Origin of the sequence: Mesorhizobium sp. L-8-10, assembly GCF_016756635.1 — a bacterium.
Classification (GTDB): domain Bacteria; phylum Pseudomonadota; class Alphaproteobacteria; order Rhizobiales; family Rhizobiaceae.
Genome location: NZ_AP023263.1, coordinates 1,704,912 through 1,929,856, shown reverse-complemented (window position 1 = coordinate 1,929,856; position 224,945 = coordinate 1,704,912). Strand labels below are relative to the sequence as shown.

Here is a 224,945-nt window from a genome sequence, read left to right as displayed (position 1 = left end):
GCAGCCCGTAGCACCTCGCTTTATGATGCGATGAGGTCCATGTAGCGCGGAAGCACGGTTGAGTAGTTTTCCGCGTACCAATTAACATCCATCGGGATCTGCTTGTCCATGTTCTCCGGCGCTGTGGGCACCAACGGACGCAGATCTTCCGGGAGTGCTGCGGCAGCTTCCGGGTTGAGGGGACCGACGAAGGTATGTTTAGCATACTCGATCGCAGGCTCGGGCGCCTGAAGGAATTTGATCAGATCCATGGCAGCTTCGCGGCCGCCCGGGTTGTTCTTCGGAATGACCCAGATTGCCGGCTGAAGGATGGCCTGATCCCAGGACATACTGTAGCGGCCGCCGCTCGTCGTTACGAGATCAGCGGCGCGCGAGTTCCACGTATTGGCCATTACGGCCTCGCCGGAGCGTAGCATTTGGATGGATTCTGCGGCCGATCCCCAGAACAGGCAATGTGACTTGATCTCGGCGATCTTCCTCAGACCACGATCGACATCAAGGGGATAGAGGTTCTCAGGTGTCACGCCATCGGCGAGAAGCGCCCCTTCCAACATCGCAGTTACATCGCCACGCAGCAGTCGGCGTCCGGGAAATTTTTCGACGTTCCAGAAATCCGCCCAGTTGACGGGCTTTTCATCGGGAAATGCAGCGTTGTCATAGACGATGACGTTGCTGTAGGCGTAGCTTCCGACACCATGAGGCAAGGCAAATTCTGGCAACGTCAGCGATTTGGGCACAATGTCGTAGTCGATTTCCTCGAGCAGCCCGGCTCGACCGAGCTCAAGGCATGCCGCCGACGTTGCATCGCAGACATCCCACGACACCTGGCCAGCTTCGACCATGGCGCGGATTTTACCTGCGGTGGGGCCGGAAGGGTCGACAACGACGCTTGTGCCGGTCAGCGCTTTGTAAGGGCCGCTGACAGCAACTTCGATCGCTTCCGTGCCAATTCCGCCCCAGTTGGCGATCACTAGCTCGCCGCTTGCCGCAGCTGCCCCGCGGGGGAGCAGTGACAGCGTATTGGCCGCCGCCGCGCCGAGGAGCACGTGCCGACGATTGATGAGTAGTTCTTTGTTGGACATTCGGTAAACTCCCATTTGTCACATTTCGGTTGCGCTGGTGTTCGGCCTCTTGATGGACCTTGATGGGGTTCAGGCAGATCTGCCTTTTTGAATCTGAAGTACGATCAGGACCACGACAATCGTAAGCAGCGTCAGCGATGCTGAGACCACTGCAATCGATGGGTGGACGTTGTCGCGGAGCCCCTCCCAGATCAGCCGCGAAAGCAGCCGGATCTGGCGATTGGTGATGAACAATAGGATGACGATCTCGTCCCACACATAGACAAACGCGAATAGCAGGCCGGAAATAATTCCAGGGCGAGCAGCGGGAACTACTACATGCCAGATGGCACTCATCTGGTTCGAACCGAGGTTGCGAGCCGCCTGTTCAAGCCGGTTGTCGAAAAGCGAAAGCGATGCTGCGATAGGCGTGAAGGTGTAGGGTAGGGTTTTGATCGTAAAGGCAAAAATTACTCCGATGTAACTGTCCAGCCACCCGAGATCTGCCCAGACCCGGTAGAAGCCGACTGCGCTGACCACAGGCGGGATCATTAGTGGGCATAGAGTCAAGCCGCCCACGATCCAGCTCCAGACGCTGCGAGGGTGACGCCAGCAGGCGATAGCGGCAAGCCCGCCGATAACGGTCGCAAGAACAGCGGAGCAGAAGGCGATCACGAAAGTCTGGCCGATGGCCGACAACCATCTGCTATTGGTGTAGACAGCCTTGTAGTGCTGGAATGAAATGTGCTCCTGAGGGAGCGACAAATAGGTCTGATCGGTTAGCGACGCTGGCACTAGAATGACGAGCGGAAGGAACAGAAAGCCCACAAGGATCCAGGCGCAGAACGAAAGCGACCAGAATCTCCACGAAGAAATGGATGTGGTCACGGCAGGAGCTTTCTCTTGGTATATTGGCCAGCAATCGCAATAAGCAGGACCGAAACCAGCAGCGTAATCGACAGCATGCTGGCCACGCCCCATTGCAGTGTCTCAAGCACCGAGACGCTAATATATTGCGAGACCATGACGACGCGCCCGCCCCCGATGATCGCCGGCGTGACGTAGAAGCCAAGGCTGTATACGAAAACCAGAGTGGCTGTCGCGAGTGTGGCAGGAACAGTGAGCGGAAGAAACACATGGACGAAGGTCGAGAATGGCCCAGCGCCCAGACCGCGGCCTGCAAGCGTCAGTTGCGGCTCGATGTCTTTCATTGCGGCAAAGAGCGGCAGGATGGCGTAGGGCAGCATGTAGTGAACCATGCCGATTGTTACACCGGTTTCAGAATAGAGAAAGCTGATAGGGACATCCGTCAGCCCCAATGCCATCAACGTCGAATTGATCGGACCGTTGTTGCCCATAAGCATTATCCAGGCAAAAGCTCGAGCCAAGGCTGAGACCCAGAACGATACGAGGATGAAAAAGAGCATCATTTTGCGTTGGCGCGCTGAGCAATGCACCAGAACCCATGCGACTAGATAGCCGCCGACGATAGAAAGGGCTGTTGTCAAAACTGATAGTCGAACCGTGCGTGAGAGGATCGACTGGATTGCATCGCTGCTCAGCAGCATGCGGTAGTTCTGAAAGCCGAGTTCTGGTTCGCTCACGCTGAGCCAGAACACCAAGCTCAACGGAAGTAGGAATAGGACGACGACGATCACTACCGCAGGAAGCGAAATGATGGCGGATTCGCGCCAACCGCCTATCGCCGACCATAAGCGCCGGCGAGATACAACTGTCGGGGCGTCGGCGAGCGCAATACCCATGCAGTTCCTTTGTTGACAATGGTCCAGCTGTCAATAAATTGTTGTATGACCAACAAACACCATTGGCAAGGCCTCATGCAGAAACCTTTTTCGATGGCTGCAGGCAATCAGCCGGCAGGCGTCCGTCTCGACAATGTGACCAAAAATTTCGGTGCGATCACCGCGGTTCGGCTTCAGGAGCTTGAGATCCGGCCTGGCGAGTTCCTGACCCTCCTGGGTCCATCGGGCTGCGGCAAGACTACCCTTCTAAAAATCATCGCAGGATTCGAGCGCCCTGACACGGGTACGCTTTCGGTTGACGGGCGCGACATCACCGACCTTGCACCGGAAAAACGCAACTTCGGCATGGTCTTTCAAGGCTACGCTCTATTCCCCCATCTAACGGTCGCGGAAAACATCGGCTTCGCTCTGCGTCGCCGGGGCGTAGCGCGGCAGGAGCGCGATCGGAAAATCGCCGACGCTTTGGCGCTTGTCCGCATGACAGAATTTGGCGACCGGATGCCACGTATGTTGTCCGGCGGACAACAGCAGCGCGTTGCACTCGCTCGCGCCATCGTCTTTTCCCCTGATCTTGTTCTACTCGACGAACCATTGTCCGCGCTGGACGCGGGTCTGCGCGAAGCCCTGCAAGTGGAGCTGAGGGCCCTGCACCATGAAACCGGCATGACTTTCATCTGCGTGACGCACGATCAGCAAGAGGCACTGTCCCTTTCGGACCGCATCGCTGTGTTGAACGGTGGCAAGGTGCTTCAGGTAGCGACGCCAGAGAGCCTCTATAGCCGGCCGGTGTCGGAATTCGTCGCGCGATTTATGGGCGCCCGGAACATTATCCGCATTCGCGTCGAAGCAGTTCGTGACGGTCTGGTCAAGGGCAAGATTGGCGGCTTGTGCATCGTTCACGCTCTGGATAGCGATGAGCACACTGAGGTTGGGCGCGATATAACGCTTGCATTCCGACCCAACGCACTGTCGCTTGGCACGGCCGCCGATCACAATTCGGTCCCTGGACGTGTGGTGGCGCGAAACTATCACGGCTCCGACATCCTTTTCACCGTTGCCACCGAACTCGGCGAACTGTCGGTCACCCAGTCTGTGAGAACACCAGGCGCAACTGCCACTGAGGGTGACAATGTCGCGGTTTCGTGGGCGGACACAGCCGGCGTCACGGTCACGCCGGATTCGTAATAGAGTCCGACGGGAAAAAATCGAAGATGGATGGCCCACGATATTGTCGCCGGGTGCGCGACCACCTGCCACCTGTGAGCAGATTTTTCTGCGAACCGTTGCGCCGTATCGGCCGCTGGCCGGCTCAAGCGTCTCGAGCATCGTCAGCCTCGCGCTTGCGAGAGCGGGCATCGACGATGCTCCTTCCCGAGGCGCCAATCTTCTCCGGCACGCGGCAGCGACCAGCATGCTGCGGGCCGGCGCCACGCTGGACACCATCGGAACCGTGCTTCGCCATCGGTCGGTCGACACGACCGCCCATTACGCGAAGGTCGACATCGACATGTTGCTTCGGATCGCCCAGCCCTGGCCGGGGAGTGCGTCATGCTGAGCCAGAACCTCGCACGCTATGGGGAACTGCAGCATAAGCTGGGCTTCAAGTTCCGCGTCCAGCACACGCTGTTGAAGAGCTTCGTTGCCTTTGCCGAGAGGCTCGGCGATCGGCATATTCAAACTGCGCGTGTGCTTGAATGGGCGACGCTCGCGCCCTCGCCACAGCAGCGCCGCAATCGGCAGCTGACGGTCCGCCGCTTTGCGCTGGCACTGTCGGCCGAGGATCGGCGGAACGAGATTCCGGTCGCCGACGCCTTGGGCCGCGGCCTGTTCGAGCGGCGGATTCCGCACATCTACACGGCAGATGAGATCGCTGTGCTGATGCAGGCAGCCGCCTGCCTCAAGCCGTCGGACTCGATCAGACCGCTGATGTACCAGACCCTGTTCGGCCTGCTGGCCGCCACTGGAATGCGCATTTCCGAGGCTCTCGCGTTGCGCCTCGATGACCTGACCGCCGATGGTCTGGTCATCCGACAAACCAAGTTCCAGAAGAGCCGACTGCTGCCGCTCCACCTCACGACATGGGACGCCTTGGACCGGTACCTGATGACGCGTCGCCGGGTGGGGACCTTGAACAGCGCGCTGTTCGTGTCCACCACAGGCGCGCCGCCGTCCTACTACACCGTGATCGCCATCTTTCTTCGCCTCGCGCGAACGATCGGCCTGCGAGGAGGCCCCGGCCAACCGGGACCCCGCATTCACGATCTGCGGCACACCTTCGCCGTGCGCTCCCTGGAGCAGTGCGGGCACGATCGCGATGCAGTCGGCCGCCATATCGTCGCCCTCAGCACCTATCTCGGCCATGCCCACGTTACCGACACCTACTGGTATCTGCAGGCAACGCCGATCCTGATGGCGCAGATCGCGGCAGCCGGCGAGGCCTTGCACCAAGGAGCCGTCGCATGACCGCGCTGGCTCCGCATCTCGCCGCCTTTCTACGAGAGCACCTGCCGCACGAGCGGCGAGCAAGCCCGCATACCTGCGCGGCTTATGCCTACAGCTTTTAGCTGTTGCTGTGCTTCGCGGCTGCCCGACTGGGGACCACCCCATCCGGCATCGAGATCGAGCAACTCGATCCGCCGCTCCTCCTCGCCTTCCTGGAGCACATCGAGGACGAACGCGGCAACTCGGCGCGCACCCGCAACGCCCGTCTGGCCGCCATCAAAGCCTTCTTCCGCTTCCTCGAGTACCGGCTCCCGTCCTGTCTGGATCAGGCGCGCCGGGTCCAGGCGATCCCCATCAAGAAGGTCGATGAGGCGCTTGTCAGCCATCTCACCCGCGCCGAGATGCAGGTCCTGCTCGATGCGCCGGACCCGCGTCAGGTCTCCGGCATCCGCGATCGGGCGATGCTGCATCTGGCCTTTGCCGCCGGGCTGCGAGTCTCCGAGCTCGTCAGCCTCCGCATCTGCCAGATCGACCGCCAGACGGTCGCCAGCATCCACGTCATGGGCAAAGGACGCCGCGAGCGTGTGCTGCCCTTGTGGAAAGAGACCGCGGCGGCGTTGAAGGCTTGGCTGGCGGTCCGCCCGGACAGCGGCGATGCCGAGCTCTTCCTCAACGCCACAGGACGCGCGATGACCCGCTCCGGATTCGAATATATCCTCGCCAAGCACGTGGCGACCGCGGCGCTGAAGCAACCGTCCGTCGCCGATAAGCGCGTCACTCCGCACGTTTTGCGCCACACCTGCGCTATGCACACCCTCCAGGCGACCCGCGATGTGCGCAAAGTGTCACTCTGGCTCGGTCACGCCAGCCTGCAAAGCACGGAGATCTATCTGCGGGCCGATCCGACCGAGAAGCTCGAGGCGCTTGCCGCGATGGCGCCGCCGTCGCTCAAGCCGGGTCGCTTCCGTGCTCCCGACAAGCTGCTGAACATGCTGAGGTCCATCAGTCGATCGGCAAATTATGTCGAGTGATCGCGTCTCAAACGCCGCAGGCGGCAAGCAACTGCCGCTGCGGACTCCGCATAATTGGGCGCTCCACATAATTGCGGAAGTCTACCGGCTTCGTCGCTACCATCACCTTCACCGCGCCTGTCGGCCCGATCACGACGTTGCCTTCAGCGCACGGATCACCGCCGCAACCGTTCTGGCGTCAGCGCCACGGCCGACCCGCATGGTGACCCCGTCAATTGCCAGTTCGATCACGCCGGCGTCGCGCGCGCCCTTCCGCCTCCGCTGCCTCGCAGGCCGCGTGGCCGCCAACTCCGACTTCGGCTCCGGAACAAACAACGGTTCGGGCGTCGGCATTCCCGTCAATGGCAGACGAGCAGACCGACGCCAGGCAAACAGTTGCTGCGGGGAAAGTCCATACCGCCTAGCCACCGGACTTACGGTCTCGTTGACCTCGTAGCGTTCCGCCACGATCCGCGCCTTCTCCTCCAGTAGCCATTCCCGCCGCCGCCCAGAACCCGTGAATATCTCAAGCCGACGAACCGGCTCCTCGTCCCTGGACTTAAGCGTAAACTCTGAAATCGTCATGTGTCCAAGCCCTCAAAGGCTCCGAACATCGTGACTCACGACCACGCGCGAAAGGTGGCACCGGAACAGCGGTTACAGAACCGGCGATTTACCATCCAGAACAGTCGAACGGCGAAATGCAATGTGTGCTGACCACTCAGAAAGGTCGTGATCTTCGCTATGGCCGAGCAACATTCTGACCATTGCGTTCCAAATGCCCCCGAGTACCGAGATATGCGTCGATTACCCGCTTGTCGCGAGAGAGTTCGTCACTGGGGCCGTCGAGAACGACTTGGCCAAGCTCAAGGACGTAAGCTCTTTCTGACACTGCTAGTGCGCCTCGCGCGTTCTGCTCAACCAGCAAAATAGAGACACCGTCATCCTTGAGATCCGAGATGACGCGAAACATTTCTTCCACAATAAGCGGAGCCAAGCCCAAGCTCGGCTCGTCCATCATTAGCAGACGAGGCTTTGACATCAAAGCTCGACCGATTGCGAGCATCTGACGCTCGCCCCCGGAGAGTGTCCCGGCGAGCTGCCGACGACGCTCCTTTAGGCGAGGAAACCGACCGAACACCTCATCGAGCGAGTTCTCCCGAGACTTTCGTCCGAGCTTTCGGCGGGCAAATGCACCAAGGATGAGATTGTCTTCCACACTCATCGTACCGAACAGTTCACGCTTTTCTGTAATCAAGCATAAACCAGCTTCCAGCCGGGCTTCAGGCGACAAATTGGTAACGTCATTTCCCGCAAACCGGACACTTCCTTTCGCTGGAAGGAGGCCCATCAATGCATTCAGCATCGTCGTCTTTCCAGCGCCGTTAGGTCCAACCACGGAAGCGATGAGTCCCTGCTCTACAATGAGGGAAATACCATGCAGCGCTGACACCGCACCGTAGCCGGCACTTAGTGCATTTGCTTCAAGAAGTGGCGTCATGCTGCGCTCACTCCGAGGTAAGCCTCTATCACTCTACTGTCCGACTGCACGTCGACGGGCGATCCCTCTGTAATCTTGTGCCCGAAATTCATGACAACGATTCGATCGCACAATGTCATGACGAACTCCATGTCGTGTTCGACTAACAACACGCTGACGCCGGAGGCTCGTAATTCCTGGAGTAGCGAACTAAGTTCTGCTTTCTCCTTGTATCTCAATCCGGCAGCTGGTTCATCCAGCAGAATAATGTCGGGATCTGCGCATAGGGCGCGTGCAATTTCCAAGACGCGCTGTTGCCCCAGTGACAAACTGGACGCCGGCGCATCAAGCACGTGGCCAAGGCCAACTCGAGCCAACTGTCGTTGCCCTTCGTTGCGTAAGCGCGCCTCCTCACGATACGAAAGCCCTAACGCGGCAGAGATCGAACTGCCATGACTACGGATATGCGCGCCCAACATCGCATTCTCAAGCACAGTCAGATCGGACACGAGTTTGACATGCTGGAAGCTCCGCGCGACGCCCAGCGCGACGACCTTGCGCGGACTTACCTCTGCAAGCGCTTCCCCGTTTATTACGATTCGACCCTGATCGAACGGAACCAATCCGGTGATGCCGTTGAAAAGCGTACTTTTGCCAGCCCCGTTTGGTCCGATGACCGCAACTATCTCACCGCGCCTGACAAAGAAGCTAACATCAGTCACGGCTTTGAGACCGCTGAATGACTTCGACATTTCCTCAGCAGCGAGGACAATGTCTCCACTTGCCAATTCGGAGCGCGCGCGACGCGCAAGAGGTTCTTCGTTCCCATCCTCGGGTTTCAGCCGAGCATGCAATCTAAGTCTGGTCAGTAGCGCCCCAACCCCTTTGTCTCGGTTTACTTGAAGCATAAGAATGATAAGTGCGCCGAATACAATAATTTCGGAGTTTCCCGCCTGGCCAATAACGCGTGGCAAGAACTCTTGTAGATACTCCTTTAGAACGGTGATAATACTCGCGCCAAGCAATGCTCCCCAAACCTGCCCCGCGCCACCTACGACCGCCATGAAGAGATACTCTATCCCCATGTGCAGGCTGAATGGCGACGGATTGAGAAAGCGCAACATATGCGTGTAGAGCCAACCTGACACGCTTGCGAGCGCCGCCGCATACAGGAAAACGAAAAGTCGGTTGCGCGCAGTATCGATCCCGAAACTCTCCGCGGTGTCGCGCGATTCCTTCCCAGCTCGAAGCGCCCGCCCGATACGCGAGTTCAACATGTTTGACGCGAGCAGCATCGATGCAAGAACAATCACCCAAATTAGGAGGTAGAACTCGCGGCTATGGGCAATCTCCCAAGGTCCCAAGTACACCGCCGGAATGTTGGACATCCCAGTATGTCCACCAAGATATTCGAGATTGCCGAAGATGTAGTAGACGCTTAGGCCCCAAGCAATTGTTCCAAGCGGGAGGTAGTGCCCCGAAAGCCGTAAGGTAATACTGCCGAGTATTCCGGCTGCAACCAACGTAATCGCCAAGCCCACAACTAAGCCAAGCCAAGGCGATAGCCCGAAACTAGCCGAAATGATCGCTGTTGTGTAAGCGCTCAGTCCGACGAATGCCGCCTGACCAAAGGATGTCACACCTGAAACCCCCGTCAGGAGAACAATCCCGAGGGTAACAAGCGTATAGAGCCCCACGTAGTTGAGTACCGTCACATAGTAGTCCGGCAGCAATGCCGCACCGATAGCCAAGCCGGTAGCCACGGTGCAAAATGCAAGCAGGTTCATTCGTCGCCCTCTAAACTAGCGGATTTCAGCGAGCGCAGGAGAAGAACGGGAACGATCATGGCAAACACGATTACTTCGCGGTATGCACTGGCCCAGAATGAGGCAAACGCCTCGACAATTCCCACGAAGACGGCCCCGAGCAGCGCGATCGGATAGCTTATCAGTCCGCCAATTATTGCCGCGACGAAGCCCTTGAGGGCGATGACGAATCCAGTGTCGTAGTGGACGGTCGTTATTGGCGACATCAGAATGCCGCAAAGGACTCCGGTCCCGGCAGCCAACGCGAAGCTTATGGTGCCTGCTGCCTCTGGACGGATTCCAACAATGCGCGCTCCCACGCGATTGACGGCGGTCGCGCGTAGCGCTTTTCCATAAAGCGTCATTGAAAGAGCAAGGGCGAACCCTAACATTAGGGCGACGCTCACGATCACGACAACGATGCTCTGCCCGCTAACAAACATCGGACCGACCTGAAATACCGCTGAACTCAACGGTACGGTTCGGAAACCTTCGGGACCGAAGATCAGCAGACCAATTCCAACGAGCACCAAATGGGCCGCGACTGCAGCAACCAGCAGTACCAAAATTGATGTATCGGCGAGAGGTTGAAAGACGACTCGATAGACCATTGGTCCCAGCGGAACGACTATACAGAAAGTGGTGAAAATTTGCTCCCCGAGACTCATGTTCGCCAGCGTTATGGACTTAAGGACGAGCAAAAGTAGAGGTGGATAAAAAAGGAACAAGAGAAGCTTAGACCACGACGGTCTTTGCGTAGCCCTGAATGCACCGGCAACTTCATATGCAGCAGCGAGGAAGCCAAAGACCAGGACTACATAAATCGTCGCGGGGAAAAGGCCTTGCTGTAGCAAGGCCAGGGTTAAAGCCCCGTAGGTGACGAATTCACCCTGTGGAAGACAAATGACTCTGGTGACGCTGAAAACAAGAATCAGCGACAACGCGAGAAGTGCATAAATCGCAGCATTGATTGTGCCGTCCTGGAGCAAGAACAGTGCGATGTCGAAGTTCATATGCGCTTCGTCCGGTTCGAGTTAGTTGGCTACGACAAAGCGGCCGTCAGTCACGGTAATTATGATTGGCGCGTCGGGTGCGTAGCCATTGTGATCTTCTGCGGTCATTGTTATCGGCCCGGCGGTCGTGGCGACGCCATTCAATCCCTCGATCGCGTCACGCAATGCCGAACGAAATTCAGGCGTCCCCGGAGTGGCCAACTTTGCCGCCTCTGGTATGGCTGCCTGTGCAATCAGAACGGCGTCCCAAGCATAGCCCGAGAATGCAGAGGTCGAGCCTTGACCAAAGGCGCTATCGTACTGCTGCGTGAATGCGACGGCTGCTTCCTTGGCTGCATGTCCGTCTGGAAGCTGGGAAGCAACGGATAGTGGGTTAGCGGCGATGAACACGCCTTCGACCGCCCGTCCGCCGACGCGGATGTAATCGGCGTTCACCACACCGGTTGTCTGGTAGATTTTGCCGCGAAAGTTGCGTTCCGCGAGTGCTGCTTGTGGAAGCGCCCCAGGCGTTCCTGACGCCGCAACCAGTACAGCGTCTGGATTACTGGCTAGCACCTTTAGTGCCTGGGCGGTCACAGAAGTGTCCTTGGCACCATACACTTCACTGGCAACGATTTCGATGCCAGCCTTCTCGGCCAACGGCCTGAACTGTTGGATCCAGCCTTCACCATATGCGTCATTCACCGCAACAGTTGCCACCCGGCTAACGCCGTTGGCCGTCATATGGTCCACTGTCGCTGCGGCTGTCGTTGCGTCATTGTAGGGAGTCTTGAAAACCCACCGTTTCGCGTCATCCATTGGATGGATTATGGCGCGGCTAGCGCCGAGGCTGATCATCGGGGTCTGTGTTCTGCCGGCCACTTCGACCATAGCCAGAGAACTCGGCGACGTGGATGAACCGATCACCAAGTCCACTCTTTCGTCGGTGGTCAGCCTTTCAATGTGACGTCGAGCGTTCGTCGGGTCGGTTGCATCGTCAAGTACGACATACTCGACGTCCTGGTCTCCAATTCGTTTGGGCGCAAGAGATAGTGCGTTCCGCTCTGGTACCCCAAGCGAAGAAGCGGGGCCGGTCGCGCTCACGACAATACCAATTTTGACCTGAGCGGAAGAAGGCGAAATCAAGGCGAACAGAACGCAGGTTGTTGCCAATGCTGCAGTTATTTCACGCATTTCTCGTCTCCACTTGCTATTTCGAAGAACTTAGCCAGAACGCCCGCTTCGGGGTTCATCTGCGATTGATTACACATCTGCTTCTCCCCTCACCCGCAGCTTGGGAGCTGCCGGTGACCGGAGGCGACTTGTTGACGACAACGTTCGTCAGCTTCGCCGGCTTTCTGATCACAAAGGGCTACAAATAGTTTTGCTGTATGTCTAGCAAATTTTTGCGAGATGACGGTGGCCGCTTGGGTAGATGAGCACCACAGAATTGCATGGGCCCAACGACCGGCGCCCATCCATGCGTGCCCGGTCGGGTAGCGACCGCGGTCACTGGACATCCCGTACTCGGCGACTTCACGCCGCTCGTAGAACGCATCTCGATCGAGGAGGCCTTTGCCAACGTCGCCGGCTGCACGCATCTCTTCGGCTCTCCCGCCGACATCGCCGCTACGATCCGCCGCCGCGTGCGTGCCGAGCTCGGGCTGCCGATCTCGGTCGGCGTGGCACGGACGAAGCACCTGGCCAAGATCGCCTCGCAAGTCGCAAAGCCGGACGGCTTGGTCGTCGTCGACCCGGCGACCGAACTCGACTTCCTCCACGACCTGCCTGTCGGGCTAATGTGGGGTGTCGGCCCTGTCACCGAGGCGAAGCTGAGGGAGCAGGGCATCCTCACCATCGGCCAGCTGGTAACCGCGCCCGGCCGTTCACTGGAGAGGCTCCTCGGCCCGGCCGCCGGCGACAAGCTCTCGGCGCTCGCCTGGAATCGCGATCCTCGCGCGATCCGCACCCAGCATCGCGCCCGGTCGGCCGGAGTGCAGTCGGCGCTGGGGCGCAAACCCACAACCGAGCAGGTCTACAAGCCGGTCCTTCGTCATCTGGCGGATCGCGTCACCTCGCGGCTCCGTGCCAAAGCGCTGGCCGGCCGCAGCGTCACCGTTCGTGTCAGGTTCGCGGACATGCGTGCCGTCACGCCGTCACGGACGCTCGATGCACCGGTCTCGGCCACGGCGATCGTTGCGGAAATCGCGGACGAGCTGGTGTGTGCCGCCCTGTCCGATCATCCGCTGGAGAAGACCATCACGCTGCTCGCGATCTCGGTCTCGCATCTCCAGAAACAGTTCGCGATTCAGCTCGAACTGCCGCTCGGCCTGCCCGACGAAAACCGCCGACCGGGCGCACGTCAAGGCATCGCGCGATGGTCCGCCGATCGGGCAATGGACGCGGTGAGGATTCGCTTCGGCCGCGAGGCGGTCGGCTACGCGACCGCCCAGTTCGACCGCTCACGGTCCGTTCCTGACGCCTTTAGAGAATTGGCCGAGAAGGATCTCGTGATCGCGATGGGCCACCCGCCATCACCAACCAGGCTATGAAATGCAAAAGTGAACGGGAGTGATGATCCCCCGATCTTATGCGTACTCGATGCCATGGGCGCAAAAGAGAACCGGAGCGTGCAAGAAAAAATTTGAGCAGATTGCTGAGATCAACGATGGCCGAAATGTTTTCAACAAACCCCCTACGGCTGGAATCGACCTCATCTCCGTCGTTCCAAAGTCGCGGATGGCTTCCTGGAAGCTGTCGTTCCCAGAGTGCCCAACTGTCGGCATGATCGGAGCCGTGAGCGGATAAACAGGTTCTGGATGCGAATCCATCGGAGCTGCCATCTGCGCATGGTCGGCGCCATCAATTGTCAAGGAGCGCCAGAAGCCGTCCGGGCAGCTCAACCGAATGGCGTGTTTCGCATTCCCAAATCACGAAAATCTCCCATCCGATCTTCCGGCTTTTTTGGGGGGCGACATTACGGGAACGCCCTGGACGTTTGAAAGCTACGTCCCGTACAGTTGCAGCTCGAGCCGGATGGTCCGGCGAGATGACACCCGCTTGCATCAAGGTAATTGGTAGGGAGGGATATGTGCAAGCTTATCGGGTGAACTACCAAATCGATGTGTATGGCCGCGTGGCCGGATGGAGCATGATGGGAAATGGATTATTCGATCGACGGATTTTGGTTGCCACGCCTCGGCAACGGAGTTCCTCCGAAGCTCAAGCTCCGCGAAGGCTGGTCCGCTGGCGGCAACACGATTGAAGGCTTTGTGGAGCCGCCAGTCGTCCTCGCTTCTGAAACGGAATTTGGCGACGCTCGGATTGATGAGGCGAGGGTTATACTCATCGCCGCACCGGGAGCAGTCGGAAAGACGACCTTTGCCCGGCAAGTGTGCGCTCTGACAGGCGCGGTCCTAGTAGATCTTAGCCGAACCGGAGCGATCGGCGACAACTTCCTATCAGGTGGCCTACACAAGGTAGGGGCCTACGAGGCTTTCTGTAACGGCGATCTCGGCGTCATGATTGACGGTTTAGACGAAGCGCTTCTCAAGACATCTAGTGAGGGACTGGTCGACTTCCTCAAGGATGTCCTCGAGATGGCCAGCACACACTGTAGACCGATTTTCATCTCCGGCCGGACCGGCAGCATCAACGAGGCTTGGCTGATACTGGCCGACCAAGGCTACACCGCACCAGTCGTGCAGATTGACTACTTCGGCGACGTTCAGGCCAAAGAGCTCGCTCGTGGGGCATTGAAACGTATCCTTTTGGAGGACAGCTCTCGCAAGAGACCCTTCACAACGGCAGACGAGGAGGCCGTAGGCCTGCTCCTTGAAAAGCTGAAGAGCGCTACCGCTGCCGATGAGAAGCGATTTGTCGGATATGCGCCGGTTTTGGAGGCGATTGCGAAGCAGGTGGCCGCCTACGCTAATCCGCAGGAACTAGTCGGGCGCCTCAACAAGGAAGAGACGGTGGACGTCCGGCAAGTGGTCGAGGACATCCTCGAACGCGAGAAATATAAGGTCGAGCAGCTCACCCTCTCTGATCCCGGCCTCCGGGGCCACCTCTACACCCCGGGTGAGCAGGTGGCGCGGCTCGTACGGCGCCTGTTCGGCGCCGAGTTGCAGCTGCCACTACCTGCGATGTCTAACGAAGATCGCACCACCTACGAGACCCACATGCAGCGATGGCTCGGCGAGCACCCGTTCCTCGACGGCTCCGCCGGGCGGCCGTCTTCTGCCGTGTTCGGCGGCTATCTTGCCGTAAAGGCCCTAGAAAGGCCGGAAAGCGAACGCTCGGCGCGCGAAGCCTTAGGCAGACAGGGTGCGCTTCCGAACCCGTTTTTGTCTATGTTTTACTTGCCCGATGACTGGGAAGGGGCGGATCAATTCAAGTTCTTAGATTTGGCTGACGTCCCCCTGGTCCACGCCTCGCTCGTGGCCCGCGTCCCGGCCTCGGACAGAGTCTCACTCGAGATCGACGGGGTGGAGGATGAGGATGAGGTCGACGTTCAGATAACGTGGAAAAGCGATGGCTTCAAGTCGGACCGAGTCCTGAGCGCACGCGTTTCGTCCTCCGGCTTGCTTGCGTTTGGGGGCCGGATCGCGAACGTCCATGTCGACGCGGAAGGCTTGGAGGTGGAGCTCGGCAACGGCGTCGACGCCGTCCTCTTCGCGCCGGTTGAGATTTCTGCGAAGGCGCTTCTACTGAATGCATCCAGCCTAACTGTGGAGCCCCCCAACGCCCGGCGAACCCGAAATGGAGCCGATGCGGGCGAGGAAGACGAAGCCTCGCAAGACGCAACATCGCGCGCCAACCTGGCCTCTCGTGTACAGATCACTACGAACGGGTTGCCGGCGATACGCGTTATGCCAGGCGCCGCCTTAAGCGTGGCATGGCCCGGATCCAAGGGCTACCCTTGGACGGATTATTCAACGAGCGCCACTCAACCCCCGCCACCGGAGTTTGCGGAAGCGTACGGGCGGCTGCGCAAGATCGTCATGCCCTTCAAGTCCGACAAGTATGGTACTCTCGCTAAATACAAGAAGTTCGTGGACCACCGTAGGCGGACCAAAGGGAGCGGGCAGAAGGTGCGTGATCATTTGTTCGAGGCCGGGGTGATCAGTGTCCTCGACTATCGGTTTTATCAACTTAATCCTGTCCGCCTGACAGAGGTGACTGGTTTGACCCGCGATAGGATACGCAATGGCGACAGCGTCGACCTGACTGTGGAGTTCCTCCGCGCGGCGCTTGCGCGCGACTAAAACCGCCGAGACCATACGTTGAGTTGAGCATAACCATTTAAATCATCGTTGATGGGGGGACGTTTATCGGAGCTGCACGACCCGCTCTGTGGCCATCGGCGTGAACCGCTCCAAGGACATCCAGTTTTGACGGTGAACGACTGACATGACGGTGCGTTGCCGACGAAGCTCGTTGACTGGTTGAAGGGCAGCTTTCCTGGCGTAGTTGCCCAAAACCGGCCAGTCCGTTTCCCACCCCAACTGCGACGTTCCCCGTCCACTCCGGCCTTCTTCTGAGCGCTCCGATTCACTTGTGAAATTGACATAGGCAAGGGCATGACCAAGACCATGCCCCGCCGCGGAGCGAATGTGCCGGGCTTCATCACCCCACCTGCTCAACCTGCAGCGACCCTGCAGGGAGGGGCGTGATCAGCGATTGGGTCGGCACCGACGAGTCGAGCCAATCGGACCATGCGCCGCGCTCGAGGATCACGATCTGCCGGTCGTGATAGGGCGCGATATCGGGACCGGGTTCCATCGTCAGCATGGTGAACGCCTCGCCGACCTCCTTTGTGTCACGCCAGATACCGGCAATCGCAAAAATGGGTTCATCCGTCTTGGTGAACTGCCACTTGTCCTTCCGTTTCTTCTTGGTGACCGCCGGATCGGTGAATTCGTAAAAACCGTCGGCGATGATCAGACAGCGGTTCGATGTGATTCCGACGCATCCCTCGACGAACGCCGCGTCATCATAAGACGCTCTGGTAGTGATGTTGAGATGGTGGAGATGCCCTGGGGGCTTCAGCCCCGTGAGGTCGGTGGCAGGCCATTTACCGTCATCCGCGCGGAAGGCCGGGTCTTTCCGAGCCACCGCTGCCTCGTGCCGGCATCCGAGCTCCGGTTTCGCAGCCGGGGCAGGCACTACAGTTTTGCGCTCGCCAGTGGCGACTGGTTCTATTTCGCCGGGATCTGGCGCCCCGCATCGCCGGACTGGCCTGAGGCCTATGCCATCCTGACGATAGAGGCGAACGACGATGTCGCGCCCTACCATGACCGCCATATGGCGGTGCTGCGACGTGAGCAGCGCTTGGCCTGGCTCGACATGACGTGTCCGGAAGACGCGTTGCTTCGAGCCTTGCCTGCCGGTTCCTTCACCGTCTCGTCATTGCACGAGCAGGATGCACACGCAGTGTTCGCCTTCTGAAATCCTGCGTTCCGCCTTTCCGGCTTTACGACTTTGTGGGGGAAGGCCTTCCCCCTGGTCGGCACTCTCGTTGCCGACGCACCCCCTTCTGCGGGGAGACCCCCAGGCTGTGCTAAAACCCACCAATCGTGCGAGCCCAGGGGGCAATGTCACGTCCCGCAAGCCGAAAGGTTCCAATGCCCCGCTCAGGACAAGGCCGACGGTACTTTTGGCGATGGAGTTCACTGCGCGGCGCGAGCGCTCTGAAGCGGATAAAGCTGGTCCGTAGTGTGCTCTCGGAAAGCGATCGTCAGGTTCCCACGTCCAATTCGGCGAGCGTTCTGTGAAGGTCATATGTCGTGAGCGGCTTTCTAATGAACCGGCTGCCTTCGGCCATATCCGATGCATTCGGTCTCCTATGGCCGGACACGACGATGAGGTGACAAGGCGGCCATCGGTTCCGAACCACAAAGGTCAAAGCGAGGCCATCCATGGTTCCCGGCATGTCCACGTCCGTGATCACTGTCATGATGGCAGGATCGGATTCCAGTATCGCGACCGCCTCGTCGGCATTGGCCGCCGCGAGAACCGGAAAGCCCATATCTTCGAGCGATGACACCAGATCCATCCGGATGAGGGGCTCATCCTCGACAACGAGTATCTTGGCTGCAGGGCGCGAGGTCACTGAGGCTCCATATGATGCAGAATTGCATCCAAGCCTCCGCGCATCGGGAATGGCAGCTCGCTGCAAGTAGAGTAAAGCGCCCGGTCAGTCGTTTGGTTCCGGATGGCTGGAATTTTTCCGAGCGGGCGGTGATGAACGGATATCCAGAACAAATCTCGTCGACGAGTCTTCCGATGTCACTCCAAGAGTTCCGCCATGGGCCTTCGCAATCTCGGAAGCGATGAACAGCCCAAGGCCGAGGCCTTCGACATTCCGTCCACTTTCGCCTCTCGCGAAGGGCTCGAAAAGGTTTGCAAGCGTCTCTGCCCGAATTGGGGTGCCGCTGTTCTCCACGGCGAGTTCGAAACCCGACTTATCTGCTTTTGCTGACACGCGGACAGGCTTGTCCACGTCGCCGTAGCTCAAGGCATTGCCGATCAGATTGGAAAGAAGTTGTGCGATACGACCGTGGTCCACGGGCACGGCGTATTCCACCGAGACCTCGGCAATGATCGACCGATCAGGGTGCGTGGTCCGCAGTTCGTCGACAACCTGATCGAGTGTTCGTTCGAGGAGACTGGCATCCGCATCCAGATCGAGCGTCAGACCGCCTCCCAGCCTGGATCTCGCGAAGTCCGCGATATTGTCGATCAAACCACGCATGCGCAGCACGCTTCCCTGCATCAGCAGCAGGATCTGTCTGCTGTCGGGTTCCGCCTCATGCCTGCGCATCGCCGCCGATGGGGATATCGATCTTAGAATGCGTGAGCCAGAGACGGGCCGCAATTGGAAACACGACTTGCGGCAATCGCAAAGAATCTCTTGTCGGATGGAAGATGCCGGACATTTTGGGCGAACGGCGCGATCTGTATCGCCGACCTGCCCGTGCGATCTTTCTCGGCGGATATATTCATGAACGGCGACGATAGTGTGGTCCGCTTATAGCCTTTCCCGTGAGAAAGGCTATGGTGCCCTCTGCGGTTCGCCTCTTGGTAGACCGGCAGGGCGCAACCGTTAAAACAATTGCGAGCGTCGGCTGAACCGGCTTCAAGGCTTCGCTCATCTTCCTGAGGGTGACCCTAATGCCGGCCAGCCATGACCAGGACGAGATTGGGGTCATCTGTCCTGTCTGCGACTATGAGACCAGCAAGAGCATCGACTGGATCCGCAACCACACGCAGCTCGAATGCTCCGGATGCGGACAGGTGATCGACATCGAGAGCAGGAACTTTCGCACAGCCGGCCGAACCAGGGGCCTGGCAGACTGACGACAGCCTTGCCGATGTTTCAAAGTTGAGTCTCAGGGCGCGTCTGAGCGCCGGTTGCAAAGTCCTGCGAAGATCCATGCCTCGCTGCGTTCGACGGCGCCCGCGCATCCGTTCGGGCCGCTTCCGTGAGGCTTTACAAGGGGCTGCAGCCAATCATCCATGTCGTCAGCGCCGCCGACCTCACATTACGAATGAGGGCTTCTGGAATTCGAGTCTCCTGCAATGGCTTCGTTTTCCGGCGGCAAAAAGTTTATTCGCGAGTGCGCCTTGTTTCGAACGTCGTTGTCGCTTATGTTCCCAATATCGATCTTGCTTGTCGAACTTTGTTTCTGGCGCAAACAGCGCCTTCTGCGATCTTCCTCTCAAAATCGACCTGAACCGTTTGCCGTGCACCTTGCGCGACAAAGCAATCTTCTGTGAGCGATTGAAAGGAAATCATAATGAATACTGGAACGGTGAAGTTCTTCAACTCGACCAAGGGATTCGGCTTCATTGAACTCGGCAACGGCCAGCCCGACGTGTTTGTCCATATCTCTGCCGTGGAGCGTGCCGGCATGAATGCGCTGGTCGAGGGTCAGAAGGTCAGCTTCGACGTCGTGAAGGACAACCGCAACGGCAAGAGCGCGGCCGAGAACCTCCAGGCTGCGTAACGGGATTGCGCTTCTGATTCTTGACCACGGATGTACTGGCACTGATCATCGAGGCGCATTGGAGAGGCCGGGTTCGCCCGGCCTTTTTGCTTTCTGGTGAAGAGGCGGATATGCGAAAATCCATCAAAGAGCATGAGCTGTTCAAACCCAAGTCGTCCAAGGCCGAGACCAAGGCCGATATCACGGACCATGCGGCACGCGCCCTCATCGGCGCGGAAGCCGAGCGCCGCGAGGCCAAGACCGCCAGGCTGCGGCGGGCGCGGATGGAGGCCGAGGCAAAGCTGTCACCCAACCCGGTACTCGCAAACAAGCCACGCCGGATGAAGGCTTCTATGCCACGCCACTCCCGATCTCCGGCTTAGCTCAGGCTGCTTCAAACGGGCGAATATACTCGCGCGACCTGCTGAATGCTGCTAGGGTCAAAGCGTCGGCGGCTTCGTTCAGGGCGCTGCCGGTTGAGGGCGGCCATCGTGCCCTTGCCCCGACCGCGAAAGGAGGACGTCATGTCTTCCGTTCCCCAGCAGCAACAGCATCTGACATCGGCGGATATGAACATGATCATGCGCTTCCATGCAGACGCCTGCACACGCAATGCGATCTCGGCCGAGAGCCTCGACGCGAAGCGCCTCGCCGCCCCGCTGGTCAGGGAGTTCCAGCATGGCGTGAGCGAGGAGGCCGGCCTTCTGGCCGCCTTCACGGCAGGTGACGCATTGAAGCTAGGCATTCCCGTGAGCAGTATGGCCAAGTTCATCGGCAATGCGCTGAGCGAGTGGGAAGCCGAGAATGGGACTGCTCCTCTCACGCTCCTTCCCCACCCACACGATGAGGCCGCCGCGTGAGATTTCTCGCCCGGCTGAATGCCGATCCGTCCGCTTGGCTGCTCGTCCTCATGGTCGGCAGCGTGACCGGCACGCTTCTCTATATCGTGCTGACCAGCATCACCTTCTGATGACGGCCGGGCGCAGGATTTCCGCATGAGCAATGTCTTCACCTTGCATGCGGACAAACGCTGGAAGGCCGTCATCGACTATAGCACCGACGAAGGGCCGAAGAGCGTCGAGCACTATTTCGAGGAGATCACCGACTTGCATCTCATCATCGAGCACGGCCCGAACTGGAATTTCCTGATCCGTTGCACCGTCACATTGAACCGCCCCGACGACGGCGAGGAGCAGAACAGCGTCGAAAAGGCGCTTCGGCATGAGCGCCAGCACTGATCATTGGGCATGCCGCAAGCCGTGTAACGTTCTGACCCGTCGTGCATCGCTACCGTCGAAAGGTATCATGAGCAGCCTCAAACCGACGACCAGTCGCTACGCCCGACGCATTGACACGGATGGGACCTGGACGGTCTTCGATGCCTTCACGGGACGCCCCGCTGAAGTCGGCAGCCGACAGACGACCGGGATGCAGATGCGTGACGCCGAAGAGATGGTCGCAATCCTGAATCGTATTCACCCTGTAGATGGTGCGAGCACGATTCACTGAGACCCAAGATTAGAACGATTCTCACTGCCTCGCTTCGAGGCCGCAGGCCGTCGACGCCTTCCTCATGGCTGCTGGTCGGCTTCGATCCCACGCCGATAAATCGGATTTCTGTCCGCGGAGGCGGCTACTCATGGCAACGTGATGTTGCCCGACGCTACCTTGGTGGTGTTGCTTGGCGTGCCTCGCGAAACGAGATGAGGCGCCGGCTGAACTCGTCCCACAGGACCAGCTTCACGCAGCGAAGGCTGTCGACGATGAACAGGCGAAGCAGGAAGCCCGCGGCCGGGATGGTCAAAAAGACGCCCCACCAGAAACCATTGTGGATAGCAATCGCCTCAAGCGCCCAAAGGCTCACGAACGGGACAAGCGTCACCGCCAGTTCGAACAGGCTGCGGCCTCTGTGAGGTTTCCGATATTCGGACAGGATCCTGGGCCAGGCTCGCTTGCAGACTTCGTTCCGGGACATCGATGCGACGGCGTTCGTCAACAATATTCAGACTCCAACGGTTCGATGATCACGGCAAGCAGCAGCGGAATTCCCAATCGACATCCACGCCGATTGGGCTCTGCTTGAAGGGCTCAGATGCTCAATGTCCTTCACCCGCTACCCAAAGCCTCACCGGCAAGCAGCGGGCACCTTGACCTGTCCGCGGGATGGTCGCCGCAGCTCTCTCATATGAGACGGTTGTCTTCAGCCGTCTGGCGTGCTCGACGGCGCGTTCCGTCGGTATCCGACTTGCGATGCCGTTCAGCCGCTGCCTTCCGGATTTGCTCGAAGCGATTGTCGTCGACGTCCTCAGCCGGTTGCTGCGGATCCGGCTTTTTCACAAACGAGATCATGGTTCACGCTCCTCTGGTCAGCGAATTGAAGCGCTCCGGCGTTTGCCCGAGCGCCGTTTGGAAATCGGCTTGGCCTCAAGCGGAAAGAGCGGTGGCGCATGCCTGCGCACCCAGCCTATCGGGCGATGTCTGTCCCGGCATCGTCGCCCAGCCACCGGCTTCAACGAACTGCCGCTTCTTGAAGCTGTCCGGTATCGCCTTGAACTCGGCAAGTTTCGCTGCGGAATCCGGCGCCGCGTTGAACCGTTCAACGCATATGGCGGATGCCAGCTCTCCGCGCGCCGTGTCGCCAGCCGCTTTCGCCATATTTTGCGAAGTGCCGCCGGTTACCCAGCCGCCCCAGCTGAAGCCGACGACGATCGTGGCGATCACCGCCGCGATGCATGCCCAGACCAGCATGGTCTTCGAAGGCTGATAGTCTTCCCACCGACGGGAGAAAGATGGTTTCGTCGTGCTCTGTGTAGCCATGGAGGTCTTCCTTCCAGATTGTGGTGAGGATTGCTTTGTCCGGCCGCGCCGACCGAACGGTTCAGGCACTGCTCTCAGTATCCCATTCCACCCATTCCGCCGTTTCCGGCTGCTGGCATGGGATCTTTCGCTGGAATGTCGGCGATCATTGCCTCCGCGGTGATCAGGAGCGCCGCGATCGAGCCGGCATCCTGCAGGGCAGTCCGCACGACCTTTGCCGGGTCGACGATCCCGGCCTTGATCATGTCGACATAGGTTTCGGTCTGAGCGTCAAAACCCTGGTTGCGGTCCTTGCTGTCCGTCAGCTTGCCGATCACGATCGAGCCTTCGACGCCGGCATTCTCGGCGATCTGCCGGATCGGAGCCTCAAGCGCCCTGAGCACGATGGAGATGCCTGCGGTTATGTCGGCATTGTCACCTGTCAGAGAGGCCAGAACCGCTCTGGCGCGCAGCAGCGCCACGCCGCCGCCCGGCACTATACCTTCCTCGACCGCAGCGCGGGTGGCGTTGAGCGCATCGTCGATGCGGTCCTTTCTCTCCTTCACCTCGGTCTCGGTTACGCCCCCGACCCGGATGACGGCGACTCCGCCGGCGAGCTTCGCCAGCCGCTCCTGCAGCTTCTCCTTGTCGTAATCGGAGGTTGTTTCCTCGATCTGCGTCTTGATCTGGCTGATACGCGCCGCGATGCCGGCCTTGTCGCCGGAGCCGTCGATTACCGTGGTCGTGTCCTTCTCGATCACCACGCGCTTGGCGCGGCCGAGCATATCGAGTGTGACGTTCTCAAGCTTGATGCCAAGATCTTCGGAAATCATCTGGCCGGCGGTCAGCACGGCGATATCCTCCAGCATGGCTTTGCGGCGGTCGCCGAAGCCCGGAGCCTTGACCGCCGCTACCTTCAGCCCGCCGCGCAGCTTGTTGACGACGAGCGTGGCGAGTGCCTCACCCTCGACATCTTCGGATATGATCAGCAACGGCTTGCCGCTTTGCACCACGGCTTCCAGAATCGGGAGCATGGCCTGCAGGTTGCCGAGCTTCTTCTCGTGGATGAGGATATAGGGCTCCTCCAACTCGACGCGCATCTTCTCGGCATTGGTGACGAAATAGGGGGAGAGATAACCACGATCGAACTGCATGCCCTCGACAACGTCGAGTTCCGTCTCGGCGGTCTTGGCCTCCTCGACCGTGATGACGCCCTCATTGCCGACCTTGTCCATCGCCTTCGCGATCATCTCGCCGACGGTGGCGTCGCCATTGGCCGCGATGGTGCCGACCTGCGCGATCTCTTCGGAGGATTTGACTTTCTTGGCGCGCGCCTGGATCTCCTTGACGACGGCAGCGACGCCCAGGTCGATGCCGCGCTTCAGATCCATCGGATTCATGCCGGCGGTAACCAGCTTGGCGCCCTCGCGCAGGATCGAGGCGGCGAGCACCGTCGCCGTCGTCGTACCGTCACCAGCCAGGTCGTTGGTCTTGGAGGCCACTTCGCGCACCATCTGCGCGCCCATGTTCTCGAACTTGTCGGCAAGCTCGATCTCCTTGGCGACGGTGACGCCGTCCTTGGTGATGCGCGGTGCGCCATAGGCCTTGTCGATGACGACGTTGCGGCCTTTTGGCCCAAGAGTCACCTTGACGGCGTTGTTCAGCAGTTCGACGCCACGCAGCATGCGGTCACGCGCATCGGTGGAGAATTTGATTTCCTTGGCAGACATGATGTCGGCTCCAGTTCGGTTCTGAGATGCGGGATCGGAGATCAGGCGGCCTTGTTGGCGGCCGTTACGGTCTTCTCGACGATGCCCAAGATATCGCTCTCCTTCATGATCAGGAGATCTTCGCCGTCGATCTTCACCTCGGTACCGGACCATTTGCCGAACAGGATCGCATCGCCGTCCTTGACATCGAGGGGTATCAGCTTGCCGCTTTCGTCGCGGGAGCCGGGTCCGACGGCGATCACCTCCCCTTCCTGCGGCTTTTCCTTCGCCGTGTCGGGGATGATGATGCCGCCTTTGGATGTGAGCTCGCCTTCCGCACGTCGAATGACGACGCGGTCATGCAGGGGCCGAAATTTCATGGGGGTTCTTTCTGAGGCCGCGCATAGGGCGGCCACCTCAGATACATAGCGACCTTGGCACTCGAATGATAGGAGTGCTAACTGTATTTCTTTTAAAAGAACGTAATTCTGGAAATCAGATCGCATCTATCGATACGATATTTGTTGTTTTCAATAGGCATTTCCTGCCTTCTCAGGGATTTTTATTTTTATGGAAAGGGCAATTGTTCAGTTCCATATAAAATAAGATCCATGTGACCCTTGCTTAGTAGGTGGATAAATCCCATATGTGAATCTCGTTGATTTGGCCGACTTGGCTTCTAGCGGTGTCAGAGACCCGCCATTCACCACCGAATTCTCGATAGCGAATGCATCAAGCGCCGACCCCGGCGCGCATATCGCTCTGTTCGAACCCAGGAATGAACCCGCCGCTGACCACGGATGTACTGGCAGCACGGACATTCATTCCGGTTCGAATGGGAATATGCAGGAAGCGCCGTCGCGTGCTTCTGCGGAGGTATCGACCATGACAACGCGCACCACACACAAGATCGTCCGGTTCTCCGCACCCTTTACGCTGCCCGGCTTCGACGCCGCGCAGCCTGCCGGTGACTATCGCGTAGACCAGGATGAGGAGCTTCTGGAGGTATCCTCCCGCCTCGCCTGGAGACGTGTAGGCGCCTTCATCCACCTGCCCGCCATCGGCATTGATGGCCAGACACATCAGATGGCGCCGATCGATCCTGCGGATCTCGACGCCGCTCTCGAAAAGGATCACCAACAGTCATGATATCAACAAGTCCCATCCGGCGCGCGAGCCGACCCGCCCGGCAAGAAGCTCCTGCACATCTCTTCACGATCGGGCAGGCTGTACGGCTCAAGGGCGGTTTCGTCAGGCCAGCATTGCCCGCCGATATCTACCACATCACCGGCACGCTGCCACCACGGGGAGATTCGCTGCAATATCGCATCCGCAACGATGACGAACGTTATGAGCGGGTAACAACGCAGGACAGCCTCGAGCCGGTCGACATGTCGCAATCCGGCAGTGGCGCAACTCTCATCGAAAGGACGTTCGGACATGGCTAAGGGCCAGAAACGAAGCAATCGCGAGATCAGAAAGCCAAAACAGGAGAAGGCCCCACAAAAGCCGGAAAGCAGCTTCGGGAACCAGATCAAGGTTGCCGCAAATGCCAACGGACCCCGCGGCAAGGGCAAGAACTGAATCTGTGATGCTCCTGCGGGGCAAGGAAGGCGATGCCGCTCAACATGCCGCAACGACCCGACGCCATGACGATTACCGATCGGGACGGCGCTGGATCTATGCCGGCGCGCTCGAAGCCGACGTGCCGAACGGAGAAAGGACACGACCATGAACGCCCCTAACAGCTACCCGGAGCAGACACGCAAGACCGCGGACTTCGCCATCGACAGATGGGAAAACGAGGGCGGCGCGCACGGCCATGACTCCCCGGATCTTCACTATGGCCGACGTGTCGAGGCGGATCGCTCCTGGACCGTCTACCATGTCTTCACGGGGGTTCCGGCCCGCATCGACGGCAACACGATGATCGGGCTGACTCAGCGTGTTGCGACCGACGGCATGCTGTCGCTCAATCGCCGCAACGAAGCGCGCCGCCGAGATGGAGGCGGCCCGATGGCAGGCATCCGGACCGCACCAAGTACGGCAGAGGAATGCCGACGGTGACGCTCGAATTTCCCAATCCGAGCCGCAGCTTTGACGAAGTGCGCAACGCCGTTCGCTTCATCGGGCATGACGGCATGTTCGAGGTGCCATTCTTTGTCGAGACCTCAGCGCTGGCAAAACCCGGCAAGACGCAACTGTCCGAAGCCGACTGCCTGACGGCTTTCGATACGGCGCGCAGTTCGATCCACGATGTCGCGCGCGAGGCCTACTCCCATCGCCGCCAAACCTCCTATACGCTTACCGCCGCCGATTTCCGGTAGAGGCACAAGTCAATGCTGATCCGCTATGGCTACGAGATCACGTTGACCTGCCAGCAGCCGACTGCTCTGGTGTGCCTGCTCTCGGTTCACGACGACCGTGCCCCCGACATCAGGGTGCCGGAGACGACGTTCACCACGCCCGATGTACCCGTATCGACCTACCGAGATCTGCTCGGCAACCGCTGCCGGAGGCTGGTCGCGCCTGCCGGCGACCTGACCATGTGGGGCGATGCGACGATCTGGGATGACGGAGAGCTGGACTGTGTGGTGCCAGACGCGCGTGAGCTTGCGGTCGCGGATCTGCCCGACGATTGCCTCGTCTACCTTATGGGAAGCCGCTACTGCGAGACTGACCGCCTCAGCCAGATTGCATGGGACCTGTTCGGCACAATCCCGCCCGGCTGGGGTCGCGTGCAGGCGATCTGCGACTTCGTCCACAGCCACATCCGCTTCGACTACATGCAGGCCCGCTCGACACGGACGGCTTTCGAGGCGTTCAACGAGCGCGTCGGCGTCTGCCGCGACTTCGCGCATCTGGCGGTCGCGTTTTGCCGATGCCTCAACATCCCCGCGCGATATGTCAACGGTCATCTCGGCGACATCGGCGTCCCGGTCATCGATCCGATGGATTTCAGCGCATGGATGGAGGTCTTCCTCGATGGCGAATGGCACACATTCGACCCGCGCAACAACGTCCCTCGGATCGGCAGAATCATTGTTGCGCGCGGCCGCGACGCGACCGACATACCGCTCGTCAACTCCTTCGGCCCGCATATTCTGAAGGCGTTCCGAGTATGGACTTACGAGGTATCGGGCTTGCAACAGGCGCAAGAGCATCGCGAGTAAGGCGCCTTGGGACCGGACACCAAGGCTACAGGCGGCACGGCAATGGATACCGGAAGCGCCGCAGACCTTTCCAAAGATAACCCACTTTAGTCAGGCACCCGCCATGGTCCGCTGACTGTAACCGGGTCCCGACGTTAGGTTGGCGCGATTCCAATGCCTTGAGCCGGTGCGGGCGCGACCTAAAGTTTCATCTTCGTAATATCCACTTTCAGCAAACGGAAAAGTCGGGCCTGTGGCTGACTTCAGGCGCGTCCCGTCGAAGTGCGAAGACTGTTTGAATGACATCTTTCGCAGGTTCGTCGCCCAAAGTGCCGAAGGGCAGGAAACCACCTTTTCTCGGAAGTTTGGAGGTCGGCGAGGTGTCTCGGTACTGCCTCTGTGTAGTTATTCGAGACCGAATACAAAGCCTTTCCCTATGAGAAAACAAGTGTAGAATCAGACTCTTCTGATCTGCTTTGCCGAGGTGTCTATGAGCTTCATTGAGGGAATAGGGCGAGATCAGGCCAATCTGCTTCCCCCATGTGTCGATGACTATGTTGGGTCTGACGCGCTCGTCCGCGTCGTCGATGCTTTCGTCGACAGCCTGGATATGATTGAGCTTGGCTTCACACGCGCCATTGCGGCCTCGACCGGACGACCAGGCTATCATCCCAGCGACATGCTCCGACTGTATATCTGGGGCTACCTCAATCAAGCCCGTTCATCGCGACATCTGGAGCGCTCCTGCAAGCGCGACCTTGAAGCAATTTGGCTGATGCGGCAACTCGCGCCGGACTATCGGACCATTGCCGCCTTCCGGCACGACTATCCCGACGCGATCGTCGCCGCCAGCGCCGCGTTCGTGCTGTTCTGTCGCGAGCAGAATTTGGTAGGCGGCCGGTCGGTCGCACTCGACGGCACCAAGATGCGAGCGGTCGCCAGTCCAAAGAACATCGCCGGGGCGGAGCGGCTCGCGCGCGATATCGCGCATACCGAAAAAGAGATCGCCTATTATCTCGACCGCCTGGACATAATCGACGAGACCGTCGCGCGAGGCTTTGATGATCAACCACTGCACCGCGAAGGCTTCAAGTCCGCCATTGCCTCCCTGCAGCGTCGGAAGGACCGGCTGGCCAGGCGACAGCAAGAACTCGATCGGCGGGACGAGGAGGTACTCGTGTTTGGCGAGCCGGAGGCCAAACCGATGGGGTATGCCCACGCGCCGAAGCTTCCCTCGTACAATCTGCAAAGCGTCGTGGACGTTGCGAGTGGGCTGATCGTCCACCATGACGTCTACAGTGACGCGAACGACAGCCACCTTCTTCATCCGATGTCAGTCGCGGCTAAGGCCGTGCTGGAGGTAGATCAGCTCCAGGTGTTGACCGACGGCGGCTACTCAAACGCCGAAGAAGTCGCCCGTTGCGAACGCGAGAACATTGAGGTCGCTGCGCCGATCAAGCGCGGCGCGATGAATTCCGAACATTTTCGACCGGTACAGTTCCTCTACGACGAGGACAGCGACACGATCCGTTGCCCCGGCGGGCAAACTCTACGCCCGTCCGGAATCCATACTCGCAATCGGGCGATGCGCTACCGTACCTCGGCCTGCGCGACCTGTGCGTTGAAGCCGAGATGCACGCCGGGAGCCCAGCGCACAATTCACCGGCTTGTCGATCAAGGTGCCCTCGATCGCATGGAGGCCCGAATCCATGCCAATCCCAGCTTGATGACGATCAGGCGATGCACGGTCGAGCATCCATTCGGCACCATAAAGCGAATGTCGGGTGGCGGAAGGTTCCTAACTAGAGGACTTAGGGCGGTAAAGGCGGAGGCGGCGCTGTCGATCCTAGCCTTCAACATCCTACACGCCGCGAACACATTCGGAACGAGGGTTGTTACCCCGAGCTGACGCGAGGCGGCGCTTCGCTTCGGCTCCACCTGGCAGGCGCTGCGGATCCGACGGCTGACGTTTTGGCACAGCCTGCCCCGCAACGCCCCCTAGAGTGAGAGTGCGGACGGGTTTGCCGTGACGGGTTGAGGGTCGGAGAAGAGGTCTCCGGCGTCCGTCTCGGAGAACCGCGATGTCCAGAAATGATCGCTCCCCACGTGCCGGCTCGGACCGGACGAACCTGTACGACGAAATCACCAGCAAGATCATCGCCGAGCTGGAAGCCGGCCGTGTGCCCTGGGTGCAGCCCTGGGGTACGTCTGCGGCAAAAGCCCCGCTCGGTCTGCCCAGGAATGCCAGCACGGGCCGAAGCTACAGCGGCATCAACATCCTTCTGCTCTGGGGAGCCGTCGTCCAGCACGGCTTTCCCGGCCAGGGCTGGCTCACTTTCCGGCAGGCCCTTTCCCTTGGCGGCAATGTCCGCAAGGGCGAGCGCGGCACCACCGTCGTCTATGCCGACCGATTCGTTCCCGAGGATGAGAAGAAGCGTGCCCGCGAGACCGGCGAAGAGGCGCAGGCTATCCCGTTCCTCAAACGCTTCACCGTCTTCAACACGGCGCAATGCGAGGGGCTGCCCGACGATATCGCCGTCACCATCCCGCCGCCGCCACCCGGCCTGATCGAGCCGAAGGTCGAGGCGCTGATCAAGGCCACCGGCATCGACTTCCGCATCGGCGGCGACAAGGCGTTCTACGTTCCCGCCCACGACTATGTGGTCGTACCGCCGCCGCAAACCTACTTCGAGCCGATCAACTGGCATCGGACCGCACTTCATGAAATCGGTCACGCCAGCGGCCATCACAGCCGGCTCAACCGCGATCTCTCCGGGTCCTTCGGCTCGAAGAAATACGCCTTCGAAGAGATGATCGCCGAACAGATTTCGGCTTTCTGCTGCGCATCGCTCGGCATCGTCCCGACCGTGCGCCACGCAGATTACATCGGCTCCTGGCTCGATGTCATGCGCGAGGATTCCCGCGCACTCGTCCGTGCCGCTTCGCAGGCCAGCAAGGCGGCGGACTGGATCCTGTCGTTCCTTCCGGATGCCGACAGCCCCGCGGTCGACGCCGACATCATCGACAGGAGGGCGGTCGCGAAATTCTTCAACCCGTTCGGCGAAGGCGTCTGGCTCGCGACCGAGCTGGATCCGGACGGCGACATCATGTTCGGTCTCGCCGATATCGGCTATCCGGAGCTTGGCAGTTTCTCGCTGGAGGAAATGAAGTCCATCCGGTTGCCCTTCGGCATGGGGATCGAGCGGGACCTGCTCTTTGCCGGGGATTTCCCGATCTCTGTCTGGGCTGAGGCGGCAAGAGAGGCTGGCAGCATACGCGCGGCCGAGCGCATTCTTTATGCCCGCGCCCGCGGCGATGCCGGGCCATCCCAGAATCCCAGCGACCCAGAAAGCCGGAAAGCCTGAGGTCCGGCTTTCCGGCTTTGCGATCCTGCGCCGCTCTCTCTGAGGCAGAGGTCGGCGCTTCTCGCCGTGACGCGGCGAAAGTCCCGGCGCCCGGCCGGCTACGCGTCGGGGAAAACCAAAATGACTCGACATCACAGGAAACTCACCATCGAATCGCAGCCTCTCCGGTTCTCGGCTCAGGAGCAGGCGGTCGTCTATGAGGCCCGTCAGATCCTGCTGCGACACCTCAACCAGAACCCGGTCCTCTCCTCGTGGCAGGCAGTTCTGGACTATTGCGCCCTCACCATCCGTGGCGAGGTGGAGCGCTTCCATGTCCTCTATCTCGACCGGAAGAACCGGCTCATCTCCGATGAATGCCTCGCCATCGGCACGGTCGATCATGTCCCGGTCTATCCCCGGGAAGTGCTGCGGCGAAGCCTTGCGCTGAACGCGACCGCGCTGATCATCGTCCACAATCATCCGGCCGGCGATCCCGAACCCTCGGCGGCCGACCTCGCGATGACAAAGGAGATTCAGAAGGCCTGCAAGGTGCTGGGTGTGACGCTGCATGACCACATCATCGTCGGCATTGGCCGGGAGGTCAGTCTGCGCGCCCGAGGCGAAATCTGATTGCTTGTCGGATGGCCTGACGGTGCTCAGCTTTATCCGCACGCGGTTCCCGGGGCGGTGGGTTTCAGTCACAGGAAGCCGATCGCACTGTCCGGAGAGTGAGAGAGGGGCTGGGTTTTCGCGACGGGTTGACAGCGGAGAGAGAGGCTCTCGGCGCCCGTCGCGGAGACTACCCAGATGGCTACTGCCGCTCAGAAACTCACCCTGTCGCCCTCGCGCGACATCCCCTTCAACAAGCTCGTTCTCAGCCAGTCGAATGTCCGGCGCGTAAAGGCCGGCGTTTCGGTCGAGGAACTGGCGGAGGACATCGCTCGCCGCGGCACGCTCCTCCAGAGCCTCAATGTCCGCCCAGTGCTCGATGCCGACGGCAACGAGACCGGTATGTTCGAGGTACCGGCCGGCGGCCGCCGCTATCAGGCCCTGGCAATCCTCGTGAAGCAGAAGCGTCTCGCCAAAACCGCGCCGGTGCCCTGCGTCGTCCGCGATCCCTCCACACAAATCCTTGCCGAGGACGACAGCCTGGCCGAGAACACCCAGCGCGTGGCGCTCCATCCCCTCGACCAGTTCCGCGCCTTCTTCGACATGCGCAACAAGGGCATGACCGAAGAGGAGATCGCGGCGGCCTTCTTCACCACGGTTCAGGTCGTCAGGCAGCGGCTTCGCCTTGCCACCGTCTCTCCCGTGCTGCTCGACGTCTATGCCGAGGACGGCATTACGCTGGAGATGCTGATGGCCTTCACCGTCAATCCCGACCATGCCCGTCAGGAGCAGGTCTGGGAGAGCATCCGCAACTCCTGGCAGAAGGAGCCGTGGCAGATCCGGCGCATGCTGACCGAAACCACCGTCCCGGCGTCCGACAAGCGCGCCCGATTCATCGGCCTTGAAGCGTATGAGGCAGCGGGCGGCGCAGTCCTGCGCGATCTCTTCTCCCGCGACAATGACGGCTGGCTGCAGGACGTCTCCCTGCTCGACCGGCTGGTTGACGAGAAGCTGAAGGTGATGGCCGACGAGATTGCCGGCCACGGCTGGAAGTGGATCGACGCTTCGGTCGAACTCCCCTACGGCCACGTCAACGGCCTGCGCAAGCTCACCGGCACGACGCAGGACCTCACCGAGGAGGAACGGGCGGCCCGCGAGGCACTCCGCAACGAGTATGACGATCTCGAATCGGAATACGCGGAGGCCGACGATCTGCCCGAAGAGGTCGATCGGCGTCTCGCGGAGATCGAGGCCGCCCTCGACACCTTCGAGAACCACCCCGTCACTTTCGATCCGGACGAGATCGCCCGCGCCGGCGTCTTCCTCAGCCTCGACCGCGGCGGCGAACTCGTCGTCGATCGCGGCTATGTCCGTCCCGAGGATGAGCCTGAAGCGGCCGTCGGGGGCGACGGCTCCGGGAGCGGTGGCGACGCCGACATCGACGGCATTGATGCCGATGTCGATCCTTCGGCCCGGCGCACCGTCATCACCATCGGCAGCCAGCCGACGGATACGGATGACGACGAAGGCGACGTCATCAAGCCGCTGCCGGAACGCCTGGTGACGGAGCTGACGGCCGAGCGGACGCTTGCACTGCGCGAAAGGCTGGCAAACAACCCGTCCGTCGCGTTCCTGGCCGTGCTGCACAAATTCTGCCGGGACGTCTTCTCCCGCTACATCTCCTACAGCCCGGCCATGGAAGTCTCGGTGCGCAACACCGGCTTCTCCCTGCAAGCGCCGGGCCTGAAGGACACCCCGGCGGCGCAGGCCATCGAGGAACGCCACAAGGCATGGGAGGCGCGCATGCCGACCGACGAGGCCGCCCTCTGGGATTGGCTGATCTCTCTCGAAGGTACCGAGCAGGCGGCGCTCTTCGCGCACTGCGCGGCTTTCGGGGTCAACGTCCTCTACGAGAAGGCCGATCGCTACGGTGGCGGCACCGTCACCGTGCACGGCGTCCAGCAGCGTCTCGCCGAGGCCGATCGTCTCGCTCGCGCTGTCGAACTCGACATGGTGGAAGCCGGCTGGAAGCCGACGGTCGAGAACTATCTCGGCCGCGTCACCAAGCCGCGCATCCTCGAAGCCGTGCGCGAGGGGGCGGGCGATCGCGCCGCCGAGCTGATCGACCACCTCAAGAAGGGCGACATGGCGAAGGAAGCCGAACGCCTGCTGGCCGACACCGGCTGGCTTCCAGAGCCGCTGCGCCTGATCGTCGATGACATGCCCGCCGATCAGCCGGTCGCGGATGAGGAGGAGAGCCTGCCCGAATTCCTCGCCGCCGACGACGAGGACGGTTCGGCCGCCGCTGACGAAGGCACGGTCCAGGCCGTCGCTGCCGAATAGCCTCACCGACCGGGCGGTTTCGACCGCCCGGTCCTCCCTTCACTCACCGTGGCCCGACGTCCTGCCGGGCCATTTTTCCCCTTTCAGGAGAGCATCCATGTCCCCCCAGATCGTCTATGACACGGCGCCGCTCGGCGCACTGATCCGATATTCGGATGGCACGCCCAGGCCGCCGGCGCGCTTCACCAAAAAGCTCGCGGCCTGGGAGCGGCGCAATGGCCTCGGCCGCCTGGTCCGCAAGGAGCCGGCGCGAGAGCGGCCGACCTATCGTGTGCCCGCCGCGCTCATCCTCAACGAGGGCAGCTTCGCCGCCGGCAGCGTCGTCCTCGTCACCGTGCTGCGGGAGCACTGCCTCGACAGCGATCTCCGCTACGAGATCGTCGAGCGGCCGGCCATCGGCATGGTCCGGGTGCTTCTCCCGGTCGGCGACAATGTCGAGCTTCTCTATCTCGCCGAAAGCCGGGAAGCCGCCGAACTGTGGCTGACGAAGAACCGCACCGGCAGTGGCCGGCTCGAGGAGGTGACCGCCGACGATGTCGGCGCCGACGTCGTCGAGGGACGGGCGGCGGTGTGACGTGAAGCGATGCGCCGCCCCGCCTGGTGGCGTGCGGTGACGGCCGCGCCGTGACGCGAGGGAGAGGCCGGCCGGGACGGGTTTGAGCCGGTGCGGTCCAGAGAGAGTGCCGCGCGGCTCGCTCCCGTCCCGCTCTCTCGAGGTTCCTTCCCATGACAACGATGTCGACATCCGTGGCAGCGCTCGCTGCCGCGTCGATCCCGTGCGCCAAAACCGATGCCGACGGGGCGGTCTTTGCCGCTGCCGGACTTCTGCTCCCTCATCTCGAACGTGGCGAGCGCGTCGACGCGGCCAAGCTGCGCGCCGCGATGGAAGCCGGGTTCGGCGCCTCCGACGCCGCCGGCGCCTGGGACTGGAAGCAGGCCTACGATGCCTGCGAGGCCGCGACCGTCCTGTTGCTGCGCAAATATGGAAAGGCGCTTTTCCGCAAAGCCGCTTCTCCGCCTGCGCGCCTTTCCGCATTATCGAAGATCGCCGGACTTCTGCCGACGCACACGCGCCGCTCCGAAGAGGCGCAGGCCTTCCAGCAGTTCTCGACGCCCATTCCGCTCGGCCTGGCTGCCACGGCGGCCGCCGCGATCGCGCCGGGCGACCGCGTACTCGAACCTTCGGCCGGAACCGGGCTGCTTGCCGTCCTCGCCGAGATCGCCGGGGGCGCGCTCGTCCTCAACGAGCTGGCCGAGATGCGAGCCGGGCTTCTCTCCTACCTCTTTCCGGCCGTCCCGGCCACCCGCTTCGACGCCGCGCAGATCGACGATCACCTCGATCCGGGGGTTCTCCCGACCGTCGTTCTGATGAACCCGCCATTCTCCGTCATGGCAAACGTCGAAGGCCGCATGGCTGACGCCGCCTTCCGCCATGTCACCTCGGCGCTGGCGCGTCTCGCCCCCGGCGGGCGGCTGGTGACGATCACCGGCGCAAATTTCGCCCCCGATGTCCCGGCCTGGACCTCGGCCTTCACCCGGCTGCAGGAACGCGGTCGTGTCGTATTCTCGGCGGCAATCGACGGCTCGGTCTATGCTAGGCACGGCACGACCTTCCCGACGCGGCTCACCGTTATCGACAAGCTGCCGGCCAACGATCCGGCCGCCTTTCCCGCCGCTCCCGGCGTCGCCCCCGACGTCGCGACACTCCTCGACTTGATCGGCGAGCACGTTCCGGCGCGGCTGCCGGTCGCTATGCCTTCCGTCCCAACTCCGGCATCGGCCGTTGCAGCGCCCCGCACCGTGTGCGGCTATGTTGCCCGCGCCGCGAGGGCGACGCCCCGCACTTCGCTCACCGAACCGGAAGGCGTCGACCTCGCCTATGAGGCCATCGACTGGCAGGCGGCCGACGGTGGCCACATCACCGATGCCATCTACGAAGACTACGCGCTTCAGGCGATCCGTATTCCCGGCTCGCAGGCCCATCCGACCCAGCTCGTGCAATCGGCGGCCATGGCCTCGGTGGCGCCACCGAGACCGACCTATCGGCCGCGCCTGCCGAACAACGTGCTCGCGCTGCTTTCCGACGCACAACTCGAGACCGTCATCTATGCCGGTGAGGCCCACTCCGAATATCTCGCGGGTGCCTGGACGGTCGACGACACGTTCGACGTGGTAAGTGCCGCGGCGGACGACGCCAAGGATGCGGTCCGTTTCCGGCAGGGCTTCATGATCGGCGACGGCACCGGCGTCGGCAAGGGCCGGGAATCGGCCGCCATCATCCTCGACAACTGGATGCGCGGGCGCAGGAAGGCGGTCTGGATTTCGAAGTCGGACAAGCTGATCGAGGATGCGCAGCGCGACTGGTCGGCGTTCGGCATGGAGCGCCTTTTGATCACGCCGCTCAGCCGCTTTCCGCAGGGCAAGCCGGTCACGCTGCCGGAAGGCATCCTGTTCACCACCTATGCCACGCTGCGCTCCGATGACCGCGGCGAGAAGGTTTCGCGGGTCAAGCAGATCGTCGAATGGTTGGGCCCCGATTTCGATGGAGCCATCATCTTCGACGAGGCGCATGCCATGCAGAACGCCGTCGGTGCCAGGGGCGAACGTGGCGAAGTCGCCGCCTCCCAACAGGGCCGTGCCGGCCTGCGGCTCCAGCACGCGTTGCCCGATGCGCGGATAACCTATGTCTCTGCCACCGGCGCCACCACCGTCCACAATCTCGCCTATGCCCAGCGGCTCGGGCTGTGGGGGAGCGAGCATTTTCCCTTCTCCACCCGCGCCGATTTCGTCGAGGCGATCGAGGCCGGCGGCGTCGCCGCGATGGAGGTGCTGGCCCGCGACCTCAGAGCGCTCGGCCTCTACACCGCCCGCTCGCTCTCCTTCGTCGGTGTCGAGTACGAGTTGGTCGAGCACGAGCTGACGTCCGAGCAGGTGCGCATCTACGATGCCTATGCGGGCGCCTTCACCATCATCCATAACAACCTCGATGCGGCGATGCAGGCGGCCAACATCACCGGCAGCAGCGGCACGCTGAACGCCCAGGCGAAATCTGCCGCACGCAGCGCCTTCGAGGCCGCCAAGCAGCGCTTCTTCGGCCATCTTTTGACCAGCATGAAGACGCCGACGCTGATCCGGTCGATCACCAGCGATCTGGACGAGGGACACGCGGCGGTCGTCCAGATCGTCTCGACGGGCGAAGCGCTGATGGAACGGCGCCTGGCCGAGCTACCGACCGAGGAATGGAACGACGTCCGCGTCGACATCACGCCGCGGGAATACGTCCTCGACTATCTCGCCCATTCCTTCCCCACCCAGCTCTACAAGCCGTTCACGGATTCTGAGGGCAATCTGTCGTCGCGGCCGGTCTATCGCGACGGCCAGCCGGTCGAGAGCCGCGAGGCGGCCGCACGACGCGACGAGCTGATCGCCAGGCTTGCCAGCCTGCCGCCGGTGCCGGGCGCGCTCGACCAGATCGTGCAGCATTTTGGCACCGACATGGTGGCCGAGGTGACCGGGCGCTCGCGCCGCATCGTCCGCAAGTCAGATGCCGATCCCAGGGGCGACCGCCTTGTCGTCGAGAACCGCGCCGGCTCGGCAAACCTCGCCGAGACGCAGGCCTTCATGGATGACCAGAAGCGTGTTCTCGTGTTCTCCGACGCCGGCGGTACCGGCAGGTCGTACCACGCCGAACTCTCGGCCAGGAACACGCGGCTGCGCGTCCACTATCTACTCGAGGCGGGCTGGAAGGCCGACACCGCTATCCAGGGTCTTGGTCGCACCCATCGGACCAATCAGGCGCAGCCGCCGCTGTTCCGGCCGATCTCCACCAATGTGAAGGCCGAGAAGCGCTTCCTCTCGACCATCGCCCGCCGCCTCGACACGCTGGGCGCGATCACGCGCGGTCAGAGGCAGACCGGCGGCCAGGGCCTGTTCCGGCCCGAGGACAATCTCGAAAGCCACTACGCCCGCGATGCGCTGCGCCAGCTCTATCTGCTGATCGTGCGCGGCAAGGTGGAGGGATGCTCGCTCGAGCGCTTCGAGGCGGCCACCGGCCTGAAGCTGATGGACGCCAATGGCATCAAGGACGAACTGCCGCCGATCACCACCTTCCTCAACCGCCTGCTGGCGCTGACGATCGAGCTGCAGGGCGTGCTGTTCGGTGCGTTCGAGCAGCTCCTGGCCGCGCGGATCGAGGGCGCAATCGCATCGGGCACGTATGATGCCGGGCTTGAGACGCTGCGGGCCGAGAGCTTCGTCGTCACCGACCGGCAGGTGATCTACACGCATCCGCGCACCGGCGCGGAAACCCGACTGCTGACGATCACCGAGCGCAACCGCAACCGCCCGGTCACGCTTGACGCCGCGCTCGATCATCTCGCCGATCCGCGCGCGAGTCTGCTGATCAACAAACAGTCGGGCCGCGCGGCCGTGCAGATCCCTACCACCAGCGTCATGCTGGACGATGGCGAGATCGAACGGCGCGTCCGCCTCATCCGGCCGATGGATGCCCAGAACATGCCGCTCAAGGCGATGGGCGAGACCCGCTGGGTCGAGGCCGGCCACGAGGCGTTCGCTGCGGCGTGGACGGCCGAGATCGGCGAGGTGCCCGAGTTCTCCGACTCCGTGCTGCATATGGTCACCGGCCTGCTGCTGCCGATCTGGAAGCGCCTGTCGAACGAGTCGACGCGCGTCTATCGTCTCCAGACCGATGACGGTGAGCGCATCATCGGCCGCCGCGTCTCGCCGGCTTGGGCCGCCAATGCCACGGCCACCGGCATCACCACGCTCTCGCCGGAGCAGGCCTTCGCCGCCCTGATGGAGGGCCGGACGAGTCTTGATCTTGCCGAGGGCCTACAGCTCCGCCGCACCCGCGTCATGGGCATGTGGCGTATCGAACTGTCGGGCTTCACCGACACCATGCGCGAGCGGCTCACAGCCTATGGCCTCTTCCACGAGATCATCTCCTGGAAGCTCAGGATGTTCGTGCCGACCGACGCCAAGGGTCCGGCCGTGCTCGAACGTCTGCTCGGCCGCTACGCAATCGAGCGCATCGCCGAGCGGGAGGCCGCCTGATGCCGCGCCGCGATGCTTCCGAACTCGCACACCGTCTCGGCGAGCACGCCGAGGCGGTTTGCCGACGCTACCTCTCCAACGGCCGGCGCCGGGGCAGCTATTGGACTGTCGGCGATGTCCGGAATGCGCCCGGACGCTCGATGTTCGTACGGCTCGTGTCATCGACGAAGGGGCCGCCAGGAAAATGGACCGACGCCGCGACCGGCGAGCACGGCGACCTGCTCGACGTGATCCGCGAGTCCCTCGGCCTGGTCGACTTCAAGGACGTCGCCGACGAGGCGCGAGCCTTTCTGACCTTGCCGGATCCCGCGCCGATCCGGCCAGCACCACAGCGCTCGTGCCAGCCGGCACAGGTCGGATCGCCCGAAGCGGCCACGCGGCTCCTCGCCATGTCGAAGCCCATCGTCGGCACCGTCGTGGAGACGTATTTGCGCAAACGCGGCATTACGACTTTACGCGGAACCGGATCGCTGCGGTTCCATCCGCGCTGCTACTATCGGCCGGAGGATGGCGGACCGACCGAGACTTGGCCGGCGATGATCGCCGCCGTCAGGGACCTCGACGGGCGACTGACGGGCGCGCACCGCACTTGGCTCGCTCCGGACGGCATCGGCAAGGCCCCGGTCGATACCCCACGGCGGGCGATGGGCGACCTCCTCGGCCACGCCGTCCGCTTCGGCGTGCCGGACAGCGTGATGGCGGCCGGCGAAGGCATCGAGACGACGCTTTCGCTCAGATGCGCCTTGCCCGACATGGCGATGGCCGCAGCTCTCTCGGCCGCGCATCTCGCTTCCGTCCTGTTTCCGCCGACGCTGCGGCGGCTCTATGTCATCCGCGACAACGATCCGGCCGGCGATGGTGCGCGCGACACGTTGGTCGAGCGGGCGATGGAAGCGGGTATCGAGGCAATCGTGCTGTCGCCGGCAATGGAGGACTTCAACGAAGACCTTCGCCATTTCGGTCTCACCGCTCTCCGCGCGTTGATCGCAGACCAGCTCGTGCGCAGGGATCGCTTCCGCTTCCTGGAACGGGCGGCATGAACCGGCAGGGGAATGGTGCGGCGTTTCGTGCCGTCGGCATCGCGCTGGTCGCTGCACCGCCGGAAGAGGTCGCGACCCGGCCTTCGAGAGGGCGATCGAGCCCACAAACGGGCCGGCCAGACAATGGCGGCGGCCGACTATTTTCCGGCGGCGCGGGATTGCAGGCGAATAGTAGCGACCAGCAGCCACGCCTTTCCATCGCGAGCCAAAATAGCCGGCCTCCGCCATCCTCCGCTGACGCTTCGGCCTTCCGCTCCGCTCCAGGTGCCCGGCCGCCCCGCCCGTGGGCATTCGTCGCCATGAAGGCCGCGAGGGTCGCGGTCCAGCCGACGGGAGATCCCCATGAGCGAGCACGACGACACCGAACCTCACCACACCGCCTCTCCGACCGAGCACGTCCTGACCGAACTCCAACTCTATGGCTGGCGTCCCCATGCGGAAGAGCCCGACCCGCGACCGCTTCCCGAAGCCGATCACGTCGCCGGCGCCGTAGCAGACATCTTCGACGCCCTCATCGTCACGCTCGGCGACACGCGCCTCGAGCCCGACCTCGACGACCTGCTCTGGTCCGTCACCAACGTCTTTCACCGCGCCGTGCTCAGGATCGAGCGGCAGCTGGACGACAACGAGCAGGCCCAGCGCCGGCTGCAGCGGGAACAGGACGGCACCGAGATCAAAGCGGTCGAACTCGAGAACCTCACTGCCCAGGCCAAGACTATGATCGAACGGCGCGACGCCGCCGAACTGATGCGCGACCAGGCCGCCGACCACTACGAGACACACACCGGCTCGGCCTGGCGTCCGCGCACCGGGTCGATGGTCAACCACCGGCACCTCACCTCGGCGATGATCGACAGCCGCGATTTCCTCGCCGCCCGGCACAAGGCCGACAGCGAGGTCATGCTCCCGGCCGGTCCGAAGATCGCCCTAACCGGCGGCCTCGACTTCAACGATCATCACCTGGTCTGGGATGTGCTCGACAAGGTCCACGCCAAGCACCCCGACATGGTGCTGATCCACGGCAAGTCGCCCAAGGGCGCCGAACTGATCGCCGCCAAATGGGCCGACAATCGCAAGGTGCCGCAGATCGGCTTCGCCCCCGACTGGGCCAGGCACGGCCGCGCCGCACCGTTCAAGCGCAACGACGCGATGCTGGACGTGCTGCCGATCGGGGTAAGGACAGCTGCAACGATAATTGAATCGGTCGGTTGTCTCGACCTGCGGCGGTGTGACTCACCCGGCAGGGATTCCCTGCCGGAGCGAGGCGCGCTAGCGGTAGCGACATGATCGACCGGCGCGGGATCCAGCAGCGGTGGGAGGCGGACGGCTCGAAGCGCGACGAGCGCGGCCGGCGCGTGTTCGCCGCCAGCGAGGCGCGCGCTGCGGGCCGGGGTGGGCTGGCGGCGGTCTCGGAGATCACAGGGCTGGCCCGCTCGACGATCGGGCGCGGGCTGAAAGACCTCGACGCGGCGCCGCCGCGCGGTCGGGTGCGCCGAGAAGGCGGCGGCCCGCGGCCGTTGACGGCGCGCGATCCGACGCTGCTTGCCGACCTTGAGCGCCTCGTTGAGCCGGCGACCTTGGGTGATCCGGAGCGGCCTCTGTTGTGGGTGTCGAAGAGCCTGGACAAGCTGGCGCGCGCGCTTGGCGACATGGGCCATGCGATCAGCCCCAACAGCGTGCGCAAGCTGCTTGTCAAGCTCGGCTTCTCGCGCCAGCTTAACCGCAAGACGGATGAAGGCGCGCACCATCCCGACCGCGATGCCCAGTTCGCGCACATCAACGCCAAGGTGGTCGCCGCGCAGGCGGCCGGTGAGCCCGTCATCTCCGTCGATACAAAGAAGAAAGAGCTCGTCGGCGCCTTCAAGAATGGCGGCAGCGACTATCGCCCGAAGGGCGACCCGCAGCGCGTCAAGGTGCACGACTTCGTCGACACGACGCTTGGCAAGGTCGTCCCCTACGGCGTCTACGACGTGGCCGCCAACGAGGGCTGGGTCAGCGTCGGCATCACCGCCGACACCGCCGAGTTCGCGGTCCACTCGATCCGCACGTGGCTCGAGCGCATGGGCCGCCAGCGCTATCCCTCGGCCGGCGCGCTGACGATCACCGCCGACTGCGGCGGCTCCAACGGGGCGCGCGTGCGGCTGTGGAAGGTGGAACTGCAGAAGCTCGCCGACGAGACCGGGCTTGTCGTCCACGTCCATCACTATCCGCCGGGCACGTCGAAGTGGAACAAGATCGAGCACCGACTGTTCTGCCACATCACGCAGAATTGGCGCGGCCGTCCGTTGACGGATCGCCTCGCCGTGGTCGAGTTGATCGGCGCGACCACGACCAAGACCGGGCTCAAGGTCGAGTGCGCGCTCGACGCCACCACCTATGAGAAGGGCGTGAAGGTCTCGGCTGCCGAGATGGCGACCCTCGATATCACCGGCGACCAATTCCATCCAGAATGGAATTACACAATCAAACCGCGGCGGTCGGCCATAGCGTAGCGGTTATCGTTGCAGCTGTCCTAATTGTCTTCCCGGGCACCGGCATCCAGAACAATTTCGCCGACAAGGCGAGGAAACTCGGCATCAACGCCTACGACTTCCGCAAGCGGGGTGGCGCGTGAGCGCCCCCCACACGAACGGACTTCCGGCGAGCGCGATTTGCACCTCGCTCCGCAGAGACTATACTTTGATTTGCGCCCTTAAGGTGGTGGTGGCGGGCGCGACCATCCGACATTGCTCACGGAGACCACCACCATGATCATCCTCGCCATTCTCGCTACGCTCGCCGGCATTGCCGCGCTCTGCTGGCTGCTCTTCAACCTCGCGGTTTTCGCCCTGCCGCTGTTCGCGGGCATCACCCTCGCCGCCTGGGCGCATGAAACCGGCGCCGGCATCCCCGGCGCCGTCATCGTCGGCGCCATCGCGGCGGCCATGACCTTCGGCCTGTTCCAGCTCCTGCTCCTCCTCGCCCGGCCCGCCTGGATCAAGCTGATCATCATCCTCGCCTTCGTCGCACCGGCGGCCGTCGCCGGCTATCACGCCACCTTCGGCATCTTGAAGCTCACCACACCGTCGGACACCTGGCAGATTATCTTCGCCACTGTCGGCGCGATCGCGGTCGGCATCACGGCGTTCATGCGGCTGATCATGATGGCCACGCCCGAACCGACCGCGAAGGGGACTGCGCGAGCCCCGTGAGCTGCGCCGATCAGGCGACCCGAACGCCGGACCACCTTCCCATGGTCTCGTTCTCGAAGAGGTTGAGGGTGATGGCCGGCCGGGGAATCGCGGCGTCGACCCGCATCCGCCTGGCAATTTCAGCGCCGGTGTCCCGACGTTGCGGCAGCATCGCTCCCGACATGAGCGTTGAAGCGGGGATGGTGCAAGGCGTCACGCCCTGACGCGTCGGACGGGATGCGGACAAATGCCGGTATGGGGAGGGTGCCGGTGCCGTGAACGTGTCGGCCGGATTTGCCCGGCAGATCGAAGTGGCCAGGTTCTCCGTGGTTCCTCTCCAACTGGTCGACCGCTCCAATACGGCCTCGCTCCTGGCTTGATCTGGCCGAAGGCCGGCTTCGCCTCGATCGCCTAAGGCGCAACAGCGCCGTCGAAACTATCTTCCCCTCCCGGCCAAGGCCGGGATTCCTCGCGAAGCAAGATAGTTCCTCCCTTGCTGTCGAGCCCCTTCGGGGTGCGCCGCCGATCGCCTCCGGCCGGACGATCGCCATCGAGGCCGCAATGGTGTGGGCTCGAGCCAGAAATCAAGGAGAACTACCATGGCCACCATCGGCACCTTCAAGAAGTCCGACAACGAATTCACCGGCGAAATCGTCACCCTTTCCCTCCAGGCCAAGAAAGTCCGCATCGCTCCCGACACCCGCTCCAGCAGCGAGAACGCCCCCAGCCACCGGGTTTTCGTCGGCCGTGTCGAGATCGGCGCCGGCTGGGCCAAGCAGTCCAACGAGGGCCGCAACTACCTGGGCCTCAAGCTCGACGACCCAAGCTTCACCGCCCCGATCTACGCCAACCTCATCGAGGATGAGGACGGCGAGGGCTACAGCCTCATCTGGTCCCGCCCGACTCGCCGCAACGGCGACTGAGCCACCGCGAAGCCCCGCCCGGACTATCCGGGCGGGGCCAGTCGTCGTCTGGCTCGTATCCTGACTCCAACGAATGGTGTTCGTGTCCCGCTCGGGCGGCGCCCAGCGCCTACTCCTCTGAGTCGTGGGGCACGACGAGGTCGACATGACTTACGCCGAGCGCCTGAGCGAGCTCATAGAGCGTGATCACGGTCGGATTTCGCTTTCCGCGTTCGAGATCGCTGAGATACTGTTGACTGAAGCCGGATCGCGCTTCGACGTCCTCCTGCGTCAGGCCTTTCTCCCGACGCAGCCGGGCGAAGTTCCGGCCGACCAATTTGCGCATGTCCATGCACAAACTGGTTCCAATTTACACACTATAAGTTTATCAACTATAGTATGTAGCACACCAGCTTGGTGCGCCGATGAGATGCTGGTGTCGATGTGCCGTAATTCGCGAACCGGTTCCTTATACGTGAACTGGTTCCTTAAATCGCAAACTGGATGAGGATGACCGTAAGCACCCAATCTGCGCGCAGCCGGGGTCTCCATGAACAGCTTCCGCTCAAGTGCGCCGCGCTCTGGAAGCCAACGGCAACGTCTTCCTGACCACCGACAGGCGAGAAGGCGTGATGGTCATGCGCAACGCAATCGCAGGAGATGGCAAGGAGCGCCCGAGAAGATCGGCTGCGATCTGGTCGCTATCGGGTCGACCGGCGTCGCAGGCACGACGCTGTTCGCCGGAAGTGCCGTCATACTAGTATCGCGGCTGCCGACGATAGAAATTGTTCACACCCCGCCCGAACAAAGGTATGGATTTTCCGCTTGGGGGCGATAATGGCACAGCCGGAATTTTTGGACGAGCCGCCGGAGAGCGCTGTGCTCACAGACTATGACCGTGAGCACATGAAGTACTATATGCGCGTGCTCGACGCGGCGACCGACGGCGCCGACTGGCGGGAAGCCGTCGCCGTGATTTTCGGAATCGATCCCGATTCTGAGCCCCAGAGGGCGCGGCGGGTACATGACAGTCATCTCGCCCGGGCCCGGTGGATGACCGAGCACGGCTATCGCCAACTCATCCGCGAAGGCCGGCAATAGACTGCGGCGGTGCGCCCGAGGCATCGCCCGGCGTTTCCGCAAGGACTTCCCAAACGCGCCGATCTTGGGAACGGTGCCGCCCCCACGTTGCGGCAACGAGGAGTAACGATGACGCCTGACATTTCCCGCTGGCGGTTCTCCGAGACCTATGACTATCTGGACGCCCTCGACCCTCCCGACCTTGCCTGGGAATGGCTCAGGCGCAATGCCGAATATCAGCGGGACTATGCGCGCGCTGACAGTCCTGCCCTGAAGCGCGAACTTCATGGAAAATGGGGCTTGCAGTTTTTTCGTCCCGCCGTCGCTGAATGCTGGCGAGGGTTCCGTGTTCTGGTCCGCCGAGGCGGACACGAGCGCCGTGCTGCTCACGCAGTCGCCCATCATGCTGCCGACGGCCGGCAACCTCTCTTCCGGACTGCGCGATCCAGCCGCGCGGGCGGACGACCAGGGCGAGCATTCGGTGCTCGCGATCGGCGGACAGAATGCTCGTCTGGTCCGGCTCGCGGGCGTGCCGCCTGGAACACCTCTCGCCGCGCTTGTGCCGCTTGACGCCGACGGTCACGACCGGATCGAAGCGATCGATCGATTGCTGCGCGCCTTGCAAGGACGCGCGGTTCCCAACGATCGCCGGCTGACGCCCCAGCAGAAGCGCCGTCACCGGCACATGCTGCAGGCGACCGACGGGCGCATGAACGGCGCCTCCTACCGCGAGATCGCCGGCGTTATGTTCGGCGCCGACCGCGTCGCCTCCGAGCCGTGGAAGACCTCCTCCTTGCGGGCCAGTGTCATCGGCCTCGTCAATGGCGGTCGCGCCATGATCGCGGGCGGCTATCGTCAGCTTCTGCGTCATCGCCGCAAAGAATAGCCTGGAACTCCCGTGGCCGGGGGTGAGGAATTGTGCCCCCCAAACTTCCTCATCCCTCCTGGTTCGACATCTTCGCCACCGTGGCCTTCGACCGCCGCTTCCCATCAGCGGCCCCAATCAAGACCACGGAGGCCCGACCATGCCCGATCCGCTCGCCGGCTTGCCGCCGCGCTACCTGCGCACACCCGAAGCGGCCCGCTTCCTCGGCCTGTCTGACCGGACGCTCGAGAAGCATCGCACCTACGGCACCGGACCAGCCTACAGGAAGCTCGGCGGTCGCGTCGTCTATGCGCTCGAGGACCTCCAGGCGTGGGCCAACCGCGGCACCGTCACCTCCACTTCCGACCCGCGAGGCTCGGTGCTGCCGGCCAAGCGGCACGAGCCGCAAGCGGCAAGCGGCCCCGGCCGCCATGGGCGCTGAGAGACTCCGAGATGGCGCGCGGTCTTTCAGCATCCGCCGAGCGAGAGAAGCTCGATCGTTTCATCGTCGCGACCGGCGATGCTTCCCCGCGCGACCAGCGCGATCTCATGGAGAGGCCGTTCTTCTCGCTCGCCAAGATGAAGCGGGTGGCGCCGATCCTTTATGAGGCCGGCGAGGTCAAGGTGGAAGTGTTTGCCACGCCCCAGCACGGCATGGCGACCATCTGGGACGCCGACGTACTGATCTGGGCAGCGAGCCAGATTGTCGAAGCCGAGAACCAAGGCCTCCAGACATCCCGTTTCCTGCGCTTCACTCCATACCATTTGCTCACGGCAGTCGGCCGGGCGACGGGCCAGCGCGACTACAAGCTCCTCAAAGGCGCCCTGACACGCCTGCAGTCGACATCGATCCGCACCACGATCCGCCAGAACGAGCATTGGCGCCGGCATCAGTTCTCCTGGATCAACGAATGGGAGGAATGCCGGACGCGCAAGGGCCTGGTCGAGGGCATGGAATTCGTCCTGCCCGACTGGTTCTATCGCGGTGTCATCGACCGCTCGCTCGTGCTCGCCATCGAGCCGGCCTATTTTCGGCTGACCGGCGGCATCGAGCGCTGGCTCTACCGAGTCGCCCGCAAGCATGCCGGCCGCCAGCCGGCCGGTTGGGTCTTCGAGGTTCCCCACCTTCACGAAAAGTCCGGCAGCCTCGTGCGCGTCTCCGACTTCGCGCTGCAGCTTCGCCGTATCGCCGCGCGCCAGGCGCTGCCCGGCTACCGGCTCCAGGTCGAACGTGAGGCCGGCCGCGAACGGCTGCGGATCGTCCCCGATCGAAGGCTTCGAGGGCCTGTGGATCGTACTGTGGAAACACTCGGGATTTCGCACGCCGGCGATATCGGGACTTCCCGCGCACACCTATCGGGATTCCGCACGCAGAGCGGGCAGCTAACGCTCTGGCCGGAAAGCGCGATTCCGGCCCCTAACCTATCTAACAATAGAGAATCTAACTCTTTTTTTGCTGCAGCCCGTGTGGAAAAGCACGGCCACGAGCCCGGAAACGGCGCCGAAAGCCAGCCATCTCCCCGCTCTGACCCGACCAAGTTCTTTCGCAGTTCGGGAGGCACCGAGGCGCGTACTGGCCCTCCGGCGCGACGTCTTCCCGACAGCGACGTGGGAGAGACGTCATGATCGTCGCCCTCCTCAACCAGAAAGGCGGAGTCGGCAAGACGACGCTGGCGCTGCACCTTGCCGGTGAGTGGGCCCGCCAGGGAAAGCGTGTCACCCTGATCGATGCCGACCCGCAAGGCTCGGCTCTCGACTGGTCGCAGCAGCGTAGCCGAAGCGGTGTCACACGCCTGTTCGGCGTTGTCGGCCTAGCCCGCGATACGTTGCATCGCGAGGCGCCTGAACTCGCCCGCGATGCGGATCATGTCGTTATCGACGGACCACCGCGTGTCGCCGGGCTCATGCGATCGGCCCTGCTCGCCACCGACCTCGTGCTGATCCCGGTTCTGCCGTCACCGCTCGATGGCTGGGCCTCGGCCGAGATGCTGGCGCTGCTCGCCGAAGCGCGCATCTACCGGCCGCAGCTCGCCGCGCGCTTCGCCCTCAATCGCTGCGGCGCCCGCACCGTGATCGCCCGCGAGACCGCCGAGACGCTCGCCGATCACGATCCGCCTGTCCTCGCGACGGCCATCGGACAGCGCGTGGTCTTCGCCGCGGCCGCGCAGTCCGGTCAGCTCGTGAGCGAGATCGACGATGACAGCCCGGCCGCGCGCGAGATCGCGGCGCTGGCGACCGAGATCGAACGACTCCGCATCGGGACGGTCGCGCCATGAGCGGGCGGAGCACGAGACAGGGCTTCGCCGCACGTCCCGGCGATGCCGATCGCTGGATCAAGTCGGCCGATACGTCACCTCTGCGCGGGGCAGCCGCATCCGGTTTCACCGCACGCCTCACCATCGACGTCACGCCCGAGCTGCGCGGCCGCATCAAGGTCGCCGCCTTCCAGCGTGGCACGACCGTCGCCGACATGCTGCGCGATCTCTTCGCCCGCGAATTTCCAGCTGACGACGGAGGCGCACAATGAACCGTCGTTCCAGCCTGCCGCTGAGCATGCAGCCGACAGTCGATGGACCGCCGCCATTCGCCACGCTGGTCGAGCTGACTTGGCGCGAGAAGCGGATCGAATACTGGATCCGCTTCGGCCGCCGGACCTACGAGCAGATCATCGATCGCCATCACCGCCTCGTCGGCTTCGCACCCGACAGCATCTTCGCCTTCGTCCGCTGGGCGGCCAATGACTACGGCACCGTGCTCTCGCGCATCGACATCGTGCGCGCGATCAACCGCGGAAAGCCGTTCCAGACGCTGCCCTTCGTGCGCCCGGGCGGCGACATCCTGCTCAAGGTCGAGGGCTGGCCGAAGGTCGCCCGCGTGCTCGAGATCATCGACGTCATCGAGGCGCTCGGCATCGATCCTTGCACCGTCGCTCCGGACCACTGGCGCCATGTTCATCATCGCCTCGCGACCGGCATGGAGCCGCGCACCTACAGGGCGGACCGACACGCCGCATGGCTCAAGCGCCGGAGCACGGACGGATGAGCCGGCGCGCTGTCATCATCACCATGCTTGCCTCGGCCGCGCTTGTCGTCGCGCCGTCGTGGCTGGCCTACGGTCCTCGGTTCATCTGGAATACGTCGGCCAGCGTGCCGATCGGGCTCTATCGGCTGGCGCCGGCAACGCGCGTCGAGGTCACCGATCTCGTCGTCGTCGCGCCGCCCGAGCGTCTCGCCGTCTTCCTTGCCGAGCGCGGCTATCTCGCTCGCGGCGTGCCGCTGATCAAGCGCGTCCTCGCTGTCGCTGGCACCACCGTCTGCCGGCATGGCCGCACCATTATCGCTTACGATACGGCCTATGGCCAGGCACGCGACCGCGACCGCCTCGGCCGCCCTCTGCCCGCTTGGCACGGCTGTCGGCCGCTCGCCGAGGATGAGGTCTTCCTCATGAACTGGGACGCGGCCGACAGCCTCGACGGCCGGTATATCGGACCGCTCCCCACCAGCACCATCGTCGCCCGCGCGCTTCCCGTCTGGACCGACGCGGAAGGCGACGGCCGCTTCGTTTGGCACACCGCCGGCCCGGCGGGCGCGCCCTGACCCCTTCCCAACCACCAGAAAGAGGAGCCTTCGCATGGCACAGATCGGTCAGTTCACTCGCACCCAGTCGGGCTATTCGGGGCGTGTCCGCACGCTCTCGCTCGATCTCGCCCTCGTCTTCGTCCCGGCAGACAATGCCGATATCGAGCACGCGCCGGACTACCGCATTCGTCTCGGCGACGAAGACGGCGTCGAGATCGGCGCGGGCTGGCGTCAGAGCGGTGATCGTGCCGGCACGTACATCTCCGTAGTCCTCGACGACCCCACATTCGCGCAGCCGATCCGCGCCCGACTGTTCCAGTCGGACGAGAACGGCCGCGACTGGGGCCTGCACTGGACACGCCCGAAGAAGCGCGAGGACCGCGACAAGTCGCAGGACTGATCCATGCCCCGCCAGCACTTCGGCCGCGCCCTGCGGCGGCACGGCATCTGCTCTCGTGTCGCCGTCCTTCTCCTTTCCGGCCTGCCGACGCTCGCGCCGGGCACCGTCCTGTTTGCCCAGGACGTGCACGTCAATCGGCCGGCCACAGACCAGCGCTTTGCGCCGCACATCGCCGAGGCGTCGCGGCGCTTCCGTATCCCGGAGAACTGGATACGCGCCGTTCTCACGGCTGAGAGCGCGCATGACATCCGCGCCGTCTCCGCGGCCGGCGCGATGGGGCTGATGCAGGTCATGCCGGACACCTGGACAGAGCTGCGCGCCCGCTATTCGTTCGGCGACGATCCGTTCGACCCGCGCTGCAACATCCTGGCCGGCACTGCGTATCTGCGCGAAATGCTCGACCGCTACGGCAATGTCGGCGCGATGCTTGCGGCCTACAATGCCGGGCCCGGCCGCTACGACGAGTATCTCACGGCCGGTCGTCCCTTGCCGGCCGAGACGCAGGCCTTTGTCGCCAAGCTCGCGCGGATCCTAGGCGGTGAGCCGCTGCCGGAGCGCATATCGACACCGCCGCCGCGGCCTACGGATTGGCGGGAGGCGCCGCTCTTCGTTGTGCCGCCCCGCGGCAATTCTCCTGCCCGCGCACTGCTTCCCGGCGGTCAATCCGCAAGCGAACCGACGGCGGATTCGGCGCATCCCGATGGCAGCAATACCCCGCGGGCCGAGGGCATGTTCGTTGCAAGACCGGCCCAGGAGCTCGCCCGATGAGCGCGGGATCGGCCGGTCATGCTGTAGCGAGCTGCAGCGCGGCGTGGAGGACGCGCAGGCGGGAGCACACGATCACGACCGGACGATGGCGAGATAAAAGCGGGCGATGTGCGCCCCGGTCGGTGGGTTGTTTGTCAATGGGTTACGAGTCGCTTGCGCGATGTGCGCCGTTTTTACCTACATCGCAACTGAAGGGTTCATTCCACGATCTCAGCGGCTTGGCGCGATGTGCGGGTTCGCAGTCATGAGCGACGATCCCGATTTCCGCGTCCGGCCGGGACGCATCAGGTCTAGCAAGGCACAGCGCGCCCGGCCGTTCATTGCGCAAGCGCTCGCCGCCGCTCAGCGCGCCGGCGGCAGGCCCTCCTATTCGGGCACGATCAGTCCCGGAAACCGCTCCCGCTTCGGGCGGGGCAAACGCGCCACCGTCCAGGCGAACAGGCTGCTCACCAGCCGCACTCGCATCACGGTGATCAAGACCCGCGTCGTGCGCCATTCCAGGCGCTCGACGCCGATGGGCGCCCACCTCAGCTATCTGCGCCGCGAGGGGGTGACAAGGGACGGAGAGAAGGCGCGGCTGTTCGGGCCGGGCAGCGACGATCTGAGTGCAAAAGAGTTCGTCGGGCGCTGCGAGGACGACCGGCACCACTTCCGGTTCATCGTCTCGCCGGAGGATGCCGCGGACATGGCTGACCTCAAGGCGTTCACCCGCGAGTTGATAGGCCAGATGGAAAAGGATCTCGGCACCGGCCTCGACTGGGTCGCCATCGACCATTGGAACACCGACAACCCGCACCTCCATATCATCCTGCGCGGCCGGACCGATGGCGGGCAGGACCTCGTCATCTCGCGCGACTACATCAAGGAAGGCATGCGCGCCCGAGCGCAGGATCTGGTCACCATGGAACTCGGGCCCCGCAGCGACTACGAAATCCGGCGCAACGTCGAACGCCAGATCGAGGCCGAGCGCTGGACCAATCTCGACCGCCAGCTCATGCGCGACGCCCACAGGAGCGGCATCATTGACATGGCGCCGCCCGGCGATCGTCAGCCCGATGAGTTTCACACGTTCAAGGTCGGCCGCCTGCGGACGCTCGAATCCCTCGGCCTCGCGCACCAGATCGGTCAGGCCCAGTGGTACATCTCGGAGGAGGCCGAACCGACGCTGCGCGAACTCGGCGAACGCAGCGACATCATAAAGCGCATGCACCGCTCGCTCACCGAACGCGGCATCGAGCGGGGCGTCTCCGGCTTCGTCCTGGCGGGCGAGAGCCTCGACGATCCTGTCATCGGGCGTCTGGTCGACCGCGGGCTCGACGACGAGCTGAAGGGAACGGCCTATGTCGTGATCGACGGCATTGATGGCCGCTCCCATCACGTCAAACTCCCCCACCTCGACGCCGCCGGCGATAGCGCACCGGGTTCGATCGTCGAACTGCGGAAGTTCGACGATGTCCAAGGCCGGGGCCGCGTCGCGATCGCGGTCCGCTCCGACTTGCCGCTCGAACGTCAGGTCTCGGCGAATGGAGCCACCTGGCTCGACCGGCAAGCGGTCGCCCGTGAGCCGGTCAGACTCGGCGACGGCGGGTTCGGCGGTGAGGTGCAAGACGCCCTGGACCGTCGGGCGGAACATCTGGTCAAGGAAGGTCTTGCGCAGCGCCGGGGCAGTCGGGTGGTGTTCGCCCAAGGTCTGCTCGAGACCTTGCGCCGTCGCGAAGTCGATGCGCTTGGCGACAAGCTCGCGGCGGAACTTGGCCGTCCATTCAACAAAGCCGCGACTGGCAATCACGTCGCCGGCACCTACCGACAACGCTTTGCGATGGCGTCGGGCCGCTTCGCCATGATCGACGACGGACTGGGATTCCAACTCGTGCCCTGGACGCCGACGCTTGAAAAGAAGCTCGGCCAACATGTCTCCGGCATCGCCCGGGGCGACGCCGGTGTTGGCTGGAGCTTCAACAGGAAGCGAGGGCTCGGCATTTGACCGGGACGCCGCCCTCTCTATCGGATGGGCGGCTCGTATTGATCCCAGTCGATCTTGTTCAACTCCTGACGCTTGAGAACTTCGTCAGAGACGGGCGCCGCCATTGCAGGCGTGATGAGATAGTTTGCCTCGACGCAGACCGCAGGCACCGCTTCGGTATCAAATGGTGGATCCTGTCGTCTGGCGGCGTTGCAGATACGCTCGAGCCCGGATTGAACCTGCAGGGAGTAGTCTAGGGGAAAAGCTGGAATATCGACGGAGGAGTTGCGGAACTTCGTGATCGGGTCGAAAGCTTCGCCAGGTTTGATGTTCCGGAAATAGTCGAGCAAGCGCTGCGGATAGTCGGCGGGCGCGACCGCCCGTCTGGGGACGTTTCCGAAATCGTCGCTCCTTGGGAATTGCGCCGTACCGTGGCAGGCGGTGCATGAACTCAGTAGGTTGTCGGCCGGTCCGTTCATGCGTCCGCCCCAGCCCAGCTCAAGCCGCTCCGGCCACCCGAACAAGGTGCCGGCCAACCCCGCGTCAGTGACATTCTCGCTGAGTGGATTACCGGGCAGGACAGTCGGGTCGTTTCCCCAACTCAGGCCAACCGGCTTGAGTTTCCGCCAGGGATCGGTGGACATGACATCATTGCTATAGACGAAGGATCCGAAGACCCATCCGGTCTCGGTAGCATCGTCGTCCCTGACCGCGATGTCGACCTGAAGCAGTTGCATAGGCCGAACACGCACTGGCTGCACGCCGTCCTCGACGGGATCCGACCGGCCAATGTGCGCCATCCAGGAGGGTGCGTTGGCGAGATAAGGCAGATCTGCTGAAGTCGCTTCCGTAAAGAGCAGCTTGAAGGTCACAGTGCCCACCGGAAAGAGCACCTCTGACACATCCGGATCACACGGATTCGCCCAGATCTCATGAAATTCCGAGGCACCGAAGGAATTGTAGAACCCGATCGCCCAGGTTTCGAACTCCCTGGCAAGACCGTCCTTGTACTGGTCGGGGCGCGACGCCCGCTCCTGCGTCAACCCACGGAGAAACTCGCGGCCCGAGACGTCGGGATGCATCCAGAGCGCATGGTACCAGTCCCGGGTGGTGTTCTGCGCGATATTAAAGTCGACGGCCTCGTTTCCCTCAAAAGCATAATCGAGGGCCCCTTGAAGATAGGCTTTCCAGTCGGTGGTGAAGTCGATCGACATGAAGGGGGGCAGCGGCTCCGTCGGTGACGCTGGATAGTCGAACTTTCCTACAAAGGCATCCGCTGCCGAATAGCCGGCCGGTGTGCCGTAGAACGTATTGTAGCTTGGGATCGTACAGGCAGAGAATGCAGCGCCTGAATATGCCCCGGCGCAGATTGCGATGGAAAGCGAAGCCAGAAGCCTCATATCGCCCCCTCCGGGGCAACCAGGCAGATGAAGTCATATTGCCCCACAGAAGATACTCTGCGCTCGACGCAGGTCATATTCAATAGTCACGCTTGCGAACACTCTCGGGCCGCATCGCCCCTGTCTTTACACTATGCGGTCGCCCACAGTACGAACCACCTCGAAGTCTCCTTGAAGCCCCTGCCTGAATAGCCCGATCTCTGTTCGAAAGGAGGAGGCTATGTCGGGCACGAAAATCCTTTGGGGCCAGATCATCATTGTCGGCCTGATAGTGCTCACCGCGATCTGGTGTGCCACGCAATGGGCCGCCTGGCGCCTCGGATTCCAGGCACAACTCGGCGCCCCCTGGTTCTATCTTGTAGGTTGGCCCGTCTATCCCCCGCCAGCCTTCTTCTGGTGGTGGTTTTCCTACGACGCCTATGCGCGGCCCATTTTCCATGAGGGCGCGATCATCGCGGCGTCAGGCGGCTTCATCTCGATTGGCGTCGCCATCTTCATGTCGGTGCTGCGCGCGCGAGAGAGCGACAATGTCGAGACCTACGGTTCCGCCCGCTGGGCAACTACGCATGAGGTGGGGGCGGCCGGACTGCTCGGCCCGGACGGGGTGGTGCTCGGCCGCTACGAGCATGACTATCTACGACATGACGGCCCCGAGCATGTTCTGTGCTTCGCACCGACCCGATCCGGCAAGGGCGTCGGGCTCGTCATTCCGACCCTCCTCACGTGGCCGGGCTCCGCCATTGTCCACGACATCAAGGGCGAGAACTGGCAACTCACGGCCGGCTTCCGCGCAAGGCACGGCCGCGTGCTCCTCTTCGACCCTACCGAGGCCCAGTCCTCGGCCTACAATCCGCTGCTCGAGGTGCGCCGCGGGGAATGGGAGGTGCGCGACGTCCAGAACATCGCTGACATATTGGTCGACCCCGAAGGTTCGCTCGAGCGGCGGAACCACTGGGAAAAGACCTCCCACGCGCTGCTGGTCGGCGCCATCCTCCACGTCCTCTACGCCGAGCGGGACAAGACGCTCGCTGGCGTCGCCAACTTCCTGTCCGATCCGGCACGCTCGATCGAAGCGACCCTGGCTGCGATGATGAAGACGCCGCATCTCGGGGACGCCGGCCCCCATCCCGTCGTCGCATCGGCCGCGCGGGAACTCCTCAACAAGTCGGACAACGAACGGTCCGGCGTGTTGAGCACGGCAATGAGCTTTCTCGGCCTCTACCGCGATCCGGTCGTCGCAAAGGTGACATCGCGATGCGACTGGCGCATCTCCGACATTGTTGGCGGCACAGTGCCGACGACACTTTACCTCGTCGTGCCGCCATCGGACATCAACCGCACCAAGCCGCTGGTTCGCCTCATGCTCAACCAGATCGGCCGGCGGCTGACCGAAGATCTGCATGTAAAGACCAGCTCACATCGCCTGCTGCTTATGCTCGACGAATTCCCGGCGCTCGGCCGCCTCGACTTTTTCGAGAGCGCCCTGGCTTTCATGGCCGGTTACGGACTGAAGGCATTTCTCATCGCCCAATCGCTCAACCAGATCGAGCGGGCGTACGGACCCAACAATTCCATTCTCGACAACTGCCACGTCCGGGTAAGCTTCGCCACCAATGACGAGCGCACCGCCAAGCGCGTGTCCGACGCCCTAGGCACCGCCACCGAACTGCGTGCGATGAAGAACTATGCCGGCCACAGGCTCGCGCCCTGGCTCGGACACCTGATGATCTCCCGGCAGGAGACGGCGCGGCCTCTGCTGACCCCCGGTGAGGTCATGCAGCTTCCGTCCAGCGACGAGATCGTCATGGTGGCCGGCATCCATCCCATCCGAGCACGCAAGGCGCGCTATTACGAAGATGCCCGGTTCACCGAACGCATCCTGGCGCCGCCACAGATTCGGCATCCGGAGGCCTCGGCCAACGACTGGAGCGCGCTCGAGATTCCGGAGGCGCCCGACCTCGATGCCAGCGGCATGCCTGCAGTTGTGTGGGGCGCCGACGAGGATCCGACAGAGTCCGAGAAGCGCCGGCAGCCGGAGCTTAGCAGCAAGATCGCTGTCGATTCCAGGCCGGTGATTCAGGACGAGTTCGATGCAGACCGCGACGCCGGCAACGATGCCGCGATCCTCGCCCGCAATATCAACCGCACCATGCGGAGGATCGCGCGCCAGGCCGACCTTGATCCCGGCGATGGAATGCTGGGAGGCGAGCCATAACCAAACCCGGCAAGAAGCAGCGCCTCTCCATCTATCTCGACCCGCCGGTCATGAAGGCCCTGGTCGAGCACGCGGCCCGGCGCGACCTCTCCCGGTCGCTTGTTGCCGAGGCCGCGATCGCCTCGTTCCTGTCCCCCGACGCCGCGGAGCGGCAGGAAGCAGCCATGACCAAACGGCTCGACCGGATCGACCGGCGCCTCGATCGGCTCGAACGCGATCTCGGCATCTCGGTGGAGACGCTGGCGGTCTTCGTGCGCTTCTGGCTGACCACGACTCCGCAGCTCCCCGAACCGGTACAGGCCGCCGCCCGCGCCCAGTCCGGCAAACGATACGACGCGTTCGTCGCCGCGCTGGGCCGCCGACTCGCCCAGGGCCCGAAGCTGCGCAGCGAGATCCCGGAGGACGTCTTTCCGTCCGGCGATTCGGCGTCAAACGGTCAACAGTGAGGCCGGCTCGACGAAGCCATTCCGCCGTTCCCCTGTAATTCCACGCCAGGCTACGACCACCCCTTGAGGCCTGTTGCCGCCAGCCCATTCGTGCCTTTTCTACTTGTCCCCAATCCAGGGCCGCGCGTCGTGCGCGCCCGCAGCGGAACGGGGACGACGTGGCAATTTCTTACCGGGAATCGGTGGCGGTGGAACGCGGAACGCGCATGCTGCGCACCGCTATGGGCCCGGCCGTGGGCCGGTTCCTCGACGACCCCGCGATCGTCGAGGTCATGCTCAACCCGGACGGGCGGCTCTGGATCGATCGTCTGACCGAAGGCCTCGCCGATAGCGGCGAAGAGCTTTCCCCAGCCGATGGCGAGCGCATCATCCGGCTTGTCGCCCATCATGTCGGTGCCGAAGTCCATGCCGGCGCACCGCGCGTCTCGGCGGAACTACCGGGAACGGGGGAGCGCTTCGAGGGCCTGTTACCGCCGGTGGTGGCCGCCCCGGCCTTCGCGATCCGCAAGCCCGCCGTCGCGGTGTTCTCGCTCGCGGACTATGTGGCGGCTGGCATCATGTCCGCCTCTCAGGCGGATATGCTCCGGCACGGGGTCGCCCAACGACAGAACATCCTCGTCGCCGGCGGCACCTCGACCGGCAAGACCACTCTGACGAATGCTCTTCTGGCCGAGATGGCCCGCACCGGGGATCGCGTGGTGCTCATCGAGGACACGCGCGAGCTGCAATGCGCCGCGCCGAACCTCGTGGCGTTGCGGACAAAGGACGGCATCGTCTCCGTTTCCGAGCTCGTGCGGTCCTCGTTGCGGCTAAGGCCCGACAGGATTCCGATCGGCGAGGTGCGCGGCGCCGAGGCGCTCGACCTGCTCAAGGCCTGGTCGACCGGCCATCCTGGCGGCATCGGTACCATCCATGCCGGCACGGCTTTGGGTGCCCTGCGACGCCTTGAACAGCTCATCCAGGAAGCCGTTGTGACGGTACCTCGCGCGCTCATCGCCGAGACCATCGACGTCATAGCCGTGCTTACCGGTCGCGGTTCGGCGCGACGCCTCTCCGAACTCGTCTACGTCATCGGGCTCGGGGCGACCGCCGACTACGATCTCGTCCCCGCCATCCCGTCCCCCGAACCCGCTGGAGCCTCGCAATGAACCTCACAACTCTCCGCGCCCGAGCGCACATCGCAGCGGCGGCGATCGCCACCTCGCTCACACTCGCCATGACTCGGGCTGCCTACGCGGCTGGATCGTCGATGCCCTGGGAAGAGCCGCTGCAGCAGATCCTCGAATCTATCGAAGGGCCGGTGGCCAAGATCATCGCGGTGATCATCATTATCGTCACTGGCCTGACACTGGCCTTCGGCGACACTTCGAGCGGCTTCCGCCGGTTGGTGCAGATCGTCTTCGGTCTCAGCATCGCCTTCGCCGCCTCTAGCTTCTTCCTCTCCTTCTTCTCCTTCGGCGGCGGAGCGCTGGTCTGATGGACGAGCCGGTCCCCGGATTCACCGCGCCCGTCCATCGTGCGCTGACCGAGCCGATCCTGCTCGCCGGCGCCCCGCGCTCGGTCGCGATCCTCAACGGCACGCTCGCGGCCGCTCTCGGTCTCGGCCTGCGTCTCTGGCTGGTCGGCATCGTGCTGTGGGCCGTCGGCCACCTTGCGGCCGTCTGGGCAGCGCGGCGCGATCCCCTCTTCGTCGAGGTGGTGCGCCGGCATCTACGCATCCCGGCGCATCTTGGCATGTGAGGTGCGGCGATGATGAACCTTGCAGAATACCGCCGCACCGGAGCGCGCCTCGCCGACTACCTTCCCTGGGCCGCCCTGGTCGGGAATGGCGTCGTCCTGAACAAGGATGGCAGCTTCCAGCGCTCGGCCAGGTTCCGAGGTCCGGATCTCGACAGTTCGGTGCCGGCCGAGCTGGTCGGCGTCGCAGGCCGCCTCAACAACGCCTTTCGTCGCCTCGGCTCGGGCTGGAGCATCTTCGTCGAGGCGCAGCGGCACGAGGCCGCGAGCTATCCGGGAAGCACGTTTCCCGATGCCGCCTCGGCGCTGGTAGATGCCGAGCGCAAGGCCGGTTTCGAGGAAGCGGACACGCATTTCGAGTCGAGCTACTTCCTGACCATCGCCTATCTGCCACCCGCCGAAGACGCGGCACGTGCCGAGACCTGGCTCTATGAGGGCCGCGAGCAAACCGGCGTGAACCCCTGGGAAATCCTGCGCGGCTTCGTCGATCGCACCGATCGCGTGCTCGCCTTGCTCGACGGCTTCATGCCCGAATGTCGCTGGCTCGATGACGCCGAGACGCTGACCTATCTGCACTCGACGCTCTCGACCAAGCGCCATCGCGTCCGTGTCCCCGAGACGCCGATCTATCTGGACGCACTGCTGGCCGATCAGCCGCTCGCCGGCGGACTCGAGCCGCGCCTAGGCGATACGCATCTGCGTATTCTCACCGTCGTCGGCTTTCCGGGAACGACGACGCCTGGCATCCTCGACGAGCTCAATCGGCTGGCCTTTCCCTATCGGTGGTCGACGCGGGCGATCCTGCTCGACAAGACCGACGCGACCCGGCTCATCACGAAGATCCGCCGTCAGTGGTTCGCCAAGCGCAAGTCGATCGCCGCCATACTCAAGGAGGTGCTAACCAACGAGGCCTCGGTACTGGTCGACACCGATGCCGCCAACAAGGCCGCCGATGCCGACCTCGCCCTGCAGCAACTCGGCGCCGACTATGCCGGGGAGGCCTATGTCACCGCAACCGTGACTGTCTGGGACTCGGACTCACGCATAGCCGACGAAAAGCTGCGGCTGGTCGAGAAGGTCATTCAGGGTCGTGACTTCACCGCCATGGTGGAAACGATCAACGCCGTCGATGCCTGGCTCGGCACGCTGCCCGGTCACCTCTACGCAAATGTGCGCCAGCCGCCCATCAGCACGCTGAATCTCGCCCACGTGATCCCCTTTTCGGCGGTGTGGGCGGGGCCGGAACGGGACGAGCACTTCCGAGCACCCCCGCTGCTATTTGGCAGAACGGAAGGCTCGACCCCGTTCCGGTTGTCGCTTCATGTCGGCGACGTCGGTCACACCCTGGTCGTCGGCCCGACCGGCGCCGGCAAATCCGTGCTGCTGGCGCTCATGGCCATGCAGTTCCGGCGCTATGACAACAGCCAAGTCTTCGCCTTCGATTTCGGCGGCTCGATCCGCGTCGCGTCGCTTGCCATGGGAGGCGATTGGCACGATCTCGGCGGCAAGCTCAGCGAAGGGGCGGAAACATCAGTTGCGCTGCAGCCGCTCGCAGGAATCAGTCATACGCCCGAGCGCGCCTGGGCGGCCGACTGGATCGTCGCCATCCTCACCCGCGAGGGCGTCAGCATCACGCCCGAGGTCAAGGAGCACCTCTGGACGGCGCTCACTTCGCTGGCCTCGGCGCCTGGCGAGGAACGGACGATCACCGGCCTCGCCGTCCTGCTCCAGTCCAATGACCTCAAGCGCGCCCTTGAGCCCTATTGCGTCGGTGGCCCCTTTGGCCGGCTGCTCGACGCGGAACAGGAGAACTTCGGTCAGGCGTCCGTTCTGGCGTTCGAGACCGAAGGCCTGCTCGGCACCGGCGCCGCGCCGGCCGCGCTCGCTTACCTTTTCCACCGCATCGCCGGCCGCCTCGACGGGCGGCCGACGCTGGTCATCGTCGACGAGGGCTGGCTGGCGCTCGGCGATCCAGGGTTTTCGAAGCAACTCGCCGAATGGCTGGTCACCCTGCGAAAGAAGAACGCCAGCGTCGTCTTCGCCACCCAATCCCTGGCTCAGCTCGAAAAGAGCAGCATCGCGGCCGAGATCATCGACTCGTGCCACACCCGGATCCTGCTGCCCAACGACCGCGCGATCGAGCCGCAGATCACCGCCATCTACCAGCGGTTCGGTCTCAATGACCGGCAGATCGAGATCCTCGCCCGGGCGACCCCGAAGAAGGACTATTATGCGCAGTCCCGGCGCGGCAACCGCCTGTTCGAGCTCGGCCTGGGCGAGGTTGCGCTGGCGCTCTGCGCTGCCTCGGCCAAATCCGACCAAGCCCTGATCGAGCGGGTCCTGGCCGAGCACGGGCGTGACGGCTTCCTCGACGCCTGGCTGCGCGCCCGCCAACTCGACTGGGCTGCCGACCTCATCCCCGACCTGACCAATCTCGCCACACCCGCGGCGGCACCTGATCAACGCACAGAGGAGGTTTCCCCATGACCCGCCTTCGCTCGCGCATGCGCTCCCTTCTTCTCGCCACCACCGTGCTTTCGGTGCCCGTGGCGCTCACGCCCATGGCCGTTACACCGGCCTACGCGCTGTTCGGCTTCGGTCGCATCGTGTTCGACCCGTCCAACTATGCCGAGAACGTGCTGCAGGCCGCTCGCGCCCTGGAGCAGATCAACAATCAGATCGAGAGCCTCCAGAACGAGAACCAGATGCTGATCAACCAGGCGCGCAACCTCGCAAGCCTGCCCTATTCCTCGCTCCAGCAGCTCCAGCAGTCCGTACAGCGCACCCAGCAGCTTCTGGCGGAGGCTCAGCGAATCGCTTTCGATGTTCAGCAGATCGACCGGATCTTCTCCGAACAGTACGGCAACATGGACCTCTCCGCCTCCGACCAGCAGCTCATCGAGCTGGCCCGCGAGCGATGGGGCAATACCGTCGGCGCATTGCAGGACGCCATGCGCGTGCAGGCCGGCGTCGTCGGCAATATCGAGACGCAGCGCGCCGAGCTCTCCGCCCTGGTCGGGGAAAGCCAGGGCGCAACCGGCGCCCTGCAGGCGGCCCAGGCGGGCAACCAGATTCTCGCCCTTCAGGCCCAGCAGCTCGCCGACCTCACCGCACTGCTCGCCGCGAATGGCCGCGCCGACGCGCTCTCGGCCGCCGAGCAGGCTGCCGCCGCCGAACAAGGCCGTGAGCAGCGCCGCCGCTTCCTCGAGCCCGGCGCCGGATACCGGCCCGGCAGCGCGCAGATGTTCCCGGGCGGCAATTGAGGCGGGACGAAAGGCGTGATCATGGACGGAAAGATGCTCGCCCGCCTGGCTTTGGTGGTCGTGCTGGCCGTGGCCATCACGGCCACGGCGGTTCACCGCGCGCGCGAGGACCTCTCGGAAGCAACTCGCCCACCTCCCACGCCGCGCAGCGAGACGCCGCGCGCCGATCCGCTGCGCGAGCGGTTGAAGCGTTGCCGCGATCTGGGCGAGGCGGCGACCCGTGCTGCCGATTGCCTGGCCGCGTGGCGCGAGAACCGCCACCGTTTCCTTGCGCCCGCCGAAGGCCGCTGACCATGGAAGGCGCAGGCGTCATCGATCGCTTTCTGGAGGTCTTCACCTCCTATATCGACAGCGGCTTCGGCCTGCTCGGCGGCGAGGTGGCCTTCATCGCCTCGACGCTGATCGTCATCGACGTCACGCTCGCCGCCCTGTTCTGGGCCTGGGGCGCCGACGAGGACATCATTGCGCGGCTGGTGAAAAAGACGATCTTCGTCGGCATCTTCGCTTACCTGATCGGCAACTGGAACGGCCTTGCCCGCATCGTCTTCGAGTCATTCGCCGGGCTCGGCCTCATGGCCTCGGGTACCGGATTCTCGATCGCCGATCTCATGCGCCCCGGCCGCGTCGCCCAGACCGGGCTCGACGCCGGTCAGCCGCTGCTCGAAGCCATCGCCGATCTTTCCGGCTACTGGGCCTTCTTCGAGAACTTCCTGCAGATCTTCTGCCTGCTGATTGCATGGCTGCTCGTGCTGCTCGCCTTCTTCATCCTCGCCGTCCAGCTCTTCGTCACCCTCATCGAATTCAAGCTGACCACGCTCGCCGGTTTTGTGCTGATACCCTTCGGGCTATTCAGCCACTCGGCCTTCATGGCCGAGCGCGTGCTCGGCAACGTCATTTCGTCCGGAATCAAGATCCTGGTCCTCGCCGTCGTCATCGGTATCGGCTCGACCCTGTTCGGCGAGTTCACATCCGGCTTCGGCGGCGAACAGCCGACCATCGATGATGCCATGGCCATCGTGCTGGCGGCGCTCTCCTTGCTCGGCCTCGGCATCTTCGGACCGGGCATTGCCAACGGGATCGTCTCGGGCGGTCCGCAGCTCGGTGCCGGGGCCGCCGTGGGAACCGGCCTCGCCGTCGGCGGCGCCGCCGTGGCCGCAGGCGGCGCCACCATGCTCGCTGCCAGGGGCGGGCGCGCGGCGTGGTCGGCCGGAACCGCGGGTATGCGGGGTGGCGCTGCGCTTTCCGGCGGTGCCTCAACGGCCTATTCGCTCGCCTCTTCCGGCGAGACGGGACCGGCCGCCGCTGCCGCGGGCCTCGGCGGCGTCGCGCGCGCTGCGAGCGGGGCGGCTGTCTCGCCGCTGAAGCGGGCAGCCGCACGCGTCTCCGATAGCCTCGGTTCCTCCTTTAACACCGGTAGCAGGGCGGCGTTCGAGGCCACCGGCGGATCGTCCTCCATGGGTACGCTCGGCGGCTCCGCCGAGCCGCCGGCACCTCCCGCCGCCACCGATAGTCCGCCCGCCTGGGCCCGCCGCATGCGGCACAGCCGAGCGATGAGCCACGGCGTCACGGCGGCCGCCCATGCGGTCCGCTCCGGCGACAGCCACGGCGCCGCTGCCTCTGTCAGCCTTTCCGAAGAGAAACGCTCATGACCTTCTTCAAGCGACCCGCAACCCATTACGGCAAGACGCCGGAACCCGAGACGCCCTACCAGCGCGCCGCCCAGGTCTGGGACGAGCGAATCGGCTCGGCCCGCCTTCAGGCGAGAAACTGGCGGCTGATGGCCTTCGGCTGCCTCATCCTGTCCGCCGGATTCGCGAGCGCGCTGGTCTGGCAGTCGGCACGGGGGACTGTCGTGCCCTGGGTTGTGGAAGTGGATCGCACCGGCAAGGCCCGCGCGGTCGAACCTGCCGTCGCCGACTACCAGCCGACCGATCCCCAGATCGCTTTCCACCTCGCCCGCTTCATCGAGCAGGTCCGCAGCCTTCCCGCCGACCTGATCGTCGTGCGTCAGAACTGGTTGAGGGCCTATGAGTTCACCACCGACCGCGGCGCGACCGCCCTCAATGACTACGCTCGAACCGCCGATCCCTTCGGCCGCGTCGGGCGCCAGCAGGTTGCGGTCGAGGTCTCAAGCGTCATCCGTGCCTCGCCGGATTCGTTCCGGATCGCCTGGGTCGAACGGCGCTACGAAAACGGCCAGCTCGCCGCTACCGAACGCTGGACAGCCATTCTCACCGTCGTCATCCAGCCGCCGCGCGATGCCGAGCGCCTGCGCCGCAATCCGCTCGGCGTCTTCATCAATGCCATCAACTGGTCCCGGGAGTTGGGCCAATGACCCGACCGTCAATCTGTAGAGCCGCAAACCCGGCTTTCCGTAAATCCACCTCCACGATCGGCGTTCTGCTCGTGTCCTCCATGACGCTCGCCGCCTGCGCCACGGCGCCCAGGCCGCCGCAGGTCAGCTACGATGCCGACGTGCCGCCGCTGCCGAAGGTCGCGGTCAGCACCGGAAATGCGACACCGCAGCCAATCCTTGTGCCGCCCGCCTGGACACCGTCAAAGGGCGGCGAGCCCGCAAGCACGCCGGCCGGCCGCGTCGAGAACGCCAACACCGCCGCACGCGTGGAGCCGCGCCGCGAAGGGTATTTCAATGCCGTCCAGATCTATCCGTGGAGTGAGGGCGCGCTTTATCAGGTCTATGCCGCGCCCGGGCAGATCACCAACATTGCGCTCGAACCGGGGGAGAGCCTGACCGGCGCCGGCCCGATCGCCGCCGGCGACACCGCGCGCTGGATCATCGGCGACACCGAGAGCGGCAGCGGCGCGACGCGCCGATCACATATTCTGGTCAAACCCACCCGCGCCGACATCACCACCAACCTGGTCATCACCACCGACCGGCGCACCTATATGATCGAGCTGCGATCCGGTGAGAAGCCTTATATGCCTGCAGTCGCCTGGGCGTATCCGCAGGTCGCATCCGAGCGGTCGACCGTACCCGCCGCTCCGACCATTCCGGGCCTTGCGGCACGCAATTATCGCTATGGGCTGACCGGCGACGCACCGCCCTGGCGGCCCGTGTCGGTCTATGACGACGGTCGGCGCGTCTACGTCGAGTTCCCGCGCGGGATCGTGCAAGGCGAGATGCCGCCGATCTTCGTAATCGGTTCGGACGGCCAGCCCGAGATCGTCAACAGCCGGATCCATCAGAACATCCTCATCGTCGACCGGCTGTTCGGCGCCGCCGAGTTGCGGCTCGGCAGCGGCAAACGACAGCAGACGGTCAGGATCGTGCGCACGGATGGGAGGCCATCGTCATGAGCGGGACCGAAGCCCGAAGCAAAAGCAGCACAGCTTCGACGGCACCGGACACGGTCGGGGCCATGCGGCTGCGAGCCGAGGCCCCGCGGGTCACCCGCGTCTCGCGCCGCGTACTGGCCGGTGTCGGCCTGATTGCCGGTCTCGGCGTCGGCGGCGCGCTGATCTATGCGCTCCAGACCGCTGATCGACAGCCGAGCCAGGAGGAACTGTTCACCACAGACCGCCGGCAGACCGCCGACGGCCTGCAGAACCTTCCCGCAGACTATGGCGGCGTTCCCCAACTCGGCCCGCCGCTTCCCGGCGACCTCGGCGGCCCGATCGTCCGCGCGCGGGAGGAGGGGCGTCCCGTCCCCGCGCAGGTCATGCCGACGCCGCAGCCTGATCCGGACGAGCAGCGCCGCCTCGCGGAAATGGAAGCCGCGCGCACAAGTGAGATCTTTTTCCAGACGCGTTCTCGGATCGCGTCGGATCTCCTCGCTGTCCAGTCCACGCTCGGCGGTTCGACACCGGGTCTCACCGGGTCCGGAACGCAGGACGGGCAGCTTGCCTTCCTTAACGCCAAGGTGGATCGTCGTACTGTCGCACCTGATCGCGTTGCAGCACCTGCTTCGCCATTCGTGCTGCAGGCGGGATCGGTGATTCCCGCCGCTCTCATCACCGGAATCCGCTCCGACCTTCCCGGCCAGATAACCGCACAAGTCACCCAGCACATCTATGATAGCCCGACGGGCGGCATCCTTCTCATCCCGCAGGGCACAAGGATCATCGGCGAATACGACAATGGCGTTGCCTTCGGCCAGCGCCGCATCCTGCTCGTCTGGAACCGCCTGATCTTTCCCGACGGCCGATCCATCGTCCTTGAGCGTCAGCCCGGCGCGGACACCGGCGGCTACGCCGGTCTCGAGGACGGCGTCGACCACCATTGGTGGGATCTGATGAAGGCCGCTGGTCTTTCGACACTGCTCGCCGTTGGCACGCAGCTGACGATGGATGACGAGGATCGCCTCATCCAGGCGATTCGCAGCGGCGCCCAGGACACGATCAACGATGCCGGCCAGCAGATCATTCAACGGCAATTGCAGGTCGCGCCGAAGCTGACGATCCGGCCGGGCTTCCCGGTCAGAGTAATCGTCACGCGTGATCTGGTCCTCGAGCCGCGCGGAGAAGGTCAGTGACGAAGCTGAAGCTTGGGGCAATTCCGGACGAGAAGCCGGTGAAGGTCACGGTCGAACTGCCAGCCGCGCTTCACCGTGATCTCGTCGCCTATGCCGAAGTGCTCTCGCGCGAGACCGGGCAGCAGATCGGCGATCCTGTCCGATTGGTTGTGCCGATGCTGCAAAGGTTCATCGCGACGGATCGAGGCTTTGCCCGCTCGCGCAGGATGGCGCGCGGTTCGTAGCTTTCCCTGTTGAAGCTATTTCGCCCCGGCGACCTCACCCGACTCCTGCACCAGGTCGAGCAGCCTTTTGAGAGCCGGATTCGGATTGGACTCCATCCAGGCGGCGCCAAGGGAAACGACGTTCCTGCCAGCAAGAGGAACAAGCGCAATTTCGTCAGTGGCGGCACGGGGCGGAGGACCGACAACGAGCGTCACACCGAATCCCATAGCCACCATGTTGATGAGATTGCATTGGCCGACGCGATGCAATTGAACCCTGGGCTCGACACCCAGTCTTGCCATCCGCCGCAAGAGGTGTTCCTCGAAGTCAGGCCCGAGTCCGCCCGCGCACAGGATGAACCGCTCGCGGCGGAGATCTTCCAGGCTCAGGCGGGGCGCGGCAGCCAGGGGATGTGATTTCGGAAGCACTGCAGTCATGCGTTCACTCCGCAGATGCAGCGATCGGGGTGCTCCGCGTCCACAGGTTCCGGCGAGAAACGCCACATCCACCATGCGCTGTTGAACCAACGCCCAACTCGCTGTGGAGGTATTCTCGACGATCTCGACCGAGATACCCTTGGCCTCCTTCCGGAACCGCTCGAACAATTCACGAAGCAGGACGAAGGGCACGCTGACCGCGACTGTGAGTTCGCCGTGCTCGCCACGCTGCAGCGCCCCGATTCTCTGCATGGCCCGTCGCAGATGGTCGAAGCCGAGAACGGCTTCTTCCAGGAATCGATCTCCGGCTGGCGTCGGGCGTATTCCTGCGTGTCCCCGCTCAAAGATTTCTGCGCCAACGCGGTGCTCCAAGCTACGGACGCCCCTGCTCACCGTAGACTGCTGAACATTCAGCGCAGCGGCGGCCCGCCGAAAGCTTCCATGCTCAGCCGATGCCAAAGCGTATTGGAACAACCGGAAATCGAGAGGGATGTCAGGCATCAAGTCGCCTCCTGCGATCGTTGAGCGAGCGGGAAGCCCATTGCTTGTACGTCATTCGGGAACTGATAGCGCTCGGGTCGGTCTCCCATGACCAGGTCCGAATGCTGCTGCCCGGTTCATGGCCGGCCCATGCTCGGCTCCCGTGGACAAGATGACATGTGATAAGGTCGGCGACTGCGTCATGCTTGGAGAGCCGTCTTGCACCGAAACCGATGCCGTGACAGCACAGGCTCGTGCAGCCCAGCTTTGTTACCAAGGCGCCGGCGCATGGAGTCGGAAATCTCGAACAAGCCCGCGTAGGTCATGGTCCTGCCGATACGCGTTGGGTGACCGATTACCTCATATGGGCAATCGACAGTCCGGAATATCCGAGCCATGCGGGCGTCAAAGACCGAAACGATGTGCTCGACACCAGCTAGCCGTGCTGCTTCCACGAGCCCGCACAAAAGCTCGACCATTGTCGAATTGACGGTATGGTTGGCCTCGTGGCCCGTTGGGCCGACCGTCAACTTCGGGTTGACGGCAAAGCGCGAGCTCTCCCAGATCAGCGGACTCTCGACCGATCCATCGGGAACAAGCACCGAAAAAACGTCACGCAGCATGTTGGGACCAGTGGTCGGCAGAAGCCGAACCGCGCCTTTCAGCTCTTCCGCGACCTCATCAACACAAAGCAGGTAGAGCGGGTCTTCCGCATCAAACTGGTCAACTTCTCGACCGTCGACGACAGTGACGTCCCAACCCAATCGATCGGCGAAAACCGCAGCCCGCATGCGGAACATCTGCTCGAAAAGGTCTGGATGGAGATGGCGGTCGACGCCCTCAATAGCCAGTATCATCCCTGTCTCCTCGTTGTAATACGAGGAAGGACGTACAGCCGGAAAGTAGATGCTTGTATCCGGCTGAATAGCCGGGTTTACGGCAACTTGAAAAGCAGGCCGAACTTGAGGGCAAGTGAAACGGCGTGTGTATTGCTCGATGCACCGAGCTTATGGCGTGCGCTTTCGAGATAGCATTTGACGGTGTGCGGGGAGAGCCCAAGGATCACTCCGCATTCCCACACGGTCTTGCCTTCGGAAGTCCATTGCAGGCATTCGATCTCCCTAGGCGACAGGTGAGGCTGAGTCCGAAAAACGCCCTCTGTACTCAGGACGGCGTCGTGGAGGTGTGCGGCGATGATAGGGAAATGGCGGAACGCGGTACGGCGCGCCCAATGCCATTCGCTGTTGCTGAAGTCGGCGGTTACCGACAACAATGCCCTGTCGCCGCGGCAGCCATGGACCGGGAAGGAGATGCCTCGCCGTCCGAGGCCGAACTCGAGCGCCTCACCGAAGAACTGTCGCAAAGCACGGTCGCCGTCGCCGAACTCATCCCAATCGACAGGGAGCAGGCGTCTGAGGCCAATCTGGATCGCAGGATCGATCTTGAGATACCCTTGGGTTCGGTATCTCTCCACCCATTCCGGCGGATAAGTCACCGCAATGTATGGCTCACGCCGCGGAGCCTTGCGATCGAGCGTGCCGGTGCCCAAATAGGCGACAGTTTTCAAGCCGTATCTTTCTGCGACATGCTGCAGTAGGGAAGGGATCTGTGCGGAATCAGAGACCGCGGCGATTTCTTCGAGCGTAGCTTCGAGACCGATCATTGCATTATGCGTGCCTCCGACAAGCGGAGCAGCCAATCAGCGAAGCCGAAATCAGAACCAAGACAGGGGCTTTGGGCAGGGACACGTAATTCTGCGATTGCAGGCCCTTCAAGCGGACCGGGAAGGGCGTATTCGGGGCCCGCGCCTGGTAGGTAACAACCAACTCTCGTAGCAACCCGCCGGCGAGCGAGGCAATTATACCCATCCGAACGATCCCCGCCTCGGCCCGCCCGGCGGCATGGGCCGAACGTTGCGACTGATCCAGTTGCCGCAGCGCGGCCAGCACATCGTCCAGGAAGCGCTGCCCCGCATTGGTCAGCCGTGCCGGTATTGCTCCGCTCGAGAAGCGAGCCGCCAAGCTTATCCTCCAGGCGCATGATCGAACGGCTGACGACTGATTGTCGAACGCCGAACTCTCAGCGGCCTGACCACAAACCGATTGTTCCACCTTGCTGTCCGGTGTGCTCTAAAACACTTCCTGCGCGAAGCTGGTCGGCATATTGTTAGGGAGATTTTCGCGGCCTGCTCCGGCGTCATGACGACGTGGTCACGTTGCATACCTTGCGGTACTAACGAACGAGCGGGAGATGGCGAGATGGACACGGCCTCGTGCGGAATAGTCATTGAATGGCTGCTGACGCTAGGAGTCTCTCATCGCATTCAAAGTTGTGCGGCCACTATAGTATGTGCACCCTCCGTAATGGACAGCCTAAGCGCGCCGGTCTCTGGCATGATGTGGTCGGCGTAGAAGCGGCAGAGCGCCACACGCTCCTGCCCCTGCCCAGCAAGGGCCGCAAGCGCCAGATAGGCGCCGCCCGTAGCCAGCGCGAAGAGCCGCAGGTAGGGCGTGGCGCCGGCGAGCGCCTCTTCCATACGGCCCTCGGCCAGCGCCGTTTGCAGGAACCGCGTCGCGACCGTCAGTTCTTGCAGGGCAGTGCCGATACGCTCGGCGGCGCGGCCGAAGCCGGCGACATTCGACGCGCGCAACTCGTCGACGATTGCGGCGAGTTCCGCGATGTAGCCGTGGACATGCTCGCCGCCCGATTGCGGCAGCTTGCGGGTGACGAGGTCGATGGCTTGGATGCCGTTGGTGCCTTCGTAGATTGGTGCGATGCGGGAGTCGCGCAGGAGCGCGGCCGCACCGGTCTCCTCGATGAAGCCCATGCCGCCATGCACCTGGATTCCCATCGAGGCGACCTCGACGCCGATGTCGGTGGCGAACGCCTTGGCGATCGGGGTGAGGAGGTTAGCCCGCTCCTGCCAGTGGAGGGCTGCGTCGCCCGCGCCGGTGCGGGCCATATCCGTGGCCTGGGCGCAGCAATAGGCGATGGCACGCGCGGCGGCGGTCAGCGCCTTCATGGTGAGCAGCGTGCGCTTGACGTCGGCGTGGTGGACGATCGGCGCCATGCCTTCCGCGGCATAGGATGGCGCCTTGCCCTGGCGGCGCTCGTTAGCGAAGGCGGTCGCCTTCTGTGTCGCAGTTTCGGCGACCGCCACGCCCTGCATGCCGATGGCGAGGCGGGCATTGTTCATCATGGTGAACATGCAGGCCAGCCCGCGGTTCTCCTCGCCGACCAGCCAGCCTATGGCACCCGGCGCCATGCCGTGAACGAAGCCGTCGCCATAAATCATGGTACAGGTGGGCGAGGCATGGATGCCGAGCTTGTGCTCGATCGAGGCGCAGTGCACGTCGTTGCGCGCGCCGAGCAAACCGTCCTCGCCGACGAAGAATTTCGGCACCAGGAACAGCGAGATGCCGCGCGTGCCGGCAGGCGCGTCGGGCAGGCGCGCCAGCACAAGGTGGATGATGTTGTCGGTGAAGTCGTGCTCGCCATAGGTGATGAAGATCTTCTGGCCGAAGATTCGATAGCTGCCGTCGCCGACCGGCTCGGCGCGGGTGCGCAGCGAGTTGAGGTCGGAGCCAGCCTGCGGCTCGGTGAGATTCATCGTCCCCATCCATTCGCCGGAGACGAGCTTCGCCAGGTACTTCTGCTTGAGATCCTCGGCGGCGTGCTTCTCGATGGCATCGACCGCGCCCATAGTCAGGGTCGGGGCGAGGGTGAAGGCCATGGAGCCGGAGTTCCACATCTCCAGCGCCGCGACGCCGAGCAGGTTCGGCAGGCCCTGCCCGCCGAACTCTTCCGGCCCCGACAGTGCGTTCCAGCCCCCCTCGATCCAGCGGCGGTAGAGCTCCTTCCAGCCGGGCGGCGTGGTGACGGACGCGTCCTTCAGCACGGCACCGGTCTCGTCGCCGACCTTGTATAGCGGCGCGATCTCTTCGCCGGCGAAACGGCCGGCTTCGGCGAGGATGGCGTTGACGAGGTCTTCCGACAGGTCGCCGAACCTCCCGTCCCCGAGCACGGCTCCGAGCCCGGCCACATTCTTCAACGTGAAGGCAATCTCGTCGACCGGTGCGCGATACATTCATACTCCTTGACGCTAGTGTGTATGAAACATCAGGACGTGCGCATGCATTGCATCTCAGCATCAGGCGTTCCGTCTTGACGCCATAAGGCCGCGTGCAATCACCGTCGCTTGAATCTCCGCCGCGCCCTCGAAGATGTTGAGGATGCGGGCGTCGCAGAGAACTCGACTGATAGGGTACTCCAGTGCATATCCGTTACCGCCATGCACTTGCAGCGCGGTGTCAGCGTTGCTCCATGCCACCCGTGCGGCTAGCAGTTTCGCCATGCCAGCCTCCACGTCGCAGCGCCTTCCCTGGTCCTTCTCGCGTGCGGCGAAATAGGTAAGTTCGCGCGCGAGAACCGTTTCGACAGCCATCAGGGCTAGCTTGTCGGATACGCGCGGGAAATAAGACAGTAGAGCGCCGAACTGCTTGCGCTCATTGGCATACTTCAAGCCGAGATCAAAGGCGTTCCACGCAACGCCCACGGCTCGCGCGGCCGTTTGTATGCGCGCTGCCTCGAACGTCTCCATGAGCTGCTTGAAGCCTTGCCCCTCGACCCCGCCAAGCAAACCTGCGGCATCCACCCGGAAGCCGTCGAAACTCAGCTCATATTCCCGCATCCCGCGATAACCCAGAACCTCAATCTCCCCTCCCGACATGCCCTGTGCAGGAAACGGGTCCTCTTCGGTGCCACGCGGCTTTGCCGCGATGAACATGGACAGACCGTCGTGGCCGGGAATCGATGGGTCCGTGCGAGCAAGAAGCGTCATCACATCGCTTCGTGCTGCGTGCGTTATCCAGGTCTTGTTTCCGTCAATGCGCCAGTCCCCATTGGGCTGGCGCGTGGCCCGCGTACGCAGTTTCGCGAGATCCGATCCGGTGTCTGGCTCAGTGAAGACGGCCGTCGGAAGAATTTCTCCCGACGCGATTCGCGGCAGCCACGTCGCTTTCTGCTCTTCGGTGCCAGCGTTGCCAATCAATTCACAGGCGATCTCCGCGCGCGTGCCGAGCGAGCCGGCCGCGATCCAAGCGCGGCTGAGTTCTTCTGTCACGACACACATGGCCAGCTTGCCCATGCCGAGGCCTCCAAAGCGGGGATCTACGGAAATTCCGAAGACACCGAGCTCCGCCATTTCCTCGACAACCGAGATCGGCACGAGAGCGTTGGCGAGATGCCATTCATGCGCGTGCGGCGACACCTTCTCCTGCGCGAAACGACGGAATTGCTCCCGTACCATGTCCAAGTCAGTATCGCCCAGCATGTCGGCGATCGTGCCCCCGGCAGACAGGTGTCCCACGAGCGATCGGCGCCGATCGGCGGTGTTCCCGTTGTCTAGGAACCAAGTTATGGCAGGGTTCGCCGTCAGAGCCGCCGCTGCATCGAGTATGTCGAGCTCTCGTGGGCGGACATACTCGTTTTGGCTCATGGCGATGCCGTCGGCGAGCGAAGCAAGATATTCGCCGAATCCGATCAGCAGCACGTTCATCTCGGCTTCGCGAAAGCGGCCAGAAGCGTGGAGTGACCGAGCCCAATTAGCGGCCTGCGCCAGCGTTTCAACATACGTGGCGATCCAGGCCAGCCCGTGAAGACGGCGCTGCTGGTTGTTCATGGCAACGCCATCAGTGCTACCGTCCTTGCGCGTCACCCCTGACCGGGTCACCGACTGGGCCCTCGCGCAGAAATCGCGCGAAGCGCTTACAGCGATATCTGCACGATCTATCAGTTCCTCGGCGACGATGGGTTCGGCGGTTGTCATGATCCTCGTCTTTCAGGCTTTGAGGGTAAAGGTCGCGCTGCCAGTCACCGCAATCACGCCGTCCTGGCGTCGCGCGGTCGCCTCTACGGTGCCACCCTCGACCACGGTGCGAAGCCTGACTGGCTGACCCGCGAAAAGCGGTGCCGCCGCACGGAATGAGAAGCTTGTCATCCGCCCATCTCCGAGGGCGCGCGCGGCAAGCCGACACAGCATCGATGCGGTCAGCGGCCCATGCACCACCAGTCCCGGGTAGCCCTCCTCTCGGCAGGCGTAGGGTTCGTCGTAGTGGATTCGGTGCGCGTTGAAGGTGACGGCCGAAAAGCGGAAGAGATCAACCGGCCCTGGTGTCCACACGGGATATTCCAGCGCGGCGGGGTCCGTTGGCTCTACCCGCGACACAGTGGCAACGGGGTTGCTAAAGACGATTGTCTGGGTCTCGATCACGCACGTCTCGCCGGCCTGCGTCAGCGTGCGCTCCAATTCGACGAAGACCAGGTCACCTGAACGGCCGGCCTTGTGGGTCACATCTGCGATGCGGGTACTGCAAGTCGCCTCGCGACTGACGAGCAAGGAACGAATGAAGCGTGTTGTGCCGCCCGCAAACATGCGCCTCCGCAATGTTATCGGGGGCATGAAATTGCCGCGTTGTGCATGACCGTCCGGCCCGATTTCGCTGTTCGACGTCATCGGGAGAAAATAGGCCCAGTGCGCCATCTCCGGCACGGCCTCCAATTCGCGACCGCTGCTTTCGCCAAGGACTAGAAGAAAGCGCTGGAGGGTCGCCGCGTCGAGATACTGGGTCTCAGTCCGGACGCGCCCGATGGCATCGCGCCATGCCGCCACGTCGTTTGGTTCGATTGAGCTCACCGGCCGCGTTCCGTATGTGCAGATGCTACGATTCCGCGGTCGTGCAGGAACGCAATTTCGCGTGCGCTGCAGCCTAGTACGTCCGTCAGAACTTCCTCCGTATGCGCGCCTAGCGATGGAGCGGGCTCGACGTCACCCCGCGCAGCGCCGATAATCGTCGCAGCATACCCAGGTGTCGGATACCGGCTTCCACTCGGATGGACGATCTCGGAAAACAACGGATTGTCGGCGACCAGCGCAGGGTCTTCGGAGACCGCTTGCCGCAACGTCCTGTACGGAGCCCAGCACGCCCCTTCGTTGTCTAGAGCACTCCCAAGCTCGACCAGCGACAGTCCGCTAACCACCCGTTCGACGATCGGGTTGATAGCGTCCCGGTGCTCGTAACGGATTCCTTCGTCATTCGCGAAGGAAACGGAGCGATCTGCCTCGATTGCAGCGATGTCATTCGCGATGCCGAGGGCAGTCAGAAGCCCCGACCATTGGCGGGAGGTTATCGCGACAAGCATCACACGCTTGCCGTCCGCGGTCTCGAAGTCACGCCCGAAAGCGCCGAACAGATCGTTGCCGACGCGCGGGCGGTCGGCGCCGCCTGTGACCACCTCGGCGATCTGCCCGAGATTCCCCAGCGTAGAGATCGCAACGTCGCTCAGGGGCACCCGCACCTCTTCGCCGGCACCGGTTTCAGTGCGGCGCCGTTCGGCGGCGAGCAGCGACAACGCGGCTAGTGAACCGGTTAGGAGATCCCAAGCGGGCAACACATGATTAACCGGGCGGGGATCATCCGGTTGGCCGGTCATTTGGGGCACGCCGACCGCGGCATTGATCGTATAGTCTAAAGCCGTGCCGCCATCCGCCCAGCCCATGACCCTCACGGTGATCTGATCTGGTCGACGCCGCACGAGATTGTCGTGCGACAGAAAGCCATTCACCGGGTAGTTGGTGAGAAAGATGCCGTTTCCACGGCCGGGTGCGGTGGCCAGTCGAACCGCGAGTTCCCGCCCCTCAGGTTTTCGAAGATCGAGCGCGATCGACTTCTTTCCTTTGTTCAGCCCCTCCCAATAGAGGCTGTGGCCGCGCTCGTTCTTCGGCCACCTGCCAAAGTCCGGTCCACCACCGATCTGGTCGAACCGGATCACCTTCGCTCCGAGTTGCGACAGGTACAGGCCGCATATCGGCGCCGCGATGAACGAGCCGCCTTCGACTATGCGTAAGTTGGAAAGATGTGAATACAAGTTCTCGGTCTCGACTTCGCGCTTTAGGTCTAGAGAGCCCGCAAACATCCAGCGGCACGGCGCCCATCGCCGCCGGCGCTCTGCTCTCCCTGAAGGAATTGGCTGCCATGCTTTAGAACCTTCGCATGACGTTCGAGGCAAGCCATTCCCCGTTATATCCACTATGCGGGCACACTATAGACCGGTCGATAGTCCAGCCGAATAGTTCATATAACCGCCATCCCATTGAGTGTCTCGCCGCGCCTTCCCTATTGTGTTGACGATATGGGAGGAAATTCGATGGCGGTTCTCGTTACCGGCGGCAAGGGATTCATCGGCGCGCGCGTTGTGCGTGAACTGGTACGTCGGGGTCACGCGGTGACCGCGTTCGATTTGCGCGGGACGCCGGGACGGCTTGCCCCTCTCAGAGACAAAATCAGTTTCGAGGCAGGCGACATCACTGACTATGACCGGATCGCTGACGTGATCCGGGGGCATCGCATCGATCGTATCGCGCACATGGTCTTCTATATGGCGGAAGAACGGGGCGTCTCACTTCGCCCGGAGAATGCCGACGGTCTCTATCGTCAGCAGATGATCATGAACACGGGTACTTTCCACGTTTTCGAAGCTGCGAGGCGAGCCGGCGTGCGTCGCATCGCCTACCCCAGCTCGGTCCAGTATCACGCCGGCGACGAGCCTTGGACCGGAACTGAAACGGTTAACGAAGACTCCCCTGCAATGCCTACGACGACGTATGGCATGGGCAAAGTCCTTTGCGAAAAGCTGGCGAAAGAATACAACCGGCTACATGGGATGGAGATCATCAGCCTTCGCATACCGGGGGCATACGGTCCCGGCGCGACCTTCGGTGCACGGGGTATAAATCTCATCGCGACTGAGGGCGCGCTTGGCCAGAAAGTGGCACTGCCTTACAGCAGTGAGCAGCGCGTTGTCTTGGCGCACGTCGACGATATCGCCTGGGCTTTCGCTGAAGCGCTGGATATTCCGGCGCCCGGCCACGATACCTATCATATCGGAGGCCACTACGTATCCTACGCGGACATCGCCGCGCTTGGGCGCGAGATTACACCGGGCCTAGATGTAACGCTCACCGAAGACGCACCGGTGCGAGGACATTTCGGGATCGATTCCGCACGAATCGAAACCGATCTCGGCCTGCGCCACCGCAGCCTCGCAGAGGGCTATCGCGCGTTAGCAGAGGAAACCCGCCGCGAAATGGGCCATCCGGTCTGAAAGGACAGATATCATGGAACTGAAGCTGGACCATGCCCGGGACCTGCTTGTGGGTTCGATGCGCGCTATCAATTACGATGCTAACGAATCTGCGTGCATCGCTGACCATCTCCTCGATTGCGAACTACGTGGGCTCGGCTATGCCGGCCTCGCCCGCGCCCTGACCATCGTGGAGTATGTGCGCAAGCTCGACCTCAACCGTACATCGATCCGAGTAAGGCACGAAACACCGTTGTCAGCGAAGATCGACGGGGGCAACAACGTCGGCTACGTTGTCGCCAGCCAAGCAACGACCATGGCGATCGCGAAGGCAAAGGCGCAGGGTATCGCCATCGTGGGTGCTGCCCGGACCTACTATACGGGGATGTTCTCCTACTACTTGGAGCGCCTAGCCTCGGAGGGTCTTTGCGGGATGATCGCCGGCAGCGGCCTCGCGGTCGTAGCGCCGTTTGGGGGAACCGAAGCAAGGTTCTGCACCAATCCGATAGCCTTCGGTTTTCCGACGGACGATGTGCCGCTGATCTGGGACATCGGCACGTCGAGCATCACCCATGCGGAGGTGGTTCTCGCGCGCCGAAGGGGAGAACCACTCCCTGAGGGGCTAGCCTTCGATGCGCAAGGCCAGCCGACGACTGACCCGGACGCGGTATTATCGGGCGGCGCCCTAACCGTGTGGGGCGGACATCGTGGCTCTGGCCTTGCCCTTTCGGTACAGGTTCTTTCGATGCTGGCGGGGCAGGTAAACATGTTCAAGCCATCGGACGATCCGATCGATTGCGGTTTCTTCCTGCTTGCATTCGATCCAGGACTTTTCGGCTCGGCTGATGACTTCCGCACCGCCGTATCGGAGTACATCCGAATTCTCACCGGAACCCGGCCGGTCGACCCGGCCAAGCCGGTGCGTGCGCCCTTCGCGCGCTCGGTTGCCCTGCGCCGGGAGCGGATGCGGTCCGGTGTGATCGAGGTCCCAGATCTCGTGGTAGAGAAGCTGCGCGCCATTGGCGGTGCGCCGTAGGATCAAGCCTTGGAACTAGCCCGTGACCGAGTTCGAACTGACGACCCTTGACTGTCCGCCGCTGGCAATGGGCGAGTTGGTGAAGCGCACCAGCGAATGGCTACAGGCGCCCGGAGCCTCCGGACGCCTCCTCGCAGCGTTCCGCACCGAGGTCGGACGCCTGGGACGGCTGATCCTGCTCCGCGCCTTCGACAACGCGAATGAAGCTGCCGCTGAACGCGCACGCACGCTTGAGGCCCGGGCCCCCTTCGCAGACAACGCTGTGGTCACAGCCTATCAGCAGGAGAGCTACCGCCAGCTCCCTTTCCTCCGTCCGCTGACCAAGATCGCTGTTTCGCCGATCTACGAGATCCGCTCCTACGCATTGCGCCCGGGAGGACTGCCGTCGACTATCGCGGCCTGGGAGCGGGCCATCGGGCCGGCTGCACGCTACACGCGCCATCTGGTCACCTGCCTGTACGCGACCGATGGAGTGCCGCGCATCACCCATATCTGGTGGTTCGACAGTTTCGAGCAGCGGCTAAACCTGCGCGCCTCGCACTATGCGGCCGGGACCTGGCCACCGATCGGCGCTCCGGAGCAAATCGCCAAGGCTTGGTCCACACTTGCCGTCGATGCGGTGGGGCTGGAGCGCGGTTAAACGGTCCCGCTGTTAGATCACACCCTTTTCGCGCAACGCCGCGATCCGCTCATGCGGAAGGCCCCAGGTTTCCAGCGTACTAGCGGCATCGCCGGTGTCCTTGGCCCGGATTGCGCCAGGCGTGCGGGAGAATCGGGGCGCCGGAGCGGAGTGGAGTACACCGTCCACGTCAACGAAATTGCCCCGTGCCGCATTCTGTGGATGGGCCGGTGCCTCATCGAGGTCGAGGACAGGCGATACACAGGCGTCTGAACGTTCCAGCAGTCCGCACCATTCCGCCCGCGTGCGTGTGCGGAAGACGCGCGCCATCTCCTCGCGCAATGCCGGCCAGCGCTCGACGCCGATGTCGCGAAAGATGTCTTCGTCGAGACCCGCCTTCTCGGCCAGCAAGGCGAAGAAATGCGGCTCGATCGGACCGATGCCGACGTATTTGCCATCGGCACATTCGTAGCAGCCGTAGTAGGGTGCGCCGCCATCGATCCAGTTGCGGCCGCGTTCGAGGCTCCACCTGCCCATGGATCGCAAACCGAAGATCATCGCACCCATCAGGTTGGTGCCGTCCAACATGGCGGCGTCGACGACCTGGCCCTTGCCCGTGCGCTGTGCGTACATGATCCCGCACAGGACACCGAAAGCTGCCAACATTCCTCCACCCCCGAAATCGCCGATGAGATTGAGTGGCGGTAGCGGTGGCGTTCCTGGCGCTCCCGTCGCGGCCAGTAGGCCACTCAAGGCGATATAATTGATGTCGTGACCGGCGGTATGCGAGAGCGGACCGGACTGACCCCAGCCGGTGATGCGGGTATAAACCAGCCGCGGGTTGAGTTCGATGCACTTGTCCGGGCTTAGGCCAACGCGCTCCATTACACCGGGCCGGAAGCCCTCCAGCAGGGCGTCCGCTTTTTCGAGCAATTCGAACGCGACTTGCAGCCCCTCGGGGGTCTTCAGGTCGAGAAAGACCGTACCTCGGTTTCGGGCCATCACGTCATATTTGGTGCCCAAGACGGGATAAGGGTTCGGCTCGCCCGCCTTCGATCTTCGATCGATCCGTACCACATCGGCGCCCATGTCCGAGAGCATCATCGCCGTAAAGGACGTCGGGCCAAGGCCAACGAATTCGACGATTTTCAGGCCTTCGAGAGGTCCAGCCATTGGCTTGCCTTCAAAAATGCTGGCAGGAATGAAAGTGGCAGATGCCTGGCCCGCTGCGTCAGGGCATGTAGTAGCCCCCGGACACGCCGAGAACCTGTCCAGTGACAAAGGCGGCGTTGTCAGACGCGAGGTAGGCGACGGCTGCTGCAACGTCCTCAGGGCGGCCGATCCGGCCGAGCCCTCGCGCTATCGGATATTTTTTAGCCATGGTCTGCCATGTAGGATCATTTGCCGTGTCGACGCCCTGCGCCAGCGGGCCAAAACGAATGCCTTCATGCGACACCGCGCCGAGCGCGATGGCATTGACGTTGATGGCGTCGCGGCCGTGCTCGAGCGCCAAAGATTTGGTGAAGCCGAGCATTGCCGACTTCGCCGCCGAATAGAGCGCCAAGCGAGCCTCCCCGGCGCGGCCCGCCTCGGAGATGATATTGACGATCTTGCCCCACCGCTGAGGCACCATCTGCCGCAAGGCTTCGCGCGCGCAAAACATCGCCCCGTGGACGTTTAGGTTCACCTGTGCGAACTGCTCCTCGACAGTTGTCTCCCAAAACAATGCCCGCGGCTTCTGCACGTCCCTGAGTTCAGGAAGAACACCAGCATTGTTAACCAGGATGCCGACAGGTCCAAGTTCGCCTTCTGCGCGAACGAACATGGTCGCGACATCTTCGTGACGGCATATGTCGGCAGCCAGGGCAATAGCCTTCCCATCCGACTCGTTGATCTCCGCGGCCACGGCGTACGCCCGTTCGGCGAAGAGGTCGTTCACCGCCACGGCGCATCCTAGAGATGCTAGATGCAGCGCGATGCTGCGACCGACCCCTTGGCCGGCACCGGTGATCAGGGCGGTGCGTCCTGCGAAGATGGCGGTCATGGCGTCGCCTCAGAGTCGGATGAAGATATGAGCATTGAGGCAGCCAAGCCCGGTGTTGTGGGCGAGGGCCACGCGCGGGCTGCCTGGCACCTGCAGCGCTCCGCCTTCACCGCGCAATTGGCGGGTGAGTTCGTACACTTCAACTACGCCAGTTGCCCCCAATGGGTGCCCGCGGGCGATCAATCCTCCGTCCGTGTTGATTGGGGTCTTGCCATCGAGCCGGGCGTTGCCTTCCAAGAAGAAACGTCCGCCCTCGCCCGGTGCGCAGAAGCCAAGCGCTTCTGCGCAGATCATGCCGCCGCCAGCGAACGGAGCGTGACATTGGACCAGGTCGATGTCCTTGGGTCCGACGCCCGCCATGTCGTACACCTTGGCGGCAATCTTTCGCGTATGGTCGCCGGTGCGGAAATCGCCGCCTATGTGCGGTCCGGGACCACCGACGAGATCGTCAGCATCGGGGCTACCCGCAACGACGCCCGCCACGTTGATCGCCCGGTCCATGCAGCCGAAGTGCTTGGCCGCGCGGCCATTCATGACGATCGCGGCAGCTGCGCCGTCCGACGAGTTGCAGCACATCTTCCGGGTGAAGGGCGAGCTGATGACGCCCGAGTCGAGGATCTCAGCAACAGTCGCCGGCGGACGCTGCGGCCCAGCCTCGTTCAGCGCGCCATATTCGTAGCATTGCGCCGCCTCAACGGCGAGCATCTCGGGCGTATCGCCGTATGTGTCCATGCGACGCTGGATCGCCATGGCAATACGTGCAGGCGTCACGTCCAGGCCCATGCCATGAAGGTGGAATTCGCGGTCGCGACCTACCTCACCTCCCTTGAGCAGCCCGCCGCCCATCTTCTCGTAGCCGCAGACCAGGGCAACATCGATGCGGCCGGATGCGACCGCATGACATGCTTCCCTGAATGCCGCCGAACCGCTGGCGCAGGCCTGCTGATAGTGGTTGATCGGTATTCCGGTCCAACCGAAATGCTGCACAATCATTCGGCCGTCGACGAACGACGAATACTCCGCACCGAGAAAGGCTGCCTGCACTTTGGCGAACGAGATGCCCGAATCCTTCAACGCGCCTTCGATAGCTGTCGCCGCGAGCTCAATCGTCGATTTTTCGGACCAGCGCCCGAACTTGTGCACTCCGACGCCGGTTACATAAGCGTCATGGGTCATGGCCGAGTTCCTTCGCCCTTCACGGGTCGAAAGACGAAGGTTTGGCGACAGCCCTGGCTGGTTTCGTACGTTCTCAGAACGACCTCGGCAGGCATGCCGGTCTTAAGCTCGCCAGGCGAAGCTTCGATGACGGAAAAGGCACTTACGCCATCGGGGAATTCCACCTCGGCCTGCATATAAGGCGCCTGGACAAAAGCATCGGGGGGTTGTCGGTCGACCCAGGAGAACGCGCCGATTCGACCGCGCTCTGCCAAATCGATGTCCTCGAGGTCGCCACCGCAGCATTGGGCGCACCAGGCGTGGCGGGGGAAATGTATCCGTCCGCACGCGGTGCACCGATTACCAACAAGCCGCGGTTTGCCGTCGATCAGCCGATAGAGTCCGGGCTGCAGATCTGGGACGATTTCATCCGCCGTGTTTTCTCTCGCGTGCATGGCGATCCTCCCTGCTCTCGCGCCTCACCGCTTTCGATCGGAGTTAGCGCCAGCACATTTAGGCCGGAGTTCGACACAACAGAACACCCCGGCGCTTATATCATTCATAACCTTGAGTTATCCCGACAAGAGTCGGCGCGGCCGGTGCGGCATCAAATGCCCTAGTTGTCGATCTCGCCCAGCAGGAACGACCGGATGACAGACTTCTGCGCTCGGACCATGTCCAGCATGAGCCGAGCAGCCAAGGTCGGCTGTCCGAACTGCCGAACGGCAACATGCAAAGTGTAGAGAATGCTGGCGTCGGCGATTGGCACAAAGGACAGCTTGTCCCGATCCGTCCGCCGGATTGCTGCTGTAGTCATGAACATCGCCCCGAGACCAGCAAGCACCAACGACTTCTGAAGGACGAAACTGTTTATCTCCGCTTCGATCCGCGGCTTTTGTCCAGATTTCTGAAACGCCTCGTCAATGAGTTGGCGTAGACTCTGATTGGGGCTTGGAAGGAACATCGGCAGCTGCGCCACCTGTTCCATTGTCAATCTGTCTGGGAAAGGCCCATCTCCCAGTGGGGAGTTGCCGTTCCAGCCGGATGGATAGACGATACCTAGGTCATAATCATGGATCTTCTCGGTAAAGACGTCTGTCGAATTGTAGCGGCCGTTGAGAAGGGCCACGTCGATCTGCTTGTTCATCAGCATCTCGAAGAGATCGCCGACATAGCCTTGTTCGACGCGGATCCGAACGTCAGGATACAGCCTGCGATATTCCGGTATTATATGCCGCAGGAGCATCTCGCCGGTCGACGGCGGCACGCCTAAAGCAACGGAACCCTTGGGCTTGTGCGCGACCCCCATCGTTTCGTTCTCAAGCGCATCCACGCGATCCAGTATTTCGGTCGCATGTGCACAGAATGTCTGCCCGGCCTCGGTGGCAATGAATTTTTGGCCCTCTCGCCGGAAAAGCCGAACCTCGAGTCTCCGCTCTACCATCGCGATGCGCCGGCTGACGGCAGGCTGCGATATGCCGAGCTTGTGAGCCGCGCGCGTACAACTCGCGGTTTCGGCAACCGCAAGGATCACCTGAAGGTCGACCAAGGTCATCCCGTCATTGAGCAAAGGCACCCCCCGTACGTTTTCGGACACCTGTATGCCCGACGCGTATAATTAAGATAACCCATCGGCGCGTTGCATCAAAACGATGCGGTTTCTAGGTTTCCGATCATCGAAGCGCGGCCACCCCAGAGGCGTGCCACTTTCCGTGAAACGACCATGTCTGTGATGTGTCGGCCTCACCGCTGCGCCCGGTGACACATGCTTGCCCGGAGGAGGGGGTGAAACATGAAGATCGGAATAATTGGCGCTGGCTTTATCGGTCGGGCATTGGCTCGGCTGGCCGTTTCCCATGGCCACGACGTGATGATAGCCAACAGCCGTGGCCCGCAGACCCTGACGAGCACCGCCGTGGCCCTATCGTGCCGCACCGGCACCGTCGCCGAAGCTGCCAGATTCGGCGACGTCGTGGTCGTCTCGATACCCTTCCGCGCGATCTTCGATCTTGATCCGGCGGCCCTCTCCGGGCGCATCGTCGTTGACACCAACAATTATTATCCGGAGCGAGATGGTGTTTTTCCCGCGCTGGACGACAACTCCGACACGACCGGAGAAATGCTTCAGCGCCACCTCGTCGACGCGCGGGTCGTGAAGGCGTTCAATGCAATTCTACAGGGCGACCTTGAATCGGATCCGCGCCCGGAAGGAGCAGCGGACAGACGCGCCCTGCCGATCGCCGGAGATGACCCCGATGCACGCGCGATCGTGGCGGCGTTGATGGACGAATTTGGCTTCGATCCCGTCGACGTCGGGAAACTGGCCGAAAGCTGGCGCTTCGAGCGCGGCAAGCCGGGATACTGCGTCCCACTCGACAAAGCTGCGATGGTCGAAGCGCTGGCGGCGGCTAAGCGTGGCGAGGCTGTTCCCACCGGTTCGTGGCGGCGAGCCGGGGCGACGACACGCAAGACGGAGGCGCACCCTCACACGGTTGCTGATCGAGGTCTCATGGATGTCGTGGATTCTCAGATACATTTCGGTCCAGTGGACGGCGTCGACGGGACGATCCGTGCCATGGACGCGCTCGGCATTAGGATGATCATCGCCGATGAACTTTGGGACCTGGCCGATGGCGTCGCAATTCCCAGCGTTATGCTTCCTGGTGACGTCGCGCGACCACTGTCAATCCTAGCCCAGGAAGGCGCACTTCGCTTTCCGAAACGTTTGGCATATGTCCAGCGCATCTCGCGCCATGACCCTGATCTCGACAGACACATTGCTACACTCAGCCGCACACCGGGATGTGTCGGTCTGCGCGTCGTGCTCTCTAGCCGCAAGGAACGGCAAGCCTTCCTTTCCGGTGAATGGGACCGCGTCTTTGCGCTTGCGGCGGATAACAATCTTCCTGTTGCTCTGCTGACCGCCGAACTCCCCAGTCTGGCGCGGACTGTCAAGGAACGTATTCCAGCCCTTCGCCTGTCGATTGACCATTGCGGATGGGCGGGGTCTGCGGACGACTGGCGGGCGGTACTCGGACTTTCCGATCTCCCTGGCGTTGTCCTGAAATGGGCGCATGCCGGCCGCACGTTCCGGAACTTCGAGAATCCGGAAGAGGCAGAACGACGAGGCCTCATCGAAGCAGTCCGCGCGTTTGGTGCCGACCGCGTCTGCTGGGCGAGCGACGTCACCTATGAGGAGACACCCAGATCGTGGGCCGAATTGCTTGGCTCCGTACGGTTTCATCCCGACCTGACCGCCGAACAACGCGCCTGGGTGCTTGCTGGCAGTGCTCGGCAATTCTACGACCTTCCCGAAGGATGAGCCTATCGTGATGAAACCTGTTAGCAAGACGCTCGGAACCTTGATCGAGGAACTCGGTGCAACCGTTCCAGATCGTCCAGCGCTCACCTTCCGGCACCATACCAAGACGTATCGGGACCTACGGAACGATATTATGTTAACGGCCCGTGCGCTTCATGCTTCCGGAGTGCGGAAGGGCGATCGCGTGGGATTGCTCCTGGGCAATTCGTTCGAATGGGTCGCTGCGAATTTCGCCATTCAGCACCTAGGCGGTACGATGGTGGCGCTCAACTCCTGGTACACCGCCGGCGAGCTTTCCTATGTCATAGAACATTCCGATATCAGCCTGCTGGTCATGCACGACCACATCCTGAAAACGGATTACATCGAGATGATGTCTGGCCTCCAGCCACTCGCCGAGCGATTCCCGTTGCTCCGCGAGATCATCGTCATCGGCTCACGCTCTCTGGAGGGTACAGTCTCCTGGGACACGTTCATCGCGCGAGCCGGGCAGGTCGCGGAGGCAGAGGTTCTGGCGAACTCGGAGACCGTCGATCCTGATTCCGTCGCTTATCAGCTTTACACATCTGGCTCGACAGCTCGTCCCAAGGGCGTGATGCTTACCCATCGACACCTCATTGACAACACTTGGGAGATCGGTGTGCGCATGCATTTCGGTCCCCAGGACGTCATATACATGCCGCTTTCCCTTTTCTGGGGCATGGGATGCATGAACATGTTGATCGGTCCATTGGCACATCGATCGCACATCGTCTTACAAGAGCATTTCGACGCTACCGAGGGCCTTGAGATCGTAGATCGTTATGGAGCGACCCTGCTGGCGGGAACACCCAACATCATCCACGCGATATTCCAGCATCCCCGGGCGACAGAGTACGATCTGTCGACGTTGAAAAAGGGCACAGCGCTCGCCACTCCGGAAGCCAGTCGGCAAATCATAAAGGCCGTGATGCCCTATGGAGTACATTGCTACGGCCTGACCGAGACACACGGGTTCGCCACTGTCAATGACGGCAACGACCCGATTGATCGTCGTTGCACGACCGAGGGTCGGCCCATGCCGGGTTGGGAAATCCGCATTGTCGATCCGGAAACGGAAATGGTGCTTGGCCCCGGCGAGATGGGAGAAATTCGCCTGCGCGGACGCATGATGGCCGGTTACTACAAGAACCCCGAAGCGACCGCCGCGGCCTACGATGCCGAGGGCTGGTTCAAGACGGGCGATCTAGGTGTGGTTGATGAAGAGGGCTATCTGAGCTTTCGCGGTCGTTTCAAGGAGATGCTGAAGACGGGCGGCATCAACGTCGCCCCGGTCGAGGTCGAGGAGGTCATTATGACCCATCCCGACGTGGAAGAAGCTTTCGTCACCGGGCTTCCCGATGAGGTGCAGGGCGAGATCGTTGCGGCGGCGGTCATCGCGAAGGCGGGCCGCGCGCCGACGCCCGATGATATAAAGACTTACTGCGCCACGCGTCTTGCGAAATTCAAGCAGCCCCGCGTGATCAGGATGATCCGGCACGAAGACCTGCCGCTGACGACGACACGCAAAGTGCACAGGATGCAGTTGCGGACACTTTTTCCAGCATCCGTGTCGACGAAGGCCGATGCCATCAGTCACTCGGCATAGCGGCCGGCGCCGGATAACGAATGCGCATGAACGGTATACTCCGCCCGTGCGTGGACATGCCGGGGTACCCCTCCTAGCGTACTTAATACCCGATGGCGCCTGGGAGGAGCCTTGGCGCACCAAACATACTTCTTCGGTTTGTGCCTCGGGGGTACAAACGACCTTAGGGAGGAAATTCGATGAAACACTTGCTTGCCGCCGCAATTTTGGTCGCGATACCGGCCACTGCCAGTGCCGAGTCCATCCAGGTAGCTTATAGCTTCGCCGAACACGGGATCCAGCCGGAGACGGACAAGCATTTTGCGAAGCTAGTGGAGGAGGCTACCGGCACCAAGCTGGAATTCTTCTGGAGTGGGTCGCTGGGTGGCGCCAACGAGATCCTGCATCTCATCCGCGACGGTGCCATCCAACTGGGCGTGACGGCCCCCTCCTATTATGCGTCCGAGATGCCGATCAACACACTGATCAATGGCACACCGTTCCTGTTCAAGGACGTCTCGGCAGCGATGGACACGCAATACAGGCTGTCGCGCACGGAAGAAAATTACCAGGCCGAGTTGAAGAAAATGGGCGTCTTCCCACTCCTCCAGCACGGCCTCTCAGAGATCCGGCTGATGTGCACGTCGCCCGTCGCGAACTTCGAGGATCTCGCCGGCAAGAAGGTTCGGACATACGGCTACTTCCTTCCGAAATCGGCCGAGGCACTGGGAATGGTGCCCGTCACCCTCGGGTTCACCGAGATCTACGAAGGCCTGCAGCGCGGCGTCATTGACTGCGTCGCGACCAACTACTCTTCCGCTACCGCAATCAAGGTACATGAAGTGGCCAAGCATTGGACCGATATAAACATGGGTGCATCGGCCGGGCCGACCTTCTACACCTCATGGGACAACTATAAGGAAGGCGGGTGGACACCCGAATTCATCGCCGCAGTTGACAAGGCCGCTGGCGAGGCGATGGATTATGAGAAGAAGATCACGGCTGAGACGGAAGCGAAGGCCCTGGAGACTGCTAAGGCCGCAGGCGTGACGCTTCATCCCTTCGCCGATCAAGCGCGTGTCGACGAGGCTGCACCGGACATCCTATCGCTCTGGAAGGAACAACAGATCTCCAATGGTATCCCCGCAGATACCGCACAGCAAATCGTAGATGCCGTCAAGGCCGGTCAGTCGAGCAACTGATCGACCCATGACTGATCCTAGCATCGAGACCGAGCACGATGCAGACGTGCCGCGCTCCATCCGCTTGATCGCCTCCGGCCTGCTCTGGGTCGGAGGTGCTGCCTCTGTCATGATCGCGGCGTTCGGCGCTGCCGATGCCGTGTCATCTGTCATCCGCGGGCGACCACTCGCGGGCGTCGTCGAATTTACCCAACTGGCCCTCGTGACGTTGGTCTTCACTGTCCAACCTTACGTTCTCGTAACACGCGCGCACATTCGACTGGACCTAATTAAATACACCCGAGGCTCGGCGGGCGACTGGATCTCTCGCAGTCTCGCCCACGGAACAGCGATGATGTGCTATGGGCTTATTGCCTACGCGTCTTGGCCGAGCTTTCTCACCAGCCTTGCGGCCCGCGAACATACCGAAGGTATTATCGCCCTACCTGTCTATCCAGTGAAGGGCCTCCTATTCCTTGGTGCGACGATCGCATTCGGCATAGTGGTCATCCTCATGATCCGCAGTAGCTACCGCGGTATTAGCCGCCAAGACGCAGCCACGGACAGGGGTAGTTCATGGACCCCGTGACGTTCGCTATCCTGACATTCATCGTCCTTCTGGCACTCGTCCTCTTCGGCGTCCCGGTTGCACTCTCGATCTTTGCTGTCTCCGCGGTCGGAATGTACTTCTGGGTCGGCGAGACGTTCATGATCTCGATGATTCGCTCCGTCACATACGCGGCGTCGAGCAACTACGCCTTCGCCGTCGTGCCGATGTTCATCCTAATGGGCGAAATTGCCGGGGCATCCCGGATCATCGCGGATCTTTACCAGGCTTGCTATCGTTGGATCGGGCACTTCCGCGGCGGCGTCTACAACGCGACGGTTCTAGCATCCGCAGGTTTTGCGGCGATTTCAGGCTCAACCGTAGTCAACGCGGCGGTCTTCACTAGGGTTGCGATGCCCGAGATAGAAAGACTCGGCCTGAATCGGGGTTTTGGGGCAGGCTGCATCGCCGCAGCGGGCACACTTGCTGCCATGATTCCTCCCTCCCTGACAATGGTGGTCTACGGTATCCTGACCGGGGAATCGATCGGGGCCATGCTGGTGGCGGGCATTCTGCCTGGCATTCTAACGGCCGCCGCATTGATGACGACGATCTACATCTGTTCGCTCTTTCGAAACGATCTTCAGCCTGCGAAGATCGAGACATTCACGATGCGGGAGAAGATAGTCGGGCTTCGCCAAGTCTCGCCTTCGATCGTACTGGCGGCGATCATTGTGGGCGGCATCTACACGGGGACCGTCTCACCGTCGGCCGCGGGAACAATTGGCGTCGCGGGCGCCTTGACGATTGCTCTAGTTGGCCGGCGCCTGACTTTAGCGAAATTTCTTGATGCTGTGAAACGCTCGGTGGTAACCACGGCGTCTCTTTTCCTCATCGTCATCGCGGGTCTGATATTCTCGCGCCTCCTGCTGACGAGTGGCGCCGTTACAGAACTGACCGCCTTCATCACTGATGGCGGCTATTCTGCCGGAGTCTTCATCGCAGGAGTGGTGATCGCCTATCTGATCGTCGGCATGTTTATCGATCCGGTCTCGCTGATGGTCATCACCATCCCGCTACTTTACCCGACGGCGAAGGCGCTTGGTATCGACCCGATCTGGTTCGGTATTCTGATCGTCAAGCTAGTCGAGATTGGTGCGATCACGCCGCCTATAGGAATCAATCTCTTCGCAGTCATGTCGGCCGCGAAGCCGAAGGTCACGTCCAGAGAGGTTTTCATCGGCGTCCTGCCGTTCATTGTCTGCGAGGCAATGGTTCTCGGCCTCTTGATCGGATTTCCGATCATCAGCACCTACCTGGTCACGGGCTGGAAGTGAGTTCGAGCCGCGCGGGATGAAAGGTCCTCGCCAGAAACATTCCCCCGTACTCCGGCGACAGCGCGCGGTTTGAACGGACACGCTACCAAGAGGCCGCAACAGATGGATTTTGCGACAAACCCTGAACAGGATCAGCTGATCGCGATGACCAGAGAGTTTGCGCGAGAGGTAGTGGCGCCCGCTCAGCGGGCGATGGAACGTGACGACCGCTTTCCTTACGATGCATGGTCCCAGTGGAGCGCGCTCGGCATGGCCGGCATGCTGATACCGGAGGAATACGGCGGGTCGGCTCAGGATCGCATGAGCTTCTACCTGTGTGTCGAGGAACTGGCCACGGTCAGCCAGGTCTTCGCGCAGATCTGGCAGATCCACTGCGGCGTGAGCCAGATGTATGTCGAACTCGGAACTGAGCAGCAGAAGATCGAATGGCTGCCGCGATTCGCTTCCGGCGATATCACGCCTGCATTCGCTCTGACTGAGCCCGAAGCCGGGTCTGATGCCGGAAGTTTAAAAACGCGCGCAGTGCGTCTGGAAAATGGCGACTGGCTCCTTAACGGGCGCAAGATACTCATTTCGAACGCCGGCACAGATATCTCCGATGGCGTGGTCGCGATGGCCGCGACAGGCGAGGGAGAGAGCGGTCGAAAGGAGATAACCTGCTTCATCGTACCGCGGGGCACGCCCGGCTACAGCCTAGGCCAGTCGTTCGACAAAATGGCGTGGCACGGCATGGACAACCGCGAGCTTCTATTCGACAACGTCCGACTTCCAGATAGCGCCCGCCTTGGACCCATCGGCAAGGGCCTGTCGCAGGCGCTCGGAGCATTGACGATGGGTCGGATAGGCATTGCGGTGATGGGGATAGCGCTCGCACGAGCCTGTCTCGAGGAGAGCTTAGCCTATGCCAAGAATCGACGGCAGTTCGGACGACCGATTTCGGACTTCCAGCTCATTCAGGCAAAGCTTGCCGACATCGCAACTGGCTTGGAGGCTGCCCGGGCTCTCACCCACAAAGCGATATGGATCTGCGAACAAGGCAGCGATTCGAACATGATCGCCTCGATGGCCAAGCTGGTCGGGAGTCGGCTAGCGACGAAAAGCGCCAAGGACGCACTGCAGATACATGGGGGAGTTGGCTTCTCGTTAGAGTCGCGGGTGAACCGTCTGTTTCGCGAGGCGCAGGTCTTGGAGATCGGCGACGGAACGACGGAGATCCAGCAATTGATCGTGGCCCGAGCACTGGGATGCTGAGACACGGGCCTTTTCCTCTCGGACAACGGAGTTGCCATGGCTGGCCAGCCGCTTCCCCCAATTAACGGGTACTTCTTTGAAGACCTGGAGATCGGCCAGCGCTTTGCGTCGAGGCGTGTAACCGTAACAGAGGACGCCATTATCCGCTTCGCGCTGGAGTGGGATCCCCACGCCTTCCACATCGACCGGGAAGAGGCGAACGAGAGTATGTTCGGCGGCCTCATCGGCAGCGGTCTCCAGACCCTGTTGTTGACCTCGCGCATGCTATACGATTCCGGCCTATTTCAAGGAACGGCGCTGGCAGGGCTTGGTGTGGGAGAGTTGCGGTTCTTGAAGCCCCTTCTGCCCGGGGACACCATTGGAGCCGTCACGGAGATCGTGGATAAGTCCGTGAGCCGTAATCCAACCCGTGGCAAGGTCAGGATTAGGATCCAGACCCTCAATCAACGAGGCGATCTCATCCTCTCTCACACGCGCGAAATGCTACTCGCTCGCCGGAGCTGAAAACTTGAACGCCAGCGAGAGCAGCGGTCGGCTGAATTACTGGACCTCTTCCGTCCGTGACTCGGCTTCAATTGAGGCACGGACAGAATGGTGAACCTTGCTGCAATTTATGCGCCACTCTTCGTGCCGGCTGATCGCCCAGGATTATTCGCCAAAGCTGCAATGTCCGGAACCGATGCGGTGATCCTCGATCTTGAGGATGCTGTGCCACCGGATACGAAGGATATGGCTCGCGCAGCTCTCAATGCAGACTTCACGGACCTGCCGGTGTTGGTGCGAATTAATGCGGCCTACACGCCTTGGCACGAGTCCGACGTGATTGCGGTTGCTCCATTGTCTATCGCGGGCGTAATGCTGCCCAAGGCAGAGAACGCCGCCGCCGCCACCGCCGTCGCTCGCGCTCTCGGCCGTCCTGTGATTGCCCTGATTGAAAGTGCGAAAGGACTGGCAAATGTACGCGACATTGCAGCCGCCGAAGGGGTCATGCGGCTGGCCTTTGGCTCCTTGGATTTTTGCGCCGATCTAGGGTGTGCTCATCTGCGCGACCTGCTGCTGCCACTGCGCCTGGAGTTGGTCATGGCTTCGCGTCTGGCTGGGATCGCCGCGCCCATGGACGGAGTGACGGTGCAGTTGGATGATTTATCCATCATACATGACGATGCCGCCCATGCTCGTTCGCTCGGCATGACCGGCAAACTCTGTATTCATCCAAATCAGATCGCCTCGGTAAAGCGAGCTTTTGCGCCGTCCGAGAAGGAAATCGGTTGGGCACGCCGCGTTCTGGCATCGGGGGAAGGCGCGGCGTCAGTCGATGGCACCATGGTGGACGAGCCGATCCGCATTCGTGCCCGAACCATTCTGGCGCAATCGTGACAGGAATTCAAATCGGCCGCAGCCTGTTGTAACGCTGTGCAGCAGAACCCTAGCATCGATAAATCACGGGGGAGGACGGGCCGCCTAGAATCTGCGTCCGGCGCATGAGCGGCTGCTGGAGAAGCTGGAGGCTTATAGCCGAAGCTCTTTGCCGACGAGACTACGGCGCCCGTACTCGATCGCTTCTACGAACTTACCGCAGCCGGTCCCGCGCCGATCGCCAGCGAGGCGCTCCGGCCCATCGCCGAACTCCATCACGTCGAAGGGCAAATCCGCGGCCAGCCAGCAGAGGCACGCCATGCGTGCGCCAGAAAAGGTGCCGGCCAATCTTGGCCGCGGGGGCTCCCGCGTCGTCGTACCGACCGCAGCAGCGTGTCGTTGCTCACAGGAACCATCAGGCGACGCGCAAAGCTTGCCGCCGGTCGTCCCCCCAGCGCAATGCCGAGATGGTGAACGAGGTGATCGAGGCGCGCCGTCCGTCCTGGCCATGGTGCGAGAACACTCTCCCCGTAGCGCTCGGTGAAGATACGTCGGCCGCAAAGAACGGCGTCGCAGTGAAATCGCCTCGCCATGAGGATGAGCTGCACGGTCTTCCCCGACAGCGGGAGGTTCGCAAGCCGCCTTGGATAGCGGCTGTGCACGCGGCCCGACATCCGACCACAGTTCCGGGCAACACCCAACTGACGACTTCGCGTGGATTGCGATACGAACGATCGCAGCGTCGTTCTCGATGCTGTCGGCAACAGATCCCTGCGGCGCCAGCGCCGAGGGACGGAAGAAGCGACCCATTGCAATGATTCTCCAACTGAACCATTGCCAGCCGGCGCCTGAACTCCATCAAAATGAGTCAGAGCCAACCTTGCACGCCGATTGACAAGATCAAGCGCCGCACAGAGGTCGTCGATATCTTTCCGAACGACGAAGCCATCGTGCGGTTGGTCGGCGCCCTGCTCTTCGAACAGAACGACGAATGGGCCGTCCAGCGCGCCCGCTACATGTCTCTAGAAACCATAGCGCCGATGGGTGAAGACGCGGTCATCAGCCTGCCCGCAGTGGCATCCTGATCAAGCAGGCCAGCGCCGAACATCACGGTGAGATCGTCGTCAGCGACGCCACTCCATGGGACAGCATCACCCCTGCATCATACGGGATGGGTATAGAAACTATAACCGACTCGGCGATTGACCCGCGCGGATGGCTGTCCATAGCATGTTTCCCGGAGGGGAAACTTGGTCGGGCACGGGGTAGCCGATACCGCTGTTCGCCCAAGTTAACGAATGGGCGGAGAGGTCGCTGGCCGCGACCTGATGGCCGGTAGGCACCCCCCGCGTCGGCCGGCGAATATCCATGACTAACCTCAGGCCCCTTTGGAAACCGAAAACTATGACTGGGAGAGAGAGATGATCGTGTCCAGTCGTCCGTGAACAACGCTCATTTGGGTTGATCCTGCAGACGAAGATTGGCGTCGGCTGGGCCAGGCAGTTGGCTGAATGAAGCTGTCGGGTTGAGGTGCCTGATAGGGAGCGTGGTCAGGCCGATTTTAGCCGGTGTGGTGGCGCAACGATGCTTTCGAGCATGGCCAGGATGAAGGCACACAAAAGCCTCAGCCAGTTGAGCAGGAGGCTGAAGTTGTAGCCGACGGCGGCAAGCACGGCGTTGTTGGCGTCGCCCTCTGTGAAGGCCAGGAAGTTGCGTCCCATGCGATGGTCGTTCTTGAGGTGGCCGATGACGGGCTCGATGGCGGCGCGGCGTCGCAGCGCCCGTTTGATGGCCTTGGTGAGGCCGCGCTTGTAGCCGGCGACATGGACCTTGAACATCTTGTCCTTGGGCGCATTGTGGCCGCGATAGCCGGCATCGGCGACGATCCTGGCGAGGGTGACGCCGATGGTTTCCTCGATGGCTGGCAGGATGGTGGCCAGGGTGTGGCCGTCATAGGGATTGCCGGGCAGCGCCTTGACATGGGCGACGAACTGGCCGCCGCGGCTGCGATAAAGCGGCGTGGCGACCGAGACCTTGACGCCGAACTCGTAGGGCTTGTGGGCCTTGCCCTTGCCGATGCACTCGACCTCGGGTGCGTGCAGGGAATAGACCTTTTTGCCCCGCTCGCCTCGGCGCTGGTCCCGGACGCGGCGGGCCAGCGACAGCGGCAGGGCGAAGATCTGCATCAGGTTCGGCTGCCCGACAATCTTGCGGGTGATGTCGCGGGTCACCGCCCCCAGCATGGTGCGCAGCCGCTTGAGCTGCTGGTTGGCCCGCTTGAACTGCTTGGCATGGGCATAACGCTGGTGCTTGATCAGCGCGATCTTGCCGACCCGCGCATAGGACTGGCGCAGCACGATGCCATGCTTCCTGGCCAGCTTGACCAGCCGCTCGCGAGCCCGGTGCATCAGCTTGGCGTCGGTCGGAAAGGTGATGGCCTTCTCCTGCACGGTGGTGTCGACGATCACCGCGCGGAAGTCGGCCGGCTTGGCCGCCCCCAGCCGGGTCGCCGCCGCCAGGCTCTCCTGGAGCAGCGCCGTGAGCCGCTCCTCGCCCATGCGCAGGCGCCAGCGCGTCAGCGAACTGCGGTCGAAGACGAGGCGGTGCTGGAAGAACTCCTCGCCACAGAACAGCTGGTAATAGGGGTTCTCCAACCAGCGCTCGCACAGCACCTCGTCGGACAAATTGTGCATCGCCTTGAGGATGGCCAAGCCGGCCATCAGGCGGGTCGGCAGCGGCGGCCGGCCGGGATCGTCGTCATAGACCGCGCCGAGCCGCTCTTCGAGGAAACGCCAGTCGATCGCCTTGGCCAACTTCACCAAGGGATGGTTCATGTTGAGGATCTGGTCGAGCCGGGATCGCAACAGGTCGGTCTGGCCACTGTCCCGCCGTTCTTTCGGTCGCATCGCTTGGTTCCCCTCTCCGGTCGAAACGCCATCGAATCACGCAACGCAGACGCAACGATTTTGCCGGAAATCGTCGCCAAAAGCCACGATTTCCGGCAAAATCAAAGCCGAAATCAGGGGGAAATCTCAAATCAAATCAAAGCTTTCCGCATTCTTCACGGACGACTGTCCAAACTCTTGTCCGGAGTTTTGGCGGCCCTAATAGGCTTCCAGATTATGGGGCAAGCGCCTGCTGCGTTCGCAGAAGCTCGGATCGAACGCCTTACCGGTGGCTCGGAACTACGCACGATCAACGGAATTGCTCTGGCGCCTGACGGAACCTTGGTTCTGACCAGCGTCTGGAGCGAGAGCATCCATCGCCTTGACCCTACGACCGGAGACATTTCTCTTCTCGTTGCGCCTGGACTTGGGCGATCAGATGATGCGGCCTTTTCGGCCAGCGGCGAAATGTTCTGGACCGATCCAATCTCCGGTGTGGTTCGCAGCATCGATGCGAACGGCAAGATCCGCAACGTCACGACGAATATGCCGGGCGCGAACTCGATTGCCTTCTCTAGAGATGGCAACCGCCTGTTCATCGGACAAACCTTCTTCGATGATGATCTTTGGGAAGTTGATCCCAACGGGGTGAATCCACCGCGTCTGGTCGTTGCTAATACCCACGGTGTCAACGCATTCGCTTTTGGACCGGATGGAATGATCTACGGGCCAGTCACTCGCAAAGACAGTCTGGTGCGCATTGATCCCGAAAGCGGCGCGCTGACGGTCATTGCCACCGATTTGCACCACCCCGTTTCGGCGCGTTTCGACTCCAAGGGCCAATTGTATGTGCTGAACGGTGTCGATGGTTCGGTCGTGCGAATTGACCCAGAGACCGCGGAGACCAAGTTGATCGCAACTACCTCGCCGGCGATGGACAACATGGTCATTAATAGGAATGACATCGCGTACCTTGCGAATATGGCTGATAATGCCGTAGTCGCGGTGGATCTTTCGTCGGGCTCCGTCCGCACCCTAACCACCAGTAAGCTTGCTTTTGCCACTGATATTGAAACTTTCCGGTCGGAATCCGGTGATCAGATCATTGTCACTGATCGGACCGCTCTACGGTCAGTCGATTCAGCCACTGGCGAAGTTCGCGAGATAGCGCGCCGGATGACATCCCCCCTGCTGTTTCCGTCTGCAATAGACGTCGAAGGTACGCGCGCTGTTATTGTCTCCGAGCTGTTAACCGACCGCGCCAGTTCTTTCGTGCAGCTGCTCGACCTGTCCAGCGGCGAGTTCCTGCAGACCATCGACAACCTAGATGCGCCGACCGATGCGTTGCTCCTGCCAACCGGGGAGATAGTCGTTGCGCAGGCACGGTCCGGCAATCTGCTGCGGATCAACGGCAATGATCGCCACGTACTTGCCGCGGGACTCGGCATACCCACTTCGTTGGCAAAAGGACCAAACAACACGGTCTATGTAGCAGAAGCCGGCTCCAATCGCTTGCTCGCGATCAGTTTGGTTGACGGCGTCGTCACCGAAGTCGCCTCTGGGCTTGATGCCCCGCGAAGCATCGCAGTGGCCCCGGATGGGTCGGTTGTTGTGCTCTCGGGCGCGGGTGAGGTCTATGTGGTAAATGTCGCGAGCGGAGAAGCAGAACTGGTCGCGTCCGGCCTCGCCGTCGGCTTTCTATCCGAGCCGTATCCACGGTCGGGTGGCGTGTCGGTGGGCAGCAAAGGAGAAATCTATGTCGCGGCAGACAGGGAGAGCGCCATCTATAGGATCCTTCTGACCCAATAACGGATGATCACGAGCCTGTCCGGCGTCAGCGCTGAGGAGCCCAAGTGGCTTAGCTGAGAGCGGAGGATTTCTGGTTCATCGTAGCCTTTCAAAGGAGCGAAGATGAGACACAAATCCGGGACCGGGAAAGCGCCTGCGCGGCGAGGAGTTGATCGCCGCGCTGTGTCGGCGTGAGGGGATCGCCGAAGGCGGCGCGGCGCACACTGCAAAAGCTTGGCATTCCGCGTTCAACCTTCAATCGTTGGCATGACCGTTTCCTTGCCGGCGGCATCGACGCGCTGGAGGGGTGCAGGCCTCGGCCGAACCGGGTCTGGAACCGCATTCCCGAGGAGACCCGCGATCAGATCGTCGACCTGGAGCTGAACGAGCCGGAGTTGTCGCCACGGGAACTGGCCGTCACCTTCACCGCCAAGAAGAGCTACTTCGTCTCGGAATCCTCGGTCTATCGCCTGCGCAAGGCCCATGACCTGATCACCAGCCCGGCCTTTATCGTCGCGAAGGCCGCCGATGAATTCCACGACAAGACGGCAGCGCCGAACCAGCTCTGGCGGACCGACTTCACCTATCTGAAGGTCATCGGCTGGGGATGGTTCGATGGTTCTATCTGTCGAAGATCCTCAACGGTCACCCAAACAGCCAGATCGACGATCTCATGCCCTGGGCTTACATCACTACAGCCGACCTCAAGGTTGGGGGCTGAAGAACACCTCTTACTCTGGGAAACGTGACCGGCACGTGTAGGCACTGGAACTTTCGAAAGATCGGAACACCCCTCTCCCGAATTAAGTTGTACTGTTGTACAATTCGTCTTCACGCGATAGGTACGGATGCCGGTGCGCCGCGACAAGCTGGAGAGCGATATGTCTATGATCGTCGATCGTCGGGAACTCGATTTCGTCCTTTTCGAGCTTCTCGATGTCGCAGCGCTTCTCGAACATCCGCGTTTCGCCGCTTATGACCGGAGCGCGATCGGCCAGATGCTGGACACGGCCCAGAAGATCGCGGAGGACAAGTTCCTGCCGATCGCGGCAGAGGTCGACGCCAACGAGCCGAAGTTCGTGAACGGCAAGGTCGAAATGCCTGGCGGCACCAGGGAGGCGTTGCGCGCCTATGCGGAAGCGGGGTTCTTCGCGCTGCCTTTCCCAGAGGAGATCGGCGGCCTGCAGGCGCCATGGTTCCTGCACACCGCCATCGGCGGCATGTTCAGCTGCGCCAACACGGCCGTGACCAACTACGCCTTCCTGACGATCGCCGCGGCCAACCTGCTCAACGCCTTCGGCTCGGACGCCCTGAAGAGCACGTTCCTTCCGCCGATGCTGGAAGGGCGCTGGTTCGGCACGATGTGCCTTTCGGAGCCGCATGCCGGCTCCTCGCTCGGCGATATCCGCACCACGGCGACGAAGGGCGAGGATGACCTCTACCGGATCAGAGGCAGCAAGATGTGGATATCCGGCGGCGAGCAGGAGGTATCTAAGAACATTGTTCACATGGTGCTCGCCAAGATCCCCGGCGGGCCGGCGGGAACGAAGGGCATTTCACTCTTCCTCGTCCCGAAGCGACTTGTCAGCGAGGACGGCGCGGCGGGGCCGCTGAACCAGATCGCGCTAGCAGGACTCAACCACAAGATGGGCCAGCGCGGCACGACCAACTGCCTGCTCAATTTCGGCGAGGCCGGAGACTGCCTCGGCTACCTGATCGGGGAGCCGCATCGCGGCATCGAATACATGTTCCACATGATGAACGAGGCGAGGATCGGCGTCGGCCACGCTTCGGTGATGGCGGGACTTGGCGGCTATCTCTACTCCGCCGGTTACGCGCGGACACGCGCACAGGGGCGGCCCGTTGACCGCAAGAATCCCACCGGCCCGCAGGTGCCCATCATCGAGCATGCCGACGTCAGGCGCATGCTGATGGCGCAGAAGGCCGCCGTCGAAGGCGCCCAAGCGCTTTGCTTCTATTGCGCCACGCTCGTGGACGAACTGGCCGTGTGCGAGGGTGAGGAACGGCGCGGCTGGCTGTCCGCAATGCTCGGGCTGCTCACGCCGGTGGTGAAGTCGTGGCCGTCGGAACACTGTCTCGAGGCGAACAAGTGGGCCATCCAGATCCTCGGAGGGTACGGCTACACCCGCGACTATCCGGTCGAACGCTACTATCGCGACAACAGACTGAACCACATCCATGAAGGCACCTTCGGCATCCAGGGCATGGATCTACTCGGAAGAAAAGTGGCTGGCGATCGCGGCGAGACGCTGATGCGCTTTGCCGGGCAGATGCGCGAGGCAGCAATCCAGGCCGCGGAGATCGGACTTGGCGAAGACGCAAAGGCGCTGGCCGCCAGTATCGACGATCTGCTTGGGGCGACGCAGAACCTGCTGGAATGCAGGGATTCCGCGCAGCGCCTCGCCAACGCGACGATCTATCTCGACGCGTTCGGCCATATCATCATCGGCTGGATGTGGCTGCGCCAAGCGATCGTAGCGACGAAGGCGCTGGCGGCGGGTGGTCTGTGTCCGGTGGAGCGCGCATTTTACGAAGGCAAGCTGCTGACCTGCCGCTATTTCAACCGGCATGAGCTGCCGCTCGCGCGTGGGCGGCTGGCGCTTAGCGGATCGCTCGACAGGACGTGTCTCGACGCGCCCGGGGCGATGTTCGGGGACGCGGCGATTTGAACCAGAGCGGCAGGAGTCGCCGGCGGGCCGTCCAGATGAGGACGATTGTCACGCGCAGCAAGATCGCCGAAGGCGCAATCCATGTTCTCGCCCATGCGGGCGTAGCCGGCCTGACGCACCGCGAGGTCGCACGCGCGGCGGACGTCAGCCTCGCCGCGACGACTTATCACTTCGACACCAAGGCCGACATCATCGAGGAAGCCTCGCGCACGCTGCTGGACGGATATCTGCACGCTTTCCGAAGGCTGGCGACGCGGGTCGCGGAAGGAAGCGAAACAGGCGTAACGGGCCTGGCGGATCTGGTGGAGCGGATCGTCCTGAACGCGCTCGGCCGCGAGCGTATCCGGTCGCTGGCCTGGTCCGAGCTGATCTTGCACGGCGGCCGGACGACCGGCGGCCGGCGGCTCGCGCAGATCTGGTACGAACAGCTGGACGCGATCTGGTACGACATCGCGCGGCTGGTCGAACCGGCGGCGCCGAAGCATCGCGCGGGCGCGGCCGTCGATCTCACCATCGGCCTGACCTTCATCCTCCATCCTCTCGGCCTCGACCCCGCGGTTGCACGCGAACTTCTGGCCGGCCGGCTGGACCCTGAGGGGCTCCTGCGCGACATCGCGATTCCGGCTGGCGTGCGGCACGCCGATACGGATGGCGCTCCTTCCGACCCGTCCGCGCGATACGCCCAAACCCGACAAAGGATTTTGGAGGCGGCGATCGAGATCATCGTGAGGGAAGGCGCCGTCGCCCTCTCCCATCGCCGCGTGGCGGAGGTTGCCGGCATGGTGCGCAGCGGGCCGAGCTATTATTTCGCCACTATCGAAGAATTGCTGGCGACCGCTCAAAACGAGTTGTTCGAGCGCGCCAAGGCCCGCTACCGCTCCGGCCTCGACGCGGCCGGCGCCGCCGAGTTGGACGAGAGCCGCCTGCTCGACCTGACGACGGCGATTTTCTTCCGCGAGGCGCTCGAGTTCGGAAGCGAGAACATCGGCTACTACTCAGTCTGGATGAGCGCCGCGCAAAGCCCCTCGCTGCGGCCCGCTGTCGCCACGTCGCTTTTCGATCTCCACCGCGCCTGGTCGAGGCGGATCACATCCGCCCTCGGCAGGTCTCCCGGCGCGGGCGTTCCGCTGCACATGCAGGCGATCTTCATCGGCAAACTGGTGCGTGCGATCACGGCCGCCGTGGGCGTGCCCGATCTCGCCCGGGCCCGCGCAGATTTCGCCGACGTGCTGGCCGGTTCGCTTCCAGCACCGTGAAAATAACGGTACATCTGTACAAATATTGCTTGCCAGCGTCGTCGCAAGACCGTATCACGGCGACGCCGAAAGGCCGGACGCGAACGATAGCCGGAGACTACAATGCTCGATGCCTCAACCCTCTTCTCGCTGGAAGGTCGCGTCGCGCTGGTGACCGGCGGATCGCGAGGCATCGGCCGCATGATCGCCGAGGGTTTCCTCGCCCAGGGCGCCCGCGTCCACATCTCCGCACGCAAGGCCGACCAGTGTGAGGCCGCCGCCGAAGAGATGGGGGCTCGGTGCAAAGCGGTTCCCGCCGACGTATCGACCGTCGAGGGTGCGCACGACTTGGCCGCCCGCTTCCGCGCGGCCGAACCCGCACTCGACATTCTCGTCAACAATGCGGGCGCCGCCTGGGGATCGGAATTCGAAGAGTTTCCGGAGAAGGGCTGGGACAAGATCTTCGACCTCAACGTCAAGGCGCCCTTCTTCCTCACGCAGGCACTCTTCCCGCTTCTCAAGGCAGGCGCCGGCAATGGCCGGCCGGCAAAGGTAATCAACATCGGGTCGATCGACGGTCTGCGTATAAGCCCTTGGGAAACCTACAGCTATCAGGCATCCAAGGCGGCAATCCATCACCTGACCCGCCGGATGGCGGCGCGCCTGATCAAGGACAGCGTCGTCGTGAGCGCGATCGCGCCGGGCGCCTTCCCCTCGGCCATGAACCGCGCGGCGCGCGACAAGGGCGACGACTATCTGGCCTCCATCCCCGCCGGGCGGGTCGGACAGCCGGAAGACATCGCCGCGGCCGCGATCTACCTCGCGAGCCGCGCCGGCGACTACGTCGTCGGCGAGGTGCTGACGGTGGACGGGGGCGTGGTGTCAGCCTGTCCGCCGGAAATGGTGGAGCCGTGATGACGCCGCCGTCGAAACGCAAAGATGAGAGGGGTTGATGATCGATCTGTCAGGAAGGGTTGCCATCGTCACGGGCGCGGGAGGCGGACTGGGGCGCGAGCACGCCCTGCTGCTCGCTGCACGCGGCGCCCGCGTGGTGGTCAACGATGTCGCCCAGGCCGCGGCGGACGCCGTCGCGTACGAGATCAGGAAGGCCGGAGGCGAGGCGATCGGGGTCGGCGCTTCTGTCACGGATTTCGACGCGGTCAAAGCGATGGTCGACGCAACCATCACCCGCTGGAACAAGGTCGACATCCTCATCAACAATGCCGGCATCCTGCGCGACAAGACGTTCGCGAAGATGGACCTGGCGGATTTCCAGCTGGTCATCGACGTCCACCTGATGGGCTCGGTCAACTGCACCAAGGCGGTGTGGGACCATATGCGCGCCCAGAACTACGGCCGCATCGTCATGACGACGTCCTCTTCCGGCCTCTACGGCAATTTCGGCCAGTCCAACTACGGCGCCGCCAAGATGGCGCTGGTGGGCCTGATGCAGACGCTCGCGCTCGAGGGCGCCCGCAACAATATCCGCGTGAACTGCATCGCGCCCACCGCCGCGACGCAGATGCTGGACGGCTTGCTGCCGCAGGCCGAGATGGAGCGTCTCCGTCCCGCGCAGGTAAGTCCCGGCATCGTGGTCCTTGTCGGAGATGACGCCCCGACAAGGACAATCCTGTGCGCCGGTGCGGGCTCGTTCGAGGCGGCGCACATAACGCTGACGCAGGGCGTCCATATCGGCCAAGGGCCCGCCGCTCCCGAGGCTATCGTCGCCTCTTGGCCGAAGATCGTCGACCGCAAGGACGAGTTCGTTCCGGACGCCGGCGAAAGGCAAGGCCGGCTGGAATTACAGAAAGCCGGCTACACAAGAGATTCCGGAAAGGCAAACTGACATGCGTGATGCCCTGATCGTCTCGACGGCGAGAACCCCGATCGGCCGCGCCTATCGCGGCGCTTTCAACGCAACGCCCGCCCCGACACTGGCAGCCCATGCGCTGCGCGCGGCAGTCGAGCGCGCCGGCATGGAGCCCGACCGGATCGACGACTGCATCCTGGGCTGCTCGCTGCCGCAGGGCTCGCAGCAGACGATCGGCCGCATGGCGGCGCTGCGCGCCGGCCTGCCCGTCGAGGTGCCGGGGATGACCATGGACCGCCAGTGCTCGTCCGGCCTCATGACGATCGCGACGGGCGCGAAGCAAATCATCGTCGACCGCATGGAGACGGTGCTCGCCGGCGGTGTGGAGTCGATCTCGCTCGTGCAGACGCCGGAGTTGCGCGTCGACATCGATCCCGAGCTCGTGGCGATGCACGACGATGCCTACATGCCGATGATCGATACGGCCGAAACCGTCGCCAAGCGGTACGGCATCGCGCGCGAGCGGCAGGACGCCTATGCCCTCGAGTCGCAGCAGCGGACGGCGGCCGCGCAGGCGGCGGATCGCTTCGCCCGTGAAATCGTGCCGGTGATCGCCGTGAAGGCGATCGTGAACCGCGAAACCGGCGAAACGACGCGCAAGACGGTCACGCTCACGGCGGACGAAGGCAACAGGCCGGATACTAACCTCCAAGGACTGTCGGCCCTGAAGCCGGTCCGCGAGGGAGGATGCATCACGGCCGGCAACGCGAGCCAGCTGTCCGACGGAGCGTCCGCCTGCATCCTGATGGAGGCCAAGGCGGCCGAGAAGCGCGGCCTCGAGCCGCTTGGCCGCTATGTCGGAATGGCCGTCGCCGGCACCAAGCCCGACGAGATGGGCATCGGCCCGGTCTATGCCGTACCGAAGCTGCTGCAGCGCTTCGGCCTCGGCATCGACGATATCGACCTGTGGGAGCTGAACGAGGCTTTCGCGGTGCAGGTCCTTTATTGCCAGGACAAGCTCGGCATTCCCAACGAGTTGCTGAACGTGAATGGCGGCGCGATCTCGATCGGCCATCCCTACGGCATGTCGGGCGCACGGATGGTCGGCCACGCCCTCATCGAAGGCAAGCGGCGCGGCGTCAGGCACGTCGTCGTCACCATGTGCGTCGGCGGCGGCATGGGAGCCGCGGGCCTGTTCGAAATTCTCTGAAATGACGGCGACGATCGCAGCGGCGGAGTTGCAGGGGCGCGTCGGGCAGGAGATTGGCGTCTCGGACTGGGTGGAAGTAGACCAGTCGATGATCGACATGTTCGCCGACGCCACAAAGGATCACCAGTTCATCCACGTCAATCCCGAGCGCGCCCGGACAAGCCCGTTCGGCGGGACGATCGCGCACGGTTTCCTGACGCTCTCGCTTCTCAGCCACATGTACTACGACGCTCTGCCGCGCATCGAGAACATCGAGATGGGCGTGAACTACGGCATGAACCGCCTGCGTTTCCTCGCGCCAGTGAAGGCGGGGGAGCGGGTCCGCGGCCGCTTCGTATTGCGCGACGTGACCAGCAATGCAGCGAACCAGATCCTGACCACCTACGATGTCACCGTCGAAATCGAAGGTGCGGACAAACCGGCGCTGATCGCCGAATGGCTCACGCTCGCGGTGCTAGCGGATACGGCGAGCGCAGACGCATAGACCCCCGCCAAACAACGTCCGCGGCGGCGCGACTGCCGCGGACGGTTCAGCCACCAGACGCGTGCGTCCACCGCGCGAACTGTGGTTTGCCGCTGACTTTGATCTCGGATGGCCATTTCTCGTGCGAAGGACGACAACTGAGACTTCAAGCCGGAATGGAAGGCGTCAGGCCGCAGCGGCCGGAGCAACCACTTCCGCGGTGCCTTGCTTTGGCCGAACCCTCACATTGTCGATGAGACGAACGTCGCCCAGCCATACCGCGACGAGCAGGCGCGCGGGGCACTCCGCGGCCTCGAGTGGCGAAAGGTCATCGTCGGCCCGCAATTCGAGATATTCGACCTCCCGATAGCCGGCGGAGAGGATGATCTGCCGGGCCTCGGCGAAGACGTCTTGGGCCGGCGCCCCTGCCGCAAGCTGCTCGGCCGTCGCGAACAGGATTTCCGCGAGCTTCGGAGCCGCCTGGCGCTGTGCAGACGAGAGGCGGAGATTGCGCGACGACATCGCCAAGCCGTCCTCCTCGCGAACCGTCGGGCAGGCGACGATCTCTACGGGCAAATCGAGGTCGCGGACCATGCGACGCACGACGTGCAGCTGCTGGAAATCCTTTTCGCCGAAGAAGGCGAGATCAGCGCCCGTCTGGAGAAACAGCTTGGTCACCACCGTCGCCACGCCATCGAAATGGCCTGGGCGGTAGGTCCCGCACAAGCCTTCGCTCGTGCCTGCCACCGACACGGTGGTGGCGAAGCCGTCCGGATACATCTCCGGCCCGTCCGGCGCGTAGAGCATGTGCGCGCCCAGCGGCGCGAGCTTGGCGGCGTCCTCGTGCTCGGTGCGCGGATAGGCGGCGAGATCGGCTGCATTGTTGAACTGCTTCGGGTTGACGAAGAGCGTCACGATCACCCGGTCGGCCTGCTCGAGTGCGGCACGCACCAGGCTGAGATGGCCTTCGTGCAAAGCGCCCATGGTCGGCACGACGGCGACTTTCAGGCCATCGCGGTGCCAAGGGGCGACGATGCTGCGCAGTTCTGCGAAAGTACGGACGATCGGTATGCTCACGCTGCTTCTCCTCCTTTGATGGCTGTCGGCGCATCGCCGAAAACATGTTCCGCAGCCGGAAATCGGCGTTCCCTCACCTCCTGCGCATAGGCCGCGATCGCCGCTGACGCGGCCTGCCCGAGTTCGGCATAGCGCTTGACGAATTTCGGCCGGAAGTCGCCGAACAGCCCCAGCATATCGTCGACGACAAGGATCTGGCCGTCGCAGGCGGGCGAAGCGCCGATGCCGATCGTCGGTATGGTGATTTCCTCAGTGACCCGGCGGGCGAGCGGCTCGGGCACCTTTTCGAGCACGACCGCGAAGGCACCCGCGTCGGCCACCGCACGGGCATCGCGCCTGATGCGCTCGGCATCCTCGCCCCGGCCCTGCACGCGATAGCCGCCGAAGGCGTTGACCGCCTGCGGCGTCAAGCCGACATGGGCCATCACCGGAATGCCGCGCGCTGCTAGGAACCGGATCGTTTCGGCCATTGCCTCGCCGCCTTCGAGCTTAACGGCCGCGCAGCCGGTTTTCGCCATCACGCGGACGGCGTTGCGAAAGGCCTGCTCTGGGCCTTCCTCATAGGAGCCGAAGGGCATGTCGACGATCATCAGCGCGCGTTTGAGGCCGCGGCGGACGGCCTGGCCGTGCATGATCATCATCTCTAGCGTGACGCCGAGCGTGGACGGCAGGCCATGCAGAACCATGCTAACGCTGTCGCCGACCAGCACGACATCGCTATGGGGATCGACCAGCTTCGCGATGGGCGTGGTATATGCCGTTAGGCACACAAGCGGCGTTCTGCCCTTGCGCGCGCAAATATCCGGTGGGGTAAGAGCCTTGGCCTCTCCCGTTGCGCTCACGACGTCTCCTTCCCTTGCGTCAAACGCTGGGACAGGCGTTTTGCACAAATTTGTGCAGATGCGAAGGGAAAATTTGCATTGCACAACACAGCTGGCATGTCTACCTAAATCAGCGTCATCATCCAGCTCCGATATCCCGCCCTGCCGTTTGCCCTGATACATCCTGATATCCACGACTGCATCGGACAGAGCAACGACCACAGGCTGAGACCAAGAACCGGCATCGGCCAGCGCCGTGACCTGAAGGCGGATCTGATCGCCGTGGTTACGGCCGTGGTGGACAACCAGCCCGTTGTGCTGACCATCGGGGCAAGGCCCCCCTGATTATCCCTCCCTTAGGCCGCAGCGGCAGAAACATCGAAACGGGTTTCAATGGATGCTTCTCTAGCCTGCTTACCTGCGTAGCTTGGCTACATGGCGCCTGAAGAGGAAAACCACATGATCTTCCGTAGTGGGTAATGCAATGTAGCGGTCCCCCGCAACCATCTTTACTGGCATCGACAACAGACTATGATCGACGCCGCCCTGGATTCGACCCTGCGGGCCTGCCGTTCCCCAAAATGCAATGTTTCGGCGGTGAGCGCGAAGAGATACGTGGGCGAGGATGTTAGCCCCCAACTATCGTCGCATCCAGCAGGGACGGGCTCTTACACCGGAACCCGTGCCAAAGTCTTCGAGCGAAGCAGCTTCATCTCTCGGACAGTCGCGACTTCTCCGCCCTCCAGAAGGCGGGCAATCTCGGCCGCGACCTGATCTGCCGCTATGACGAGCGCTGTGTCGAGATGAACGTAGCGCTGCGTGACTCCACGCGGCGCATGCCCGAGGAGGCCGGAAATCGTCAGCTCGCTAAAGCCCAACGAGGCCGCGATGCTGGCAAAGGTGTGTCTTAAGGTATGTGGGGTAACGTTGTTCAGACCCGCGCGTAAACACACCCGGTCGAGCACCCTCACGACACCGATGAAGTGGCCTTCACCCCAGTCGGCCGGGAAGACAAACGGCGACGGACTGCGCTGTCCCTGGCTGAGCAGGTGGGCAATCGCAGCGTCCCCAACTGCCCGCAACTGGGGGCCCGACTTCGTGTCCGGGAATGCGACGCAGTTGCCCTCCGGCTCGATCCATTCCCTGCGCATCCCCAGGACCTCCATGCGGCGGAAACCGGTCAGCAGCATCGCCCGGATCGCGGCAAGGCCCGTCGGGTGCTCGCCCTCGTGCTCGATCTGCATCATGATCTTGCCAAGGTGCCGAATCTCGCCGGCGCTGAGGCGGCGCTTGAGCTTCTCCGAAGCGATAATGCGAACTCCATTCGCCGGGCTCTGTTCGATCAACCCGAGCCGACGGGCATGATTGAGGAGACTTCGCAATGTGCTGATGGCGCGCGCCGCCACACCAGCTCCGCCAGAAGTCTGCCCTCCGCGGCCCGGCCGATGCGAGCGCGCCGTCTTGCCGGCGGCAATGTCGGCCTGGAGCCGTTCGATATCGGCAAGACGAAGGCGGCTCACCACCCGCGTACCGATCAGCGGCTTGATGTGCTGCTCGATGCGGCTCCTATCGCCGGCCACCGAGGACGCCTTGATCGGCCGCCTGTTCCGGCCGAGGAGCCGTCCCGCTTCGGCCTCTTCGAGGTACCAGTCGCAAACTTCAGCCACGGTCATGCCCTCACGGGCTGCACGACGCTCGGCCGAAGGATCGCCACCGTCGACAACGGAAGCGAGCTTCTTCTTGGCCAGATCGCGGGCAAGTTCGACCGTCAGAACGCCGAACTGACCGATGACGAAGCGTCGCGTGCGCCGCTCAGCGTTGCGGTATTGGATCAGAAACGTCTTCGTTCCGGAGGGCTTTACGCGAACGCCGAAGCCGCGGACCTCGGTGTCCCACACGAACACATCGCGCTCCGGATCATGTTGCAGTGCATCAACGATCCTCTTGGTCAGTTTCGGCATCGCCGGACTCCTTCAGGCTGGATTTGCGTTTCAAATCAGATGCCTGCGAGGAGGGCGGAGGACGCGCACGCGCCAATCTGCTTCCCCACGCAGTTGCAGCATGAGCGGGGAAGCAGGGGGGAAGCAGTTGAAAGGGAATCAGGGGTTCTTCTAGCGTACCTACGGCGGCACGCCTGTCAATGTAAGTGGTTGATCGATCGTAGTTTTTCGGGTTATAGCGTAGAATGACCTGCTGTGGCGAAAACGACCTGATCCGGTTGCCAAGGTTGGGGTCGAGGGTTCGAATCCCTTCGCCCGCTCCAGTTTCCTCAAGGAAATCAGCAATTCAGCAGGCGCCTTCCGGGGCGCTTTCTGCTTGTGCGCACGCAGGCGGTGCGGGTTCAGGCATCGTGCAAACATCGACACCGCATCGCCGGATCTGACGGAAGGGGCCTGGCACCTGCCCTGTACCGAAGCACCTCCCTGCAAGCAGTGTCATTTCGACGCCGCCGGCCAACCTCAGTCCTACAAAGGCGCGGCGGCGGGAACTCGGAAGCGCTCCCATGCGGCCGAGCGTTGCTCGGCAGGCGCTTCCTCCTGTTCCGCACAGTTGAGGCGCAGGTGTCTGTCGCCGAAGGCCGCGTCCACATAGGCGCAGTGGTGGGGGTTCAAAACATCGTCATGAACGTTGGGCCGGAAGTGGCGGCAGGTGATGCACATACGCTGCAGCGGAATGTCTCCATTCTCCTGCAGCGCCCGGACGATCTTGACGAGAGAGCGCAGGAAGCCTGCCTGCTCGTCCGGCTCGAGAGACTCGACCGCGCGCGTCAGGAAGTCCGGCCACTCGTCCGTACGATCCGCCAGCGTCTTGCCCGCAGGCGTGAGCTTCAAGGCGATAGACCGCTTGTCGGGACCGGCCTCCTTCGCAGCCAGACCCTTTGAGACGAGCGAGTTGACCGCATCGCTGGCGGTGGGCGCCGACACGCCGAGCAGTTCCGCCAGCGCCGAAAGCCGCAGGCCCTTGGGCGCTTCGCGGAGGAGGCCAAGCGCCTGGCCCTGCGTCGGCGTGACTCCGGCCCCACCAGCACCCTTCCACGCGCGGCTCTTGAGCGCGAGCGCGATCTTCGCCAGGCCCGCGGTCACGCGCTTGGCGATAGGCTCGCTGATCGCGTCGAAGGTCATCTATTTAGGACTCCTAACATTCAGCTTGACCAACTTCCAATGAAGTGATTATTAGCACTCCTAACGGTTCTTGTCGATGCGAGGCCGTGGACCCGAGGAGAAATCAAAATGACCATGCTCCAGACGACGCTGCGGGCAATGCTCGCTGGCGCAACGGCGACGCTTACTCTGACGGCGGCCGCCTCCGCTCACCCCATAGACGCGGCCAAAGGCAACGCTCAGCCGACGGACTTTGACATCGTGCGCACCGAGATCGTCCTCGCGGGCGACGACCTTGTTTTCCGCATGGCGGTAAGCGGCAAGGCCGGTTCATCGAAGCCCGCACCTTCGGGCAAGCTCGCCGGTTCCACCGTCTACTCTTATGTCTGGCCGACCGGTCTCAACTCAGGGGCGGTCGGGTTCGAGAACGATCAGGACATCCTTGCCTTTGCCGTGACCTCACACCCCGACTTCGACGACACGCCGCTCTATGACGAGAACGGCGACGGCGACAATGCCAATGACGGCGATCTGTGGCACAGCCATTGGGTCGTGCTCGTGCCGGACGACGCCTGCGGCAATGGCGCGCTCAAGGTTCGCGACATACCGGAGGGCGCCAAGCCGAAACTGCCGAAGACCTGGCCCAGCCTGCCCATCCTCATCGACAGCCCTGGTCACAAGCCGCAGATCGCCGGACCGCAGGTGACGGTGCGTGCGCCGGCGGCTTCACTCGGGCCGACGGAAGGCGTGACGTTCGACGGAGTGACCGCAGGGCTGCGCGTCAGCGCGTCGGTACACTCGCCGCTGCTCTGCGTCGCCAACGTCTTTGACGTGGCGAGCGGCGACCTCAGCCTGCCTGGCCGCGTAGTGGAGTGATACGGGATTGAACCTGCAATGCCCGTCAGCCGGCTCCCCAATGGGATATCGTGCAGCGGCTGAACAGTGACGCACCGCTCGATCTTGCCGCCTTGCGGAGTCGGGCGGTGGTTGCCGCCGCCTTTTCAGACGCTCTGCCCGGGATGCGTCTAGACCACCGTGCTGCGGCTCAGGCGGGTCCACGCATTTGTTGTCTTCCGACGAGGTCGCTGTCGAGGGCCGGCACACCGTCTTCGATCTCCATGAGGCGGATCGGCCCGCCCTGCTTGCCGCCTTCGTTCATACGGGCAGAGCGTCGCGGCATGGCTTGTCCGGAACGGCCACCCGATCGATGGGCCCAAAGCACTATGAGGACGCCCTGCGCGGACGACCGGGAAGCGGCCGAAAAGGCCGACGCCGGCTGGTGTCAGGGCGAGTTCGCGGGGCCCTGAGCGTACCGCAAGCCGCGGTAGCCGGAGCTATATTCCTGCCTGTTGTTGTGGCATCTGCCAACCGGATCGCTTGCACTCACCCTCTCGCGTGACATTCTGTTACGAGGGCTGCTTCATCTTGAAATCGATTGACAGCGATAGAGATGAGCATTAATATAATACATGAATCCTGAAATACTTTCCAATATTGATTGGTGCCGGTCAGGTTGAGGCGGCAGGCCATGCGTTGGAAAATTCTCAAGGTTGCGTCCAGAGCGCTGGGTAAACTGCTCGACGAAGCGGACGCGCGATGGGTTCGCTTTGGCGACGAAGTGTTTTTTTATGCTCCCGGAGCCAAGCTGAAAGCGCTCCGCCCGGGTGACGGCGAGGATGTCACGACGGTGCGGCAGGGCGATGACGACCTGCCGCTCGGCAATTTTCACCTGGTCGCACAGATGGGACGCAGCTTCCAGCGCGAACATCCGGACGTCAGGGTGCTGTTCGACAAGGGCCGCTATATCGTGGTTGATCTCGAACGTGACAAGGCCGAAGCGATCCGCGCCGAAGGACACAGCTGTTTCGTCATCGAGCCGCTCGGCGACCGGCGGGTAATGTTCGACATTCGGCCTGCCGGCGCGCCGGTCCGCAAGCAGCCACGGGCCTCGGCAATGGCCAACGCCGTAAGCAGCCCGGCGTTCAGCGGGGACCTTGAACATCTCGTCAGTCTCCAGACGCGCCTGTCGACCAGCACCGACTTTCTCGGCGCAGCCAACTGGGCACTGACCCGACTTTCGGGCTTCGGCTACGCGATCGGCATGCGGCCGATCGCGGTCGGCAACCTCGGCCCCAGCGTCAATGTCGTCGCGACCAAGGCAAGCACCGCGGCCTCGCCCGGCGAGGTGATCATCACCGCGCATCTCGATTCGATCAATCACGAGGACGGTCCGGCCGGACCGGCGCCCGGCGCCGACGACAACGCCAGCGGTTCGGCGGGCGTGCTGGAGCTTGCCCGCCTTGTCGCGATGCGGGAGTTCGAGCATGACGTGACCTTCGTCCTGTTCGGCGGCGAGGAACAGGGCTTGTTCGGGAGCAGGCAATATGTCGCCTCCCTGGCGGCCGACGAAAGGGCGCGCATCCGCGGCGTGATCAACATGGACATGGTAGGCCGCATCAACGCGCCGCCGGCAACCGTCATGCTGGAGGGCGCCCCGGTCAGCCAGGATCTGATCGACCGGCTGGCGGATGCCGCCGCCGCCCATACGTCTCTGGCCGTCCAGATTTCGCTCAATCCATTCGCCAGCGATCACGTTCCCTTTATCGAGGCCGGCATTCCAGCCGTGCTGACGATCGAAGGAGGCGACAGCGCCAACGACGCGGTCCATACGGCGCGTGACACGCTGGACCGCGTCGATCCGGCCTTCGCGGTCGAGATTCTCAAGATGAACATCGCGACGATTGCCGAGCTGGCCGGCGTCAGGGAGACGGTGGTGCTGACCCCTCTTTCCTGCTGCAGCCCGTTCACCAGCGGCACCTTGCCCAGCCCGGCAGGAGACATCAATCGGACGCTCGCGGCGCATCTGAACCAGTTGATCGCGCAATACCGTCGTCTCGAAGGCGAGCGGCGGCTGCAGGCCGAGGACTACCAGTCCTGGCAGGACGTGCGGCAGATGCTCGAGAGCTTGCCTGGACAAGGGCGACCGGCCTGACGTGCCGGCCAGCAGCGTTCGCTGGCGATCGCCGGCGCCCGAACGGAGACGATGATGACCGATATCAAGAAAATGACGAAAAACTGGGTGGAGGTGCGGGAGGAAAGCTCCCCCGGTCGCATCGTCCTGCGGCCCGACAGTTACAATCTGCCGCCGGCGCGCGGCCGCCGCCACCTTGACCTCAGTTCCCGGTCACAGGCGCTCGCCAAGTCGCCGGGCCCTGCCGACAAGCTCGAAAGTGTCGCAGGCACATGGTCGGTGGACGGCGACGAGCTCCATTTGTCGGCGCCGGGCTGGGAAGGACACTACTCCATCGAGCAACTCACGGAGGATTTGCTCGTCATCTCGAAAAAGTAGCTCGCCGGTACGGCGAGTGTGTCTGTCGAATTCGTGCGCAGTCTCGAAATCCATCTTTCTTGCAAACCACCATCCCAGATGAGGAGGTAAGGAAATGGCAGACGCAGAACCCCCCAAACGGCGACAATGCGGCACGATGCACGTGCACCATCGCCTGCTCGCCACGTCGCCGCGCTATGCCGAGGCCCGGCAGCGGATCGAAGAGCAGGCATTCAGGGTGGAAATGGGCATGGCGGCCGCGGCGCGGCCAGGCTGCACGGAAATCCCGGTGGTGGTGCATGTCGTCCACAAGACGCCGGCGCAGAACATCTCCCAGGCGCAGATCGACAGCCAGATCAAGGTGCTGAACGAGGACTTCCGCAAGCAGAACGCCGATGTCGCGAACACGCCGGCTCCGTTTGCGCCGCTGGCGGCAGATTCGCGCATCCAGTTCAAACTGGCGACGACCGACCCGAGCGGCAATCCGACCGACGGCATCGTGCGCAAGAGGACCGACCGCGACGGTTTCAACGACAATGACGACGTCAAGTCCGATGCGACCGGCGGCAGCACTGCATGGCCGGCGGATCAGTATCTCAACATGTGGGTATGCCAGCTGACCGGCGGCCTTTTGGGTTACGCCCAGTTTCCCGGCGGTCCGGCGGCTACCGACGGTGTCGTCATCACGCACACCGCCTTCGGCACGACGGGCACCGCCGCGCCTCCGTTCAATCTCGGCCGCACGGCCACGCACGAGGTCGGGCACTGGCTCAATCTGCGTCATATCTGGGGCGACGACGGCGATGGCTGCGGCGGCAGCGACTTCGTTGCCGACACCCCCAACCAGGGCGGCAGCAACTTCGGCGCGCCGACATTCCCGACCATATCGTGCAACAACGGTCCGAACGGCGACATGTTCATGAACTACATGGACTATGTCGACGATATCGCCATGGTCATGTTCACGCAGGGGCAGGCATCCCGCATGCAGGCTGCTCTGGACGGCCCGCGCGCGATGATCGGGTCCAACATCCCTTGCGTGGGGGCCAAGATACCGGTCAAGGACACTCCGAAGGACGCTATCAAGGAGGGTCCGAAAGATCAGCCGAAGGACCTCGTGAAGGAGACTCCCAAGGATATTCCGAAGGATGTCATCAAGGAGCCGCCGAAGGACCTGCCCAAGGACCCGCCGAAGGACTTCCCCAAGGATCCGCCGAAGGAGTTCCCCAAGGATCCGCCGAAGGAGTTCCCCAAAGATCCGCCCAAGGATTTCCCGAAGGACAATCCCAAGGACCTTGTCAAGGAGCCCCCGAAGGATCTGCCGAAAGATCCGCCGAAGGACCTGCCCAAGGACCCGCCGAAGGACTTCCCCAAGGATCCGCCGAAGGAGTTCCCCAAGGATCCGCCCAAGGATTTCCCGAAGGACAATCCGAAGGATCTTATCAAGGAGCCCCCGAAGGAGGGCCACAAGGACTTTCCGAAGGACGCGATCAAGGACGGCCCGAAGGACAATCCCAAGGATCTCGTCAAGGAGGCAATTCACGATCCGCAGAAGGACGTCTTCGAAACTCCGATCGATTGGCCGAAATCGGCGCTGGAGCCGCCGATCGACCTGCCGGGTATCCCCGGCGGTCCGGGCGGAACTCCTTTCGTGCTGGCAACGGGACAGGCTGCCGCCGCGGCAGCCCAACAAGCCCGTGCGCAGGCGGCAGCCTCCTATCAGGTGCTGCTCAGCCACTACGCTCAGTTGCATCGCCGCGGCATGCTTGACGCCCAAGGGCTCGAAGGCTGGAGGCAGGCTTGGGCTGCCTACAGGCAACTCGGCGGGGCCTGAGCGTGACAAGAGCCCGGCGGCCCGGCCGCCGGGCTCTCCCTTCCCCGGCTTTCTCATTCTGCCGCCCTCGCGCCGCTGCCGATCCGGCGAGGGCGCATCCCACATCAACAGAGGTCGCCGTGATCCTGATCGTATCGTTCCTCGACAACCAGCATGTGCACAAGGTCATCGAGCACCTGACCGTGGATCACGCAGTCGTCGACGTATCCTGGTTTCCGGAAAGGATGCGGCTCAACGCATATGCCGGAGCCGTGGAGAACGGGCATTTCTTCGACCTTCCCGATGGACGTCGGGTTGCACTCGATAAAGTCGGCGCGGTCTGGTATCGGCGTATCCGCAACATGACGGTCGCGCCGGAGGTGACGGAAGGCACTGCACGTCTGTTTGCGTGGTCGGAGTCGAACGAAGCCCTGCTGGGCGTCTGGTACGCAATGCGCTGTTTCTGGATGAACCCGCCGACAGCGGACGAAATGGCGTTGCGCAAGGTGCATCAGCTGCGCGTCGCGCGGCGACACGGCTTGGCCATACCCGAGACGCTGGTCAGCAACAGCCCGCAGGAAGCGTTCGCCTTCATCGAACGTCACGGCGTCGGCAAGGTGATCCGGAAGGCCTTCCGCAACATTCAGGAGGCGCCAAGGGAAACCGCAATCGTGACACGCGACGACCTGGCGCTGATCGAGTCGGTTCGCTTTGCTCCGGTCATCTTCCAGTCCTTCGTGCCGGCACAGCTGGATCTTCGGGTGACCGTGATCGATGGCGACATTTTTGCGGCGTCGATAGCATCGGATGCCGATCACCAAGTCGATTACCGCAAGGGTCTCGGTACCGCGGCGGTTCGGCCGTATACGCTGCCGGACGATGTCGCGAAGAAACTCCTCGGGCTGATGGACGAGATGAACCTGAAATTCGGCGCGGTCGATTTCCGGGTCACGCCGTCAGGCGAACATGTCTTCCTGGAGGTCAACCCCGCCGGCGAGTATCTCTTCATCTCCGAACGCACCGGCCAGCCGATCCCCCAGGCGATCGCCGCGACGCTCGAGCGGCATGCGCGACAGCACCGCGCGGAAATCTGACTTGAAGCATGTCTGCCTAACTGAGGAGCGGTTTCGGGACAGGTCCGATGCTACAGGAAATTGATAGAGCGACGGCGCCGATTCCATCGGTGCGTCCGCCGCCCTGGCATGTCTGCTTGAGAATGCGCCGCGGGCCGGGGCCGGCGCGACAGGCGCGGCCCCGGACATCTTTCCGCTATCCGGCCTGGCGAAACGTCTCGCGTTTCGGGAGCTTCCAGTTCGGCCGCGGGAAATGGCAGGTATAGCCGTTGGGATAACGCTCGAGATAATCCTGATGCTCCGGTTCGGCCTCCCAGAAATCGCCGACCGGCGTCACCTCGGTCACCACTTTGCCCGGCCAGAGGCCCGACGCATCCACGTCCGAGATCGTGTCTTCGGCGACGCGCTTTTGTTCGTCATTCGTGTAGAAGATCGCCGAACGATAACTCGTGCCGACATCGTTGCCCTGGCGGTTGCGCGTGGTCGGGTCATGAATCTGGAAGAAGAATTCCAGCAGGTGGCGATAGCCGATCCTCGCCGGATCGAAAATGATCTCGATCGCCTCGGCATGACTGCCATGATTGCGATAGGTGGCATTGGGCACGTCGCCACCGGAATAGCCGACGCGTGTGGATACAACGCCGGGATAGCGGCGGATCAGATCCTGCATCCCCCAGAAGCATCCGCCGGCAAGCACCGCGCGTTCTGTCGTCATGGTCTCACTCCTCGGTTCTCGGATTCGCCCATGATATAGGCATCGCCGAGCGCCATTATCAGAGTACGGCAAACCGATCTCGAGACGCCGATTGCGGCTCAGGCCGCGCATCGGCCGATTGCGCCCAACCTTCTTCGAAGCGCGCCCCCAAATTGGACGCAGCGCTGCATTGCCTGGACCGGACATGGTGGCATTCGCGACCTTGTCAGGCAGGCCCGCTGCCGGAGTCGTTTTCCGATCCGTTCGGCTAATCGCCTTGACGCCACGACCACAATGATGGCTGGCCATGCCAGCCATCGCATTTGCGCCTGGCGATCCCGTGGGCCGCAGCCCTGTTCCTTCGCCGTTCAGGCGGCCTGCGCGACCTGCGGTTCGGCCAGATCCGCGGAAATGGCGTCGGTACGGTCCGAAGCGTCGGCGAGGCCTTTCTTGACCGAGTCTTCGCCAAGGGCAGTACCTTCGATGCGGATGACCTCCACATCCGTCATGCCGTTGAAAGCCAGGACTTGCTTCAGATACGGCCCTGCGAAATCCGCCGCCGCGGCGGGACCTTCCGAATAGACGCCGCCTGACGCGATCACCACATAGACCTTCTTGCCCTTGACCAGCCCTTCGGGGCCGTTTGCGTCGTAGCGGAAGGTGCGGCCGGCACGGGAGATGTGATCGATCCAGCTTTTGAGCGTCGAAGGAATCGAGAAGTTCACCATCCCCATCGCCAGGATGACGTGATCGGCAGCCAGCAACTCGTCGACGACGGAGTCGGAAACGGCGACCAGTTCGGCCTGCGCCGCGGTGCGAACCTCGGGCGGCGTGTAGATGCCCGATGCGTAGTCGGGGACGATATGCGGCAGAGGCTGCGCGACCAGATCGTGATGCACGACCTTGCTGCCCGGCAGGGCCGCCTTCAGCTTGTCGGCCAGTTCGATTGCGACCTTGGAGGAGATTGAAGCGGAGCCGCGCGGGCTCGATGTGACGAGGAGTATGTTGGACATCGGTCTCTTCCTTCCATTCGCCGAAACGCCGTCGGCGTGAGTTTCCCGGTTGAGATAGGATGAGTGACCGGTTGAAAAAATCGATATAATGTCGATGCTTTCCATCGATGAGATAGATACATGAGTGGAGCCAACCCCACGCTCGATCAGTTGCAGGTATTCCTCGCCGTCGCCGAGCAGGGCAGTTTTTCGGCCGCGGCTCGCAAGCTGAACCGAGCCCAGTCCGTGATCAGCTACACGATCGCCAACCTCGAGACGCAGCTCGATCTGAAGCTTTTCCTGCGCGAAGGCGTGCGTGAGCCGCGGCTCACGCCCGAAGGCCAGGCCATGCTGGTCGATGCCAGGCGTATTGCCGGCGCGCTGCAGGCGATCCGCGCCCGTGCCCGGGGACTGAAACAGGGGATCGAGGCCGAGTTGGCCATCGCGGTCGACGTGGTGCTGCCCGCGCCTGCGCTGGTGAAGGTGCTGAAGACATTCGACGCGCAGTTCCCGACTGTGCCTCTGCGCCTCAGCATCGGCGCGATCGGCATCGTGTGGCAGCAGTTGCTTGCCCGGCAGTGCGACGTCAGCTTCGGTGGCCAGGCCTTGAATCTCAGCGATGAACTCGCCGCCATCCGCATCGGCGAAACGACGATGGTTCCGGTCGCGGCGCCGGATCATCCGCTCGCGCTCTATCCTGGCCGCGTACCACTCTCGGTGGTGCGCGATCACATCCAGCTGGTCGTCTCAGACGTATCGAAGATGACGGAAGGGCAGGATTTCGGGGTCTATGCGTACCGGACCTGGCGCATGACCGATACGGCGACCAAGCGCAACCTGATCCTCTCCGGGCTGGGCTGGGGCGGCCTGCCGTTATGGATGATCGAGGCGGACGTCGCCGTCGGGCGGCTGGTGAAGCTCGACCTGGAGCCCTATCCGCCGGCCGGCTATCCGGCCTTCGCCTTCCATCGCAACGACACCCCGCCTGGGCCGGCCGGAAGGTGGTTGATCGAGCGGTTCCGCTCCGAGCTGCTGCCGACCGAGCAGGTCTGACGCATCAGGCCGAGCTGTCCGTGCCGGTCCCGCGACCTCATCTGCGGACGGATACCGCTATCGAGACTATGACATCAATCTGATCGGCGAGACGGTCCTGCTCGTCGCAAGGGCGATGGTGGCAGCGACCAGGTTTGCCGCCACGCTGGCCGCGATCGGAAGGAAGTAACTGTGGCTGACGTCGAAGGCAAAACCCGCTGCGCTGGGGCCGACAAGCGTTCCGATCGCGACACTGGTGTAGAGGACCCCGATGATCCCGCTGACATTGCGCCCGCCGAAATGATCGGAAACGATGGCCGGCAGAATAGCGACCCAGCCGCCGTAGAAGATCCCGAATGCAAGCGCGAAGATCGCAAGTGACCAGAATCCGCCTGCGGCAGCCCAGAAGACGAGTGATGCCGCCATGCCCACATACATCGCGACAAGGAAGGCATCCCTGCCCACCCTGTCGGCCACTCCGCCCAGGAAAAAGCGGCCTGCGGTGCTCCCCACGCCGATCGCCCCGAGCAGCATGACGGCAGCCGCCGTCGGGACCTGGCGATCGATCGCATAGGGAACCAGATGCACGAATGGGACAAAGACGCCGAACGCGCTGATGAGGCATGCCGCATAGAGGCCGAGGAAACGCGCGCTGCGGATGGCTTCACCGACCGACAAGCCCTGTCGCACGACCGCGCGTGAGGTCGGCTCCAGAGGGCCACCGTCCGGTTCAAGGCCGCGTTGGCGCGGGTCGTCCTCGATAAGGAGCGAAGCGCCGACCCCAACGGCCGCAGCACCGACTCCCAGAACGAGATAGGTTTCACGCCAGCCGGTCACCGTGATCAGCATGGTCGCGAGCGGCGGCATCACCAGCGTGCCCACGCCGATGCCGCTCACCGCCAGGCCGGACGCGAAGCCGCGTCGCCTGACGAACCAGCGCTGCACCGCCCCGATCGCCGGGACATAGGCGCAACCGACCCCGAGGCCGATCCCGAGCCCATAGGCTGCATAGACCTGGACGATCGTTTCCGCCTGGCTGGCAAGAACGAGGCCGAGGCCGACGAGCAGCATTCCGCAGACGGCGAGCCTTCTCGCGCCCCAGCGGTCAGCGAGCGGTCCCGAAACAACGCCGAGCCCGAAATACAGGAAACCGGCGATCGAGAAGACGAGCGACACCGCCCCGCGCGAAGCTCCGAACTCCTCCTGCAACGCTTCGACGAAGGAACCGAATGTGTAGGCGCTGCCGAAACCGACAAAGGTCACCACGAAAGCTGCGGCGACCACGACCCACCCGTGGAACAATCTGTCCTGGTCCTGCCTGTTCATGGTCATTCTCCGGTCCAGGACCTCTGTATGCGCATAGCGTCGTCGGCCGTTTTGGACAAAGGGATTGCTTGTCTCCCATGCAAACGGATTGGCGCGAAGGGGCGAACGATCCGCCTGCTCATATCGTCATCTCCGCAGTCATCGGACCGCCTTCCAGAATCATCGCCGGGTGGCGGTTATGCCACGTCGTGACGTTCTGGAATGCCGCGCCCGCGCGCAGCAGCATCGCCTCCCGGAGATGACCTGCAACGAGTTGCAGGCCGATCGGCATGCCCTCGCCCGTGAAGCCGGCGGGGAAGGAAAGCGTCGGATGGCCGCTCATGTCGAACGGGCAGGTATAGCGTTGCAATGCGGCAACGAGGTCCGGCCGTTCGCCAAGCGTGGCGACGGCGGCCAGCATCAGGGGCGCGAAGGGTTGGACGGGCGTCAGCAAAAGGTCGATGGAACGAAAGAGGTTCTCGACGCGGCCACGGAAGGCTGCGCGCCGCAGCAGGATCTTCTGATACGCGGTGCCCGACACGGCCTGCCCGGCCTCGATCACAGAGGCGAGAATGGACCCGTACTGCTCCTTGTGCGCCGCATAGGTGCCTTCATGGGCGACGGCTGCCTCGACCGCGCAATTCGGAACCCAGTCAGCGACGATCTGGTCGACATCCGGAAACGCGATCGGTACGAGCTCCGCACCGAGTTCTGCGAACACTGCCGCTGCCGCGGCAAGCACCGCCTGCGTCTCAGGGTCGACGTCCCCACTGTTCCATTGCGCGTCGATGCCGATGCGTAATCCGCCTGCGCCGATCCGCGTCACGGCCATGTAGTCCGGTACCGGGTCGTTGGATGTGGTGGGGTCGCGTGGATCGTGGCCTGCGATCGCCGCGAGCATAGCGCCCGCGTCGACGACGCTCCGCGCGATTGTTCCGACATGGTCGAGAGAAGCCGCGAGCTCGAAGACACCGTGGCGGCTGACACGGCCCCATGTCGGCTTGATGCCGGTCGTGCCGTTTGCCGCACAGGGCCAGCGAATGGAGCCGCCCGTGTCCGAGGCGATCGCTCCGAAACACAGGCCTGCCGCCGTCGCTACGGCTGAGCCGCTGGAGGAGATTCCCGTCCAATAGTCCCCGTTCCACGGATTGCACGGCGGTATCACGGACGGATGGTGGTCCGAATAGGCACCTTCCGTCAGTTGTGTCTTCCCGATGAGAACTGCGCCCGCCGCCCTCAGCCGCCGGACGACCGTGGCATCCTCGGCAGGCACAAAATTCTTGTAGACAGTGGTTCCCGCCGCAGTCGGTACACCTTCGATCCAGCACAGATCCTTGATCGCGACCGGCACGCCATGCAGCGGTCCGCGATAGCGGCCGGCGGCTATCTCTTCGTCGGCGGCTTCGGCCTGTATACGCGCGGCAGTGTCGAGCACCTGCACATAGCTGTGCAGGCGTCCATCCAGCATCGCGATGCGCTGAAGCTGTGCCTCCAGCAAGGCGCGCGACGAAACGGTTCGGCTCCTTATCAATGCGCCCACATCCATGAGCCCGAGAAAGGCCAGATCGGCAATCGGATCGGTCATTCCTTGCTCCGTCAGAGCGCTGTTCGGACAAGCGCCCAAAGCAGAAAAACTCATTCTTTCCCTCCGCGCGCCTTGCGCTTCTGCATTCAAGAGTTCAATGTCCCTCTTGTAAAACATGTGCGCGGGCGCCTCCGCAAACCAGAATTCCTTTCCGGATCAGATTAGAATAACTAAACTATGGCTCAGCGACTGCCGCCCCTCAACGCCCTCAAGGCCTTCGAGGCAGCGGCGCGCCATCTTTCGGTCAAGGCGGCCGCGGAGGAGTTGTTCGTTACTCCGGGCGCCGTCAGCCAGATGCTCAAGACGCTGGAGACCCATCTCGGGGTAAGGCTCTTCGAGCGGGTGAACCGGGGCATCCATCTGACGCCGGCGGGGCGCGACTACCTTCCATCCATCCGCAATGCCTTTCGCCAGATCGCGGACGCAACACGCCGTGTCGCCGCCTCGACCGACAGCGGCGTGCTGACGATCAGCGTCACGCCGTTTTTCGCGTCGGCCTGGTTGGTTCCGCGCATGAAGTCTTTCCAGGACGCGCATCCCGAGATCGATCTCCAGATCGTCACGAGCAACGCCCTGGTCGATTTCTCGCGCAGCGGCGTCGATGTGGCCATACGCCACGGTTTGGGGCGCTATGGCGGTCTTCGAAGCGACCGGGTCGTGGCGGTCGAAATGGTGGTGGTGGCCGCGCCCTCCCTGGTCGAGCGGCTCGGCCTGCCGGCCGGGGCGGAGGATCTGGTTCGTTGGCCGCATGTGCACGACGCCGAACGCAAGGGCTGGAGCCTATGGTTCCAGAGCAACGGGATCGAAGAACTTCGTGCTCCGCGGGGGCCGTCCTTCGACGATTCGAGCCTGCTGCTGAAAGCGGTGCTCGGCGGGCAGGGCGCAGGACTGTTGCCGGCTGCGATGGTCGCGGGCGAGGTCGAGGGCGGGCAACTCGTAAAGCTTTTGGAGGAGACCCACATGGAGGACTTCGCCTACTATCTGGTCTGCCCGGAAGTCACTCAGAACGATCCGAAGATCGCGACCTTCAGGGAATGGATATTGGGACGCTCTTGAGCGCCCGACACGGCAGAAGGCACATTGCGGCGCCGTGGCCCTCGGGCTGCGGCGCCGCATCGGCATTCACTTCACTCAGCCGCGGCGGCCTGTTCGATCAGCGCGGCAACGGCCTCGGGCTCGGAGACGTAGACGGCGTGACTGCCGCGGGTCTCGACAACCGTGGCGCCGGCGCGCTCGGCCATCTTGCGCTGGGCCGCAGGCGGTATCATGCGGTCATCGGTTGCCACCAGGTAGAAGCTCTTCCTGGTCTTCCAGGCGGGCACGGTCACCGCGCCGGTCAGCGCCTGGACACCCCAGGGCACCTGCGAATCCGCCATGAAGGCTGCGGTCTCGGGGTCGACATCGGCCGCGAAGGAGGCGGCGAACTTCTGCTTGTCGAGGAACAGGTAGCCGTCGACCGGCGGCAGGATCGGCGGGACCGGCGCGCCGGCGGGCGGGTTGGCGATGAGGGAGGAGACGGATTCGCCCTTGTCCGGCGCGAAGGCTGCGATGTAGACGACCGACTTCACCTTTTCGTCGGTTCCGGCCTCGCTCACGACGACGCCGCCGTAAGAGTGACCGACGAGAACGACCGGGCCGTCCTGCTCAGCGATCGCGCGTTTCGTCACCGCCACGTCGTCGGCGAGCGAGGTTGTCGGGTTCTGGACGATGGTCACGTTGTAGCCGTCCCTCTTCAATATGTCGTAGACGCCCTGCCAGCCGGAGCCGTCGACGAAGCCGCCATGGACGAGGACGACGTTTTTGGCGGCCGGGGCGGCCTGGGCGGTGCCGAGGGCTGTCGCGGTGATGGCGATAACGGCGGCGGAAGCGAGGAACTTGGTCATTGCGGATCTCCTTGATTAACTATTGCGATAATCATTATCGCGATATTAAACTGTATAAACGACAGCTCGGACCTTGTAAACAGGTTATTTATCGCGATATCGTTTTTTGTGATACGGAATCCGCCAAACCGCCCAGGAGACCACGATGATCGACGAACCCACCCTGCCGCTGGACAGCCAGCTCTGCTTTTCGATCTATTCGGCTTCGCTGGCGATCCAGCGCGTCTACAAGCCCATGCTGGACGAGTTGGGCGTCACCTACACACAATATCTTGTGCTGAGCGCCCTTTGGGAAAAGAACGGCTTGACGATCTCGGCGATCGCGGATCGGCTGGCCCTCGAGCCGAGCACGATCACCCCGGCAGTGAAGAGGCTGGAGGCTGCGGGCTTTGTCGAACGTCGTCGCAGTACCGTGGACGAGCGTCAGGTCGAAGTGCACCTGTCGCCCAAAGGCAGTTCGCTTCATCGGAAGACAGGCTGCCTCACCGCCTCGCTCCTTCGCCACTCAGGCTTTGCCCCGCATGAGATGATCGACCTCAACATCACGGTTCAGCGACTGCGGGATGGCATGAGCAAAGCGATTGAAGTCGCGGACTGACGCTCATTGTGAAGGATGCGTCCCTTCCAGCGGAAACTCCGCTCCGCCGGAAGGGTATCCGGCCGTTCGGCCGGAATTCCGATCATCGGATGATCTCGACGATCCTGCGATCCGCCGGGTCGACAATCACGGTCCGCCCGTCGACGACGACATATTGATAGGTCACATCGGGAACGTCGATCGGGTAGAGTTCAACGGTCTCGGGCACGGGCGTGCCGATATTGAGCTCGATTCCCGGCAGGTCGATCGAAGCCACCGGCTCGCGCTGCACATACTCCCGGATCACGGTCCGTTGCTCCGGCCGGATGATGACGGTGTCCTGGGCCATCGCGACGCCCGTTCCTGTCGCCAGCATTGTCGCCCCAATAAGCGCAATCCATGATCTCGAACGCATGGCTACCTCCTTGAGTTGGCCGCCCGCATCAGGGGCAAACACCCATTGCGCGGGTTCGTTCCAAGAAGCTCGGACCGTCTTTGGCTCATCCACTTCGTCTTCGGTCGATGGAACGGGATCTCGATCTGGCACGTTGGATGCATCTGGGGGGCCGGGCGAATAGTGCCCGGCGACACGCCTGGTCCGAAGCCGGAGAAACGTGATTGAACGCCCCGGCGAAGCCTGGGAAACAAGATGATGAACCGGGCCGTGCCGAAGTCGCGCGCGCCGCTTCGTTGCGATATGTCGCCGATGATGAAGCCGGCATCCTCCGCAAGCGGTCCGGTCGCGGATTCTGCTTCCTGCTGGGTGCGCAGAAGATCGACGACGCCCGGACACTCACCCGCATTCGCGACCTCGCAATTCCGCCGGCCTGGACCGAGGTCTGGATCTGTCCCGACCGCAAGGGGCACATCCAGGCGAGGGGAAGGGACCAGCGGGGCCGGCGCCAATATCTCTACCATCCAGACTGGGTGCAGATGCGCGACGAGGCCAAGTTCTCGAGCCTGATACCGTTCGCGCGGGCCCTTCCTCGGTTGCGGCGCCATGTCGATCGGGACCTTCGAAGACGCGGATTGCCGCAAGCGCGGGTCATCGCGGCGGTCGTCTGGCTGCTCGACCGGACCATGATCAGGATCGGCAATGAAGCCTATGCGAAGGACAATGGCAGTTTCGGGCTGACGACGCTGCGCGATCGCCATGTCGACATATCAGGGTCGGCGATGCGGTTCTTCTTCAAGGGCAAGTCGGGCAGGGAGTGGCGGCTCGATCTCACCGACCGCCGCATCGCCAGGATCGTCCGGAACACGCAGGAGTTGCCCGGCCAGCAGCTGTTCCAATATCTGGATGAGGAAGGGAACCGGCTTCCTGTCACGTCCCAGGCGGTCAATGCCTATATCAGGGATGCATCCGATCCCCGCTTCAGTTCCAAGCATTTCCGAACCTGGGGCGCAACGGTGCGGGCGCTGGCGCTGTTCGCCCGCATGCCGCTTCCCGATAGCGCCGGCAAAGTTGCGTCGCTCCGCAACGAGATCATCGACGAGGTGGCCGCGTGCATCGGCAACACCCGGTCGGTGTGTCGCAGCGGCTACATCCATCCGCAGGTGATTTCCTCTTGGGAGAGCGGAACACTGCCTGCCGAACTGGAAGCGTGCCGACTGCCGAAGCATGACGGATTGCTGGACCGGGACGAACGGCGTGCACTGGCCTGGCTGAGGTCGCTCGAAGAAGTGGCCGGAGAGGTCTCCCGACGTGCCGCGCAGTGACCATGCTGATGGTCACAGTTGCAGTCTATTCGCCTCGGATCTGCTCGATCGGCGCATCCAATGTCCAGATCACGCCTTCCGGCGGAAAACCGAGATGCGCCGTGCCGTCCAGCGCGGCGGGCGTGATGCGCTCGAGCACGATCCTGCCGAAGCCGCCTTTGGACACGGTATCGACGATCGGCCCGCCGAGTTCCTGCCAGGTCAGCCGGAAGCGCTCGCCCGCGGTCCAGCGGATGCTGACGATGCCGTCCTTGCACGAAAGCGCGCCGTGCTTGGTGGAGTTCGTGGCGAGTTCATGAAAAGCCATGCCCAGGTTCTGAACCGCCTTCGTCGACAGTGTGACCGGCTCGCCCGATACCTGGATGCGACTGTCTTCCGTGAAAGGCCTGACCTGGCCGTCGATGAGGTCGCCGAGTTCAGCCCCTTTCCAGCCACCGCGGACCAGCAGGTCCTGCGAGCGCGCCAATCCGATCAAACGGTTGCGGAGCTGAAGTTCGAATACGGCGATGTCGTCGGCGCTCTTCCCGGTTTCCCTGACCATCGCCAGTATGACGGCAAACTGGTTCTTCACGCGGTGGTCGACCTCACGCATAAGCATCTGGATCCGGCGCTCGCTTTCCTTGCGTTCGGTGATGTCACGCGCGATCTTCGACGCGCCGATGACGGCGCCGGCTGCATTGCGGATCGGGGAAACCGTCAGCGAGATCGGTAGCTTCGCGCCGTCCTTGCGCACCCTGATCGTATCGAAATGTTCGACACGCTCGCCACGCCGCACGCGTGAGAGGATCAGCTCTTCTTCGTGCTGCCTGTCGGAGGGAATGAGCAAGCCTATGTGTTTGCCGACGATCTCTTCCGCACGGTAGCCGAACAGGCGCTCGGCTCCCGCGTTCCAGGTCTTGACGAAGCCGGACAAGTCCTTGCTTACGATCGCATCGTCGGAAGATTCGACGATTGCGGCCAGCCGATGAACCTCCTCATGATCCTGCAGATGGGCCGAGACGTCGACGAGGAGATTGATCGTCCCCGTCACCTTACCCGCAGGGTCTCGGGTCGGGGTGGAATGCACCAGGAACTCGCCCCAGCTACGATCCGGCCGCTCGCAGGCAACCCGGCATCCCGCAGGCGAGGGGTGGCTGCCCAATGCCGTCGCCACAGGTTGCTCATGGTCGGCGATGGAGTTGCCGTCGGCAAATCGCATGCGCCACAGGTCGCAGCTGTCGGCGGTGCCTGGCGCCGGCCGGTAGCCCAGCAGCTTTGCCGCCGCATCGTTGCAATAGGTGATGCGACCGTGCGCATCGGTCAGATAGGCTGCGACGGGAAGCGTGCCCAGAAGCTCGTTTTCAAGGTTGGACATCGCTTTGCTCACCGCGGTTCCGATTTTCAAACAGCCATATATCGTTGCCCGACACTACAGGACAAAGGGCTCTGTGAGCCGCCCGAACCTGTCGAGGCCGAATATCGCGCAACCGGCAAGCCGCTAGGTTCACTACCGAGCCCAATCGACAAACGGTCAGCTGCAAATTATCTACAAAACATGGGCCCACAAACAGAAGATACGTTGGCGGTCCGCATCAGCCGGACCCTGGCGGGGCGTCCGGGTCGCGTCCTTCGACCTTGCACGCCGGGCGGCCGGCGGCGCGACGACTTCGCCATCATCGGCTGGATCGACGGCGCGCCCAACCGCATCGTCCCCTGCCGTCAATGAAGGGCGCTCGCAGCAGCATGCGGCTGGCGTAGGGTCGACGACCTCCGCGGCCCCGTTCCGGAGGCCTGCCCGGCCATGCGTTGCCGAGGCGAGAGGGGTCGCCCTGCTTCCCGGCGCCAGCCCCCGGCTACACCTCCGACCGCTGCGCAATGCCTTATCAGCGGGCCCGGCCTGTCCCGGACAGAGGGCGACGTCGGCCGCTTGCGGTTGCGGCCGGCCATCCAACAAATAGGGGAGGCGGAGCGGATTCATTCTCCGTTTCGGCAGCTTTATCGCCGCGACCGCCGCGGGCATGCTCGCGAATGTGGCATCTTGGCATCCCGGTCCATGGGCGCTCGCCCGGCCGCCGGCGCAAGGGAGGGTCCGGTGACTGAGGATCCGGCCTCGATCAAACCGACTGTGCGCGAGAACGACCGCCCGCTGCCCCAGGGCTATCGGCAAGGCGTAATCACCGCGATCACGGTGATGCTGGGGTTTTCCCTCTATTTCCTCCGTTTCTGGAGCCTGGAGGCCACTGGGGACTGGACGCCGGCTTCCTTCTTGGCGGCAGTCCCTGTCTTTCTCTCCATCGCGTGCCTGTTCGTCGCCCTCTGGCGGTCGCTGCAGGTGGCGGACGACAGCGAGCCCGTCTATCGGGTAACGCTGCGCTGGTTTTTCTGGGGGGTGGTGCTGGCTTTCGTCGGCGTGCTGGCCGCGTCGGTCGCCTATGCCGGCATTGCCTGAGTTCATCCGGTCGAGGAGTGCGCCTCATGACCAGGGGTACTAAACGCGCCTTTTACCGCCCGGACGCATTCGTCGCCCCACCAACACCTTTGCCAAGCGCCGCTGCCTGAGTACTACCCTTGGGTTGTTTGGGGGGCGCGACGGGCAACGGGGCAAGCCAAGCGGCGTTTGGCGTCCCTCCTTTCGCGTCGTCGTGCCGGTCGCCGCGGCGGTCGCAATCACCGTCGCGACGGTCGCAGGCTCGCCTGGTTGTCAATGGCCAAGAGTGACGGCATCGCCCACGCCGCGCCTGCGGCCGCGGTCATTGGCGCACCGAACAGGATCGCCGCCATGCCGGGGGCTTCCCAGCGGCCGAAAACCTGCTTTGGAAGCAGGCGGGACGGGACCGTGACGAAGACGGTCGCGCCCATGGCCGCAAACGCCGCCGTTGACGGCAGCTACGACTTCACACGGCGCGAGGTCGCCTCGTCGACCAAGGCGCGGAGTTGCCTGAGCAGCGGATGCCGGTCGGTCTGCTTCACCCCGTAGGTCAGGTTGAAGGCATAGTCGAAATCGGGCGCATTGCGACCGACCAGGTGCTGGAGCATCGTTTCGAGCTTGTCGAAGCCTTTCGCCAGCACCGCCTCCGGCGTGGTCGCGGCGCTGTACTCGTCCCACAGGTCGAGAATCTCCCGCTGCAGGTCCCGCGGCAGCGGCGCGCACAGCCTGATCAGGTCGGCACGCTCGCGTTCGGCGCGCCCGTCATCGCCTTTCTGATGGATCGCGGGAACGTCGCCCGAAATCGCCTCGCCGAGATCATGGACGATGCATAGCTTGAGAAGCTTGAGGCGGTCGCACGCACCGAGTTCGCGGTCGAACATCATCACCATCAGGCAGAGCCGCCAGCTGTGCTCGGCGGTGCTTTCGGGCCGCCCCTCCGAAGTGATCCCGCTCCTCAGCGTGTTCTTCAGTTGCTCCGCAGCCTGGAGGAATTCGATGATTCCGACAAAGCGGGACGTTTCCAATTCTGGTTCGGATCGCATGGATGGAAGACTATTCGGCATTGCCGGCCGAGGCCATCCGCCGAATAATTTATGCGCGGCCATACGCATGCTCTCGCGCTCGTCGCATGCCGCCCCACGCGAGGCCTGAGGCGGCACAGCCAAGAATTCCGTTCAGTAATCCCCGAGCTTCATGCCGGGCTCATAGTCGATACCGTCTATATCCTTCACCACCGCCTGGCCGCAGCGCATCGTCTTGGTCTCGGCGTCGAAGCCGTAGGTCGGCGAGCCGAACAGATGCCAGCCCTTGTTCATCGCGGCCGTGACCTTGTGACAGAAGCTCGCATCGTCGGGGCCGGTGAGGAAGCGGTAGAGTTTCATGGATGTGTCCCCTTCTGTGCTGAACCCTTGGCAAGCAGCCTTTCGGCCTGTTCCAGATGCAGCCGCTCGACCATGCGGCCGTCGATCGAGATGACGCCCTTGCCGGCGTTGCCCGGCTCGGCGAAGGCCGCCACGATCTTCTCGGCTTCGGCGACTGCCGCCGGGGTCGGCGAGAAAGCCATATTGGCCGGCTCGATCTGCGCCGGATGGATCAGCGTCTTGCCGTCGAACCCCATGGCGGCAGCCTCCGCGCATTCGCGCCCGAAAGTCGCGAGGTCGCGGAAATCGTTGCTCACGCCGTCCAATATGTCGAGCCGGCCGGCACGAGCGGCCAGCACCATCTGCATCAGCCAGGGCATGAGATAGCGGCGGTCCGGCGTCATCAGAACGCCGGTTTCCTTGACGAGATCGTTGGTGCCCGCCACGAGGCAGGTGAGCCGCGCAGCCGGGTCGCGGCCGAGTTCCGCGATCGCGCCGAGGTTGAGCATCGCCCGCGGCGTCTCCACCATCGCCCAGAGCTTCGTCGGCACGTCGCTCTCATCGAGCAAGTCGCCGGCCTCGAGGACGTCGCGAGGCGCCTCGACCTTCGGCAGCAGGATGGCATCGGGCGCCAGTTCCATAGCGATCCGGAAATCCTCCGAGCCCCATTCGCCCGACAGCGCATTGACGCGGATGACCGTCTCGCAGGCCGGGCGCGCGGCGAAGAACGCCGCCAGCCGGTCGCGGGCGGCTGCCTTTTCGCCCGGCGCCACCGCATCCTCGAGATCGACGATGACCGCGTCGCAGGCGAGCGAGGCTACCTTCGACAGCGCCTTCTCGTTGACGGCGGGCACGTAGAGCACGGAGCGGCGGGGACGGGGGGTCTCCATGCCCGATCTATGCCGCCTGCAGCACGGCGTGGCAAGCCTGCACGATTTCTGCACGAAACTCCCGAAAATCTCCTCGATGCCGCCACGGTATGTGCCGCACCGCCTGCGACAAGGCGGCCATGACACGGCTTCTCTCCTTGCCACGGTCCGCCCTGCCCCGCCGCCTGCAACATGACGGCTGGTGGCTTTCCATTCCGCCCGCCACGCGCCCCTCGGGCAGCGTCGTCGCCTTCATCCCGGCCTCGCGGCCGAGCCGCATGAAAGCACGTCCGTGACGAACACCTTCCGTCCTGTCTTCTTCGGCGCGCTGCTGCTCGTGGTCCTTGCCGACTTCCTATTCTTCGGCCGCATGATCGGCGTCAGCCTGCTCATCTTCTGCGCGGCGGTCACGGCCGCGATGCTGATACTGCATCCGGCGGCAGCCCGCAGCCGGACAATCGTCTTCCAGCTCTGCCTGCTCGCCACAACACTTCTGCCGCTCGCGGAAAATGTCAGCCCGCTCTCCTTCGCGATCGCCGTCGTCGCGCTCTCGGCATTCGCTTTGTCGGTCGCCGGCCTGCTCAGGCCGGGCATACCGCGCATCGCCAGGCAGATCGCAGCCTTCCTGGTTGCAGCGCCGTTCGGCTTCCTTCTCGATTTCTTCCGGTGGCGGCGCGAAGGCGTACGAGCCAGTGCGGCACGGCTTGCCGCCTGGCTCCTGCCACTCGGCCTCGGCGCCGTCTTCGTCGCCCTGTTCGGCATCGCCAATCCCGTCGTTGAAGACTGGCTGTCGCGCGTCGACGTCTTCGCCCTGCTCGAGCATGTCGACGTCGCAAGGCTCGGCTTCTGGCTCTTCGTCCTGGTCGCCGTCTGGGCTTTCCTGCGGCCGCGGCTGGCGTATCTCCCCGCGCCACAACCACCATCGCCGTGGCTTGCGGCGACGCCGCAGGCCATCGCCCCTGACGCGACGCGCACCATCGGCCAACTCGTCTTCGGCAAGGCGGCGATCCTTCGCGCGCTCGTCGTCTTCAACCTGTTGTTCGCCGTGCAGTCGCTGCTCGACCTCGCCTATCTCTGGGGCGGCGCCACCCTTCCCGACGACCTCACCTATGCGGAATACGCCCATCGGGGCGCCTATCCGCTGATCGTCACCGCGCTGCTCGCCGCCGCCTTTGTGCTCGCCGCCATGCGCCCAGCCGGCACGACGTCACGCGATCCCGTCATCCGGCGGCTCGTCTATCTCTTCATCGCCCAGAACGTCCTTCTGGTGATCTCCTCGATCCTGCGGCTCGACCTCTATGTCGGAATCTATGCCCTGACCTATTGGCGGGTCGCGGCCTTCGTCTGGATGGGACTGGTTGCGACCGGCCTTGTCCTGATCCTTGTGCGCATCGCGCTCGAAAAATCGAACGGATGGCTGTTCGGCGCCAATCTTCTGACGCTTTCAGCCACCCTTTATGCGTGTTCCTTCGTCAATTTCGCCGCCCTGATCGCAAACTACAATGTGGACCATTCCTACGAGATGACCGGCCAAGGCGTTGCACTCGACCATTTTTATCTGAGATCGCTCGGTCCGGCAGCTTTCCCGGCAATCGACCGGCTGCTCGACCGCCGCGATCTCGCCGGCACGGACGCCTGGATCATGCTTTCGGCGACGCGCCAGAGCGCTGAGGACAGGTACCGGGAGACCCAACGGGACTGGCGCGCCCGGACCTTGCGCGGCTGGCGGCTGACCGCCTATCTCGATAGCCGCCCGCCGCAGCCGCCGGCACCGGTCACCCACCCCACGATGCCGGGCTACTGAAGCGATGTCGCACAGGATCCTCGTCGCCGACGATGACCAGCATATACGCGAGGTGATCTGCTTCGCGCTCGAAAAGGCGGGCATGACGACGACTTCGGTCCGCGACGGCGCTGCGGCCTTGCGGGAATTCGAGCGGCGGCCGCCCGATCTCATGGTGCTCGATGTCGGCATGCCGGAGATGGACGGGCTCGAAGTCTGCCGTCGCGTGCGGCGGGCGTCGGATGCCCCGATCCTGTTCCTGTCGGCCCGCGACGAGGAGATCGATCGTGTGCTCGGGCTGGAGATGGGCGGGGACGACTATGTGACGAAACCCTTCAGCCCGCGCGAGCTGGTCGCGCGCGTCAGCGTCATCCTGCGCCGCATGCGCAGCGCCACGTCTTCCGAAGCGGCGGATGAGACGGTGCTCACCCACGGTCGGCTCACCCTCGACCCCGCGCGCCATGTGGTGCTTTTCGGCGAAACGGCGCTGGCTCTCACCGCGCTCGAGTTCAGCATCCTCAAGACCTTGATCGCCCGTTCGTCGCACGTCCTGTCCCGCGAGACGATCATGGCCAATGCCTATGCCGTCAATATCCATGTCGCCGACCGCACGGTCGACAGCCATATCCGCAACATCCGCGCCAAGCTGGCGGCGGCCGGCTGCGCCGACGCCATCGAGACGGTACATGGCGTCGGCTTCCGCATCGGAAGATGCGGCGCGTGACGGGTTCATCGCTGCCCAGCAAATGGCGGCCGCGCCTCGCCACGATCGTCGTAGCCATCCTCGTCTTGGTCATGGCGCTGCCGCTCGTCGGCCTGTTCTTTTTCCGGCTCTATGAGAACCAGCTCGTCCGGCAGACGGAAGCGGAGCTGATCGCGCAAGGGGCGGTGCTCGCCGCCGTCTATGCGGAGAGGATCCGCGAAGCAGGGATCCCTGAAGCAGCATTCAGAGCAACACTTCCCGGCAAAGGAACAAGCGCCCGGCAGGCGACCTACCGCCCGATCGAGCCGCGCCTCGATCTCGCGGTCGACGCCGTGCTCGGGCGGCGGCCGGATGCCGTGCCCGCCGCTGCCGAGCCGCGCTTCGCCGCGATCGGGGCGAGCCTCACCGGCATCATCGACGAGACCAGGAACGTCACGCTCGCGGGATTCCGCCTGCTCGATCCATCGGGCGTGGTGATCGCGGGCCGGCAGGAAGTCGGCCAGTCGCTTGCCCATGTCGAGGAGGTGCGCGAAGCACTCGCCGGGCGTTATGCCAGCGCGCTGCGGCTCAGGGTCTCCGACCAGCCGGCACCGCCGCTCTATTCGGTGAGCAGGGGCACGAAGGTGCGCGTCTTCGTCGCCATGGCCGTTGAAGTCCAAGGCAAGGTGGCGGGTGTCGTCTATCTTTCGCGCACACCGAACAACATCGTGAAGCATCTCTATGGCGAACGCGGCAAAGTGGCGCTCGCCGCGATCGCCATTCTCGGCGGCACCTTGCTGATCGCCGCCCTGTTCCTGCGCGCCGTCAGCCGGCCGATATACGAGCTGATCGAGCGCACGCGCCGGATCGCCGGGGGCGAGCGCGACGCGATCCGGCCGCTCGACCATCACGGCACGCGCGAAATGGCGGAGCTCTCCAGCGCCTTTCTCGACATGGCGGGGAAGCTGCAGGCGCGCTCGGACGCGATCCGCACCTTCGCCAGTCATGTCTCCCACGAACTGAAATCGCCGCTGACCGCGATCCAGGGCGCGGCCGAGCTGCTGCGCGATTCCGGCGCGGAGATGGACGAAGCCGAGCGTCGGCACTTTTCCGGCAATATCGTCACCGATTCGGAACGGCTCAATCGGCTCGTGCGCCGCCTGCTCGAGCTGACGCGCGCAGAAAGCCTCGACGTGGGCCTGGAAACCACGTCCGCCGGAGAGGCGCTGAGCCTTATGCCGCCCGTCGGCGGCCTGACGGTCAAGGCCGGCACCGGCGCGGAACTGCGCTTCCGCATGTCGGCGGAAAATGCCGGGATCGTATTCGCCAATCTCGCCGACAACTCGGCCAGGCATGGCGCGACGCGGTTCGGCATCGATGTCGGATCGGCCGGCGACCGCGTGATCTTCACCGTCACCGACGATGGGGACGGAATTTCACCCGGCAACCGGCACCATATTTTCGAGCCCTTCTTCACCACCCGCCGCGAGACCGGCGGCACCGGCCTGGGTCTCGGCATCGTCACGGCGCTGCTGAAAGCGCATGGTGGGGCGATCCGACTGGTTGACTCCGAACGCGGGACGCGCTTCGAGATCGTCCTGCCGGCCGCCTGAGCGCGCCGGCTTCGGCATGGCAGGACTGGGTCGTGGGAAGGACTGGGCATGGGCTATGATGTCGTGATCGTCGGCGGCGCGATCGTCGGGAGCTCGGTCGCCTATTATCTGCGCGAGGAGGGCTTTTCCGGCTCGATCGCGCTGATCGAGCGCGATCCGCAATTCGCCCATGCGGCGACGACGCTGTCCTGCGCCTCGATCCGCCAGCAGTTCTCCATCCCCGAGAACATTCGCCTGTCGCAGTTCACCCTGGCCCTGTTCCGCCGACTGGAAGAGGAGTTCGGCGCCGGCGCCGACATCGGCTTCCGCGAGAAGGGTTATCTGATTCTCGCCTCGGAGGAGGGCCTGCCGGTGCTCAAGGCCAACCATGCGATCCAGGCCCGCGAAGGCGCCGACATCCTGCTCGAGGACGTCGACGCGCTGACGCGCCGCTTCTCCTGGCTCTCCGGCGAGGGTATCGCCGCGGGCGCCTATGGTCGCAGCGGCGAAGGCTGGTTCGACGCCAATGACATGCTGACGCTGTTCCGCAGGGCGCTCAGGCAGAAGAATGTGGACTTCGTGACCGGCGAGGTGGCCGGCATCGAGCGTACCCGCAACAAGGTGACGGCGCTGACGCTCGCGAGCGGCGAGCGTCTCGAAGCCGGCACGACCGTCAACGCCGCCGGCCCGAATGCCGGCGCCGTGGCAGCCATGGCGGGGCTTGCACTGCCGGTCGAACCGCGCAAGCGCAACGTCTTCGTCTTCGAGGCGCGAGACCGCTTCGACGACATGCCGCTTCTGGTCGATCCGAGCGGCATCTATGTTCGCCCGGAAGGCTCGGTCTATATCACCGGCGGTGCCGAGCCCGAGGACGGCGAAACCGCCGCGGATCCCGCCGATTTCGATCCGGCCTGGCCCCTGTTCGAGGAGGTGATCTGGCCGGTGCTCGCCACCCGCGTCCCGGCCTTCGAGGCCATCAAGCCGACCCGCGCCTGGGCCGGCCATTACGACTACAACACGCTCGACCAGAATGCGGTGATCGGGCCGCATCCCGAAGTTTCGAACTTCATCTTCGCCAACGGCTTCTCCGGCCATGGGCTGCAACAGGCGCCGGCAGTCGGCAAGGCGCTCGCCGAACTCATCGTCCATGGCGGCTATCGCAGCATCGACTGCTCGGCCTTCGGTTATGCGCGCATTGCCGAGGGCCGGCCTTTCCGCGAGTTGAACGTGATTTAGGTTGCATCCGAATTTCTTCCGATACACTTCTGGCGCGAGATGCTCACAGAGCAAAAACAGAAGACGGCCTCTTCCGGGATAATGCTTGAACAATACTCGCGGTCATAAGAAAACGATCGATTGACGCTCGCCGGGAGCGCGTCCTACAGTGGGATGTGCTTTTTGGAAACGGCTCCCGCGTGCCGGGTCGTTTTCTCGAACCGCAGGCAACGTTGCCTGCCGCCTTGCCGGAAGCATCTCGACCGCGTGTACAGGCGCGCAGGCCGGACTGTTTGACAGCCCGCATCCCGAGTTGGGATTTCGAGGAGGCAATCGCCTTGTCGTCCGTCATCGCCGCCCCTGCGTCACGGCCAAGCATCCTCGCCACGGCTGCGTCTGGGAGCTGGCGCCATGTCGAGCGCCGCACGGACGCCGCCACGATCAAGGCTTGAACATCCGGCCGCGCTACGGCCGCAGCATGGAGGAAACGAAAGGGAGGATTACATGGCAAGCTGGCGTCCAGATGCGAGCTTTTACCCGTCGCCGCGCATGGCGGAGAAAGCCAAGCCCGAGAGCATCGCCTATGTCGCGATGTTCGATCCCCAGAGAAAGACACCTGACGGCATTGCCGTGGTGGATGTCGATCCGTCGAGCCGCTCATATGCGAAGATCGTGGGATCGGTCGCCATGCCCAATGCCGGCGACGAGCTTCACCATTTCGGCTGGAACGCCTGTTCCTCCGTGCTGTGCCCGAACGCTCCCCATCCCCACGTCGAGCGGCGCTATCTGGTCGTGCCGGGCTTGCGCTCGTCGCGCATCCACATCATCGACACCAAGCCCGATCCCAGGAAACCGAAGATCGTCAAGGTCATCGAGCCCGAAGAGATCGCGGAAAAGACCGGCTACACACGGCCGCACACGATCCATTGCGGGCCCGAGGGCATCTATGTCACGGCGCTCGGCAATGCCGAGGGCAAGGCGCCCGGCGGCATCTTCCTGATGGACCATGAGAGCTTCGAGCCGCTCGGCCGCTGGGAGATCGACAGGGGACCGCAGCAATTCGCCTATGACGGCTGGTGGCATCTCGGGCACGATACTCTGGTGACGAGCGAATGGGGCACGCCCGACATGTTCGAGGACGGGCTCGTGCCCGAGATCCTGCTCGGCTCCAAATATGGCCGCCGCCTGCATTTCTGGGACCTGAACAAGCGCAAGCACCTGCAGGAGATCGATTTCGGCGAGGAGAACCAGCTCGTCTTCGAACTGAGGCCCGCGCACGACCCGACCAAGGCCTATGGTTTCGTCAACTGCGTCATCAGCCTCAAGGACTTGTCGTCGTCGATCTGGACCTGGTACCGCGACGGCGACAAATGGGCGGTGAGGAAGATCATCTCGATTCCCGCTGAGCCGGCGAGCGAGGACGACCTGCCGCCGCTGCTCAAGGGCTTCAAGGCTGTGCCGCCGCTGGTTACAGACATCGACCTGTCCATGGACGATCGCTTCCTCTATGTCGCCTGCTGGGGGACCGGCGAGATGCTGCAATATGACGTCTCGGATCCGTTCAATCCGAAGCTTGCCGGCAAGGTGAGGATCGGCGGCATCGTCTCGCGCGCCGGTCATCCCGGCGCGAACAACGGCAAGCTCGGCGGCGGCCCGCAAATGGTCGAGGTCAGCCGCGACGGCAGACGGGTCTATTTCACCAACTCCCTCTATGGCGTGATCGACACACAGTTCTACGAGGGCGGCTTCGACGGCTGGATGGTGAAACTCGACGCCAAGCCCGATGGCGGCCTCGCCTTCGACGAGAAATTCTTCATCGACTGGCCGAAGGGCCATCTGCCGCACCAGATCAGGCTGGAAGGCGGTGACTGCTCCTCCGATTCCTACTGCTTTCCGTAGGGCGCGGAAATGACCCACAGGGCATCGGGATGACCCAAAGGGCAGAGAGATGACGTCGAGCCTGGCGCCGTGGCTCGCCATTGCCGGGCTCGGCGCATTCCACGGGCTGAACCCGGCGATGGGCTGGCTGTTCGCAGTCGCCCTCGGCATGCATCGCAGGAGCCGGGCGACGGTGTTCGCCTCGCTCGGGCCGATCATTCTCGGCCACGCTTTGGCAGTGGCAGCGGTTCTGGCCGCCGTGCTCGCTTTCGGGATCGTCATCGATCACGGCCGGCTCGGCCCATTGGCCGGCGCGGTACTGATCGGCTGGGCGGCCTGGCATCTGGCCTATGGACATCGCCGCCGCGTGCGGATCGGCATGCAGACGGGCTTCCTTGGCCTCGCCATCTGGTCGCTGCTGATGGCGAGCGCGCATGGCGCCGGCCTGATGCTGCTGCCGGTGGTGATGCCGCTGTGCCTCTCGGGGACACCGGCAGCCGGTATCACCGCGCAGGCTTCGATCGGCACGGCTTTTGCCGCCCTCGGCGTCCATACCGGCGCGATGCTGGCGGTGATCGCCGCCATCTCGGTCCTGGTCTATGAATGGCTCGGCCTGGAGTTCCTGCGGAGAAGCTGGATCAATCTCGACTATCTCTGGAGCGCGGCCCTCGTGGCGAGCGGGGCGCTACTGGTTGTTTGGTGAATGGTGAATGGTGAATGGTGAATGGTGAAGAATAGATCGTAGTTCCCCGAGAAGGCCAACGACGAAGTCAGAACTTGGCCTCCGGGATCCAGAAAACTACCATTCACCATTCACCATTTCACCATTCACTACACCGGCAACGCCCCTCACACCGCCTCTGTCTATCAGTCGAAGTCGAAGAGCTCGCCGAGCAGCGACTTGCGTTTCTTGTAGGGACGGTGGTCGCCCCGATGCCGGTCGTCGCTGTCGTAGGAGCGATGCTCCTGGCGCTCGTACCGGCCCTCGTCACGCGGCGGCTGCCGGCCTTCGTCGCGCATGGCGGCACGCGGCCGCTCCTCGGGCGCCGAGCGCTCGATGATCTTGTCGAGCTCGCCACGGTCGAGCCAGACGCCGCGGCATTTCGGGCAATAGTCGATCTCGATGCCCTGGCGCTCGGCCATGACCAGATCGGCATTGTCGATAGGACACTTCATCGTCGTTCCTCTTTGAGCATCTGCGCTCGGGAGATAAGGAAGCGGAGGCAACATTCAAGGCTATGTGCGAGCGAGACGCTTGCGCTGGCTCTTTGATTCCGCTCCGGCCTTGTGTAAAGCGGGCCAGGACAATTTCCCGGAACGCAACCGACGGGTCTACGCAATGGACAAATTCACCAAGCTCACCGGCGTCGCCGCCCCCTTGCCGATCGTCAATGTCGACACCGATATGATCATCCCGAAGGATTATCTGAAGACGATCAAGCGCACCGGTCTCGGCGCCGGCCTGTTCGCGGAGATGCGTTTCCGCGAGGATGGAACCGAGAACCCGGATTTCGTGCTCAACAAGCCTGCCTACCGCAATGCCCAGATTCTCGTCGCCGGCGACAATTTCGGCTGCGGCTCCAGCCGCGAGCATGCGCCTTGGGCGCTGCTCGATTTCGGCATCCGCTGTGTGATTTCGACCAGCTTCGCCGACATTTTCTACAACAACTGCTTCAAGAACGGCATCCTGCCAATCACGGTCAGCCCCGAGGATCTCGACAAGCTGCTGGACGACGCGTCCCGCGGCTCCAACGCGACGCTCTCGGTCGACCTCGAGACCAAGGAGATCCGCGGCCCCGACGGCGGCGTCATCAAGTTTGACCTCGACGACTTCAAGCGGCATTGCCTGCTCAACGGGCTCGACGACATCGGCCTCACCATGGAGAAGGCCTCGTCGATCGCTGCCTATGAGCAGAAGGCTGCTACGAGCCGCCCCTGGGCCTGACCGCCGCGACGCTTTGCGCCGCATTCCTCGCGGCATTTGGACCGACCTTTCCGGCGGGCATGGACCCGCCCTCGATCCGGAGACGACGATGCGGGCTCTGAACCGCCTTGCGCTTGCGGCCGGCCTGTTGGTGTCGGCGACGGCTCACGCCCAGCAGGCGGCGCCGGAAGAGATCCCCTTCGAGGGCGGCAGGTTCACGATCACGGAGACCGCGGACCAGGACAAGATCCTTGCCTTTGACGGCAAGGAGATCGCCCGCAACTATGTCGTCTATCACGATCGGACCGTCACCATAGGCGGACGGCAGGTGGCGCTGTTTTCCGTCGGAGACGGCGGCAATGCCTGCGGCACGGCGACCGTGATCGCCTGGAAGCCGGAAAGCGGCGACATCAGGAGCGACATCGTCGGCGAGGACTGCGGTTCGCCGCCGGCCGCCGTCACCGGCGACAGCATCTATTTCGTGCCCTATCTCGTCCCAGGCGAATCCGCGCTGGCGGAAGTCTGGTCGCCCGATGAAGGCGTCAGGGTCGCCGGTACGCTGACCTTCACGCCGCAGCCGGGCACCCAATGGTCCGATCTCGATCCGTCCGGCCTGGACAACATCATCGACGCCTTGCGCAACGAAGCGATCTACCGGGACGCACAGAAGCTGCTCGGCTCGTCATTGACGGAGGTCATGACGGGCCTGCTTGTGGGCGGCGGGCCACAGATGCTGCCCTCGGGCGTCATCCATGCCAGCGGCTGCGTGCCGCACGCCTGTGGCAGCGCCGACGCCTTCATGGCCATCGACGCCAGGGGCCAGAAACTCTACTTCGCGCAGGAAAGCGACCAGCCGGAGCCACGGACGTGGCCGGCCCTCGACGGATGGCCGGCCGATCTGAAGCAGGCGATGCACACCGCGTTCAATCCGCCGCAATAGGAGGACCTATGCGCAAGCTCATCTCCACCGGGTCGCCCTTCGAGAAGACGGCCGGCTATTCGCGCGCCGTCGTGCAGGGCGACTGGTGCTTCGTCGCCGGCACGACCGGCTACGACTATGCAGCCATGACAATGCCGGACAGCGTCGAGGACCAGACCCGCAACTGTCTTGCGACCATCGCCAAGGCGTTGAAGGACGGCGGTTTCGATATGGCCGACGTCGTGCGTGCCCGCTACTACATCACCGACCAGGCCTATGTGGACCGGGTCTTCCCGATCCTCGGCGAGATCTTCGGCGACATCCGGCCGGCGGCGACCATGATCGTATGCACGCTCAACAAGCCGGAAATGAAGATCGAGATCGAGGTGACGGCGCTGCGGCGGACGGCGTAGGCGGCTCTCGCCGGCCGCGCTAGCCATCGCGGATCGGACGCCAAACTCCCCTCGCCCGGCGTCCGCTTCTGCTACTCCACTCTGAACTCCCCGCTCTTATTGAACAGAGCCTTGCCGTCGCGCTCTACGCCTGCCGTGACGCGATAGACGCCGGACGCCGGCGCACCCTTCTTGCCGCCGAAGGCCGAATAGTCCGCCTTGTTGCGGTCCATCGGGTCGCTGCGGTTGAGCGCGATCTCCTGTCCGTCCGGGCCGACGAGCCTGACGACGACCCTGTCGCTCCGGCGGAGATTGATGAACCAGGCCCAACCGACAATCGCCGGCGACGACGCCTTGGCCGCGGACGGCGGCCCGGAAACCGACAGGGCCGCATGATCGATCGGCCCACCGGCCAGGCCGAGGGCGATGATCTGAGGACCCGCTTCGCCGAGTGCGTCGACGATTTCGGCCGAGAACAGCGGATGCCTGGCCTCGCCCTCGACGAGACAGCCGGCGGCGAGCGGCTTGCCCGTCACCGGGTCGACGTCCTCGCCGTTCCTGCGCACCGTGACATGGACATGCGGGAACTGGGCGAGGCCCGACGCGCCCACCGCACCCAGCCTCTGGCCCCGCTTCACGGTCTCGCCCGGCTGCACCAAGAGGCTGCCCTGGCGCATGTGACAGTACTGGACCTCGATGCCTTCGCCATGATCGACGATCATCCCGTTGCCGCACTCCTTGCCGGATACGGAAGTGCGGTCGGCCTGGCTGGTCACCAGCCGGTCGGGCTCGCCGTCGCGCAGCCGCAGTACCTTGCCATCGGCCATGGCCACCACAGGAACGCCGCGTTCGACGTCGGCCATCGACAGGATGCGCAGGTCGGTGCCGTCATGGCCGTCATAGGTGGCGGTCCCGCAGAACGGGTCGACGGCGGCCGAACCCTTCCCCATGTCTGGATATTGCTGGACGAAGCAATCCTGCCCGATCCGGCACAAGGCCGGCAGGTCCAGGTCCAGCGCGAATACGGCCCGCCCGCTCAAAAGCACGAAGCCGCACGCGGCCAGCAATCGAATGATTGCCGTCCTATTCATGCGGGGGAAGGTAGAATGGTTCCGCAACGGAGGGAACCGGCATCGCCGAAAGAAGATGGACCGTTTCCTCCTTGCGCATCGGGGCCCGCGCGGTTAGCAAGAGCGCGGTTTTCCGCAGAATTTCGAAGAGGGTTCTCCATGGCATCGCGCAAACTTCTCCTCCTGCCCGGCGACGGCATCGGTCCCGAGGCGATGGCCGAGGTCAAGAAGCTGATCGCGGTGATGAATGCCGATCTCGGCGCCGGCTTCGAGACCGAGGAAGGCCTGGTCGGCGGGTCGGCATACGACGCCCACGGCAAGGCCATCTCGGAGGACGACATGGCCAAGGCGCTCGCCGCCGATGCCGTGCTGTTCGGCGCGGTCGGCGGGCCGAAATGGGACGGCGTCGCCTATGAGGTCCGTCCTGAGGCCGGCCTGCTGCGGCTGCGCAAGGACATGCAGCTCTTCGCCAATCTGAGGCCGGCGATCTGTTATCCCGCGCTTGCCGCGTCCTCGTCGCTGAAGCAGGAGGTGGTCGAGGGTCTCGACATACTGATCGTGCGCGAATTGACCGGCGGCGTCTATTTCGGCGAGCCCAAGGAGATCATCGATCTCGGCAACGGCCAGAAGCGCGGCATCGACACGCAGGTCTACGACACCTTCGAGATCGAGCGCATCTCGGGCGTCGCCTTCGAGCTGGCGCGCACGCGCAAGAACAAGGTGTGCTCGATGGAGAAGCACAATGTGATGAAGTCGGGCGTGCTCTGGAAAGAGGTCGTGGCCCAGACCCACAAGGCGAAATATTCCGACGTCGAGCTCACCCACATGCTGGCCGATGCCGGCGGCATGCAGCTCGTTCGCTGGCCCAAGCAGTTCGACGTGATCGTGACCGACAACCTGTTCGGCGACATGCTGTCCGACGTCGCTGCCATGCTGACGGGTTCGCTGGGCATGCTGCCCTCGGCCTCGCTCGGCGCGCCCGACGCCAGGACCGGAAGCCGCAAGGCGCTGTATGAGCCGGTGCACGGTTCCGCCCCCGACATCGCCGGCAAGGGCGTCGCCAATCCGATCGCCATGATCGCGTCTTTCGCCATGTGCCTGCGCTACTCCTTCGGCATGGTCGCCGAAGCCGACCGGCTGGAGGCGGCGATCTCGGCCGTCCTGGACGAGGGCCTGCGCACCAGGGACATCCTGTCGGAAGGCAAGACCGAGATCGGCACAGCCGCGATGGGTGACGCCATCGTCGCGCATTTCCGCGCCGCCTGAGCGCGGGGGATAACGCTCTTACAGAAAGAGGGCCGGAAAGCCGTTTTCCGGCCCTTTTCTAATAGAAGCCTATGAAACGGCCCGCGACCAGCACGCAGAGCCAGAGCGCCGCCGAGAAGATCACCTGCAGCCGCAAGGAGGCGGGAAGATTGCCGGACTTGGCGACCCGTGCCTCGAGCCGGCGGAAAAGCAGGAAGTTGAGGATCGCGATCGCCACCAGGACCATCTTCAACAGGAACACCGGCGAGGCCGCGTAGTCCCTTGCCCTGACGGCGAACAAGGTCGCTCCGGTCAGCACCGCGCCGGCGAAGGCGACAAATGCCACACGCCGCAGCAGGGCGACGAACGGCGCGGCGGGGACAGAACCAAAGGCGCCAAGCACCCTGAGATCCATCAACAGGACGCTGGTCACCAGGGCGCCGATCAACAGGATGTGCAGTGCGTTGACGAGCGGGTAGGCGACAAAGGAGCTCTTCAGCGCCAAAACCGGCGGCAGCCCCTCGATCGCCGCGAGAATATCGGCCATTCCCGACCGGATCAGTCTGACGGCGCCCGGTTGGGATAGACGTCGTAGGTCTTGCCGCCGACAATGATGCGGACCGCCTTCATCCGCCGTTCCGCCTTGTCGAGCGAACGGTTGCCGATCGCCGTAACCTCATCGCCCGGCTTGGCCGAGGCTTCCGTGAAGCCTGCCCGCTCGGTGGCCCGGGGCGGGGCGAGCTCGACCTTCCAGATCTCTCCGTCGACATCCACATCGAGCGTTGCATGCGGGTTCCCGACATAGACCTTGCGGATGACGCCCTTCAATTCGGACAGTTCTTCCACCGTCCAGGACCAGCCGTGATGGGCGAGCGCGGGGACGGCGCCCGCTCCGGACAGGGCGAGAGCGAGGCAGATCAGGCGGACATTTGCCAGCATTGTCGTCATGGTCGTCTCCCTGCGAGATGCAAGGAACTTATGGCCCGCGGCTGCATGGTCAAATCACATAGAAAGGAGGCCGTCCCCAGTTCCGAGCTTTCAGGCATCCGGCGTTTCGACCGGAACTGTGTCGAACCGGACGCCCGTCGGCACGGGTCCCCATTGGTTCTCGTGCTTCTGCGAGGGAACCAGGCCGAACACGAATGTTACGATCGCGCCGACGATGCTGAACACGACCGACAGCACGATCGGGAGGAGCGAGAACCATCCGGACAGGCCGATGTCGTGCAGCCTGCGGACCAGCAATGCGAGCGTGGGCAGGAAGGTGGCAAGCTGGACCACCACAACCAGAACGACGCTGACGACCGGCCATTCGCTGCCGGATTGGAAATTGCCGAGCCCGAAATCCGCCGCCGCAGCGGCGGCTGACACCGCGAACAGGCCGAGCCAGTAGAACAGGACGTAGCCCCAGAATTCCTTGCGGCGCGCGCGTCCCCTGAAATTCACGTAGTTTCTGGTGATCCCTCTCCAGAAATAGCCCCAAAGCCCCGTGTCCTCCGCATCGCTTGCCGCTGCAGACCGGCCGAATCGGCCCACGGCGCCAGCGCCTGTCCCCTGCATTTCGTCCCGCGTGATGAAAATCTCGCGGGCGGCGTCGCCGTCCGGCAGGAATTCGAGCGGCGTGCCCCTGCCGATCGGCGCATGTTGGCGCAACTCGCCACGGTCGAAGGAGTAACGCTTGCCGTCGGCGCCGGCTATGAAGCCGATTCCCAGTTCTTCGTCGAAATGCAGCACCTCCCCGCGCATGATCACCCCCCGACCGCCGCTCAGCCTGACGGCTTTCCTGTTATCTCCGGCAGGAAGGCTCATTCGCCGATGGATCTTTGTCCATGACATCGGGCACGGTTGACATGGACAAGACTCCTCGTCTATGAGCCAGTCGCAAATTCGGGCGCGTCCTCGGGCGCGCCCTTAATGTTCGGCCCTCGACGGGCCCCGACCCACGGGCTAGACCAATGAAGATCAAGAATTCGCTCAAGGCACTGAAGAGCCGTCACCGCGACAACCGCATGGTTCGCCGCAAGGGCCGCGTCTATATCATCAACAAGTCGGCTCCCCGCTACAAGGCGCGCCAGGGCTGATCTCCCGCCGGAGGCGTTTTGCTTCCGGATCGGCGCGGGCAATCCCGCATCACGCGGATTTCAGTTTGACCTTCCGCCGAGCGAAGTTAGACTCCGGGCATGCGGAGCGCATTCGCCTGCTTTCTGTTTCTGATTCTTGCCGGTGCCGGGCCGGCAATGGCTGCTGATTCCGGCAGCGATGCATCCGGCCAATCAATCGTCCAGACCGATGAGAACCGCCTCGACGGGCTGTTCGCGCAGCTCAAGCGCGAACGCAATGAAAAGGCCGCCGAGCGAATCGCGGGCAGGATCTGGCAGGAATGGTTCAAGTCGGGCAGCGCTTCCATCGACCTGATGATGTCATGGTCGAATGACGCGATCGAAGCCAAGAAGTTCGACGTCGCGCTCGATTTCCTCGACCAGGTGGTGACGCTCGACCCGGACTATCCGGAAGGCTGGAATCGCCGCGCCACCGTTCACTTCATGATGAACAACTACGCCAAGTCGATGGCCGACATCGAACACACGCTGGAGCTCGAGCCGCGCCACTTCGGTGCGCTCTCGGGGATGGCGCAGGTCCTGAAGAACACCGGCCGCAAGCAGCTCGCGCTCAATGCCTATCAGCGCGTACTGGAAATCTACCCGATGATGCGCAGCGCCCAGAACGAAGTGGCGACGCTGTCGGAGGAACTGGCGGGCGAAGGCATTTGATGGAAGGACGCCGTCGCGCCAGTTCCCTGCGCCAAGGCTCCTTTCGCACTTTTCTCCTTGCTTCGTCTCGCCCCGCATGAACCTTCTCTATGCCTTCGCGGCCTTCACGCTCGCGCTTCTGCTCGTGCTCGCCGGTATCACCCGCATCGGCAGCTGGCTGATCGAGCGCCGCCATCCCCCGGTGGGGAGCTTCACCGAGATCGGAGGGGCACGCATCCACTATGTTCACGTGCCGGCGTCCCCAGATGCGGACCTGCCGCCAATCGTCTTCATCCACGGCGCCAGCGCCAATCTCAACGACCAGATGGTGCCCTTGCGCCCGCTGCTGGAGGGCCGCGCCGAGCTACTGTTCGTCGACCGGCCGGGTCATGGCTGGTCCGAGCGCGGCGCCGGCAACGAGACGCCCGACGGGCAGGCCGCGACGATCGCGGCCCTGATGGACCATCTCGGCATCGACAGGGCAGTCATCGTCGGCCACTCCTTCGGCGGCGCCGTCGCCGCGGGCTTCGCCCTCACCCGGCCCGAAAGGACGAGCGGGTTGGTGTTCGTTTCCGCCGCCACCCATCCCTGGCCCGGCGGCGGGACCTCCTGGTATTACAGCATCGCGGCGCGGCCGTGGCTCGGCCGCCTGTTCGTCGAGACGATCGCCAATCCGGCCGGATCGCGCCGCGTTGCCGCCGCCACGGAATGCGTCTTTGCCCCGAACAAGGTACCCGACGCCTATCTGCAGGCGGCCGCCATCCCTCTCGTCCTGCGCCCATCCGCTTTCCGCTTCAACGCCGTCGACGTGGAAGGCCTTTATCGCCACGTCTCGACGGCGGCACCGCGTTATCGCGAGATCGCCGTGCCCACCGTCGTCATCTCGGGCGACCGCGACACGGTCGTCTATGAGGAAATCCATTCGGTCGGCCTGGCGCGCGACATTCCCGGCGCGGAGCTCGTCTGGGTGCGCAACCTCGGCCACAAGCCCGACTGGCACGCACCCGAGCTCGTCGCAGCGGCGATCGAGAAGGTGGCAGGCAGGGAGCGCGACCTGCGCGCGATAGCAGCTCTGGCCGAGGCCAGGATGGCCGGCGACATCCTCGACGTCGAATGCGTCGACGCGAAGGCTCCGACGAAGGCATTCGCAGCGCGCTGAAAGCCGGCGCAAGCCGCCGGCATTCACTCCCGGCGCTATTGAACTGGCAGCCCGAGCGATAATATGACATTTGTCTGCAATTCCCTGCGGATGTTCGGGATTCGGCGGCGCCTGTCAGATGGAAGCAACCGGCAAGCCAGAGAGCAAGTTCAGCGAGAGGAGGCTGTTCCAAAGCCTTCTGTCCTGGCTGTTCGCCGCATTCGCGGCCGCTGCGACGCCGATCGTGGCGAGCCCCGCAGAAGAATCCGGCGGCGTGCGGACATTGCGCGAAATCGGCCCTTCCGAAGGTCCATTGCGTCATATCGCCGACGCGTCCGCTCTCGTCGCGCCGGCCGAGACCGAGCGTGCCTGGAAGAACGATCCACGCGGCGATTGCGACGACGCCGCACCGGTCGTCTTGCCTGCCCCGCCCGCGGTCGCGAGCAGAGTGCTGGTCACCCTGTCCTTCCGCGCCGCCGACCAGACCAGTCAGAACACCGCCACGGGCTTCAGTTCCCGAGCACCGCCGGCCCTCGCCTGATCTGTCCGTCCACCCACCGATCTCCGGCCGGCCTGCCACCATCACGAAATTCCTTCCCAGGCGGGACCGGCCGTCCACAGGATGCGGGTCGTCGCATCCTTCTGCCCCACCGAAGCCTGTCCCGCCGCACGGGACCAAGTCGGCGCCTTGCAGGCTCGGTTGTTTGAAGGGACCACACATGTCGAAAACACACCCCCTCGGCTTCCGCATCGAGCGAGAAATCAAGGAAGCCCTCGTCAAGGCCGCCAAGGACGACCACCGTTCGGTTTCCTCGCTCGTCGAGCTCGTCATCGCGCGCTGGCTCAAGGAGCGCGGCTATCTCAGCGACGCAACCGACAAGGCCGCCTGATCCGAGGGACGCCACCGCATCGGCCCGAAAATCCCGCGCGGCTTTCGGGCCGATGACGGCCGCCCCCCGGGGCGCATCGACCGTCAGTCGACCTAGACTGCGTGGCACAGCGACCGCCGCGACGCCTGGCTGCCCCCGGTCCAGCGACCACGCACCGACCGCAACCCGGGATCAGAAGCGGAAATAGGGGGCCAGCAGGATCGCGTTGGAGTATTCCACGGCCCGTCCCGTCTCGCCGACGACGCGCGTCACGCGCACGACGGGCCTGCCTTCCTCGATCCCGGAAAGACGCGCTTCCTGCTCCGTGGCATGTGACGGCGCGAAATGCTCGTCGGCAATGAAGAGGTCGCCAGCGCCGCTTCTGCGTCGGATCAGTTCATAGAGGGAGCGACGTTCCAGTTCGACGCTGGGGATCTGCAGCGCGATGTCGAGCGGGAGCATCGATCGCTGCTGCACGACCGCTTTGCCGTCGAACAGCCTCAGGCGGCAGATTTCGCCGAGCGGTTCGCCCAGCGGAACGCCAAGGGCGTGTGCCTCGCCGATTCCGGCGCCGATCTCGCCGATGCGAAGCACCCGGGTGGACAGCCTGAAACCCGCCCGGCGCGCAGCGGTCGGGAGATCGACCACCATGTCGTGAGGCCAGTCTATGACCCTTCCGCGATAGAGGGTCCGGCGGCCACGACCCTTGACGATCAGCCCCTGTTTCTCGATCAAAGCCAAGGCCTTCCGCACGGTCCTGCGGGTAACGTCGAAATGGGAAGCAAGTTCGATTTCCGATGGAAGCGGGTCGCCGCTGCGCCACAGGCTGTTCGTCAACTCCGCCGCTATGGCCCGCGCGATGCGGTCGTAGGCGAATTGCTTCCTCTCGACGTTCAAGGCCGGCAAACCCTTGTCCCGGCGTCAATCACGAACAGGCCGCTGCCGCGCAATCTACACCTCCATCCCCGTGGTCAGGTGCAGGCCCGGGGCCCGGTCTTGTCAACCTCACCGCGCGGCTCAGCCCGGTTCCCCTTCCCGAAACGGACCGCCGGTTCCGCAAATGTCCCGGTCAGAAGTCTCCCTGACCGGCCAAGCGGGATGGGTTGACGCCGCAATAGGCGCGGAAGGAGGCCGCAAATCGCCCGGCATGGGCATAACCGACGCTTTCGGCGACACGGGCAATCGACATCCCGCCGCGGTCCAGCAGCTTCCGGGCGTGTTCCATTCGCCGCATCGTCAAGTACTCGTGGGGCGAGAGACCGGTGAAGCGCCGCATGCCTGTCGTCAGCGTCCGCGGCGAGACATCCAGCCGTCGCGCCAGTTCCGTGACCGTCGCCGGCAATTGCCGGGGGTCGTCGAGCAATCTGCGGAAACCTCTGACATGAGCCGGCAGGGGTCCGGCCATCGCCGCCTCAACGGTAGCGACCGGGGTGACGGGAACTTGATCGAACAGGGTATCGAGCACCGCATGGACGAGGGGCATTGGCGACAGCACCGCCGAGCCTGCCTCTATCTGTTCCGCGGCCATCAATCCGATCAGGCGCGCGATGCGTCGCCCGGCCGGTGTCTGGAGGTCGAGTTCGGCCTGAAAGACCGGTGTCCGCCGCGTGGTCTCGCCCGTATAGCGTTGCCAGGCCTGTTCAACGAAACCACGGTCCAGCCTCAACATCACCTGCGTGGTGTCGGCACGCCATGTGGAGCGCACATAGGCGCCTGGAGACAGGACAAGGCCGCTGCCGACGCGCGACGATACGCGCTGGTCGCCATAACGAACGTCGACGCCGCCGCCGAGCGGAAACTCCAGCATGTAGAAACTGTCGAACGTGCCGGCGTCGACGATGAGTTCGGGACCATAATGGAGGAGATTGAGGGAAGCGGCCCCCGAAGTGATCGCGTGATGGCGGAAATCGAGCCCCGCCGTCTGGTTCGACAGCAACAGCCGATGTGGGCGATAGCGGGTCGACAGGGCCGCGACAGCTTCGTCTGCGTTGCCGGAGCAGAGACCCGGCACGCTGGCCAGCCGATTTGAAGCGTCGATCAGGTCGGGCACCATCTTGACGAAAGGATAGGGACGTCGGGGCGGGTTGTCTATCCGGCCGGGGTGGACAAGCAGGCGATCGGCAGCTCATCGAACGATCGAGTACGCTATTGAAAATAAAGCATAATATCGAACCGCTCGCCATGACGGTTCCATTTGACCTGTTCCCCGCCGGCGAGGTGATTATCGCCGTCGAGCAAGGACGAGACGTATGAACAAGCCCTTAGATCCGAATTCCTTCCGCACCGGCCCCGACGAGCAGGGTATGTTCGGCATCTTCGGCGGCCGCTTCGTGGCCGAGACGCTGATGCCGCTGATCCTCGACCTCGAACGGCACTGGAACGAGGCCAAGGACGATGCGGCTTTCCGCGCCGAGCTGCAGGCGCTGTCGACCTTTTATGCCGGCCGGCCCTCGAAACTCTATTTCGCCGAGGGGCTGACGCGCCATCTTCGTGAGGTTTCCGCGGCCAAGGGCCGCGGGGGTGGCGCCAAGGTCTATTTCAAGCGCGAGGACCTGAACCACACCGGCTCGCACAAGATCAACAACTGCCTCGGCCAGATCCTCCTGGCCAAGCGCATGGGCAAGAAGCGCATCATCGCCGAGACGGGTGCGGGCCAGCACGGCGTCGCCTCGGCCACGGTCGCCGCCCGCTTCGGCTATCCTTGCGTGGTCTATATGGGCGCCACCGACGTCGAGCGGCAAAAACCCAACGTCTTCCGCATGAAGCTTTTGGGCGCCGAGGTGCGGCCGGTGTCGGCCGGCCACGGCACGCTGAAGGACGCCATGAACGAGGCGCTGCGCGACTGGGTGACCAATGTCGAGGACACCTATTATCTGATCGGCACCGCCGCCGGCCCGCATCCCTATCCGGAGCTGGTGCGCGACTTCCAGTCGGTGATCGGCACCGAGGCGCGGGCCCAGATCCTCGAGCAGGAGGGCCGCCTGCCCGACGTCGTCATCGCCGCCGTCGGCGGCGGCTCCAACGCCATCGGCATCTTCCATCCCTTCCTCGACGACCGCGGCGTCAGGATCGTCGGCGTCGAGGCCGGCGGACGCGGCCTCGACGGCATCGAGCACTGCGCCTCGATGAATGCCGGGCGGCCGGGCGTGCTGCACGGCAACCGCACCTATCTCCTGCAGAACGACGACGGCCAGATCCTCGACGGCCATTCGATCTCGGCCGGGCTCGACTATCCCGGCGTCGGGCCCGAGCACGCCTGGCTGCGCGACAGCGGCCGCGTCGACTATGTGCCCATCCTCGACGACGAGGCGCTCGACGCCTTCCAGCTGACCACCAAGGTCGAAGGCATCATCCCGGCGCTGGAATCGGCCCATGCCATCGCCCATGCGGTCAAGCTCGCGCCCGCCATGGACAAGGACCGGATCGTCGTCGTCAACCTGTCGGGCCGCGGCGACAAGGACGTGCATACGGTGGCCCAGATGATGGGCATGGAGATCTGATCATGACGACCCGCATCGACCGCCGCTTCGCAAAGCTCAAGGCCGAGGGCCGCCCGGCGCTGGTCACCTATTTCATGGGCGGCGACCCCGACTACGACACCTCGCTGTCGATCATGAAGGCGCTGCCCGGGGCCGGCAGCGACGTGATCGAGCTCGGCATGCCGTTCTCCGACCCGATGGCCGACGGCCCGGCGATCCAGGCGGCGGGGCTGCGGGCGCTGAGGGGCGGCCAGACCCTGGCCAGGACGCTGCAGCTCGCCCGCGAGTTCCGCAGGCACGACGCCGACACGCCCGTCATCATGATGGGCTACTACAACCCGATCTACAGCTACGGGGTCGAGCGCTTCGTGGCCGACGCGCTCGAAGCCGGCATCGACGGGCTGATCGTCGTCGACCTGCCGCCCGAGATGGACGAGGAGCTCTGCCTGCCCGCCCTCAGGGCCGGCTTGAACTTCATTAGGCTGATTGCAGCCAATGCGAGCGATGAGCGGTTGAAGCAACTGGTCGCTCGGGCCACGGGCTTCATCTATTGCGTCTCGACATACGGCGCCACGGGCGCGGCGAGCCCGGATTCGAAGACGGTGCGACACCTGGTCGAGCGCATTCGCGCCTGCACCTCGCTGCCTATCTGCGTCGGCTTCGGCATCAAGACGCCCGCCGATGTCAGGATGCTAAGCGAGATCGCCGACGGCGCCATTGTGGGCACCGAAATGGTTCGGGCCATCGCCCGCGGAATGGAAACCGGCGCCGGCGTTGCGACGGCGAGCGCGTTTGCAAGCAGCTTGCGTGATGCCGTTGCATCCGCCGGGGCTGCGCGGATGCCTCCTCCCAATGCCGTGACCGGCGGCCAATAGTCCACGAACAGCCGGCGCCCGGCCAAGATTGGGCGATGCGGCCGCGCCTCCTTCGGCCGCGGGCACGATCATCGCCAGCTTCCTGAGCGACAGCTATGGTCTTTCGGTGTAGGACAAAAGTCATAATCCCAAAGCATCGCTGCCTTTCCAAGGATGACTGTGACAGTCTCCGCGCACTGGCGCGCATCCCGAGTGAGATGAGCGATGCGCGGAACAGCGGATCATCCGAGGTCTCACGGGAGGACTACGACCCATGGCAGTTACGACAATCGTCGGCAGCTCGAGCCGAAGCATGTCGCGGGAGGAAAAGAAGGTCATCTTCGCTTCCTCGCTCGGCACCGTCTTCGAATGGTACGACTTCTATCTCTACGGCTCGCTCGCCGCCTTCATTGGCGCGACCTTCTTCAGCCAGTATCCCGAGGCGACGCGCAACATCTTCGCGCTGCTGGCCTTCGCCGCGGGCTTTCTGGTCCGCCCGTTCGGCGCGCTCGTCTTCGGCCGCATCGGCGACCTGGTCGGCCGCAAATACACGTTCCTCGTCACCATCCTCATCATGGGCCTGTCGACCTTCCTGGTCGGCCTTCTGCCTGGCTCAGCGAGCTGGGGCATCGCCGCGCCGGTCATCCTGATCGCGCTGCGCATGCTGCAGGGCCTGGCGCTGGGCGGCGAATATGGCGGCGCCGCGACTTATGTCGCGGAGCATGCTCCCGACGACCGCCGCGGGTACTACACGTCCTGGATCCAGACGACCGCGACGCTAGGCCTGTTCCTGTCGCTGATCGTCATCCTCGCCATCCAGGGCGTGATGAGCAAGGAAGACTTCGCGGCCTGGGGCTGGCGCATTCCGTTCCTCGTCTCGGTCGCGCTCCTCGGCGTCTCCGTCTGGATCCGGCTGTCGCTCAACGAGTCGCCGACCTTCCAGCGCATGAAGGAAGAGGGCAAGGGCTCCAAGGCCCCGCTCTCGGAAGCCTTCGGCCAGTGGAAGAACGCCAGGATCGCGCTGCTGGCGCTGTTCGGCCTCACCGCCGGCCAGGCCGTGGTGTGGTATTCGGGGCAGTTCTATGCGCTGTTCTTCCTGCAGAACGTGCTCAAGGTCGACGCCCAGTCGGTCAACGTGATGATCGCCATCGCGCTCGCGCTTGGCACGGTCTTCTTCGTCGTGTTCGGCTGGCTGTCCGACAAGGTCGGCCGCAAGCCGATCATCATGGCCGGCCTGGCGCTCGCCATCGTGACCTACTTCCCGTTGTTCAAGGCGCTGACCTGGGCCGCCAATCCGGCGCTCGCCACGGCGCAGCAGAATGTCCGCGCGAAGATCACGGCTGCTCCCGGCGACTGCAGGTTCCAGTTCAACCCGACCGGCACGGCGAAGTTCACCACTTCCTGCGACATAGCCACCTCCTTCCTGACCCGGAACTCGGTGCCCTATGATGTGGTGATTGGGGAGGCCGGCAAGGCGGCCACCGTCACTATCGGCGAGACGACGATCGAGTCCTTCGACGCCGTTGCCGCCGGCGACCAGGCCAAGGTCAAGGACGCAGCCTTCGCAAAGGCTGTGAACGTCGCCCTGCAAGGCGCCGGCTATCCGCTGGTGCGCGACGCAGCGAAGGTCGCCGACCAGAAGCTCGACGCTTTCATCGCCGCCAATCCCGAACTGAAGCTCGACGCGGCCGCGATCCGCGGCGGAGAAAAGGCAACGGTTCCGGTCGAGCAGGCGATCAAGGACAAGCTGGTCACGGCCGAGGAAGCGGCCGGCGCGACCGAAGTTTCTGTCTTCAGCATCCCCGGCGCCGGCGCCTTCAAGATGGTCGCCGATCCGGCCGGCGTGAACTGGCCGATGATCATCGCCATCCTGTTCGTGCTCATCGTCTATGTGACGATGGTCTACGGCCCGATCGCGGCGATCCTGGTCGAGATGTTCCCGACCCGCATCCGCTACACCGGCATGTCGCTGCCCTACCACATCGGCAACGGCTGGTTCGGCGGTCTGCTTCCGGCGACAGTGTTCGCCATGAGCGCGGCGGCCGGCGACATCTACTACGGCCTCTGGTACCCGATCGCCATCGCGGCCATGTCGCTGATCATCGGCATGATCTTCGTCAAGGACACGCTCGGCACCGACCTCCACGCCAAGGACTAGCTCCGGCGAGCCCCGAAAGAGGCCCCGGCAGGTGCGAGCCTGCCGGGGCTTTTGATTGGCGGCTGCGCCCTCGCTGCATATTGACAGACGGCGCGCGCTCCTCCACCTCAGGGCCGGACCGCATCTTTCTGCGCAATTCCCGGCCGCGGGTTCCGAACCGAACAGGTTCCGGCGCTTCCAGGATTGCCCCAAACGCGAGAGGCCACCCGACATGACCGGGTATTTTTCCTCCCCCTTCCCCCGCCGCGCCTCGGTCGGGGTCGATGTCGGCGGTGTCATGGTCGGCGGCGGCGCGCCGGTCGTGGTGCAGTCGATGACCAATACCGACACGGCCGATATCGACCAGACGGTGGCGCAGGTCGCCGCGCTCCACAAGGCGGGCTCCGAGATCGTACGCATCACCGTCGACCGCGACGAGAGCGCGGCGGCCGTGCCGCGCATCCATGAACGGCTTATGCGGCTCGGCATCGACGTGCCGCTGGTCGGCGACTTCCATTATATTGGCCACCGTTTGCTTGCAGATCATCCGGCCTGCGCCGAGGCGCTCGCCAAATACCGCATCAATCCCGGCAATGTCGGCTTCAAGGAAAAGAAGGACAAGCAGTTCGCCGCGATCGTGGAGATGGCGATCCGCTACGGCAAGCCGGTGCGCATCGGGGTCAACTGGGGCTCGCTCGACCAGGACCTGCTCACCCGGTTGATGGACGACAACCAGAAAAACGGCTCGCCGCTGACCGCCCAGCAGGTGACGCGCGAGGCGATCGTGCAGTCGGCGCTGCTGTCGGCCGAGGCGGCCGAGGAAATCGGCCTGCCGCGCGACCGGATCATACTGTCCGCCAAGGTCAGCCAGGTGCAGGACCTGATCGCGGTCTATGCCGAACTCGCGCAGCGTTCCGACCATGCGCTGCATCTCGGCCTCACCGAGGCCGGCATGGGCACCAAGGGCATCGTCGCGTCCTCCGCCGCCATGGGCATCCTTTTGCAGCAGGGGATCGGCGACACGATCCGCATTTCGCTGACGCCCGAACCCGGCGGCGATCGCACGCGCGAGGTCCAGGTGGCGCAGGAACTGCTGCAGACCATGGGCTTCCGCCAGTTCATCCCGATCGTCGCCGCCTGCCCCGGCTGCGGGAGAACCACCTCGACCGTGTTCCAGGAGCTTGCGCAGGAGATCCAGGCCGACATCCGCAGGAACATGCTGGTGTGGCGGGAGCGTTATCCCGGCGTCGAGGAACTGAAGGTTGCGGTGATGGGATGCATCGTCAACGGCCCCGGCGAATCGAAACATGCCGATATCGGCATCTCGCTGCCAGGCACCGGAGAGACGCCGACGGCACCCGTCTTCATCGACGGCCGGAAAGCCGCGACGCTGCGCGGCCCTGGGATCGCCGCCGATTTCCAGAAGATGGTCGCCGACTATATCGAGCAGCGTTATGGCCGGAGCGGCAAGCAGGCGGCTGAATAGGACCACGGTCGGGCTGGCGCTGCTTCTTGGCGCAGCGCTCCATGGGGGCTCCGCGCGCGCCGATCCGCCGGGCCGGTCCTTGCCGCCCACCATCCACCGCATCTGCGACCTGATCGAGGCCCACGCAACCCGTCACGGGCTGCCGACCGATTTCTTCGCACGGCTCATCTGGAAAGAGAGCCGCTTCGACCCGAATGCGCTGAGCCCGGCGGGTGCGCAAGGCATAGCGCAGTTCATGCCCGGCACAGCCAGGATGCGCGGCCTCGCCGACCCCTACGATATCGACCAGGCGATCCCGGCCTCGGCGCGCTACCTCGGCGAGCTCAAGGCCGGCTTCGGCAATCTCGGCCTGGCGGCGGCCGCCTACAATGCCGGCGAATCCAGGGTTTCGCGCTGGCTTGCGCGCGGTGGCTTCCTGCCGCTGGAGACGGAAAACTACGTCATCGACATCATGGGCGAGCCGGCCGACAGCTTCAGCGACAAGGCGCATGCCGGCACGGTGCAACCGCTCGACCCGAAACTCCCTTTCCGTGACGCCTGCCGCAAGCTGCCGATCATCATGTCGGCTACGATCCCGATGGCCGCCATCAACGTCAAGCCCTGGGGCATCCAGGTAGCCGGCAACTTCCGGCAGGCCGCGGCGATCAGGCAGTGGCAGCGGCTGAAGGGTCGTTTCCCGGCATTGCTCGCCGGCCACGAGCCAGTGGTGAGCCGGGTGCGTACGCCGATCGGCCGGCGCGGCATCTATGCCGTCAGGATCGGCGCCGACGATCGCGGCGAGGCCAACGGCATCTGCAACCAGCTCCGTCGGATCGGCGGCTCCTGCGTCGTGCTGCGCAACAGGTAACGAACGGCCCGGGACGGGGACGTCACGCACTCTTCGCCAGCGCCTGTTCGCTGAGCCAGGTGCCGATCTTGGCGCCGAGACGGTCCGGCGAGACCGGTTTCGGCAGATAGTCGTCCATGCCGGCCTCGATGCACTTCTCCCGATCGCCCTTGAGCGCATGGGCGGTGACGCCGATGATCGGGGTATGCGCGCCGCTCGACGCTTCGACCGTGCGGATGGCGCGAGCAGCCTCGTAGCCGTTCATCTCGGGCATCGAGACATCCATCAGGATCAGCTTCGGCTTCAGCGTGCGATGCAGCTCGACCGCCGTGCGGCCATTGCCGGCGATGCGGTAGGACAGGCCGAGCCCGTTGAGGATCTGGCCGAAGACGAGCTGGTTCACCTCATTGTCCTCGGCGATCAAAATGTCGATCCGCTGCGCCGCCACGGCCGCCGCCTCACGCATGTCGTTGATGGCGGCAGGCGGCGCGACCGACGTGCGGAGCTTGGTGAAGGCCGGCTTCGGGGCGAGCTCCGCCGGCTGGCGGACGAAGGCAGCGCGGCCGGCCCCCGAGCGCGCTTTCTGGATGACGGCGATCACCGTTCCGAGCAGCACCGCCGATCGGGCCGGCTTGGTGAGATGGGCGGCGATGCCGTAATCGAGCACCAGCCGGCCGAAATCGACCTGGTCGACGGAGGTCAGCAGGATGACGGGTATCTTCGCGATGCGCGCATCCCCGGCGATCGCCCTGGCGACATCGGCGCCGTTCATGCCGGGCATCTGGTAGTCGAGGATCACGGCGTCGACCCGCGCCCAGAGCTGCGCTGCCCGGTCGAGGAAAGCGAGACCGACCGCGCCGCTTTCGGCTGCCGCGCAGTCGAAGCCCCAGTTCCTCAACTGCTCCAGCAGGATCTCGCGGTTGACCGCATTGTCGTCGATGACGAGCACCCGCGCGCCGGTGACGTCGACGGGGACCGGCGCGGATGCGGGCTCTGCTTCGTGGACGGGCAGCGGCACGGTGAACCAGAACGCCGAGCCGCGCCCGACCTGGCTCTCGACGCCGATGCGGCCGCCCATCATGTCGACCAGTCGCGCGGCGATCGCCAGGCCGAGACCGGTGCCCTCGTGGCGGCGGGTCGAGGAGCCGTCGACCTGCGCGAATTTCTCGAACACCGACTGCAGCTTGTCGGGCGGGATGCCGATGCCCGTATCCTCGACGCGTATGTGAAGATGTACCGCGCCCTCTCGTCGCTCGCCGGTCACGTCGATCAGCACGTGGCCCTTCTCCGTGAACTTCACGGCGTTGCCGAGCAGGTTGGTGACGATCTGCCGGAAGCGTCCGACATCGCCGACCAGGGTCTCGGGCAGGCGCGGATCGACCCGCACGATGAGTTCGAGGTCTTTCTCGGCGACACGGGCGCAGATCAGCGTCGCGACGTCCTCCACGGCCTCGGCGAGCCCGAACGGCGCCGGATCGAGGGTCATCTGGCCGGCATTGATCTTGGAGAAGTCGAGGATATCGTTGATGATGGTGAGCAGCGCGTTGCCCGACTTGACGATCACCTCGGTGAAGGTCTTCTGGCGGCTGTTGAGCTCGGTCCTGGCGAGCAGCTCGGCCATGCCGAGCACGCCATTCATCGGCGTGCGGATCTCATGGCTCATATTCGCAAGGAATTCGGACTTGGCGCGGTCGGCGGCCTCGGCCTTGAGCAGAAGCGCTTCCGATTCCTCGATGGCCCGGCGGATCGCCTTTTCCATCGGCCGGAAGATCCAGAGCCCAACGACGCCAAGCACGAGCAGCACGAGGCCGCTGGCGGTAACCAGGAACCTTGCGGCCTCGGCGCCGGCGGCACGCCGTTCGTTCTCCAGAGCCACACGGGCTCGCGTGAGCATGGGTTGCGCGAACAGGTCGTTCTGGTTCTTGATGGCGCGAGCACTCCACTCGTCCCATTTGTCCGCCGCCGCCAGCAGGCCGAGATTGCGCACCATATCGCGGGCCGACCAGAACAGGTCGCCATTGATCGAGGCGGCATCCATCTCGTCCGCCGCCGGGCCGGACAGCCGCGGCCGGATCGCGGCGATGTCTGCTCCGATGGCGTCGATGGCCGCGTTCAGCCGCTCGACATGGCCGAGGGCAGCGCCGGCGAGCTCACCGCGGGATTCGGGGCGCCAGGAATTCGAGGTCTGCTCCGCGAAGCTGCTCGCATTGCGCAGCTCGCGGGTAAGCGCCGCGATGCCGACGCCGAGCTGCTCGATCTCCCGCTCGTATGAGGCCATCCTGTTCAGCGCGAACATGACGCCGCCTGCCGCGAGCGCTATGACCAGCAGCCCGGAAATGTAGCGGATCCGGATCGATCGGATGAAGGACGAGGACTTCGGCAAGGCTCCGCTCCGCTCAACTCGATACATGCGAGCGGAGCCGATTACGACCGATATGAATTAAAGAAACGTTCTGGCCTCTACCGGGAAGGGTAGCGCTGCAACGGATTCGGATGTCACTGCTCAGTTGCGCCGGCGCGCGACGAAGGTGGCCGCCTGACGCAGGCGGGCAGCCGCATCGCCATAGGGATCGAGCAGCGCCTCGGCCTGCTCCACCAGCCCCTTGAGCTGTCGCCGGGTCCAGTCGATGCCGTAGAGCCCGGCGAGCGTCGCCTTGCCGGCCGCGGCGTCCTTGCCGGTCGCCTTGCCGATGGCGCCGGCGTCGGCCGTGAGATCGAGCAGATCGTCGGCGAGCTGGAAGGCGAGGCCGATCGCCGAGCCGAATTCGGCGAGGCGCTCGCGGTCGGCTGGTGCCGCGTCGGCAACGATAGCGCCTGCTTCGCAGGCGAAGCGTATCAGCGCGCCCGTCTTCATTGCCTGAAGCGTGATGATGCCAGCCTCGTCGGGTGCCTGGCGCTCGGCCTGGAGGTCCAGCGCCTGGCCGCCGGCCATGCCGCCGAGGCCGGCTGCACGGGCAAGCGCCAGGACGAGTTCGAGCCGCCGCGCCGGCGGCAGGGCGGTCGCTTCGTCGGCCAGGATATCGAAGGCGAAGGTCAGCAGGCTGTCGCCGGCCAGGATCGCCGTCGCCTCGTCGAAGGCTTTGTGCACCGTCGGCTGGCCGCGGCGCAGGTCGTCGTTGTCCATGGCGGGCAGATCGTCATGGATCAGGGAATAGCAGTGAACGCATTCCAGCGCGGCGGCCACCCGCATGGCCGCATCGCCCGCGGCACCCAGCATGGCAGCGCTCTCCAGCACGAGGAAGGGCCTGAGGCGCTTGCCCCCGTTGAGCACGCCATGGCGCATCGCCGCCAGCAGCCGTTGCGGACGCGCGATCTCGCCGGCCAGCAATCGCTCGTCAAGCAGGCCGTCGAGCACGGCCTCCACCGCCCGCGCGCGGCTTTCCAGCACGATTTCGAAAGGTATAGCGTCGCTCCCGGTCATGCGGCGAGGGGTAGCCGACACTCCGACATTGCGCAAGAAGCCCCGTCCCTTTATGCCGGGGGATGAGAGATCTTCCGGAATCCATGGGCTCCAGGGGAATGGACGGGCTGACCGAGCCGATCGTAGAACCGGACACCGAGGGGATGGCCATGTCGGGCAGGAAGGGGCGCAAGCCGGGCAAGACCCTGCGCCGCTGGATATGGCGCGGCATCATGGCCTGCGTCGTGCTCGCTATGATCCCGGTTGCGCTGACCTTCCTGTATCTGCCCTCTTTCGTCCATCCGATCTCGACACTGATGATGAAGGATCTCGTCACCTTCAGCGGCTACGACCGACGCTGGGTGCCGCTTGAGGACGTGGCACCGGTCATGGTCCATTCGGTGATGATGTCGGAGGACGGCCAGTTCTGTTCGCATTACGGCATCGACCTCGGCGAGCTCAACGCCGTCATCGACGACGCCATGGCCGGAGAGCCGACCCGCGGCGCCTCGACCATCCCCATGCAGACGGTCAAGAACCTCTATCTGTGGCACGGCCGCTCGCTGCTGCGCAAAGTGATCGAGCTGCCGCTGGCCGTCTATTTCGACCTCGTGATGCCAAAGCATCGGATCATGGAAATCTATCTCAACATCGCCGAATGGGGGCCTAACATCTACGGCGTCGAGGCAGCCTCGCAACATTATTTCGGCAAGCCGGCGAAGGAGCTGAACCGCAGGCAGGCGGCACTGCTCGCCGTCACCTTGCCGAACCCGGCCATTCGCAACCCGGCCAGACCCTCGGCCGGCATGCGCCGTCTGGCCTCCGTGATCGAGCGCCGCGCCGCGCGCGCTGGCGACTATGTGGGCTGCGTCGATTAGACCGGTCTCCCAGCCACCCCCTCGCCCGCCCTTTTCGGCGCAATGCCGGAAAAAAATCCGCAGCGGGCTGGTCAAACCGTCCCGGCCCGTGTATAGGCACGCCACTTTCTGAAATATGGCCCGTCAGTGCGGCCCTTTCGCGAGGGAACACCGGGGCTTTGACCGATCGTAGTGGAGCAATTCCATGGCAGTACCTAAAAGAAAGACCTCGCCGTCCAAGCGTGGCATGCGCCGTTCCGCCGACGCGCTCAAGGCCCCGTCCTATGTCGAGGACAAGAACTCCGGCGAGCTGCGCCGTCCGCACCACATCGACCTGAAGACCGGCATGTATCGCGGTCGTCAGGTGCTGGAGCCCAAGGAAGGCTGACGCCTTTCGGGCCGCATGGCTAATTATGGGAAGACCGGCCCTTCGCCGGTCTTTTTCATTTCAGGGTTCTTTCGGCCGCCCTTGCATCGCCGTCGGCCTTCGCCGAGAAGGGCCGCCCGTCGGACCCATTCAAAACCGGAGCTAGACATGCTCGGCGCCGTTCCGCTGCTGATTATCCCCTTCATCCTCTACAATCTCGGCCTGACAGGGTTGTCTGGCGAGACCGGGCCCGATCCATGGGCGTACGAGATCTTCTCGATGCGGATGATGTCGGGCGGCGTCTGGTCGATGACGCTCGGCGACGCGCTCGTGGTCGTGGCGCTGTTGCTGCTCTTCGTCGAGATCGTGAAGTCCACGCGCACGTCGAACGCGTCGATCGTCGACCATCTCCTGTCGACCTTCGTCTTCGTCGCCTATCTGGTCGAGTTCCTGCTGGTGCGCGGCGCCGCCCATTCGGTGTTCTTCACCCTCATGGTGATTGCCGCGATAGACGTGCTGGCCGGCTTCTCCGTCTCGCTGCGTTCAGCAGCACGAGACGTCAACCTGGGCAATTGACAGGCTCCGGAAGCAGAGGCACGCCGGAGAACCGGCGTTGCCCTTGCCTGTTCGAACGCCAGGCTTCTCGAGACCCCGCGTCCGGGTCGCCCGATCAGCCCGCGTCGGCCTGGAAGCCCGCAGCTTCGATGCCGGCGACGGCGCAGGTTTCGTCATTGTCCGACGTGTCGCCCGATATGCCGACCGCGCCGATGATCTCGCCGTCGGCGCGGATCAGCACGCCGCCGGGCACCGGCACGATGCGGCCGTCAGCGACGCCGGACAGGCCGACCATGAAATGCGGCCGCTCGACCGCCGTCTTGCCGAGAGCCCGCGATCCCATGCCCGTGGCGAGTGCGCCGAAGGCCTTGCCGGAAGCGATTTCGGGCCTCAGGAACGAAGCGCCGTCCTGGCGCTGGAAAGCCACGAGATGGCCGCCGGCGTCGAGCACGGCGACACCGAGCGGCTTCAGGTCGAGTTCCCTCGCCTTGGCGAAGGCTGTGGCGATGATAGAGTTCGAGCTTGCAAGCGTCAGGCGTGGCATGGTTTCTCCTCTTGTCGCGTCAACCGTCCTGTTTAGGCCAGCGACAAGGATGTCGGTACTGTCTTCCTGATGGAAGCTGTTTTGCCGAGCAGAGGGAAGGGAAGTTCATGACGAGACGATTCGACCGGCCGGGCCGCTCGCCTGTTATCGCCGAGAACGGCATGGCCGCCACATCGCACCCGCTGGCGACCGCCTCGGCGCTCGCCGTGCTGAGGGAAGGCGGCAACGCGGTCGATGCAGCACTCGCCGCATCGGCGACGCTGGTCGTGGTGGAGCCGCACATGACCGGCATCGGCGGCGACTGCTTCGTCATTCTGGCCGAACCCGGAGGCGGTGTGCACGGCCTCAACGGGTCGGGCCGGGCGCCTGCCGCGGCCGATCCCGCGCGGCTGCGCGCCATGGGCCTGCGGGCCATACCGGAGATCGGTCCGCACGCGGTGACCGTTCCCGGCGCGGTGAAGGCCTGGGAGACGCTCCATGCTCGTTTCGGCACGCTCCCCTTCGAAAGGCTTTTTGCCGATGCGATCCGCTATGCCGAGGAAGGCTACGCCGTGCACGCACGGGTGGCCGCCGACTGGGCCAAACTTGCCCAGGAACTGGCCGCCGACGAAGGCGCGGCGCGGCATTTCCTCATCGACGGCAAGGCGCCCGGGATCGGGGTCCGCCACGCCGTGCCGGCGCTCGGCGCGACATTGAGGCAGATCGCGAGGCACGGCGCCAAGGGTTTCTACGAAGGCGAGATCGGCGCCGAGATGGCCGCGACCGTTCAAGCCAAGGGCGGCACTCTCAGCGAGGCCGATCTCGCCGCCGTCGGCGCCGACTGGGTGGAGCCGATCTCTACCCGCTATGCCGGCCACGACATATTGGAGATCCCGCCGAACGGACAGGGCATCACCGCGCTGATCCTGCTCAACCTGATGCGAAGGCTCGGCACCGGCAGGCTCGCGCCCGACAGCGCCGAACGCTATCACCTCGAGATCGAGGCCGCCCGCCTGGCCTATTCCGTGCGCGACCACATGGTGGCGGATCCCGCGGCGATGCGGGTCAAGCCTGAAGTGCTTCTCGGCGAAGCCTACACGGAGGCGCTGGTCCGCAAGATAGACCCCGCGCGCCGGAACCCCGACATCGCACCCCCGAAAGCGCCGGCTTCCGACACGGTCTATCTCACCGTGGTCGACCGCGAGCGACGCGCCGTCTCCTTCATCAACTCCGTCTATGACGGTTTCGGCTCGAAGATCGTGACACCGAAATCGGCAATCGCGCTCCAGAACCGCGGCGCCTGCTTTTCGCTCGAGGAAGGCCATCCGAACGAACTCCGCCCCGGCAAGCAGCCGATGCACACGATCATCCCGGCCATGGCGATGAAGGACGGGCGGCCCGTGGTCTCGTTCGGCGTGATGGGCGGCGCCTATCAGCCGATGGGCCATGCCCATGTCTTCTCCAACCTCGCCGATCACGGCATGGACCCGCAGGAGGCGCTCGATCATGCCCGCCTGTTCTGGGGCGACGATCACGCGCTCGAGGCGGAAGCCGGGATCCCCGCCGACACCCGCACCGCACTGGCGGCGAAGGGGCATGCCGTGCGCGACGCGGCCAAGCCGCATGGCGGCGGCCAGGTGATCGTGATCGACGAGAAGAACGGCTTCCTGATCGCCGGTTCCGACCCGCGCAAGGACGGGCTGGCCCTGGGCTGGTAGGCGTCCCGGCTGGACATCCGGCCGGATAGCCTGACTCGTCAGCCTTGAAGCGACGATTCCAGCCTGGCGTAGCTCGCCTCCATGCCGTCTTCCATTCCCGTCGCCAGCATGGCCGTGCGCGTTTCGGCGTCCGGCAAGGTCATGCGCAGGGTCAGCAGCGTCCCGCTGTCCGTGGCCTCGAAGATGCTTTCGACATGGTTGTCCGGCGTCGGGTCGGGCAGATGCATGCGCTCGACATGGACAATGCGGCTGAACGGAACCAGCTCCAGATATTCGCCGGTCAGATGGAACCCGCCGCCCTTGCCGTCCGTCCATTCGTAACGGATCCTGCCGGCCGGCCGCGGCTCGCTGATGCAGACCGGCATCGTCCATCCGTCGGGACCGAGAAGCCACTTCTGGATCAGCTCGGGCTCGACGTGGGCGCGATAGACCGCCTCGGGGGACGCCGCGAAGTGCCTGGTCACCACGACATGGGTGTCGCCTTCGGTTCGAAGCTGCAGTCTCGACATCGTCATTCCTTTCCTTCGCCTTTTTCCATGGTCGCCAGGAGCGCATCCAGGCGGTCGTAATTCGCGGCCAGCGCCTTGCGCATCATACCGAGCCACTGATCGATCTCGGCAATGGCGACCGGTGAGAGCCGGCACGGCCGTCTGGTTCCCTCGACGCGCCGGCTGATCAGCCCGGCGCTTTCCAGGACCTTGATGTGCCGGGAGATGGCCGGTTGCGACATCGCGAAAGGCTGGGCGAGTTCCATCACCGTGGCTTCGCCCAAGGCCAGCCGGGCGAGGATCGCCCGGCGTGTGGGGTCGCCCAGCGCTGAAAACGCTGCGTCGAGATCTACCATTCCGTCTCCTTAACAATAGCATCCTTGTTATATAACAAGTTAGTTATGGTCAACTGGAAAGAGTCGGTTGCGCAGATGATGCCGGCGATGGTTGACGGGTCGAAGCCTCGACGCCCGCCGGGGCTTCGTTCCATGAACTCGCTGAGCAGGACTTGGTTGTTTTCGATCGGGCGCATACCCACCCGCAGGTTGCCGCCCTCGCGAGCCGACGGTGGTTCCGATCAGTTTTCCTGACGCTGGAACTCCGGCACCGACAGTTCGCCGCCGACCAGCACCCGTTCGTCGGCGCCGCAGGCGAATCCGCGCGCCTGCTCGTCCGCGATCCTGCGGGCCGTCTCGTTGGCTTTCGTATTGCCTGTCGCCATCACGAGACCGACCACGCAGCCGTCCCGCTCCGCGATCTGGCCGACCTTGGCAACGACGAGCACTTCCACCTGCCTGTCGGGATCTTCCGGATTGCTGACCGACCATCGATGGATGGTGGCGAAGGGAATGCGCAGGTCGCCATTCTCCTCGATGCGCCACTCGACCTTCGGCCCGGTTGAATTGAAGGCAGCGAAGCTCTCCCAAGTCGGAGCAAGATCGCCTGCGGGCGGAAAGCCGTAGAAGACGGATTCGCGCAGATCGGCCGAATAGATGATCACGGGATAGCCGCGGTAGCCGTTGCAGACCATGTTGGCGAACTGGCCTTCCTCCGCGTTCATGGCGAAGGTCGTGCAGTCTCGTCCCGTATCGAGGTCGGTATAGGTGCTCGTGATCTCACCCGCCTCCGCCCCAAAGCAGCAACAGGCGGCAAGGATTGCAGATAGCAGGAACCGGCGCATGGCAATCGGCCTGGTTGAGGATCATGCAAGCCTAGCGCCCGATTGCCCGGACGGCTAGCACCGAAAGATCATTCGGCCTTCTTGCGGTCGGAGTGACCGAGGTCGCGGCCCGGATCGACGACGTCACGGACGAGTTGCTTCAGCTTCGCCGCGTCGGGAAAGCCGCCGTCGCGCTTGCGTTCCCAGATCAGCACGTCGTTGCAGGTAACGCTGAACACGCCGCCGGTTCCCGGCACCAAGGTGACGGCGCCGAGGTCGGCGCCGAAGGTCGACAGGAGCTCCTGCGCCATCCAGGCCGCACGCAAGAGCCACTGGCACTGCGTGCAGTAGGTGATGCGGACTTCCGGCCGCTCGCTCATGCCGCGCCGAACTCGCTCATGCCACGCCGAGCTTGCTCATGCGGCGCTGAGCTTGGCCAACGTGGCTTCGTCGACTTCGAAATTCGCGTAGACGTTCTGGACGTCGTCGTCGTCCTCGAGCGTCGCGACCAGCTTCATCAGCGACTGGGCGCGCTCCTCGTCGACCGGCACCGTGTTCTGGGGCTGCCAGATCACCTTGACGCTTTCGGCTTCGCCGAGCGCGGTTTCCAGCGCCTTCGACACCTCTCCGACATTCTCGAAGGCGCAGAGGATGGTGTGGCCGTCCACGTCGGACTGTACGTCGTCGGCGCCCGCCTCGATCGCGGCCTCCATGACCTTGTCGGCGTCGCCCGCGGTCGCCGGATAGTAGATCTCGCCGACGCGGTTCCACATGAACGAAACCGACCCGGTCTCGCCCAACGCCCCGCCGGCCTTGGTGAAGGCGGCGCGGACATTCGAAGCGCTGCGGTTGCGGTTGTCGGTCAGCGCCTCGACGATGAGGGCAACACCACCTGGACCGTAGCCCTCGTAACGCACCTCGTCATAGTTATCGCCCTCGCCGCCCGCGGCCTTGTTGATGGCGCGCTGGATATTGTCCTTTGGCATGGACTGCGCCTTGGCGTTCTGTACCGCCAGCCTCAGGCGCGGGTTCATCGCCGGGTCGGGCGTGCCCGTCTTGGCGGCAACAGTGATTTCGCGCGCGAGCTTAGAGAACATCTTCGACTTGGCCGCATCCTGGCGGCCTTTGCGGTGCATGATGTTCTTGAATTGTGAATGGCCGGCCATGGAGCCCCTGTTCTTGTCGTCTCGATCTTTTGGAATGCCGCGCCTTATAGTTATTTTGCCATGAAACGTCCAGTCGCGGACGCCAAAATCCGCCACGCCGGCCTCGCGAAAACGTGAGGCGCGGGCGGCCGGTCCTTGCCATAGTGTCGGAAGCCGCGCCGCGGCGAGGGGAAACCGCCCGGAGGACCAGATCGATGCGCATGCTCACCGCCGTCGCCGCCCTTGTCGCTCTGCTTTTCGGCATGCCTCATGCATTCGCCCAGGAAGATCCGGTGCCGAGCAGCTGCGTCGCCATGGCGAACGCTCTGCCTGCAGCGACCTATATCGGCTTCGCGCCCACCGGCGCCACTAGTCGTGGTGAGGTCCGCTTCACCTATGCCGGCCATTCGACCTACATCATCGAGACGCCGGCCGGCGTGCGCATCGCCACCGACTTCAGCGGCGTCTACGGTAGTGATCCCTTGCCGCGCGTCGTCACGATGAACAAGGCGCACCGCACCCACTACACCGACTTTGTCGATCCCGGCATCGAATATGTGCTGCGCGGCTGGAATCCCGATGGCGGGCCGGCCAAGCATCGGCTGGTCGTGGACGATGTCTATATCCGCAACGTGCCGACCGACATCCGCCGCTTCGACCAGATGGAGAAGGACGGCAACTCGATCTTCATCTTCGAGGTGGCCGGGCTCTGCATCGGCCATCTCGGACATCTGCATCACGATCTGGAGGATGCGCATTACGCGGCGATCGGCCGCCTCGACGTGGTGATGGTGCCGGTCGACGGCGGCATGACGCAGTCGCTGGCGAACATGCGCGAGATTACCCGCCGCCTCTATTCGTCGGTCGTGCTGCCGATGCACCGGCATTCGACGCCGCTCGAGGAGTTCACCCTCGGCATGGGCGAAGGCTTCGCCATCGATTTCCGCGAGAGCCGGTCGTTCTCTTTGTCGCTGACGACCCTGCCGGACCGTCCCACCATCATCGTCCTCGATGGCGTGTAGGCCCGTGCTCTGTAGAGGCGGTGCTTAGTCGCACAGGTGCCGCGACGTCGGGCGCCGGAGTGCCCATGCGGGCATGGATCGCGTCAACGCCCCGTTGCTCATTCGCTGCACGCCCTCTTCCACGCGATAGCAGCAGCGCCGCCTCCGGATCTCGGCGTTCAGGCGCGCTCCGCTCTTCGTTGACCTTGTTCTCAGGCGCCAGGGAGCGGGACAGTCTCCGGGAGAGGAATTGCGGCCTCCTTCAGCCCGGCGGCAATCAGCACGCTTGCAGTTTGCAGCAAGAGCGGAACGGCTTCGCCCGCTTCAAGCATCTGCGAACTGACGAATGCGCCATTGACAAGCAGTGCGAGCTGGCCCGCAAGTTCGTCGGGGCGGTCGGTGCCCAGCCGCTCGGCGATTCCCTTCAACCGACTCCTCATTTCGCGTTTGTGGGCCGCCGCGACCTTGCGCGCGGGGTGATCGGCCTCCGGAAACTCTGCGGCAACGTTGATCTGCGGGCAACCGCGATAGTTCGGTCGCCCGACCCGCTCGCCGATCCACTCCAGCTGCGCGTCGAGTTCCGCCCGTGCGTCATCCTTGTGTATTTGCGCCACACGATCCCAAGTGCCCCAGAAGTCCTCATCCTCGCGCGCGAGGAAGGCGGCGACGAGATCGTCCTTGGTGCCGAAATGCCGGTAGAGGCTGGTCTTGGCGACGCCTGCCTCCTCGACCACGAGGTCAACCCCCACGGCGCGCACGCCCCGCTGGTAGAAGAGCGATGAAGCGGTTTCGAGAATTCTCTCCCGCACGTCGACACCATCCTTGCTGCCCGGGCTGACCGCTCTTGTCGACATCACGTACCTCCAATGTCGGCAATCTAGCACAGGCGCGCTTGACGCGCTACAGACTTGTATGTATCGATAAAACAAACAGGTCTGTATCGCGGAGGAAATCGATGACTGTTCGCCTGCCGGTAGCCTCGAACCAGCATCAGGCCGTCGCGGTCTTCGGCGCGGCCGGCCATACGGGGCGTTTCGTCGTCGCGGAACTGCTGCGCCGGGGCATTACCCCGATCGCCGTCGCGCGCAGCGTGGCGAAGCTGGCGGAATTCGGATTCGAGGAACGCGGCATCGAGGTGCGGGGTGCTTCGGCGGAGGACCCGGACTCACTCGATCGCGCCTTCAGGGGCGCGGCGGCCGTCATCAACTGCGCCGGACCCTTTCTCGACACGGCCGATGCCGTGGCTTCCGCGGCGATTCGCATGGGAATCCATTATCTCGATGTCACGGCCGAGCAGCCGAGCGCACGGGCGACCTTCGAGACATTCGACAAGGCGGCGCGCAATGCCGGCGTGCTCGTCATTCCGGCAATGGGCTTTTATGGCGGCTTTGCCGACCTGCTCGTGACGACAGCCATGGGCGATTGGGATTTCGCCGACGAGATCATGGTCGGCATCGCGCTCGACCGTTGGCATCCAACCCAAGGCACGCGAGTGACGGGCGAGAAGAACACCGCCCGGCGCATGATCGTCGCCAACGGGCAGCTTTCACCTATGCCCCTGCCCGCCGCCGAGATGGACTGGGATTTCCCGGAGCCGTTCGCACGGCAAGCGGTCGTAGAGCTCCCATTCTCGGAGATCGTCGTGATTGCCCGACACACCCGGTCATCCGAGCTCCACACCTATCTCAATCGCACCGCTCTTCGTGACATCAGGGACACCACAACGCCGCCGCCGGAACCCGCGGATGACGAAGGCCGATCCGCTCAGGTCTTCCTGGTCGAGGCGATCGTGCGAAACGGCGTGCACAGCCGTCGGATCGCCGCGCAGGGGCGGGACATCTACGCCTTCTCGGCGCCGCTCATATGCGAAGCCGTTCAGCGCATCCTTGACGGCAGGGCCCGAGGCAGCGGGGCCCAGGCCCCCGGCGCCGTTTTCGATGCCCGCGACTTCCTCGACGCCTTGCCGCTCGAACATTTGTCATTCGTACTCTCGGACGATGAGCACCGGACCACATCTCCCCTTTCCAGGCCGTGAGGTAGACATGTCGAACCAGTCCATCCAGGCCCGGATCCTCAGGTCGCTTCACATTCCGGGCCACCCGCTTGTCTTGTTCAATGTCTGGGACGCGGGCAGCGCCAAGGCCGTGGCCGCCAGCGGTGCCCGGGCGCTCGCCACGGGGAGTTGGTCCGTCGCGGCCGCACACGGCTTCACGGACGGGGAGCAGATGCTCCTCGACCTTTGTCTTGCCAACCTGCAACGGATCGTCGGGGTGACCGATCTTCCCGTCACGATCGATTTGGAAAGTGGTTATGGAGCCGACCCCATAGCGGTCGGGGAGACGGTTCTGCGCGCATTGCGGGCCGGTGCCGTCGGCTGCAATATCGAGGACAGCTTCCCGGGAAGCGGATCGCTCCGCGAGGCCTACGAGCAAGCGGCCCGGCTCAAGGCCGCCAAAGCCGCGGCCGACGCAGCCGGGATCCCGGCATTCATCAACGCCCGCACGGACGTCTTCTTCCAGGCCGGGCCGGACCAACACGACGAGGGCATGGTTGAGGCGGCCCTCCAACGTGGTCGGTTCTATGCCGACGCGGGTGCTGACTGTCTGTTCGTTCCCGGCTTGGTCGACGAGAGGCTCATCGGCCGTCTGGTCGAAGGTTCAGCGCTCCCGGTGAACATCATGGCAGGCGAGCGCACGCCGCCCGCCGCAAGGCTGGCCGAGTTGGGCGTGGCCCGGATCAGCCACGGACCAGGTCCATACCTTCTCGCCATGCGCGCTCTGGAGAATGCTGCGAAAGCAGCTTTTGAAGAGACCAAAACCCTCCCAGGTCAACCGCTTGCCTAGCAACTGGTAGTGTTTGCCACTGCATCGAGTGACTGCCCGGCTCAGCCTTCCAGATCGGCCTTCAACCGTTCGAGGAAGCTGACGGCGTGCGTCTCGTATCCGCTGATCCAGCGATCGTGGATCTGCTTGATCGGAAGCGCGTTCAGGTGGTTCCAGCGCTCCCGCCCCTGACGCTGGGCGATTACGAGATCCGCCTCTTCCAAGACCTTCAGATGCTGCATCACAGTGCAGCGGTCCATGTCGGGGAAGGAGTCGCACAAGGCGCCCGTCGTCTGGGGCGCCTCCTTCAGCCGATCGAGCATCTGACGCCGCCGCGGATGCGCCAAAGCTTTGAAAACATGATCGTCTTTCGATTCGATTGACATGTTATATTTTTATAACATATTGTCATCAGACGCAAGCAAGGAGGCGTGTCATGTCCCTCGGTTTCAGGATTTCGGGCCGGATTTCCAAGCCCGCCGCGGAAGTGTTCGACGCAGTGGTAAACCCAAAGAAGCTCAGCGGCTATTTCACCACGATCGGCGGGGCGAGCGCCCCGATTGTCGAAGGCACCACGGTCACATGGTGGGGGGAGGTCCCCGTCGAGGTCGACGAGGTGTCCAAGGACAGGCGCATCGTGCTGCGCTGGGATGCGAGCGTCCCCGAAGGCGAGCCTGGCTACAAGACGCGGATCGAGATGAATTTCGAGCAACTCGACGACGGCGGCACGCTGGTCACCATCTCCGAAGCGGGCTGGCACGAGGGTGAGAACGGGCTGAGGAAGTCCTATCTCAACTGCGAAGGCTGGACACAAATGCTGTGCTCGATGAAGGCCTTCCTCGAATACGGCATCAATCTCCGCGACGGCTTCTACCGCAGCGAGATGCACGGCGAGCCCGCCCGCGAAACCAATATCTGAAACCAGCAGGCGTGGATGCCGGCGCATCCACCGGCCTCAATCGCGGACGTGACCGCTCCGGGCCGCCCGTTTTCGCGTCACGTGGCGCGGGCGGCGCAGTCGAGCGCTCCAACGGGCGACCTCGTCGACCTCTGGCAGAACACGCACTCAACCCGCGAGATAGGCCGAGTGCAGGATGGACGGGTCGCGGCGGAGCTGCTCCGGATCGCCGGCGAAACGGATGCGCCCGCGCTCCATGACATAGGCGAAATGGGCGAGCTTCAGCGCGATATGGGTGAACTGCTCGATCAAAAGCACGCCCACGCCCTGCTCGGCGAGCCTGGTGATAACAGGCACCAGGCGCGCCACGATCACCGGCGCCAGCCCGAACGACAGCTCGTCGGCGAGGATGTAGCGCGGCCGGCAGACGATCGCCTGGGCCAGCGCCACCATCTGCTGCTGTCCGCCCGAGATGTCGCCCGCGCGCTGCGACAATCGTGCCCGCAACTCCGGAAACGTGTCGAGCGCCGTCTCGATCGCCGCCGCGAGCTCGGTCCGCGACAGATGGCTGCCGGCCGCCTTCAGATTGTCCTCGACACTGAGTTCGGTCAGTACCTGATGGCCTTCGGGCACGGCCGCAACGCCGAGGCTGCGCACAGCCTCCGGACGAAGACCGGTGAGCGACCGGTCGTCGGCCTCGATGCTGCCTGAAGTCGCGCCGAGCGCGCCGGCTACGGCGAGCACGAGGCTGCTCTTACCGGCGCCGTTTGCTCCAAGCAGCGTCGTCACCTTGCCCGGCTCGATGGTGAGGTCGACCCCGTGCAGCACCTGCTTGCCGCCGCGCGAGACGGCGAGCCCTTTTATCTCCAAACCCGTGCTCACGCCGCGTCCTCCTCGAAGACGCCGAGATAGGCGGCCTGGACCTTGGGGTCCTTGAGCACCTCGGCTGTCGGTCCATAGGCCAGCTTCGATCCGAAATCGAGGACCAGCGTCGCCTGGCAGGTCGCTGAGATCAGATCCACGTCGTGATCGACGAGCAGCACCTGCGCGCCGCAGAAATCGGGTATGCCGAGGATCACGTCCCTGAGATGCGCGGCCTCGTCCTGGCTGAGCCCTGCTCCCGGTTCGTCCATCATCACCAGCTTCGGGGTACCCGACACGCTACGTGCGATTTCCACCATGCGGCGGTCATACGCGTTGAGCTCATGCCCGAGGGCGGCCGCCTTCTGGGCGAGACCGACATAGTCGAGCACCTTGCAGACCAATTGCGTGGCCGGCACGCCGCCGATCGGCACATTGTCGAGCACGGCCATGATATTGTCGGCGACGCTGAGGTTCTCCACCACCTGCTCGTTCTGGAAGGTGCGGCGGATACCGAAGCCTGCCCGGCGATGGACCTGCAGTTTCAGCACGTCCTGCCCGGCGACGCGAACCGTGCCGGCGGCCGGCCGCACGAAGCCGGACAACACGTTGAGCAGCGTGGTCTTACCGGCGCCGTTCGGTCCGACGAGCCCGGTGATGCGTTCCGGCAGGACGGCGCTCAGCTCGCTCAGGCTCTTGACCCCGCCGAACCGGACGGTGAGACCTTCGATCTCGATCATGTCCGCGCCCTCCCGGACAGGGTCTGAACTTTTGCCGCCACCAACTTTGCGAAGTCGCCGAGCTGGCCGGCGATTCCGTTCGGTGCGGTGATCAGAGCATGAAGCAGGCCGATGCCGAAGATAATGGTGGCTATGTTGCCGTCGACCCTGAAGTCGTTGAGCAGGGCCGGGAAGGCGCGCAGGAGCAGGCCGGCGATGATCGGCCCGATCCAGCTATAGGCCCCACCGATCACCGAGATGGCGAAGAGCATGATCGACTGGCTGGCCGGGAAGGCCGTGGCGTCGAGCTGGCCGACGCCGCCCGCCAGGAGGCCGCCGGAGATTCCGGCCAGGAAACCCGCCAGCGTGAAGGCCCAGACCTTGTAGGCGACGATGTTCACACCGCCCGCCAGCGCGCAGATTTCGCCACGCCGTATCATCGCCCAGGCCCGGCCGGGTCTGCCGCGAATGTGCAGCCACACGATCAGATAGCATATTGCGACCACCACGACCGCGTAGCGGAAATAGGCCTCGTCCGTGCCGGCGAGCAGGGGACGCTCCATCATCTGGCGTGCCGTACCCATGCTCTTGCCCAGGATCCCGGGGCCGCCGTCGGGGAATCCGAAAGCGCTGATCAGCACCTGCAGCGCGCCGGCTGTCATCAGCGTGACGATCGCAAGATAGAGGCCGCGCATGCGCAGCGCCGGCAGGCCGGTCACAAGGCCGATGAGGGCCGCCGCCAGTCCCCCGCCCAGCAGAGCGAGTTCAAAAGGCAGGCCGGTACCGTGGGCGATGCGCAGAGCGAACCAGCCGCCGACGCCGAGCAATGCATATTGGGCGAGCGAAATCATGCCGAGCTGGGCGTAGAGCAGGCTTACGCTCAGGCTGGCGAGCACCAGCGCCGTCACCGAGATCATGGTGCGCAGCCAATAGCCGCTCATCATCTCCGGCAGGAAATAGAGGAACAGGGCGATTGCGGCGGCAACCGCTCCTGTGAGCGTCCAGTTGCGGGCGGAGGCGGCAGCCGGCGCGAAGGACATGGTGTGATCTGTCACAGCATCCCTCCCCTCACCGGTAGATCGAGACGGGACGGCGCTGCATCCAGATCAGGGCCGCCACGGCGAACAGGAAGGGAACCGCGGTTCGGAACGGCCCGATCACCGGAACGGGCGTCAGCAGCGCCTCACAGACGCCGATGACCACACCCCCGGCGACGGTCAGCGGCAGCGAGGTGAAGCGCCCGATGACGGCGGCCGCGATCGCAGGGATCACCGCGAAGGTCAGCGCCGGTCCGCTCAGACGCAGCATATCGGCGAGAAGCAGGCCGCTGACTCCAGCCAGGACGCCGGAGATCACCCAGGCCCAGGCATCGGCCCGAAGCACCTTGATGCCGAGCATGGCGGAAAGATCGCGATTGTTGGCGAGAGCCCGCATTTCGAGGCCGAGCCGACTCCTGGCGAGGAAGATCATGACCGCGATGGTGGCGAGCACCGCTATGGCGAAGGCGCCGGCGCGGGTGACGGTGATGCGCACGCCGAGGAGGGAGAAACTCATCGTGTCGGTCGGCAGGCGAAGCCGCCGCGGCGCCTCGCCCCAGACGTAACCCATGACGCCGATCAGGACGAGCGCGAAGGCGAGCGTGCCGACGGCGCGCATGACCGGGTCGCCATAGGCGAGCCGTGGCGCCAGCACGCGCCCATAGAACAGCGAGGCCAGGGTCGCGGCGAGGATGCCTGCGCCCCAGCCGAGAATCTGGTAGCCGCCGTTCTCGACGATCGACCAAGCGATGAAGGCGCCCAGGGCGCCGAGCGCGCCCTGGGCGAAATTGACCACGCCGGAGGCCCGGTAGAGCACCACGATGCCGACCGCCGACAGGACATAGGTCGCGGCGACCGCGAGACCCGACACGAGGAACGGCGTGAAATCGGGCATGGCCTACTGCCGGATACCGATCTTCTTCTCGTATTCGTGGACGTCGGCCAGTTCCGGGTCCTCGGCGTCGATGCAGCCGGGCTTGGCGACCAGCTTGCCGTCCTTCACCATGGCCACGGGGCCGGAATTGTTGGCGTTATGGCGCGGCGCATCGCCGATGTACCAGGGCTTGCAGAAGATATCGCTTTCGAACCTGGTCACGCCACGGAGCGCCGCCGTCACCGTCGGCCTGTCGATCTTGGCGGGATCAAGCTTCATCAGCGTTTCGGCCGTCACGCGGGCGGCCAGATAACCGGCCTGCGAAAAGGTGTCGCGCGGGTCGGAGGACGAGCCGTACTCATCCATCACGGCCAGCCAGTTGTCCATATCGGGGGTGCCCGCGTCGGCCGCGTTCATCTCCATGTCGACGGTCACCTTGCCGTTCCAATAGTCGCCGATTGCCGTCGGGAAATCGGGATTGTAAAGCGATGCCGGGCCCATCCAGTGGACCTTGTCGGCGAGATCCTGTTCCTCGGCTGCCGCGAAGATCGGCACGGCGATCTCCTTGGGCGTGCTCACCGAAATGACGTCGGGCTCGAAGGCCATGGCCTGGAGCACCAGCGACGTCGCGTCCATGCTGCCGGGATCGAAGGCGATGGTCATGCCGTCGCCGCCTTTCGACTTGATCCATTCGATGGCGCCGTTGCACGACCATTCCCCGACATTGGGAATGTTGGGCGCGAAGCAGACCACCTTTTTGATCTCGCCGGGATAGCTGTTGTAGAGGTCGATCAGCGCCTTCGTGTTGCTGACGCGCGGACCCGCATTGGTGGGCGCGTAGTTCTTCTGGAAGAAGCAGTCGCGTGGCACGCCGACGCCGGCCACCACCATGATGTCCTCGGCCTCGTAGATGCCCTGGTTGGCGCCGCAGTCGATGAAGCTCATATTGCCGACCAGCGCGACCGCGCCCTTGTCCTTGATCAGCTTGGCGGCGACCTGCGAAGCCTGCTCGGGATTCCAGCCGTCGTCCTCGAGCATATATTCGACCGGGCGGCCGTTGATGCCGCCATTGGCGTTGAGGCATTTGAAATAGGCAGCGGCCGCCTTGCCCGACGAGCTGAAGTCGGCCGGGCCGACGATGCTCACGATGCCGCCGATCACGATCGGCTCGCCGCTGGCCGCCTGCCCCGTCGAGGCGCCGCATTTGGCCGCGGCCTCGGCCCCGCCTATGGCCGCAGCAAAGGCTCCGACGGCCAGGAGCACGCCGGTCACTATCGATTTCAGATGCATCTTCCTTCTCCCATTTTGCCTCGGACCGGCGGCTTTGCTCCTCCCGCTCGGCCTCCGAGGCGTCACCAATTATAGTTTGGTTACCAACTATATTCGAACAGGTTCTCCCCGTCGCGCGTTTTTTTCGGGGCTGAGCCCTTTTGCTCTCCATCGTTTCGTCGCCGCGTCGCTCTCTCCGACGCGCCGCGGAACACCTCTCAGCCGGGGCGACCACTATAGTCCGGCGCGGGACGGGCGCTTGCCTGCGAAGCCCGGCAGTCTTGACTGGCAGGCGCAATACCGACCGCTCGCCTTCTGCCTAGCGGTTCGGACAGCCCTCGTCTTGGAGATGCACGCAGGTCATGTTGGAGAAAAGCGCAAGGGCTACGCCCTTGGGGGATCCTTGTCGTGACGGACCTAGGCGAAGCGATGTTGTTGCCATTCTCGCGAAATCGGTAACAACAAAGGAGCTGACTTTCGAAAGGCTTCAGCCGTTGGACAGAGACAGGCTCCTGGCGCGGTCGCGCAACAGGGACAGCAGCTCGGCCCGACGCGGCTCGGGCGTGTCGATCGGCAGCACGAAGCAGAGCGTGCGCGCGATCGCGCCGTAGCCGTCGCGGATGGGTGCGGCCATGCACCAGGTGAAGCGGTCAGCAAGCGCCGAGGTCTCGCTGAAACCCTGCGCCCGCGCCGCGGCGACCTCGGCGAGGAAGTCGTCCTCGCAGATCACTCGACCGTCAGGCAGCCTGTAGTCTTCGGCCGGCACGAAGGCGCGGATCTCCTCGTCGCTCATATGGCCGAGCAGCAGCCTGCCCGACGCCGTCCAGGGGGTCGGTACCTCGACGCCGACGTCGCTGGAGATGCGGAAGGGGCCCGGAGAATCGCGGCAGTCGAGCACGACATATTTGTTGCCGCGCATGCCGCAAAGCTGCACCGTCTCGCCCGTCTCGGCCGCCAGCCGGTCCATCGTCTCGATGATGCGGCGGTAATGCACGTTGTGGTGGCTGTAGGCCCAGCCGAACAGATGCATGGCGCGGCCGAAATAGACATGGCCATCGCCGCCCACATTCTCCAGCATCTCGGCTTCGAGCAGGCTGTTGACGATCTCGTAGGTGGTCGAGCGCGGCGCGTTGATCATTTTGGCGATGTCGCCGACCCTGACCGGCGCACGATGCTTGAGCAGCGCCTCGAGCAGCATGATGACCCGGTCGATGCCGCGCCGGCGCTCGCCGCCGCGCGCCGCCTCGCCGGCGGTGTTTCCACCGAGATCGATCGCTTCATTGCTCATGGAGATGCCGTCCGGAAAATTCGTTGCCGACTGTCCTCCCAAGACGCTTGAAATCTGTCAAGACCGCGTCTAGCATCCAGTCTGTCCGATATACAGGCATTGTGTCCGAAATATCAGACATACGCAAGCCCTGGCGCGAGCAGACCGGACGGAGGAGGCGGTTCCCGCATCTCGCGGGAGCCCGTGGTTTTCTTGTCTCGATCCCGCACGTCGAGGCGCAACTCTGAACAGGGGAACAATCATGTCCAAATCGTCATTCCTCGAGCAATTCCAGCAAAAGTGCGCAGCGGCTTTGCGTCCGGGACTGCGTGGAAATGCCCTGGCATCCGCGAGCGGGCTCTGCCTCGGCGTGCTGATGGCCGTCGGCGCCGGTTCGCAGGCCGAAGCCGCGGCCAACTGCATCAAGGGAGACCGCAAGGCGCCCTATACGATCGGCTGGGCCAACATCTACTCCGTGCCGACCTGGATGAAGCAGACCCAGGGCACCATCGAGGCCCAGGTCGAGGAACTCAAGAAGAAGGGGCTTGTCGACAAGCTCGTCGTCACCGACGCACAGGGCGACGCCAATGTGCAGATCCAGCAGATCCAGTCGATGATCGATTCCGACGTCGACGCCATCATCCTGATCGCCGGCTCGTCGACGGCTCCTGCCCGTGTGCTGGCCGACGCCTGCGCCAAGGGCATCGCCATCATCAATTTCGACAGCCTCGTCGACAGCAACGACGTCACCGCCAAGGTCAACACCGACTCGGCGCAGTGGGGCGAGCAGGCGGCGAAGTTCCTGATCGAGCAGATGGGCGGCAAGGGCAACATCCTGGTGCTCAACGGTCCGGCCGGCGTCTCGGTCAGCGACGACCGCCGCAAGGGCGCCGAGGCCACGCTGCAGGCCAACCCTGACGTCAAGATCCTGGCCGAGACCAACACGGCCTACAACGTCGCCCCCGCCCAGGAGGCCGTCACCAGCCTGCTCTTCGCCAACCCCGAACTCGACGGCATCCTGTCGCTCGGCGGCGCGCTGTCGGCCGGCGCCGTGCTCGCCCTCGACAAGCAGGGCCGCGACCAGGTTCCGATCACGGGCGAGAACGCGCGCCAGTTCCTCGAACTGTGGAAGGAGAAGGGCCTCAAGAGCTGGGCGACCATGCAGCCCAACTGGCTCGGCGCCTTCGCGACCTATGTCGCGGTGCAGGCGCTGGAAGGCAAGGACGTGCCGGCTTTCGTCAAGATCCCGCTGCCCGTCATCGACAACTCGAACATCGATGAGTATCTGGCCCGAGCCGCCGATTTCCCGGCTGACGGCTATATCTTTTCGCCATACGATCAGGCGCTGTTCGACAAGCTTCTGGCCGAGCAATAAGCCCGAAGGTCCGCGAAAGTGCTGGCTGGTCCCGCTCCGCTCCTGGCCGCGCGCGGGGTGTCGAAGTCTTTCTTCGGCAACCCCGTCCTGCGCGACGTCTCCATCTCGCTCCTGCCGGGCCGCGTGCATGCGCTGCTCGGCGAGAACGGCGCGGGCAAGTCCACGCTCATCAATCTTCTGTCCGGCGCCTTGTCGCCGGACAGCGGCGCGATCGAGGTCGACGGCCGTCAGGTGCCGCGTATGACTCCCCCCGAGGCTCGGCAGGCAGGCATCGCCGTCGTCCAGCAGGAACTCAGCCTCACGGCGAGCCTCTCGATCGCCGAGAACATCGGGCTGGGCGCCTATCCCAGGCGCTTCGGCCTGGTCGACTATAAGGAGCTCGCCGCCCGCGCGGCGGCGGCGTGCAAGCTCGTCGGCCTCGACGAGCCGCTGTCCACGCCGGTCGGCGAGCTCTCGCTCGGCCGGCGCCAGATGGTGGAGATCGCCAAGGCGCTCTACCGTAGGCCGCGCGCGCTGATCCTCGACGAGCCGACCTCATCGCTGTCGGCGACGGAAACCAGCATCCTGACCGCGCTCCTTGAGCGGCTGCGTCGCGAGGGCGTCGCCATCCTCTATATCTCGCACCGGCTGAACGAGGTGATGGCGCTCTGCCAGCACGTGACAGTGCTGAAGGATGGGACCTGCACGGCGGACCGCCCGCTGGAGGGGACCGACGCCGCCGGGCTCGTGCGCCTGATGGTCGGACGCGACCCGGGCGACCTGTTCCCGAAATGGACGCCCGCGCCTTCCGCCGGCACCGTGATGTCGGTGCGCGGCTTATCGTCAGGCATGATGCGCGACGTCGACCTCGACATCAGCGCCGGCCAGGTTCTGGGCATAGGCGGCCTCGTCGGCCAGGGCCAGGAAGACCTGCTGCTCGGCCTCTATGGCGCGCTTCCGGCCAAGGCCGCGACGGCGTCGGTCGGCGGTACGACAGGCCTGCCCGGCGGCGTGCCCAAGGCCAACCGGCTCGGCCTCGCCTATGTGCCGGCCGATCGCAAGCGCGAAGGCCTGCATCTCATCCATCCGATCCTGACCAACCTCATGCTTCCCGCCTTCGCGCGGCTTCCGGCACTGAAGCTGCGCAACCGCGCCGGGGAGAAAGCGACGGGGCAAAGCCTTGCTGCCCGCTTCGCCATCAAGGGCGACCTGGGGCGTCCGGCGCAGGCGCTTTCGGGGGGCAACCAGCAGAAAGTGGCGCTGGCCAAATGGATGCCGCATGAACCGACAGTGCTCCTGCTCAACGACCCGACGCGCGGCGTCGACGTCGAGACAAAGCGCGAGATCTACATCATGCTCCGCCAACTCGCAGCAAGCGGCAAGGCGGTCGTGCTGATGAGCTCCGACACGCCCGAGTTGGTGCATCTTTGCGACCGCGTGGCCGTGGTCCGCGAGGGTCGCATCGCCGCCATGCTCGAACGCGAGGCACTTTCGGAAGAAGCGATCGTCGCCGCCGCCGTCGGCAGCGACCGTTCGAAGGTGGCAGCATGAGCGCCGTCCAGCCTGTTTCCGAGAGCCGTCCGCTCTACTGGCCCGTCCAGTCGCGGCGCAATGCCGGCGTGCACGGCCTCTTCGCCGTCGTGCTCCTGTTCCTGATCGCCTATGGCATCCTCTTCCCTGGCCTGTTCACTTTGGCGGGTTTCGCCAAGTTCACGCAGAGCTGGTTCCCTCTGGCGCTCGTCGCCATGGCGCAGGCGATTCTCATGCTGACCGGTGGCATCAGCCTCGCCATCGGCGCGACCGTCAGCCTCGGCGCCGTCATCGCGGCGACCACAATGTCAGGACCGCTCGGCGTCGTCGGCGGCACGGCAGCTGTGGTGCTCACCGGCCTCGGCATCGGCGCCGCGACAGGGCTGATCGTGGTGAAGCTCAGGCTTCCGGCGATCGTCGTCACTCTGGCCGGCTCCTTCATCGTCGGCGGCGCCGCGCTGCTGGTGCTGCCGCGGCCCGGTGGCTCCATTCCCGATTGGCTGTCGAACCTGCTCGCCGGCAACACGCCGGCGGCCTTCATCATCCTCATCGTCATCGTCCTGTTGTGGAAGCTCTATCTCGCCACGCCGCTGGGACTCAGCCTCTATGCCGCCGGCGAGAACCCGGTCGGCGCCTATCGTTCCGGCGCGCCGGTCGATGCCGCGCGCATCGCCGCCTATGCCATCAGCGGCCTGTTGTCGACCGGCGCGGGCCTGTTCGTCGCGGCCCAGACCGGCTCGGGCGATCCGGTCATCGGCACTGCTTTCACTCTGAACTCGATCGCCGCGGCCGTGCTCGGCGGCATCGGCTTCCTTGGCGGCCAGGGCACGATGCGCGGGGCGCTGGCCGGCAGCCTGCTGCTCAGCCTCATGATCAGCGTCATGTTCTTCCTCGGCTTCACGCCCGTCGCCCAATATGTCGCGCAGGGCCTGATCATCATCGGCGCCGTCGCGCTGCCGCAATTCCGCAAGGTGCAGAGATGAGCCAATCCGTTCCGGCACGCAGCCGCGCCCCTGTCATACCGGGCAGCCGGGTCATACTGGGCAGCCGGCCGTTCCTCACCTTCGCCGTGGTGGCGCTCGTCTGGATCGTCGCCAGCCTGCTGTCGCGCGGCTTCGGCGCCTTCGGCCATCTGCGCTATCTTGTCGAGCTGGCCGCCGTCATCGGCCTCGTCGCGGCCGGCCAGACCTTCGTGGTGATCGCCGGCGGCATCGATCTCTCGGTCGCGGCGATCGTCACCGTCAGCGCCGTCGGCCTGCCGCTGCTCGGCTGGCAGGGTGATCCGACCGGGCTCTCGGCGATCCTGCTGGTGCTCGCCATGACCACGGGTATCGGCCTCGTCAACGGGCTGGGCGTCGCCTTCCTGCGCGTCCATCCGATGATCATGACGCTGGCCATGGCGACCTTCCTTCAGGGGTTGCTGATCATCCTTGCCGGCGGCAGCGCGGTTTCGCTGCAGAACCCGCTGGTGAGCTGGCTCGGCAATGCGCGGCTGGCCGGCATTCCGGCAGGCGTGCTCCTGTGGATTGTGGTCTCGATCGCCGTGCTGGTCGTGATGCATGCGACGCCCTTCGGCGCCCGCGTCTTCGCGCTTGGCGCCAACCAGCGCGCCGCCGAGCTCTCCGGCGTGCCCGTGCCGTCCACGACGACCGTCGTCTATGGCATCAGCGGCTTCACCGCGGGACTTGCGGGCGTACTGGTGCTCGGGATGAACGGTCAGGGTTACGTCGGCATCGGCGACCCCTACCTGCTCGCCTCGATCGCGGCCGTGGTGCTCGGCGGCACCTCGATCCTGGGCGGCCTCGGCACCTATGCCGGCACCATTCCCGGCGCGGTGCTGCTGGTCACGATCACCGCGCTCATCACCGTCGTCAACGCCTCGCCGGGCTGGCGCGCCATTTTGTTCGGCTCGCTGATCCTCGGCCTGCTATTGTTGTCCGGCCGGGAGGCTGCCCGGCGATGAGGTTTCCATGCGATAGACCCGCTCGGCCGTGCCGAAGAACAGCGCCCGCTGCTCGGCCTCGGAGAAATCGGCGGTGATCTCCTTGAAGGAATCGTACACCTCGTCGAAGGTCGCATGCAGTCCGGCGACCGGAAAGTCGCTGGCGAACATCGCGCGCCCCGGACCGAAGCAGTCGATGCACTGCATGATCACGGCCCTCAGGCTGTCGAGGGTCCAGTCATGATCATAGGCGACGAGGTCCGATATCTTGATCGCCACATTGTCGTGACTGGACAGGAGCCGCAGGCCCTCGCGCCAGCGGCGCATGCCGTCCTCGTCGCGGTCGATCGGGCTGCCGCAATGGTTGAGCACGAAGAGCTGGTCAGGGAACGCGGCGGCAAGACGCGCGGCATCAGCCAGCTGGCGCGGGAACACCATGAGGTCGAAGGCGAGCCCGTGCCGGCCGAGCCGGGCGAGGCCGGCACGCCAGGCCGGCTTGTCCATGATGCCGTCGCGCGGCGCGAAGCGGCGGGCGGGATCGGGGTCCCAGCTCAATATGTCGCGCACGCCGACGACCCGCGGAAAGGCGGCCTGCGCTTCGATCAGTCCGGCAGCTTCGGGGCTCCCCAGCGGCATGGCCGCCACATAACGCGCCGCCACGCCGCCCGCCTTGTCGAGCGTCTCCAGCCATCGCGTCTCGCCGATGCCGTCGTCGGCGCGCCAGCCGGCCTCCACATGGACGGTCGCGACGACGCCGTGCCGCGCCGCATCGCGCCGATAGTCCCGCGGCAGGTAGTCCCGCCGCAGCGGCCCGAGGTCGCCCAGCCCGCCGCGTTCGCCGGCCGCGGCTTCCAGCCAGGGATGGCGGCGCATGCCGAGGTCCCAGAGATGATGGTGGGCGTCGATGATGGGACCGGAGTAGATCGGCACGTTCTTTCCTCTTTCCAACGGGTGCGAATGCTGACGCATCCACGCCAGGTGGGTGCGTCAGCATCCACCTTACCTCAGTCGCCGGCGCGGCCCCTCCGGGCCGCTTGGCTTTCGCGCCAACGGGCGTGGGCCACGCCGTCGCGCGCTCCAGCGGTCGACAGTATCGACCGCTGGCACCACTGATTTGCCGAAGGGGTACCATCGGATGACCACCAGCGCACCACTCTTGTTGCCGACCGTCGCAGAGCCGGTGGAGCTCGACGATCTGATCCGCGGCGTGCCGCCGGGCACGGCGGGTTTCGACGGCGGCCAGGTCGCATCCAGGCGCTGGCACCCGGCCGACGGCAACATGTCGTTGCCGGTGCTGACGCTCGACACGGCGGCCTTCGCCGCCAATCGCGACCTCTTCCTGCGCTATGTCCGTGAGCACGGCGTCGCCGTCGCTCCACATGCCAAGACGCCGATGGCGCCCGACCTGGCGCGCTCGCTCGTCGAGGCCGGCGCCTGGGGCACGACGGTCGCCGACATCAGGCAGGCCTCGGTGATGCTGCGCGCCGGGCTCGACCGGCTCATCCTCGCCAACGAGGTCGGCGGTCTCGGCGGGGCGCGCCGGCTCGCCGCCCTTATCGCCACCCACCCGCATGCCGAGCTCTATGTCTTCGCGGATTCGGTCGCGGCGGCTGCGGCCCTGGCGCGAGCCTGGCGCGAGAATGCCGAGCTTCCACCGCTCCGCGTCCTGGTCGAGACGGGCGCCGCCCGCGCCGGCGCCCGCACGACCTCGGATGCCGAGGCGATCGCCGATGCGATAACGGCTGCGGAGGGACGGCTGCTGCTGGCCGGCGTCGCCACTTATGAGGGAGCCGCCGCCCAGCCAGACCCGCAGCGCACTGACGAGGTGATCACGGGGCTCCTGTCGATGACGGCCGACATGTTCCTGCGCGTTCGGGCCCGGATGGGCGCCGATGTGCCGCTGATCCTTACCGCCGGCGGCTCGGTCTTCTTCGACAAGGTGGTGGCCAGTCTCGCACCCCTTGTCGCAGCGGACGGGAAAGCGACGCTGGTTCTACGCAGCGGCGCCATCTATTTCCACGACCACGGCGTCTATGACCGCGCCTTGGACCAGCTTGACGCCCGCCACGGCTTCGCCGTCGGCGGCGCCGAGGTCTCGGCGCGAAAAGCCTTCCGGCCGGCGCTGCGCCTATGGGCCGAAGTCCTGTCCCGTCCGGGGCCCGGCCTCGCGATCTGCGGCATGGGCATGCGCGACGTCTCCTTCGACCAGGGTTTTCCGATCGTGCTCGGGCTCTGGCGCGACGGCCGCCGCTTGACGTCGCCCGCGGCCAGGGTCGTCAAGCTCAACGACCAGCACGCTTTCATTGAGATGGAACGGGGCGTCGAGACCGACCGGGACGGTGACATCGCCGTCGGCGACGTGATCGAGTTCGGGATCTCGCATCCGTGCACATGCCTCGATCGCTATCGCGTGATCTTCGGCGTCGACGAGACCGGGCATGTCAGCCATGCCTTCCCCACCTTTTTCGGCTGATCCCTCCGGACGGCCGACGAGACCATGAACCAGAAGGAACCGACATGATCAGATATTACCAGTCCGGCACCCGCATGTCGCAGGCGGTCGCCTATGGCGGGCTCGTGCACATCGCCGGCCAGGTCGCGGACAACCGCAAGGCCGGCATCGAGGCACAAACGGCTGATGTGCTGGCCAAGATCGACGCGCTGCTCGTCGAGGCCGGCACCAGCAAGTCGAAGCTGGTGGCCGTAAACATCTACCTGCCGCAGATCGGAGACTTCGAGACCATGAACAGGATCTACGACGCCTGGGTCGACCCGGAGCGGCTGCCGGCCCGCGCCTGCGTGGAGGCGCGCCTGGCCGATCCTGATCTCCGGATCGAGATCACCGCCGTGGCGGCGGTCTGACCCCGCCATGCATACCGGCCTCGTCCATCAGCTCGACTTCGATCGGGACGGCAGGACGCTCGACTTCCTGAGTATCCCCTTCTCGATCGACCGGTCGCCCTATTTCCAGCTCAAGGTGCCGATCTCGATCATCCGCAATGGCGACGGCCCGTCGGTATTGCTGATGGCGGGCAACCATGGCGATGAATATGAAGGCGAGCTGTCGCTCGCCAAGCTTATCCGCAGGCTCGATCCGGCGCGCATCAGGGGCCGCGTCACCATCCTGCCGATGGCGAACGCTCCGGCGGTGATGGCGGCCAGGCGCTGCTCGCCGCTCGACGGCGGCAATCTCAACCGCGCCTTCCCGGGAGACCCCTCCGGCACGCCGACGGCGCGGCTGGCGCATTTCCTGGAGAAGGAGCTGTTCCCACGCCACGACATCGTCTTCGACATCCATTCGGGCGGCACCTCTATGGAACATCTGCCGACCGCGCTCATCGAGCGAAACGACGATGCCGAAAGACACGAGCGGGCGCTCGGCCTGATGCGCTCTCTCGGCATGGCTCACGCCTTCGTCGCCGACAACGGCCCGGCGGCGCCGACCTCGATGGGCGCGGCCCGGCGCGCCGGTTCCATCGGATTGAGCGGCGAGTTCGGCGGCGGCGGCACGGCGACCATCGACAGCATGGCGGTCACCGCGCGCGCCCTCGACAATCTGCTTCTGGCCGCCGGTGTCACCGACGAAGCCGTGCTTGGCACGCCGCCTTCACAGGGCGTCCCCACCCAGCTTCTTTCGCTCACCCGGCACAGCCAGGGCATCTACGCCACGCGGCGCGGATGGTACGAGCCCGCCGTGCGGCTGGGCGACCGCGTGGCGGCGGGCGCGGTCGCCGGCTGGTTCCACGACCTCGAAAGGCTTGACATGCCCGAAGAGCCCCTGTTCTTCGCCGAGGCCGGCATCGTGATCTCGCGCCGGCTGCACACGCACTGCGAAGCCGGCGACTGCCTGATCCAGGTCGCCGAGCCGGTGGAGGCCTGACGACGACGATGGACACGCTGATCCGGGACGCCCGCATCGTCGACGGGTCAGGCGCACCCTGGTTCCGGGCGGACCTGCGCATCAGTGGCGGGCGTATCGCCGCCGTCGGGCCGCATCTTTCCGACGACGGCGCGACAGTTGTGAACGCGGGCGACCGATATCTGGCGCCGGGCTTTATCGACGCGCACTGCCACGACGACCTGATCACACTTCGCGAGCCGCAGCGGCTGGAGAAGATCATGCAGGGGGTGACGACGGTCGTCGTCGGCAATTGCAGCTTCTCCCTCTACCCCGTCGCGGCAGGCTCACGCCGGCTGCTCGCCGAGCATTTCGGCGCCCTGCTCGGCGCCACCGCCGACGACGAGGTCTTCGCCGATCTGGATGGCTACCGTAACGCCCTGGAAGGACGAGGAGCGGCGCTCAACGTCGTCTCGCTGGTCGGCCATGCCGCGCTGCGGCTCGCCGTCATGGGTTTCGAGCAACGCGCCGCGACGACCGAGGAAAGGCAGGCAATGCAGCGGCTGCTGGCGGGCCAGCTTGAGCAAGGCGCCGCCGGCCTGTCGCTCGGCCTGGTGTATCCGCCGAGCGCCTATGCCGACCAGGCTGAGCTGGTCGCGCTGGCCGAGACGGTGCGTGACCACGGCAAGCTGCTCACCGCTCATATCCGCAGTTACGAGGGCGGCCTGATCGCCTCGACCGACGAATTCCTGTCGATCCTGCGCAGCGCCGGCACCGCCGGGCTGCTGTCGCATCTCCAGTCCGCCGGACGGCCGAACTGGGGCAATGTGCCCAAGGTCATCGAGCGCCTGGAGGCGGCCCGCAGCGAAGGGCTCGACGTCTCCTTCGACATGTATCCCTATCCGGCCGGCAGCACCTATCTGCTCCAGCTCCTGCCGCCGGAAGCGCTCGCCGGCGGCCATGCCGCGCTGGTCGAGCGCCTGGCTGGCGCTGCCTATCGCGACGATCTCAGGCGCTGGATCGAAGAGGGCGGCAGCGACCCGCACCGCCAGTCGAAAGTGTCGCTGATCGGCTGGGAGAATGTTCGTCTCTCGGCCATCGGGACGGCCGCGCTGAAACATCTCGAAGGTCAGTCACTCGCCGACGCCGCGGCTGCCGAAGGCAGCACGCCCTTCGACCTCATGGTGCGGCTCATCGTCGAGGACCAGGGCGAGACCGGCATCGTGCTGTTCCAGCTCGACGAGGGCGACCTCCATGCCGCCTGCACCCATCGATTGCACCTCGCCTGCTCCGACGGCCTGCCGCGCATCGGCACGCGCCCGCATCCGCGCGGTTTCGGCAGCTTCGCGCGTTTCGCCGGCCGGCTGGTGCGCGACGGCTGGTTTCCGATCGAGGACGCCGTGCGGCGCATGACGTCGGCGCCGGCGCAACGCTTCAACCTCACCGATCGCGGCGTCATCAGGCAGGGACTGGTCGCCGACCTCACACTGTTCGACGCGGCGATCGACGACCCCGCGACCTTCGACGACCCCGTGCGGATCGCCACCGGGGTCAACCACGTCTTTGTCGCCGGCGAAGCGGTCGTCGCCGATGGGCAGCCGACCGGCAGCCTGCCGGGAAAAATCATTCCCTAAAGATCATTCCCTGAGGAGTTCGCCATGCAGCTTTCGATGTGGACCTATCCCTGGGATATCCAGGACATCGGCTACGACACGGTCGAGCGCGAATTGCGCGAGAGGGCCGGGCTCGACACGGTGAGCGTCGCCACGTCCTATCACGCCGGCCGCTTCCTGCAGCCGCGCAGCCCCCGCCGCAAGGCCTATTTCCCGGAAGACGGCACGATCTATTTCGAGCCGACCGCCGCGCGATGGGAAGGGCTGCCGATCCAGCCGAAGGTCGCCGACGTCATCCGCGAGGGCGGCGATGTGCTCGGCGAATTCGTCAGACGACGCGAGACGACCGGGATGCGGGTCTCGTGCTGGACGGTCTGCCTGCACAATACGCGGCTCGGCATGCTCCATCCCGATGCCGTGACCCGCAACGCCTTCGGCGATCCCAACTACTACAATCTCTGTCCGTCCAATGCCGACGCGCGGACCTATGTCAGGACACTCGTCGAGGACGTGACGCACACCTATCGGCCCGACCGGATCGAGCTCGAAAGCCCGTGCTTCATGGGCTTTGCGCATGAGTACCACCATGAGAAGGACGGCGTCGGCCTGACACCCGAGGACGACTTCCTCCTGTCCCTGTGCTTCTGCGCCTCCTGCGTGGGTCGCGCCAAGGCGGCCGGCGTCGATGCGGAACCCGCGCGAAGGCTCGTCCGGCAATGGATCGCCGAAAGTTGCGAGCGGCCGGTGCCGGCGCGCCGGTTCCCGGACTTCCCGGCGCGTGGGCTCGACACTTTCGCGCCCTGGCCCGAACTCCATGCTTTCCTGCTCTGGCGCTTCGAGCCGGTGACCAGCCTGGTCGCCGAGATCCGCGAAGTGGCCGATCCTTCGACACAGGTCGTGATGATCGATCTGAAGGACGGCTGGCTCGGGGGCTGCGATCTCGCCGCGCTCGGCAAGGCCTGTGACGGCGCGATCCTGTGCGCCTATGACATGCAGGCCGAAGCCGTCCGCGATCTTCTTGCGGCTGGCCGCGCGGCTCTCGGGCCCGAGAAGTTCCTCGGTACGGGCTACCGGCTCTTCTATCCGGAAATGTCCAGTCCCGAAGTGCTGGCGTCCAAGGTGCAGCCGGCGCTGGAGGCCGGCATCGACGGCATCAACTTCTACAATTACGGGCTCGTCCCCGCCGCGCGGCTGGACTGGGTGGGACAGGCGCTCGGCAAGCAAGGCGGCTGAGCGCGAGTACGGCAACGCCACTGCTGGCCAAGTCTTGTGATATGTTGCCCCAGACGAGGAGGGCAATGGGAAGGGGTGAGGCTATGGCGAGAAGCTCTGAGAAATCAACTCGAGAAAGTCCAGTGACAGGCGCCCGTGTGAATCCCGGGGCGCAGACGGACGCGGATACCGACCTCATCGAGTTCGCGCTTGCGAACGTCGCGCTCGAAGACGATTCGCTGAAATCTTCAGAAGCTCCCGAGGCAAGGTCGATCCGGATCTGAAGCTGGGTTTCTGATGCCGACAAGGCTCGACTGGACGGGGCGCCAACCCTGCCCGGCCATGTGCCCCCGCTCAGAGATAGACGCCAACACCTTGGCGTAGCCGATACCGAAGTGGTATCACTTTGGTATTAGCCAGATTCGAGTGCGCCGGCATGCTGACGTTTGAAGGGTTCAGGCTGAACCATTCGACACCCGCCTATCGCCAGCTGAAAAGCTGGATCGCCGACGCCATAAGGGACGGCAGGGCCAACCCCGGCATGCCACTTCCATCCGAGCGGGAGCTCGCCGACCAACTGGAAATCTCGCGCGTGACCGTGCGCAAGGCGCTCGACGAGCTCGTCGCGGACGGGCTGGTCACGCGCCGGCGCGGCAGCGGCACCTATGTGGCGGAACCGCCGCAGCGTGTCGCCCAGAGCCTCTCGCGACTCTACTCCTTCAGCGAGGACATGCGCGCCCGCGGCCGCGAGCCGGGGACGACATGGCTTTGCCGCGAGATCGCCGCGGCGAGCGCGGAGGAGGCACGCCGTCTGGGCATCGAGCCCGGCGAGCCGGTGGCCCGACTGCACCGGCTGCGTTTCGCCGATGGCGAACCGATCGCGCTGGAATGGACGGTGAGCCCGCTCAGCCTGCTGCCCGACCCGCAGCAGGTCGGCGCCTCCTTCTACGAAGCGTTGCGTGCGCAGGGCCATCCGCCGGTCCGGGCGAGCCAGCACATCACCGCCGTGACCATAGACGGTCCTTGGTGCCGGCTGCTGAAGGTCAGCGAAGGCCATGCGGCCCTCGACATCCACCGTATCGCCGAACTGGCGGATGGTACTCCGGTCGAATGGACCCATTCCGTCTTCCGCGGCGACGCCTATGATTTCGTCGTCGATCTTTCGTTTCCGGAATAGCCGCCCTTGATCCCGACGGATTTCGTGAGCCATCGCGGACCTTGCCTACGTCAGACATACTCGCTCGAACTGGATTTCTCATGAAGCGATTTCTACTGGGCATCGACGCCGGGTCCACCATGACCAAGGCCGCGGTCTTCGACCGGGACGGGACGGAGATCGCCGGCAGCGGCCATCGCATCGCCATCCAGCGTATGCAGCCCGGCTGGTGCGAGATCGACCCCGCAGACGCCTGGAAGGCAACGGGTGCGGCCATACGCGATGCGCTCGAGAAAGCCGGCATCGCCGGCGACGACATCGCAGCGGTTGGCCTTTCCGCCGCCATGGTCGGTATCTGGCTGGTCGATTCCGCGGGCAATGCGTTGCGGCCCGGCGTCAACTGGGAGGACAGCCGGACCCAGGCCATGCTCGACCAACGGCTTGCCGACGATGCTGATTTCTACGCCAAGGTCTTCCGGTCGAACGGCTGCGTGATGCAGCAAGGCTGCACGCTGCCGCTGCTCGCCTGGCTGCGCGAGAACGAGCCCGACATCGTCGAGCGCGCCGCCCATGTCTTCAGCTGCAAGGATTTCCTGCGCATGAAGCTGACCGGCCTCGCCGCCGCCGACCGTACCGAGGCGGCCGTCGCGCCGGGCGACGCCAGGCTTCGTGACCGCAGCCCTGCGATGCTCGATCTCTTCGGCCTTGTGGACCTCGCGCAAAAGCTGCCGCCGGTGGCCGACTCCGAAAGCATCGCCGGGTACATCACCGCCGAGGCCGCGGCCGCCACCGGCCTCAGGGAAGGCACCCCTGTGGCGATCGGCGCCGGCGACGTGCCGGCGACCGTCACAGGCGCCAGCGCGCTGGAGAACGGCATGGCCATGGCCGTGCTCGGCACCACCTGCATCGTCGGCGTCGTCTCCGACAAGCCGATCTTCACCCCGCCGAATCTCGGCCTGCTCTTCACCTTGCCAGGAGAAGCCTGGTTCCGCGCCATGGTCAATGTGGCCGGCACGCTGAACCTCGACTGGGCGATCGACACCATCCTGGGCGAGGCGGCGCGCGACGCTGCTTTATTCTCCCGGCTCGACCAGATGATCGGAGCCGTGCCGATCGGATGCGACGGCGTGGTCTTCCTGCCCTATCTCAGCGAGAGCGGCATCATCGCCCCCGTTTTCGACGCTCAGGCGCGCGCCGGCTTCTACGGTCTCACGCCTCGACATGGCCGCGCCCATATGATGCGGGCGGTCTATGAGGGCGTGGTCCTTGCGATCCGCGACCTGCTGTCCGACCTGCCGCCGATCGACGACGCGCTTCTCCTCACCGGCGGCGGCGCCCGCAGCCGCTTGTGGACGCAGATGATCGCCGATGCCCTGGGCAAGACCGTGCTCGTGCCGGCCGGCACCGAGTTCGGCGCGCGGGGCGCCGCGCTGCTCGCCGCAACCGCGATCGGCTGGCATCGTTCGATCCGGGAGGCCTCGGTCTCGACGCGCCGGATCGAGCGTCGCCAGGCTCCCGATCCCGACCGCAGGCAGGAATGGGAACGCGCCTTCGCAGCCTATCGGCGGTTCCGCGATCGCGCGCTCAGCCCGTAAGGCCGTCCAGGTCACACTCCTTTCGAAACTGTGCGAATCGCGATCTGGCCGTGCTCCGGCTCGTTGACTGCACGCGGCTTGCCTGAGTAGATTGAGTGGTACATACCACCCAGCCAAGCGGAATATACCGCCAATGATGTCAAGCCTTCTGGCCGGCCCGGCGCCCGATCAGGTCCCGCTCTACCGGCGCATCGCCGGCGAGCTCGAGGCCAAGATCGGCTCGGGCGCGCTCAAGACGGGCGATCGCCTGCCCTCCGAGCGACAGATCGCCGAGGATTTGGGCGCCAGCCGCATGACCGCCCGCCAGGCGCTGAAGCTGCTGGAGCAGCGCGGCTTCGTCGAGACGCGCGTCGGGCGCGGATGTTTCGTCATCTATCCGCGCATCGAGAAGCAGTTGCGCACCCTCAACGGCTTCACCGAGGAGATGCGCCGTGGCGGACGGCATGTTTCGAGCATCGTGCTCGACGCCGGCACGGCTGCCGCCGACAAGGAAGCAGCGGCAGCACTCGGCATCGCCGAGAACACGCCGGTGCACCGGCTGGTCCGCATACGCCTCGTGGACGCCGAGCCAGTGGCCGTGGAGCGCACGGAGATCCCGGTGGCGCTGGCGCCCGGCCTGCTGGAACGCTCCGACTTCTCGATCGATTCGCTCTATCGGGTGCTGCGCGAAGAATTCGGCCAGGTTCCGACGGAGGCCGAAGAAAGCCTCTTCGCCGACACGCCCGACATGGCGACCGCAGCGGCGCTCGGCATTCCGGCCAGCGCGCCCGTGTTGCGCATCACCCGCTGCACCTTCGCGGGCGACGGTCGGCCGCTCGAATATGTGCGCTCTTCCTACCGGGGCGACTGTTTCAACATGCGGGTCAGGCTGAAGCTGACGAAGGAACCATGACAAAGACATCCACCCCCACCGCTGCCGCCTATCTCGGCGAATTGACCGAGCGCATCGGCAAGCTGCTCGAACAGAACGGGGAGGCCATCGCCAGGGCCGCTGATGCGATCGAGAAGACCGCGCGGGCGGACGGGCTCGTCTATATATTCGGGACCGGTCATAGCCACACCATGGCCGAGGAGGCGCACTACCGCGCCGGCGGCCTGGCGCTCACCGTCCCGATCCTGGCGGGCACCACCATGGTGCATGAGGGCGCGGTCGCCGGCACCGTGTTCGAGCGTATGCCCGGCATCGTGGCGCCGATCTTGGCGCGCTACCCGATCGGGTCGAACGACGTGCTGATCATTGTCTCCAACAGCGGGGTGAACGCGGCCCCCGTCGAGGCGGCCAGGATCGGCAAGGACGCTGGCGCGACCGTCATCGCCATCACTTCCGAGGGCTATTCGAAGCTGGCCGCGAAGGGCCGCACCCGGCTCGCCGACGTCGCCGACATCGTGCTCGACAACAATGCCCCGGCCGGAGACGCGATCACTGCGGTGCCGAACAGCGAACTGCGCGTCGGCCCGATCTCGACGCCGGTCGGCGCCGCTCTGATGAACGCCGTGCTGGCCGAGGTCGCGGCCCGGCTGCAGTCGTCCGGCGTCGCTGCGCCGATCTACCTCAGCGCCAATATGCCGGGCGCCGCCGAGGTCAACGAGGCGCTCGTCGCCCGCTACCGGCCGCGCAACCCGCATCTTTAGGCGCTTTTTCGGTAGAGAATTCCGTCGCTTTGGGGAGCGGCGAGACAAGAGGGAGAAACCAGGATGAAGAAGACCCTGACTTTGGCCGCGCTCGCGGCCACACTGCTCGCCGGGACGGCCTATGCCGAACCGGTGAACCTGACCTTCTGGCATATGGAACAGCCCCCGCATCGCGTTCAGCGCATGCAGGAGCTGCTCGACGAATTCAACAAGGCCCATCCCGATATCGTGGTGAAGCAGGAGCCGCAGAGCTGGGGCGAGGTCTACGCCAAGGCGCCGGCCGCCTTCGCGGCAGGCAACGGTCCGGACCTTCTGTTCGCGATCCCCGACTTCACCACTGTGCTCAAGGGTATCGACGCCGTCGTCCCGGTCGACGACATCGTCAAGGACCTCGACGCCAGGCATGGCTTCGTGGAAGCCACCGTCGCCCCCTACAGCTACGACGATCACGTCTGGGCGGTGCCGGCCTACAACATGGCGATTTCGCTGTGGTACCGGAACAGCGCCCTGAAGGCGGCCGGCCTCGAAGTGCCGAAGACCTGGACGGAATGGAAGGCGGCTGCGGAAAAGCTGTCCGCCGACGGCAGATACGGCATCGGCCTGCCCGCCAACAAGCAGCTCTATACCGATCAGACCGTCTACAGCTTCATGGTCAACAACGGTGCCGCCGACCTCTATTCCGAGGACGGCAAGATCACCTTCGACACGCCCGAGACCGTTGCCGCCTATCAGGCCTATGCGGACCTCCAAAAGCTGTCGCCGGCGGATAGCACCTCCTGGACATGGGGCGAGGCGGAAGCCTGCTTCGCCAGCGCGACCTGCGGCATGATCCTGCAGTTCAGCGTCATCAACACCTACGACACGCAGGCGGAAGGCGATGCCGCCGACCTCGGCGTGGCGGCGGTGCCGCACGCGGACGGCCAGGCGGACTCGGCGACCATCTCATATTCCAACGCCATCATGCTGACCACCAAGGACAAGGCCAAGCAGGACGCCGCCAAGGTGTTCCTGTCCTGGCTGATGGAGCCCGAGACCTATGGCCGCTTCCTGACCATGGAGCCGGGGCTCTTCCTGCCGGTCACCGATGACGGCGCCAAGGCGGACTCGTTCTGGAAGGACCCGGTCGTGGCCAAGTACAAGAGCCAGGTCGAGACCATGGTCGCCAACTCCAGGAACGGCAAGCTGTTCGGCTTCACCAACGGCAAGGTGTTCTCCTCGATCGGCGCCATCTCGGCGCAGAACGTGATCGCCGAGACCCTGCAGGACATCGTGGTGAACGGCCAGAGCCCCGCCGACGCCGTCAAGGCCGGCCAGGCGCGCATGGCCGAGATTACCGCCAAATAACACGCGTGGCGCCGGGGACGGACCATGATGAAGAACACGCCTCTGGCCTTCGTCTTTGTAGCCCCGGCGCTGCTTTTCCTGCTGGCCGTGCTCGGCTGGCCGCTCGTCCAGGCGATCCTGCTCAGCTTCCAGAATGTCGGCGTCATCGGCTCGGCGGGGAACTATGTCGGCCTCGACAATTATGTGGCCGTGATGGGCGGTGCGGGCTTCTGGAAAGCGCTCGGCCGCAGCGTCGTCTGGGTGGTCGCCAACGCGCTGGTCCAGACGCTGCTCGCGCTCGCCACGGCCCTCGTCCTCAACCAGAAATTCCCAGGCGTGCGCAGCGCCCGGACCTGGGTGATCCTGACCTGGATCGTGCCTACCGTGGTCGTCGTCATCATCTGGCGCTGGCTGCTGTCGACATCGGGCGGCATGATCAACCCACTGCTGATGCAGGCCGGCGTGATCGACCGCCCCGTCGGCTTCTTCGCCACACGCGAAGGCGCCATGACGACGCTCGTCATGATCAATTCCTGGCGGTGGTTCCCGTTCACCGCGCTGATGATGCTGGCGGGCCTCACCCGCATTCCGGGCGATCTCTACGAGGCGGCGCGCATCGACGGAGCAAGCGCGTTCAGGCGTTTCACCCGCATTACCTGGCCCCTGCTGCAGCCGACGCTGATGGTGCTGGGCGTCGTCGGCACGCTGCTGTCCTTCAACGTCTTCGACGTGATCTGGCTGCTCACCGCGGGCGGCCCGGCGCAGGCCTCGCAGACCTTGCCCGTGCTGATCTACGAAACCGCCTTCAAGGGATACCGCCTGAGCGAGGCCGCCACCATCTCCGTGATCACCAGTATCCTCCTGATGGGCTTCGCCATCCTCACCACCCGCGCCATGATGGCGAACGAGGCCGCGCGATGAGACGAAGCCTTCCGCAATCGGCGTCGCTTCATGCGGGGCTGCTATTCCTGATGCTCCTCATCGGCCTGCCCTTCTGGTGGGTGATCACCGGCTCTATCAAGCTGCCGCGCGAGATCATCCAGCGCATGCCGACGATGTTCCCGCAAAGCTTCACCCTCCAGCATTTCGAGAAGCTGCTGCAGTCGTCCGATTTCCCTACCTATCTCGTCAACAGCCTGTTGGTCGCCCTGTTCTCGACGGCCGTGACGGTGCTGCTGGCGCTCCCCGCGGCCTATGCCTTCTTCCGTATGGAGTTCCCCGGCCGCAACGCGCTCTATCGGGTGATCCTGCTGGCCTACGCCTTTCCCGGCGTCGTCGTGCTGATCCCGCTCTACGGGCTGTTCTCCAAGGCCGGGCTGGTCGACAGCCGGGCGAGCCTCGTCATCGTCAACGTGGCCTTCGCGCTCCCCTTCTCGATCTGGATGATGCGCTCCTTTCTGGCGTCGGTGCCGAAGGAGATCGAGGAGGCGGCCATCGTCGACGGCGCGCCGACGACGACTATCTTGTTGCGCATACTGATGCCGCTGATCGCGCCCGGGATTGCCAGCGTCGCGATCTTCGCCTTCATCTCGTCCTGGACCGAATATCTCTTCGCCTCGGTGCTGATCGTTTCCGACGCGCACCGTACGATCCCCGTCGGCTTCGCCGGCATCATCGGCCAGTATCAGATCGACTGGGGCCTGTTGCTCGCCGGCGCCACCGCCGCGACCATTCCCGTCGTCATCCTCTTTGCGCTCGTCGGCCGCTGGTTCGTCTCCGGCCTGACCGAAGGCGCGGTCAAATAGAACGGAACCCACGCATGGCAGGCCTCGCTCTCGACGCGGTCAAGAAGCGCTTCGGCGCCACCGAGATCATTACCGGCGTCGACCTCCAGGTCGCCGACGGCGAGTTCGTCGTCTTCGTCGGGCCGTCGGGATGCGGCAAGTCCACGCTGCTGCGAATGATCGCCGGGCTGGAGACCACATCCGAGGGCCGCATCGTGATCGGCGGGCGCGACGTCACCGACGAGGACCCGGCCCGGCGCGGCATCGCAATGGTGTTCCAAACCTATGCGCTCTATCCGCATATGACCGTCGCCGCCAATATGGGCTTCCCGCTGGAGATGGCGGGTCATCCCAAGGCCGAAATCGCGGCCAAGGTCGCCGACGCGGCGCGCATTCTCCATCTCGAGCCCTATCTGAAACGCAAGCCGCGCGAGCTTTCGGGCGGCCAGCGGCAGCGCGTGGCCATCGGCCGCGCCATCGTGCGCAAGCCGGAAGTGTTCCTGTTCGACGAGCCGCTCTCCAATCTCGACGCGGAACTGCGCGTCCAGATGCGCATCGAGATCGCGCGACTTCATCAGGAACTGAAGTCGACGATGATCTATGTCACCCACGACCAGGTCGAGGCGATGACGCTGGCGAGCCGCATCGTCGTCCTGAGAGCCGGCCGCATCGAGCAGGTCGGCGCGCCGCTCGAACTCTACGAGAACCCCGACAATGTATTCGTCGGCGGCTTCATCGGCTCGCCCCGCATGAATTTCGTGCCGGCCATGGTGGCGGGCCGGGCCGGCGACAAGGCCGTGACGGTCGAGGCCGCCGAAGCCGGCCTCTCCGGCACGGTCGTCGCGACCCGCGGCACGCCGCCGGCACCGGGCACTGCGGTCAGCCTCGGCATACGTCCCGAGCATTTCGTCTCGGACAGTGCAGGCAGCGGCATCGAGGGCCGGATCACCGTCATCGAGCGACTGGGCGGCGTCACCTATGTCCACGCTTCGCTCGCCGACGGCAATTCGCTCACCGTCGAAAGCCGCGACGCCGCCGACCTCCGGCAGGGCGAGAGCGCGCGGTTCCATTTCGACGCCGCGCGCGCCTTCCTGTTCGGCGAAGACGGCCGGCGGATCTGATCCCGCGCCTACCCTGATCCACCCGAGCCGGCCGCTTTTGCCGTCGCGGGTCGGCAGCCTGCGCCGGCACGCAGGCGCTTGATCCAGCGCAATTTCTCCGTATCGCCGAGCGGCTATTGCCCTTGCAGGTCGTAGCATCATGAACCCGATCGGCTCGCCAGCGTTTGACAATGGCGACGGACGGGCAGGTTGCCCGACCGGCCGGCGTGGAAATACACTCGCGAACAGCCGCCGAGCCCTTGGCCCCTCTTTTCGAATGAAAGGACCGCACGCCATGAACGACGCCGACGCTGCCCCCCTCTCCGAGACCGAGCTCGAACAGATAGACGCCTATTGGCGGGCCGCCAACTACTTGACCGTCGGCCAGATCTATCTGCTCGACAATCCGCTGCTGCGCGAGCCGCTGCGGCTCGAACATGTCAAGCCGCGGCTGCTCGGGCATTGGGGTACGTCGCCGGGCCTGAGCTTCATCTACGCCCATCTGAACCGCGTGATCCGCCGGCAGAAGGCGAACATGATCTATATCTGCGGGCCGGGCCATGGCGGGCCGGCCATGGTCGCCAACGCCTATCTCGAAGGCACCTACAGCGAACTCAACCCCGATGTTCCGCTGGGCGAGGCGGGGCTGCGCAAACTGTTCCGGCAGTTCTCCTTTCCGGGCGGCATTCCGAGCCATGCCGCGCCGGAAGTGCCGGGTTCGATCCATGAAGGCGGCGAACTCGGCTACGCGCTTTCGCACGCCTATGGCGCGGCTTTCGACAATCCCGGGCTTGTGGTCGCCTGCGTGATCGGCGACGGCGAGGCTGAAACCGGCCCGCTGGCCACGGCCTGGCATTCCAACAAATTCCTGAACCCCATCCATGACGGCGCGGTGCTGCCGATCCTTCATCTCAACGGCTACAAGATCGCCAATCCGACGATCCTGGCCCGCATTCCTCATGCCGAGCTGCGGGCTCTGCTGGTCGGCTACGGCTATGATCCGCTGTTCGTCGAAGGCGACGAGCCGACGGCGATGCACCAGCGCATGGCGACCGTGCTCGACCAGGCGATGCGCAAGATCCACGCCATCCAGGACGCCGCCCGGTCCGGGCACGGCGGCACGAGGCCGGCCTGGCCGGTCGTCGTGCTGCGCAGCCCGAAAGGCTGGACCGGCCCGAAAGAGGTGGACGGGCTCAAGACCGAAGGTTTCTGGCGGGCGCATCAGGTTCCGTTGTCCGGCCTTGCCGACAATCCCGAGCATCTGAAGATGCTGGAAGAGTGGATGCTGAGCTACCGCCCGCAGGAGTTGTTCGACGATACCGGCCGGCCGAAGGAAGAGATCAGGGACACCACACCCACAGGCCCCTTGCGCATGAGCGCCAATCCCCACGCCAATGGCGGCCAGTTGCGCAAGCCTCTGGAACTGCCCGATTTGTCGAAGCATGCCGTCGGCGTACCGCAGCCCGGCGCCGCCAAGGCGGAGGCGACCCGAGTTATGGGCGGTTACCTGCGCGCGGTGATGCAGGCCAATCTCGCCGCGCAAAACTTCCGCATCGTCGGCCCGGACGAGACGGCGTCCAATCGCCTGCAGGACGTCTTCGAAGTGACCGAACGCGCCTGGATGGAGGAGATACTGCCGGAGGACGTCCATCTCGGACGGGACGGCAAGGTGCTCGAGATTCTCTCGGAGCATACCTGCCAGGGATGGCTCGAAGGCTATCTTCTCACCGGCCGCCATGGGTTCTTCTCCTGCTACGAGGCTTTCATCCACATCGTGGATTCCATGTTCAACCAGCATGCGAAATGGCTGGACGCGACCCGCGACATTCCCTGGCGACAGCCGATCGCCTCGCTCAACTACCTGCTGACCAGCCATGTCTGGCAGCAGGACCATAACGGCTTCAGCCACCAGGACCCCGGTTTCGTCGACGTCGCGCTGAACAAGAAGGCCGACATCGTGCGCGTCTATTTCCCGCCCGATGCCAATTCGCTGCTCTGCGTGACCGAACATGCGCTGCAGACCTGGGACCGCATCAACATCATCGTCGCCGGCAAGGCCCGGTCATGGCAGTGGATGTCGATGGAGGAGGCGCGGCTGCATTGCGACGCGGGTATCGGCATCTGGGACTGGGCCTGCCGGCACAACCGGCCGGAGCCCGACGTGGTGATGGCCTGCGCCGGGGACGTGCCGGCGCTCGAGACCCTGGCCGCCGTCGCCATCCTGCGCGAGCACCTGCCCGATCTCGCCGTGAGGGTGGTCAATGTCGTCGATCTGATGGCGCTGCAGCCGGAAGAGATGCACCCGCACGGACTTTCGGACGCGGCCTTCGACGCCCTCTTCACGACGAACCGCCCCGTAATCTTCGCCTATCACGGCTATCCCTGGACCATCCACCGGCTGACCTACCGGCGCACCAATCATGACAACATCCATGTGCATGGCTACAAGGAGGAAGGGACAACGACCACGCCTTTCGACATGACGGTGCTCAACGGCCTTGACCGGTTCCATCTGGTGCTCGGCGTGCTCCGCCGGCTGCCGGGCCTGGGCGAGGCGGGCGACCACCTGCGGGCGCTGATGGAAGCCAGGCTGACCGAGCATCACGACTATATCCGGACTCACGGCCAGGACATGCCCGAGATACGCGACTGGCGCTGGACCTCGAACGCCTCGGCCTGACCGCGTCCAGTCCAGCAGGCATGGATGTTGACGTATCCAGGCGACGTCAGCCGCTGGCGCGGCCCGAAGTCGTGCGTGGTAGCGGTGGACAAACGCCCCAACAGTCGATCTCATCGACCGTTGCCATGACAGCGTTGCAGTCGGACAGCGGTAGCAGATAGTGTTGCAGCCGGGGATCGCAGCACACGTGTCACGGAAGTTCTACAAGTCTGGGCCAGTATCCCGGCCAACATCCCTGAAGGAGTGGATTCCATGAGTGATCTCGTCTTTATCGCCTTTCCCGATGAGCAGAAGGCAGAAGAGGTTCGGCAGAAAGTGCTCGGCCTCCAGCGGGAATATCTGATCGAACTCGGCGACGCCGTCGTGGTCGTCAAGGATGCCGACGGTCGGATCAAGCTGAACCAGCTCGTCAATTCGACCGCGGCGGGCGCCGTCTCGGGCGCCCTGTGGGGCACTCTCATCGGCTTCATCTTCCTGATGCCGCTTGTCGGCACCGCCATCGGTGCGGCTTCCGGGGCCCTCGGCGGCAAGCTGACCGACATAGGCATCGATGACAAGTTCATGAAAGAGGCCGCCGGCATGCTGCAGCCAGGGACGGCCGGACTGTTCCTGCTGATCCGCAAGATGACAACGGACAAGGTTCTGGCAGACCTGAAGGGCATCGGCGGCACCGTCATGCGCACGTCGCTCGACGAGAAGGCGGAGGCCGCGCTGCGCGAAGCCATCGGCGGCCACGTTGTAAGCAGCGCCAAGGATACAGCCTCTTGATTTGATCTCGCGGAGGCTGCGGAGCACCGCATCGGGCTGGGAGTACGCCCGGCGATCAGTTCCGGCCGCCGGGTTCGCAGCAGCACGGCAACCAGTCGACCAGATCAACTGACCGCGGAGAACTCTGTTCTGCGAGCCGTCGGAACATCGGTGTTCGGAGGCATGGTCGCCGCTTCCGCGATCGGAGTATTTCCGATCCCGATGTTCTATGTGGTTATGGAGAAGCTGCGCGAATGAGGTCATGCCCGTCGTGTGCTCGGCCAGCCGCTCGATGTGGAGAAGCCGCAGCCCGGCGGCACCCGCGAAGCCATGGACATTCGCCCGAGCGAACAGGGGAGAGCCTATCCGGTCGTCGTTGACTGATCGCCGTCCGGTTCGCCCCGGCCGCCCCCAGGCACGGGTCCGAGCAGCGCCTTCAGGAACGCCTGGACGAGCGAACGGCCGGCGTCGGCCTTGCGATAAGCGACCTTGTGCATCGAACTGAACGCATAGGCCCTCGGCTTGATCGCACGCATCTCCCCCGCCTCCACCCAGGGCGCGGCGAAATGGCAAGGCAGGAAGCCGATGAAGTTGCCTGAGAGGATCAGCATGAGTTGCGCCTCCATATGGACGACAGACGCGCTCGCCCGCGGGTGTCCGACAAGATATAGATCGTCGAAATGCCGATAGCTGCGCACGGAAAACCGCGCGGAATCGATCGTGTTCTGATCGATCCTGGCATCGGGCAGAACAAACAGCGGATGCTGCCGGCCGCAATAGAGCTGATGGGGTTCGCCGCAATAGCTGCGATAGACGACCCCCGGCGCCTTCTGCGACAGAGGCCCGATGACGATGTCGCGGCCGCCATCGGCAACCTGCTGTTCCAGCTCTGAAGGCGTGCCGACCGTCAGGTCGATGAATACGTCGGAATCCGGTCGCATGAAGCGCTCAAGCGCATGATGGATTCCGAGCTCGCTGCTGGTGAACACACCGTCCGACGTGCCGATCCTGAGGCGACCCGAGAGGCTGCCGCTCGCCGCGCTGATCCTGTGCCCGAAATCGTCGAGATCGCGAAACAGCTTCTGCGCGGCGTCATAGGTCGCCTGTCCGACTTCCGTCAGGCGGAACTGCTTGCGCCCGCGATGGCAGAGTTGCGCCCCGATCCGCTTCTCCAGTTCCGCCAGATGCGTGCTCAGCGTCGGCTGGGACAGGTTGAGCGTGATCTGCGCGGCGGCGAAACCGCCGCAATCGGCGAGCGTCACGAAGATGCGCAGCAACCTGATGTCGATATTGTCGAGCCTTCGCATGCTCTCTCCATGGCTTCGATACATCGACATTATTCGATGCAAACTTCCAAACAAACTCATTTACATCAATGTTGAAAACCGGGAACCTGCGTCCAACGAACAAAGGGGAACGACCGTGAAATCGACACTCAGGATTGCCTTCAGCGCCGCGCTGATGCTCGGCGGTTCGCAATTCGCCTTCGGCGCCGACCAGATCCGCATCCTGGCCCCGACCTGGCTGGGATTTGCGCCAGTCCACATCGCCGGCGATCTCGGATGCTTCACCGGCAAGGATCTCGACGTCAGCATCAAGTTCGAGGACGACCTGACCAATGTCATGGCGGCCATGGCCCGCGGCGACATCGAACTGCAGATGCGCTCGGTCGGCGAGTATCAGGGCCGGCCCCGCGACGCCTCCACGCCTGGGATCATCATCGGAACGATCGACGAGTCGGTAGGCGGAGACGGCGTCATCACCGACGACAGGATCAAGTCGGTCGCCGACCTCAAGGGCAAGGTGGTGGCGGCTGAACCGAATATTCCCTCGCGGCTCTTGCTTCAGATGGAATTGAAGCAGGCGGGCCTGACATTGGATGATCTACAGATCAAGGACATCGCGACCGCCGATACGGGGGCTGTCTTCGTCGACGATTCGATCGCGGCCATCGCCACCTACGAACCATTCATGTCGCAGGCGTTGAAGGCGTCCGGTCGCCCCGGCGCTCGCATGCTGGTGTCGTCGAAGGATCATCGCGGTCTGATCATCGATGCAATCATAGCCCGCAACGACGACTTCCAGGCCAATCCCGACAAATATGCCCGCTTCCTGGGCTGCATCTACGAGGCGGTCGATTTCATAAGGGCAGAACCCGAGAAGTTCGCCGAGATGGCGTCGAAACATTTCGGCCTTTCTCCGACCGAGGTCTCGGAGATCGTGACAAGCAGCCTGTCCTACACCACACTTTCGGAATCGCTCGCCTATATGGGCAAGGCAGGCGAAAAGGGCACCCTCCACACGATCTTCGACACGGTCATGGACCTCAACCTCGCCAATGGCGCGGCCGACAACAAGCTGGTCGCCGCCGACCAGATCGACAATTCGGCGATCAACGAACTCCCGCGCAAGTAGCACGCCTCCGATGGAGACCCGCCGAACCCGTTCGGCGGCCTCCAAGGCAGCCGAACCGGCAAAGAACGCCCGCAAGGACAGCATCTTGTTCAGCAATCTGTTTGTATTCCGCGGCCGTGCTTCGCCCGCCGCGGAGGTCGCCGTCAGCATCGCGGCGGCGGCCTTGATTGTCGCGGCCTGGGAGGTCGCGGCCAGGGCCGGGATCATCGCGCCGCAGTTCCTTCCGTCGCCGAGCCGCGTGCTGGCGGCGCTTTGGACCATGCTCACCGAGCAGAACCTGCTGTGGCATTCGGCGGTCTCGGCCGGCCGTGTATGGGCGGCCTTCCTGATTGCCGCTGCGATGGCGATACCCATCGGCATGCTGATGAGCAGCTACCGGATCGTCGGCGCAGCCCTCGAGCCGATCATCGACTTCATCCGCTATCTGCCGGTTCCGGCCCTGGTGCCGCTCTCCATCATATGGTTCGGCGTCGGCGAGGAGACCAAGATCTTCCTCCTGTGGCTCGGCACGTTCTTTCAGCTTGTGCTTCTGGTCGCGGACGACATGCGGCGGGTGCCGCAGGAGTTCGTCGAAGTCGCCCGCACCGTCGGCGCCAATTCGCGCCAGGTGATGACCGACGTGGCGCTGCGCTGGATGGGCCCGACGCTGATCGACAATCTGCGCATCACGCTCGGCTGGTGCTGGACCTATCTCATCATCGCCGAGATCGTCGCCGCGGATTCCGGCATCGGTTACGTCATCTGGACCGCGCGCCGTTTCGTCAAGACGCCGGAGGTCATGGCTGGTGTCGTCGTCATCGGGCTGATCGGTCTCGTCACCGACCAGCTCCTGCGCCTGCTTCACCGCCGGCTCTTCCGGTATCTGTGAGGATCATGGCATGACGGCCGGCTACGTTCAGTTTCTCGATACCGCAAAGTCATTTGGCTCCGTCGAGGTGGTGCGCAAGACCGATCTTGCGCTGGATCGCAATTCGCTCGTCGTCTTCCTTGGCCCGTCAGGCTGCGGCAAGACGACCCTGATGCGCATGGTTGGAGGTCTCGACCGGCCGAGTTCTGGCGGCATCCTGGTCGGCGGCGAAGAAGTGACCGGACCGGACCGCCGGCGCGGCATGGTCTTCCAGTCCTATTCGTCGTTCCCGTGGCTGACGGTGGCCGACAATATCGGCTTCGGCATGCGCTACCGGAAGGACATCGACGCTGCGGAAAAGGCCAGACGGACCGGCCATTATCTCGAGCTCTTCGGGCTCGTCGATTTCGCCGGCTCCTACCCCAACCGGATTTCCGGCGGCATGCGGCAGCGTGTGGCCATCGCCCGCACGCTTGCCGCGGGATCGGACGTGCTGCTGATGGACGAGCCGTTCGGAGCCCTCGACGCGCTGACGCGCGAACGCCTTCAGGCCGAGCTGCGGCAGATCCAGATCCGCGAAGCCAAGACCATCATCTTCGTCACCCATGACGTTGAGGAGGCCGTTTTCCTCGCCGACCGGATCATCCTGTTCTCGCGCCGCCCGGCGACGGTGGTTGCCGATATCGATGTCGCGGCCGAACTTGGTTCCGACCGGCCGCTGGAGATTCGCGAGACCCAGAAATTCTTCGCACTGCGCAACAAGGTCCTGCATCTGATCCGCAACGTGACCGGGGCGGCTGTATGAGCCTGTCGCTATCGGGAAAGACCGTCGTCATTACAGGGGCCAGCCGCGGCATCGGACTCGGCGTCGCAAGACGCTTCGCCGAGGCGGGTGCCCGCCTGCACCTGATCGCCGACGACGCGGCTGTGACGGATCGGGCGAACGAACTCGAAGCTTCCTGCGCGCAAGCCGACATCGCCGACCCGCAGGCGGTCGCCGCCGCGTTGCAGCCGCTGTCCCGGATCGACGTGTTGGTCAACAATGCCGGCCTCGAGCTGATGACGCCGATCACGGACCGCAGCGAGGAGGTCGAGGCGGCGTTCCGGCGCATCATCGAGATCAATGTCATCGGCACCGCGCTGATGACCGCGCGCGCTTTGCCCCGCATGCGGGCCGGAGCATCCATCATCAACACGGCATCGATCTGGGGGCGTGTCGCAGAGGCGCGGTTCGGCGCCTATGTCGCGTCCAAACACGCCATCATCGGCCTGACCAAGACCTGGGCGAAGGAACTCGGCCCACGAGGCATCCGCGTCAACGCGATCTGTCCCGGCTGGGTCCGGACAGAGGCGTCGATGCGCTCGCTTGGGCGCATGGCTGCGCGGGAGGCGGCCAGCGAGGACCAGCTTTTGGAAAGGATCGTCGCGGCGCAGGCCTTGCCGGGATTGATGGAGCCTGCCGACGTCGCCGGTTCCTACCTCTTCCTTGCCTCCGATCTTGCCGCCAACATCACCGGGCAGTCGCTCGGCATCGACAGGGGAGAAGTACCTTGGTAGCTGCGCTTTCGGGAAAACGCGCGCTGATTACGGGCGCTGCCAGCGGCATCGGCGCCGCGACCGCACGGGCCTTGCAGGCGGCCGGCGCGACCGTGCTGGGGCTCGATCTCGTGGCGTCGGAGGGACCGATCCCGATCCTTGCCTGCGATCTTTCCAGCGAAAGCGATATCGTCCACTCGGTGGCGGAAGGCACCGAACGGATGGGCGGCTGCGACATCCTCGTCAACAATGCCGGCATCCTTCAGGAGGCAACCCTCGGGGAGATCTCGCTCGACCATGTCGACCGCATGTTCGCCGTCAATGTGCGTGGCGCGATCATCGTGACGCGTGAGGTCCTGCCGCATCTCGGCGAGGGCGGCAGGATCATCAACATCACCTCGGAACTTGCCTATCTCGGCCGAGCCGGTGCGTCGGTCTATTGCGCCACCAAGGCCGCGCTTCTCGGCCTGACCCGTTCCTGGGCGCGCGAGCTCGCACCCTCGATCCTGGTCAACGCAGTGGCGCCAGGCCCCACCGATACGCCGCTCCTCGGGTTCGAGCAGCTGAACGAGAGCCAGCGCGCGCTGGAGACCACCCATCCGCTCGGCCGGATCGGCCGGCCCGAGGAAATCGCCTCCGCCGTCGTGTTCCTCGCCGGACCCGAATCCACTTTCTTCACCGGGCAATGCCTGGGCGCCAATGGCGGCGCCGCAATGGTTTGAGATGAGGTCGACATGAAGGATACCGTATTCCTGGCCGAGCTGCCCTGGCCCGAAGCCGCGAAGCGCATCGCGGCCGGCGCGCCCGTCTTCCTGCCGCTCGGCGCGACCGAGCAGCATGGCCGCCACATGGCGATGAATGTGGATGTGGTGATCCCGACCGCGATCGCCGAGAAAGTGGCCGGCCAGGTCGGCGGACTCGTCGCGCCGCCCATCGCCTATGGCAATCGATCCCAGCCGCGGACCGGGGGCGGGCCCGCCTTTTCCGGTACGATCAACATCACGGCGCATACTTTCTCGCTGCTGGTCAAGGATGTGATCTGCGACCTCTACCGCCAGAAGGTCCGGCGCATCGTCGTGCTCAACGGACACTACGAGAACATCGGGCCGGCGATCGAAGGCATCGAGCTCGCGCTCGACGCGCTCGGCCGCGATCGTGTCGGCGACCTTACGATCCTGCGCATCGATCATTGGGAGCTCGTGCGCCCCGAAACGCTGGCGAAGGTTTTTCCCGACGGCTATCCGGGGATCGAGCTCGAGCATGCGAGCGTGATCGAGACGTCGATGATGCTGGCGCTGCGGCCCGACCTCGTCGACCTCGGCAAGGCGCTCCATGACGGTCCGGCGCAATTCAGACCCTATGACCGCTATCCGCGTCCGGCCGAAGAGGTTCCGCCGTCGGGCGTGCTCTCGCTGACGGAAGGATCGTCGACCGAGAAGGGCCGCTGGCTGCTCGCGGATTGCGAGACAAGGATCGCCGAGATCGTCAAAAGCGAATTCTTCTGAGGGTGCCACGCATATGAGCTCGAACTTCTTCCAGCCGGTCGACGCGGCGATCGTCCCCCGATTCGCGGGTCACTCGACCTTCATGAGGCTGCCGGCCGTCCAGTCGGCCGCGGGCCTGGATATCGCGCTGGTCGGAATTCCGTGGGACGGCGGGACGACCAACCGGGCCGGCGCCCGCCACGGCCCGCGCGAGATCAGGAACCAGTCGAGCCTGATGCGCCGTGTCCATCATGTCTCGGGGACCGAGCCCTTCAGCATCGCCAATGTCGCCGACATCGGGGATCTCTCCGTCAATCCCATCGACCTGACCGACGCGCTGAAACGCATTGAAGAGGGCATCGCGGCGATCGTCGAAGCCGGTGCGATCCCGCTTTCGGCCGGAGGCGACCACCTTACGACCTTGCCCGTGCTTCGCGCCGTGGCCCGCAACGCGCCGATCGGCATGATCCATTTCGACGCGCATTCCGACACCAACGACCGCTATTTCGGCGACAACCCCTACACCCACGGCACGCCCTTCCGGCGCGCCGTCGAGGAAGGGTTGCTCGATCCCGAACGTGTCGTGCAGATCGGTATCCGCGGTTCGATCTATGCGCCGGACGAGCACAGCTGGGCCGTCGAGCAAGGCATCCGCATCATCTATATGGAGGAATTCGTGAGGCGCGGCGCGGAGGCCGTCATGGCCGAGGCCCGCGCAATCGTCGGCAATCGCGCGACCTATGTGACCTTCGACATCGACAGCATCGACCCGTCGATGGCCCCCGGCACCGGCACACCCGAACTCGGCGGATTCACCACCCGCGAGGCGCAGGAAATGGTCCGTCTGCTCGACGGGGTGAAGATCGTCGGTGCCGATGTGGTCGAGGTTGCGCCGCCGTTCGACCTCGCAGGCATGACCGCGTTGGCCGGCGCCACCATGATGTTCGAGCTGCTTTGCGTGATCGCCAGATCCATAGCGGCAAAGGGGTAGCGGCGCAGCCGAGCGGCTTCCGGAGCCGATTGCCCCCGTTCATCCGCCTCCGATCTGCGCCCGCCGCGCCGAACCCTCGCTCTGCCTGCCGAGCAGGACGGCACCGAAGATACCGATGCCCATCGTCACGACGATGTAGATCATCGGCGCATAGGTGCCGCCGGCCTTGTCGAGCAGGGCCAGCCAAAACGGGCACATGCCGCCGAAGACCATGGTCGCGATATTGTATCCGGTCGCGCCGCCGGTGGCGCGCGCCAGCACGGGGAAATGCTCGATCGCCAGGGTGCAGGAGGCACCGACGAGGGCGGCATAGGCGGCGGCATAGCCGAGCTGCAGCCAAAGGAACGACGTGGCACTCGGCGCGGCCATGTAGAAGGGAAAGAGAACGCTGTACATGACGGCAGTGCCGGCCATGCCTGATATGGCGAGATTGACTCGCGACACCTTGTCGGCCAGCCAGCCGAAGACGGGAATGAGCACGGCCATGACAAGCGCCACCGCCAGAACGGCGAGCATCGCATCCGACTGGGCGACGCCGTGCCGGGCAATGGCAATGCTCGGCATGTAGACGGTGTTGACGTAGTTGGGCCCGGTCACGGCGGCGAACAGACCGATCGCGGCGAGCAGTTCGACCCGGTGACGCTTGATCATGGCGGGAAGCGGCACCGAGGCGGCGGAGGCCTCTGCCTTGACAGCCCTTTCGAACTCCGGCGTCTCGGACAGGCGGGTGCGGAAGTAGAAGCCGATCGGGCCGACGATCGCCCCGGCCAGGAAAGGCATGCGCCAGCCCCAGCTTTCGAAGTCGGCGGGCGACAGGTTCCTGGAGAGCAGGAAGACGAAGACGGCCGCAGCGACGACGGCCAGAGCCTGCGAGCACATCTGAAGCGAACCGAAGAAGCCCTTCGACCCGCGCGGGGCGAACTCGATGAGCACGGCCGTCGCGCTGCCGAACTCGCCGCCGGCGGAGAAGCCCTGCAGCATGCGGCAGATCAGCAGCAGCGCCGGCGCCGCTATGCCGATTGCCGCGTAGGTGGGCAGGAAAGCGACCATCCCCGTCGCGACCGCCATCATGACGAAGATGAGCCCCAAGGCCTTCTTGCGCCCATGACGATCCGCATAGAGGCCGAAAACGATGCCGCCGATCGGGCGCGCCACGAAGGCGATGCCGAATGTCGCGAAGCCCAGCAGGATCGACGTCATCGGATCGTCCGACGGGAAGAACAGTTTCGATATGGTCCCGGCGAGCAGGGCGTAGACGATGAAGTCGAACCACTCGAGCGCGTTGCCGATCACCGATGCGGCGATCACCCTGCCGGCTTTTTTTCTTTCACCGATGCTGTCGGCCGACCAGTCGAGTGTCATCGCAGTGCTTCTTCCCAATCGCCGGGAGCGCTCGGGCCGCCGGGTCGTGCCGGCCCGAGAGCGTCTCGGCCATTTCAACCGCAGCTAAGCACGTGAAGATTGCCCGAGGCTTGGCCCTTCGCAGCGCCGAAGGGCCAACCGGCACTTTCCACCGGCCTGGTCAACCAGCCCCGATCTCTCACACAGTTGAAGCTCATCGGGTTCCGAATCAGAGAAAGTTGTTTTGCGGCAACAGCTTAACATTGATTGCGGTAACAGGGGCATAAGCCTTTGTTTTATCGCCCCGCTCACCGCACGACGAAATCGTACCGGCCGAACTTGCCGTCACCTCCGCTGGTTACGTCGAGCAGCAGCGCGTCGTTGAAAATCGTGTCCACGGCGTTGCCCGGCTCCCCGGGAAAATAAAGCTGAGTGGTGAGGATTCTGGCGCCCGGCCGCTGCACCTTGACGTGGAAATGCCGCGTCCGGCCCGGATAGAGGCCCGGCACGACGGTGTTGAACCACCACCGACCCTCGGCGTCGCTGAATTGATGGCCGCGCAGCTTGTAGCCATCATTGTCGTATTTCCCGGTTTCGTCCGCATGCCACAGTTCGACCAGCGCCTTTGCGACGCGCCGGCAGTCCTGCGTCAGCACGTAGCCGGCAATGGTGATCCTCTCGCCACCGGGAGCCTCGCTGGCGAAATCCTGCTTCTCGGGACTGTTCGGCGTGAAAAAGGGCCCTTCGGTCTGGGACGGTGTCAGATCGTCGTCATCGGCGCAGGACGGCGTCGGCACGAGTTGCGCCGGAGCAGCCGAATAGGCACGGATCGGCGCGAGCACCGGCGCGGCGGCAAGCAGGGACAGGATTTGACGGCGGGACGGCATCAGCTTCTCCGGACTGTCGCTGATTTGTCGTCGGCCCTTTTCGGCGGAAGTGAGGCGCAATCCGCTAGCGCGAGGAAGGCCCACGGATTGGCCGGCACACGCGTCGGACAATTTTCTGTTACCGGCCGCTCGGCCGCTCCGCAAGCGTAGAGCGTCTCTTGCGTGTCCAATGGACGCACGACGCTCTAAGCCCGCCTGGGCCGGCGGACCGCTCTCACCTTCCCGCTGTTTCCGCCGCCGCAGAAGAACCGGTCGCCGCCATCGGACTCCAATCCCGAGACGTTGGCGCCGGCGGGCATGTCAAGCTTTTCCAGGACCTTTCCCGTCTCCGGATCGATCCGCCTCACCTCGCTCTGGTCGCCTTCCCAAGTGGCGTGCCAGAGTTCGTCGTCGACCCAGGTGACGCCGGTGACAAAGCGGTTGGATTCGAGCGTGCGAAGGACCGCACCGGTCTCGGGATCTATCTGGTGGATCTTCCGCCCCCGATACTGGCCGACCCAGAGCGAGCCTTCCGCCCAGGCCAAGCCGGAGTCGCTGCCACCGCCCGGTGCCGGGATAGTCGAGAGAACACGACCGGTTTCAGGGTCGATCTTCTGGATGCGGTCATCGGCGATCTGGAACAGGTGGCGGCCGTCGAAAGCCGTCCCGGCATGCGCAGCGACGTCGATCGAACGCACCGTCTCCCCACTGTCGGGATCGAGTTCGTTGAGCTTATCTCCGGACGCGAACCAGACATGCCGGCCGTCGAAGGTCAGCCCGTGCACATTGTCGATGCCGGGAAAGGGCCCATATTCGCGGATGATTTCGGCTGCTGCGAGTTTCATGCTTCCCATCCTAATCTCCGGGCGGCGGGCCGGGGAGTAACAAGCTTGTCGGGAAACCGGGCACGGGCGGGGTCATCCAGCGAAGCGCCCGCCCGCGGCCGAAGGACTGGACCTTGCCGGCGGCCGCGAGTTGCTCCAGCGCCCGCTGCACCGTGCGGGGGCTCGTGCCGAGCGCGACGGCCAGGGCCGAACTCGACCAGGATTCGCCATCGGCGAGGAAAGCCAGCACATCGGCATTCTGCTCCTCGACCGGCGGCGCCAGGACAACCACTTCGCCCGCTCGGCGTGGGGCAAGCGCAAAACCCTGCTTCGTGGCATTCACGTCGACAAGCGTGCGAAGCTCGACGCGAAGCCGACCGATCTCGACCCGCAGCCGGGCGCGGTGCGACTCGTCGGCATGTCTGGCGCCGAAGGCACGCAAGAGCAGCGTGCTTCGCGACACGTCGGCCGGCCAGGCCTCGGCCAGTGCACGTGCGAGCGCGAACAGCACGGGTCGCGTCGCCAGCGAGACCGCCTGCCTGTCGTCCCGCACGACGTTCCGGCACGCGTCGATCACGAGCGCCCCCGATGCCAGAAGCGCTTCGACCTCGTCCAGCAGCAGATGGCGTTCCTCGCCCCTGACGATCGACCGCGCGGCCGGCCTGTTCAACGCCTGCGACGCGCTTTCGACCTCCGCCGTCAGAGCGGACATTCCCGCCTGCCGTGCGGCCTGTCCGGCGCGGGCAAGCGCAGTGCGCGCCGCCTTCGTCTGCAGGCGCCGGACGCCGATCCCGGCGATCGTCAGCTCATGCGCCGCCCGCAAGGCGGGTGGCAATTCCGTGGGATCGAGCCCGTCGAGCATGCGCTCGGCCTCGTCGAGGCGGCCGACCAGGAGCAGCCGCCGCGCCTCGATGTTCCTGACATGCGCGGCATTCAGCCGGTCGCCATGTGCTTCGAATGTCGCACGCGCGGCATCGAGTGCCTTCAGAGGCCAGGAAAGATCGCGCGAGACGAGCGCGATCTCGGCCTCGGCGGCGATGCAGCGCGCACGTGCAATCGTCTCCCTCGGGCCGAAGGCGCGCGCCGCGCTCTTGAGCAGGACCTTGGCGCGAACGAGATCGCCGAGCTGCGCCATGGCGATGCCCCGGAGCGCGAGCGCGGGTGCGTCGTCACGCAGGGCGACGCGTTTCAAGGCGCCGAGGGCATCTCCTGCCGCCAGTGCCTGCGCGGCGGCCGTGATCAGCGAGTCCATCGCAATGCCGTCACACTTGTCACCCTCGTCAGTCGAGCTTTGTCCCGAACCTATGTCATGGCCACCCGCGCCGGCAATGAAACGAGAGGAAACATCGCGATACCAGGCACCTGTTGCGTCGCGACGAAGCCTGCCGCTCGAGATGGATCGCAGGTTCCAACTCAAACCGCTACAAGAATTTCGGCTTCACGTGCGGCCTCGAGAAGTGCATTCCGCGCGTCGAGCGTGGATCTGTGGCCATCCAGGACCTTCAGACAGGCGTCGACAGCATCTCTGTGACGTGGCCCGCGCTCACTGGGCCATCGGGCATCGGTCAGCAGTTCCACCGCCTTTTTGGTGGAGTGGATCGGCAGGGCAGGGCCGAGCGGCTCCAACCTGACGAGAACCGGTTCCTCAAAGGGCTTTTCGTCCATGAGTCGAGATCAACTATTCGGCGGCCCACCGGAGCTTGATGGAACCCGGGATCGGCAGAAGTCCCGCACTTGGAACGTGACGGCGCCAGCTTGGTTCCAGGCGGGACCCTCACCGGAACGCCTGCAGTGCCGGCACGCTGCTCTTGTCCGAAACGAAAAGGAGCACGTCATGATGAACAAAACCCGACGTCAAGGAAACGCACGAACTCATCGCGAGCGATATGGTTGTTGGAACGAATGTCTACGACAGGGAAGGAAACCATATCGGGAACGTCGAGCGACTGATCCTCGTGGCGTTCGGAAAGAAGGTATGGGCGGTGTTGGTAGGGTCGTGATCCCTATCCATTGCCGCCCACTCCTGCCGATTGCCGGCCTGATGGCGGGGCGCAAGTCTAACGGCCAACGGCGCCATTCCTAGCGTGTGTACCGCCGTTCCCCGCTTCTCGGTTCACTCGACCGGTTCGATCTCGCTCGGACGCCAGCTCTTGTCGAAGAACGACGGGAGCGGGCTGTAGAGGCGCAGGATCGTGAACCAGCCCTTCTTTGGATCGGTTTGTATCCAGTTGCCGCGCGCGACGCCTTCTGGCTGAGAGGGGCCGAAATAGACCGTTGTGGTGCCGTCGCCGGCCGCCTCCGCTGCTGGTGACGGATAGCTCTGGCTGCCGGCACGGGGGTACTTCTGCGGAGTTTGCAGCATCGAGCGCGTCTGGTTGTCATAGAGGGTGAAAGACCAGAATGCCGCCGCCGGGACATCCTTGGGCAGGGTCACCTTGTAGGTCTTCGCACCATCGAACGGCTCGCCGTCGGCGTCCAGGAAACCCATCAGATATTGCGAACCCACGCCGGGGATGCGCATGATCATGCCCGGTGAATCGAGCGTGTAGCCGTAGTAGAAGGCCGCGCGCGAATCGAGGGTGCGGGCGCCTGTCGGCGGCAGCGGTTTGAACACGCCGCCCTCGAACAGGGGTGGCGGCGTCTCGAAGAAGGCGCCGCCTTCCCACAGCATGCTGCCCCAGTGCGAGCCCTCGTAGTAGGCCCACTCGGGGTGCTTCGTCGCAAACCGCCAGTTGAGCGCCCGACCCGTAGCCTGCCCGACCGCGGCGGCTTCGGACAGGATTTTCTTCATCCGCTCGTCCGGCTTGAACTCCTTGCCATGCACGATGCCGATCGCGGCGAGCTGGCCCGCCAGTTCCACGTCGTAGCTGGTGGCGGGCTCGTTCTGGACGTTCTCATTGATCAGTTCGAAGAAGCCGAAGTCGCTGGGCGGGATCGTGTTGAACGAGCGTCCGGTCGCTTCGATGAACTTCGTCTCGGGAATCTTCGGTTCTTCGGCAATGCGCACGCTTCCGTCGAGGGCCTGGGCGATGCTGGAGCCGAAGGCGCCGGGCTGGTACGGATAGACCTTCATGTTGCGCTTGATGTTATCGACAGCCGGCTTCGGATCGTTGTCGACTAGGTTGGCGCGCGCCGCATAGAGCGCGAAGTTGGTCTTCGCATGGGCGACGAAGTAGCCGCCCTCAGGCAGCGGGCCGTCATAGTCCGGGCCGACGATCAGGTACTTTCCGCCAAGCCCGCGATCCGGCCCCGGCGCACCGATATCGATGACCCAGGAGAACCACATGTCGTTGATCGTGCCGATGCCGCCCGACGGCTGCTCGACCACCACCGGGCCCTTCGTCAGGTCGAGTCCGGTCATGTAGTAGATCGTGTCGGCATTGGCGGTCAGGAACAACGAAGCCGAATCCATCAGCTCAGGAAATATGACCACTTCGCCGGGCTTGGCGCCGATCTCCTCGAAGCCCTTGACAAGGGCGAGTGCGGACGCGCCGCGGAAGCTGTTGTTGTAGACGTTCAGCGCGCGCGTGAAGTCCAGGGTGTCGTAGATCTTCCGCGCCGTTTCCTCGGTCGGCGCTCCGTCCCGGAAATCAAGCTTGCCCGCTCGTGTTTCAATCGTGTCTGGCGCCGAGAGCGATTTGACGGTTTCGGCGGATACTTCGGAGAAAGCTGGACCTGTCGCAAGAACGAAGGCGAGGCTGCTGACTAAGGCTAAGCGGACCATTGTTCAAATTCCCTTGATGCTCTGACCGGCCCCATGCTTGGCGGAGCCTAACCAATGGTGGTGGCGCTTTGCGCCCCTCCATTCACATGCTGTCGGCTCCCGGGGCTTGCTGCGTGCCGCCCGCTCGCCAACTCACCACTCCTCTCCGATTCCTCTTTCAGAAATCCAATTGATGCGCTGTTGCACCTCCTGTGAAGGTAAATAACTGTACTCCACTATAGCCACTGACGCGGAGTTTCCCCCAAGTACAAGAGACATTAGCAACCACGAATATACTACTACCTGGTTGGCGGAGCGGTCTGCCTATCCCACTCCGTCAGAGCCGCGCAGGGCGCTTTCGCCAAAACCCGGGCCCCAACAACACCCTGAGGGTGACCGCTGCAGCGGGAGGTATCCATCAAGGGGCACTCTTCCCACATGCCCGCCGCTGATACGCATCGGCGAAATTTCATGCCAATTTCAACCGACATTCCAGACATCCCGCCGGCAGGGCGCGATGCTCCGCTATCGAACTGCGAGAAGGAGCAAGCGATGACCATCCTTGGCATCAAGCCGTTGGAAACGAGCCATCATGGTACCGGTCACAGGCTGTTCGGATGGCTGAACGTGTTGATCGCCGGATGGGAGAGGTGGTGCAACACGCGGGCAAGCTGGATGTTTTTCGACAGCATGAGTGAATCCCAACTGGCCGATATTGGAATGAGACGTATCGCTGGTTGCGAGTCATGGCGTGACTATCACGAAATGCGCCGACCTTTTGATTTCGAGTACGGTGTTCCGTCTGACGACCTCCCACCGAAGGTGGGCCGCCGTGTTTGACGGCCATCAAAGGCGGATCGTCGCCGATGTGGAAGCCCTCCGGATTCCTGCCATTCGTTACGACGTGGTGACCGACCCGGCTGGTCTTTTCCTTTTCTGGGAGAGGGCTCGCTCGATTCCAGCGACATTGGACGGCGAGTTGCTCGCCTATGAGACACGGAGCGAAGCACAGCGTTCGGGCGACGCGTTGAATGCCGCTCGGCGCAAGGACAGCGGGCTGTCCGCTTGGTGGAAATGTGGGTGATTGTCGGGCATGATCGCCGGCGAGCCGAAGCGATAGCGCGAAGCGATCCATGTCCGTTTTCGAATTCGCAGGCCATACGCTCGACCTGAAGCAAGGCAGGCTCCGCAATGGCGCCGGCGACGTGAGGTTGCGCGCCAAATCGCTGGCCTTGCTGACCTATCTGATCAAGAACCCGGGCAGGGTGATCGGCAAACACGAGCTGATCGAAGTCGTGTGGCCGGATGTCATCGTCTCGGACGATTCACTCAGCCAGTGCCTGAAGGATATTCGCGTCGCCCTCGGTCCGCAGGCGGAGGGTTTCATCCGCACCGTGCCGCGTCGCGGCTATATCCTGGACGAGAAGCAGCTTCGCTCGATCGAGGAACAGAGACAGCCCGGGCCCCCAAGACCTCAGTCGCCGAACGACAAGCCGTCGATCGCCGTGTTGCCGTTCGAGACCGCGGGGGCCGATCAGGATTGGTTCGCGGATGGGATCGCCGAGGACATCATCACAGCGTTGGCGAAAAGCCGGAGACTCCGGGTCGTTTCGAGGAACTACAGTTTCACATTCAAGCAGCACGAGTTGCGCGGCGGCGAGATCGCGCGCGAACTCGGTGTCGGGTATCTTCTAGAGGGGAGCGTCCGCTTGTCCGGCCAACAGCTACGCGTCTCCACACGCCTGCTCGAAGGCAAGTCCGGAGAGCTTCTGTGGGCGGAACGGTTCGACCGGGAACTCGCCGACATCTTCGCAATCCAGGACGAGATTACCGAAGCGGTGGTCCGGCATCTGGAGCTGGAACTGCTGCCTGAAGAACGGCGCGCCATGCGGCAGACCCGTACCCACAGCATCGAAGCCTATCACTACGAGCTCCGCGGGCGGCAGTTGATGGTAGAATTCACCAAGCCGTATCTCCTGTTGGCGCGACGCATGTTCGCCAAAGCGGCTGAACTCGATCCTCGCTATGGGCGCGCCTATGCGGGGATGGTGATATGCGACTGCTTTCTGCTGAATCGCCATGGTCAGGATATCGCCGCCGATGCGATCCTGGATATCGCCGACAAGGCGCTCCATTTCGACACCACCCTTGCCGAGGCTCACGCGGCCAGGGGTTTCGCTCTGTTCTGCTGTGAAAGATACGAGGAAGCCGAACTGGCATACCGGACAGCTCTTTCCATCGACCCCAATTCATACGATGCCAACTTCTTCTCGGCGGAGACCATGGCGCGTTTCCTTGGGAACCGAGAGAGATTGATCTCCACATTCAAACTGACGGCACGGCTCCGGCCCGACGACTATTATTCGCCGCTGATGGTCGCGAGCTTCCTGACAAGGGACGATCCGGAACGGCCGAGATGGGCAAGGACCAGTTTCGAGCGCGCCGAACGCGCCGCGGCGCTGCATCCTGAAAGTGCCGCGCCGCTGCATCGCGGAGCCCTCGCGCTCGCCTATCTCGGTGACCACGATAAGGCACATTCCTGGCTTGCGAGAGCGCTGACGATCGATCCGGACGATTTCGTCACGCAATACAACGCCGCCTGCGTGCATTCGGTACTCGGGGACGTGGAGGAAGCGGTGCGGCGCTTGGAAGGGGCTGTCCGAGGCGTGAGCCGGAACGCGATAGAGCAGATACGTCATGACGTGGATTTCGACGCCATTCGCGATCACCCGCGCTTCCAGTTCCTCCTTCGTTCAAGAGCACCATGACGCGCTGCTTGCGCCAGGCAGCTGATCGAGTGGTGATCCCGACAGGAATCGAACCTGTGACCTACAGATTAGGAATCTGTCGCTCTATCCTACTGAGCTACGGGACCACGCGACGCCACTCATAGCGGCTTCGGGGCGGTTCGCCAACCCGTTTCGTCGCGTCGCGTCGACAGGAGAATGCGGAACGGCGAAGGGTGGTTGCGCCCACCCCTCGCGGTCTCGCCTGCTCAGGCGGCGAGCGCCGTCTCCGTCAGGCGCACCCAGTAGCTGATGCCGTGGGGGATGGCCTCGTCGTTGAAGTCGTAGCCGGGATTGTGGAGGTTGGCGGTATCGCCGTTGCCGAGGAAGATGAAGGCGCCGGGCCGGGCTTCGAGCATATAGGAGAAGTCCTCGCCGCCCATCAGCGGCTCGACCGCGCGGTCGACATTCTTCTCGCCGGCCACCGTGGTCGCCACATCGCCCGCGAAGATCGCTTCCTCCGGATTGTTGAAAGTGACGGGATAGTTGGCATCGTAACGGACGTCGATTTCCGCCGCATGCGCGGCACCTATGCCGGCGCAGATGGCATGGATGCGCTCGCGCGCCAGCGCCGCCACTTCCTTGCGCAGCGTGCGCACCGTGCCCGCGATCTCGGCCTGCGCCGGGATGACGTTGTAGGCATCGCCGGCATGGAACTTCGTCACGGTCACCACGAGCGAATCGATCGGGTCCACCGTGCGCGACACGATGGTCTGGAACACCATGACGATCTGGCTTGCCACCACCACCGGATCGACCGAGCGGTGCGGCATGGCCGCGTGGCCGCCGCGTCCCTTGACGGTGATAGTGAATTCGGCCGTGGCCGCCATGATCGGTCCCGGCCGGATGGCGAATTCGCCGACGGCAAGGCCCGGCATATTGTGCATGCCGAACACCTTGCCGATGCCGAAACGCTCCATCATGCCTTCGCGGACCATGACGCCGCCGCCGCCGCCGCCCTCCTCGGCCGGCTGGAAGATGACCGCCACCGAGCCGGCGAAATTGCGGGTCTCGGCCAGGTATTTGGCCGCCCCCAGCAGCATGGCGGTGTGGCCGTCATGGCCGCAGGCATGCATGGCGCCCGGATGCTTCGAGGCATGAGGTACACCGCTCGCTTCGGCGATCGGCAGCGCGTCCATGTCGGCCCTTAGCCCGATCGTCGCGCCGGCGCCGAGATTGCCGCGGATGATGGCGACCACGCCTGTTTTGGCCAGACCGGTGACCACCTCGTCGCAACCGAAGGCCCTCAGCTTGTCGGCGACGAATTCGGATGTCTTGAACAGGTCGAAACTCAGCTCCGGCATCTGGTGGAGCTCTCGTCGCCAGCCGGCGACTTCGTCCTGCATTTCGGCGGCGCGGTTCAGGATGGGCATGTAGAGCTGGGCCTTCGTTGCTTGGGCGGGCCGCGAAGCGTCCGCTGTTGAGATCGTGATCGGCCGGACTTTGCCATTTTGGCGTCACATAGGCTAAATAGCACCGGCACTGGTCGACCGGGCGCCGATCGGGCTTGAAACCATAGCCGATCCGCGCCGAAGCTCAAGGACCGGAATTCGCCTCAGGATTGCGGCAGGGACTGTTCGGGATACGATGGCAGGGACGCATTTTTTTCGCCGGGCGCTCACCGGCATCCTCCTCCTGGCGGCGGCGCCTGCGGCGGCGAGCCCATCGATCCTGTTCGATGCGAAATCGGGCAAGGTGCTCGCCCATGAGGATGCCTTCAAGCGCTGGCATCCCGCCTCCCTGACGAAGCTGATGACCGCCTATGTGACATTCCGCGCGCTGAAGGCGGGGGAACTGCAGCTTGATTCCCCGATCCGGATGACAAAACATGCGGCCGGCGAGCCACCGAGCAAGATGGGCTACAAGCCCGGCTCGGTGATGACGCTCGACAATGCGCTGAAGATGATGATCATCAAGTCGGCCAACGACGTCGCCATGGCCGTGGGCGAGAATGTCGGCGGGTCGCAGGAAGCGTTCGCCGCGCGCATGAACGCCGAGGCCGCCCGGCTCGGAATGACCGATTCGCATTTCGTCAATCCCAACGGCCTGCATTCGCCCGACCAGTACGCCACCGCCCGCGACCTCGGCCTGCTCGTCATGGCGATCCGCAACGAGTTTCCGGAATATGCCTCCTACTTCTCGATCGAGGGCCTGCTCGCCGGCAAGAAGAGGCTGATGAGCTACAACATGCTGGTCGGCCGCTTCGAAGGCGCAGACGGCATGAAGACCGGCTTCATCTGCGAGTCCGGCTTCAACCTGGTCGGCACGGCGACACGCGACGGCAGGACGCTTGCGGTGGTCGTGCTGGGGCAGAAGTCGGCGGTCACCAGGACCGACTACGCCGCCGGCCTGCTGGAGCGCGGCTTCGCCGCGACCGGCACGCAGAGCCAGACCCTGACGAGCCTGGCGGCCTACGGCATGCAGGATCCCGGCCCCGTCAACATGCGGCCCGAAGTGTGCGACCGGAAACAGGCCGCGGCGCAGTCCGAGGCCGCCGGTGACCACGAGGCCAAGAAGGTCAAATCGCGCTGGCTGGAGAAGATCGCCAATCCGAAGCTCGTCGCCGTCGGCCTCGGCAAGGCGACCGGACCGGTGCCGCTGGCCTGGCGCGACCGGGCCGAAGAGGTCGACGTGCCGATTCCCACGCCGCGCCCTGTCGACGGCACCCCGATCGAGACGAAGGCCGACGCGCGGGTCAAGGCCGCGGCGGGCGTGAACTAGGCCGGCCATGCGCCACGACCCGATCCCCGTCTCCGTGCTCACCGGCTTCCTGGGCGCCGGCAAGACGACGCTGCTCAACCGGCTGCTGAAAGATCCTGATATGGCCGATACGGCCGTCATCATCAATGAGTTCGGGGATGTCGCCATCGACCATCTGCTGGTCGAGCAGGCTTCCGACGGCGTCATCCAGCTTTCCGACGGCTGCCTCTGCTGCACCGTGCGCGGCGAACTGGTCGACACGCTGGCCGACCTCGTCGACCGGCTGCAGACCGGCCGGATCGCCGGACTGAAGCGCGTCGTCATCGAGACGACCGGGCTGGCCGACCCGGTTCCGGTGCTGCAGTCGATCATGGCCCATCCCGTGCTTCTGCAAGCCTATCGGCTCGACGGGGTCGTGACCCTGGTCGACGCGGTGAACGGCGCCGCCACCCTCGACGCCCATGTCGAGGCGGTGAAACAGATCGCCGTGGCCGACCGCATCGTGCTGACCAAGACGGACATGGAGCCCGGCACGGCCGAGCTGAAAGCCCGGCTGCGGGCGATCAATCCCGGCGCGCCGATCCTCGACGGCGGCGAGGCGGCGGCAAGCATGGCCTCCTTGGTCGCCTGCGGCCTCTACGATCCCGCCACCCGCACGGCCGACGTCCGGCGCTGGCTCGGCGAAGCCGAACATGCCCATCACGGCCATGATCATGACCATGATGATCACGACCACCATGGCCATTCGCATCACGGCCATGGTCGGCATGACGCGCGGGTGCGCTCACTGTCGCTTGTGCATGACGGGCCGCTGCCCTTCGCTGCGATCGAGACCTTCCTCGACCTGCTGACTTCCACCCAGGGCGACCAGTTGCTCCGGCTGAAAGGCATCGTCGAGCTTGCCGAGGATCCAGGCCGGCCGCTGGTGGTGCATGGCGTGCAGAAGATCCTGCATCCACCGGCGCGGCTGCCGGCATGGCCGGACGAGAAACGCGGGACGCGGCTCGTGCTGATCATGGTCGACCTGCCCGAAGACTATGTGAAGCGCCTCTTCGCGGCCGTGACCGGCAAGCCGGCGCCCGATACCCCCGACCATGCGGCGCTGCGTGACAACCCCCTCGCCATTGCCGGGTTCGGCGGGGTGCGGTGAGGTTGCGGGCGCTACCGTCGCAGTTCCTTTCGAGCACTTATTGAACGACGGCGACAATCCGGTCTCACAGCCTCGTTGCGAGGCCCGATCCTGCCCGTGTCGTGCAGTTATCGTCCGGTGAACGAAGCGGTTTGGAGTGCAGCTTTCATCACCACGGTGAAGCTGGACACCTCGCATCCCTCCGCGTTTCAGCGTGGCTGCCTTTCCGCTTCCGGATGGAGGGCGTGGCAACCGTTGTGCGGTTAGCCAGGCGCGATCGCACCATCGCTGGCCAGCATCCACACTGACGACAGCGACCTGCGCTTTACCGCCCTCCAGCCGGAATGAGCTTTTTTGGCCGGCGCCCGCGAGAATGATCCGCAGCCCTGCTACGCGTCGCCGCCTTGAGAAGCTTGCGAAAGCTTGGGCACTCCAGATGCGTCGGGGCCGGGCAGTCGGCGACATGGCGGAGGACGTCCCGCAGCACCCGGAGATCCACGATCTGCCGCTGCAATTCGTTGGCTTTGGCATGCAGCTGGCCACGCGGAATATCAGGTCGGCCATCCTGCCCGAACATGCCGGCGATCTCGACCAGCGAAAAGCCCGCCAGCTTCCCGAGGCCGATAAGGGACAGTTTCAAGAGAACGTCCGCATCGAATTGCCGCCGCAGACCATGTCGCCCAAGCGAGCGGATCAGTCCGATTTCCTCGTAGTAGCGCAGCGTCGACGGCGGCACGCCCGAGCGTTCCGCAACGTCCCCGATATCCAGAAAATGCATGCTTGACCTCAAGTTGACTTGAAGTCGTACGCTCTCCCGGAATGACGATTTTTGCAAGAGGTAAGTCATGGAGAGCGTTCACGAGACCACAAGCGCGAGGCCTGTCTGGGTTGACGGGCGCGCGATCGCATTGTTGATGGCGGCATCGCTGACCGTGATGGCAAATGCGACGATCAGCCCTGCGCTTCCTGGCCTCGAGCGCCTGCTCGCGGACGATCCGAATGCAGCCCTGCTGACACGCCTTCTCGTACCGGCTCCCTCGCTGAGCGTCGCCCTTTGCGCGCCGCTCGCCGGGGTCATGGCGGATCGATTCGGACGGCGTCGGCTGCTTCTTTCCGGTGTGATCCTCTTCATCATCGCCGGATGCGCCGGGCTGGTCCTCCCGAGCCTTCAGGCGATCTTCGCCAGTCGTCTCGTGCTTGGGGTTGCGGTCGCTCTGATCATGACCGCACAGACCGCACTTGTCGGCGACTACTTCACCGGCAACCACCGAAGCGCCCTCACGGGACTGCAGATTTCGGCGCGGAATTTTGGAGGCCTGGTCTTCATCTCGCTTGCCGGATGGATCGCGGCACTGTCACCGCGTTTGCCTTTCGCCATCTACGGTCTGGCAGCCGTATTTCTGCCGTTGATGTGGAGGGTCATCGTCGACCCGGCGCCCCGAAGCCCCGAAGCCCCTGACGCGAGGCAGGCGGAGATCGCCGACAGGCATCCGACCTGGGTCGCACTCCTCCTGTTGTTGGTCATTCTTCAGGCGGCCACCAACATGATCTTCTTCGTCATGCCGACCCAGATGTCATTCTACCTCGAGGCCGCAGGTTATGACGGCGCGATCATGACGGGCGCTTTCCTCGGCATCCTCATGATCGCCGGGGGCTGCTCCGCGCTGCTCTATCCTCGAATCCAGCGGGCGACCGGCTATCCCGGCATCTTCTTCCTTGCCTATGCAGCGATGGCGCTCGGCTTCTTCCTGCTGCTCCAAGCAGCGTCGACCGTGTCCTTGTTTGCAGCAGCTGCAGCGATCGGGACGGGCTACGCTCTGGCCTCGCCGAGTTTCGTTGCGCTGATGCTGGAGCTCGCACCGGCGCGATACAGAGGTCTGGGCGGAGGAGTTCTGACGGCGTCCATTTTCATGGGCCAGTTCTGTTCGCCCCTTGTCAGTTCGCCGCTCATCGCGAGTTTCGGCTATGCAGGACTGTTCCACGCAACGGCTCTGCTTGTTGCGGCGATGAGCGTTGCAGCCGGAGTTGCGGGCGGTGCCAACTGGATGCGCACGCGATCGGTCGGCAGGCCCTGACACGTGTTCCGGGCAAAGGCGCGAGCCGCAGTTCCTTCGCGAGGCGATCCTGGAAGGTGCGGGTGGCGCAATCTGCTCGGCCCCTCGCTCCAGCACGATCGTAAAGAGCTCGCGCTTACCCCCCACGTTCGATCAGAAAGCGAAGCCCGCCTTCGACGACGACCGTTTCCACCAGCCTGTGGCCGGCCTCGGTGCAGAAGGCAGGGATGTCGATCGCGGCAAGCGGATCCGTGGTTTCGAGCCAGAGACGGCTACCCGGGCGCATGGTCTTCAGCCGCTTCCTGGCCTTGAGCACCGGCAAGGGGCAGTTCAGTCCCTTGAGGTCATAGACCGCAGTACGGGAAGCCAATCTCAACTGCCGAAGATGCTGCCGATGCGCTTGCGCACGGAGCCGATGGAGCCGAGCAGGCCGGGCTTCTTCTCCTCCTGCGCAGGGGCTTCGGCGGTCTCGGTCGCGCCCTCGGCAGGCGTCGCCTCGGCGGGAGCAGCCGGCACGGTCTCGGCCGCAGCGGCCGCCGCCTCCGCGGCTTCCTTCTCGGCCTTGGCTGCAGCTATTGCGGCGGCCTTTTCCTCTTCGGCGCGTTTTTCGGCCGCGAGCTTTTCTTCCTCGGCCTTCCTCCTGGCGGCGGCCTCGGCCTCCAGGGCTGCCATGCGGCGACCGGCCGGCGAATCGATACGGCCCATGCGCGGCGTCGCCACCACGGTGCCGTCGTCCGCGAGCGACGGCGGCTCGATCGAGATGCGCTCGCCCCGCGCCCGCCGATGCGTCCAGTCCTGCACGACCTTGGCTTCCTGGATGCCCTTGATCGACGGCTTGGTCGGCGCCGCGCTGTCCGCGGCCGCGCTGGCGAATGCGGCCTCGTACTGGGTCTGGTAGGACTGGTAGGCGCTGGCCAGTGCGGGCGGCTGCGTCGAGATCGGGCAGGCCCCGGTCGGCGAGAAGGCCTTGCCGTCCGTCACCTGGTTGAAGACGTAGCGCTTCTCGCAGACATCGACCTTCGGCGGCACCTTGGTAAGCTCGAAGTGGTCGTAGCCTTCCTTCAGGTTCTTCCAGAACGCGTAGTTCGGATCGTTGCGGTAGCGCGCCATATTGGCCGCCGTCATGCGGAAGGGATAGGCCTGGATCTGGAACTCGGTCTGGCCACCGGCGAAGGATTCGCGGGCGAAAAGATAGATCTGCTCGATCTGGTCGTCTTTCATGGAATAGCAGCCCGACGAGGAGCAGCCGCCATGCACCATCAGGTTGGAGCCGGTGCGTCCATGCGCACGGTCATAGGCGTTGGGATAGCCGATGTTGAACGAAAGATGGAATTTCGAATTCGGATTCATCTGGGCCGGGCGGACGGTATAGAAGCCCTCCGGCGCCTGGCGATCCCCTTCGATGAATTTCGGCCCGAGCTTTCCCGAATATTTGCAGATGTCGTAGGTCGCTATGATGTCGTAGCGCCCGTTGCTCTTCTGCTTCCAGACTTCGAGCTTGCCCTCTTCCTTGAAGATGCGCGCCAGAACCGGCGAGTTGCGGCTCATGCCCTTGGCGCTCATTTCGGTCAGGATCTTCGACGGCAGCGACTTGCCGGCATTCGGCACGAAGTCGGACATCGAGCTTTCGTTGCAGCCGGCCAATGCCAGCGCGGCGAACAGCAAACCGGTGCGTGCGATGCGGGCCATCATCTGGTGTCGTCGTCTCTCTCGGCCGGTCTCTGAATTGTCCCCACCGGTCTGTCGGGGCGCGCACACCCTAGCCCCGTTAACCCTAAAGAATCGCTACCGCAAGCGGACCGTCCTTCCCTCACGGCATCGTTATTGAACCAAAGCTGGCGGCAATTTTGTGGCGAAAACGCGGCCGTCCGCCGCGTGCGGCGCGGCTCCTACAGGCTGCGGCCGATCGCCAGGTATTTCTCGCGGCGCTGCTCGCGGAAATCGGAATTGGAGCCGGCGAAATCGTGCAGCGTCCGGGCGATCTGGTCGCCGGTCGCGGCGATCACCTTTTCGGGCGCGCGATGCGCGCCGCCGAGCGGCTCGGCGATGATGCCGTCGATGACCTTCAGCTCCAGAAGGTCCTGGGCCGTGATCTTCATCGATGTCGCGGCATCCTTGGCGCGGGTCGAATCGTGCCACAGGATCGACGCAGCACCCTCCGGCGAGATCACCGAGTAGATCGAATGCTCGAGCATGTAGACGCGGTTCGCCGTTGCGATGGCGATCGCCCCGCCCGAGCCGCCCTCGCCGATGATGACGGAGAGCGACGGGATCTTGAGGCCGAGCGACGCCGAGGTC

Annotated in this window: 224 protein-coding genes, 1 tRNA gene and 8 pseudogenes (1 of these 233 only partly in view); 147 read left to right on the top strand and 86 right to left on the bottom strand. The window is 64.1% G+C overall.

Going from position 1 to position 224,945, the window contains the following annotated elements:
• Positions 1–20: 20 nt before the first annotated feature.
• The 3 genes from JN280_RS09000 to JN280_RS08990 all read right to left on the bottom strand — a co-directional run bounded on the left by JN280_RS09000 (position 21) and on the right by JN280_RS08990 (position 2,824).
• Positions 21–1,082, bottom strand: a complete 1,062-nt coding sequence (locus JN280_RS09000; protein ID WP_202311581.1) for a polyamine ABC transporter substrate-binding protein — start codon at positions 1,080–1,082, stop codon at positions 21–23.
• A gap of 69 nt (positions 1,083–1,151) precedes the next feature.
• The gene (locus JN280_RS08995) at positions 1,152–1,949 is read right to left on the bottom strand and encodes an ABC transporter permease (protein WP_202311579.1); all 798 of its coding nucleotides are present in this window, start codon (positions 1,947–1,949) and stop codon (positions 1,152–1,154) included.
• Positions 1,946–2,824 carry an ABC transporter permease gene (locus tag JN280_RS08990; protein ID WP_202311577.1) on the bottom strand — a complete coding sequence of 293 codons (879 nt, stop codon included), beginning with the start codon at positions 2,822–2,824 and terminating at the stop codon, positions 1,946–1,948. Before JN280_RS08990 ends, JN280_RS08995 begins: the two co-directional genes overlap by 4 nt.
• 45 nt (positions 2,825–2,869) lie before the next feature.
• Here JN280_RS08990 and JN280_RS08985 point away from each other — a divergent pair, with 45 nt between their 5' ends.
• The 4 genes from JN280_RS08985 (at position 2,870) to JN280_RS08970 (ending at position 6,297) form a co-directional block, all read left to right on the top strand.
• Positions 2,870–4,009: an ABC transporter ATP-binding protein gene (locus JN280_RS08985; RefSeq protein WP_202311575.1), complete on the top strand. Its 1,140-nt coding sequence runs from the start codon at positions 2,870–2,872 to the stop codon at positions 4,007–4,009.
• Positions 3,954–4,379: a tyrosine-type recombinase/integrase gene (locus tag JN280_RS08980; protein ID WP_244743123.1), complete on the top strand. Its 426-nt coding sequence runs from the start codon at positions 3,954–3,956 to the stop codon at positions 4,377–4,379. Before JN280_RS08985 ends, JN280_RS08980 begins: the two co-directional genes overlap by 56 nt.
• Positions 4,373–5,287 carry a tyrosine-type recombinase/integrase gene (locus JN280_RS08975; RefSeq protein WP_202311573.1) on the top strand — a complete coding sequence of 305 codons (915 nt, stop codon included), beginning with the start codon at positions 4,373–4,375 and terminating at the stop codon, positions 5,285–5,287. The genes JN280_RS08980 and JN280_RS08975 overlap by 7 nt, the downstream gene beginning before the upstream one ends.
• A gap of 104 nt (positions 5,288–5,391) precedes the next feature.
• Positions 5,392–6,297, top strand: coding sequence for a tyrosine-type recombinase/integrase (locus tag JN280_RS08970; RefSeq protein WP_446720817.1), 906 nt, complete (start codon positions 5,392–5,394; stop codon positions 6,295–6,297).
• A gap of 129 nt (positions 6,298–6,426) precedes the next feature.
• On the opposite strand, the gene tnpA is transcribed toward JN280_RS08970, so the two are convergent.
• From tnpA to JN280_RS08945, 5 genes are all read right to left on the bottom strand, one after another.
• Positions 6,427–6,861, bottom strand: a complete 435-nt coding sequence (gene tnpA / locus JN280_RS08965) for an IS66-like element accessory protein TnpA (protein ID WP_202311571.1) — start codon at positions 6,859–6,861, stop codon at positions 6,427–6,429.
• Positions 6,862–7,018: 157 nt separating this feature from the next.
• Positions 7,019–7,777: an ABC transporter ATP-binding protein gene (locus JN280_RS08960; RefSeq protein ID WP_202311569.1), complete on the bottom strand. Its 759-nt coding sequence runs from the start codon at positions 7,775–7,777 to the stop codon at positions 7,019–7,021.
• The gene (locus JN280_RS08955) at positions 7,774–9,543 is read right to left on the bottom strand and encodes a branched-chain amino acid ABC transporter ATP-binding protein/permease (protein ID WP_202311567.1); all 1,770 of its coding nucleotides are present in this window, start codon (positions 9,541–9,543) and stop codon (positions 7,774–7,776) included. The genes JN280_RS08960 and JN280_RS08955 overlap by 4 nt, the downstream gene beginning before the upstream one ends.
• Positions 9,540–10,574, bottom strand: coding sequence for a branched-chain amino acid ABC transporter permease (locus tag JN280_RS08950; RefSeq protein ID WP_202311565.1), 1,035 nt, complete (start codon positions 10,572–10,574; stop codon positions 9,540–9,542). Before JN280_RS08950 ends, JN280_RS08955 begins: the two co-directional genes overlap by 4 nt.
• Before the next feature lie 21 nt (positions 10,575–10,595).
• Entirely contained in the window at positions 10,596–11,747 is a 1,152-nt protein-coding gene (locus JN280_RS08945; protein WP_202311563.1) for an ABC transporter substrate-binding protein, read from the bottom strand.
• Positions 11,748–12,007: 260 nt separating this feature from the next.
• Here JN280_RS08945 and JN280_RS08940 point away from each other — a divergent pair, with 260 nt between their 5' ends.
• The gene (locus JN280_RS08940; protein ID WP_244743121.1) at positions 12,008–13,105 is read left to right on the top strand and encodes a DinB/UmuC family translesion DNA polymerase; all 1,098 of its coding nucleotides are present in this window, start codon (positions 12,008–12,010) and stop codon (positions 13,103–13,105) included.
• 609 nt (positions 13,106–13,714) lie between these two features.
• Entirely contained in the window at positions 13,715–15,820 is a 2,106-nt protein-coding gene (locus JN280_RS08935) for a hypothetical protein (protein WP_202311561.1), read from the top strand.
• 361 nt (positions 15,821–16,181) lie between these two features.
• Here the strand turns inward: JN280_RS08935 and JN280_RS08930 are convergent.
• A pseudogene (locus JN280_RS08930) lies at positions 16,182–16,514 on the bottom strand (SOS response-associated peptidase family protein); the annotation flags it as partial.
• Between JN280_RS08930 and JN280_RS08925 the strand changes: the two are divergent.
• Complete coding sequence (locus JN280_RS08925) at positions 16,464–17,003, top strand: SOS response-associated peptidase family protein (protein ID WP_244743500.1); 540 nt, start codon at positions 16,464–16,466, stop codon at positions 17,001–17,003. The pseudogene JN280_RS08930 and the gene JN280_RS08925 overlap by 51 nt on opposite strands.
• 289 nt (positions 17,004–17,292) lie before the next feature.
• Here the strand turns inward: JN280_RS08925 and JN280_RS08920 are convergent, their stop codons facing one another.
• Both JN280_RS08920 and JN280_RS08915 read right to left on the bottom strand, forming a co-directional pair.
• A complete protein-coding gene (locus JN280_RS08920) occupies positions 17,293–17,667 on the bottom strand; it encodes a response regulator (protein WP_274609092.1) in 375 nt (124 codons plus the stop codon).
• Positions 17,668–17,751: 84 nt separating this feature from the next.
• Complete coding sequence (locus JN280_RS08915; protein WP_202311557.1) at positions 17,752–18,378, bottom strand: sensor histidine kinase; 627 nt, start codon at positions 18,376–18,378, stop codon at positions 17,752–17,754.
• 350 nt (positions 18,379–18,728) lie between these two features.
• Here JN280_RS08915 and JN280_RS08910 point away from each other — a divergent pair, with 350 nt between their 5' ends.
• The 6 genes from JN280_RS08910 (at position 18,729) to JN280_RS08885 (ending at position 21,052) form a co-directional block, all read left to right on the top strand.
• The gene (locus JN280_RS08910; protein ID WP_202311555.1) at positions 18,729–18,914 is read left to right on the top strand and encodes a hypothetical protein; all 186 of its coding nucleotides are present in this window, start codon (positions 18,729–18,731) and stop codon (positions 18,912–18,914) included.
• Positions 18,915–19,354: 440 nt separating this feature from the next.
• Positions 19,355–19,564 (top strand): cold-shock protein, encoded by a 210-nt coding sequence (locus JN280_RS08905; protein WP_202311552.1) that lies wholly within the window; start codon positions 19,355–19,357, stop codon positions 19,562–19,564.
• 20 nt (positions 19,565–19,584) lie between these two features.
• On the top strand, positions 19,585–19,926 hold the full coding sequence (locus tag JN280_RS08900; RefSeq protein WP_202311550.1) for a hypothetical protein: 342 nt from the start codon (positions 19,585–19,587) through the stop codon (positions 19,924–19,926).
• Between the two features lie 141 nt (positions 19,927–20,067).
• Positions 20,068–20,403 (top strand): hypothetical protein, encoded by a 336-nt coding sequence (locus tag JN280_RS08895; RefSeq protein ID WP_202311548.1) that lies wholly within the window; start codon positions 20,068–20,070, stop codon positions 20,401–20,403.
• Between the two features lie 135 nt (positions 20,404–20,538).
• Positions 20,539–20,781 carry a hypothetical protein gene (locus tag JN280_RS08890; protein ID WP_202311546.1) on the top strand — a complete coding sequence of 81 codons (243 nt, stop codon included), beginning with the start codon at positions 20,539–20,541 and terminating at the stop codon, positions 20,779–20,781.
• Between the two features lie 67 nt (positions 20,782–20,848).
• Positions 20,849–21,052, top strand: coding sequence for a hypothetical protein (locus JN280_RS08885; protein ID WP_202311544.1), 204 nt, complete (start codon positions 20,849–20,851; stop codon positions 21,050–21,052).
• A 154-nt stretch (positions 21,053–21,206) separates the two neighbouring features.
• On the opposite strand, the gene JN280_RS08880 is transcribed toward JN280_RS08885, so the two are convergent.
• From JN280_RS08880 to JN280_RS08860, 5 genes are all read right to left on the bottom strand, one after another.
• A complete protein-coding gene (locus JN280_RS08880; protein WP_202311542.1) occupies positions 21,207–21,539 on the bottom strand; it encodes a hypothetical protein in 333 nt (110 codons plus the stop codon).
• A 185-nt stretch (positions 21,540–21,724) separates the two neighbouring features.
• Positions 21,725–21,892 (bottom strand): hypothetical protein, encoded by a 168-nt coding sequence (locus JN280_RS08875; protein ID WP_202311540.1) that lies wholly within the window; start codon positions 21,890–21,892, stop codon positions 21,725–21,727.
• A 75-nt stretch (positions 21,893–21,967) separates the two neighbouring features.
• The gene (locus tag JN280_RS08870) at positions 21,968–22,360 is read right to left on the bottom strand and encodes a hypothetical protein (protein ID WP_202314649.1); all 393 of its coding nucleotides are present in this window, start codon (positions 22,358–22,360) and stop codon (positions 21,968–21,970) included.
• A gap of 74 nt (positions 22,361–22,434) precedes the next feature.
• Entirely contained in the window at positions 22,435–24,069 is a 1,635-nt protein-coding gene (gene groL / locus JN280_RS08865; RefSeq protein WP_202311537.1) for a chaperonin GroEL, read from the bottom strand.
• 41 nt (positions 24,070–24,110) lie between these two features.
• Positions 24,111–24,428 carry a co-chaperone GroES gene (locus tag JN280_RS08860; protein ID WP_202311535.1) on the bottom strand — a complete coding sequence of 106 codons (318 nt, stop codon included), beginning with the start codon at positions 24,426–24,428 and terminating at the stop codon, positions 24,111–24,113.
• A 505-nt stretch (positions 24,429–24,933) separates the two neighbouring features.
• Here JN280_RS08860 and JN280_RS08855 point away from each other — a divergent pair.
• The 17 genes and pseudogenes from JN280_RS08855 to JN280_RS08780 all read left to right on the top strand — a co-directional run bounded on the left by JN280_RS08855 (position 24,934) and on the right by JN280_RS08780 (position 43,702).
• The gene (locus JN280_RS08855) at positions 24,934–25,197 is read left to right on the top strand and encodes a hypothetical protein (protein ID WP_202311533.1); all 264 of its coding nucleotides are present in this window, start codon (positions 24,934–24,936) and stop codon (positions 25,195–25,197) included.
• Positions 25,194–25,493 (top strand): annotated as a pseudogene (locus JN280_RS40100) (hypothetical protein); the annotation flags it as partial. The gene JN280_RS08855 and the pseudogene JN280_RS40100, both read left to right, overlap by 4 nt.
• The gene (locus JN280_RS08850; protein WP_202311531.1) at positions 25,489–25,632 is read left to right on the top strand and encodes a hypothetical protein; all 144 of its coding nucleotides are present in this window, start codon (positions 25,489–25,491) and stop codon (positions 25,630–25,632) included. The pseudogene JN280_RS40100 and the gene JN280_RS08850, both read left to right, overlap by 5 nt.
• Positions 25,633–25,779: 147 nt before the next feature.
• Positions 25,780–26,115, top strand: coding sequence for a hypothetical protein (locus JN280_RS08845; RefSeq protein ID WP_202311529.1), 336 nt, complete (start codon positions 25,780–25,782; stop codon positions 26,113–26,115).
• On the top strand, positions 26,112–26,375 hold the full coding sequence (locus JN280_RS08840; protein WP_202311527.1) for a DUF1488 domain-containing protein: 264 nt from the start codon (positions 26,112–26,114) through the stop codon (positions 26,373–26,375). Before JN280_RS08845 ends, JN280_RS08840 begins: the two co-directional genes overlap by 4 nt.
• A 12-nt stretch (positions 26,376–26,387) precedes the next feature.
• On the top strand, positions 26,388–27,221 hold the full coding sequence (locus JN280_RS08835; protein ID WP_202311525.1) for a transglutaminase-like domain-containing protein: 834 nt from the start codon (positions 26,388–26,390) through the stop codon (positions 27,219–27,221).
• 469 nt (positions 27,222–27,690) lie between these two features.
• Complete coding sequence (locus JN280_RS08830) at positions 27,691–29,109, top strand: IS1182 family transposase (RefSeq protein ID WP_202311524.1); 1,419 nt, start codon at positions 27,691–27,693, stop codon at positions 29,107–29,109.
• Between the two features lie 172 nt (positions 29,110–29,281).
• Positions 29,282–30,565: a zincin-like metallopeptidase domain-containing protein gene (locus tag JN280_RS08825; RefSeq protein WP_202311523.1), complete on the top strand. Its 1,284-nt coding sequence runs from the start codon at positions 29,282–29,284 to the stop codon at positions 30,563–30,565.
• A 120-nt stretch (positions 30,566–30,685) separates the two neighbouring features.
• Entirely contained in the window at positions 30,686–31,174 is a 489-nt protein-coding gene (radC, locus tag JN280_RS08820; protein ID WP_202311522.1) for a RadC family protein, read from the top strand.
• A 177-nt stretch (positions 31,175–31,351) separates the two neighbouring features.
• Positions 31,352–33,496 carry a ParB/RepB/Spo0J family partition protein gene (locus tag JN280_RS08815; RefSeq protein ID WP_202311521.1) on the top strand — a complete coding sequence of 715 codons (2,145 nt, stop codon included), beginning with the start codon at positions 31,352–31,354 and terminating at the stop codon, positions 33,494–33,496.
• Between the two features lie 97 nt (positions 33,497–33,593).
• Positions 33,594–34,070: a hypothetical protein gene (locus JN280_RS08810; RefSeq protein ID WP_202311520.1), complete on the top strand. Its 477-nt coding sequence runs from the start codon at positions 33,594–33,596 to the stop codon at positions 34,068–34,070.
• Between the two features lie 152 nt (positions 34,071–34,222).
• Positions 34,223–38,569: a strawberry notch family protein gene (locus JN280_RS08805; RefSeq protein ID WP_202311519.1), complete on the top strand. Its 4,347-nt coding sequence runs from the start codon at positions 34,223–34,225 to the stop codon at positions 38,567–38,569.
• Positions 38,569–39,609, top strand: coding sequence for a DUF7146 domain-containing protein (locus tag JN280_RS08800; RefSeq protein ID WP_202311518.1), 1,041 nt, complete (start codon positions 38,569–38,571; stop codon positions 39,607–39,609). Before JN280_RS08805 ends, JN280_RS08800 begins: the two co-directional genes overlap by 1 nt.
• A 342-nt stretch (positions 39,610–39,951) precedes the next feature.
• The gene (locus JN280_RS08795; RefSeq protein ID WP_202311517.1) at positions 39,952–40,896 is read left to right on the top strand and encodes a DUF2493 domain-containing protein; all 945 of its coding nucleotides are present in this window, start codon (positions 39,952–39,954) and stop codon (positions 40,894–40,896) included.
• Positions 40,893–42,101 (top strand): ISAzo13 family transposase, encoded by a 1,209-nt coding sequence (locus tag JN280_RS08790; RefSeq protein ID WP_202307379.1) that lies wholly within the window; start codon positions 40,893–40,895, stop codon positions 42,099–42,101. Before JN280_RS08795 ends, JN280_RS08790 begins: the two co-directional genes overlap by 4 nt.
• 255 nt (positions 42,102–42,356) lie before the next feature.
• Positions 42,357–42,800: a hypothetical protein gene (locus tag JN280_RS08785; RefSeq protein ID WP_202311514.1), complete on the top strand. Its 444-nt coding sequence runs from the start codon at positions 42,357–42,359 to the stop codon at positions 42,798–42,800.
• A gap of 578 nt (positions 42,801–43,378) precedes the next feature.
• Complete coding sequence (locus JN280_RS08780; protein WP_202311513.1) at positions 43,379–43,702, top strand: DUF736 domain-containing protein; 324 nt, start codon at positions 43,379–43,381, stop codon at positions 43,700–43,702.
• A gap of 109 nt (positions 43,703–43,811) precedes the next feature.
• Here the strand turns inward: JN280_RS08780 and JN280_RS08775 are convergent, their stop codons facing one another.
• Entirely contained in the window at positions 43,812–44,033 is a 222-nt protein-coding gene (locus tag JN280_RS08775; protein WP_202311512.1) for a helix-turn-helix domain-containing protein, read from the bottom strand.
• 485 nt (positions 44,034–44,518) lie between these two features.
• On the opposite strand from JN280_RS08775, the gene JN280_RS08770 reads away from it, so the two are divergent.
• The 12 genes and pseudogenes from JN280_RS08770 to JN280_RS08720 all read left to right on the top strand — a co-directional run bounded on the left by JN280_RS08770 (position 44,519) and on the right by JN280_RS08720 (position 52,356).
• Positions 44,519–44,782: a DNA -binding domain-containing protein gene (locus JN280_RS08770; RefSeq protein WP_202311511.1), complete on the top strand. Its 264-nt coding sequence runs from the start codon at positions 44,519–44,521 to the stop codon at positions 44,780–44,782.
• A gap of 108 nt (positions 44,783–44,890) precedes the next feature.
• Positions 44,891–45,058: pseudogene (locus JN280_RS39350) on the top strand (transcriptional regulator domain-containing protein); the annotation flags it as partial.
• A 49-nt stretch (positions 45,059–45,107) separates the two neighbouring features.
• Entirely contained in the window at positions 45,108–45,647 is a 540-nt protein-coding gene (locus JN280_RS08765) for a DUF2285 domain-containing protein (protein ID WP_244743495.1), read from the top strand.
• A 139-nt stretch (positions 45,648–45,786) separates the two neighbouring features.
• Entirely contained in the window at positions 45,787–46,068 is a 282-nt protein-coding gene (locus JN280_RS08760; protein WP_202311510.1) for a helix-turn-helix transcriptional regulator, read from the top strand.
• A gap of 11 nt (positions 46,069–46,079) precedes the next feature.
• Positions 46,080–47,252, top strand: a complete 1,173-nt coding sequence (locus tag JN280_RS08755; protein ID WP_202311509.1) for a replication initiator protein A — start codon at positions 46,080–46,082, stop codon at positions 47,250–47,252.
• Entirely contained in the window at positions 47,249–47,902 is a 654-nt protein-coding gene (gene parA, locus JN280_RS08750) for a ParA family partition ATPase (RefSeq protein WP_202311508.1), read from the top strand. The genes JN280_RS08755 and parA overlap by 4 nt, the downstream gene beginning before the upstream one ends.
• Positions 47,899–48,153 carry a hypothetical protein gene (locus JN280_RS08745; protein ID WP_202311506.1) on the top strand — a complete coding sequence of 85 codons (255 nt, stop codon included), beginning with the start codon at positions 47,899–47,901 and terminating at the stop codon, positions 48,151–48,153. The genes parA and JN280_RS08745 overlap by 4 nt, the downstream gene beginning before the upstream one ends.
• Positions 48,150–48,668, top strand: a complete 519-nt coding sequence (locus JN280_RS08740) for a DUF2840 domain-containing protein (protein ID WP_202311505.1) — start codon at positions 48,150–48,152, stop codon at positions 48,666–48,668. Before JN280_RS08745 ends, JN280_RS08740 begins: the two co-directional genes overlap by 4 nt.
• Positions 48,665–49,222, top strand: coding sequence for a S26 family signal peptidase (locus tag JN280_RS08735; protein WP_202311504.1), 558 nt, complete (start codon positions 48,665–48,667; stop codon positions 49,220–49,222). Before JN280_RS08740 ends, JN280_RS08735 begins: the two co-directional genes overlap by 4 nt.
• A gap of 34 nt (positions 49,223–49,256) precedes the next feature.
• Positions 49,257–49,604 (top strand): DUF736 domain-containing protein, encoded by a 348-nt coding sequence (locus JN280_RS08730; RefSeq protein ID WP_202311503.1) that lies wholly within the window; start codon positions 49,257–49,259, stop codon positions 49,602–49,604.
• Positions 49,605–49,607: 3 nt separating this feature from the next.
• Positions 49,608–50,372 carry a lytic transglycosylase domain-containing protein gene (locus tag JN280_RS08725; protein ID WP_202311502.1) on the top strand — a complete coding sequence of 255 codons (765 nt, stop codon included), beginning with the start codon at positions 49,608–49,610 and terminating at the stop codon, positions 50,370–50,372.
• A 244-nt stretch (positions 50,373–50,616) separates the two neighbouring features.
• Positions 50,617–52,356, top strand: a complete 1,740-nt coding sequence (locus JN280_RS08720; RefSeq protein ID WP_202311501.1) for a relaxase/mobilization nuclease domain-containing protein — start codon at positions 50,617–50,619, stop codon at positions 52,354–52,356.
• 17 nt (positions 52,357–52,373) lie between these two features.
• Here JN280_RS08720 and JN280_RS08715 read toward each other — a convergent pair whose 3' ends face one another.
• Positions 52,374–53,735 carry a hypothetical protein gene (locus JN280_RS08715; RefSeq protein ID WP_202311500.1) on the bottom strand — a complete coding sequence of 454 codons (1,362 nt, stop codon included), beginning with the start codon at positions 53,733–53,735 and terminating at the stop codon, positions 52,374–52,376.
• Positions 53,736–53,955: 220 nt separating this feature from the next.
• Between JN280_RS08715 and JN280_RS08710 the strand changes: the two genes are divergently transcribed.
• The 13 genes from JN280_RS08710 (at position 53,956) to JN280_RS08650 (ending at position 66,116) form a co-directional block, all read left to right on the top strand.
• Positions 53,956–55,950, top strand: coding sequence for a conjugal transfer protein TraG (locus tag JN280_RS08710; RefSeq protein WP_202311498.1), 1,995 nt, complete (start codon positions 53,956–53,958; stop codon positions 55,948–55,950).
• Complete coding sequence (locus JN280_RS08705) at positions 55,947–56,396, top strand: ribbon-helix-helix protein, CopG family (protein WP_202314647.1); 450 nt, start codon at positions 55,947–55,949, stop codon at positions 56,394–56,396. The genes JN280_RS08710 and JN280_RS08705 overlap by 4 nt, the downstream gene beginning before the upstream one ends.
• 206 nt (positions 56,397–56,602) lie before the next feature.
• A complete protein-coding gene (gene trbB / locus JN280_RS08700) occupies positions 56,603–57,544 on the top strand; it encodes a P-type conjugative transfer ATPase TrbB (protein WP_446720840.1) in 942 nt (313 codons plus the stop codon).
• The gene (locus tag JN280_RS08695; protein WP_202311495.1) at positions 57,541–57,873 is read left to right on the top strand and encodes a TrbC/VirB2 family protein; all 333 of its coding nucleotides are present in this window, start codon (positions 57,541–57,543) and stop codon (positions 57,871–57,873) included. Before trbB ends, JN280_RS08695 begins: the two co-directional genes overlap by 4 nt.
• Positions 57,873–58,136: a VirB3 family type IV secretion system protein gene (locus JN280_RS08690; RefSeq protein WP_202311494.1), complete on the top strand. Its 264-nt coding sequence runs from the start codon at positions 57,873–57,875 to the stop codon at positions 58,134–58,136. Before JN280_RS08695 ends, JN280_RS08690 begins: the two co-directional genes overlap by 1 nt.
• A 9-nt stretch (positions 58,137–58,145) precedes the next feature.
• On the top strand, positions 58,146–60,620 hold the full coding sequence (trbE, locus tag JN280_RS08685; RefSeq protein ID WP_202311493.1) for a conjugal transfer protein TrbE: 2,475 nt from the start codon (positions 58,146–58,148) through the stop codon (positions 60,618–60,620).
• A complete protein-coding gene (gene trbJ, locus JN280_RS08680) occupies positions 60,617–61,396 on the top strand; it encodes a P-type conjugative transfer protein TrbJ (protein ID WP_202311492.1) in 780 nt (259 codons plus the stop codon). The genes trbE and trbJ overlap by 4 nt, the downstream gene beginning before the upstream one ends.
• A gap of 21 nt (positions 61,397–61,417) precedes the next feature.
• Positions 61,418–61,687, top strand: a complete 270-nt coding sequence (gene trbK-alt / locus JN280_RS08675; RefSeq protein WP_202314646.1) for a putative entry exclusion protein TrbK-alt — start codon at positions 61,418–61,420, stop codon at positions 61,685–61,687.
• Positions 61,688–61,689: 2 nt separating this feature from the next.
• Positions 61,690–63,045 carry a P-type conjugative transfer protein TrbL gene (trbL, locus tag JN280_RS08670; RefSeq protein ID WP_202311491.1) on the top strand — a complete coding sequence of 452 codons (1,356 nt, stop codon included), beginning with the start codon at positions 61,690–61,692 and terminating at the stop codon, positions 63,043–63,045.
• Complete coding sequence (gene trbF / locus JN280_RS08665) at positions 63,042–63,731, top strand: conjugal transfer protein TrbF (RefSeq protein WP_202311490.1); 690 nt, start codon at positions 63,042–63,044, stop codon at positions 63,729–63,731. The genes trbL and trbF overlap by 4 nt, the downstream gene beginning before the upstream one ends.
• Complete coding sequence (trbG, locus tag JN280_RS08660; RefSeq protein WP_202311489.1) at positions 63,728–64,717, top strand: P-type conjugative transfer protein TrbG; 990 nt, start codon at positions 63,728–63,730, stop codon at positions 64,715–64,717. Before trbF ends, trbG begins: the two co-directional genes overlap by 4 nt.
• Entirely contained in the window at positions 64,714–65,892 is a 1,179-nt protein-coding gene (locus tag JN280_RS08655) for a TrbI/VirB10 family protein (RefSeq protein WP_446720816.1), read from the top strand. Before trbG ends, JN280_RS08655 begins: the two co-directional genes overlap by 4 nt.
• Complete coding sequence (locus tag JN280_RS08650; protein ID WP_202311488.1) at positions 65,889–66,116, top strand: DUF2274 domain-containing protein; 228 nt, start codon at positions 65,889–65,891, stop codon at positions 66,114–66,116. Before JN280_RS08655 ends, JN280_RS08650 begins: the two co-directional genes overlap by 4 nt.
• A 15-nt stretch (positions 66,117–66,131) precedes the next feature.
• Here the strand turns inward: JN280_RS08650 and JN280_RS08645 are convergent, their stop codons facing one another.
• The 8 genes from JN280_RS08645 to JN280_RS08610 form a co-directional block, all read right to left on the bottom strand.
• Positions 66,132–67,034, bottom strand: coding sequence for a LysR family transcriptional regulator (locus JN280_RS08645; protein WP_202311486.1), 903 nt, complete (start codon positions 67,032–67,034; stop codon positions 66,132–66,134).
• 179 nt (positions 67,035–67,213) lie between these two features.
• On the bottom strand, positions 67,214–67,870 hold the full coding sequence (locus JN280_RS08640; RefSeq protein ID WP_202311484.1) for an acyl-homoserine-lactone synthase: 657 nt from the start codon (positions 67,868–67,870) through the stop codon (positions 67,214–67,216).
• 77 nt (positions 67,871–67,947) lie between these two features.
• Positions 67,948–68,676, bottom strand: coding sequence for a LuxR family transcriptional regulator (locus JN280_RS08635; protein WP_202311482.1), 729 nt, complete (start codon positions 68,674–68,676; stop codon positions 67,948–67,950).
• A 4-nt stretch (positions 68,677–68,680) separates the two neighbouring features.
• Complete coding sequence (locus JN280_RS08630) at positions 68,681–69,034, bottom strand: LysR family transcriptional regulator (protein WP_202311480.1); 354 nt, start codon at positions 69,032–69,034, stop codon at positions 68,681–68,683.
• Positions 69,035–69,336: 302 nt separating this feature from the next.
• Positions 69,337–71,100 carry an acyl-CoA dehydrogenase gene (locus JN280_RS08625; protein ID WP_202311478.1) on the bottom strand — a complete coding sequence of 588 codons (1,764 nt, stop codon included), beginning with the start codon at positions 71,098–71,100 and terminating at the stop codon, positions 69,337–69,339.
• 63 nt (positions 71,101–71,163) lie between these two features.
• A complete protein-coding gene (locus JN280_RS08620; protein WP_202311476.1) occupies positions 71,164–72,840 on the bottom strand; it encodes an acyl-CoA dehydrogenase family protein in 1,677 nt (558 codons plus the stop codon).
• A 12-nt stretch (positions 72,841–72,852) separates the two neighbouring features.
• The gene (locus tag JN280_RS08615) at positions 72,853–73,707 is read right to left on the bottom strand and encodes an FAS1-like dehydratase domain-containing protein (protein ID WP_202311474.1); all 855 of its coding nucleotides are present in this window, start codon (positions 73,705–73,707) and stop codon (positions 72,853–72,855) included.
• The gene (locus tag JN280_RS08610; RefSeq protein WP_202311472.1) at positions 73,704–74,939 is read right to left on the bottom strand and encodes a CoA transferase; all 1,236 of its coding nucleotides are present in this window, start codon (positions 74,937–74,939) and stop codon (positions 73,704–73,706) included. Before JN280_RS08610 ends, JN280_RS08615 begins: the two co-directional genes overlap by 4 nt.
• A gap of 279 nt (positions 74,940–75,218) precedes the next feature.
• On the opposite strand from JN280_RS08610, the gene JN280_RS08605 reads away from it, so the two are divergent.
• The 3 genes from JN280_RS08605 to JN280_RS08595 are packed head-to-tail and all read left to right on the top strand — an operon-like array spanning position 75,219 to position 77,830.
• On the top strand, positions 75,219–76,175 hold the full coding sequence (locus JN280_RS08605; RefSeq protein WP_202311470.1) for an NAD-dependent epimerase/dehydratase family protein: 957 nt from the start codon (positions 75,219–75,221) through the stop codon (positions 76,173–76,175).
• 13 nt (positions 76,176–76,188) lie between these two features.
• Positions 76,189–77,190 carry an Ldh family oxidoreductase gene (locus tag JN280_RS08600; protein ID WP_202311468.1) on the top strand — a complete coding sequence of 334 codons (1,002 nt, stop codon included), beginning with the start codon at positions 76,189–76,191 and terminating at the stop codon, positions 77,188–77,190.
• Between the two features lie 22 nt (positions 77,191–77,212).
• Entirely contained in the window at positions 77,213–77,830 is a 618-nt protein-coding gene (locus tag JN280_RS08595) for an NIPSNAP family protein (RefSeq protein WP_244743118.1), read from the top strand.
• Between the two features lie 12 nt (positions 77,831–77,842).
• On the opposite strand, the gene JN280_RS08590 is transcribed toward JN280_RS08595, so the two are convergent.
• The 5 genes from JN280_RS08590 to JN280_RS08570 all read right to left on the bottom strand — a co-directional run bounded on the left by JN280_RS08590 (position 77,843) and on the right by JN280_RS08570 (position 82,563).
• Positions 77,843–78,982 carry a CaiB/BaiF CoA transferase family protein gene (locus JN280_RS08590; RefSeq protein ID WP_202314641.1) on the bottom strand — a complete coding sequence of 380 codons (1,140 nt, stop codon included), beginning with the start codon at positions 78,980–78,982 and terminating at the stop codon, positions 77,843–77,845.
• A gap of 58 nt (positions 78,983–79,040) precedes the next feature.
• Positions 79,041–79,853: an SDR family NAD(P)-dependent oxidoreductase gene (locus JN280_RS08585; protein ID WP_202311466.1), complete on the bottom strand. Its 813-nt coding sequence runs from the start codon at positions 79,851–79,853 to the stop codon at positions 79,041–79,043.
• 9 nt (positions 79,854–79,862) lie between these two features.
• Positions 79,863–81,029, bottom strand: a complete 1,167-nt coding sequence (locus JN280_RS08580; protein ID WP_202311464.1) for a thiolase family protein — start codon at positions 81,027–81,029, stop codon at positions 79,863–79,865.
• Positions 81,026–81,463, bottom strand: a complete 438-nt coding sequence (locus tag JN280_RS08575; protein ID WP_202311462.1) for a Zn-ribbon domain-containing OB-fold protein — start codon at positions 81,461–81,463, stop codon at positions 81,026–81,028. Before JN280_RS08575 ends, JN280_RS08580 begins: the two co-directional genes overlap by 4 nt.
• Before the next feature lie 161 nt (positions 81,464–81,624).
• Positions 81,625–82,563 (bottom strand): LysR family transcriptional regulator, encoded by a 939-nt coding sequence (locus JN280_RS08570; protein WP_202311460.1) that lies wholly within the window; start codon positions 82,561–82,563, stop codon positions 81,625–81,627.
• A 237-nt stretch (positions 82,564–82,800) separates the two neighbouring features.
• Between JN280_RS08570 and JN280_RS08565 the strand changes: the two genes are divergently transcribed.
• The 9 genes and pseudogenes from JN280_RS08565 to JN280_RS08525 all read left to right on the top strand — a co-directional run.
• The gene (locus JN280_RS08565) at positions 82,801–84,330 is read left to right on the top strand and encodes an NAD(P)-binding domain-containing protein (RefSeq protein WP_202311458.1); all 1,530 of its coding nucleotides are present in this window, start codon (positions 82,801–82,803) and stop codon (positions 84,328–84,330) included.
• Positions 84,331–84,340: 10 nt separating this feature from the next.
• Positions 84,341–85,957 carry a class I adenylate-forming enzyme family protein gene (locus tag JN280_RS08560; RefSeq protein WP_244743492.1) on the top strand — a complete coding sequence of 539 codons (1,617 nt, stop codon included), beginning with the start codon at positions 84,341–84,343 and terminating at the stop codon, positions 85,955–85,957.
• A gap of 179 nt (positions 85,958–86,136) precedes the next feature.
• Complete coding sequence (gene dctP / locus JN280_RS08555; RefSeq protein WP_202311454.1) at positions 86,137–87,138, top strand: TRAP transporter substrate-binding protein DctP; 1,002 nt, start codon at positions 86,137–86,139, stop codon at positions 87,136–87,138.
• Positions 87,139–87,145: 7 nt separating this feature from the next.
• Entirely contained in the window at positions 87,146–87,706 is a 561-nt protein-coding gene (locus JN280_RS08550) for a TRAP transporter small permease subunit (RefSeq protein WP_202311452.1), read from the top strand.
• Complete coding sequence (locus tag JN280_RS08545; protein WP_202311451.1) at positions 87,694–89,001, top strand: TRAP transporter large permease; 1,308 nt, start codon at positions 87,694–87,696, stop codon at positions 88,999–89,001. The genes JN280_RS08550 and JN280_RS08545 overlap by 13 nt, the downstream gene beginning before the upstream one ends.
• A gap of 102 nt (positions 89,002–89,103) precedes the next feature.
• Positions 89,104–90,252 (top strand): acyl-CoA dehydrogenase family protein, encoded by a 1,149-nt coding sequence (locus tag JN280_RS08540; RefSeq protein ID WP_202311450.1) that lies wholly within the window; start codon positions 89,104–89,106, stop codon positions 90,250–90,252.
• 36 nt (positions 90,253–90,288) lie between these two features.
• Positions 90,289–90,756 carry a MaoC/PaaZ C-terminal domain-containing protein gene (locus tag JN280_RS08535; protein ID WP_202311449.1) on the top strand — a complete coding sequence of 156 codons (468 nt, stop codon included), beginning with the start codon at positions 90,289–90,291 and terminating at the stop codon, positions 90,754–90,756.
• Between the two features lie 87 nt (positions 90,757–90,843).
• On the top strand, positions 90,844–91,629 hold the full coding sequence (locus JN280_RS08530) for an HpcH/HpaI aldolase/citrate lyase family protein (protein WP_202311448.1): 786 nt from the start codon (positions 90,844–90,846) through the stop codon (positions 91,627–91,629).
• Positions 91,630–91,720: 91 nt separating this feature from the next.
• Positions 91,721–91,976: pseudogene (locus tag JN280_RS08525) on the top strand (IS66 family transposase); the annotation flags it as partial.
• Here JN280_RS08525 and JN280_RS40265 read toward each other — a convergent pair.
• Positions 91,971–92,294: pseudogene (locus tag JN280_RS40265) on the bottom strand (transposase family protein); the annotation flags it as partial. The pseudogenes JN280_RS08525 and JN280_RS40265 sit on opposite strands and share 6 nt — an antisense overlap.
• Positions 92,295–92,504: 210 nt before the next feature.
• Here JN280_RS40265 and JN280_RS08515 point away from each other — a divergent pair.
• Positions 92,505–92,693: pseudogene (locus tag JN280_RS08515) on the top strand (transposase); the annotation flags it as partial.
• A 465-nt stretch (positions 92,694–93,158) separates the two neighbouring features.
• On the opposite strand, the gene JN280_RS08510 reads toward JN280_RS08515, so the two are convergent.
• On the bottom strand, positions 93,159–94,514 hold the full coding sequence (locus JN280_RS08510) for an IS5 family transposase (protein WP_202311447.1): 1,356 nt from the start codon (positions 94,512–94,514) through the stop codon (positions 93,159–93,161).
• A 3-nt stretch (positions 94,515–94,517) separates the two neighbouring features.
• Here JN280_RS08510 and JN280_RS08505 point away from each other — a divergent pair, with 3 nt between their 5' ends.
• The 8 genes and pseudogenes from JN280_RS08505 (at position 94,518) to JN280_RS08470 (ending at position 103,710) form a co-directional block, all read left to right on the top strand.
• Positions 94,518–96,302 carry an outer membrane protein assembly factor BamB family protein gene (locus JN280_RS08505; RefSeq protein ID WP_202311446.1) on the top strand — a complete coding sequence of 595 codons (1,785 nt, stop codon included), beginning with the start codon at positions 94,518–94,520 and terminating at the stop codon, positions 96,300–96,302.
• Positions 96,303–96,472: 170 nt separating this feature from the next.
• Positions 96,473–96,895, top strand: a pseudogene (locus JN280_RS08500) (helix-turn-helix domain-containing protein); the annotation flags it as partial.
• 267 nt (positions 96,896–97,162) lie between these two features.
• Positions 97,163–98,971 (top strand): acyl-CoA dehydrogenase, encoded by a 1,809-nt coding sequence (locus JN280_RS08495; protein ID WP_202311445.1) that lies wholly within the window; start codon positions 97,163–97,165, stop codon positions 98,969–98,971.
• Between the two features lie 35 nt (positions 98,972–99,006).
• Complete coding sequence (locus JN280_RS08490; RefSeq protein ID WP_202311444.1) at positions 99,007–100,227, top strand: TetR/AcrR family transcriptional regulator; 1,221 nt, start codon at positions 99,007–99,009, stop codon at positions 100,225–100,227.
• Between the two features lie 102 nt (positions 100,228–100,329).
• Entirely contained in the window at positions 100,330–101,121 is a 792-nt protein-coding gene (locus JN280_RS08485; RefSeq protein ID WP_202311443.1) for an SDR family oxidoreductase, read from the top strand.
• A gap of 37 nt (positions 101,122–101,158) precedes the next feature.
• Entirely contained in the window at positions 101,159–102,052 is an 894-nt protein-coding gene (locus JN280_RS08480) for an SDR family NAD(P)-dependent oxidoreductase (protein ID WP_202311442.1), read from the top strand.
• A 1-nt stretch (position 102,053) separates the two neighbouring features.
• Positions 102,054–103,226 carry an acetyl-CoA C-acyltransferase gene (locus JN280_RS08475; RefSeq protein WP_202311441.1) on the top strand — a complete coding sequence of 391 codons (1,173 nt, stop codon included), beginning with the start codon at positions 102,054–102,056 and terminating at the stop codon, positions 103,224–103,226.
• Position 103,227: 1 nt separating this feature from the next.
• A complete protein-coding gene (locus JN280_RS08470) occupies positions 103,228–103,710 on the top strand; it encodes a MaoC family dehydratase (RefSeq protein ID WP_202311440.1) in 483 nt (160 codons plus the stop codon).
• 165 nt (positions 103,711–103,875) lie between these two features.
• Here JN280_RS08470 and panC read toward each other — a convergent pair whose 3' ends face one another.
• The 4 genes from panC to JN280_RS08450 all read right to left on the bottom strand — a co-directional run bounded on the left by panC (position 103,876) and on the right by JN280_RS08450 (position 108,709).
• Complete coding sequence (panC, locus tag JN280_RS08465; RefSeq protein WP_202311439.1) at positions 103,876–104,766, bottom strand: pantoate--beta-alanine ligase; 891 nt, start codon at positions 104,764–104,766, stop codon at positions 103,876–103,878.
• Entirely contained in the window at positions 104,763–105,608 is an 846-nt protein-coding gene (panB, locus tag JN280_RS08460) for a 3-methyl-2-oxobutanoate hydroxymethyltransferase (protein WP_202314638.1), read from the bottom strand. Before panB ends, panC begins: the two co-directional genes overlap by 4 nt.
• Before the next feature lie 647 nt (positions 105,609–106,255).
• On the bottom strand, positions 106,256–107,548 hold the full coding sequence (locus JN280_RS08455) for a tyrosine-type recombinase/integrase (protein ID WP_202311438.1): 1,293 nt from the start codon (positions 107,546–107,548) through the stop codon (positions 106,256–106,258).
• A 504-nt stretch (positions 107,549–108,052) separates the two neighbouring features.
• Positions 108,053–108,709, bottom strand: coding sequence for a MarR family winged helix-turn-helix transcriptional regulator (locus tag JN280_RS08450; protein ID WP_202311436.1), 657 nt, complete (start codon positions 108,707–108,709; stop codon positions 108,053–108,055).
• A 114-nt stretch (positions 108,710–108,823) separates the two neighbouring features.
• Here JN280_RS08450 and JN280_RS08445 point away from each other — a divergent pair, with 114 nt between their 5' ends.
• The gene (locus tag JN280_RS08445; protein WP_202314636.1) at positions 108,824–109,564 is read left to right on the top strand and encodes a hypothetical protein; all 741 of its coding nucleotides are present in this window, start codon (positions 108,824–108,826) and stop codon (positions 109,562–109,564) included.
• A gap of 169 nt (positions 109,565–109,733) precedes the next feature.
• Here JN280_RS08445 and JN280_RS39955 read toward each other — a convergent pair whose 3' ends face one another.
• Positions 109,734–109,868 (bottom strand): hypothetical protein, encoded by a 135-nt coding sequence (locus JN280_RS39955; RefSeq protein ID WP_274609071.1) that lies wholly within the window; start codon positions 109,866–109,868, stop codon positions 109,734–109,736.
• A 348-nt stretch (positions 109,869–110,216) separates the two neighbouring features.
• Here JN280_RS39955 and JN280_RS08440 point away from each other — a divergent pair, with 348 nt between their 5' ends.
• From JN280_RS08440 to JN280_RS08425, 4 genes are all read left to right on the top strand, one after another.
• Positions 110,217–111,680 (top strand): M28 family metallopeptidase, encoded by a 1,464-nt coding sequence (locus JN280_RS08440; RefSeq protein WP_202311434.1) that lies wholly within the window; start codon positions 110,217–110,219, stop codon positions 111,678–111,680.
• A gap of 54 nt (positions 111,681–111,734) precedes the next feature.
• A complete protein-coding gene (locus JN280_RS08435; protein WP_202311432.1) occupies positions 111,735–112,037 on the top strand; it encodes a hypothetical protein in 303 nt (100 codons plus the stop codon).
• A gap of 94 nt (positions 112,038–112,131) precedes the next feature.
• Positions 112,132–113,850: a zinc metalloprotease gene (locus JN280_RS39340; RefSeq protein ID WP_244743114.1), complete on the top strand. Its 1,719-nt coding sequence runs from the start codon at positions 112,132–112,134 to the stop codon at positions 113,848–113,850.
• A 119-nt stretch (positions 113,851–113,969) separates the two neighbouring features.
• A complete protein-coding gene (locus JN280_RS08425; RefSeq protein WP_202311430.1) occupies positions 113,970–114,923 on the top strand; it encodes an MvdC/MvdD family ATP grasp protein in 954 nt (317 codons plus the stop codon).
• 175 nt (positions 114,924–115,098) lie between these two features.
• Here the strand turns inward: JN280_RS08425 and msrA are convergent, their stop codons facing one another.
• Both msrA and JN280_RS08415 read right to left on the bottom strand, forming a co-directional pair.
• Complete coding sequence (gene msrA / locus JN280_RS08420; protein ID WP_202314634.1) at positions 115,099–115,617, bottom strand: peptide-methionine (S)-S-oxide reductase MsrA; 519 nt, start codon at positions 115,615–115,617, stop codon at positions 115,099–115,101.
• A gap of 347 nt (positions 115,618–115,964) precedes the next feature.
• Positions 115,965–116,609, bottom strand: coding sequence for an FMN-dependent NADH-azoreductase (locus JN280_RS08415; RefSeq protein ID WP_202311428.1), 645 nt, complete (start codon positions 116,607–116,609; stop codon positions 115,965–115,967).
• 120 nt (positions 116,610–116,729) lie between these two features.
• On the opposite strand from JN280_RS08415, the gene JN280_RS08410 reads away from it, so the two are divergent.
• Positions 116,730–117,641, top strand: coding sequence for a LysR family transcriptional regulator (locus tag JN280_RS08410; protein ID WP_202311426.1), 912 nt, complete (start codon positions 116,730–116,732; stop codon positions 117,639–117,641).
• A 66-nt stretch (positions 117,642–117,707) separates the two neighbouring features.
• Here the strand turns inward: JN280_RS08410 and JN280_RS08405 are convergent, their stop codons facing one another.
• Positions 117,708–118,946: an MFS transporter gene (locus tag JN280_RS08405; protein ID WP_244743112.1), complete on the bottom strand. Its 1,239-nt coding sequence runs from the start codon at positions 118,944–118,946 to the stop codon at positions 117,708–117,710.
• A 118-nt stretch (positions 118,947–119,064) separates the two neighbouring features.
• Positions 119,065–120,510, bottom strand: a complete 1,446-nt coding sequence (locus JN280_RS08400; RefSeq protein ID WP_202311422.1) for an amidase — start codon at positions 120,508–120,510, stop codon at positions 119,065–119,067.
• 177 nt (positions 120,511–120,687) lie between these two features.
• On the opposite strand from JN280_RS08400, the gene gcvA reads away from it, so the two are divergent.
• Positions 120,688–121,566, top strand: a complete 879-nt coding sequence (gene gcvA / locus JN280_RS08395) for a transcriptional regulator GcvA (RefSeq protein WP_202311420.1) — start codon at positions 120,688–120,690, stop codon at positions 121,564–121,566.
• Between the two features lie 71 nt (positions 121,567–121,637).
• Here gcvA and JN280_RS08390 read toward each other — a convergent pair whose 3' ends face one another.
• Positions 121,638–122,393 carry an alpha/beta fold hydrolase gene (locus JN280_RS08390; RefSeq protein ID WP_202311417.1) on the bottom strand — a complete coding sequence of 252 codons (756 nt, stop codon included), beginning with the start codon at positions 122,391–122,393 and terminating at the stop codon, positions 121,638–121,640.
• Positions 122,394–122,538: 145 nt separating this feature from the next.
• Between JN280_RS08390 and JN280_RS08385 the strand changes: the two genes are divergently transcribed.
• Entirely contained in the window at positions 122,539–122,991 is a 453-nt protein-coding gene (locus tag JN280_RS08385; protein WP_202311415.1) for a MarR family winged helix-turn-helix transcriptional regulator, read from the top strand.
• An 82-nt stretch (positions 122,992–123,073) separates the two neighbouring features.
• Here JN280_RS08385 and JN280_RS08380 read toward each other — a convergent pair whose 3' ends face one another.
• The gene (locus JN280_RS08380; protein WP_244743110.1) at positions 123,074–123,385 is read right to left on the bottom strand and encodes a DUF1236 domain-containing protein; all 312 of its coding nucleotides are present in this window, start codon (positions 123,383–123,385) and stop codon (positions 123,074–123,076) included.
• Between the two features lie 203 nt (positions 123,386–123,588).
• On the opposite strand from JN280_RS08380, the gene JN280_RS08375 reads away from it, so the two are divergent.
• Positions 123,589–124,689 carry a DNA topoisomerase IB gene (locus tag JN280_RS08375; RefSeq protein ID WP_202311413.1) on the top strand — a complete coding sequence of 367 codons (1,101 nt, stop codon included), beginning with the start codon at positions 123,589–123,591 and terminating at the stop codon, positions 124,687–124,689.
• 25 nt (positions 124,690–124,714) lie between these two features.
• On the opposite strand, the gene JN280_RS08370 is transcribed toward JN280_RS08375, so the two are convergent.
• Positions 124,715–126,043: a sensor histidine kinase gene (locus JN280_RS08370; RefSeq protein ID WP_244743107.1), complete on the bottom strand. Its 1,329-nt coding sequence runs from the start codon at positions 126,041–126,043 to the stop codon at positions 124,715–124,717.
• Between the two features lie 717 nt (positions 126,044–126,760).
• Here JN280_RS08370 and JN280_RS08365 point away from each other — a divergent pair.
• Positions 126,761–127,117, top strand: a complete 357-nt coding sequence (locus tag JN280_RS08365; RefSeq protein ID WP_202311411.1) for a hypothetical protein — start codon at positions 126,761–126,763, stop codon at positions 127,115–127,117.
• A 218-nt stretch (positions 127,118–127,335) separates the two neighbouring features.
• Here JN280_RS08365 and JN280_RS08360 read toward each other — a convergent pair whose 3' ends face one another.
• The 4 genes from JN280_RS08360 to JN280_RS08345 form a co-directional block, all read right to left on the bottom strand.
• Entirely contained in the window at positions 127,336–127,527 is a 192-nt protein-coding gene (locus tag JN280_RS08360) for a hypothetical protein (RefSeq protein ID WP_202311409.1), read from the bottom strand.
• Between the two features lie 27 nt (positions 127,528–127,554).
• Positions 127,555–128,139: an HD domain-containing protein gene (locus tag JN280_RS08355; protein WP_202311407.1), complete on the bottom strand. Its 585-nt coding sequence runs from the start codon at positions 128,137–128,139 to the stop codon at positions 127,555–127,557.
• 132 nt (positions 128,140–128,271) lie between these two features.
• Positions 128,272–128,478: a DUF1737 domain-containing protein gene (locus JN280_RS08350; RefSeq protein WP_202311405.1), complete on the bottom strand. Its 207-nt coding sequence runs from the start codon at positions 128,476–128,478 to the stop codon at positions 128,272–128,274.
• Positions 128,475–129,347 carry an HpcH/HpaI aldolase/citrate lyase family protein gene (locus JN280_RS08345; RefSeq protein ID WP_202311403.1) on the bottom strand — a complete coding sequence of 291 codons (873 nt, stop codon included), beginning with the start codon at positions 129,345–129,347 and terminating at the stop codon, positions 128,475–128,477. Before JN280_RS08345 ends, JN280_RS08350 begins: the two co-directional genes overlap by 4 nt.
• Before the next feature lie 271 nt (positions 129,348–129,618).
• Between JN280_RS08345 and JN280_RS08340 the strand changes: the two genes are divergently transcribed.
• The 6 genes from JN280_RS08340 to JN280_RS08315 all read left to right on the top strand — a co-directional run bounded on the left by JN280_RS08340 (position 129,619) and on the right by JN280_RS08315 (position 137,179).
• Positions 129,619–131,130: a DUF4153 domain-containing protein gene (locus JN280_RS08340; RefSeq protein WP_342216175.1), complete on the top strand. Its 1,512-nt coding sequence runs from the start codon at positions 129,619–129,621 to the stop codon at positions 131,128–131,130.
• Positions 131,131–131,134: 4 nt separating this feature from the next.
• Positions 131,135–131,833, top strand: a complete 699-nt coding sequence (locus JN280_RS08335) for a response regulator transcription factor (protein ID WP_202311402.1) — start codon at positions 131,135–131,137, stop codon at positions 131,831–131,833.
• On the top strand, positions 131,821–133,404 hold the full coding sequence (locus JN280_RS08330; protein ID WP_202311401.1) for a sensor histidine kinase: 1,584 nt from the start codon (positions 131,821–131,823) through the stop codon (positions 133,402–133,404). Before JN280_RS08335 ends, JN280_RS08330 begins: the two co-directional genes overlap by 13 nt.
• Positions 133,405–133,452: 48 nt before the next feature.
• Positions 133,453–134,619 carry an NAD(P)/FAD-dependent oxidoreductase gene (locus JN280_RS08325; protein ID WP_202311400.1) on the top strand — a complete coding sequence of 389 codons (1,167 nt, stop codon included), beginning with the start codon at positions 133,453–133,455 and terminating at the stop codon, positions 134,617–134,619.
• 483 nt (positions 134,620–135,102) lie between these two features.
• The gene (locus JN280_RS08320; RefSeq protein ID WP_202311399.1) at positions 135,103–136,497 is read left to right on the top strand and encodes a selenium-binding family protein; all 1,395 of its coding nucleotides are present in this window, start codon (positions 135,103–135,105) and stop codon (positions 136,495–136,497) included.
• Positions 136,498–136,546: 49 nt separating this feature from the next.
• Positions 136,547–137,179 carry a hypothetical protein gene (locus JN280_RS08315; RefSeq protein ID WP_202311398.1) on the top strand — a complete coding sequence of 211 codons (633 nt, stop codon included), beginning with the start codon at positions 136,547–136,549 and terminating at the stop codon, positions 137,177–137,179.
• A 164-nt stretch (positions 137,180–137,343) separates the two neighbouring features.
• Here JN280_RS08315 and JN280_RS08310 read toward each other — a convergent pair whose 3' ends face one another.
• Positions 137,344–137,652 carry a TFIIB-type zinc ribbon-containing protein gene (locus JN280_RS08310; RefSeq protein ID WP_202311397.1) on the bottom strand — a complete coding sequence of 103 codons (309 nt, stop codon included), beginning with the start codon at positions 137,650–137,652 and terminating at the stop codon, positions 137,344–137,346.
• Positions 137,653–137,815: 163 nt separating this feature from the next.
• Here JN280_RS08310 and leuD point away from each other — a divergent pair, with 163 nt between their 5' ends.
• The 3 genes from leuD (at position 137,816) to JN280_RS08295 (ending at position 139,732) form a co-directional block, all read left to right on the top strand.
• The gene (leuD, locus tag JN280_RS08305) at positions 137,816–138,421 is read left to right on the top strand and encodes a 3-isopropylmalate dehydratase small subunit (RefSeq protein ID WP_202311396.1); all 606 of its coding nucleotides are present in this window, start codon (positions 137,816–137,818) and stop codon (positions 138,419–138,421) included.
• Positions 138,422–138,509: 88 nt separating this feature from the next.
• The gene (locus tag JN280_RS08300; RefSeq protein WP_202311395.1) at positions 138,510–139,340 is read left to right on the top strand and encodes a hypothetical protein; all 831 of its coding nucleotides are present in this window, start codon (positions 138,510–138,512) and stop codon (positions 139,338–139,340) included.
• A gap of 8 nt (positions 139,341–139,348) precedes the next feature.
• On the top strand, positions 139,349–139,732 hold the full coding sequence (locus JN280_RS08295; protein ID WP_202311393.1) for a RidA family protein: 384 nt from the start codon (positions 139,349–139,351) through the stop codon (positions 139,730–139,732).
• A 71-nt stretch (positions 139,733–139,803) separates the two neighbouring features.
• On the opposite strand, the gene JN280_RS08290 is transcribed toward JN280_RS08295, so the two are convergent.
• Positions 139,804–140,778 (bottom strand): M23 family metallopeptidase, encoded by a 975-nt coding sequence (locus JN280_RS08290; protein ID WP_202311391.1) that lies wholly within the window; start codon positions 140,776–140,778, stop codon positions 139,804–139,806.
• A 162-nt stretch (positions 140,779–140,940) separates the two neighbouring features.
• On the opposite strand from JN280_RS08290, the gene leuB reads away from it, so the two are divergent.
• The gene (gene leuB, locus JN280_RS08285) at positions 140,941–142,047 is read left to right on the top strand and encodes a 3-isopropylmalate dehydrogenase (RefSeq protein ID WP_202311390.1); all 1,107 of its coding nucleotides are present in this window, start codon (positions 140,941–140,943) and stop codon (positions 142,045–142,047) included.
• Between the two features lie 58 nt (positions 142,048–142,105).
• Here leuB and JN280_RS08280 read toward each other — a convergent pair whose 3' ends face one another.
• The 3 genes from JN280_RS08280 to JN280_RS08270 form a co-directional block, all read right to left on the bottom strand.
• Positions 142,106–142,573 (bottom strand): hypothetical protein, encoded by a 468-nt coding sequence (locus tag JN280_RS08280; protein ID WP_202311388.1) that lies wholly within the window; start codon positions 142,571–142,573, stop codon positions 142,106–142,108.
• 11 nt (positions 142,574–142,584) lie between these two features.
• Complete coding sequence (locus JN280_RS08275) at positions 142,585–142,974, bottom strand: DUF6152 family protein (protein WP_446720718.1); 390 nt, start codon at positions 142,972–142,974, stop codon at positions 142,585–142,587.
• Positions 142,975–143,064: 90 nt separating this feature from the next.
• Positions 143,065–143,835, bottom strand: coding sequence for a DUF805 domain-containing protein (locus JN280_RS08270; protein ID WP_244743105.1), 771 nt, complete (start codon positions 143,833–143,835; stop codon positions 143,065–143,067).
• A gap of 146 nt (positions 143,836–143,981) precedes the next feature.
• On the opposite strand from JN280_RS08270, the gene ykgO reads away from it, so the two are divergent.
• The 5 genes from ykgO to JN280_RS08245 all read left to right on the top strand — a co-directional run bounded on the left by ykgO (position 143,982) and on the right by JN280_RS08245 (position 146,804).
• Positions 143,982–144,107 carry a type B 50S ribosomal protein L36 gene (gene ykgO / locus JN280_RS08265; protein ID WP_202311386.1) on the top strand — a complete coding sequence of 42 codons (126 nt, stop codon included), beginning with the start codon at positions 143,982–143,984 and terminating at the stop codon, positions 144,105–144,107.
• Between the two features lie 99 nt (positions 144,108–144,206).
• Positions 144,207–144,797, top strand: coding sequence for a tetratricopeptide repeat protein (locus tag JN280_RS08260; RefSeq protein WP_202311384.1), 591 nt, complete (start codon positions 144,207–144,209; stop codon positions 144,795–144,797).
• 76 nt (positions 144,798–144,873) lie between these two features.
• A complete protein-coding gene (locus JN280_RS08255) occupies positions 144,874–145,935 on the top strand; it encodes an alpha/beta fold hydrolase (protein ID WP_202311382.1) in 1,062 nt (353 codons plus the stop codon).
• A gap of 118 nt (positions 145,936–146,053) precedes the next feature.
• The gene (locus JN280_RS08250) at positions 146,054–146,455 is read left to right on the top strand and encodes a hypothetical protein (RefSeq protein WP_202311380.1); all 402 of its coding nucleotides are present in this window, start codon (positions 146,054–146,056) and stop codon (positions 146,453–146,455) included.
• A 178-nt stretch (positions 146,456–146,633) separates the two neighbouring features.
• Positions 146,634–146,804: a hypothetical protein gene (locus JN280_RS08245; protein ID WP_202311378.1), complete on the top strand. Its 171-nt coding sequence runs from the start codon at positions 146,634–146,636 to the stop codon at positions 146,802–146,804.
• Positions 146,805–146,975: 171 nt separating this feature from the next.
• On the opposite strand, the gene JN280_RS08240 is transcribed toward JN280_RS08245, so the two are convergent.
• Positions 146,976–147,689, bottom strand: a complete 714-nt coding sequence (locus JN280_RS08240) for a GntR family transcriptional regulator (protein ID WP_202311377.1) — start codon at positions 147,687–147,689, stop codon at positions 146,976–146,978.
• Positions 147,690–147,852: 163 nt separating this feature from the next.
• Positions 147,853–148,794, bottom strand: a complete 942-nt coding sequence (locus JN280_RS08235) for an AraC family transcriptional regulator (RefSeq protein WP_244743103.1) — start codon at positions 148,792–148,794, stop codon at positions 147,853–147,855.
• Positions 148,795–149,032: 238 nt separating this feature from the next.
• On the opposite strand from JN280_RS08235, the gene trpB reads away from it, so the two are divergent.
• The 5 genes from trpB (at position 149,033) to JN280_RS08210 (ending at position 155,586) form a co-directional block, all read left to right on the top strand.
• A complete protein-coding gene (gene trpB / locus JN280_RS08230) occupies positions 149,033–150,283 on the top strand; it encodes a tryptophan synthase subunit beta (protein ID WP_202311375.1) in 1,251 nt (416 codons plus the stop codon).
• Between the two features lie 2 nt (positions 150,284–150,285).
• Complete coding sequence (gene trpA / locus JN280_RS08225; protein ID WP_202311374.1) at positions 150,286–151,137, top strand: tryptophan synthase subunit alpha; 852 nt, start codon at positions 150,286–150,288, stop codon at positions 151,135–151,137.
• A gap of 253 nt (positions 151,138–151,390) precedes the next feature.
• Positions 151,391–153,274 (top strand): MFS transporter, encoded by a 1,884-nt coding sequence (locus JN280_RS08220; RefSeq protein WP_202311373.1) that lies wholly within the window; start codon positions 151,391–151,393, stop codon positions 153,272–153,274.
• 211 nt (positions 153,275–153,485) lie between these two features.
• A complete protein-coding gene (gene ispG / locus JN280_RS08215) occupies positions 153,486–154,739 on the top strand; it encodes a flavodoxin-dependent (E)-4-hydroxy-3-methylbut-2-enyl-diphosphate synthase (RefSeq protein WP_202311372.1) in 1,254 nt (417 codons plus the stop codon).
• The gene (locus JN280_RS08210) at positions 154,708–155,586 is read left to right on the top strand and encodes a lytic transglycosylase domain-containing protein (protein ID WP_202311371.1); all 879 of its coding nucleotides are present in this window, start codon (positions 154,708–154,710) and stop codon (positions 155,584–155,586) included. The genes ispG and JN280_RS08210 overlap by 32 nt, the downstream gene beginning before the upstream one ends.
• A gap of 22 nt (positions 155,587–155,608) precedes the next feature.
• Here the strand turns inward: JN280_RS08210 and JN280_RS08205 are convergent, their stop codons facing one another.
• Together JN280_RS08205 and JN280_RS08200 are read right to left on the bottom strand one after the other, a co-directional pair.
• Positions 155,609–157,948 carry a response regulator gene (locus JN280_RS08205; RefSeq protein WP_202311370.1) on the bottom strand — a complete coding sequence of 780 codons (2,340 nt, stop codon included), beginning with the start codon at positions 157,946–157,948 and terminating at the stop codon, positions 155,609–155,611.
• A 120-nt stretch (positions 157,949–158,068) separates the two neighbouring features.
• Positions 158,069–158,986: a polyprenyl synthetase family protein gene (locus tag JN280_RS08200; protein ID WP_202311368.1), complete on the bottom strand. Its 918-nt coding sequence runs from the start codon at positions 158,984–158,986 to the stop codon at positions 158,069–158,071.
• Positions 158,987–159,084: 98 nt separating this feature from the next.
• Between JN280_RS08200 and JN280_RS08195 the strand changes: the two genes are divergently transcribed.
• From JN280_RS08195 to JN280_RS08185, 3 genes are all read left to right on the top strand, one after another.
• Complete coding sequence (locus JN280_RS08195) at positions 159,085–159,843, top strand: biosynthetic peptidoglycan transglycosylase (RefSeq protein ID WP_202314622.1); 759 nt, start codon at positions 159,085–159,087, stop codon at positions 159,841–159,843.
• A 184-nt stretch (positions 159,844–160,027) separates the two neighbouring features.
• Complete coding sequence (rpmF, locus tag JN280_RS08190; protein ID WP_202311366.1) at positions 160,028–160,210, top strand: 50S ribosomal protein L32; 183 nt, start codon at positions 160,028–160,030, stop codon at positions 160,208–160,210.
• Positions 160,211–160,357: 147 nt separating this feature from the next.
• Positions 160,358–160,765: a hypothetical protein gene (locus JN280_RS08185; protein ID WP_202311364.1), complete on the top strand. Its 408-nt coding sequence runs from the start codon at positions 160,358–160,360 to the stop codon at positions 160,763–160,765.
• Positions 160,766–160,859: 94 nt separating this feature from the next.
• On the opposite strand, the gene JN280_RS08180 is transcribed toward JN280_RS08185, so the two are convergent.
• Complete coding sequence (locus tag JN280_RS08180) at positions 160,860–161,288, bottom strand: GlcG/HbpS family heme-binding protein (protein ID WP_202311363.1); 429 nt, start codon at positions 161,286–161,288, stop codon at positions 160,860–160,862.
• 107 nt (positions 161,289–161,395) lie between these two features.
• On the opposite strand from JN280_RS08180, the gene JN280_RS08175 reads away from it, so the two are divergent.
• A complete protein-coding gene (locus JN280_RS08175) occupies positions 161,396–162,985 on the top strand; it encodes a gamma-glutamyltransferase family protein (RefSeq protein ID WP_244743101.1) in 1,590 nt (529 codons plus the stop codon).
• Between the two features lie 38 nt (positions 162,986–163,023).
• On the opposite strand, the gene JN280_RS08170 is transcribed toward JN280_RS08175, so the two are convergent.
• The 5 genes from JN280_RS08170 to JN280_RS08150 all read right to left on the bottom strand — a co-directional run bounded on the left by JN280_RS08170 (position 163,024) and on the right by JN280_RS08150 (position 165,798).
• The gene (locus JN280_RS08170) at positions 163,024–163,500 is read right to left on the bottom strand and encodes an SRPBCC domain-containing protein (RefSeq protein WP_244743099.1); all 477 of its coding nucleotides are present in this window, start codon (positions 163,498–163,500) and stop codon (positions 163,024–163,026) included.
• A complete protein-coding gene (locus tag JN280_RS08165; RefSeq protein WP_202311362.1) occupies positions 163,497–163,829 on the bottom strand; it encodes an ArsR/SmtB family transcription factor in 333 nt (110 codons plus the stop codon). Before JN280_RS08165 ends, JN280_RS08170 begins: the two co-directional genes overlap by 4 nt.
• A 221-nt stretch (positions 163,830–164,050) precedes the next feature.
• A complete protein-coding gene (locus JN280_RS08160) occupies positions 164,051–164,653 on the bottom strand; it encodes a hypothetical protein (RefSeq protein WP_202311361.1) in 603 nt (200 codons plus the stop codon).
• Positions 164,654–164,721: 68 nt separating this feature from the next.
• Complete coding sequence (locus JN280_RS08155; RefSeq protein WP_202311360.1) at positions 164,722–165,012, bottom strand: SelT/SelW/SelH family protein; 291 nt, start codon at positions 165,010–165,012, stop codon at positions 164,722–164,724.
• Between the two features lie 36 nt (positions 165,013–165,048).
• Positions 165,049–165,798 (bottom strand): YebC/PmpR family DNA-binding transcriptional regulator, encoded by a 750-nt coding sequence (locus JN280_RS08150; protein WP_202311359.1) that lies wholly within the window; start codon positions 165,796–165,798, stop codon positions 165,049–165,051.
• A gap of 194 nt (positions 165,799–165,992) precedes the next feature.
• On the opposite strand from JN280_RS08150, the gene JN280_RS08145 reads away from it, so the two are divergent.
• Complete coding sequence (locus JN280_RS08145) at positions 165,993–166,799, top strand: MBL fold metallo-hydrolase (protein WP_202311358.1); 807 nt, start codon at positions 165,993–165,995, stop codon at positions 166,797–166,799.
• A gap of 191 nt (positions 166,800–166,990) precedes the next feature.
• Here JN280_RS08145 and JN280_RS08140 read toward each other — a convergent pair whose 3' ends face one another.
• Positions 166,991–167,632 carry a TetR/AcrR family transcriptional regulator gene (locus JN280_RS08140; protein ID WP_202311356.1) on the bottom strand — a complete coding sequence of 214 codons (642 nt, stop codon included), beginning with the start codon at positions 167,630–167,632 and terminating at the stop codon, positions 166,991–166,993.
• Positions 167,633–167,733: 101 nt separating this feature from the next.
• Here JN280_RS08140 and JN280_RS08135 point away from each other — a divergent pair, with 101 nt between their 5' ends.
• On the top strand, positions 167,734–168,813 hold the full coding sequence (locus JN280_RS08135; RefSeq protein WP_202311354.1) for a saccharopine dehydrogenase family protein: 1,080 nt from the start codon (positions 167,734–167,736) through the stop codon (positions 168,811–168,813).
• Positions 168,776–169,621, top strand: a complete 846-nt coding sequence (locus JN280_RS08130; protein ID WP_342216197.1) for an isocitrate lyase/PEP mutase family protein — start codon at positions 168,776–168,778, stop codon at positions 169,619–169,621. The genes JN280_RS08135 and JN280_RS08130 overlap by 38 nt, the downstream gene beginning before the upstream one ends.
• A gap of 41 nt (positions 169,622–169,662) precedes the next feature.
• On the opposite strand, the gene JN280_RS08125 is transcribed toward JN280_RS08130, so the two are convergent.
• Positions 169,663–169,986 (bottom strand): ArsR/SmtB family transcription factor, encoded by a 324-nt coding sequence (locus JN280_RS08125; protein ID WP_202311349.1) that lies wholly within the window; start codon positions 169,984–169,986, stop codon positions 169,663–169,665.
• Between the two features lie 50 nt (positions 169,987–170,036).
• On the opposite strand from JN280_RS08125, the gene JN280_RS08120 reads away from it, so the two are divergent.
• Entirely contained in the window at positions 170,037–170,519 is a 483-nt protein-coding gene (locus JN280_RS08120; protein WP_202311347.1) for an SRPBCC domain-containing protein, read from the top strand.
• Between the two features lie 147 nt (positions 170,520–170,666).
• Here the strand turns inward: JN280_RS08120 and JN280_RS08115 are convergent, their stop codons facing one another.
• The 6 genes from JN280_RS08115 to JN280_RS08090 form a co-directional block, all read right to left on the bottom strand.
• Positions 170,667–171,380 (bottom strand): ABC transporter ATP-binding protein, encoded by a 714-nt coding sequence (locus JN280_RS08115; RefSeq protein ID WP_202311345.1) that lies wholly within the window; start codon positions 171,378–171,380, stop codon positions 170,667–170,669.
• Positions 171,377–172,099: an ABC transporter ATP-binding protein gene (locus tag JN280_RS08110; protein ID WP_202311343.1), complete on the bottom strand. Its 723-nt coding sequence runs from the start codon at positions 172,097–172,099 to the stop codon at positions 171,377–171,379. The genes JN280_RS08115 and JN280_RS08110 overlap by 4 nt, the downstream gene beginning before the upstream one ends.
• The gene (locus tag JN280_RS08105; RefSeq protein WP_244743096.1) at positions 172,096–173,133 is read right to left on the bottom strand and encodes a branched-chain amino acid ABC transporter permease; all 1,038 of its coding nucleotides are present in this window, start codon (positions 173,131–173,133) and stop codon (positions 172,096–172,098) included. The genes JN280_RS08110 and JN280_RS08105 overlap by 4 nt, the downstream gene beginning before the upstream one ends.
• A 13-nt stretch (positions 173,134–173,146) precedes the next feature.
• A complete protein-coding gene (locus JN280_RS08100) occupies positions 173,147–174,010 on the bottom strand; it encodes a branched-chain amino acid ABC transporter permease (protein WP_202311341.1) in 864 nt (287 codons plus the stop codon).
• 3 nt (positions 174,011–174,013) lie between these two features.
• Positions 174,014–175,279, bottom strand: coding sequence for an ABC transporter substrate-binding protein (locus tag JN280_RS08095; RefSeq protein ID WP_202311339.1), 1,266 nt, complete (start codon positions 175,277–175,279; stop codon positions 174,014–174,016).
• Between the two features lie 466 nt (positions 175,280–175,745).
• Entirely contained in the window at positions 175,746–176,546 is an 801-nt protein-coding gene (locus JN280_RS08090) for an IclR family transcriptional regulator (protein WP_202311337.1), read from the bottom strand.
• Between the two features lie 241 nt (positions 176,547–176,787).
• Here JN280_RS08090 and JN280_RS08085 point away from each other — a divergent pair, with 241 nt between their 5' ends.
• From JN280_RS08085 to JN280_RS08070, 4 genes are read left to right on the top strand one after another with little or no spacing between them, the layout of a single operon-like run.
• Complete coding sequence (locus JN280_RS08085; protein WP_202311335.1) at positions 176,788–177,900, top strand: ABC transporter substrate-binding protein; 1,113 nt, start codon at positions 176,788–176,790, stop codon at positions 177,898–177,900.
• 21 nt (positions 177,901–177,921) lie between these two features.
• The gene (locus JN280_RS08080; protein WP_202314614.1) at positions 177,922–179,430 is read left to right on the top strand and encodes a sugar ABC transporter ATP-binding protein; all 1,509 of its coding nucleotides are present in this window, start codon (positions 177,922–177,924) and stop codon (positions 179,428–179,430) included.
• A complete protein-coding gene (locus JN280_RS08075) occupies positions 179,427–180,392 on the top strand; it encodes an ABC transporter permease (protein WP_202311333.1) in 966 nt (321 codons plus the stop codon). Before JN280_RS08080 ends, JN280_RS08075 begins: the two co-directional genes overlap by 4 nt.
• Entirely contained in the window at positions 180,389–181,372 is a 984-nt protein-coding gene (locus JN280_RS08070) for an ABC transporter permease (protein WP_202311331.1), read from the top strand. The genes JN280_RS08075 and JN280_RS08070 overlap by 4 nt, the downstream gene beginning before the upstream one ends.
• Here JN280_RS08070 and JN280_RS08065 read toward each other — a convergent pair.
• Entirely contained in the window at positions 181,337–182,281 is a 945-nt protein-coding gene (locus tag JN280_RS08065; RefSeq protein ID WP_274609070.1) for an amidohydrolase family protein, read from the bottom strand. The genes JN280_RS08070 and JN280_RS08065 overlap by 36 nt on opposite strands.
• A 205-nt stretch (positions 182,282–182,486) precedes the next feature.
• Here JN280_RS08065 and JN280_RS08060 point away from each other — a divergent pair, with 205 nt between their 5' ends.
• From JN280_RS08060 to JN280_RS40260, 16 genes and pseudogenes are all read left to right on the top strand, one after another.
• On the top strand, positions 182,487–183,824 hold the full coding sequence (locus tag JN280_RS08060; protein WP_202311329.1) for an alanine racemase: 1,338 nt from the start codon (positions 182,487–182,489) through the stop codon (positions 183,822–183,824).
• A gap of 44 nt (positions 183,825–183,868) precedes the next feature.
• Positions 183,869–184,213, top strand: a complete 345-nt coding sequence (locus JN280_RS08055; protein WP_202311328.1) for a RidA family protein — start codon at positions 183,869–183,871, stop codon at positions 184,211–184,213.
• Positions 184,214–184,220: 7 nt separating this feature from the next.
• Positions 184,221–185,231, top strand: a complete 1,011-nt coding sequence (locus JN280_RS08050; protein WP_202311327.1) for a succinylglutamate desuccinylase/aspartoacylase family protein — start codon at positions 184,221–184,223, stop codon at positions 185,229–185,231.
• Between the two features lie 8 nt (positions 185,232–185,239).
• Positions 185,240–186,823, top strand: coding sequence for an N-acyl-D-amino-acid deacylase family protein (locus JN280_RS08045; protein ID WP_202311326.1), 1,584 nt, complete (start codon positions 185,240–185,242; stop codon positions 186,821–186,823).
• Positions 186,824–186,847: 24 nt separating this feature from the next.
• Complete coding sequence (locus JN280_RS08040; protein ID WP_202311325.1) at positions 186,848–188,035, top strand: hypothetical protein; 1,188 nt, start codon at positions 186,848–186,850, stop codon at positions 188,033–188,035.
• Positions 188,036–188,450: 415 nt separating this feature from the next.
• Positions 188,451–189,191: a GntR family transcriptional regulator gene (locus JN280_RS08035; RefSeq protein ID WP_202311323.1), complete on the top strand. Its 741-nt coding sequence runs from the start codon at positions 188,451–188,453 to the stop codon at positions 189,189–189,191.
• An 80-nt stretch (positions 189,192–189,271) separates the two neighbouring features.
• Entirely contained in the window at positions 189,272–190,765 is a 1,494-nt protein-coding gene (locus JN280_RS08030) for an FGGY-family carbohydrate kinase (RefSeq protein WP_202311321.1), read from the top strand.
• Positions 190,766–190,898: 133 nt separating this feature from the next.
• Positions 190,899–191,657, top strand: coding sequence for a GntR family transcriptional regulator (locus tag JN280_RS08025; RefSeq protein ID WP_202311318.1), 759 nt, complete (start codon positions 190,899–190,901; stop codon positions 191,655–191,657).
• Positions 191,654–192,397, top strand: coding sequence for an SIS domain-containing protein (locus JN280_RS08020; protein WP_202311316.1), 744 nt, complete (start codon positions 191,654–191,656; stop codon positions 192,395–192,397). Before JN280_RS08025 ends, JN280_RS08020 begins: the two co-directional genes overlap by 4 nt.
• A gap of 63 nt (positions 192,398–192,460) precedes the next feature.
• Positions 192,461–193,741 carry an ABC transporter substrate-binding protein gene (locus JN280_RS08015; RefSeq protein ID WP_202311314.1) on the top strand — a complete coding sequence of 427 codons (1,281 nt, stop codon included), beginning with the start codon at positions 192,461–192,463 and terminating at the stop codon, positions 193,739–193,741.
• A 27-nt stretch (positions 193,742–193,768) separates the two neighbouring features.
• Positions 193,769–194,641 carry a carbohydrate ABC transporter permease gene (locus JN280_RS08010; protein ID WP_244743093.1) on the top strand — a complete coding sequence of 291 codons (873 nt, stop codon included), beginning with the start codon at positions 193,769–193,771 and terminating at the stop codon, positions 194,639–194,641.
• Positions 194,638–195,465, top strand: a complete 828-nt coding sequence (locus tag JN280_RS08005) for a carbohydrate ABC transporter permease (RefSeq protein WP_202311300.1) — start codon at positions 194,638–194,640, stop codon at positions 195,463–195,465. Before JN280_RS08010 ends, JN280_RS08005 begins: the two co-directional genes overlap by 4 nt.
• Before the next feature lie 14 nt (positions 195,466–195,479).
• Entirely contained in the window at positions 195,480–196,565 is a 1,086-nt protein-coding gene (locus JN280_RS08000; protein WP_202311298.1) for an ABC transporter ATP-binding protein, read from the top strand.
• 274 nt (positions 196,566–196,839) lie between these two features.
• On the top strand, positions 196,840–199,224 hold the full coding sequence (locus JN280_RS07995; RefSeq protein WP_202311296.1) for a phosphoketolase family protein: 2,385 nt from the start codon (positions 196,840–196,842) through the stop codon (positions 199,222–199,224).
• Positions 199,225–199,476: 252 nt separating this feature from the next.
• Positions 199,477–199,992 carry a DUF1269 domain-containing protein gene (locus JN280_RS07990; RefSeq protein ID WP_202311293.1) on the top strand — a complete coding sequence of 172 codons (516 nt, stop codon included), beginning with the start codon at positions 199,477–199,479 and terminating at the stop codon, positions 199,990–199,992.
• A gap of 132 nt (positions 199,993–200,124) precedes the next feature.
• Positions 200,125–200,355, top strand: a pseudogene (locus JN280_RS40260) (hypothetical protein); the annotation flags it as partial.
• On the opposite strand, the gene JN280_RS07985 reads toward JN280_RS40260, so the two are convergent.
• Positions 200,334–201,278: a LysR family transcriptional regulator gene (locus JN280_RS07985; RefSeq protein ID WP_202311291.1), complete on the bottom strand. Its 945-nt coding sequence runs from the start codon at positions 201,276–201,278 to the stop codon at positions 200,334–200,336. The pseudogene JN280_RS40260 and the gene JN280_RS07985 overlap by 22 nt on opposite strands.
• A 115-nt stretch (positions 201,279–201,393) precedes the next feature.
• Here JN280_RS07985 and JN280_RS07980 point away from each other — a divergent pair, with 115 nt between their 5' ends.
• Genes JN280_RS07980 through speB form a run of 7 tightly spaced genes read left to right on the top strand, consistent with a single transcriptional unit; the run spans position 201,394 to position 207,244 of the window.
• Positions 201,394–202,386 (top strand): ABC transporter substrate-binding protein, encoded by a 993-nt coding sequence (locus tag JN280_RS07980; RefSeq protein WP_202311289.1) that lies wholly within the window; start codon positions 201,394–201,396, stop codon positions 202,384–202,386.
• 10 nt (positions 202,387–202,396) lie between these two features.
• Positions 202,397–203,254 carry an ABC transporter permease gene (locus JN280_RS07975; RefSeq protein ID WP_202311287.1) on the top strand — a complete coding sequence of 286 codons (858 nt, stop codon included), beginning with the start codon at positions 202,397–202,399 and terminating at the stop codon, positions 203,252–203,254.
• Between the two features lie 10 nt (positions 203,255–203,264).
• Positions 203,265–204,038 (top strand): ABC transporter ATP-binding protein, encoded by a 774-nt coding sequence (locus JN280_RS07970; RefSeq protein ID WP_202311285.1) that lies wholly within the window; start codon positions 203,265–203,267, stop codon positions 204,036–204,038.
• On the top strand, positions 204,035–204,790 hold the full coding sequence (locus tag JN280_RS07965; protein WP_202311283.1) for an SDR family NAD(P)-dependent oxidoreductase: 756 nt from the start codon (positions 204,035–204,037) through the stop codon (positions 204,788–204,790). Before JN280_RS07970 ends, JN280_RS07965 begins: the two co-directional genes overlap by 4 nt.
• Positions 204,784–205,491, top strand: a complete 708-nt coding sequence (locus JN280_RS07960) for an SDR family NAD(P)-dependent oxidoreductase (protein WP_202311281.1) — start codon at positions 204,784–204,786, stop codon at positions 205,489–205,491. Before JN280_RS07965 ends, JN280_RS07960 begins: the two co-directional genes overlap by 7 nt.
• Positions 205,492–205,503: 12 nt before the next feature.
• Positions 205,504–206,274: a creatininase gene (locus JN280_RS07955; protein WP_202311279.1), complete on the top strand. Its 771-nt coding sequence runs from the start codon at positions 205,504–205,506 to the stop codon at positions 206,272–206,274.
• 13 nt (positions 206,275–206,287) lie between these two features.
• Positions 206,288–207,244, top strand: coding sequence for an agmatinase (speB, locus tag JN280_RS07950; protein ID WP_202311277.1), 957 nt, complete (start codon positions 206,288–206,290; stop codon positions 207,242–207,244).
• A 39-nt stretch (positions 207,245–207,283) separates the two neighbouring features.
• Here the strand turns inward: speB and JN280_RS07945 are convergent, their stop codons facing one another.
• The 6 genes from JN280_RS07945 to JN280_RS07920 form a co-directional block, all read right to left on the bottom strand.
• Positions 207,284–208,606 (bottom strand): MFS transporter, encoded by a 1,323-nt coding sequence (locus tag JN280_RS07945; protein ID WP_202311275.1) that lies wholly within the window; start codon positions 208,604–208,606, stop codon positions 207,284–207,286.
• 287 nt (positions 208,607–208,893) lie between these two features.
• Positions 208,894–209,472, bottom strand: coding sequence for a dioxygenase family protein (locus JN280_RS07940; protein WP_202311273.1), 579 nt, complete (start codon positions 209,470–209,472; stop codon positions 208,894–208,896).
• A 185-nt stretch (positions 209,473–209,657) separates the two neighbouring features.
• On the bottom strand, positions 209,658–210,296 hold the full coding sequence (locus JN280_RS07935; protein WP_202311270.1) for a Vgb family protein: 639 nt from the start codon (positions 210,294–210,296) through the stop codon (positions 209,658–209,660).
• Between the two features lie 10 nt (positions 210,297–210,306).
• Positions 210,307–211,527, bottom strand: coding sequence for a helix-turn-helix domain-containing protein (locus JN280_RS07930; protein ID WP_202311268.1), 1,221 nt, complete (start codon positions 211,525–211,527; stop codon positions 210,307–210,309).
• Positions 211,528–211,688: 161 nt separating this feature from the next.
• Complete coding sequence (locus tag JN280_RS07925) at positions 211,689–211,940, bottom strand: DUF982 domain-containing protein (RefSeq protein ID WP_202311266.1); 252 nt, start codon at positions 211,938–211,940, stop codon at positions 211,689–211,691.
• Positions 211,941–212,388: 448 nt separating this feature from the next.
• Positions 212,389–213,999, bottom strand: coding sequence for a DUF1254 domain-containing protein (locus JN280_RS07920; RefSeq protein WP_202311264.1), 1,611 nt, complete (start codon positions 213,997–213,999; stop codon positions 212,389–212,391).
• Positions 214,000–214,449: 450 nt separating this feature from the next.
• Here JN280_RS07920 and JN280_RS07915 point away from each other — a divergent pair, with 450 nt between their 5' ends.
• The 3 genes from JN280_RS07915 to JN280_RS07905 are packed head-to-tail and all read left to right on the top strand — an operon-like array spanning position 214,450 to position 216,746.
• Entirely contained in the window at positions 214,450–214,818 is a 369-nt protein-coding gene (locus JN280_RS07915; RefSeq protein ID WP_202311262.1) for a hypothetical protein, read from the top strand.
• The gene (locus JN280_RS07910; RefSeq protein ID WP_202311260.1) at positions 214,811–215,062 is read left to right on the top strand and encodes a hypothetical protein; all 252 of its coding nucleotides are present in this window, start codon (positions 214,811–214,813) and stop codon (positions 215,060–215,062) included. The genes JN280_RS07915 and JN280_RS07910 overlap by 8 nt, the downstream gene beginning before the upstream one ends.
• Before the next feature lie 49 nt (positions 215,063–215,111).
• Positions 215,112–216,746 carry a TPR end-of-group domain-containing protein gene (locus JN280_RS07905; protein ID WP_202311258.1) on the top strand — a complete coding sequence of 545 codons (1,635 nt, stop codon included), beginning with the start codon at positions 215,112–215,114 and terminating at the stop codon, positions 216,744–216,746.
• A gap of 30 nt (positions 216,747–216,776) precedes the next feature.
• Here the strand turns inward: JN280_RS07905 and JN280_RS07900 are convergent.
• Both JN280_RS07900 and JN280_RS07895 read right to left on the bottom strand, forming a co-directional pair.
• Positions 216,777–216,853 (bottom strand) — tRNA-Arg (locus tag JN280_RS07900).
• 120 nt (positions 216,854–216,973) lie between these two features.
• Complete coding sequence (locus JN280_RS07895) at positions 216,974–218,137, bottom strand: M20 aminoacylase family protein (RefSeq protein WP_202311256.1); 1,164 nt, start codon at positions 218,135–218,137, stop codon at positions 216,974–216,976.
• A 214-nt stretch (positions 218,138–218,351) separates the two neighbouring features.
• Here JN280_RS07895 and JN280_RS07890 point away from each other — a divergent pair, with 214 nt between their 5' ends.
• Both JN280_RS07890 and JN280_RS07885 read left to right on the top strand, forming a co-directional pair.
• Complete coding sequence (locus tag JN280_RS07890; RefSeq protein WP_202311254.1) at positions 218,352–219,485, top strand: D-alanyl-D-alanine carboxypeptidase family protein; 1,134 nt, start codon at positions 218,352–218,354, stop codon at positions 219,483–219,485.
• 7 nt (positions 219,486–219,492) lie between these two features.
• Entirely contained in the window at positions 219,493–220,614 is a 1,122-nt protein-coding gene (locus JN280_RS07885) for a CobW family GTP-binding protein (RefSeq protein WP_202311252.1), read from the top strand.
• 304 nt (positions 220,615–220,918) lie between these two features.
• Here the strand turns inward: JN280_RS07885 and JN280_RS07880 are convergent, their stop codons facing one another.
• The gene (locus tag JN280_RS07880; protein ID WP_202314612.1) at positions 220,919–221,371 is read right to left on the bottom strand and encodes a helix-turn-helix domain-containing protein; all 453 of its coding nucleotides are present in this window, start codon (positions 221,369–221,371) and stop codon (positions 220,919–220,921) included.
• A gap of 67 nt (positions 221,372–221,438) precedes the next feature.
• Between JN280_RS07880 and JN280_RS07875 the strand changes: the two genes are divergently transcribed.
• Positions 221,439–222,668 (top strand): MFS transporter, encoded by a 1,230-nt coding sequence (locus tag JN280_RS07875; RefSeq protein ID WP_202311250.1) that lies wholly within the window; start codon positions 221,439–221,441, stop codon positions 222,666–222,668.
• A gap of 115 nt (positions 222,669–222,783) precedes the next feature.
• Here JN280_RS07875 and JN280_RS07870 read toward each other — a convergent pair whose 3' ends face one another.
• The 3 genes from JN280_RS07870 to JN280_RS07860 all read right to left on the bottom strand — a co-directional run.
• A complete protein-coding gene (locus JN280_RS07870; protein WP_202311248.1) occupies positions 222,784–223,017 on the bottom strand; it encodes a sulfurtransferase TusA family protein in 234 nt (77 codons plus the stop codon).
• Positions 223,018–223,019: 2 nt separating this feature from the next.
• Complete coding sequence (locus tag JN280_RS07865; protein WP_202311246.1) at positions 223,020–224,339, bottom strand: L,D-transpeptidase family protein; 1,320 nt, start codon at positions 224,337–224,339, stop codon at positions 223,020–223,022.
• A gap of 197 nt (positions 224,340–224,536) precedes the next feature.
• Positions 224,537–224,945 carry the 3' portion of an acetyl-CoA carboxylase carboxyltransferase subunit alpha gene (locus JN280_RS07860; RefSeq protein WP_202311244.1) on the bottom strand. The gene runs 542 nt beyond the window's last position, so 409 of the gene's 951 nt are visible here — the last part of the coding sequence; the start codon falls outside the window, past its right edge; it ends in the stop codon at positions 224,537–224,539.

Coding starts and splice junctions, on each gene's coding strand:
- JN280_RS09000 (WP_202311581.1), bottom strand. CDS start 1,082: ATGTCCAACAAAGAACTACTCATCAATCGTCGGCACGTGCTCCTCGGC.
- JN280_RS08990 (WP_202311577.1), bottom strand. CDS start 2,824: ATGGGTATTGCGCTCGCCGACGCCCCGACAGTTGTATCTCGCCGGCGC.
- JN280_RS08985 (WP_202311575.1), top strand. CDS start 2,870: ATGACCAACAAACACCATTGGCAAGGCCTCATGCAGAAACCTTTTTCG.
- JN280_RS08980 (WP_244743123.1), top strand. CDS start 3,954: ATGTCGCGGTTTCGTGGGCGGACACAGCCGGCGTCACGGTCACGCCGG.
- JN280_RS08975 (WP_202311573.1), top strand. CDS start 4,373: ATGCTGAGCCAGAACCTCGCACGCTATGGGGAACTGCAGCATAAGCTG.
- tnpA (WP_202311571.1), bottom strand. CDS start 6,861: ATGACGATTTCAGAGTTTACGCTTAAGTCCAGGGACGAGGAGCCGGTT.
- JN280_RS08960 (WP_202311569.1), bottom strand. CDS start 7,777: ATGACGCCACTTCTTGAAGCAAATGCACTAAGTGCCGGCTACGGTGCG.
- JN280_RS08955 (WP_202311567.1), bottom strand. CDS start 9,543: ATGAACCTGCTTGCATTTTGCACCGTGGCTACCGGCTTGGCTATCGGT.
- JN280_RS08950 (WP_202311565.1), bottom strand. CDS start 10,574: ATGAACTTCGACATCGCACTGTTCTTGCTCCAGGACGGCACAATCAAT.
- JN280_RS08945 (WP_202311563.1), bottom strand. CDS start 11,747: ATGCGTGAAATAACTGCAGCATTGGCAACAACCTGCGTTCTGTTCGCC.
- JN280_RS08940 (WP_244743121.1), top strand. CDS start 12,008: ATGGGCCCAACGACCGGCGCCCATCCATGCGTGCCCGGTCGGGTAGCG.
- JN280_RS08935 (WP_202311561.1), top strand. CDS start 13,715: ATGGATTATTCGATCGACGGATTTTGGTTGCCACGCCTCGGCAACGGA.
- JN280_RS08915 (WP_202311557.1), bottom strand. CDS start 18,378: ATGCGCAGGCATGAGGCGGAACCCGACAGCAGACAGATCCTGCTGCTG.
- JN280_RS08910 (WP_202311555.1), top strand. CDS start 18,729: ATGCCGGCCAGCCATGACCAGGACGAGATTGGGGTCATCTGTCCTGTC.
- JN280_RS08905 (WP_202311552.1), top strand. CDS start 19,355: ATGAATACTGGAACGGTGAAGTTCTTCAACTCGACCAAGGGATTCGGC.
- JN280_RS08895 (WP_202311548.1), top strand. CDS start 20,068: ATGTCTTCCGTTCCCCAGCAGCAACAGCATCTGACATCGGCGGATATG.
- JN280_RS08890 (WP_202311546.1), top strand. CDS start 20,539: ATGAGCAATGTCTTCACCTTGCATGCGGACAAACGCTGGAAGGCCGTC.
- JN280_RS08885 (WP_202311544.1), top strand. CDS start 20,849: ATGAGCAGCCTCAAACCGACGACCAGTCGCTACGCCCGACGCATTGAC.
- JN280_RS08875 (WP_202311540.1), bottom strand. CDS start 21,892: ATGATCTCGTTTGTGAAAAAGCCGGATCCGCAGCAACCGGCTGAGGAC.
- JN280_RS08870 (WP_202314649.1), bottom strand. CDS start 22,360: ATGGCTACACAGAGCACGACGAAACCATCTTTCTCCCGTCGGTGGGAA.
- groL (WP_202311537.1), bottom strand. CDS start 24,069: ATGTCTGCCAAGGAAATCAAATTCTCCACCGATGCGCGTGACCGCATG.
- JN280_RS08860 (WP_202311535.1), bottom strand. CDS start 24,428: ATGAAATTTCGGCCCCTGCATGACCGCGTCGTCATTCGACGTGCGGAA.
- JN280_RS08855 (WP_202311533.1), top strand. CDS start 24,934: ATGACAACGCGCACCACACACAAGATCGTCCGGTTCTCCGCACCCTTT.
- JN280_RS08850 (WP_202311531.1), top strand. CDS start 25,489: ATGGCTAAGGGCCAGAAACGAAGCAATCGCGAGATCAGAAAGCCAAAA.
- JN280_RS08845 (WP_202311529.1), top strand. CDS start 25,780: ATGAACGCCCCTAACAGCTACCCGGAGCAGACACGCAAGACCGCGGAC.
- JN280_RS08835 (WP_202311525.1), top strand. CDS start 26,388: ATGCTGATCCGCTATGGCTACGAGATCACGTTGACCTGCCAGCAGCCG.
- JN280_RS08830 (WP_202311524.1), top strand. CDS start 27,691: ATGAGCTTCATTGAGGGAATAGGGCGAGATCAGGCCAATCTGCTTCCC.
- JN280_RS08825 (WP_202311523.1), top strand. CDS start 29,282: ATGTCCAGAAATGATCGCTCCCCACGTGCCGGCTCGGACCGGACGAAC.
- radC (WP_202311522.1), top strand. CDS start 30,686: ATGACTCGACATCACAGGAAACTCACCATCGAATCGCAGCCTCTCCGG.
- JN280_RS08815 (WP_202311521.1), top strand. CDS start 31,352: ATGGCTACTGCCGCTCAGAAACTCACCCTGTCGCCCTCGCGCGACATC.
- JN280_RS08810 (WP_202311520.1), top strand. CDS start 33,594: ATGTCCCCCCAGATCGTCTATGACACGGCGCCGCTCGGCGCACTGATC.
- JN280_RS08805 (WP_202311519.1), top strand. CDS start 34,223: ATGACAACGATGTCGACATCCGTGGCAGCGCTCGCTGCCGCGTCGATC.
- JN280_RS08800 (WP_202311518.1), top strand. CDS start 38,569: ATGCCGCGCCGCGATGCTTCCGAACTCGCACACCGTCTCGGCGAGCAC.
- JN280_RS08795 (WP_202311517.1), top strand. CDS start 39,952: ATGAGCGAGCACGACGACACCGAACCTCACCACACCGCCTCTCCGACC.
- JN280_RS08790 (WP_202307379.1), top strand. CDS start 40,893: ATGATCGACCGGCGCGGGATCCAGCAGCGGTGGGAGGCGGACGGCTCG.
- JN280_RS08785 (WP_202311514.1), top strand. CDS start 42,357: ATGATCATCCTCGCCATTCTCGCTACGCTCGCCGGCATTGCCGCGCTC.
- JN280_RS08780 (WP_202311513.1), top strand. CDS start 43,379: ATGGCCACCATCGGCACCTTCAAGAAGTCCGACAACGAATTCACCGGC.
- JN280_RS08775 (WP_202311512.1), bottom strand. CDS start 44,033: ATGGACATGCGCAAATTGGTCGGCCGGAACTTCGCCCGGCTGCGTCGG.
- JN280_RS08770 (WP_202311511.1), top strand. CDS start 44,519: ATGGCACAGCCGGAATTTTTGGACGAGCCGCCGGAGAGCGCTGTGCTC.
- JN280_RS08760 (WP_202311510.1), top strand. CDS start 45,787: ATGCCCGATCCGCTCGCCGGCTTGCCGCCGCGCTACCTGCGCACACCC.
- JN280_RS08755 (WP_202311509.1), top strand. CDS start 46,080: ATGGCGCGCGGTCTTTCAGCATCCGCCGAGCGAGAGAAGCTCGATCGT.
- parA (WP_202311508.1), top strand. CDS start 47,249: ATGATCGTCGCCCTCCTCAACCAGAAAGGCGGAGTCGGCAAGACGACG.
- JN280_RS08745 (WP_202311506.1), top strand. CDS start 47,899: ATGAGCGGGCGGAGCACGAGACAGGGCTTCGCCGCACGTCCCGGCGAT.
- JN280_RS08740 (WP_202311505.1), top strand. CDS start 48,150: ATGAACCGTCGTTCCAGCCTGCCGCTGAGCATGCAGCCGACAGTCGAT.
- JN280_RS08735 (WP_202311504.1), top strand. CDS start 48,665: ATGAGCCGGCGCGCTGTCATCATCACCATGCTTGCCTCGGCCGCGCTT.
- JN280_RS08730 (WP_202311503.1), top strand. CDS start 49,257: ATGGCACAGATCGGTCAGTTCACTCGCACCCAGTCGGGCTATTCGGGG.
- JN280_RS08725 (WP_202311502.1), top strand. CDS start 49,608: ATGCCCCGCCAGCACTTCGGCCGCGCCCTGCGGCGGCACGGCATCTGC.
- JN280_RS08720 (WP_202311501.1), top strand. CDS start 50,617: ATGAGCGACGATCCCGATTTCCGCGTCCGGCCGGGACGCATCAGGTCT.
- JN280_RS08715 (WP_202311500.1), bottom strand. CDS start 53,735: ATGAGGCTTCTGGCTTCGCTTTCCATCGCAATCTGCGCCGGGGCATAT.
- JN280_RS08710 (WP_202311498.1), top strand. CDS start 53,956: ATGTCGGGCACGAAAATCCTTTGGGGCCAGATCATCATTGTCGGCCTG.
- trbB (WP_446720840.1), top strand. CDS start 56,603: ATGCTGCGCACCGCTATGGGCCCGGCCGTGGGCCGGTTCCTCGACGAC.
- JN280_RS08695 (WP_202311495.1), top strand. CDS start 57,541: ATGAACCTCACAACTCTCCGCGCCCGAGCGCACATCGCAGCGGCGGCG.
- JN280_RS08690 (WP_202311494.1), top strand. CDS start 57,873: ATGGACGAGCCGGTCCCCGGATTCACCGCGCCCGTCCATCGTGCGCTG.
- trbE (WP_202311493.1), top strand. CDS start 58,146: ATGATGAACCTTGCAGAATACCGCCGCACCGGAGCGCGCCTCGCCGAC.
- trbJ (WP_202311492.1), top strand. CDS start 60,617: ATGACCCGCCTTCGCTCGCGCATGCGCTCCCTTCTTCTCGCCACCACC.
- trbK-alt (WP_202314646.1), top strand. CDS start 61,418: ATGGACGGAAAGATGCTCGCCCGCCTGGCTTTGGTGGTCGTGCTGGCC.
- trbL (WP_202311491.1), top strand. CDS start 61,690: ATGGAAGGCGCAGGCGTCATCGATCGCTTTCTGGAGGTCTTCACCTCC.
- trbF (WP_202311490.1), top strand. CDS start 63,042: ATGACCTTCTTCAAGCGACCCGCAACCCATTACGGCAAGACGCCGGAA.
- trbG (WP_202311489.1), top strand. CDS start 63,728: ATGACCCGACCGTCAATCTGTAGAGCCGCAAACCCGGCTTTCCGTAAA.
- JN280_RS08655 (WP_446720816.1), top strand. CDS start 64,714: ATGAGCGGGACCGAAGCCCGAAGCAAAAGCAGCACAGCTTCGACGGCA.
- JN280_RS08645 (WP_202311486.1), bottom strand. CDS start 67,034: ATGCCTGACATCCCTCTCGATTTCCGGTTGTTCCAATACGCTTTGGCA.
- JN280_RS08640 (WP_202311484.1), bottom strand. CDS start 67,870: ATGATACTGGCTATTGAGGGCGTCGACCGCCATCTCCATCCAGACCTT.
- JN280_RS08635 (WP_202311482.1), bottom strand. CDS start 68,676: ATGATCGGTCTCGAAGCTACGCTCGAAGAAATCGCCGCGGTCTCTGAT.
- JN280_RS08625 (WP_202311478.1), bottom strand. CDS start 71,100: ATGTATCGCGCACCGGTCGACGAGATTGCCTTCACGTTGAAGAATGTG.
- JN280_RS08620 (WP_202311476.1), bottom strand. CDS start 72,840: ATGACAACCGCCGAACCCATCGTCGCCGAGGAACTGATAGATCGTGCA.
- JN280_RS08605 (WP_202311470.1), top strand. CDS start 75,219: ATGGCGGTTCTCGTTACCGGCGGCAAGGGATTCATCGGCGCGCGCGTT.
- JN280_RS08600 (WP_202311468.1), top strand. CDS start 76,189: ATGGAACTGAAGCTGGACCATGCCCGGGACCTGCTTGTGGGTTCGATG.
- JN280_RS08590 (WP_202314641.1), bottom strand. CDS start 78,982: ATGGCTGGACCTCTCGAAGGCCTGAAAATCGTCGAATTCGTTGGCCTT.
- JN280_RS08585 (WP_202311466.1), bottom strand. CDS start 79,853: ATGACCGCCATCTTCGCAGGACGCACCGCCCTGATCACCGGTGCCGGC.
- JN280_RS08580 (WP_202311464.1), bottom strand. CDS start 81,029: ATGACCCATGACGCTTATGTAACCGGCGTCGGAGTGCACAAGTTCGGG.
- JN280_RS08575 (WP_202311462.1), bottom strand. CDS start 81,463: ATGCACGCGAGAGAAAACACGGCGGATGAAATCGTCCCAGATCTGCAG.
- JN280_RS08570 (WP_202311460.1), bottom strand. CDS start 82,563: ATGACCTTGGTCGACCTTCAGGTGATCCTTGCGGTTGCCGAAACCGCG.
- JN280_RS08565 (WP_202311458.1), top strand. CDS start 82,801: ATGAAGATCGGAATAATTGGCGCTGGCTTTATCGGTCGGGCATTGGCT.
- JN280_RS08560 (WP_244743492.1), top strand. CDS start 84,341: ATGAAACCTGTTAGCAAGACGCTCGGAACCTTGATCGAGGAACTCGGT.
- dctP (WP_202311454.1), top strand. CDS start 86,137: ATGAAACACTTGCTTGCCGCCGCAATTTTGGTCGCGATACCGGCCACT.
- JN280_RS08550 (WP_202311452.1), top strand. CDS start 87,146: ATGACTGATCCTAGCATCGAGACCGAGCACGATGCAGACGTGCCGCGC.
- JN280_RS08545 (WP_202311451.1), top strand. CDS start 87,694: ATGGACCCCGTGACGTTCGCTATCCTGACATTCATCGTCCTTCTGGCA.
- JN280_RS08540 (WP_202311450.1), top strand. CDS start 89,104: ATGGATTTTGCGACAAACCCTGAACAGGATCAGCTGATCGCGATGACC.
- JN280_RS08535 (WP_202311449.1), top strand. CDS start 90,289: ATGGCTGGCCAGCCGCTTCCCCCAATTAACGGGTACTTCTTTGAAGAC.
- JN280_RS08530 (WP_202311448.1), top strand. CDS start 90,844: ATGGTGAACCTTGCTGCAATTTATGCGCCACTCTTCGTGCCGGCTGAT.
- JN280_RS08510 (WP_202311447.1), bottom strand. CDS start 94,514: ATGCGACCGAAAGAACGGCGGGACAGTGGCCAGACCGACCTGTTGCGA.
- JN280_RS08495 (WP_202311445.1), top strand. CDS start 97,163: ATGTCTATGATCGTCGATCGTCGGGAACTCGATTTCGTCCTTTTCGAG.
- JN280_RS08490 (WP_202311444.1), top strand. CDS start 99,007: ATGAGGACGATTGTCACGCGCAGCAAGATCGCCGAAGGCGCAATCCAT.
- JN280_RS08485 (WP_202311443.1), top strand. CDS start 100,330: ATGCTCGATGCCTCAACCCTCTTCTCGCTGGAAGGTCGCGTCGCGCTG.
- JN280_RS08480 (WP_202311442.1), top strand. CDS start 101,159: ATGATCGATCTGTCAGGAAGGGTTGCCATCGTCACGGGCGCGGGAGGC.
- JN280_RS08475 (WP_202311441.1), top strand. CDS start 102,054: ATGCGTGATGCCCTGATCGTCTCGACGGCGAGAACCCCGATCGGCCGC.
- JN280_RS08470 (WP_202311440.1), top strand. CDS start 103,228: ATGACGGCGACGATCGCAGCGGCGGAGTTGCAGGGGCGCGTCGGGCAG.
- JN280_RS08455 (WP_202311438.1), bottom strand. CDS start 107,548: ATGCCGAAACTGACCAAGAGGATCGTTGATGCACTGCAACATGATCCG.
- JN280_RS08450 (WP_202311436.1), bottom strand. CDS start 108,709: ATGACCTTCGACGCGATCAGCGAGCCTATCGCCAAGCGCGTGACCGCG.
- JN280_RS08445 (WP_202314636.1), top strand. CDS start 108,824: ATGCTCCAGACGACGCTGCGGGCAATGCTCGCTGGCGCAACGGCGACG.
- JN280_RS39955 (WP_274609071.1), bottom strand. CDS start 109,868: ATGCCGCGACGCTCTGCCCGTATGAACGAAGGCGGCAAGCAGGGCGGG.
- JN280_RS08440 (WP_202311434.1), top strand. CDS start 110,217: ATGCGTTGGAAAATTCTCAAGGTTGCGTCCAGAGCGCTGGGTAAACTG.
- JN280_RS08435 (WP_202311432.1), top strand. CDS start 111,735: ATGACCGATATCAAGAAAATGACGAAAAACTGGGTGGAGGTGCGGGAG.
- JN280_RS39340 (WP_244743114.1), top strand. CDS start 112,132: ATGGCAGACGCAGAACCCCCCAAACGGCGACAATGCGGCACGATGCAC.
- msrA (WP_202314634.1), bottom strand. CDS start 115,617: ATGACGACAGAACGCGCGGTGCTTGCCGGCGGATGCTTCTGGGGGATG.
- JN280_RS08415 (WP_202311428.1), bottom strand. CDS start 116,609: ATGTCCAACATACTCCTCGTCACATCGAGCCCGCGCGGCTCCGCTTCA.
- JN280_RS08410 (WP_202311426.1), top strand. CDS start 116,730: ATGAGTGGAGCCAACCCCACGCTCGATCAGTTGCAGGTATTCCTCGCC.
- JN280_RS08405 (WP_244743112.1), bottom strand. CDS start 118,946: ATGAACAGGCAGGACCAGGACAGATTGTTCCACGGGTGGGTCGTGGTC.
- JN280_RS08400 (WP_202311422.1), bottom strand. CDS start 120,510: ATGACCGATCCGATTGCCGATCTGGCCTTTCTCGGGCTCATGGATGTG.
- gcvA (WP_202311420.1), top strand. CDS start 120,688: ATGGCTCAGCGACTGCCGCCCCTCAACGCCCTCAAGGCCTTCGAGGCA.
- JN280_RS08390 (WP_202311417.1), bottom strand. CDS start 122,393: ATGACCAAGTTCCTCGCTTCCGCCGCCGTTATCGCCATCACCGCGACA.
- JN280_RS08385 (WP_202311415.1), top strand. CDS start 122,539: ATGATCGACGAACCCACCCTGCCGCTGGACAGCCAGCTCTGCTTTTCG.
- JN280_RS08380 (WP_244743110.1), bottom strand. CDS start 123,385: ATGCGTTCGAGATCATGGATTGCGCTTATTGGGGCGACAATGCTGGCG.
- JN280_RS08370 (WP_244743107.1), bottom strand. CDS start 126,043: ATGTCCAACCTTGAAAACGAGCTTCTGGGCACGCTTCCCGTCGCAGCC.
- JN280_RS08360 (WP_202311409.1), bottom strand. CDS start 127,527: ATGGGCGCGACCGTCTTCGTCACGGTCCCGTCCCGCCTGCTTCCAAAG.
- JN280_RS08355 (WP_202311407.1), bottom strand. CDS start 128,139: ATGCGATCCGAACCAGAATTGGAAACGTCCCGCTTTGTCGGAATCATC.
- JN280_RS08350 (WP_202311405.1), bottom strand. CDS start 128,478: ATGAAACTCTACCGCTTCCTCACCGGCCCCGACGATGCGAGCTTCTGT.
- JN280_RS08345 (WP_202311403.1), bottom strand. CDS start 129,347: ATGGAGACCCCCCGTCCCCGCCGCTCCGTGCTCTACGTGCCCGCCGTC.
- JN280_RS08335 (WP_202311402.1), top strand. CDS start 131,135: ATGTCGCACAGGATCCTCGTCGCCGACGATGACCAGCATATACGCGAG.
- JN280_RS08330 (WP_202311401.1), top strand. CDS start 131,821: ATGCGGCGCGTGACGGGTTCATCGCTGCCCAGCAAATGGCGGCCGCGC.
- JN280_RS08325 (WP_202311400.1), top strand. CDS start 133,453: ATGGGCTATGATGTCGTGATCGTCGGCGGCGCGATCGTCGGGAGCTCG.
- JN280_RS08320 (WP_202311399.1), top strand. CDS start 135,103: ATGGCAAGCTGGCGTCCAGATGCGAGCTTTTACCCGTCGCCGCGCATG.
- JN280_RS08315 (WP_202311398.1), top strand. CDS start 136,547: ATGACGTCGAGCCTGGCGCCGTGGCTCGCCATTGCCGGGCTCGGCGCA.
- JN280_RS08310 (WP_202311397.1), bottom strand. CDS start 137,652: ATGAAGTGTCCTATCGACAATGCCGATCTGGTCATGGCCGAGCGCCAG.
- leuD (WP_202311396.1), top strand. CDS start 137,816: ATGGACAAATTCACCAAGCTCACCGGCGTCGCCGCCCCCTTGCCGATC.
- JN280_RS08300 (WP_202311395.1), top strand. CDS start 138,510: ATGCGGGCTCTGAACCGCCTTGCGCTTGCGGCCGGCCTGTTGGTGTCG.
- JN280_RS08295 (WP_202311393.1), top strand. CDS start 139,349: ATGCGCAAGCTCATCTCCACCGGGTCGCCCTTCGAGAAGACGGCCGGC.
- leuB (WP_202311390.1), top strand. CDS start 140,941: ATGGCATCGCGCAAACTTCTCCTCCTGCCCGGCGACGGCATCGGTCCC.
- JN280_RS08280 (WP_202311388.1), bottom strand. CDS start 142,573: ATGGCCGATATTCTCGCGGCGATCGAGGGGCTGCCGCCGGTTTTGGCG.
- JN280_RS08275 (WP_446720718.1), bottom strand. CDS start 142,974: ATGACGACAATGCTGGCAAATGTCCGCCTGATCTGCCTCGCTCTCGCC.
- JN280_RS08270 (WP_244743105.1), bottom strand. CDS start 143,835: ATGAGCCTTCCTGCCGGAGATAACAGGAAAGCCGTCAGGCTGAGCGGC.
- ykgO (WP_202311386.1), top strand. CDS start 143,982: ATGAAGATCAAGAATTCGCTCAAGGCACTGAAGAGCCGTCACCGCGAC.
- JN280_RS08260 (WP_202311384.1), top strand. CDS start 144,207: ATGCGGAGCGCATTCGCCTGCTTTCTGTTTCTGATTCTTGCCGGTGCC.
- JN280_RS08255 (WP_202311382.1), top strand. CDS start 144,874: ATGAACCTTCTCTATGCCTTCGCGGCCTTCACGCTCGCGCTTCTGCTC.
- JN280_RS08250 (WP_202311380.1), top strand. CDS start 146,054: ATGGAAGCAACCGGCAAGCCAGAGAGCAAGTTCAGCGAGAGGAGGCTG.
- JN280_RS08245 (WP_202311378.1), top strand. CDS start 146,634: ATGTCGAAAACACACCCCCTCGGCTTCCGCATCGAGCGAGAAATCAAG.
- trpB (WP_202311375.1), top strand. CDS start 149,033: ATGAACAAGCCCTTAGATCCGAATTCCTTCCGCACCGGCCCCGACGAG.
- trpA (WP_202311374.1), top strand. CDS start 150,286: ATGACGACCCGCATCGACCGCCGCTTCGCAAAGCTCAAGGCCGAGGGC.
- JN280_RS08220 (WP_202311373.1), top strand. CDS start 151,391: ATGGCAGTTACGACAATCGTCGGCAGCTCGAGCCGAAGCATGTCGCGG.
- ispG (WP_202311372.1), top strand. CDS start 153,486: ATGACCGGGTATTTTTCCTCCCCCTTCCCCCGCCGCGCCTCGGTCGGG.
- JN280_RS08210 (WP_202311371.1), top strand. CDS start 154,708: ATGGCCGGAGCGGCAAGCAGGCGGCTGAATAGGACCACGGTCGGGCTG.
- JN280_RS08200 (WP_202311368.1), bottom strand. CDS start 158,986: ATGACCGGGAGCGACGCTATACCTTTCGAAATCGTGCTGGAAAGCCGC.
- JN280_RS08195 (WP_202314622.1), top strand. CDS start 159,085: ATGGACGGGCTGACCGAGCCGATCGTAGAACCGGACACCGAGGGGATG.
- rpmF (WP_202311366.1), top strand. CDS start 160,028: ATGGCAGTACCTAAAAGAAAGACCTCGCCGTCCAAGCGTGGCATGCGC.
- JN280_RS08185 (WP_202311364.1), top strand. CDS start 160,358: ATGCTCGGCGCCGTTCCGCTGCTGATTATCCCCTTCATCCTCTACAAT.
- JN280_RS08180 (WP_202311363.1), bottom strand. CDS start 161,288: ATGCCACGCCTGACGCTTGCAAGCTCGAACTCTATCATCGCCACAGCC.
- JN280_RS08175 (WP_244743101.1), top strand. CDS start 161,396: ATGACGAGACGATTCGACCGGCCGGGCCGCTCGCCTGTTATCGCCGAG.
- JN280_RS08170 (WP_244743099.1), bottom strand. CDS start 163,500: ATGACGATGTCGAGACTGCAGCTTCGAACCGAAGGCGACACCCATGTC.
- JN280_RS08165 (WP_202311362.1), bottom strand. CDS start 163,829: ATGGTAGATCTCGACGCAGCGTTTTCAGCGCTGGGCGACCCCACACGC.
- JN280_RS08160 (WP_202311361.1), bottom strand. CDS start 164,653: ATGCGCCGGTTCCTGCTATCTGCAATCCTTGCCGCCTGTTGCTGCTTT.
- JN280_RS08155 (WP_202311360.1), bottom strand. CDS start 165,012: ATGAGCGAGCGGCCGGAAGTCCGCATCACCTACTGCACGCAGTGCCAG.
- JN280_RS08150 (WP_202311359.1), bottom strand. CDS start 165,798: ATGGCCGGCCATTCACAATTCAAGAACATCATGCACCGCAAAGGCCGC.
- JN280_RS08145 (WP_202311358.1), top strand. CDS start 165,993: ATGCGCATGCTCACCGCCGTCGCCGCCCTTGTCGCTCTGCTTTTCGGC.
- JN280_RS08140 (WP_202311356.1), bottom strand. CDS start 167,632: ATGTCGACAAGAGCGGTCAGCCCGGGCAGCAAGGATGGTGTCGACGTG.
- JN280_RS08135 (WP_202311354.1), top strand. CDS start 167,734: ATGACTGTTCGCCTGCCGGTAGCCTCGAACCAGCATCAGGCCGTCGCG.
- JN280_RS08130 (WP_342216197.1), top strand. CDS start 168,776: ATGAGCACCGGACCACATCTCCCCTTTCCAGGCCGTGAGGTAGACATG.
- JN280_RS08125 (WP_202311349.1), bottom strand. CDS start 169,986: ATGTCAATCGAATCGAAAGACGATCATGTTTTCAAAGCTTTGGCGCAT.
- JN280_RS08120 (WP_202311347.1), top strand. CDS start 170,037: ATGTCCCTCGGTTTCAGGATTTCGGGCCGGATTTCCAAGCCCGCCGCG.
- JN280_RS08110 (WP_202311343.1), bottom strand. CDS start 172,099: ATGATCGAGATCGAAGGTCTCACCGTCCGGTTCGGCGGGGTCAAGAGC.
- JN280_RS08100 (WP_202311341.1), bottom strand. CDS start 174,010: ATGCCCGATTTCACGCCGTTCCTCGTGTCGGGTCTCGCGGTCGCCGCG.
- JN280_RS08095 (WP_202311339.1), bottom strand. CDS start 175,279: ATGCATCTGAAATCGATAGTGACCGGCGTGCTCCTGGCCGTCGGAGCC.
- JN280_RS08090 (WP_202311337.1), bottom strand. CDS start 176,546: ATGAGCAATGAAGCGATCGATCTCGGTGGAAACACCGCCGGCGAGGCG.
- JN280_RS08085 (WP_202311335.1), top strand. CDS start 176,788: ATGTCCAAATCGTCATTCCTCGAGCAATTCCAGCAAAAGTGCGCAGCG.
- JN280_RS08075 (WP_202311333.1), top strand. CDS start 179,427: ATGAGCGCCGTCCAGCCTGTTTCCGAGAGCCGTCCGCTCTACTGGCCC.
- JN280_RS08070 (WP_202311331.1), top strand. CDS start 180,389: ATGAGCCAATCCGTTCCGGCACGCAGCCGCGCCCCTGTCATACCGGGC.
- JN280_RS08060 (WP_202311329.1), top strand. CDS start 182,487: ATGACCACCAGCGCACCACTCTTGTTGCCGACCGTCGCAGAGCCGGTG.
- JN280_RS08055 (WP_202311328.1), top strand. CDS start 183,869: ATGATCAGATATTACCAGTCCGGCACCCGCATGTCGCAGGCGGTCGCC.
- JN280_RS08050 (WP_202311327.1), top strand. CDS start 184,221: ATGCATACCGGCCTCGTCCATCAGCTCGACTTCGATCGGGACGGCAGG.
- JN280_RS08045 (WP_202311326.1), top strand. CDS start 185,240: ATGGACACGCTGATCCGGGACGCCCGCATCGTCGACGGGTCAGGCGCA.
- JN280_RS08040 (WP_202311325.1), top strand. CDS start 186,848: ATGCAGCTTTCGATGTGGACCTATCCCTGGGATATCCAGGACATCGGC.
- JN280_RS08035 (WP_202311323.1), top strand. CDS start 188,451: ATGCTGACGTTTGAAGGGTTCAGGCTGAACCATTCGACACCCGCCTAT.
- JN280_RS08030 (WP_202311321.1), top strand. CDS start 189,272: ATGAAGCGATTTCTACTGGGCATCGACGCCGGGTCCACCATGACCAAG.
- JN280_RS08025 (WP_202311318.1), top strand. CDS start 190,899: ATGATGTCAAGCCTTCTGGCCGGCCCGGCGCCCGATCAGGTCCCGCTC.
- JN280_RS08020 (WP_202311316.1), top strand. CDS start 191,654: ATGACAAAGACATCCACCCCCACCGCTGCCGCCTATCTCGGCGAATTG.
- JN280_RS08015 (WP_202311314.1), top strand. CDS start 192,461: ATGAAGAAGACCCTGACTTTGGCCGCGCTCGCGGCCACACTGCTCGCC.
- JN280_RS08010 (WP_244743093.1), top strand. CDS start 193,769: ATGAAGAACACGCCTCTGGCCTTCGTCTTTGTAGCCCCGGCGCTGCTT.
- JN280_RS08005 (WP_202311300.1), top strand. CDS start 194,638: ATGAGACGAAGCCTTCCGCAATCGGCGTCGCTTCATGCGGGGCTGCTA.
- JN280_RS08000 (WP_202311298.1), top strand. CDS start 195,480: ATGGCAGGCCTCGCTCTCGACGCGGTCAAGAAGCGCTTCGGCGCCACC.
- JN280_RS07995 (WP_202311296.1), top strand. CDS start 196,840: ATGAACGACGCCGACGCTGCCCCCCTCTCCGAGACCGAGCTCGAACAG.
- JN280_RS07990 (WP_202311293.1), top strand. CDS start 199,477: ATGAGTGATCTCGTCTTTATCGCCTTTCCCGATGAGCAGAAGGCAGAA.
- JN280_RS07985 (WP_202311291.1), bottom strand. CDS start 201,278: ATGCGAAGGCTCGACAATATCGACATCAGGTTGCTGCGCATCTTCGTG.
- JN280_RS07975 (WP_202311287.1), top strand. CDS start 202,397: ATGGAGACCCGCCGAACCCGTTCGGCGGCCTCCAAGGCAGCCGAACCG.
- JN280_RS07970 (WP_202311285.1), top strand. CDS start 203,265: ATGACGGCCGGCTACGTTCAGTTTCTCGATACCGCAAAGTCATTTGGC.
- JN280_RS07965 (WP_202311283.1), top strand. CDS start 204,035: ATGAGCCTGTCGCTATCGGGAAAGACCGTCGTCATTACAGGGGCCAGC.
- JN280_RS07955 (WP_202311279.1), top strand. CDS start 205,504: ATGAAGGATACCGTATTCCTGGCCGAGCTGCCCTGGCCCGAAGCCGCG.
- speB (WP_202311277.1), top strand. CDS start 206,288: ATGAGCTCGAACTTCTTCCAGCCGGTCGACGCGGCGATCGTCCCCCGA.
- JN280_RS07945 (WP_202311275.1), bottom strand. CDS start 208,606: ATGACACTCGACTGGTCGGCCGACAGCATCGGTGAAAGAAAAAAAGCC.
- JN280_RS07940 (WP_202311273.1), bottom strand. CDS start 209,472: ATGCCGTCCCGCCGTCAAATCCTGTCCCTGCTTGCCGCCGCGCCGGTG.
- JN280_RS07935 (WP_202311270.1), bottom strand. CDS start 210,296: ATGAAACTCGCAGCAGCCGAAATCATCCGCGAATATGGGCCCTTTCCC.
- JN280_RS07930 (WP_202311268.1), bottom strand. CDS start 211,527: ATGGACTCGCTGATCACGGCCGCCGCGCAGGCACTGGCGGCAGGAGAT.
- JN280_RS07925 (WP_202311266.1), bottom strand. CDS start 211,940: ATGGACGAAAAGCCCTTTGAGGAACCGGTTCTCGTCAGGTTGGAGCCG.
- JN280_RS07920 (WP_202311264.1), bottom strand. CDS start 213,999: ATGGTCCGCTTAGCCTTAGTCAGCAGCCTCGCCTTCGTTCTTGCGACA.
- JN280_RS07915 (WP_202311262.1), top strand. CDS start 214,450: ATGCCAATTTCAACCGACATTCCAGACATCCCGCCGGCAGGGCGCGAT.
- JN280_RS07905 (WP_202311258.1), top strand. CDS start 215,112: ATGTCCGTTTTCGAATTCGCAGGCCATACGCTCGACCTGAAGCAAGGC.
- JN280_RS07895 (WP_202311256.1), bottom strand. CDS start 218,137: ATGCCCATCCTGAACCGCGCCGCCGAAATGCAGGACGAAGTCGCCGGC.
- JN280_RS07890 (WP_202311254.1), top strand. CDS start 218,352: ATGGCAGGGACGCATTTTTTTCGCCGGGCGCTCACCGGCATCCTCCTC.
- JN280_RS07885 (WP_202311252.1), top strand. CDS start 219,493: ATGCGCCACGACCCGATCCCCGTCTCCGTGCTCACCGGCTTCCTGGGC.
- JN280_RS07880 (WP_202314612.1), bottom strand. CDS start 221,371: ATGCATTTTCTGGATATCGGGGACGTTGCGGAACGCTCGGGCGTGCCG.
- JN280_RS07875 (WP_202311250.1), top strand. CDS start 221,439: ATGGAGAGCGTTCACGAGACCACAAGCGCGAGGCCTGTCTGGGTTGAC.
- JN280_RS07865 (WP_202311246.1), bottom strand. CDS start 224,339: ATGATGGCCCGCATCGCACGCACCGGTTTGCTGTTCGCCGCGCTGGCA.